At 52.8% G+C, this 230,686-nt stretch carries 205 protein-coding genes, 8 tRNA genes and 3 pseudogenes (2 of these 216 only partly in view); 131 read left to right on the forward strand and 85 right to left on the reverse strand.

Annotated elements, in window-relative coordinates:
• The 3 genes from yfeX to HV237_RS07310 all read left to right on the forward strand — a co-directional run.
• On the forward strand, positions 1–233 hold the end of the coding sequence (gene yfeX, locus HV237_RS07300; RefSeq protein WP_047358218.1) for a porphyrinogen peroxidase. Its footprint begins 667 nt before the window's first position; 233 of the gene's 900 nt are visible here — the last part of the coding sequence; its start codon lies off the left edge, out of view; it ends in the stop codon at positions 231–233.
• Positions 234–689: 456 nt separating this feature from the next.
• Positions 690–2,066, forward strand: a complete 1,377-nt coding sequence (gene argH, locus HV237_RS07305; protein WP_019077352.1) for an argininosuccinate lyase — start codon at positions 690–692, stop codon at positions 2,064–2,066.
• 62 nt (positions 2,067–2,128) lie between these two features.
• Positions 2,129–3,445, forward strand: coding sequence for an anaerobic C4-dicarboxylate transporter family protein (locus tag HV237_RS07310; protein ID WP_016153937.1), 1,317 nt, complete (start codon positions 2,129–2,131; stop codon positions 3,443–3,445).
• Positions 3,446–3,566: 121 nt separating this feature from the next.
• Here HV237_RS07310 and HV237_RS07315 read toward each other — a convergent pair whose 3' ends face one another.
• Entirely contained in the window at positions 3,567–4,883 is a 1,317-nt protein-coding gene (locus HV237_RS07315) for an anaerobic C4-dicarboxylate transporter family protein (RefSeq protein ID WP_016153936.1), read from the reverse strand.
• A 144-nt stretch (positions 4,884–5,027) separates the two neighbouring features.
• Between HV237_RS07315 and HV237_RS07320 the strand changes: the two genes are divergently transcribed.
• The 7 genes from HV237_RS07320 (at position 5,028) to cysM (ending at position 11,649) form a co-directional block, all read left to right on the forward strand.
• On the forward strand, positions 5,028–5,684 hold the full coding sequence (locus HV237_RS07320; protein WP_016153935.1) for an FCD domain-containing protein: 657 nt from the start codon (positions 5,028–5,030) through the stop codon (positions 5,682–5,684).
• A 174-nt stretch (positions 5,685–5,858) separates the two neighbouring features.
• Positions 5,859–6,650, forward strand: a complete 792-nt coding sequence (ucpA, locus tag HV237_RS07325) for an SDR family oxidoreductase UcpA (RefSeq protein WP_016153934.1) — start codon at positions 5,859–5,861, stop codon at positions 6,648–6,650.
• Positions 6,651–6,806: 156 nt separating this feature from the next.
• Positions 6,807–7,823, forward strand: coding sequence for a sulfate ABC transporter substrate-binding protein (locus HV237_RS07330; protein WP_047358217.1), 1,017 nt, complete (start codon positions 6,807–6,809; stop codon positions 7,821–7,823).
• The gene (cysT, locus tag HV237_RS07335) at positions 7,824–8,657 is read left to right on the forward strand and encodes a sulfate/thiosulfate ABC transporter permease CysT (protein ID WP_003038061.1); all 834 of its coding nucleotides are present in this window, start codon (positions 7,824–7,826) and stop codon (positions 8,655–8,657) included. It abuts the gene before it with no gap.
• Complete coding sequence (gene cysW, locus HV237_RS07340; RefSeq protein ID WP_016153932.1) at positions 8,657–9,532, forward strand: sulfate/thiosulfate ABC transporter permease CysW; 876 nt, start codon at positions 8,657–8,659, stop codon at positions 9,530–9,532. The genes cysT and cysW overlap by 1 nt, the downstream gene beginning before the upstream one ends.
• Positions 9,522–10,619: a sulfate/thiosulfate ABC transporter ATP-binding protein CysA gene (gene cysA / locus HV237_RS07345; protein WP_016153931.1), complete on the forward strand. Its 1,098-nt coding sequence runs from the start codon at positions 9,522–9,524 to the stop codon at positions 10,617–10,619. Before cysW ends, cysA begins: the two co-directional genes overlap by 11 nt.
• 118 nt (positions 10,620–10,737) lie before the next feature.
• The gene (cysM, locus tag HV237_RS07350) at positions 10,738–11,649 is read left to right on the forward strand and encodes a cysteine synthase CysM (RefSeq protein WP_016153930.1); all 912 of its coding nucleotides are present in this window, start codon (positions 10,738–10,740) and stop codon (positions 11,647–11,649) included.
• A 91-nt stretch (positions 11,650–11,740) separates the two neighbouring features.
• Here the strand turns inward: cysM and HV237_RS07355 are convergent, their stop codons facing one another.
• Positions 11,741–12,457 (reverse strand): type 1 glutamine amidotransferase, encoded by a 717-nt coding sequence (locus HV237_RS07355; RefSeq protein ID WP_047358216.1) that lies wholly within the window; start codon positions 12,455–12,457, stop codon positions 11,741–11,743.
• Between the two features lie 13 nt (positions 12,458–12,470).
• Complete coding sequence (ptsJ, locus tag HV237_RS07360) at positions 12,471–13,763, reverse strand: transcriptional regulator PtsJ (protein ID WP_016153928.1); 1,293 nt, start codon at positions 13,761–13,763, stop codon at positions 12,471–12,473.
• An 82-nt stretch (positions 13,764–13,845) separates the two neighbouring features.
• On the opposite strand from ptsJ, the gene pdxK reads away from it, so the two are divergent.
• Entirely contained in the window at positions 13,846–14,712 is an 867-nt protein-coding gene (pdxK, locus tag HV237_RS07365; protein WP_016153927.1) for a pyridoxine/pyridoxal/pyridoxamine kinase, read from the forward strand.
• Positions 14,709–14,948: a hypothetical protein gene (locus tag HV237_RS07370; RefSeq protein WP_016153926.1), complete on the forward strand. Its 240-nt coding sequence runs from the start codon at positions 14,709–14,711 to the stop codon at positions 14,946–14,948. Before pdxK ends, HV237_RS07370 begins: the two co-directional genes overlap by 4 nt.
• A 76-nt stretch (positions 14,949–15,024) precedes the next feature.
• Here the strand turns inward: HV237_RS07370 and crr are convergent, their stop codons facing one another.
• The 5 genes from crr to cysZ form a co-directional block, all read right to left on the reverse strand.
• Positions 15,025–15,534: a PTS glucose transporter subunit IIA gene (crr, locus tag HV237_RS07375; RefSeq protein WP_000522253.1), complete on the reverse strand. Its 510-nt coding sequence runs from the start codon at positions 15,532–15,534 to the stop codon at positions 15,025–15,027.
• A 40-nt stretch (positions 15,535–15,574) separates the two neighbouring features.
• Positions 15,575–17,302, reverse strand: a complete 1,728-nt coding sequence (gene ptsI, locus HV237_RS07380; protein ID WP_016153925.1) for a phosphoenolpyruvate-protein phosphotransferase PtsI — start codon at positions 17,300–17,302, stop codon at positions 15,575–15,577.
• A 45-nt stretch (positions 17,303–17,347) separates the two neighbouring features.
• Positions 17,348–17,605 carry a phosphocarrier protein Hpr gene (gene ptsH, locus HV237_RS07385; protein ID WP_002913505.1) on the reverse strand — a complete coding sequence of 86 codons (258 nt, stop codon included), beginning with the start codon at positions 17,603–17,605 and terminating at the stop codon, positions 17,348–17,350.
• Between the two features lie 383 nt (positions 17,606–17,988).
• Positions 17,989–18,960, reverse strand: a complete 972-nt coding sequence (cysK, locus tag HV237_RS07390; RefSeq protein ID WP_005121957.1) for a cysteine synthase A — start codon at positions 18,958–18,960, stop codon at positions 17,989–17,991.
• 163 nt (positions 18,961–19,123) lie between these two features.
• A complete protein-coding gene (gene cysZ, locus HV237_RS07395) occupies positions 19,124–19,885 on the reverse strand; it encodes a sulfate transporter CysZ (protein ID WP_016153924.1) in 762 nt (253 codons plus the stop codon).
• A 230-nt stretch (positions 19,886–20,115) separates the two neighbouring features.
• Here cysZ and zipA point away from each other — a divergent pair, with 230 nt between their 5' ends.
• The 3 genes from zipA to HV237_RS07410 all read left to right on the forward strand — a co-directional run bounded on the left by zipA (position 20,116) and on the right by HV237_RS07410 (position 23,418).
• Positions 20,116–21,111 carry a cell division protein ZipA gene (zipA, locus tag HV237_RS07400; RefSeq protein ID WP_047358215.1) on the forward strand — a complete coding sequence of 332 codons (996 nt, stop codon included), beginning with the start codon at positions 20,116–20,118 and terminating at the stop codon, positions 21,109–21,111.
• Between the two features lie 71 nt (positions 21,112–21,182).
• Positions 21,183–23,198 carry an NAD-dependent DNA ligase LigA gene (ligA, locus tag HV237_RS07405; protein WP_047358214.1) on the forward strand — a complete coding sequence of 672 codons (2,016 nt, stop codon included), beginning with the start codon at positions 21,183–21,185 and terminating at the stop codon, positions 23,196–23,198.
• A 1-nt stretch (position 23,199) separates the two neighbouring features.
• Positions 23,200–23,418, forward strand: coding sequence for a DUF3820 family protein (locus tag HV237_RS07410; protein ID WP_016153921.1), 219 nt, complete (start codon positions 23,200–23,202; stop codon positions 23,416–23,418).
• Here the strand turns inward: HV237_RS07410 and HV237_RS07415 are convergent.
• Positions 23,415–24,413: a bile acid:sodium symporter family protein gene (locus HV237_RS07415; protein ID WP_016157086.1), complete on the reverse strand. Its 999-nt coding sequence runs from the start codon at positions 24,411–24,413 to the stop codon at positions 23,415–23,417. The two genes, HV237_RS07410 and HV237_RS07415, sit on opposite strands and share 4 nt — an antisense overlap.
• 89 nt (positions 24,414–24,502) lie before the next feature.
• Between HV237_RS07415 and HV237_RS07420 the strand changes: the two genes are divergently transcribed.
• Positions 24,503–25,429: a LysR family transcriptional regulator gene (locus HV237_RS07420; RefSeq protein ID WP_016153919.1), complete on the forward strand. Its 927-nt coding sequence runs from the start codon at positions 24,503–24,505 to the stop codon at positions 25,427–25,429.
• 80 nt (positions 25,430–25,509) lie between these two features.
• Here HV237_RS07420 and HV237_RS07425 read toward each other — a convergent pair.
• The 4 genes from HV237_RS07425 to HV237_RS07440 all read right to left on the reverse strand — a co-directional run bounded on the left by HV237_RS07425 (position 25,510) and on the right by HV237_RS07440 (position 25,909).
• A tRNA-Lys gene (locus HV237_RS07425) sits at positions 25,510–25,585 on the reverse strand.
• Positions 25,586–25,589: 4 nt separating this feature from the next.
• Positions 25,590–25,665 (reverse strand) — tRNA-Val (locus HV237_RS07430).
• 46 nt (positions 25,666–25,711) lie between these two features.
• A tRNA-Val gene (locus tag HV237_RS07435) sits at positions 25,712–25,787 on the reverse strand.
• 46 nt (positions 25,788–25,833) lie between these two features.
• Positions 25,834–25,909: transfer RNA gene (locus HV237_RS07440), tRNA-Val, on the reverse strand.
• Positions 25,910–26,167: 258 nt separating this feature from the next.
• On the opposite strand from HV237_RS07440, the gene gltX reads away from it, so the two are divergent.
• A complete protein-coding gene (gene gltX, locus HV237_RS07445; protein WP_005130009.1) occupies positions 26,168–27,583 on the forward strand; it encodes a glutamate--tRNA ligase in 1,416 nt (471 codons plus the stop codon).
• Between the two features lie 56 nt (positions 27,584–27,639).
• On the opposite strand, the gene HV237_RS07450 is transcribed toward gltX, so the two are convergent.
• Positions 27,640–28,032 carry a YfeC-like transcriptional regulator gene (locus HV237_RS07450; protein ID WP_016153914.1) on the reverse strand — a complete coding sequence of 131 codons (393 nt, stop codon included), beginning with the start codon at positions 28,030–28,032 and terminating at the stop codon, positions 27,640–27,642.
• A gap of 1 nt (position 28,033) precedes the next feature.
• Entirely contained in the window at positions 28,034–28,396 is a 363-nt protein-coding gene (locus HV237_RS07455) for a YfeC-like transcriptional regulator (RefSeq protein WP_016153913.1), read from the reverse strand.
• Positions 28,397–28,617: 221 nt separating this feature from the next.
• On the opposite strand from HV237_RS07455, the gene HV237_RS07460 reads away from it, so the two are divergent.
• Positions 28,618–28,693 (forward strand) — tRNA-Ala (locus tag HV237_RS07460).
• Positions 28,694–28,735: 42 nt separating this feature from the next.
• Positions 28,736–28,811: transfer RNA gene (locus HV237_RS07465), tRNA-Ala, on the forward strand.
• Positions 28,812–28,964: 153 nt separating this feature from the next.
• On the opposite strand, the gene nupC is transcribed toward HV237_RS07465, so the two are convergent.
• On the reverse strand, positions 28,965–30,167 hold the full coding sequence (gene nupC / locus HV237_RS07470; RefSeq protein WP_016153912.1) for a nucleoside permease NupC: 1,203 nt from the start codon (positions 30,165–30,167) through the stop codon (positions 28,965–28,967).
• Between the two features lie 344 nt (positions 30,168–30,511).
• Here nupC and HV237_RS07475 point away from each other — a divergent pair, with 344 nt between their 5' ends.
• Together HV237_RS07475 and HV237_RS07480 are read left to right on the forward strand one after the other, a co-directional pair.
• A complete protein-coding gene (locus HV237_RS07475; RefSeq protein ID WP_047358788.1) occupies positions 30,512–31,750 on the forward strand; it encodes an Nramp family divalent metal transporter in 1,239 nt (412 codons plus the stop codon).
• An 83-nt stretch (positions 31,751–31,833) separates the two neighbouring features.
• Positions 31,834–33,381: a hypothetical protein gene (locus HV237_RS07480; protein WP_047358787.1), complete on the forward strand. Its 1,548-nt coding sequence runs from the start codon at positions 31,834–31,836 to the stop codon at positions 33,379–33,381.
• Here HV237_RS07480 and HV237_RS07485 read toward each other — a convergent pair.
• The 5 genes from HV237_RS07485 to mgrA all read right to left on the reverse strand — a co-directional run bounded on the left by HV237_RS07485 (position 33,374) and on the right by mgrA (position 39,365).
• Positions 33,374–34,585: an amidohydrolase family protein gene (locus HV237_RS07485; RefSeq protein ID WP_047358786.1), complete on the reverse strand. Its 1,212-nt coding sequence runs from the start codon at positions 34,583–34,585 to the stop codon at positions 33,374–33,376. The two genes, HV237_RS07480 and HV237_RS07485, sit on opposite strands and share 8 nt — an antisense overlap.
• Positions 34,578–35,930 (reverse strand): adenylosuccinate lyase family protein, encoded by a 1,353-nt coding sequence (locus HV237_RS07490; RefSeq protein WP_181541760.1) that lies wholly within the window; start codon positions 35,928–35,930, stop codon positions 34,578–34,580. Before HV237_RS07490 ends, HV237_RS07485 begins: the two co-directional genes overlap by 8 nt.
• A gap of 16 nt (positions 35,931–35,946) precedes the next feature.
• Positions 35,947–37,506: a PTS transporter subunit EIIC gene (locus HV237_RS07495; protein WP_019077337.1), complete on the reverse strand. Its 1,560-nt coding sequence runs from the start codon at positions 37,504–37,506 to the stop codon at positions 35,947–35,949.
• Between the two features lie 402 nt (positions 37,507–37,908).
• Positions 37,909–38,238: a DUF2502 domain-containing protein YpeC gene (gene ypeC / locus HV237_RS07500; protein ID WP_016153906.1), complete on the reverse strand. Its 330-nt coding sequence runs from the start codon at positions 38,236–38,238 to the stop codon at positions 37,909–37,911.
• A gap of 128 nt (positions 38,239–38,366) precedes the next feature.
• On the reverse strand, positions 38,367–39,365 hold the full coding sequence (gene mgrA / locus HV237_RS07505) for an L-glyceraldehyde 3-phosphate reductase (protein ID WP_016153905.1): 999 nt from the start codon (positions 39,363–39,365) through the stop codon (positions 38,367–38,369).
• Positions 39,366–39,547: 182 nt separating this feature from the next.
• On the opposite strand from mgrA, the gene HV237_RS07510 reads away from it, so the two are divergent.
• Positions 39,548–41,200 carry a thiamine pyrophosphate-binding protein gene (locus HV237_RS07510; RefSeq protein ID WP_047358784.1) on the forward strand — a complete coding sequence of 551 codons (1,653 nt, stop codon included), beginning with the start codon at positions 39,548–39,550 and terminating at the stop codon, positions 41,198–41,200.
• Here the strand turns inward: HV237_RS07510 and HV237_RS07515 are convergent, their stop codons facing one another.
• Positions 41,201–42,436: an ion channel protein gene (locus HV237_RS07515; RefSeq protein ID WP_047358783.1), complete on the reverse strand. Its 1,236-nt coding sequence runs from the start codon at positions 42,434–42,436 to the stop codon at positions 41,201–41,203.
• A 204-nt stretch (positions 42,437–42,640) separates the two neighbouring features.
• Here HV237_RS07515 and glk point away from each other — a divergent pair, with 204 nt between their 5' ends.
• The 6 genes from glk to ptsP all read left to right on the forward strand — a co-directional run bounded on the left by glk (position 42,641) and on the right by ptsP (position 50,084).
• Positions 42,641–43,606: a glucokinase gene (glk, locus tag HV237_RS07520; RefSeq protein WP_016153902.1), complete on the forward strand. Its 966-nt coding sequence runs from the start codon at positions 42,641–42,643 to the stop codon at positions 43,604–43,606.
• A 221-nt stretch (positions 43,607–43,827) separates the two neighbouring features.
• The gene (locus tag HV237_RS07525; RefSeq protein WP_003028254.1) at positions 43,828–44,154 is read left to right on the forward strand and encodes a fructose PTS transporter subunit IIB; all 327 of its coding nucleotides are present in this window, start codon (positions 43,828–43,830) and stop codon (positions 44,152–44,154) included.
• A gap of 20 nt (positions 44,155–44,174) precedes the next feature.
• Positions 44,175–45,422: a PTS fructose transporter subunit IIC gene (locus HV237_RS07530; RefSeq protein WP_047358782.1), complete on the forward strand. Its 1,248-nt coding sequence runs from the start codon at positions 44,175–44,177 to the stop codon at positions 45,420–45,422.
• Between the two features lie 17 nt (positions 45,423–45,439).
• Positions 45,440–46,525, forward strand: a complete 1,086-nt coding sequence (gene ypdF, locus HV237_RS07535; protein ID WP_047358781.1) for an aminopeptidase — start codon at positions 45,440–45,442, stop codon at positions 46,523–46,525.
• On the forward strand, positions 46,525–47,565 hold the full coding sequence (ypdE, locus tag HV237_RS07540; protein WP_016153899.1) for an aminopeptidase: 1,041 nt from the start codon (positions 46,525–46,527) through the stop codon (positions 47,563–47,565). The genes ypdF and ypdE overlap by 1 nt, the downstream gene beginning before the upstream one ends.
• 23 nt (positions 47,566–47,588) lie before the next feature.
• Positions 47,589–50,084, forward strand: a complete 2,496-nt coding sequence (ptsP, locus tag HV237_RS07545) for a phosphoenolpyruvate--protein phosphotransferase (protein ID WP_047358780.1) — start codon at positions 47,589–47,591, stop codon at positions 50,082–50,084.
• 365 nt (positions 50,085–50,449) lie between these two features.
• On the opposite strand, the gene HV237_RS07550 is transcribed toward ptsP, so the two are convergent.
• A complete protein-coding gene (locus HV237_RS07550; protein ID WP_047358778.1) occupies positions 50,450–51,313 on the reverse strand; it encodes an AraC family transcriptional regulator in 864 nt (287 codons plus the stop codon).
• A gap of 203 nt (positions 51,314–51,516) precedes the next feature.
• Between HV237_RS07550 and HV237_RS07555 the strand changes: the two genes are divergently transcribed.
• The gene (locus HV237_RS07555) at positions 51,517–52,149 is read left to right on the forward strand and encodes a hypothetical protein (RefSeq protein ID WP_001567369.1); all 633 of its coding nucleotides are present in this window, start codon (positions 51,517–51,519) and stop codon (positions 52,147–52,149) included.
• Positions 52,150–52,177: 28 nt separating this feature from the next.
• Here HV237_RS07555 and HV237_RS07560 read toward each other — a convergent pair whose 3' ends face one another.
• The 3 genes from HV237_RS07560 to HV237_RS07570 all read right to left on the reverse strand — a co-directional run bounded on the left by HV237_RS07560 (position 52,178) and on the right by HV237_RS07570 (position 56,058).
• On the reverse strand, positions 52,178–53,581 hold the full coding sequence (locus HV237_RS07560; protein ID WP_001567368.1) for an ISNCY-like element ISKpn21 family transposase: 1,404 nt from the start codon (positions 53,579–53,581) through the stop codon (positions 52,178–52,180).
• A gap of 81 nt (positions 53,582–53,662) precedes the next feature.
• Positions 53,663–54,346 (reverse strand): two-component system response regulator YpdB, encoded by a 684-nt coding sequence (gene ypdB / locus HV237_RS07565; RefSeq protein ID WP_181541762.1) that lies wholly within the window; start codon positions 54,344–54,346, stop codon positions 53,663–53,665.
• A gap of 14 nt (positions 54,347–54,360) precedes the next feature.
• Positions 54,361–56,058 carry a sensor histidine kinase gene (locus HV237_RS07570; protein ID WP_094168717.1) on the reverse strand — a complete coding sequence of 566 codons (1,698 nt, stop codon included), beginning with the start codon at positions 56,056–56,058 and terminating at the stop codon, positions 54,361–54,363.
• Positions 56,059–56,445: 387 nt separating this feature from the next.
• On the opposite strand from HV237_RS07570, the gene alaC reads away from it, so the two are divergent.
• Positions 56,446–57,684, forward strand: a complete 1,239-nt coding sequence (gene alaC, locus HV237_RS07575) for an alanine transaminase (protein ID WP_181541764.1) — start codon at positions 56,446–56,448, stop codon at positions 57,682–57,684.
• 66 nt (positions 57,685–57,750) lie between these two features.
• On the opposite strand, the gene ypdK is transcribed toward alaC, so the two are convergent.
• A complete protein-coding gene (gene ypdK / locus HV237_RS07580) occupies positions 57,751–57,822 on the reverse strand; it encodes a membrane protein YpdK (RefSeq protein ID WP_010723117.1) in 72 nt (23 codons plus the stop codon).
• A 343-nt stretch (positions 57,823–58,165) separates the two neighbouring features.
• Between ypdK and HV237_RS07585 the strand changes: the two genes are divergently transcribed.
• A complete protein-coding gene (locus tag HV237_RS07585) occupies positions 58,166–58,780 on the forward strand; it encodes a lysozyme inhibitor LprI family protein (RefSeq protein ID WP_016153893.1) in 615 nt (204 codons plus the stop codon).
• Between the two features lie 41 nt (positions 58,781–58,821).
• Here the strand turns inward: HV237_RS07585 and lpxP are convergent, their stop codons facing one another.
• The gene (gene lpxP / locus HV237_RS07590; protein WP_047358777.1) at positions 58,822–59,742 is read right to left on the reverse strand and encodes a kdo(2)-lipid IV(A) palmitoleoyltransferase; all 921 of its coding nucleotides are present in this window, start codon (positions 59,740–59,742) and stop codon (positions 58,822–58,824) included.
• Between the two features lie 442 nt (positions 59,743–60,184).
• Between lpxP and HV237_RS07595 the strand changes: the two genes are divergently transcribed.
• Complete coding sequence (locus tag HV237_RS07595; RefSeq protein ID WP_019077325.1) at positions 60,185–60,427, forward strand: DUF2545 family protein; 243 nt, start codon at positions 60,185–60,187, stop codon at positions 60,425–60,427.
• Positions 60,428–60,510: 83 nt separating this feature from the next.
• Here the strand turns inward: HV237_RS07595 and pgtP are convergent, their stop codons facing one another.
• The gene (gene pgtP, locus HV237_RS07600; protein ID WP_016153890.1) at positions 60,511–61,902 is read right to left on the reverse strand and encodes a phosphoglycerate transporter PgtP; all 1,392 of its coding nucleotides are present in this window, start codon (positions 61,900–61,902) and stop codon (positions 60,511–60,513) included.
• A 415-nt stretch (positions 61,903–62,317) separates the two neighbouring features.
• On the opposite strand from pgtP, the gene pgtC reads away from it, so the two are divergent.
• From pgtC to pgtA, 3 genes are read left to right on the forward strand one after another with little or no spacing between them, the layout of a single operon-like run.
• Positions 62,318–63,517, forward strand: coding sequence for a phosphoglycerate transport regulator PgtC (gene pgtC, locus HV237_RS07605; RefSeq protein ID WP_019077323.1), 1,200 nt, complete (start codon positions 62,318–62,320; stop codon positions 63,515–63,517).
• An 11-nt stretch (positions 63,518–63,528) separates the two neighbouring features.
• Positions 63,529–65,523, forward strand: a complete 1,995-nt coding sequence (gene pgtB / locus HV237_RS07610) for a two-component system sensor histidine kinase PgtB (protein WP_170973721.1) — start codon at positions 63,529–63,531, stop codon at positions 65,521–65,523.
• Positions 65,513–66,760: a two-component system response regulator PgtA gene (gene pgtA / locus HV237_RS07615; protein WP_016153887.1), complete on the forward strand. Its 1,248-nt coding sequence runs from the start codon at positions 65,513–65,515 to the stop codon at positions 66,758–66,760. The genes pgtB and pgtA overlap by 11 nt, the downstream gene beginning before the upstream one ends.
• Positions 66,761–66,864: 104 nt before the next feature.
• Here the strand turns inward: pgtA and HV237_RS07620 are convergent, their stop codons facing one another.
• The gene (locus tag HV237_RS07620; protein WP_016157066.1) at positions 66,865–67,404 is read right to left on the reverse strand and encodes a DUF2058 domain-containing protein; all 540 of its coding nucleotides are present in this window, start codon (positions 67,402–67,404) and stop codon (positions 66,865–66,867) included.
• A 374-nt stretch (positions 67,405–67,778) separates the two neighbouring features.
• Between HV237_RS07620 and HV237_RS07625 the strand changes: the two genes are divergently transcribed.
• Positions 67,779–69,677 (forward strand): methyl-accepting chemotaxis protein, encoded by a 1,899-nt coding sequence (locus HV237_RS07625; RefSeq protein ID WP_016153885.1) that lies wholly within the window; start codon positions 67,779–67,781, stop codon positions 69,675–69,677.
• Between the two features lie 66 nt (positions 69,678–69,743).
• Here the strand turns inward: HV237_RS07625 and HV237_RS07630 are convergent, their stop codons facing one another.
• A complete protein-coding gene (locus tag HV237_RS07630) occupies positions 69,744–70,775 on the reverse strand; it encodes an isoaspartyl peptidase/L-asparaginase (protein WP_047358776.1) in 1,032 nt (343 codons plus the stop codon).
• Positions 70,776–71,092: 317 nt separating this feature from the next.
• Here HV237_RS07630 and HV237_RS07635 point away from each other — a divergent pair, with 317 nt between their 5' ends.
• A complete protein-coding gene (locus HV237_RS07635) occupies positions 71,093–71,719 on the forward strand; it encodes a DNA-binding protein (RefSeq protein WP_047358775.1) in 627 nt (208 codons plus the stop codon).
• Positions 71,720–71,772: 53 nt separating this feature from the next.
• Here the strand turns inward: HV237_RS07635 and HV237_RS07640 are convergent.
• Positions 71,773–71,844: transfer RNA gene (locus HV237_RS07640), tRNA-Arg, on the reverse strand.
• Positions 71,845–71,919: 75 nt separating this feature from the next.
• On the reverse strand, positions 71,920–72,861 hold the full coding sequence (locus HV237_RS07645) for a formate/nitrite transporter family protein (RefSeq protein WP_047358774.1): 942 nt from the start codon (positions 72,859–72,861) through the stop codon (positions 71,920–71,922).
• A 288-nt stretch (positions 72,862–73,149) separates the two neighbouring features.
• On the opposite strand from HV237_RS07645, the gene mlaA reads away from it, so the two are divergent.
• Positions 73,150–73,905, forward strand: a complete 756-nt coding sequence (gene mlaA, locus HV237_RS07650) for a phospholipid-binding lipoprotein MlaA (protein WP_003028190.1) — start codon at positions 73,150–73,152, stop codon at positions 73,903–73,905.
• Positions 73,906–73,964: 59 nt separating this feature from the next.
• Here mlaA and fadL read toward each other — a convergent pair whose 3' ends face one another.
• Positions 73,965–75,245, reverse strand: a complete 1,281-nt coding sequence (fadL, locus tag HV237_RS07655; protein ID WP_046275562.1) for a long-chain fatty acid transporter FadL — start codon at positions 75,243–75,245, stop codon at positions 73,965–73,967.
• A 371-nt stretch (positions 75,246–75,616) separates the two neighbouring features.
• Between fadL and HV237_RS07660 the strand changes: the two genes are divergently transcribed.
• The 4 genes from HV237_RS07660 (at position 75,617) to sixA (ending at position 80,229) form a co-directional block, all read left to right on the forward strand.
• Positions 75,617–75,901 (forward strand): YfcZ/YiiS family protein, encoded by a 285-nt coding sequence (locus HV237_RS07660; RefSeq protein WP_003834838.1) that lies wholly within the window; start codon positions 75,617–75,619, stop codon positions 75,899–75,901.
• Positions 75,902–76,077: 176 nt separating this feature from the next.
• Complete coding sequence (fadI, locus tag HV237_RS07665; RefSeq protein WP_046275563.1) at positions 76,078–77,388, forward strand: acetyl-CoA C-acyltransferase FadI; 1,311 nt, start codon at positions 76,078–76,080, stop codon at positions 77,386–77,388.
• A complete protein-coding gene (gene fadJ, locus HV237_RS07670) occupies positions 77,388–79,535 on the forward strand; it encodes a fatty acid oxidation complex subunit alpha FadJ (RefSeq protein WP_047358773.1) in 2,148 nt (715 codons plus the stop codon). The genes fadI and fadJ overlap by 1 nt, the downstream gene beginning before the upstream one ends.
• Before the next feature lie 208 nt (positions 79,536–79,743).
• A complete protein-coding gene (gene sixA / locus HV237_RS07675; RefSeq protein WP_003028179.1) occupies positions 79,744–80,229 on the forward strand; it encodes a phosphohistidine phosphatase SixA in 486 nt (161 codons plus the stop codon).
• An 80-nt stretch (positions 80,230–80,309) separates the two neighbouring features.
• On the opposite strand, the gene smrB is transcribed toward sixA, so the two are convergent.
• Positions 80,310–80,861, reverse strand: coding sequence for an endonuclease SmrB (smrB, locus tag HV237_RS07680; protein ID WP_016153877.1), 552 nt, complete (start codon positions 80,859–80,861; stop codon positions 80,310–80,312).
• Between the two features lie 166 nt (positions 80,862–81,027).
• Here smrB and prmB point away from each other — a divergent pair, with 166 nt between their 5' ends.
• Genes prmB through HV237_RS07710 form a run of 6 tightly spaced genes read left to right on the forward strand, consistent with a single transcriptional unit; the run spans position 81,028 to position 85,581 of the window.
• Positions 81,028–81,960 (forward strand): 50S ribosomal protein L3 N(5)-glutamine methyltransferase, encoded by a 933-nt coding sequence (prmB, locus tag HV237_RS07685; protein ID WP_016157058.1) that lies wholly within the window; start codon positions 81,028–81,030, stop codon positions 81,958–81,960.
• 39 nt (positions 81,961–81,999) lie between these two features.
• Complete coding sequence (aroC, locus tag HV237_RS07690) at positions 82,000–83,085, forward strand: chorismate synthase (protein ID WP_003028170.1); 1,086 nt, start codon at positions 82,000–82,002, stop codon at positions 83,083–83,085.
• Between the two features lie 3 nt (positions 83,086–83,088).
• Positions 83,089–83,913 (forward strand): penicillin-insensitive murein endopeptidase, encoded by an 825-nt coding sequence (gene mepA, locus HV237_RS07695; protein WP_016153875.1) that lies wholly within the window; start codon positions 83,089–83,091, stop codon positions 83,911–83,913.
• Positions 83,913–84,722: a sulfite exporter TauE/SafE family protein gene (locus HV237_RS07700; RefSeq protein WP_047358772.1), complete on the forward strand. Its 810-nt coding sequence runs from the start codon at positions 83,913–83,915 to the stop codon at positions 84,720–84,722. The genes mepA and HV237_RS07700 overlap by 1 nt, the downstream gene beginning before the upstream one ends.
• Positions 84,722–85,270: an elongation factor P hydroxylase gene (locus HV237_RS07705; RefSeq protein WP_047358771.1), complete on the forward strand. Its 549-nt coding sequence runs from the start codon at positions 84,722–84,724 to the stop codon at positions 85,268–85,270. The genes HV237_RS07700 and HV237_RS07705 overlap by 1 nt, the downstream gene beginning before the upstream one ends.
• 32 nt (positions 85,271–85,302) lie before the next feature.
• Positions 85,303–85,581 (forward strand): YfcL family protein, encoded by a 279-nt coding sequence (locus HV237_RS07710; protein ID WP_016157057.1) that lies wholly within the window; start codon positions 85,303–85,305, stop codon positions 85,579–85,581.
• A gap of 120 nt (positions 85,582–85,701) precedes the next feature.
• Here the strand turns inward: HV237_RS07710 and mnmC are convergent, their stop codons facing one another.
• Positions 85,702–87,702 carry a bifunctional tRNA (5-methylaminomethyl-2-thiouridine)(34)-methyltransferase MnmD/FAD-dependent 5-carboxymethylaminomethyl-2-thiouridine(34) oxidoreductase MnmC gene (gene mnmC / locus HV237_RS07715; protein WP_047358770.1) on the reverse strand — a complete coding sequence of 667 codons (2,001 nt, stop codon included), beginning with the start codon at positions 87,700–87,702 and terminating at the stop codon, positions 85,702–85,704.
• A 159-nt stretch (positions 87,703–87,861) separates the two neighbouring features.
• Here mnmC and fabB point away from each other — a divergent pair, with 159 nt between their 5' ends.
• On the forward strand, positions 87,862–89,082 hold the full coding sequence (fabB, locus tag HV237_RS07720) for a beta-ketoacyl-ACP synthase I (protein WP_016157055.1): 1,221 nt from the start codon (positions 87,862–87,864) through the stop codon (positions 89,080–89,082).
• Positions 89,083–89,135: 53 nt separating this feature from the next.
• Here fabB and HV237_RS07725 read toward each other — a convergent pair whose 3' ends face one another.
• From HV237_RS07725 to HV237_RS07730, 3 genes and pseudogenes are all read right to left on the reverse strand, one after another.
• The gene (locus HV237_RS07725) at positions 89,136–89,660 is read right to left on the reverse strand and encodes a YbjP/YqhG family protein (RefSeq protein ID WP_047358791.1); all 525 of its coding nucleotides are present in this window, start codon (positions 89,658–89,660) and stop codon (positions 89,136–89,138) included.
• Positions 89,661–89,684: 24 nt separating this feature from the next.
• Positions 89,685–89,780: pseudogene (locus tag HV237_RS26145) on the reverse strand (hypothetical protein); the annotation flags it as partial.
• 212 nt (positions 89,781–89,992) lie between these two features.
• Positions 89,993–90,149 (reverse strand): annotated as a pseudogene (locus HV237_RS07730) (helix-turn-helix domain-containing protein).
• 438 nt (positions 90,150–90,587) lie between these two features.
• Here HV237_RS07730 and HV237_RS07735 point away from each other — a divergent pair.
• Entirely contained in the window at positions 90,588–91,766 is a 1,179-nt protein-coding gene (locus HV237_RS07735; protein ID WP_047358769.1) for an MFS transporter, read from the forward strand.
• Here the strand turns inward: HV237_RS07735 and flk are convergent.
• A complete protein-coding gene (flk, locus tag HV237_RS07740; protein WP_047358790.1) occupies positions 91,763–92,764 on the reverse strand; it encodes a flagella biosynthesis regulator Flk in 1,002 nt (333 codons plus the stop codon). The genes HV237_RS07735 and flk overlap by 4 nt on opposite strands.
• Positions 92,765–92,872: 108 nt before the next feature.
• On the opposite strand from flk, the gene pdxB reads away from it, so the two are divergent.
• The 15 genes from pdxB (at position 92,873) to hisP (ending at position 107,154) form a co-directional block, all read left to right on the forward strand.
• Positions 92,873–94,009 (forward strand): 4-phosphoerythronate dehydrogenase PdxB, encoded by a 1,137-nt coding sequence (gene pdxB / locus HV237_RS07745; RefSeq protein WP_016153863.1) that lies wholly within the window; start codon positions 92,873–92,875, stop codon positions 94,007–94,009.
• Positions 94,010–94,076: 67 nt separating this feature from the next.
• Positions 94,077–95,090, forward strand: coding sequence for an aspartate-semialdehyde dehydrogenase (locus HV237_RS07750; protein WP_016157051.1), 1,014 nt, complete (start codon positions 94,077–94,079; stop codon positions 95,088–95,090).
• Positions 95,090–95,902, forward strand: a complete 813-nt coding sequence (truA, locus tag HV237_RS07755; protein ID WP_047358767.1) for a tRNA pseudouridine(38-40) synthase TruA — start codon at positions 95,090–95,092, stop codon at positions 95,900–95,902. The genes HV237_RS07750 and truA overlap by 1 nt, the downstream gene beginning before the upstream one ends.
• 24 nt (positions 95,903–95,926) lie before the next feature.
• Positions 95,927–96,586 carry a DedA family protein gene (locus HV237_RS07760; RefSeq protein WP_016153860.1) on the forward strand — a complete coding sequence of 220 codons (660 nt, stop codon included), beginning with the start codon at positions 95,927–95,929 and terminating at the stop codon, positions 96,584–96,586.
• A 149-nt stretch (positions 96,587–96,735) separates the two neighbouring features.
• Complete coding sequence (accD, locus tag HV237_RS07765; protein ID WP_016153859.1) at positions 96,736–97,650, forward strand: acetyl-CoA carboxylase, carboxyltransferase subunit beta; 915 nt, start codon at positions 96,736–96,738, stop codon at positions 97,648–97,650.
• Positions 97,651–97,842: 192 nt separating this feature from the next.
• The gene (folC, locus tag HV237_RS07770; RefSeq protein WP_047358766.1) at positions 97,843–99,111 is read left to right on the forward strand and encodes a bifunctional tetrahydrofolate synthase/dihydrofolate synthase; all 1,269 of its coding nucleotides are present in this window, start codon (positions 97,843–97,845) and stop codon (positions 99,109–99,111) included.
• Positions 99,101–99,763 (forward strand): cell division protein DedD, encoded by a 663-nt coding sequence (dedD, locus tag HV237_RS07775; protein ID WP_016153857.1) that lies wholly within the window; start codon positions 99,101–99,103, stop codon positions 99,761–99,763. Before folC ends, dedD begins: the two co-directional genes overlap by 11 nt.
• Before the next feature lie 221 nt (positions 99,764–99,984).
• Entirely contained in the window at positions 99,985–100,473 is a 489-nt protein-coding gene (cvpA, locus tag HV237_RS07780; RefSeq protein ID WP_005129678.1) for a colicin V production protein, read from the forward strand.
• Positions 100,474–100,506: 33 nt separating this feature from the next.
• The gene (gene purF, locus HV237_RS07785; RefSeq protein ID WP_005129677.1) at positions 100,507–102,024 is read left to right on the forward strand and encodes an amidophosphoribosyltransferase; all 1,518 of its coding nucleotides are present in this window, start codon (positions 100,507–100,509) and stop codon (positions 102,022–102,024) included.
• A gap of 95 nt (positions 102,025–102,119) precedes the next feature.
• A complete protein-coding gene (locus tag HV237_RS07790; protein WP_019077299.1) occupies positions 102,120–102,689 on the forward strand; it encodes a UbiX family flavin prenyltransferase in 570 nt (189 codons plus the stop codon).
• A gap of 288 nt (positions 102,690–102,977) precedes the next feature.
• On the forward strand, positions 102,978–103,760 hold the full coding sequence (gene argT / locus HV237_RS07795) for a lysine/arginine/ornithine ABC transporter substrate-binding protein ArgT (RefSeq protein ID WP_006683634.1): 783 nt from the start codon (positions 102,978–102,980) through the stop codon (positions 103,758–103,760).
• 247 nt (positions 103,761–104,007) lie between these two features.
• A complete protein-coding gene (gene hisJ, locus HV237_RS07800; RefSeq protein ID WP_003028120.1) occupies positions 104,008–104,790 on the forward strand; it encodes a histidine ABC transporter substrate-binding protein HisJ in 783 nt (260 codons plus the stop codon).
• 186 nt (positions 104,791–104,976) lie between these two features.
• Entirely contained in the window at positions 104,977–105,663 is a 687-nt protein-coding gene (locus HV237_RS07805; protein ID WP_016153853.1) for a histidine ABC transporter permease HisQ, read from the forward strand.
• Positions 105,660–106,367: a histidine ABC transporter permease HisM gene (gene hisM / locus HV237_RS07810; RefSeq protein WP_003028116.1), complete on the forward strand. Its 708-nt coding sequence runs from the start codon at positions 105,660–105,662 to the stop codon at positions 106,365–106,367. The genes HV237_RS07805 and hisM overlap by 4 nt, the downstream gene beginning before the upstream one ends.
• Before the next feature lie 13 nt (positions 106,368–106,380).
• Complete coding sequence (gene hisP, locus HV237_RS07815) at positions 106,381–107,154, forward strand: histidine ABC transporter ATP-binding protein HisP (RefSeq protein ID WP_043017062.1); 774 nt, start codon at positions 106,381–106,383, stop codon at positions 107,152–107,154.
• Between the two features lie 18 nt (positions 107,155–107,172).
• Here the strand turns inward: hisP and HV237_RS07820 are convergent, their stop codons facing one another.
• From HV237_RS07820 to yfcG, 4 genes are all read right to left on the reverse strand, one after another.
• Entirely contained in the window at positions 107,173–107,703 is a 531-nt protein-coding gene (locus HV237_RS07820) for a GNAT family N-acetyltransferase (RefSeq protein ID WP_072050783.1), read from the reverse strand.
• Positions 107,704–107,774: 71 nt separating this feature from the next.
• Positions 107,775–108,668, reverse strand: a complete 894-nt coding sequence (locus HV237_RS07825; RefSeq protein WP_047358789.1) for a TIGR01777 family oxidoreductase — start codon at positions 108,666–108,668, stop codon at positions 107,775–107,777.
• Positions 108,669–108,688: 20 nt separating this feature from the next.
• Entirely contained in the window at positions 108,689–109,051 is a 363-nt protein-coding gene (gene folX, locus HV237_RS07830) for a dihydroneopterin triphosphate 2'-epimerase (RefSeq protein ID WP_016153849.1), read from the reverse strand.
• Positions 109,052–109,105: 54 nt separating this feature from the next.
• The gene (gene yfcG / locus HV237_RS07835; protein WP_047359235.1) at positions 109,106–109,741 is read right to left on the reverse strand and encodes a GSH-dependent disulfide bond oxidoreductase; all 636 of its coding nucleotides are present in this window, start codon (positions 109,739–109,741) and stop codon (positions 109,106–109,108) included.
• A gap of 134 nt (positions 109,742–109,875) precedes the next feature.
• On the opposite strand from yfcG, the gene yfcF reads away from it, so the two are divergent.
• Genes yfcF through yfcD form a run of 3 tightly spaced genes read left to right on the forward strand, consistent with a single transcriptional unit; the run spans position 109,876 to position 111,738 of the window.
• Complete coding sequence (yfcF, locus tag HV237_RS07840) at positions 109,876–110,520, forward strand: glutathione transferase (protein ID WP_016153847.1); 645 nt, start codon at positions 109,876–109,878, stop codon at positions 110,518–110,520.
• A 55-nt stretch (positions 110,521–110,575) separates the two neighbouring features.
• The gene (gene yfcE, locus HV237_RS07845) at positions 110,576–111,127 is read left to right on the forward strand and encodes a phosphodiesterase (protein WP_016153846.1); all 552 of its coding nucleotides are present in this window, start codon (positions 110,576–110,578) and stop codon (positions 111,125–111,127) included.
• A 56-nt stretch (positions 111,128–111,183) separates the two neighbouring features.
• Positions 111,184–111,738 carry an NUDIX hydrolase YfcD gene (gene yfcD, locus HV237_RS07850; RefSeq protein ID WP_006683645.1) on the forward strand — a complete coding sequence of 185 codons (555 nt, stop codon included), beginning with the start codon at positions 111,184–111,186 and terminating at the stop codon, positions 111,736–111,738.
• A gap of 56 nt (positions 111,739–111,794) precedes the next feature.
• On the opposite strand, the gene yfcC is transcribed toward yfcD, so the two are convergent.
• From yfcC to ackA, 3 genes are all read right to left on the reverse strand, one after another.
• Entirely contained in the window at positions 111,795–113,315 is a 1,521-nt protein-coding gene (gene yfcC / locus HV237_RS07855) for a putative basic amino acid antiporter YfcC (RefSeq protein WP_047359227.1), read from the reverse strand.
• Positions 113,316–113,515: 200 nt separating this feature from the next.
• On the reverse strand, positions 113,516–115,660 hold the full coding sequence (pta, locus tag HV237_RS07860; protein WP_016153844.1) for a phosphate acetyltransferase: 2,145 nt from the start codon (positions 115,658–115,660) through the stop codon (positions 113,516–113,518).
• 75 nt (positions 115,661–115,735) lie between these two features.
• On the reverse strand, positions 115,736–116,938 hold the full coding sequence (gene ackA / locus HV237_RS07865; RefSeq protein ID WP_016153843.1) for an acetate kinase: 1,203 nt from the start codon (positions 116,936–116,938) through the stop codon (positions 115,736–115,738).
• A 339-nt stretch (positions 116,939–117,277) separates the two neighbouring features.
• Here ackA and yfbV point away from each other — a divergent pair, with 339 nt between their 5' ends.
• The 4 genes from yfbV to HV237_RS07885 all read left to right on the forward strand — a co-directional run bounded on the left by yfbV (position 117,278) and on the right by HV237_RS07885 (position 120,890).
• Positions 117,278–117,733 carry a terminus macrodomain insulation protein YfbV gene (gene yfbV, locus HV237_RS07870; protein ID WP_016153842.1) on the forward strand — a complete coding sequence of 152 codons (456 nt, stop codon included), beginning with the start codon at positions 117,278–117,280 and terminating at the stop codon, positions 117,731–117,733.
• Positions 117,734–117,815: 82 nt separating this feature from the next.
• Positions 117,816–118,310, forward strand: a complete 495-nt coding sequence (locus HV237_RS07875; RefSeq protein WP_016153841.1) for a YfbU family protein — start codon at positions 117,816–117,818, stop codon at positions 118,308–118,310.
• The gene (locus HV237_RS07880) at positions 118,303–118,980 is read left to right on the forward strand and encodes a sugar phosphatase (protein WP_085951065.1); all 678 of its coding nucleotides are present in this window, start codon (positions 118,303–118,305) and stop codon (positions 118,978–118,980) included. Before HV237_RS07875 ends, HV237_RS07880 begins: the two co-directional genes overlap by 8 nt.
• Before the next feature lie 77 nt (positions 118,981–119,057).
• Complete coding sequence (locus HV237_RS07885; protein WP_019077293.1) at positions 119,058–120,890, forward strand: SLC13 family permease; 1,833 nt, start codon at positions 119,058–119,060, stop codon at positions 120,888–120,890.
• Between the two features lie 52 nt (positions 120,891–120,942).
• Here HV237_RS07885 and yfbR read toward each other — a convergent pair whose 3' ends face one another.
• Positions 120,943–121,542, reverse strand: a complete 600-nt coding sequence (yfbR, locus tag HV237_RS07890; RefSeq protein WP_003028083.1) for a 5'-deoxynucleotidase — start codon at positions 121,540–121,542, stop codon at positions 120,943–120,945.
• Between the two features lie 95 nt (positions 121,543–121,637).
• Positions 121,638–122,855 (reverse strand): alanine transaminase AlaA, encoded by a 1,218-nt coding sequence (gene alaA, locus HV237_RS07895; protein WP_005129483.1) that lies wholly within the window; start codon positions 122,853–122,855, stop codon positions 121,638–121,640.
• Positions 122,856–123,783: 928 nt separating this feature from the next.
• Here alaA and lrhA point away from each other — a divergent pair.
• The 14 genes from lrhA to nuoN all read left to right on the forward strand — a co-directional run bounded on the left by lrhA (position 123,784) and on the right by nuoN (position 140,307).
• The gene (lrhA, locus tag HV237_RS07900; RefSeq protein WP_016153838.1) at positions 123,784–124,722 is read left to right on the forward strand and encodes a transcriptional regulator LrhA; all 939 of its coding nucleotides are present in this window, start codon (positions 123,784–123,786) and stop codon (positions 124,720–124,722) included.
• A 627-nt stretch (positions 124,723–125,349) separates the two neighbouring features.
• The gene (gene nuoA, locus HV237_RS07905; protein ID WP_003028077.1) at positions 125,350–125,793 is read left to right on the forward strand and encodes an NADH-quinone oxidoreductase subunit NuoA; all 444 of its coding nucleotides are present in this window, start codon (positions 125,350–125,352) and stop codon (positions 125,791–125,793) included.
• 15 nt (positions 125,794–125,808) lie between these two features.
• Positions 125,809–126,471: an NADH-quinone oxidoreductase subunit NuoB gene (gene nuoB, locus HV237_RS07910; RefSeq protein WP_003028075.1), complete on the forward strand. Its 663-nt coding sequence runs from the start codon at positions 125,809–125,811 to the stop codon at positions 126,469–126,471.
• Between the two features lie 85 nt (positions 126,472–126,556).
• Positions 126,557–128,359 carry an NADH-quinone oxidoreductase subunit C/D gene (gene nuoC / locus HV237_RS07915; RefSeq protein ID WP_016153837.1) on the forward strand — a complete coding sequence of 601 codons (1,803 nt, stop codon included), beginning with the start codon at positions 126,557–126,559 and terminating at the stop codon, positions 128,357–128,359.
• Positions 128,360–128,361: 2 nt separating this feature from the next.
• Positions 128,362–128,862 (forward strand): NADH-quinone oxidoreductase subunit NuoE, encoded by a 501-nt coding sequence (gene nuoE, locus HV237_RS07920; protein ID WP_003028069.1) that lies wholly within the window; start codon positions 128,362–128,364, stop codon positions 128,860–128,862.
• Complete coding sequence (nuoF, locus tag HV237_RS07925; protein WP_016153836.1) at positions 128,859–130,196, forward strand: NADH-quinone oxidoreductase subunit NuoF; 1,338 nt, start codon at positions 128,859–128,861, stop codon at positions 130,194–130,196. Before nuoE ends, nuoF begins: the two co-directional genes overlap by 4 nt.
• 80 nt (positions 130,197–130,276) lie before the next feature.
• Positions 130,277–133,003, forward strand: a complete 2,727-nt coding sequence (nuoG, locus tag HV237_RS07930) for an NADH-quinone oxidoreductase subunit NuoG (RefSeq protein ID WP_032931989.1) — start codon at positions 130,277–130,279, stop codon at positions 133,001–133,003.
• Positions 133,000–133,977, forward strand: a complete 978-nt coding sequence (gene nuoH / locus HV237_RS07935) for an NADH-quinone oxidoreductase subunit NuoH (RefSeq protein ID WP_016153834.1) — start codon at positions 133,000–133,002, stop codon at positions 133,975–133,977. Before nuoG ends, nuoH begins: the two co-directional genes overlap by 4 nt.
• A 14-nt stretch (positions 133,978–133,991) precedes the next feature.
• Positions 133,992–134,534 (forward strand): NADH-quinone oxidoreductase subunit NuoI, encoded by a 543-nt coding sequence (gene nuoI, locus HV237_RS07940; protein ID WP_005129470.1) that lies wholly within the window; start codon positions 133,992–133,994, stop codon positions 134,532–134,534.
• Positions 134,535–134,545: 11 nt separating this feature from the next.
• Positions 134,546–135,100, forward strand: a complete 555-nt coding sequence (nuoJ, locus tag HV237_RS07945; protein WP_047359226.1) for an NADH-quinone oxidoreductase subunit J — start codon at positions 134,546–134,548, stop codon at positions 135,098–135,100.
• Positions 135,097–135,399, forward strand: coding sequence for an NADH-quinone oxidoreductase subunit NuoK (nuoK, locus tag HV237_RS07950; RefSeq protein WP_006683663.1), 303 nt, complete (start codon positions 135,097–135,099; stop codon positions 135,397–135,399). The genes nuoJ and nuoK overlap by 4 nt, the downstream gene beginning before the upstream one ends.
• Complete coding sequence (nuoL, locus tag HV237_RS07955; RefSeq protein ID WP_047359225.1) at positions 135,396–137,237, forward strand: NADH-quinone oxidoreductase subunit L; 1,842 nt, start codon at positions 135,396–135,398, stop codon at positions 137,235–137,237. Before nuoK ends, nuoL begins: the two co-directional genes overlap by 4 nt.
• A gap of 76 nt (positions 137,238–137,313) precedes the next feature.
• Positions 137,314–138,843 carry an NADH-quinone oxidoreductase subunit M gene (gene nuoM, locus HV237_RS07960; RefSeq protein WP_016153831.1) on the forward strand — a complete coding sequence of 510 codons (1,530 nt, stop codon included), beginning with the start codon at positions 137,314–137,316 and terminating at the stop codon, positions 138,841–138,843.
• Between the two features lie 6 nt (positions 138,844–138,849).
• Positions 138,850–140,307: an NADH-quinone oxidoreductase subunit NuoN gene (gene nuoN / locus HV237_RS07965; RefSeq protein WP_016153830.1), complete on the forward strand. Its 1,458-nt coding sequence runs from the start codon at positions 138,850–138,852 to the stop codon at positions 140,305–140,307.
• A 92-nt stretch (positions 140,308–140,399) separates the two neighbouring features.
• Here nuoN and HV237_RS07970 read toward each other — a convergent pair whose 3' ends face one another.
• A complete protein-coding gene (locus HV237_RS07970) occupies positions 140,400–141,404 on the reverse strand; it encodes a chemotaxis protein (RefSeq protein ID WP_016157041.1) in 1,005 nt (334 codons plus the stop codon).
• Positions 141,405–141,468: 64 nt separating this feature from the next.
• Complete coding sequence (gene rbn, locus HV237_RS07975) at positions 141,469–142,386, reverse strand: ribonuclease BN (RefSeq protein ID WP_047359224.1); 918 nt, start codon at positions 142,384–142,386, stop codon at positions 141,469–141,471.
• Between the two features lie 67 nt (positions 142,387–142,453).
• Between rbn and HV237_RS07980 the strand changes: the two genes are divergently transcribed.
• The 9 genes from HV237_RS07980 (at position 142,454) to pmrD (ending at position 150,811) form a co-directional block, all read left to right on the forward strand.
• Positions 142,454–142,915: a GNAT family N-acetyltransferase gene (locus HV237_RS07980; protein ID WP_016153827.1), complete on the forward strand. Its 462-nt coding sequence runs from the start codon at positions 142,454–142,456 to the stop codon at positions 142,913–142,915.
• 63 nt (positions 142,916–142,978) lie between these two features.
• The gene (gene elaB, locus HV237_RS07985; protein WP_003027683.1) at positions 142,979–143,284 is read left to right on the forward strand and encodes a stress response protein ElaB; all 306 of its coding nucleotides are present in this window, start codon (positions 142,979–142,981) and stop codon (positions 143,282–143,284) included.
• 104 nt (positions 143,285–143,388) lie between these two features.
• The gene (gene menF / locus HV237_RS07990) at positions 143,389–144,687 is read left to right on the forward strand and encodes an isochorismate synthase MenF (RefSeq protein WP_047359223.1); all 1,299 of its coding nucleotides are present in this window, start codon (positions 143,389–143,391) and stop codon (positions 144,685–144,687) included.
• Between the two features lie 84 nt (positions 144,688–144,771).
• Positions 144,772–146,442, forward strand: coding sequence for a 2-succinyl-5-enolpyruvyl-6-hydroxy-3-cyclohexene-1-carboxylic-acid synthase (menD, locus tag HV237_RS07995; RefSeq protein WP_016157038.1), 1,671 nt, complete (start codon positions 144,772–144,774; stop codon positions 146,440–146,442).
• Complete coding sequence (gene menH / locus HV237_RS08000) at positions 146,439–147,197, forward strand: 2-succinyl-6-hydroxy-2,4-cyclohexadiene-1-carboxylate synthase (RefSeq protein WP_047359222.1); 759 nt, start codon at positions 146,439–146,441, stop codon at positions 147,195–147,197. Before menD ends, menH begins: the two co-directional genes overlap by 4 nt.
• A 14-nt stretch (positions 147,198–147,211) precedes the next feature.
• On the forward strand, positions 147,212–148,069 hold the full coding sequence (menB, locus tag HV237_RS08005) for a 1,4-dihydroxy-2-naphthoyl-CoA synthase (protein WP_003027671.1): 858 nt from the start codon (positions 147,212–147,214) through the stop codon (positions 148,067–148,069).
• A complete protein-coding gene (menC, locus tag HV237_RS08010; protein ID WP_047359221.1) occupies positions 148,069–149,031 on the forward strand; it encodes an o-succinylbenzoate synthase in 963 nt (320 codons plus the stop codon). The genes menB and menC overlap by 1 nt, the downstream gene beginning before the upstream one ends.
• Positions 149,028–150,452: an o-succinylbenzoate--CoA ligase gene (menE, locus tag HV237_RS08015; protein ID WP_047359220.1), complete on the forward strand. Its 1,425-nt coding sequence runs from the start codon at positions 149,028–149,030 to the stop codon at positions 150,450–150,452. The genes menC and menE overlap by 4 nt, the downstream gene beginning before the upstream one ends.
• A 95-nt stretch (positions 150,453–150,547) precedes the next feature.
• Positions 150,548–150,811: a signal transduction protein PmrD gene (pmrD, locus tag HV237_RS08020; protein ID WP_047359219.1), complete on the forward strand. Its 264-nt coding sequence runs from the start codon at positions 150,548–150,550 to the stop codon at positions 150,809–150,811.
• A 2-nt stretch (positions 150,812–150,813) separates the two neighbouring features.
• Here pmrD and arnF read toward each other — a convergent pair whose 3' ends face one another.
• The 8 genes from arnF to nudI all read right to left on the reverse strand — a co-directional run bounded on the left by arnF (position 150,814) and on the right by nudI (position 158,881).
• Positions 150,814–151,200: a 4-amino-4-deoxy-L-arabinose-phosphoundecaprenol flippase subunit ArnF gene (gene arnF / locus HV237_RS08025; RefSeq protein ID WP_016153820.1), complete on the reverse strand. Its 387-nt coding sequence runs from the start codon at positions 151,198–151,200 to the stop codon at positions 150,814–150,816.
• Complete coding sequence (gene arnE, locus HV237_RS08030) at positions 151,200–151,535, reverse strand: 4-amino-4-deoxy-L-arabinose-phosphoundecaprenol flippase subunit ArnE (RefSeq protein ID WP_016153819.1); 336 nt, start codon at positions 151,533–151,535, stop codon at positions 151,200–151,202. The genes arnF and arnE overlap by 1 nt, the downstream gene beginning before the upstream one ends.
• Positions 151,532–153,190 (reverse strand): lipid IV(A) 4-amino-4-deoxy-L-arabinosyltransferase, encoded by a 1,659-nt coding sequence (arnT, locus tag HV237_RS08035; protein ID WP_047359218.1) that lies wholly within the window; start codon positions 153,188–153,190, stop codon positions 151,532–151,534. The genes arnE and arnT overlap by 4 nt, the downstream gene beginning before the upstream one ends.
• On the reverse strand, positions 153,187–154,089 hold the full coding sequence (gene arnD, locus HV237_RS08040; protein ID WP_047359217.1) for a 4-deoxy-4-formamido-L-arabinose-phosphoundecaprenol deformylase: 903 nt from the start codon (positions 154,087–154,089) through the stop codon (positions 153,187–153,189). The genes arnT and arnD overlap by 4 nt, the downstream gene beginning before the upstream one ends.
• Positions 154,086–156,068 (reverse strand): bifunctional UDP-4-amino-4-deoxy-L-arabinose formyltransferase/UDP-glucuronic acid oxidase ArnA, encoded by a 1,983-nt coding sequence (gene arnA / locus HV237_RS08045; protein ID WP_047359216.1) that lies wholly within the window; start codon positions 156,066–156,068, stop codon positions 154,086–154,088. Before arnA ends, arnD begins: the two co-directional genes overlap by 4 nt.
• Entirely contained in the window at positions 156,065–157,048 is a 984-nt protein-coding gene (gene arnC / locus HV237_RS08050) for an undecaprenyl-phosphate 4-deoxy-4-formamido-L-arabinose transferase (RefSeq protein WP_047359215.1), read from the reverse strand. Before arnC ends, arnA begins: the two co-directional genes overlap by 4 nt.
• Before the next feature lie 2 nt (positions 157,049–157,050).
• Positions 157,051–158,190, reverse strand: coding sequence for a UDP-4-amino-4-deoxy-L-arabinose aminotransferase (arnB, locus tag HV237_RS08055; RefSeq protein ID WP_047359214.1), 1,140 nt, complete (start codon positions 158,188–158,190; stop codon positions 157,051–157,053).
• Between the two features lie 265 nt (positions 158,191–158,455).
• Entirely contained in the window at positions 158,456–158,881 is a 426-nt protein-coding gene (gene nudI / locus HV237_RS08060) for a nucleoside triphosphatase NudI (protein WP_047359213.1), read from the reverse strand.
• A gap of 318 nt (positions 158,882–159,199) precedes the next feature.
• Between nudI and HV237_RS08065 the strand changes: the two genes are divergently transcribed.
• The 6 genes from HV237_RS08065 to yfaU all read left to right on the forward strand — a co-directional run bounded on the left by HV237_RS08065 (position 159,200) and on the right by yfaU (position 165,419).
• Complete coding sequence (locus HV237_RS08065; protein WP_016153812.1) at positions 159,200–159,742, forward strand: YfaZ family outer membrane protein; 543 nt, start codon at positions 159,200–159,202, stop codon at positions 159,740–159,742.
• A gap of 79 nt (positions 159,743–159,821) precedes the next feature.
• Positions 159,822–161,024 (forward strand): nicotinamide mononucleotide deamidase-related protein YfaY, encoded by a 1,203-nt coding sequence (locus tag HV237_RS08070; protein ID WP_047359212.1) that lies wholly within the window; start codon positions 159,822–159,824, stop codon positions 161,022–161,024.
• 218 nt (positions 161,025–161,242) lie between these two features.
• Entirely contained in the window at positions 161,243–162,025 is a 783-nt protein-coding gene (locus tag HV237_RS08075) for an IclR family transcriptional regulator (RefSeq protein WP_047359211.1), read from the forward strand.
• 13 nt (positions 162,026–162,038) lie between these two features.
• Positions 162,039–163,244: an L-rhamnonate dehydratase gene (gene rhmD, locus HV237_RS08080; protein ID WP_016153809.1), complete on the forward strand. Its 1,206-nt coding sequence runs from the start codon at positions 162,039–162,041 to the stop codon at positions 163,242–163,244.
• Positions 163,245–163,300: 56 nt separating this feature from the next.
• On the forward strand, positions 163,301–164,590 hold the full coding sequence (locus HV237_RS08085) for an MFS transporter (RefSeq protein WP_047359210.1): 1,290 nt from the start codon (positions 163,301–163,303) through the stop codon (positions 164,588–164,590).
• A gap of 25 nt (positions 164,591–164,615) precedes the next feature.
• On the forward strand, positions 164,616–165,419 hold the full coding sequence (yfaU, locus tag HV237_RS08090) for a 2-keto-3-deoxy-L-rhamnonate aldolase (protein ID WP_047359209.1): 804 nt from the start codon (positions 164,616–164,618) through the stop codon (positions 165,417–165,419).
• Positions 165,420–165,462: 43 nt separating this feature from the next.
• Here yfaU and HV237_RS08095 read toward each other — a convergent pair whose 3' ends face one another.
• From HV237_RS08095 to glpA, 4 genes are all read right to left on the reverse strand, one after another.
• Positions 165,463–166,377: an Rpn family recombination-promoting nuclease/putative transposase gene (locus HV237_RS08095; protein ID WP_047359208.1), complete on the reverse strand. Its 915-nt coding sequence runs from the start codon at positions 166,375–166,377 to the stop codon at positions 165,463–165,465.
• Positions 166,378–166,560: 183 nt separating this feature from the next.
• Entirely contained in the window at positions 166,561–167,751 is a 1,191-nt protein-coding gene (gene glpC / locus HV237_RS08100) for an anaerobic glycerol-3-phosphate dehydrogenase subunit GlpC (protein ID WP_047359207.1), read from the reverse strand.
• Positions 167,748–169,007 carry a glycerol-3-phosphate dehydrogenase subunit GlpB gene (glpB, locus tag HV237_RS08105; RefSeq protein WP_047359206.1) on the reverse strand — a complete coding sequence of 420 codons (1,260 nt, stop codon included), beginning with the start codon at positions 169,005–169,007 and terminating at the stop codon, positions 167,748–167,750. The genes glpC and glpB overlap by 4 nt, the downstream gene beginning before the upstream one ends.
• Entirely contained in the window at positions 168,997–170,625 is a 1,629-nt protein-coding gene (gene glpA / locus HV237_RS08110; RefSeq protein ID WP_016157025.1) for an anaerobic glycerol-3-phosphate dehydrogenase subunit A, read from the reverse strand. The genes glpB and glpA overlap by 11 nt, the downstream gene beginning before the upstream one ends.
• A 270-nt stretch (positions 170,626–170,895) precedes the next feature.
• On the opposite strand from glpA, the gene glpT reads away from it, so the two are divergent.
• Positions 170,896–172,254, forward strand: coding sequence for a glycerol-3-phosphate transporter (gene glpT / locus HV237_RS08115; RefSeq protein ID WP_016153802.1), 1,359 nt, complete (start codon positions 170,896–170,898; stop codon positions 172,252–172,254).
• Positions 172,255–172,257: 3 nt separating this feature from the next.
• A complete protein-coding gene (gene glpQ / locus HV237_RS08120; protein ID WP_016157024.1) occupies positions 172,258–173,325 on the forward strand; it encodes a glycerophosphodiester phosphodiesterase in 1,068 nt (355 codons plus the stop codon).
• A 172-nt stretch (positions 173,326–173,497) separates the two neighbouring features.
• On the opposite strand, the gene yfaE is transcribed toward glpQ, so the two are convergent.
• The 4 genes from yfaE to ubiG form a co-directional block, all read right to left on the reverse strand.
• A complete protein-coding gene (gene yfaE, locus HV237_RS08125) occupies positions 173,498–173,752 on the reverse strand; it encodes a ferredoxin-like diferric-tyrosyl radical cofactor maintenance protein YfaE (protein WP_016153800.1) in 255 nt (84 codons plus the stop codon).
• Complete coding sequence (gene nrdB / locus HV237_RS08130) at positions 173,752–174,882, reverse strand: class Ia ribonucleoside-diphosphate reductase subunit beta (RefSeq protein WP_016153799.1); 1,131 nt, start codon at positions 174,880–174,882, stop codon at positions 173,752–173,754. Before nrdB ends, yfaE begins: the two co-directional genes overlap by 1 nt.
• 112 nt (positions 174,883–174,994) lie before the next feature.
• Positions 174,995–177,280, reverse strand: coding sequence for a class 1a ribonucleoside-diphosphate reductase subunit alpha (gene nrdA, locus HV237_RS08135; protein WP_016153798.1), 2,286 nt, complete (start codon positions 177,278–177,280; stop codon positions 174,995–174,997).
• A gap of 443 nt (positions 177,281–177,723) precedes the next feature.
• Positions 177,724–178,452: a bifunctional 2-polyprenyl-6-hydroxyphenol methylase/3-demethylubiquinol 3-O-methyltransferase UbiG gene (gene ubiG, locus HV237_RS08140; RefSeq protein WP_047359205.1), complete on the reverse strand. Its 729-nt coding sequence runs from the start codon at positions 178,450–178,452 to the stop codon at positions 177,724–177,726.
• A gap of 158 nt (positions 178,453–178,610) precedes the next feature.
• Here ubiG and gyrA point away from each other — a divergent pair, with 158 nt between their 5' ends.
• The gene (gene gyrA / locus HV237_RS08145) at positions 178,611–181,247 is read left to right on the forward strand and encodes a DNA topoisomerase (ATP-hydrolyzing) subunit A (protein ID WP_049281471.1); all 2,637 of its coding nucleotides are present in this window, start codon (positions 178,611–178,613) and stop codon (positions 181,245–181,247) included.
• 43 nt (positions 181,248–181,290) lie between these two features.
• Here gyrA and HV237_RS08150 read toward each other — a convergent pair whose 3' ends face one another.
• The 6 genes from HV237_RS08150 to atoS all read right to left on the reverse strand — a co-directional run bounded on the left by HV237_RS08150 (position 181,291) and on the right by atoS (position 188,557).
• Positions 181,291–182,475, reverse strand: a complete 1,185-nt coding sequence (locus tag HV237_RS08150) for an acetyl-CoA C-acetyltransferase (protein WP_047359204.1) — start codon at positions 182,473–182,475, stop codon at positions 181,291–181,293.
• A gap of 30 nt (positions 182,476–182,505) precedes the next feature.
• Entirely contained in the window at positions 182,506–183,828 is a 1,323-nt protein-coding gene (locus HV237_RS08155; protein ID WP_016153794.1) for a TIGR00366 family protein, read from the reverse strand.
• Positions 183,825–184,475 (reverse strand): 3-oxoacid CoA-transferase subunit B, encoded by a 651-nt coding sequence (locus tag HV237_RS08160; protein WP_016153793.1) that lies wholly within the window; start codon positions 184,473–184,475, stop codon positions 183,825–183,827. The genes HV237_RS08155 and HV237_RS08160 overlap by 4 nt, the downstream gene beginning before the upstream one ends.
• Positions 184,476–184,477: 2 nt before the next feature.
• A complete protein-coding gene (gene atoD / locus HV237_RS08165; protein WP_016157020.1) occupies positions 184,478–185,137 on the reverse strand; it encodes an acetate CoA-transferase subunit alpha in 660 nt (219 codons plus the stop codon).
• 199 nt (positions 185,138–185,336) lie between these two features.
• On the reverse strand, positions 185,337–186,722 hold the full coding sequence (gene atoC / locus HV237_RS08170; protein WP_047359203.1) for an acetoacetate metabolism transcriptional regulator AtoC: 1,386 nt from the start codon (positions 186,720–186,722) through the stop codon (positions 185,337–185,339).
• Positions 186,719–188,557: a two-component system sensor histidine kinase AtoS gene (atoS, locus tag HV237_RS08175; RefSeq protein WP_032947136.1), complete on the reverse strand. Its 1,839-nt coding sequence runs from the start codon at positions 188,555–188,557 to the stop codon at positions 186,719–186,721. The genes atoC and atoS overlap by 4 nt, the downstream gene beginning before the upstream one ends.
• A gap of 168 nt (positions 188,558–188,725) precedes the next feature.
• Here atoS and rcsC point away from each other — a divergent pair, with 168 nt between their 5' ends.
• Positions 188,726–191,572: a two-component system sensor histidine kinase RcsC gene (rcsC, locus tag HV237_RS08180; RefSeq protein WP_016157017.1), complete on the forward strand. Its 2,847-nt coding sequence runs from the start codon at positions 188,726–188,728 to the stop codon at positions 191,570–191,572.
• A gap of 112 nt (positions 191,573–191,684) precedes the next feature.
• Here rcsC and rcsB read toward each other — a convergent pair whose 3' ends face one another.
• Positions 191,685–192,335 carry a response regulator transcription factor RcsB gene (gene rcsB / locus HV237_RS08185; RefSeq protein ID WP_003027592.1) on the reverse strand — a complete coding sequence of 217 codons (651 nt, stop codon included), beginning with the start codon at positions 192,333–192,335 and terminating at the stop codon, positions 191,685–191,687.
• A gap of 16 nt (positions 192,336–192,351) precedes the next feature.
• Positions 192,352–195,021, reverse strand: a complete 2,670-nt coding sequence (gene rcsD / locus HV237_RS08190) for a phosphotransferase RcsD (RefSeq protein WP_047359202.1) — start codon at positions 195,019–195,021, stop codon at positions 192,352–192,354.
• Between the two features lie 737 nt (positions 195,022–195,758).
• Here rcsD and HV237_RS08195 point away from each other — a divergent pair.
• The 6 genes and pseudogenes from HV237_RS08195 (at position 195,759) to mgtE (ending at position 203,106) form a co-directional block, all read left to right on the forward strand.
• Positions 195,759–196,883 carry a porin OmpC gene (locus HV237_RS08195; RefSeq protein ID WP_016157015.1) on the forward strand — a complete coding sequence of 375 codons (1,125 nt, stop codon included), beginning with the start codon at positions 195,759–195,761 and terminating at the stop codon, positions 196,881–196,883.
• Positions 196,884–196,998: 115 nt separating this feature from the next.
• Positions 196,999–198,051, forward strand: coding sequence for an FAD:protein FMN transferase ApbE (apbE, locus tag HV237_RS08200; RefSeq protein WP_016153786.1), 1,053 nt, complete (start codon positions 196,999–197,001; stop codon positions 198,049–198,051).
• Between the two features lie 79 nt (positions 198,052–198,130).
• Positions 198,131–199,195: a bifunctional DNA-binding transcriptional regulator/O6-methylguanine-DNA methyltransferase Ada gene (gene ada / locus HV237_RS08205; protein WP_047359201.1), complete on the forward strand. Its 1,065-nt coding sequence runs from the start codon at positions 198,131–198,133 to the stop codon at positions 199,193–199,195.
• A pseudogene (gene alkB / locus HV237_RS08210) lies at positions 199,195–199,885 on the forward strand (DNA oxidative demethylase AlkB). The gene ada and the pseudogene alkB overlap by 1 nt, the downstream one beginning before the upstream one ends.
• Positions 199,886–199,920: 35 nt before the next feature.
• On the forward strand, positions 199,921–201,564 hold the full coding sequence (locus tag HV237_RS08215; RefSeq protein ID WP_047359200.1) for a multidrug ABC transporter permease/ATP-binding protein: 1,644 nt from the start codon (positions 199,921–199,923) through the stop codon (positions 201,562–201,564).
• A 105-nt stretch (positions 201,565–201,669) separates the two neighbouring features.
• Positions 201,670–203,106, forward strand: a complete 1,437-nt coding sequence (gene mgtE, locus HV237_RS08220) for a magnesium transporter (protein ID WP_016153782.1) — start codon at positions 201,670–201,672, stop codon at positions 203,104–203,106.
• On the opposite strand, the gene HV237_RS08225 is transcribed toward mgtE, so the two are convergent.
• Positions 203,069–204,316: a SulP family inorganic anion transporter gene (locus HV237_RS08225; protein WP_047359199.1), complete on the reverse strand. Its 1,248-nt coding sequence runs from the start codon at positions 204,314–204,316 to the stop codon at positions 203,069–203,071. The genes mgtE and HV237_RS08225 overlap by 38 nt on opposite strands.
• Positions 204,317–204,594: 278 nt before the next feature.
• Here HV237_RS08225 and mqo point away from each other — a divergent pair, with 278 nt between their 5' ends.
• On the forward strand, positions 204,595–206,256 hold the full coding sequence (gene mqo, locus HV237_RS08230) for a malate dehydrogenase (quinone) (protein WP_047359198.1): 1,662 nt from the start codon (positions 204,595–204,597) through the stop codon (positions 206,254–206,256).
• A gap of 47 nt (positions 206,257–206,303) precedes the next feature.
• On the opposite strand, the gene eco is transcribed toward mqo, so the two are convergent.
• Positions 206,304–206,801 carry a serine protease inhibitor ecotin gene (eco, locus tag HV237_RS08235; protein ID WP_029139607.1) on the reverse strand — a complete coding sequence of 166 codons (498 nt, stop codon included), beginning with the start codon at positions 206,799–206,801 and terminating at the stop codon, positions 206,304–206,306.
• A 413-nt stretch (positions 206,802–207,214) separates the two neighbouring features.
• Here eco and napF point away from each other — a divergent pair, with 413 nt between their 5' ends.
• The 15 genes from napF (at position 207,215) to HV237_RS08310 (ending at position 219,400) form a co-directional block, all read left to right on the forward strand.
• Positions 207,215–207,706 carry a ferredoxin-type protein NapF gene (gene napF / locus HV237_RS08240; protein WP_016157008.1) on the forward strand — a complete coding sequence of 164 codons (492 nt, stop codon included), beginning with the start codon at positions 207,215–207,217 and terminating at the stop codon, positions 207,704–207,706.
• Positions 207,696–207,959 (forward strand): chaperone NapD, encoded by a 264-nt coding sequence (gene napD, locus HV237_RS08245; RefSeq protein WP_016153776.1) that lies wholly within the window; start codon positions 207,696–207,698, stop codon positions 207,957–207,959. The genes napF and napD overlap by 11 nt, the downstream gene beginning before the upstream one ends.
• A complete protein-coding gene (gene napA / locus HV237_RS08250) occupies positions 207,956–210,442 on the forward strand; it encodes a nitrate reductase catalytic subunit NapA (RefSeq protein WP_047359196.1) in 2,487 nt (828 codons plus the stop codon). The genes napD and napA overlap by 4 nt, the downstream gene beginning before the upstream one ends.
• A gap of 6 nt (positions 210,443–210,448) precedes the next feature.
• Complete coding sequence (gene napG / locus HV237_RS08255) at positions 210,449–211,144, forward strand: ferredoxin-type protein NapG (RefSeq protein ID WP_016153774.1); 696 nt, start codon at positions 210,449–210,451, stop codon at positions 211,142–211,144.
• Positions 211,131–211,994, forward strand: coding sequence for a quinol dehydrogenase ferredoxin subunit NapH (napH, locus tag HV237_RS08260; protein ID WP_047359195.1), 864 nt, complete (start codon positions 211,131–211,133; stop codon positions 211,992–211,994). The genes napG and napH overlap by 14 nt, the downstream gene beginning before the upstream one ends.
• A complete protein-coding gene (gene napB / locus HV237_RS08265; protein ID WP_016153772.1) occupies positions 211,991–212,440 on the forward strand; it encodes a nitrate reductase cytochrome c-type subunit in 450 nt (149 codons plus the stop codon). The genes napH and napB overlap by 4 nt, the downstream gene beginning before the upstream one ends.
• 9 nt (positions 212,441–212,449) lie before the next feature.
• Positions 212,450–213,052: a cytochrome c-type protein NapC gene (gene napC / locus HV237_RS08270; protein WP_003027548.1), complete on the forward strand. Its 603-nt coding sequence runs from the start codon at positions 212,450–212,452 to the stop codon at positions 213,050–213,052.
• Positions 213,053–213,072: 20 nt separating this feature from the next.
• Complete coding sequence (ccmA, locus tag HV237_RS08275; protein WP_016153771.1) at positions 213,073–213,693, forward strand: cytochrome c biogenesis heme-transporting ATPase CcmA; 621 nt, start codon at positions 213,073–213,075, stop codon at positions 213,691–213,693.
• Complete coding sequence (gene ccmB, locus HV237_RS08280) at positions 213,690–214,349, forward strand: heme exporter protein CcmB (RefSeq protein WP_003027542.1); 660 nt, start codon at positions 213,690–213,692, stop codon at positions 214,347–214,349. The genes ccmA and ccmB overlap by 4 nt, the downstream gene beginning before the upstream one ends.
• 76 nt (positions 214,350–214,425) lie before the next feature.
• On the forward strand, positions 214,426–215,163 hold the full coding sequence (locus HV237_RS08285; protein WP_016153769.1) for a heme ABC transporter permease: 738 nt from the start codon (positions 214,426–214,428) through the stop codon (positions 215,161–215,163).
• A complete protein-coding gene (ccmD, locus tag HV237_RS08290; protein WP_016153768.1) occupies positions 215,160–215,372 on the forward strand; it encodes a heme exporter protein CcmD in 213 nt (70 codons plus the stop codon). The genes HV237_RS08285 and ccmD overlap by 4 nt, the downstream gene beginning before the upstream one ends.
• Entirely contained in the window at positions 215,369–215,848 is a 480-nt protein-coding gene (gene ccmE, locus HV237_RS08295; RefSeq protein WP_016153767.1) for a cytochrome c maturation protein CcmE, read from the forward strand. Before ccmD ends, ccmE begins: the two co-directional genes overlap by 4 nt.
• On the forward strand, positions 215,845–217,800 hold the full coding sequence (locus tag HV237_RS08300) for a heme lyase CcmF/NrfE family subunit (protein ID WP_047359194.1): 1,956 nt from the start codon (positions 215,845–215,847) through the stop codon (positions 217,798–217,800). Before ccmE ends, HV237_RS08300 begins: the two co-directional genes overlap by 4 nt.
• Complete coding sequence (gene dsbE / locus HV237_RS08305) at positions 217,797–218,354, forward strand: thiol:disulfide interchange protein DsbE (RefSeq protein ID WP_003834613.1); 558 nt, start codon at positions 217,797–217,799, stop codon at positions 218,352–218,354. Before HV237_RS08300 ends, dsbE begins: the two co-directional genes overlap by 4 nt.
• The gene (locus HV237_RS08310) at positions 218,351–219,400 is read left to right on the forward strand and encodes a cytochrome c-type biogenesis protein CcmH (protein ID WP_047359193.1); all 1,050 of its coding nucleotides are present in this window, start codon (positions 218,351–218,353) and stop codon (positions 219,398–219,400) included. Before dsbE ends, HV237_RS08310 begins: the two co-directional genes overlap by 4 nt.
• 59 nt (positions 219,401–219,459) lie before the next feature.
• On the opposite strand, the gene narP is transcribed toward HV237_RS08310, so the two are convergent.
• From narP to HV237_RS08330, 4 genes are all read right to left on the reverse strand, one after another.
• Positions 219,460–220,107 carry a nitrate/nitrite response regulator protein NarP gene (gene narP, locus HV237_RS08315; RefSeq protein WP_016153764.1) on the reverse strand — a complete coding sequence of 216 codons (648 nt, stop codon included), beginning with the start codon at positions 220,105–220,107 and terminating at the stop codon, positions 219,460–219,462.
• Positions 220,108–220,314: 207 nt separating this feature from the next.
• Positions 220,315–220,391 (reverse strand) — tRNA-Pro (locus HV237_RS08320).
• A gap of 74 nt (positions 220,392–220,465) precedes the next feature.
• Positions 220,466–222,226, reverse strand: a complete 1,761-nt coding sequence (gene yejM, locus HV237_RS08325) for an LPS biosynthesis-modulating metalloenzyme YejM (protein ID WP_047359192.1) — start codon at positions 222,224–222,226, stop codon at positions 220,466–220,468.
• A 31-nt stretch (positions 222,227–222,257) separates the two neighbouring features.
• Positions 222,258–222,485 carry a YejL family protein gene (locus tag HV237_RS08330; protein ID WP_003027506.1) on the reverse strand — a complete coding sequence of 76 codons (228 nt, stop codon included), beginning with the start codon at positions 222,483–222,485 and terminating at the stop codon, positions 222,258–222,260.
• A gap of 134 nt (positions 222,486–222,619) precedes the next feature.
• On the opposite strand from HV237_RS08330, the gene yejK reads away from it, so the two are divergent.
• Complete coding sequence (yejK, locus tag HV237_RS08335) at positions 222,620–223,627, forward strand: nucleoid-associated protein YejK (protein WP_016157002.1); 1,008 nt, start codon at positions 222,620–222,622, stop codon at positions 223,625–223,627.
• A gap of 121 nt (positions 223,628–223,748) precedes the next feature.
• On the opposite strand, the gene rplY is transcribed toward yejK, so the two are convergent.
• Positions 223,749–224,033, reverse strand: coding sequence for a 50S ribosomal protein L25 (rplY, locus tag HV237_RS08340; RefSeq protein ID WP_016153758.1), 285 nt, complete (start codon positions 224,031–224,033; stop codon positions 223,749–223,751).
• A 124-nt stretch (positions 224,034–224,157) separates the two neighbouring features.
• Positions 224,158–225,918, reverse strand: coding sequence for a DEAD/DEAH box helicase (locus HV237_RS08345; RefSeq protein WP_047359191.1), 1,761 nt, complete (start codon positions 225,916–225,918; stop codon positions 224,158–224,160).
• 150 nt (positions 225,919–226,068) lie between these two features.
• Between HV237_RS08345 and rsuA the strand changes: the two genes are divergently transcribed.
• The 3 genes from rsuA to HV237_RS08360 all read left to right on the forward strand — a co-directional run bounded on the left by rsuA (position 226,069) and on the right by HV237_RS08360 (position 228,660).
• Positions 226,069–226,776 (forward strand): 16S rRNA pseudouridine(516) synthase RsuA, encoded by a 708-nt coding sequence (gene rsuA, locus HV237_RS08350; protein ID WP_047359190.1) that lies wholly within the window; start codon positions 226,069–226,071, stop codon positions 226,774–226,776.
• Between the two features lie 15 nt (positions 226,777–226,791).
• Positions 226,792–227,982: a Bcr/CflA family multidrug efflux MFS transporter gene (locus HV237_RS08355; RefSeq protein WP_016153755.1), complete on the forward strand. Its 1,191-nt coding sequence runs from the start codon at positions 226,792–226,794 to the stop codon at positions 227,980–227,982.
• Between the two features lie 333 nt (positions 227,983–228,315).
• Positions 228,316–228,660, forward strand: a complete 345-nt coding sequence (locus HV237_RS08360) for a YejG family protein (RefSeq protein WP_029139605.1) — start codon at positions 228,316–228,318, stop codon at positions 228,658–228,660.
• 3 nt (positions 228,661–228,663) lie between these two features.
• On the opposite strand, the gene yejF is transcribed toward HV237_RS08360, so the two are convergent.
• Positions 228,664–230,253: a microcin C ABC transporter ATP-binding protein YejF gene (gene yejF, locus HV237_RS08365; RefSeq protein ID WP_047359189.1), complete on the reverse strand. Its 1,590-nt coding sequence runs from the start codon at positions 230,251–230,253 to the stop codon at positions 228,664–228,666.
• A gap of 1 nt (position 230,254) precedes the next feature.
• Positions 230,255–230,686, reverse strand: partial view of an ABC transporter permease gene (locus tag HV237_RS08370; RefSeq protein WP_047359188.1) — the 3' end only. It continues 594 nt past the right edge of the window; only the last 432 of its 1,026 coding nucleotides appear in the window; its start codon lies off the right edge, out of view; it ends in the stop codon at positions 230,255–230,257.

The following is a 230,686-nucleotide window of genomic DNA, read 5'->3' on the forward strand; positions in this document are numbered from 1 at the left end:
AAGACGGTAAAGGACTGAAAATTGTGCGCCAGAGCCTGCCATACGGTACCGCCAGCGGTACGCACGGCCTCTATTTCTGTGCCTATTGCGCCCGTTTGCACAACATCGAGCAGCAACTGCTGAGCATGTTTGGCGACACTGACGGCAAGCGCGATGCGATGCTGCGTTTCACTAAACCGGTGACCGGCGGCTATTATTTCGCGCCATCGCTGGATCGTTTGCTGGCCCTGTAATTTTTTGATGCCAGATGGCGCTGATGCCGCCATCTGGCACAATATAGCTCTCCCCCGAATCACCCAACGTCCGCCATGCTGATGATGCACTCGCGTTGACGCTCATCCTGAAAAATCACCTCCCACGTTCATTATTATTTACCTGCCAGTTTCTCGGTTATGACAACGGTATTAAATGGAATTATTTAGAATCAATAAACTATTAATACCAATTTATTACTTTAAAAATTCTGAATATATCTGAATTAAATCACAATTTAAATGTGATGAAGATCGGATTTTTTAATGCAATTTATGAAAATAAAACAAATGATAAGTGTAATTAATTCCGATATAAATTGATTTAATGCCTTCATTTGTTGACAATTAAAATGACTGTCTTGTAATCTGAAAATGACCGAAAAATAACGGAATTTATATTTAACCATTTTGCAACAAAGGGTCATTGGAGGTTTTATGTCTACAAAATTATGGGGTGGGCGTTTTGATATGCCTACAAATAAACTGGTCGAATCTTATAATGCGACAATTATGCTGGAACAACGTCTCTGCCCTTTTGATATTCAGGGGAGTATTGCTCACGCCACTATGCTGGGCCGTCAGGGGATTATCACGCAGGATGAAGCGAATGCGATTATTGGCGGGTTAAGGCAGGTCAATAAAGAGATTGAGGAAGGGCAATTCGTTTTTGATACCGTTGATGAAGATATTCATATGGCGATAGAAAGACGTATGACAGAAATAATTGGTCCTGTAGGCGGGAAGCTACATACCGGCCGCAGTCGTAATGACCAGACGACTGTCGATTCGAAAATGCACATGAGATCGACTATTCGTGAAATTCAGCAGGATATCGTTCATCTACAAAAAGTTATTATCAGCAAAGCTGAAAATAACATTAATGCGATCATGCCTGGATATACTCATTTACAGACCGGTCAGCCTATACTTCTGTCGCACTGGATAATGGCATATTATTGGATGTTACGCCGTGACTGGACTCGTTTTGCAGACCTTTATCAACGCATGGGGGAATGCCCTTTAGGTTCAGCAGCCCTTGCCGGTACTACTTTCCCCATTGATCGTGATTTCACGGCTAAAGAGCTTGGCTTTGACAAACCGACTGAAAACAGTATTGATTCTGTCAGCGATCGTGACCATATGGTTGAATTCACTGCCGCCGCTGCTATGTGCTTTATGCATCTTACCCGTTTGTCAGAAGAACTGGTTTTATTCTCAAGTCAGGATTTTAAATTTATTGAGCTTTCAGATGATTTCTGTACCGGTTCCAGCATCATGCCACAGAAGAAAAACCCCGACGTGGCTGAAAAAATGCGCGGTAAAGGGGGGCGTATGTACGGAAATCTAATGGCGATGTTGACCATTATGAAAGGTATCCCTCTGGCCTATAATACTGATATGAGTGAGGATAAAGAGCAGGTCTATGACTCTATGGATACCTTACAGACCAGTCTGAAAATTATGGCGCCGATGCTCGAAAAAATGGTTATTCTTTCAGATAATACTCGTAGCGCAGCGGCAAGAGGATTTTCAAACGCAACCGATATGGCTGACTACCTGGTTCGTAAAGGCATTCCTTTTAGAGAAGCTCACCATATTGTTGGCAGTGCTGTTAATTACTGTATAAAACATAGAAAAATGTTGGAAGAGCTTACTCTGGATGAATTCCACACATTTGATGATAAAATCGAAAATGATATTTATGAGAGTATATCTCTCGAAGCATGTATTAAATCAAGAATGTCTTATGGTGGCACAGGGACTGATGCTGTTAAAAAACAGATCGAAATTGCTAAATCATATTTAAACTAATCCCGAGCATAGTAATTAATATCTCCCGGATGCAATATCCGGGAGACGCTTTGAGGTGAAAAATGGATGCTTTATTTTTTATACAATTATTTATTGTACTCGCCTGTATTGGTATAGGCGGGCGTTATGGCGGAATGGGGCTGGGTGCTGGTGGAGGACTTGGTGTTGCAATATTAGTTCTGGGTTTTGGACTAAAACCCTCCGCACCATCTATTACTGCAATGCTAATTATTATTTGTGTGATTGGCGCTGTCAGCGTATTACAGGCCGCTGGTGGGCTTGATTATCTTGTGCGCGTGGCTGAAAAATTACTCCGTAAAAAACCACAGGCAATTACTTTTGTTGCCCCCATATTAACTTCCATATTTACGTTATTCTGTGGGACTACTTACGTTGCTTTCTCTTTGTATCCGGTTGTCGCTGAAGTAGCTGCTGAAGCAAAGGTCCGTCCGGAGCGAGCGTTGTCCGCAACGGTTATTGCGGCCAGTGTCGCGGTTGCTGCCAGTCCGATGAGTGCGGCAACCGCGGGGATGCTGGCTATTCTGCATGAATATGCCGGGATTAGCCTTGGGCAAATACTGACGATTGCTCTCCCATCATTCTTTATGGCAGCTATTGTTACCAGCTTTTCTGTTTATAAACGCGGAAAAGAGCTGGAGGATGATCCGGAATTCCAGAGGAGAGTTGCTGCTGGCGAATATGAGTTCATGCATACTGAGCAGAAAAAAGAATTTGTTGCTTCAGCTGGCGCTAAAAAAGGTGTCGTTATCTTTGCGATTGGTGTGGTACTGGTACTTATTTTAGGTTCTTTTACTGAGTTACTCCCTTCCTGGGATGGAAAAAGACTGTCAACCCCAATGGTTATTCAGATGGTCATGTTGACAGCCGCGTTGTTTATTATGATTGTCAGTAAAGTACCAAGTAGTACCTTGAATAGCGGCTCAGTCTTCCGTGCAGGTTTGATGGGAGTGGTAGCAATACTCGGTGTTTCATGGATGACGGCGACGTTTTTTGATGCCTATCAGCCAGAACTGATTAAGGTTTTTGGTGGCATTGTCAATGATGCACCAATGCTATTTGGTGTGGTTGTATTCTTGTTCTCGCTGGTCATTATGAGCCCGGCGGCGACGGTAGCCGCCATCATGCCACTCGGTGTTACCTTAGGTATTCCAGCCCCGTTTCTTATCGCTATTTTTGCTTGTACCTGTGGTGACTTTATTATACCTGGAGCAAATCAAATCGGCTGTGTTGCATTTGATCGAACAGGTACCACAAAGATTGGACGCTTTGTTGTCAACCATAGCTATATTCGTCCGGGCTTTGTGATGGTTATCTCTCAGGTAATTTTTGCTTATCTCATTGCTCAGGTTGTTCTGTAAAGTACATTCTATGGAAAATTGCAGTGGTGCTATTCAGAAGTGAGTACCAGGCATCCTCTCTGAATTCATTCAGGGAGGATGCCATGAAGAAAAGGTTTACCACAATTAAATTGCTCTCTCACTACATCAGCATTTTGGAAAAAAGGAAGCAAAAAAGAGTTGATGCTACAACGGTGACAAGACCAGGTAGCATGTAGCTGTGATTAACCACATACTTGCCAATTCGAGTTGTCCCGGTACGATCAAACGCCACACAGCCAATCTGTGCCCCCCCTGGAATAATGAATGATCCACAAGTCAGCGGGAGCAGGGCGACCAGGGTTTCTGCCGGATATCCCATTAACACGCCAGCGGGGAGTAGCGCTACAGCAGTCGCTGCGGGGCTATAAATTACGGCTGAAAGACCAAAAACAATAATGCCGAACAAGACTGGATTCTGGAAACCGTGGAAAGCCGTGTTAAATAATTCGTGCCATGCCTCAAAAAAGGAGTTCATCATCCATGACAGACCAAATATGGCGACAACACCCACAAGACCAGCTTTAAAAACAGAACCTGAATCGAGTTTTGACGGAGAAATTCGACATACCATCATAATAATACATGCTGTTGTCAGCATAACTATTTGCAGCGTGGTAGGGATACTCATACGCTCCATTCCGGTACCGTTATTCCACTCAGGACGTAATTCAGGAATTGAACCCATAAGTACGACCAGAATGATACCGGTAAGGAAAATCAGCAATCCTCTCTTCGCCTCTTTTGTCACTATATTGGCTGTTCGCTCTTCAGCTTTTACTGATTCAAACTCACCTTCAGCAACCCTGCGTTGGAATTCCGGATCATTTTTAAGCTCATGACCTCTTTTAAAGACGAACAGGCAGCCGACAACGCAGCCAAGGAACGTTCCGGGAACGGTGACTAACAAGATATCTAAAGCAGAGACATGTAATCCAGCAAGGACAGCAATTGTCCCTGTAACGACCGCACTGACCGGGCTGGCAATAAGCCCAAAATTGGCAGCGATTACTGACATCGACATGGCCCTCTCTGGCCGTACCCTGGCATCTGCTGCAATTTCAGCAATGACTGGATAAACCGAAAAGGCAACATATCCTGTTCCGCAGATAGCAGTAAAAAGGTAAGCGACTGCGGGGCCGAGGAAAGTGATCGCGCCCGGCCACTTTCTGAGGATCCGTTCTGCCATCGTAACGAATAAATCAAGCCCGCCAGCCGCCTGGAGGATTGTGATGCAAGTGATAACCGCAAGGATAATAGAAATAACAGTGAAAGGAGGTGAGTCGGGAGGGAGTCCAAAACCAAAAGTCAGGATAGCGAGTCCTAACCCGCCAGCAGCCCCCAGGCCAATCCCACCAAAACGCCCACCTATACCGATACATATAAGTACTATCGCAAACTGAGTTACGAATAACACCATAATTAATTCCTTTTTATTAACAAATGGCTTGGTATAATTTGAATAATAGGGGCTATAATCTTACCATAACAGTATATTAAGCAATCTAACTTATTAGATTATTTATACTCATCAGTTTTGCAGCACTTTAATCCGAGAGTGTTTATGGATAACAAAAACGAACTGTTTGAAAGTATTAAAAATTATCTGCTTGATGATGCTAACCGCAATGCTGATGGTCGCATTGAAACTGAAACTGAGCTTGCCGTTCGTTTTAATACATCAAGATATAAAGTTCGTCAGGCGCTCAGCACACTGGTACAGATGGGAATGTTGGAACGATCTCCTCGTCGTGGCAGCGTCTTGAAGAATTTGGAACAGCACAACATAAATCACCAGTTGTTAATGCAGTTTGATTTGTCTGGGTTTGATATCACAGAATTTACAGAGGCAAGGATCCTGATTGAGTGCGCGATTATTCCTCTGGCAACGCGTAGAATTTTTCCGGCGATGCTCTCCAAACTTGAAAATGAGCTAAGGCTTATTGAAGAGAATGCGGATAACCCCCAGGTGGCCGATCGTCACGATAGAGATTTTCATTTGCTCTTGCTACAGGCGAGTGGCAACCGGGTGCTGCAGGTTTTCTCTGATGTCCTCATTACTTATTTTGAGAAAACAAGGGAGTCGTTACCTGCGAACGATCGTCAGTATTTTCTTGATACGGCGGCAAAACAGAGGGAAATACTGCTTCATATTAAAAAAGGGGATGCGCAGATGGCATCGGAGTTGATGAGAGCACATTTGCTGGAAAAACGGCTGTAAGTCTTCTGTTAACCTGGTCAGAGCATGTTTACTGTTGGGTCCCCGCAATGCCGGGGACTTTTTTTACATGAGATTAACCTGATTTAGTGAGCTATTCCTCAGCACTTATTTGTTATTGCTGTATCTTCTGCGTGAATGAAGCGAATGCTTCATATTCAAAAGGAGAATATTGAAATGGGAAAACTCACGGGCAAAACAGCATTGATTACGGGCGCATCTCAGGGTATTGGCGAAGGGATCGCCAGAACATTTGCCCGCCATGGCGCGAACTTAATCCTGCTGGATATCTCCGATGAGATTGAAAAACTGGCGGATGAGTTGGCTGGGCGCGGGCACCGTTGCACCGCCGTACACGCTGACGTCAGAGATTTTGCGTCGGTCACGGAAGCGGTAAAACGCGCGAAGAAGATTGAAGGCAAAATCGATATTCTGGTCAACAATGCGGGCGTATGTCGCCTCGGCAACTTCCTTGATATGAGCGATGAAGATCGCGATTTCCACATTGATATCAACATTAAAGGCGTCTGGAACGTGACGAAAGCCGTTCTGCCGGAGATGATTGCGCGCAAAGACGGGCGCATCGTGATGATGTCCTCTGTGACCGGCGATATGGTTGCCGATCCGGGCGAAACGGCCTACGCGCTGTCGAAAGCCGCAATCATCGGTTTGACCAAATCTCTGGCGGTGGAATACGCGCAGTCCGGCATTCGCGTTAATGCCATTTGCCCGGGCTACGTTCGTACGCCGATGGCGGAAAATATCGCTCGTCAGTCTAATCCGGAGGATCCTGAATCCGTATTAGTCGAAATGGCAAAAGCGATCCCGATGCGCCGCTTGGCCTGCCCACTTGAGGTTGGTGAACTGGCGGCATTCCTGGCGTCGGATGAGTCCAGTTACTTGACTGGCACGCAAAACGTGATTGATGGTGGCAGCACCCTGCCTGAAAGCGTTAGCGTCGGCGTCTGATTGATGCCGGTCTCCTCCCCGTGCGCTGGGGAGGAGGTACCCTTATTCTCTTTTCAACTTTCAAATCATCAAACGGTATATAAAACCGTTACTCCTTTAGCACTGGTTATAAATATGATGACCATAAGAAAGTCATTAAATTTATAAGGGTGCGCAATGGCCGTTAACTTACTGAAAAAAAGAACCCTGACGCTGGCAGCAATGCTGTTGCTGGTGGGTCAGGCGCAGGCAACGGAGCTGCTGAACAGTTCATACGATGTCTCTCGCGAGCTGTTTGCCGCCCTTAACCCGCCGTTTGAACAGCAATGGGCGAAGGATAACGGCGGTGACAAACTGACGATTAAACAATCTCATGCCGGGTCATCAAAACAGGCGCTGGCGATTCTGCAGGGGCTGAAAGCCGATGTGGTGACCTATAACCAGGTGACCGATGTACAGATCCTGCATGACAAAGGCAAGCTGATCCCGACCGACTGGCAAAGCCGTCTACCGAATAACAGTTCGCCATTCTATTCCACCATGGCATTTTTGGTGCGTAAGGGTAACCCGAAGAATATCCACGAATGGAACGACCTGGTTCGCCCGGACGTGAAACTGATTTTCCCGAATCCGAAAACCTCCGGTAACGCGCGTTATACCTATCTGGCTGCGTGGGGCGCGGCAGATAAAGCGGATGGTGGGGATAAAGCCAAAACTGAACAGTTCATGACCCAGTTTCTGAAAAACGTGGAAGTGTTTGATACCGGCGGTCGCGGGGCAACCACCACATTCGTGGAACGCGGCCTGGGCGATGTGCTGATCACCTTTGAATCAGAAGTGAACAACATCCGTAAACAGTATGAAGACCAGGGCTTCGAAGTGGTAGTGCCGAAGGTCAACATTCTGGCGGAGTTCCCGGTGGCCTGGGTAGATAAAAATGTGCAGGCTAACGGTACTGAAAAAGCGGCAAAAGCTTACCTGAACTGGCTGTATAGCCCGCAGGCGCAAACCATCATTACCGATTTCTACTACCGCGTGAATAACCCGCAGGTGATGGACAAACTGCAGGATAAATTCCCGCAGACCGAACTTTTCCGCGTGGAAGACAGGTTTGGCTCGTGGCCTGAGGTAATGAAAACGCACTTTGTCAGCGGCGGTGAGTTGGACAAACTGTTGGCGGCGGGGCGTAAGTAAATGTTTGCTGTTTCTTCCCGACGCGTGCTGCCCGGCTTTACCTTAAGTTTGGGCACCAGCTTACTGTTTGTCTGCCTGATTTTGCTGCTGCCGCTTAGCGCGCTGGTGATGCAATTGGCGCAAATGAGCTGGGCGCAATACTGGGATGTGATTACCAACCCGCAGGTGGTGGCGGCTTATAAAGTGACGCTGCTGTCGGCGTTTGTGGCGTCGATTTTTAACGGCGTGTTTGGTTTGCTGATGGCGTGGATCTTAACCCGCTATCGCTTTCCGGGCCGTACGCTGCTGGATGCGCTGATGGATCTGCCGTTTGCGCTGCCTACGGCGGTAGCAGGTCTGACGCTGGCATCGCTTTTTTCGGTCAATGGTTTCTACGGCGAGTGGCTGGCGAAGCTGGATATTAAAGTGACTTACACCTGGCTTGGCATTGCGGTGGCGATGGCTTTTACCAGCATTCCATTCGTGGTGCGTACCGTGCAGCCGGTGCTGGAAGAGTTAGGTCCGGAGTATGAAGAAGCGGCGGAAACGCTCGGCGCTACGCGCTGGCAGAGCTTTCGTAAAGTGGTACTGCCGGAGCTGTCTCCCGCGCTAGTCGCGGGCGTTGCGCTCTCGTTTACCCGCAGCCTCGGTGAGTTTGGCGCGGTTATCTTTATCGCCGGAAACATCGCATGGAAAACGGAAGTGACCTCGCTGATGATTTTTGTTCGTTTGCAGGAGTTTGACTACCCGGCCGCCAGCGCGATTGCATCTGTGATCCTCGGGGCTTCGTTGCTGCTGCTGTTTTCAATTAACACCCTGCAAAGTCGCTTTGGTCGACGCGTGGTAGGTCACTGATGGCAGACATTACCCAATTGAAACGTTATGGCGCACCCCGCATCAACTGGGGGAAATGGTTTCTGATCGGCACGGGCATGCTGGTATCCGCCTTTATTTTGCTGGTGCCGATGGTTTACATCTTCGTGCAGGCGTTCAGCAAGGGGTTGATGCCGGTATTACACAACCTGGCTGATCCGGACATGCTGCACGCCATCTGGCTGACGGTGCTGATTGCGCTGATTGCGGTGCCGGTGAACCTGGTGTTTGGCGTGTTACTGGCCTGGCTGGTGACCCGCTTTAACTTCCCTGGACGCCAGTTGTTGCTCACATTACTGGATATTCCATTTGCCGTTTCACCAGTGGTCGCTGGCCTGGTCTATCTGCTGTTTTACGGCTCTAACGGCCCGCTTGGCGGATGGCTGGATGAACATAACCTGCAAATTATGTTTGCCTGGCCGGGAATGGTGCTGGTGACGGTGTTCGTGACCTGTCCGTTTGTGGTGCGCGAACTGGTGCCGGTGATGTTAAGCCAGGGCAGCCATGAAGATGAGGCGGCGGTTCTGCTTGGCGCATCCGGCTGGCAAATGTTCCGTCGCGTTACGCTGCCGAATATCCGTTGGGCATTGCTGTACGGTGTGGTGCTGACCAACGCCCGTGCGATTGGCGAGTTCGGCGCGGTATCGGTGGTTTCTGGCTCGATTCGCGGTGAAACCTTGTCTTTGCCGCTACAGATTGAATTACTGGAGCAGGACTACAACACAGTCGGCTCCTTTACCGCCGCGGCGCTATTAACGCTGATGGCGATTATTACCTTGTTTTTGAAGAGCATGTTGCAATGGCGCCTGGAAAACCAGGAGAAACGCGCGCAGCAGGAGGAAAATCATGAGCATTGAGATTGCCAATATTAAGAAGTCTTTTGGTCGCACCCAGGTGCTGAACGATATCTCGCTGGATATTCCTTCAGGTCAGATGGTCGCCCTGTTGGGGCCTTCTGGATCGGGCAAAACCACGCTGCTGCGCATCATCGCCGGGCTGGAGCATCAGTCCAGCGGGCATATCCGTTTCCACGGCACTGACGTCAGCCGTTTGCACGCCCGCGACCGTAAGGTGGGGTTCGTGTTTCAGCACTATGCGCTGTTTCGTCATATGACCGTTTTCGACAATATCGCTTTTGGTCTGACTGTTCTGCCACGGCGTGAGCGCCCGAATGCGGCGACGATCAAAGCAAAAGTGACCAAACTGCTGGAGATGGTTCAACTGGCTCATCTGGCGGACCGTTTCCCGGCACAGCTCTCCGGTGGGCAAAAGCAGCGCGTGGCGTTGGCGCGTGCGCTGGCGGTAGAGCCGCAGATCTTGTTGCTCGACGAGCCGTTTGGCGCGCTCGATGCTCAGGTGCGTAAAGAACTGCGTCGCTGGCTACGTCAGTTGCATGAAGAGCTGAAGTTCACCAGCGTGTTTGTTACCCACGATCAGGAAGAAGCGACGGAAGTCGCAGACCGCGTGGTGGTAATGAGCCAGGGTCATATCGAGCAGGCCGATGCGCCCGATCAGGTATGGCGCGAACCGGCTACCCGTTTTGTCCTGGAATTTATGGGTGAAGTTAACCGCCTGCAAGGGACGATTCGCGGTGGACAATTCCACGTGGGCGCACATCGCTGGCCGCTGGGCTATACGCCTGGCTATCAGGGCCCGGTGGATCTGTTCCTGCGTCCGTGGGAAGTGGACGTCAGCCGTCGTACCAGTCTGGATTCGCCGTTGCCGGTACAGGTGCTGGAAGCCAGCCCGAAAGGACACTACACCCAATTAGTTGTGCAACCCTTGGGGTGGTATAACGAACCGCTGACGGTGATTATGCAGGGCGATGATTCCCCGAACCGCGGCGAACGTCTGTTTGTTGGGCTGCAAAATGCGCGTTTGTATAATGGCGACCAGCGTATTGAAACGCGTGAAGAGGAACTTGCCCTGGCGCAAAGTGCCTGATAGGTTAATTCGTATAGTTATCATCCGGTGGCGCTGCGCTTACCGGGCTTAACGGGTGGTGCATGACCTGTAAGCCGGGTAAGCGCAGCGCCACCCGGCATTTTATTGAGCTGAAAACGTGAACACATTAGAACAAACAATTGGCAATACGCCTCTGGTGAAATTACAACGTCTGACGGCGGATAACGGCAGTGAAATTTGGGTCAAGCTGGAAGGCAATAATCCCGCAGGTTCGGTGAAAGACCGCGCGGCGTTGTCGATGATCGTTGAAGCGGAAAAGCGCGGGGAAATTCAGCCTGGCGACGTGCTGATTGAGGCCACCAGCGGTAATACGGGTATTGCGCTGGCGATGATTGCCGCGCTGAAAGGCTACCGCATGAAGCTCCTGATGCCAGACAACATGAGCCAGGAGCGACGTGCGGCGATGCGTGCTTACGGGGCTGAACTGGTTCTGGTGACCAAAGAGCAGGGGATGGAAGGGGCGCGTGATTTAGCCCTTGAGATGGCGCAGCGCGGAGAAGGTAAACTTCTCGATCAGTTTAATAATCCTGATAACCCGTATGCGCACTACACGACTACCGGACCCGAAATCTGGCAGCAGACGTCAGGCCGTATTACCCATTTCGTCTCCAGCATGGGGACGACAGGCACCATTACCGGCGTATCGCGTTTTCTGCGTGAACAGGACAAACCCGTCACCATCGTTGGCCTGCAGCCGGAAGAAGGCAGTAGTATTCCGGGCATTCGTCGCTGGCCTGCGGAATATATGCCGGGCATTTTCAACGCCTCGCTGGTGGATGAGGTGCTGGATATTCATCAGAACGATGCGGAAAACACCATGCGTGAACTGGCCGTTCGCGAAGGGATTTTTTGCGGAGTGAGTTCTGGCGGCGCGGTTGCGGGCGCGTTACGCGTGGCGCGCGCGACACCGGGGGCGGTGGTGGTGGCGATCATCTGCGATCGCGGCGATCGCTACCTTTCCACCGGGGTCTTTGGCGAAGAGCATTTCAGCCAGGGATTAGGTATTTAATTTGTCGGCCTGATAAGCGTAGCGCTAGCAGGCAACCGTACGGCAGGATCGCCGGATGACGACGCAAAGCGTCTTCTCCGGCCCGCACTGTTCAATCGTTACGTTTTTCTACCAACTTATCAAGGAATTGCCACAGCGTCTCATTCATCTGCTGGTAATCCCAGGTGCGCATCTCTTCAACAGCGCGAATAAAGCGTTTCCCTTTCGCTTCGGCCAGTTCTTGCGCAGAGTGCTGAATTAATCCTTCGACCGCTTCGGCGGTAAACTCCATATGGCACTGAAAACCATAGACGAAATTACCGTATTGTACGATTTGTCGCGGACATCCCTCGCTTGTGGCAAGAATTGTCGCCTGGTCGGTTAATCCCGGCATGTCATTGTGCCAGTGACCCACGTTGAGCGGTGAGCCGAAATGGCTGAACAACGGATGCTGTTGGCCTGCCTCGGTCAGGGCGATCGGATAGTGACCAATCTCTTTTTCCGGGCTTTGGCACACCTTCGCGCCCAGTGCTTCGCCGATTAACTGCGACCCCAAACAGATCCCCACCACGATTTTTCGTGCCGCAATCGCCTGGTTTATCAGATGTTGCTCTGCCTGAGAGTCAAAGTATGGGCACTCTGCGAGTGTGGTGCGGGGTGACTGCGGCCCACCAAATACCACCAGCATATCGAAGCCATCGGCATTAGCGGGAACAGTTTCTCCGGCGTAAACGCGCGACCAACTGATGGTATAGCCGCGTGATTCGGCCCACGGCAGGTACGCGCCAGCAGATTCGAAAGACTCATGAATAACAAAATGAACTCGCACTTTTTCTCTCCTGTTAGCGCTTTAGCGCCTGATGGATATCAGTCGCCAGCTTATCAATGTCGCTGTCTGCTAATGTTGACAGCGTAATGCGCAAGCCATGCGCAGGCGTATTGACGCCAAACACTTCGCCTTCACGTACCAGCCAGCCGGACTTTGCCAGCGCAAAAGCGATCGCCTGGCTGTTATCTTCTAGCGGCAGCCACAGATTAAGACCGTCGCTGTCGGGCAGCGTAATGCCATGAAGCCGCAGAGCCGCTGCCAGCTTTTGCTGCTGGGCGGCGTAAAACTGCTGAGTTTGCGCCAGCGTGTGTTGATAAGTCTCGTCACTCAGGCAGGCGCAGGCCAGATCCTGCAGCAGATGGCTGACCCACTGACTGCCGGCGTTGAGCCGTAAACGCAGTTTCGCGGAAGTGAGTGGATCGCTGGCAACGATGGCCAGGCGTAAATCCGGGCCTAAAGTTTTCGACATTGAGCGGACAATCGCCCAGTGCGTGGTTTCCTTCGCAATCACCGGATACCAACGGCATGCGGACAGCAGCGCAAAGTGGTCGTCGACGATCACCAGCGTCTGGGGATAGCGGGCCAGGATTTCCTGCAATTGCGCCGCGCGGGATGCGCTCAGACTGCATCCTGTCGGATTATGGGCGCGCGGCGTCAGAATCACCGCCCGCGCGCCTTTCTGTAGCGCGATTTCCAGCATGTCTGGCTGCATGCCTTCGCTGTCAACGTTGACCGGACTGGCGGAGAATCCGGCATAACGTAGCATGTTGATGCTGCTCAAAAAGCATGGATCTTCTACCACAACGCTGTCGCCAGGCAGTAAATGGGCGCACAGTAGGCGCTCAATGGCATCAATGGCGCCGCTGGTGATATCAATTTCTCCCGTGGCTGGCATCGCATCTTGCATCCATTGCGCGGCCCACGCCTTAAGGCCGGGTGATACAGCGGCATCACCGTACAAACGAGGATTCTTATTTATTTGCGCGAAATAACGGCTGAGGTCGGGAAGACGCGCGGGGGCTGGATTACCGCCGGAAAGATCGATAAGCGCGGTATCTGGATTGCCGCCTTCCAGCGCAACGGGGGCTGAAATCCCCTTGATTACCGTGCCGTTACGTCCCTGGCTTTGTGCCAGCCCGGAGGTGACCAGGCGTTTATAAGCCGCCGCGACAGTATTACGGTTAACGTTCAATGCTGTTGCCAGTTCACGCACCGGCGGCAACGTTTCTCCTGCTGCCAACGTGCCTGTAGCGACATGTTGACGAATACTGTCAAAAATTTCGTTAGCGGTTTTTCCGTCGATCATTATTGACCTATGACAAAATGAATTTTAGCATATGACGATAATAGTGAGGCGTAAGCCCGCTGTCCAGCGAGAGGAGAAATTTATGGAGCAGGGGAGTGATATTCAGTCAGTGCTCTTCGGCGACAAGCATCGGGCGTTACAGACCGATATCGTCGCCGTCCAGTCACAGGTGGTTTATGGCAGCGTAGGCAACAGCATCGCCGTTCCGGCCATTAAAGCGCAGGGATTACGCGTGACGGCAGTGCCAACGGTGCTGTTCAGTAATACCCCGCATTATGAAACATTTTACGGCGGCGTTATTCCGGCCGACTGGTTTAGCGGGTATCTCCGCGCCTTGAATGAGCGTGATGCTTTACGCGAGCTGAAGGCGGTGACGACAGGCTATATGGGCAGTGCAGAGCAAATCGCTCTGTTAGCACAGTGGCTGGAAACGGTGCGGGCTACGCATCCGACAGTGTGCATTTTGGTTGACCCGGTGATTGGCGATACGGACAGCGGTATGTATGTAAAAGCTGAAATTCCGCAGGCCTACCGTCAGCACCTGCTGCCGCTGGCTCAGGGACTGACGCCGAACGTGTTTGAACTGCAAATGCTGAGCGGAAAGCCGTGTCGTACGCTTGATGAAGCCATCACGGCGGCGCAATCGCTGCTTACCGAAACGCTGAAATGGGTGGTGATCACCAGCGCGCCGGGGGATAGCGAAGATATTATTAACGTGGCGGTAGTGACGGCTGAAACGGTTGAGGTGTTCGCTCATCCACGGGTTAAAACGGACCTGAAGGGAACTGGCGATCTGTTTTGTGCTGAGCTGGTGAGCGGTATTGTGCTGGGTAAAGCGCTGACAACCGCGACGCACGATGCAGCTCAGCGCGTACTGGAAGTGATGAAATGGACCAATCTGTGCGGTTGTGATGAGTTAATTCTGCCACCGGCAGGGGAGGCGCGATGAAGAGTTACCGGCTGGTGGTTCGCCAGAATGGGCGTATGGTTGGACATTTTGACACCAGCGGGGCAACGGCGCTGGAAGATATCTGTGTGGCGCGGGCCATGTTTGGCATCGCGGGTGGCTACAATTGTGAACTGTTAGTGGCGGATTCGGAGCGACGGATGCTGGAAAGCGGGCCGGAAGGGATGAAAATCCTGATGCGCGAGGCGTGTTACCGACCGGTCACCTCACAAATTTAGCGTTATCCGGCAGATTTTGAGGTCTGCCAGATAAAAAAATGGCGCCATCAGGCGCCATTCTTCTCTGCAGCAAGAATTACTTCTTGATGCGGATAACCGGAGTTTCACCCACTGTCACGCTACCGGACAGTTTGATCAGCTCTTTGATTTCGTCCATGTTGGAGATAACAACCGGAGTCAGGGTAGACTTGGCTTTTTCTTCCAGCAGCGGCAGATCGAATTCAATAACCGGGTCGCCCACTTTAACGCGCTGACCTTCTTCAGCGATGCGCTTAAAGCCTTCGCCTTTCAGTTCAACGGTATCAATACCGAAGTGAACAAACAGCTCAATGCCGCTGTCGGATTCGATAGAGAAAGCGTGGTTGGTTTCAAAGATTTTGCCGATGGTGCCATCAACAGGGGCGACCATTTTGTTACCGGTTGGTTTGATAGCGATGCCATCACCAACGATTTTTTCAGCAAAAACTACATCCGGCACGTCTTCGATGTTGACGATCTCGCCAGAGAGCGGAGCAACAATCTCAATAGTTCCGGTGTCTTTCTTATCATCAGAAACCAGAGATTTCAGTTTATCGAACAAACCCATGATCTTCTCCTAAGCAGTAAATTGGGCCGCATCTCGTGGATTAGCAGATTGTTTTTTCTTCAATGAACTTGTTAACCAGCGTCATTAACTCGTCCGTTGTCGGTTGAGCAAGAGCCTGCTCTGCTAACACCTTCGCATCTTCGAAGTTCGTGTTACGGATAATCTTCTTAATGCGCGGGATAGAAATGGCGCTCATAGAGAATTCGTCCAGACCCATCCCCAGCAACAGAAGTGTAGCACGTTCGTCGCCTGCAAGCTCACCACACATGCCAGTCCATTTGCCTTCCGCATGAGAAGCATCAATAACTTGCTTGATCAGCGTCAGCACAGATGGCGACATCGGTTGGTAAAGGTGTGAAATCATATCATTACCACGGTCAACTGCCAGGGTGTACTGCGTTAAATCATTGGTGCCGATACTAAAGAAATCAACTTCTTTGGCTAAATGACGCGCAATTGTTGCCGCTGCTGGTGTTTCCACCATCACGCCAATCTCAATGCTTTCGTCAAATGCTTTACCTTCGTCGCGCAGTTCCTGTTTGTAGATTTCGATCTCTTTGCGTAGTGCGCGCACTTCTTCAACAGAGATGATCATTGGGAACATGATGCGCAGTTTGCCGAAAGCAGAGGCGCGCAGGATTGCGCGAACCTGATCCCGCAGGATCTCTTTACGATCCATGGCGATACGTACGGCACGCCAGCCCAGGAACGGGTTCTCTTCTTTCGGGAAGTTCATGTACGGCAGCTCTTTATCGCCGCCGATGTCCATGGTACGGACGATGACCGCCTGAGAGCCACAGGCTTCAGCAACGGCTTTATACGCAGCAAACTGTTCTTCTTCAGTCGGCAGCGATTCACGGTCCATGAACAGGAATTCGGTGCGGTACAGACCAACACCTTCGGCGCCATTACGCTCAGCGCCTTCAACGTCACGAACGGTACCGATGTTGGCGCAAACTTCTACCTGATGTCCGTCCAGCGTGATAGCCGGGAGATCTTTCAGCTTAGCGAGTTCCGCTTTTTCGGTAGCAACCTGCTCCTGAACGGCGCGCAGTTGCTCAATAACTTCATTGGTCGGATTGACGTAAACCTGGTTGTTTACGGCATCCAGAATCAGATAGTCGTCGTTTTTAACCTGAGAGGTGACGCTACCCGTACCTACGATGGCAGGCAGTTCCAGAGAACGCGCCATGATAGAAGTATGGGAAGTCCGTCCGCCCGCGTCGGTGATGAAACCCAGCACCTTGTTCAGGTTCAGCTGTGCGGTTTCTGACGGGGTCAGGTCTGCGGCTACCAGGATAACTTCTTCCTGAATAGCGCTCAGGTCGATAATAGCCAGACCCAGGATGTTACGCAGCAGGCGTTTACCGATGTCACGTACGTCAGCCGCACGTTCTTTCAGGTATTCATCATCCAGCTCTTCAAGGGCTGTGGCCTGACCTTCGATAACTTCATGCGCAGCTGCATCAGCCGTCATGTGCTTATCTTTAATCAGGGCTATGATTTCCTGCTCCAGCTCCTCATCTTCGAGCAGCATGATATGCCCTTCAAAGATGGCTTCTTTTTCTTCACCGAACGTTTCACCAGCTTTGGTTTTGATCGCTTCCAGTTGCGCAGATGCCTTGGCACGACCGCTCAGAAAACGTTCAACTTCCTGATCAACCTTGTCGGCAGAAATTTTTTTCCGGTCAATGACGATCTCGTCTTCTTTCAGCAGCAATGCTTTACCGAAAGCGATACCCGGGGATGCTAAAATGCCTGAAATCATAACCCTACCTTACTTGTGACTGATATTTAAAAGAACTCGTTGAACTTACTCGAGTTCAGCCATCAGTTTAACCAGATGCTCAACTGCTTTCTGCTCGTCTTCACCTTCTGCGGACAGGGTGACAACGGTACCCTGAGTCAGGCCCAGAGTCTGCAGTTTAAACAGGCTTTTGGCGCTAGCGCTTTTGCCGTTGGAAGTCACAGTAATTTCAGAAGTAAAGCCTTTTGCTTCTTTAACAAACTGAGCAGCAGGGCGAGTATGCAGACCGTTCGGAGCGGTAATGGTAACTTCTTGCTGGAACATTATATTTCCCCAACTTATAGGTTTAGTGTTGTGGAACTAAAGTCTAGCCTGGCGGTTCAACTTTAGCCTGTATTGTTAGCATCGGCGTAAACTGGACGCGACACAAAAGGAGTTCGGTGCAATCCGTTGCTGGCAACTTCTTGCCGCTGACGTTTCGTTCGTCATTAAACATTATGCCGCGAAAGGAAGAGTTGAACCAAATCATAAAATCGATTCAGCTAGCGCTTTTCCTGTAACGATTAATTTCGCGCATCAAAATAATTAGTTTGGTTAAATACCAGTTCCGGCGGGTTGAATCAATGCCAGGAGAGTTGAAAATTTGAAGCAGGCCACAAAAAAGCACCCCAAAGGGTGCTTTTTTACGCGTTTTTAACATGCTGGCATTACTGTTGCAGTTCTTTCTCTGTGAAGAGATCGGCAAACAGTGCAGTGCTCAGATAACGCTCACCCGATGACGGTAGGATAACCACAATATTCTTATTGGTAAAGGATTCATCTTCCTGGAGCTTAAGCGCGGCAGCCACGGCTGCGCCAGAAGAGATCCCCGCCAGAATACCTTCTTCTTCCATCAGGCGGCGCGCGGTAGAAATAGCTTCATCATTGGTGATGGCAACGACTTTATCGATAAGCTTCAGATCAAGGTTGCCAGGAATGAAGCCCGCGCCAATACCCTGAATTTTATGCGGGCCAGGTTTGAGTTCTTCACCCGCCAATGCCTGGGCGATAACAGGGGAGTCAGTAGGTTCTACCGCGACGGTGATCAGGTCGGTTTTGCCTTTAGTGCCTTTAATGTAACGGGTCACGCCAGTTAGCGTACCGCCGGTGCCGACACCGGAAATAAAGACATCAACCTGGCCATCGGTATCTTCCCAGATTTCCGGGCCGGTGGTTTTTTCGTGAATTTCCGGGTTCGCCGGGTTGCTGAACTGCTGCAGCAGCAGGAATTTTTCCGGATCGCTGGCTACGATTTCTTCCGCTTTCTGAATTGCGCCCTTCATACCTTTTGCGCCTTCAGTCAGCACCAGGTTCGCGCCCAGCGCTTTTAAAAGCTTGCGGCGCTCAATGCTCATGGTTTCCGGCATGGTCAGAGTCAGTTTGTAACCACGGGCGGCGGCAACGTAGGCCAGCGCAATCCCCGTGTTGCCGCTGGTCGGTTCTACCAGCTCAACGCCCGGTTTCAGTACACCACGTTTTTCGGCATCCCAAATCATATTGGCACCGATACGGCATTTGACGCTAAAGCTTGGGTTGCGTGATTCCACCTTCGCCAGAATGCGTCCGTTACCGATACGGTTCAGTCGAACCAGCGGCGTATGACCGATAGTCAGCGAGTTATCTTCAAAAATCTTACTCATGGCCTGTCCTTAACTGTATGAAATTGGGATACCGCTTCAGCATACCTGTTGAGAAAGTATGGGGAAGTAAGGAATTCGCATATCTATATGCTGATGAGAAATAATGCGTAGCAGTATGGAATAAGAGCGGGTATAAGCCAGCCCGCTTTTACACATTTTTGCATTACTTCCATAACGCATGCTTAGCACGATAGCAGTCTACCCACATCGCCGTGGCACCACAAACCGCTACCGGCATGATGAACAGATTGAGCACCGGAATCATGGTGAACAGGCTGGTCAATGCGCCAAACTGCATATTGGTCACCTTGCGCGTGCGCAGCGCGACGCGCATCTCCTTAAAAGGGACCTTATGGTTATCAAAAGGATAATCGCAGTACTGAATAGCCAGCATCCACGCGCTGAACAGGAACCACAGGACCGGGGCGACGGTCTGCCCAATGCCAGGAATAAAATAGAGAATCAGCAACACGAAGGCGCGCGGGAGATACCACGCCAGCTTTTGCCATTCGCGTTTCATAATGCGCGGAACGTCTTTCATAATGCCGAGAATGCCGGTGTCGGGCGGTGTTGCGCCCGTTAAGCGCGCTTCCAGCTGTTCAGCCAGCAGACCGTTAAACGGTGCGGCGATCCAGTTGGCGATAGTGGAGAACAGGTAGCCGAACACCAACAGCACGGAAATGGTCACAATCGGCCACAATAAATAGCTGAGCCACTGAAGCCAGTCAGGGACGTGACTCATCAGCGCGGGAACCCAGTTACCGAGTTGTGTAAATAACCACCAGAATGCGCCGCCCATCAGCAGGATATTCACCAGCAAAGGCAGAATAACAAAACGACGAATGCCCGGTTGGGTGATGAGCTTCCATCCCTGAGAAAAGTAATAAAGGCCGCTGCGAGGTACAACTGCAGATGATGAAACCATGGTCAGGACGTACTCCTTGTTATATAAGCTCTGGTAAACTGTGCGTATCTTACCGGGTTGTTGAGCGTTAAGCTGTTCGGAAATGTTCGAAAAAACAGCAAAAAGCACAATTTTGTTCATCTTTATGCCGTGAAAGCCAAGAGTACACTTGCACTTGGCGTAATCGACAAATACTCTTAGTGAGTAAATGTTTGCCGTGGTGGCAAGGTGTTAGAACAACAGAGAATATAATGATGCAGGATTTGCGTCTGATATTAATCATTGTTGGCGCGATCGCCATAATCGCTTTACTGGTACATGGTTTTTGGACTAGCCGTAAAGAGCGGTCTTCTATATTCCGCGATCGCCCACTGAAACGCATGAAGTCTAAACGTGAAGACGAGGATTCGTTCGACGACAACGTCGAGGAAGACGAAGGCGTGGGTGAAGTTCGCGTTCATCGTGTGAATCATGCTCCCGGTAATGCACAGGAACATGGTGTTCCTCCTCAGTCGCCGCAACACCAGTACCAGCCGCCTTATGCGTCTGCTCAGCCGCGTCAGCCTGCGCAGCAGCCTGCACAAGCGCCGGTACCGCCGCCGCATGTTCAGCAGCAGCAGCCTGTACAACCGCAGCAGCCGGTGCAACATCAGCCTGTTCAGCAGCCACCTGTGCAGCAACCTGTTGCCCCGCAGGTTCAGCAACCTGCTCAGCAAGCACCGCAACCTGCGCCGCAGACCTTCCAGCCAGCAGAGCCTGTTGTTGAACATCAACCGCAGCCCGAGCCGGTAGTAGAAGAAGCGCCTGTTGCTGAAAAACCGCAGCGTAAAGAAGCGGTCATCATTATGAACGTTGCGGCTCATCATGGTAGCGAGCTCAACGGGGAAGTGCTGCTCAACAGCATTCAGCAGGCCGGTTTCAAATTTGGCGATATGAATATTTTCCATCGTCATTTGAGCCCGGATGGCAGCGGTCCGTCGCTGTTCAGCCTCGCTAATATGGTTAATCCGGGAACGTTTGACCCAGAAATGACGGGCGACTTCAGCACCCCTGGCGTGACTATTTTTATGCAGGTTCCGTCCTACGGGGACGAGCTGCAAAACTTTAAGCTGATGCTGCAGTCTGCACAGCACATTGCCGATGAAGTGGGTGGTGTGGTGCTCGACGATCAACGTCGCATGATGACGCCGCAGAAACTGCGCGAGTATCAGGACCGCATCCGCGAAGTTAAAGAATCTCGCGCCTGATTTTCCTCTGGCGTGACATTTCCTTTCTAAACCCCCGCCTGTCGGGGGTTTTTTATCATTGATGGTGCGATATGGAATCAATCGAACAACAACTGACAGAACTGCGAACCACGCTTCGCCATCATGAGTATCTCTACCATGTGATGGACGCGCCGGAAATTCCCGATGCGGAATACGATCGCCTGATGCGCGAACTGTGCGAGCTGGAAGCGCAGCATCCGGACCTTGTTACCCCCGACTCGCCAACCCAACGCGTTGGCGCCGCGCCGTTAACCGCGTTCAGCCAGATTCGCCATGAAGTGCCGATGCTGTCGCTGGATAACGTGTTTGATGAAGAGAGTTTTCTCGCTTTCAACAAGCGCGTGCAGGACAGACTAAAGAGTACCGATAAACTGACCTGGTGCTGTGAACTGAAACTGGACGGCCTGGCAGTCAGTATCCTGTATGAAAACGGTGTGCTGGTCAGCGCCGCAACGCGTGGTGATGGCACCACGGGTGAGGATATTACCTCTAACGTGCGCACCATTCGCGCAATCCCGTTAAAACTGCGTGGCGAAAACATCCCTTCACGTCTGGAAGTGCGCGGTGAAGTGTTCCTGCCGCAGGCCGGATTTGAAAAAATTAACGAAGAGGCCCGCCGCACTGGCAACAAAGTGTTTGCTAACCCGCGTAACGCGGCGGCCGGTTCATTGCGCCAGCTTGATCCGCGTATCACAGCGAAGCGACCGCTTACTTTCTTCTGCTATGGCGTTGGTGTGTTGGAAGGCGGCGTGCTGCCAGATACCCACCTGGGCCGCCTGCTGCAATTTAAAGAGTGGGGCCTGCCGGTAAGCGACAGAGTGGCGCTTTGCGACTCCCCGGAGGAAGTACTTGCTTACTATCACAAGGTTGAAGAAGACCGACCAACGCTGGGATTTGATATCGATGGCGTGGTGATCAAAGTCAACTCTATGGCGTTGCAGGAGCAACTGGGCTTTGTTGCCCGCGCGCCGCGCTGGGCTGTGGCCTTTAAGTTCCCGGCGCAGGAGCAGATGACTTTCGTACGCGATGTTGAGTTTCAGGTTGGACGTACCGGGGCGATTACCCCCGTCGCCCGCCTTGAGCCGGTCCAGGTTGCCGGGGTGCTGGTCAGTAACGCAACGCTGCATAACGCTGATGAAATCGAGCGTCTGGGGTTGCGTATTGGCGATAAAGTCGTCATTCGCCGTGCGGGCGATGTCATCCCGCAGGTGGTGAACGTCGTGCTTTCTGAACGCCCGGAAGATACCCGCGAAATTGTGTTTCCAGCGCATTGTCCGGTTTGTAACTCTGATGTTGAACGTGTGGAAGGCGAAGCGGTTACTCGTTGTACCGGCGGTTTAATCTGCGGGGCACAGCGGAAGGAATCGCTGAAACACTTTGTTTCCCGCCGCGCGCTCGACGTCGACGGCATGGGCGACAAAATTATCGATCAACTGGTCGAGAAAGAGTATGTCCATACGCCAGCGGATCTTTTCACCCTGACCGCCGGTAAACTGACGGGGCTTGATCGTATGGGGCCGAAGTCGGCGCAAAACGTGGTCAATGCGCTGGAAAAAGCGAAAGAAACCACGTTTGCCCGTTTCCTCTATGCGCTAGGTATTCGTGAAGTCGGCGAAGCCACGGCTGCAGGTCTGGCGGCGTATTTTGGCACGCTCGACGCGCTGGAAGCCGCTTCCATTGAAGAGCTGCAAAAAGTGCCGGATGTCGGCATCGTGGTGGCGACGCACGTGTTTAATTTCTTCGCCGAGGAGAGCAACCGCGAGGTGATTGTTCAACTGCTGGCGCAGGGGATCCACTGGCCAGCGCCGGTGGTCATTAACGCTGAAGAAATCGACAGCCCCTTCGCAGGTAAAACGGTGGTGCTGACCGGGAGCCTGAGCCTGATGTCGCGCGATGACGCCAAAGCGAGACTGACCGAGTTAGGTGCAAAAGTGGCCGGTAGCGTGTCGAAGAAAACCGATCTGGTGATTGCCGGTGAAGCGGCGGGTTCGAAACTGGCAAAAGCACAGGAACTGGGTATTGCCGTGATCGATGAAGCTGAAATGATCCGCTTACTGGGTGCCTGAGATGGAAAAAGAGCAGCTGGTTGACATCGCCAATACTGTGATGCCCTTTGGCAAATATAAAGGGCGTCGGTTGATTGATGTCCCGGAAGAGTATCTGCTGTGGTTTGCCCGTAAGGATGAATTCCCGCCGGGCAAGCTTGGCGAGCTGATGCAAATCACACTGCTGATTAAAACTGAGGGGCTGACGCAACTGGTGCAGCCCCTGAAACGTCCTCTTTAAGCCTTCGCGGCGCGGCTTTTCTGTTGCGCCTGCAATGCGTCCGTCTGTTGCTTGTAGCGACGCGCTAGCACGGCGCACACCATTAGCTGTATTTGATGGAAGATCATCAACGGCAGCACCATCATCCCAATCACCGAAGTTGGGAACAAAATATTTGCCATTGGGATCCCGTTCGCCAGGCTCTTTTTCGAACCGCAGAACACAATGGTGATTTCATCAGCTTTGTTAAAGCCGCATTTGCGCGCAACAAAGACATTTATGCCAATCACGATTGCCAGCAGTATGATGCTGACCACCACGATAAACAGCAGTGAACCCACCCCCACTTTGTGCCAGATCCCGTTAACGACGGCTTCACTGAAGGCGGAGTACACCACCAGCAAAATAGAGGATTGATCCGTTTTCGCGATCCATTTTTTATGTCGAGAAACCCAGTTTCCAATCCACGGACGTGAAAGGTGACCCAGCACGAACGGCAGCAGCAGCTGCAACATGATTTTTCCCACCTGCTCCAGGCTACCTTCTGCGCCGTGCATATTCATCACCAGCCCTACCAGCAGCGGCGAGAGAAAAATACCCAGCAGACTGGAGGCCGAAGCAGAACAAACGGCAGCGGCAACGTTACCGCCCGCCAGCGACGTAAAAGCGATGGCTGACTGCACAGTGGCAGGCAAAATACACAGGTACAGGAAACCGGTGTACAGCATCGGGTCAACGTTGACCGGCGCCCACCAGGCGAACAGAACGCCCAGAACCGGGAAGACAACAAACGTGCTGCACATCACCCACAGATGCAAACGCCAGTGGCTACCACCGGCAATAATGGCTTCACGCGAGAGTTTCGCTCCGTGCATAAAAAACAGCAGGGCAATGGCGGCGGTGGTTAAGCCTTCAAAGAAAGGCACAAAACTACCTTCGGCCGGGAAAAAGGACGCCAGCAAAACAACGGTAATCAGTGTTATCGTGAACGGATCAAGAATACGAAAAAGTTTCATAAAGACTCCTGAAATTCGGTAGTAACATTTTGCTTTTTTCCGTTTGAGAAATAAAATCGATTTATTGCATCCATATATGAATCGAATAGATGAATTACTCTCTGCGTCAGTTGCGTATCTTTGTCACCGTCGCTCAAGCCAAAAGCTTTAGCCGGGCGGGGGATATCATCGGCTTAAGCCAGTCGGCGGTCAGCCATAGTGTCAAAGAGCTGGAAGGGCAGACAGGTGTGCGGTTATTGGACAGAACGACGCGGGAAGTGGTGCTGACGGAGGCCGGACACCAGTTGGCGGCGCGGCTGGAACGTATTCTGGATGAATTGCACAGCACGCTGCGCGAAGCCGGACAGGTAGGAACGCAGTTAACCGGCACGGTGCGGGTTGCCGCCAGCCAGACGATCTCTGCTCATCTTATTCCGCAGTGTATTGCCCAGAGTAATCAGCTTTATCCGGCTATCGATTTTGTGCTGCACGACCGGCCACAGCAGTGGGTGCTGGAGAGTATTCGCCAGGGAGAAGTGGATTTTGGCATTGTGATTGATCCCGGCGCAGTCACCGATTTGCAGTGTGAAGCCGTGCTGTCCGAACCGTTCCTGCTGCTGTGTCGCCAGGATCATCCGTTAGCCCAACGAGAGTGGGTGAACTGGCAGGATTTGTATCACGAACGCCTGGTGCTACAGGATTATGCTTCCGGTAGTCGACCGCTGATCGACGCTGCGCTGGCCCATTTTTCCATTGATGCCAATATCGTTCAGGAGATTGGCCATCCCGCCACGCTGTTTCCGATGGTTGAGGCGGGGATTGGCATCAGCGTGCTGCCCGCGCTGGCGCTCCCCTTACCGCAGGGCAGTCACTTGCAGGTTAAGCGCCTGACGCCGGTTGTTGAACGGCAACTGATGCTGGCCCGACGTAAAAACCGCTCTTTATCAACCGCTGCTCAGGCGCTGTGGGATGTGGTGCGTATGCAGGCCAGTGAATTAACCGCAGCCCGCGCCCGCGATCCGTTGTATCAGTTATAACGCTCACGCTGATGGTTATCAGAGGGGAAATGGTTCTTCTCTGCATAGCAAAAAGGCGCCTTTAGGGCGCCTTTTTACATTGGTGGGTCGTGCAGGATTCGAACCTGCGACCAATTGATTAAAAGTCAACTGCTCTACCAACTGAGCTAACGACCCGAAGTGGTGGGTGATGACGGGATCGAACCGCCGACCCCCTCCTTGTAAGGGAGGTGCTCTCCCAGCTGAGCTAATCACCCACTTCGGTACTTCACATTTTAACAAGAAATTCAGCTGGCGAGAAAGTGGTGGGTGATGACGGGATCGAACCGCCGACCCCCTCCTTGTAAGGGAGGTGCTCTCCCAGCTGAGCTAATCACCCACTTCTCAATTTCTTGTTTTACACGGCGGAGACTACATAAAGTAGTTGGTGGGTGATGACGGGTTCGAACCGCCGACCCCCTCCTTGTAAGGGAGGTGCTCTCCCAGCTGAGCTAATCACCCCCGCTGTGTGGAGTCGCATTATAGGGAGAGTTGAAAATGAGTCAACGCATTTTCTAAAGAAATTGTTCGTTCGTCGTAAATTTAAACAAAACGATCGCAAAACAATCCGTGCGGCATGATTTGTATACGAAAATGGCAAAGCGTAATGTTCCAACCTGAACAACATTGAGGAATCAGACCACGGTGATAGAATACGAGCCTGATAATCTTCCCTGGATTTGCCGGTTGTCGGCATCTTTATAAACGTAAGGCCATTTCATGAAAATCAAAACTCGCTTCGCGCCAAGCCCGACAGGCTACCTGCACGTCGGCGGTGCGCGTACTGCTCTTTATTCCTGGCTTTTTGCACGCAACCATGGCGGTGAGTTTGTGCTGCGTATTGAAGACACCGATCTCGAACGCTCCACTCCGGAAGCTATTGAAGCCATTATGGATGGCATGAACTGGCTGAATCTGGAATGGGATGAAGGCCCGTACTTCCAGACCAAACGTTTTGATCGCTACAACGCGGTGATTGATGAAATGCTGGAAGCAGGCACTGCATATAAATGCTACTGCTCTAAAGAGCGTCTGGACGCGCTGCGCGAAGAGCAGATGGCGAACGGTGAGAAGCCGCGTTACGACGGCCGATGCCGCCACGGCCACGAGCATCATGCTGCTGATGAACCTTGCGTGGTACGTTTTGCCAACCCGCAGGACGGTTCCGTTATTTTTGACGACCAGATCCGTGGGCCGATCGAATTCAGCAACCAGGAGCTGGATGATTTGATCATTCGCCGTACCGACGGTTCCCCGACCTACAACTTCTGCGTTGTTGTCGACGACTGGGATATGGAAATCACCCACGTTATTCGTGGTGAAGACCATATCAACAACACTCCGCGTCAGATCAATATCCTGAAAGCGCTGAATGCGCCGGTGCCAGTTTACGCACACGTATCAATGATCAACGGTGACGATGGTAAAAAACTCTCCAAACGTCACGGTGCGGTCAGCGTTATGCAATACCGCGACGACGGTTACCTGCCGGAAGCGCTGCTGAACTATCTGGTGCGTCTGGGCTGGTCCAGTGGCGATCAGGAAATTTTCACCCGTGAAGAGATGATCAAACTGTTCTCCCTCGGTGCGGTGAGCAAGTCTGCGAGTGCGTTTAACACTGAAAAACTGCAGTGGCTGAACCATCACTATATTAATGCGCTGGCGCCGGAATATGTAGCAACCCATCTGCAGTGGCACATTGAGCAGGAAAATATCGATACTCGCGTAGGCCCGCAGCTGTCAGAGCTGGTTAAACTGCTCGGTGAGCGCTGCAAAACGCTGAAAGAGATGGCGCAGAGCTGCCGCTACTTCTACGAAGACTTTGCCGAGTTCGACGCTGATGCAGCGAAGAAACACCTGCGCCCGGTTGCACGTCAGCCGCTGGAAGTGGTTCGTGACAAGCTGGCTGCGATTAGCGAGTGGACGGCAGAAAACGTGCACCATGCGATTCAGGCAACGGCTGATGAGCTGGAAGTTGGTATGGGTAAAGTCGGAATGCCGCTGCGCGTAGCCGTTACCGGCGCGGGTCAGTCCCCGGCGTTAGACGTTACGGTGCATGCGATTGGTAAATCCCGCAGCATTGAGCGTATTAATAAAGCGCTGGCGTTTATTGCTGAGCGTGAAAGCCAGCAATAAGACTGATTGACCGATGAAATAACGGCAGGAGCGTATCCTGCCGTTTTTTTTGCCTGTTATTCAGACTCATCAATACCCAAACGAGTAAGAAAAGTGCGAATACCTTCGCGCGAAATATACATCGCCAGCTTTTCTTGTTCCGTTGGGGACATGTTGTCCAGTGCGCTAATTATCTGGCGACACGCGTGGCTGCGTACTACGTGGGTGTATTCTGCCAGCGGTTCTTCAGCCTGATAAACTTCAGGAACTTTGCGAAAAGCGGGAATATTGAGCAGAAACGCGCGGACGCTGGAGTCAATATGAATCAGTCTGGCACGACCACCTTTAACGCCGGGAAACTTTTCGGTAGTCCAGTTTTGTTCTCTGATCCAACGATTGACGGTTTGTTTGGCAACCCCGAGACATTCCGCCAGCTCTTCGGTCGTCATTTTGCTGCGTAATTTTTTCATATTATTTGTTTTCGCGGATCCCTAAACGCTGTAATAAACCCGTAATGCCTTCACGCAGGATCAGTGAGGTAAACATTTTCTGTTCTGTCGGCGTCATTTCTTTGGCGAGCCTAATCAGCAGCGCTTCAACAGAGGTATCGCCGGATAACGATAAGTTATCTGACAAACCTTCGGCTGAACGCTCAGCGCTGCGAATGTATTCACGAACTTGTTCGGTGACGTGAACCAACCGGGCTTTACCGCCCTGAACGCCTGGTTTTGGTGATGTCGCCCAACCTTCTTTGCGTACCCATTTATTGATGGTCTGTCGGCTGTATCCGGTCAGATTAGCAAGTTCTTCTGGCGTCATCCGTTCCTTGAACATAACGATTCCCTGAATAGTCGTGGGGTTAATTAGTGGTTCATTTTATAGCACCATTTTAGTAGAAACCGTGACGCGTTTAACTACTGAATGCGAGTTGTTACGCAATGTTCTTCATTTGACTGCTTTTTCAGCGATTGGATTCTATGAGTTAATTTTGCCGTTGACACACGCGAAGGGAATTCATATGATGCCGCCCGTCAACTCGACAAGCTTTACGTAATGGGGCTATAGCTCAGCTGGGAGAGCGCTTGCATGGCATGCAAGAGGTCAGCGGTTCGATCCCGCTTAGCTCCACCAAATTTAATCCCAATGAATTTGGTACGTACGTAAAAGCATCGTGGGGCTATAGCTCAGCTGGGAGAGCGCTTGCATGGCATGCAAGAGGTCAGCGGTTCGATCCCGCTTAGCTCCACCAAAATTTAAACCCTCGCTGAAAAGCGGGGGTTTTTTGTTTCTGCATCCTGCCAGTTCTTACTCTTTATCTCTTCGGTTTGCTGAATCGCAGGCATAAAAAAACCGGGGAGAATATGAATCTCCCCGGTCTTATTACTGCGACGTTGTCTTACGCTTACAGCACCAGTGCGGCGATAGATGCGGACAGTACGCTCACCAGCGTAGAGCCGTACACCAGCTTCAGACCAAAGCGAGAAACCACGTTACCTTGCTCTTCGTTCAGGCCTTTAATCGCACCAGCGATAATACCGATGGAAGAGAAGTTAGCGAAGGAAACCAGGAACACGGACAGGATGCCTTCTGCGCGCGGGGAGAGCGTAGCGGCGATTTTCTGCAGATCCATCATCGCAACGAATTCGTTGGAAACCAGTTTAGTCGCCATGATACTGCCCACCTGCAGCGCTTCGCTGGACGGCACACCCATTACCCATGCAACCGGGTAGAAGATGTAACCCAGGATGCCCTGGAAAGAGATGCTGTAGCCAAACCAACCGGTCACGGTGGCGAACAGGGCGTTCAGGGCAGCGATCAGTGCGATGAAACCAATCAGCATCGCCGCAACGATAATTGCCACTTTGAAACCAGCCAGAATGTATTCACCCAGCATTTCGAAGAAACTCTGGCCTTCGTGCAGGTTAGACATCTGGATATTTTCTTCGCTGGCATCAACGCGGTAAGGGTTGATCAGCGACAGCACGATAAAGGTGCTGAACATGTTCAGAACCAGCGCCGCAACCACGTACTTCGGTTCCAGCATGGTCATGTACGCGCCGACGATAGACATGGAAACGGTCGACATCGCCGTTGCTGCCATGGTGTACATACGGTTGCGAGACATTTTGCCGAGAATATCTTTATAGGCGATAAAGTTCTCAGACTGACCCAGGATCAGAGAGCTGACGGCGTTGAAGGATTCCAGTTTGCCCATACCGTTTACTTTGGATAACAGGAAACCAATCGCGCGGATGATTACCGGCAGTACGCGGATATGTTGCAAAATACCGATCAGGGCGGAGATGAAGACGATCGGGCAAAGCACTTTCAGGAAGAAGAATGCCAGGCCTTTATCGTTCATGCTACCGAAGACAAAGTTAGTCCCTTCATTAGCAAACCCGAGCAGTTTCTCAAACATCTCGGAGAAGCCTCTCACGAAGCCCAGACCGACATCAGAGTTCAGGAAGAACCATGCCAGTAACACTTCGATAACAAGCAATTGAATAACATAACGAATGCGGATTTTTTTACGGTCACTGCTTACCAGCAGTGCGAGTACCGCAACCACGGCAAGGGCCAGGACAAAATGAAGAACGCGGTCCATATTTGCTCCAAATATGAGGCAGGTTTAGTTTTCGTGCACATTCTATGTAACAACCATAAAGAAAACGAGATCAAACACACACTATAATAAGGACCTGTGACGAGATTCAAAATTAGTGATCGGTGATACACTTCCGTTATGTTTAGTATGGAAGTGAAAAGTTATGTCATTGTGCTATTCTCATAACAATAATTAAACATCTCGCCAGTATTTCCAGAATCCTTATCGATCCATAGACAAACGCTATCAGAGAAATCAACGTCACCCATTAAAATGAATTTGATAATCATTCTCAGTAGGCGTAGCTTGAAACATAGCAAAGGCTATGTTTCTGAGGCACTAAAATGACTAACGATCGCGTTGAGAGTAGCAGTGGGCGGGCAGCGCGCAAGTTGAAGCTCGCATTAATGGGACCTGCGTTCATTGCGGCGATCGGCTATATCGATCCGGGTAACTTCGCCACCAATATCCAGGCAGGGGCCAGCTTTGGTTATCAATTGCTGTGGGTGGTGGTCTGGGCAAACCTGATGGCGATGCTGATTCAGGTGCTGTCGGCAAAACTCGGCATTGCTACGGGGAAAAACCTGGCGGAGCAAATTCGCGATCATTATCCTCGCCCGGTGGTGTGGTTCTACTGGGTGCAGGCAGAAATTATCGCTATGGCAACAGACCTTGCTGAATTTATTGGCGCTGCGATTGGCTTCAAACTGATCCTCGGCGTTTCCTTATTGCAAGGGGCCGTACTCACCGGTATCGCGACGTTCTTAATTCTGATGCTGCAGCGTCGCGGTCAAAAACCGCTGGAAAAGGTGATTGGCGGCCTGCTGCTGTTTGTGGCCGCGGCTTACATTGTGGAGCTGGTTTTTTCCCAACCGAACTTCGCGCAGCTTAGTAAGGGAATGGTGATCCCAAGCCTGCCTAATTCCGAAGCGGTGTTCCTGGCCGCTGGGGTGCTCGGTGCGACTATCATGCCGCACGTCATTTATCTGCACTCTTCCTTAACTCAGCATTTGCACGGCGGAACACGCCAACAGCGCTATGCGGCCACTAAATGGGATGTGGCTATCGCCATGACGATTGCCGGATTTGTCAATCTGGCGATGATGGCGACGGCTGCCGCTGCATTTCATTTTAGCGGGCATACCGGTATTGCCGATCTCGATCAGGCGTATCTGACCCTTGAACCGTTGTTGAGTCACGCTGCAGCGACGGTGTTTGGTTTAAGCCTGGTGGCTGCGGGACTCTCTTCTACCGTGGTCGGTACGCTGGCGGGGCAGGTGGTGATGCAAGGGTTTATCCGTTTTCACATTCCGCTATGGGTACGCCGTACCGTCACCATGATGCCATCATTTATTGTGATTCTGATGGGATTGGATCCGACCCGTATTCTGGTGATGAGTCAGGTGTTGCTCAGTTTTGGTATCGCGCTGGCGCTGGTGCCGCTGCTGATCTTCACCAGCGACAGTCAGCTGATGGGGGATCTGGTCAATCGTCGTTGCGTTAAACAGATTGGCTGGGTCATTGTGATACTGGTCGTGGCGCTCAATCTCTGGCTACTGGCAGGCACGGCGATGGGGCTATAATCAACCGTGACTCGCGACGGGTCACGGTTTTATTTGAGCTTTTCCTCTATTATGTGCCCTGCATAATTAACTGGCAGGCGTTCATGAATCACTTTGATCTCTCTTTCCTGAAATATCTCCAGGACAACAGTCCGCTCTCCGTTGAAGAGGCCGTCGAGCGTTTCGGTAAAACGCTCTCCACGCTAAAACGGACAATGAAAGAGCTCAATGAACTTCTGCCAGAAAATGTCCAGCTACATCAGGATAATCAGTTTATTACCACCCGGATTGGCTACAGCGAATACCGACAGTTTTTAGCGCGCGTCCAGTTTAATCGCTATATCACTACGGCAGAAGAGAGGGTGAAGGATCTCTTTGTGGCGCTCTGTTTGCACGATGTGGTGAATAAAAATGATTATTACAAAAAATTTTATGTCAGTGCGGGAACGGTAAAAAATGATAATCCCGTCATGATGAGCCTGGTGCAGGAACGCGATCTGATTGTGCAAAGTATCCCGCGTAAGGGCTCCCGGCTTGCGGGGGATGAGTTCCAGCTACGGCTGGCGGCGTGCATGACGATACTAAAAACGGTCGAAATTGGTGAGGATCACCGACTTATCGCCCACCAGGCCAATGAGCCGACAGGCCGTTCGATTGCCGAACAGTTTCTTCATGAGTGTGCTGCAGAGATAAACCAGGCGGCAGACTATTACGAAGATAAAATCAGTCCGGTCATCGCCCTGGGATATAACGGCAGAAAATACTTACTGGTCTATCTTAGCCTTGCCCTGCACCGTATCCGCAGGGGACACAGAATTACGGAGAGTTCGGCGGCTAAGTTTTTGACCACCTTTCCTTATGGCGTATTGCCTGATGCGGATGAAAATATCTGTCTGGATCTGCTGATTGCTTCACTGACTTTTACTCATCGCCCCTTCACATTATACGACGCCCGGCTGGTCTCTTACGTTAAGCGCACCTGTCACGCTTTAGCCGGATGTCTGGAAAACACCATTCACAATCAGCACGCCTGGTTTGCGGAGATTTATAATTTTATCTATGCCGCCATCATCCAGAATAAATTTCATCTCTGGTTCGATGATAAAAAGCTCCATGATGTCCAGCGACGCTATCCTGAGCTATGGGAACATGTCCAGTATGCGGTGAAAGAGATTGAACATCACTGGCAAACGACCTTTTCTGCTATTCATCTGGCAACCCTGGTGCTGATTATCAAAAAGTATGCGCTCAAAAATCGGGTTGTTGGCGATAAGAAAAAGCGGGTCATTATTGTGACGAACTCGTCAGAGAGTAAGGTCGGCTATTTTAAAGAGATGCTTTTCTCCCGCTTCCATATTGAAATCCCCGCCTGCATCAACATCAATGAGATTGCGCGGCTTCAGCAGCTCGAATTCGACCTGCTGATTACCTTCACAAACAAGATATCGAGTCATCTCCGCTACGCCGGGTTGGATTATGTCAAAGTGAATTTCTGGCTCACGCAGGACGATCTCCTGTTATTACGCGAAAATGGACTTCCCTCCGCGCGCAAAAAAATACCTGCTGAGGACTTTATTCAGCAGGTTCAGGGAATGAGCCAGGAGGCGTTAAAAATTTTTCTTGATACGCATTACAGTGATATTTTTATTTAGCCAGAGGTTGCGAAACGCCGCGACACCAGACGGCTTCCAGGTTTAACTCTGCACCCAACACGAGAATATCGGCATCTTTTCCTGACGTCAGGCTGCCTTTTCTCGCATCAACACCCGCCAGGATAGCCGGATTAAGGCAGGCAATCTGCGCGGCTGAAACCCAGCCTTTTTCCAGCCTGTCGACCACATTTTTCACGGAGTCCAGAAAGCTCATCTCCAGTTTGCACACTTCGGACCACTCCGTGGGTGAAACCGTTCGGGTCTTTCCGCTGTGGTCGGTGATTTCAAGACAATGATTGTGAATGCGAAACGTCTCCTGGCGCAGGTAATGGTGGAATTCAGATCCTTCGGGAAAATCCACATATCCCAGACAATCACTGACCATGACCAACCGGCGATCTTTTTTCAACCGATAGAGAATGTCGAACACTTCTGGTCGCAACGTGATCCCGCTCTGCTTTGCCACCTCGGCATACGTATTCTGATGGTACATCAGCGCCCCCACCACGCCAGGCTCCCGGTGATGCAGCCCGCGCATGGCGCTAAAGGCATGGGTAAAGTGGGTTAAACCGGCTTCAATGGCGAGGGTGGTTTCATCAAAGGTGGCGTCGGTATGACCGGCTGACACGGTGACGCCTGACTGGCGTAAATAGCGGATTAGCGCCAGGGCGCCCGGCAGTTCGGGTGCGAGCGTCATCAGACGGATATTTCCCCTCGCGGCGTGCTGATAGCGTTTGAACCCTTCGATACCGGGTGGTTGAATCGCGTCCTTGCTCTGCATTCCGCTGTATGCAGGGTTAATAAAGGGGCCTTCCATATGAATACCCACCGCTTCGGCACCATCTTCCGCTTTTGCGTCTGCAATCCAGTCCGCGGCGGTGGAAAGACTCTCCAGCAAGAACGTTTCCGGCTGGGTGGCTGATGTTGCAAGCCACGCGGTAACCCCGGCGTTAACCAGATCCCGGCTCATCGCCTGCAAAGAACGGCGTTCACCTCTCCAGGCAAACGACCCTCTCCCCCAGCCGTGAACGTGAATATCCACAAAACCGGGCATCAGCATGGCATGGCGATAATCGACGATTTTTCCGCGTGGCGTACTGTCGAGGCCAGAAATACGTCCGCTTTCAATATGCAGATAGCCGCTTTCGATTCCATTCGGGGTGACAATGCGTTCACTTGCCAGAGAAAGCAGGGGATCAGCCATTGTCTTTCTCCCATACGCGAGCGGCCGTTTCCTCGGCGATTTCTACGCAAAGGCCGATGTAGTGAGCAGGATCCAGCAGCGTATTAATTTCTGAGTCGCTAAAGTGCTGGCGAATAAGAGGGTCATCACGCAGCACATCAGCGTAGGGGATGCCTTCATGCGTGCTGCGCATTGCCAGTTGGTAGACGCGTTCATGTGCGGCATCTTTGCCCAGCCTTTCCACCAGCTGCATCATGATTTTTTCGCTATTAATAAGACCATGCGTTAACTGCACATTCTGGCGCATACGCCCAGGATTGATGACTAGCGTTCGCGTCAACTCTTCGGCTCGCATCACAATCTCAGCCATTAGCTCCATACTCTCCTGGATATTACCGTCAAAGATAAAGTAAGCGGAGCTGTCTGCTTCGAAGGGACGTGGGCTGACATACAGGCAGGAGGTCATTACTGAGTACAATTTCTGCGCGTTGGCGATGATCCCCTTCGCCAGTTTAGGATTCACTTTTTGCGGCATGGTGCTGCTGCCAACGGTGCCTTTAGTAAAGGCTTCTGAAACTTCGGCAAACTCTTCACTTGAGGTCTGATAAACCTCTTCGGCTATTTTGTGTAACGTCGTCGCCAGCAGGCACAAATTACTGATGTATTCAGTGCGGTAAATGCGCGAGTTGCGGGAGGGAATCGCCATTGAATGCATTCCCAGCTTTTGGGCAACGCTATCCTGAACCCGGCGGCCGGTTTCACCGGTTGCGTGGAAGGCGCCCACGGCTCCCCCCATCATCACGGTAAAGACGCGTTTTTCCGCTTCCTGCATGCGCTGCCGGGCGCTCAGTAACTCATCAATCCACACGGCGGCTTTATAGCCCCAGGTGATGGGCAGCGCGTGCTTACCGTGGGTACGTCCGGCCATAATCGTTGCTTTATGGTCAGATGCCATCTTTGCCAGGTTACGCAGAATATCGTCCACAAAACCCTGCATGATGGTATCGAACTGCTTTGCCAGATAAAGCTGTGCTGTTTGCTGAATATTCTGCGTGGTGACGCCGTAATGCACGTATTTTCCGCTTTCACTGTCACAGGCTTTGACCAGCACTTTGATGACCGGAACGAAGCCGTGACCAATCTCGCGCAGCAGGCGTTCCATTTCCGTCAGGTCAATCTTATCCACGTGGCAGTTAGCGGTAATATTGACTGCGGCGCTGGCGGGGATCATGCCGTGTCCGGCCTGTGCCTGAGCCAGGGCGGCTTCAACATCGAGCCATGACTGTACCCGCGCTGGCTGTGCGAGCAGAGATTTCATTCCTCGATCGTCGATCGTTTTGCTTTTTGAATCATACAGTGCACGCATTACTATCTCCTTGAATTTATTTCGCACCGACGAGGCGGTCGTCTACCGCGTTACGGACAAATTCTACGTGTGGGCCGAATACCACATGAACATGGTTGCTGGAGGGGATAAAGGTTCCCAGCGAGCCAGATTCTTTAAGAATGGCCATGTCCATTTTTTTCTGATCTTTCAAATCAATACGTAACCGTGAAACGCAGTTTTCAACGCGCTTGATATTGTCTGTCCCGCCCAGCCCCTGAATCACCAGTTCGGCGACTTTGTCGTACTCTTTATTGTTCAGTAAGGTGCTGTCAGCGATTTCACTCTCGCGGCCTGGGGTCTTAATATCAAATTTACCGATCGCGAAGCGGAAGACGAAATAGAAGACAACAAAGTTAATCACGCCGAGGATAATTAAATTAATCCATTGGGTGTGTTCATACATCAAACCGAAAATACCAAAATCAAAAATGGTTCCGCGAATATAGCCGATGGAGACTTCCAGTAATTGCAGTGGAATGGTCAATAAGCCACAGAGTACCGCATAGACAATAAAGAGTTTTGGCGCGATAAACAGGAAGGAGAACTCCAGCGGTTCGGTAATATTCCCCAGCATGGCGGTCAGCACCACGGTCAGGATCATCCCTTTGGCAAATTTCTTATTCTTGAAATAGGCCATGTGGTACATCGCCAGACCAATCGCCGGAACGCGGAACAGCGTCGTGAGCATTTGTGATGAGGCAAGATAGCTGGTGAGCGTCGGCATATACTCTTTCCAGGCCGGATGGGTGGGACCAAGCTCAAACAGGATTTTATTGATAGCGGGCAAAATACCGACATAGGTCTGCCCGTCAATCAGGTACGTACCGCCTGCCGCGGTGAAACGCACGGTGGAACTGAGGACGTGGTGCAGGCCAAACGGGATCAGCAGGCGATTGAGCGTCATATAGATACCTGCACCAATGTTGGGTGCCATCATTATTGTTGATATGGCGCGCATACCTGCGGTAAACAGATCCCAGATAAAAGGAATGATCAAGCCGACGGGAATGGAAAAAGCAATGGCTAAGATCGCGACGGATTTTTTACCGCTGAAAAAGGCGAAAGCGAGAGGTAATTGCAGCCGGTAAAAACGGTCGGTTATTTTAGCTGCCAGCAGCCCGGCAATAATGCCGCCCAGCGCTTCGATTTTCAGCGTCTGAATACCTAATACCATTCCCTGTCCGACCAAAGCCATATCCTCTTTCGCCAGCGTACCCGCCAGCTTAAGATGCACATGCATGGCGATAAGCAGAGTCAGGTAAGCCACGACGGACGCAAATACAGCAATCCCTTTTTCTTTTTTAGACATACCGTAGGCGACACCCATCGCGAACAGTAAAGGAATATTATTAAAAACGACGCTGCTGATTAATCCCAGAGAAGAGAGAATTGCTCTGAAAATTTCATTGCCCAGAAAGGGGAGTTTATCAATCATATAGCTCTGCCCTAACGCAGCGCTAATTCCCATGACCATCCCCACAGGCGCCAGTACGGCGATCGGTAATAATAGCGATCGACCGAATGTCTGAATTTCATTCTTAAAATTAGCATTCATAAGTTAATCCTGACGTGAATTCTCTTGAGGATAAGATACGTTCAGGAGATTTTTGCTCAAGGGCAAATAGTGAAAAATAAAAAGCGCAGGATTTGACCATAAAAAAGCAGCCTGCAGGTTAATGCTGGTCACTTAAGGATTGATTAGCTGCAAAGGTATTTTTTATTAAAGCGAAACGGATTGAACTGAAAGTCAGCGTACTGAAGCGATCCGAAGGAAGACGACATAAGGCGAATGGATCACGAAGTGACGATTTTTCCTGCCGGAAGCCTGGGTGGCAAGGGAGACGGTGAGCCTCCCTTGCCCGTTACGGGAATGAGGGGTTCAGAGATATAATGAACATACGGTGAACGGAACCCTTTGCCATTGTTAAAAATTCTCTGTTACCACAGGTTCCTTTTCTTAATGACGATGCCCGTGACCGCCGCGCCCACGACCGCGATGGTCGTCACGGTCATTCCAGCCTTCTCGATAGCCGCGTTCATAAGCTTTGCGTTTATCCCAGCCACGATGGTAGCCGTTGTCATGACGCCACCAGCGATTTTTGCGCCACTCATAGTTATGGTGCCAGTAATCCCGGTCGCGCCAGCGGCCGCCATCCCAGTAGTTACCGTAATTATCGCGATCGCCAATTTGCAATTTTATTGATGGCAGCAGGGTGATTTCGCCAGCGTTCGCGGCCAGCGGTGTAAAAGCCATTAAGACTGCCGCCAGAATCAGTGACCTGAACATGTTTTCTCTCCTTCACGATCGAGCCGTAGCCGGCCTGTTAACGTAATATTACGGGGCAGTAAAGCCCCGTTTCATCGCCACAACTCTTAAATCGCAAGTGAGAGCACTTTTTGTTAATAAATGTGTCTTTATTTCAACCGACTCAGAATGGCATCAATCTCCGCGCACTCTTCAGGCGTAAAGTGACGGTTTGCCAGCATGCCGACGGCATCTTCAATTTGCGCCGGTTTACTGGCGCCAATCAGCACAGACGTGACCTTGTCTTCCCGAAGAACCCACGCGAGCGCCATCTGAGACAGCTTTTGTCCCCGTCGCTCTGCCAGTGCGTTCAGCGCTCGAACTTTTTCCAGTTTTTGTGGGGTGATCTGGTCCGGATTCAGAAAACGGCTGGTGCTTGCGGCGCGAGAATCCGCAGGAATACCGTTCAGATAGCGGTCGGTTAACTGCCCGCCAGCCAGCGGTGAGAAGGCGATACTACCGACGCCTTTTTCCTGTAAAAGCGACAGCAGGCTCTCTTCGACCCAACGCTCAAACATAGAATATTTGGGCTGATGAATAAGGCATGGCGTACCTAAATCGTCGAGTATTTCAATCGCTTGTCTGGCAAGTTCAGCCGGATAGTTAGAGAGGCCTACGTACAGCGCTTTGCCCTGACGGACGATATGATCCAGCGCGCGCATGGTTTCTCTGAGCGGTGTTTCAGGGTCGGGGCGATGGTGGTAGAAGATATCGACATACTCCAGCCCCAGACGCTTCAGGCTTTGATCGAGGCTGGCAATCAGGTATTTGCGTGAACCCCAGTCCCCGTAAGGGCCTTCCCACATGGTGTAACCCGCTTTGGTGGAGATGATCAGCTCATCTCGCCACGGTAAAAAATCTTCCTGCAGGATGCGACCAAAATTTCGCTCCGCTGAACCCGGCGGTGGACCATAATTATTCGCCAGATCAAAATGGGTGATCCCCAGATCGAATGCACGCTGTAACAGCGCCCGACTGTTCTCGACCTGCGTGGTATCACCAAAATTGTGCCACAACCCCAGTGATACAATCGGGAGCTTGAGGCCGCTCTGACCGCAGCGGCGGTACTCCATTGTCTGATAACGATTTTCAGCAGCCTGATAAGCCATATAGCCTCCTGTCAGATAAGGTGTGACTTTGAGTGTATACGTTTACACAAGGCCAGCTGCAATTAAATTTAGGGATGAAAACTGTACATCTTGCTTTCCACCCCCTTCACAGCGACTTTCCTGGACAGTCATCACAGTTCTTCGATACTCAACATGAGGTTACCGTCAGAAGGAAAGCTGTCATGCAAACCCCGTATTCCGTTGCTGATTATCTGCTGGACAGGCTGGCAGGCTGTGGTGTTGGTCATCTCTTTGGTGTGCCTGGCGATTATAATTTGCAGTTTCTTGATCACGTGATTGAACATCCCAGCGTACGTTGGGTCGGGTGTGCGAACGAGTTGAATGCGGCTTATGCTGCGGATGGCTATGCCCGGGTATCCGGGGTGGGGGCGCTGCTCACCACGTTTGGCGTGGGTGAGTTAAGCGCGATTAACGGTATCGCGGGAAGTTATGCGGAATATGTTCCTGTTTTGCATATTGTTGGCGCGCCCTGTCGCGGTGCCCAACGTCGTGGGGAGTTGATGCATCACACCCTTGGGGACGGTGATTTTCAGCATTTTTATCGTATGCAGCAGGCGGTGACGACGGCCAGCGCAGTGCTGGATGAACAAAACGCCTGTTATGAAATTGACCGCGTGCTGCGAACAATGCTCATCGAACGCAGACCGGGCTATCTGATGTTACCTGCTGATGTGGCAAAACAGCGCACCACGCCGCCGAATGACATCCTGATTGTTCCTCTGAGCGAGCCAGAAAGCAGCGTGGCAGAAGCGTTTCGCTACCATGCCCGCGAGCGGTTACTGGACAGCCCGCGCGTAGCGCTTCTGGCAGACGTTCTCGCGCAGCGCTTTGGCCTGCAGCCGGTATTGCAACGCTGGATGGCGGAAACGCCGATGGCCCACGCCACGTTGTTGATGGGCAAAGGACTATTCGATGAGCGTCATCCGGCGTTTGTCGGCACCTACAGCGCTGGAGCCAGCAGCGACTATGTACGTCAGGCGATAGAAGATGCCGACACGATAGTGTGTGTTGGCACACAATTTGTTGACACTTTGACCGCCGGGTTTACGCAACAGCTACCACAGGAGCGCACGATTGAGGTGCAGCCACATGCCTCACGGATTGGAAACCGTTGGTTTAACGTCCCGATGGAGCAGGCGGTAACCACCTTGCGGGAACTGTGTCTGGAGATGTCCTTTTCACTGCCGCCAGAACGCCCGCCAGTTAGGCGTATTCAGGTTGAGAAGGGACCTTTGACGCAGGAAAATTTCTGGCATACGGTGCAGCAGTATCTGGCACCCAATGACATTATCCTCGTCGACCAGGGGACCGCTGCATTTGGCGCGGCTGCGCTCACGCTACCCGGTGGAGCGGAGGTGCTGGTTCAGCCGCTGTGGGGGTCTATCGGCTACGCGCTCCCGGCTGCATTTGGCGCGCAAACCGCCTGCCCGGACCGCCGGGTGATCCTGATTATTGGCGATGGTGCGGCGCAGCTCACCATTCAGGAACTGGGCTCTATGCTCAGAGACGGGCAATCACCCGTTATTTTGCTGCTAAATAATGACGGCTATACCGTGGAGCGGGCCATACATGGGGCAAATCAGCGCTATAACGATATCGCTGCCTGGAACTGGACGCAGGTGCCGCAGGCGTTTCGTCGTGAATGTCAGGCGGAGTGCTGGCGTGTGGAGCAGGCGGTACAACTGGAAGAAGTGCTGGCCCGTTTGTCCCATCCGCAACGATTGTCGTTAATTGAGGTGGTGCTACCGAAAGCCGATCTTCCTGAGCTATTGCGCACGGTGACCCGTGCGCTGGAAACGCGTAACGGAGGCTAACTACTTATCGGTACGCTCGGCGACCATTATCGGTTTGCCCGCCAGCAGCAGCCAGGCGGGCAGCATGACGATGCACAGTAGCGGCAGCAGGGTGGAATCTGGCACCACCACTGCTGCCATAAACAGGCTCAGCCAGGCGTCACGGGTGACGACCAGCACCAGTCCAAGAATCGCGCAGGAGACGGTAATGGCCGCAGGCACTGCTTCAACGTGGGCGTGCAGCATCAGGCCAAGCGCGACCCCAACGAATACTGCCGGGAAAATTCGCCCGCCGCGAAAACCACTCGCAGCTGCAACCACTAATGCCGCCAATTTGATCACGGCGAGCATGAAATAATCCGATGCTCCCAGCGTCTGGCTAAATGCCATTTGCTGCATTTCGTCCAGTCCTTTAAACAAGGTAAGCGGTCCGCCGAAAACGCCTAAAATGCCGAGGATTAAGCCGCCAGCCCCAAGAATCAGGACCGGGTGTTTCAATCGATGCATTAAATGGTGTAAACGCGGCAGACACCAGACAGCCACCATCCCGGCGGCAATGGCGATGGCGGCAACGACCGCACCGCTGAGGATATCGATCACGTGCATCTGCGTGTAGTGCGCGATGGGCAGTGAAAAATGGGGGTGAAAAAACAGACTGGTGGTCAGCGAGCCCGCGGCGGCGGCCATTAACGGTGCAAACAGGCGATCCCACAAAGGAACATTGTCCGAGCTATTCAGCGTTTGTGAAAAGACCAGCGCGGCGGCAACGGGGGTGCCAAATAGCGCGCCGATGGTGCCGGCAGAGGCGAGGATGGTCCAGTCCAGCTTAGCAATGCGGGGAAACATACGGCTGCCGAGCGCCACAGCCAGTGCGATATTCACGGTCATGATCGGGTGTTCCGGACCCAAACTGACGCCACCCGCCAGGCCGAGGATGAGCGCTGCCAGCAAGCCCGGAATTGCTGAGGTGGGGACCGGCATTCCAATTAACGGCTCACAGGCAGGATCCGGTCCCGCGTGACCCTGGCTGTAGCGAATAACTAACCCGACCATAATCCCCGTGAGCGTCAGCATGCCGATAATCCACAGCGGAGAGTCCTGGGCAATACCGATGCTAACGGGCAGGCGTTCCCACAAAAATTGCTGTAAAACGGACGCCACTTTCATCACAACGATCAACACCAGGCTGGAGGCAATACCAATAATTAGCGCAGGAGTTGATAGCAAGAGCATCGTTCTGGCTCGTGGATGAAGCATATTCTATTCCTTAAAACAGAGTCATAGACATAGTTTGCACAGCCTGCGCAACCGCATCGCTGCAAATGGTGCTGAAACGATAAAGTAATTATGTGATCTGGATCGATTTTCCACGGGCATCAGCCTTCAGGACGTTGTTGTTATGCCCCCATGAATTTACAGTGTGGCAAAGATTTATTCTGACTTTAGCGGAGCAGTGGAAGAATGACAAAATATGCTTTAGTAGGTGATGTTGGCGGCACCAACGCGCGTCTTGCTCTGTGCGACATTGCCAGCGGCGAGATTTCGCAGGCAAAAACCTATTCCGGGCTGGATTACCCAAGCCTCGAGGCGGTAGTACGCGTATACCTGGATGAGCATAGCGTCAGCGTTGAGGATGGTTGTATTGCCATTGCCTGTCCGATTACCGGTGACTGGGTGGCAATGACCAACCATACCTGGGCATTCTCTATTGCTGAGATGAAAAAAAATCTGGGCTTCAGTCATCTGGAAATCATCAATGATTTCACCGCCGTGTCGATGGCGATCCCGATGCTGAAGAAAGAGCATTTGATCCAGTTTGGCGGTGCGGAACCTGTTGAAGGCAAGCCGATTGCTGTCTATGGCGCAGGTACCGGACTCGGCGTGGCGCATTTGGTGCATGTAGATAAACGCTGGGTGAGCTTGCCTGGTGAAGGCGGTCACGTGGATTTTGCGCCTAACAGCGAAGAAGAAGGGATTATCCTTGAGGTCCTGCGTGCGGAAATTGGTCACGTTTCCGCAGAGCGCGTACTGTCAGGTCCGGGGCTGGTTAATCTGTATCGCGCCATCGTCAAATCAGACGGGCGCCTGCCGGAAAATCTGCAGCCGAAGGATATCACCGGGCGTGCGCTGGCTGATTCCTGTATCGACTGTCGTCGCGCGCTGTCGCTGTTCTGCGTCATCATGGGGCGTTTTGGCGGCGATCTGGCATTAACGCTGGGCACGTTTGGCGGTGTGTACATCGCTGGCGGCATCGTACCGCGCTTCCTCGACTTCTTTAAAGCTTCGGGTTTCCGTGGTGGTTTTGAAGATAAGGGGCGTTTTAAAGCCTACGTACAGGATATTCCGGTATATCTGATCGTGCATGATAACCCGGGCCTGCTTGGTTCCGGTGCGCATCTGCGCCAGACGCTGGGCCATATTTTGTAAGACCAATGCCGGACGGTGCACAGCGCTTATCCGGCTTACATATATCCCGCAAAACCGCGTTTATTACGCGGTTTTTTTATGCCTGCCGCCCGCCTTTCCGACCTTCGTCACATTTCCGAATGGCGGGATTATTTGTCCAGTAAAAGCATTATTTGTCTGATAACGGTCGTTACTTTCCCCGGACCATAATTTCACTCGTTAACTATTACGAGGAAATGATTATGAGCAAAAAACTGATTGCCGTTTGCGCGTGCCCAATGGGGCTGGCCCATACCTTTATGGCGGCTCAGGCGCTGGAAGAAGCCGCGGTTGAAGCGGGTTATGAAGTGAAAATTGAAACCCAGGGTGCGGACGGAATTCAAAATCGCCTGACGGCGCAGGATATCGCAGAGGCAACGTTGATCATCCATTCTGTTGCCGTTACTCCGGAAGATAACGAGCGTTTTGAGTCGCGTGACGTCTACGAAATTACGTTACAGGACGCGATAAAAAATGCAGCCGGCATCATCAAAGAGATCGAAGAGATGGTTGCCGCTGAACAACAATAATTATCGACAGGGAATTACGTATGGCCATTAAAAAACGCAGTGCAACCGTTGTGCCTGGCGCATCTGGTGCGGCAGCGGCAATAAAAAATCCACCGGCCTCCCACAATAGCTTCTGGGGCGAACTTCCGCAGCATGTGATGTCGGGTATTTCGCGCATGGTACCGACGTTAATTATGGGCGGGGTAATTCTCGCCTTCTCGCAACTGATCGCCTATAGCTGGCTCGATATTCCTGCTGACACCGGCATCATGGATGCGCTGAACAGCGGAAAATTCAGCGGTTTTAATCTCTCATTACTGAAGTTTGCCTGGCTGTCGCAATCTTTTGGCGGCGTGCTGTTTGGTTTTGCTATTCCGATGTTTGCCGCGTTTGTCGCCAACTCTATCGGCGGTAAGCTGGCGTTTCCGGCGGGGTTCATTGGTGGACTGATGTCCACTCAGCCCACACAGATACTGAATTTTGACCCAGCGACGCTGCAATGGGCAACCAGTACCCCCGTCCCGTCAACCTTTATTGGCGCGCTGATTATCTCGATTGTCGCCGGGTATCTGGTGAAGTGGATGAATCAAAAAATCCAGTTGCCTGATTTCCTGCTGGCATTCAAAACCACCTTTTTACTGCCCATTCTTTCCGCGATCTTCGTCATGTTGGCGATGTATTACGTGATAACGCCGTTTGGCGGGTGGATCAACGGCGGAATTCGTTCTCTGCTTACGGCGGCTGGAGAGAAAGGCACGCTGATGTACGCGATGGGGATTTCTGCGGCAACGGCGATTGACCTCGGCGGTCCGATTAATAAAGCCGCAGGATTTGTCGCCTTCAGCTTTACTACCGATCACGTTCTGCCGGTAACCGCACGCTCTATTGCCATCGTGATTCCTCCAATTGGCCTCGGGTTGGCTACGCTTCTCGACCGGCGCTTAACTGGCAAACGCCTGTTCAGCGCACAGCTCTACCCGCAAGGGAAAACGGCAATGTTCCTCGCGTTTATGGGCATCAGCGAAGGGGCGATCCCGTTTGCGCTGGAAAGCCCCATCACGGCAATTCCATCCTATATGGTTGGCGCTATTGTCGGATCGACGGCTGCCGTCTGGCTGGGGGCGGTGCAGTGGTTCCCGGAATCGGCCATCTGGGCATGGCCGCTGGTCACTAACCTCGGCGTCTATATGGCGGGGATCCTGTTAGGTGCGGTGATTACGGCGCTGATGGTGGTGTTCCTGCGCAACATGATGTACCGCAAAGGCAAATTGCTGATTGAAAGCCTCTGATTAAAAGGATTGTGACCATGAGCTTACTTGCCTCGCTGCGTGACTGGCTAACGGCGCAACATCTCGATGCGATGCTGCTGTCATCGCGGCAGAATAAACAGCCGCATATGGGGATCTCCAGCGGTTCAGGGTTTGTGTTTATCAGCCATCAAAGCGCGCATATTCTGGTCGACGCCCGTTACTACACCGATGTCGCTACGCGTACTCAGGGCTATCAGATCCATCTACTTGATGGCGCGCAGACGCTGTATTCACGGGTGAATCACATTATTGCTGACGAAAAGCTGCAGACGGTGGGATTTGAAGGCGAGCAGGTAAGCTGGAATACGGCGAATGGATGGTCGGGCAAACTGCGTGCCCGACTAGTGAGTGCCGTGCCGGATGTGCTCCGGCAGGTAAAAACGGCGCAGGAGATAGCCTGCATTCGCGAAGCCTGCCGGATAGCTGACCTTAGTGCTGAACATATTCGCCACTTTATTCAACCTGGCCTCAGTGAGCGCGAAATCGCCGCTGAACTGGAGTGGTACATGCGCACGCGCGGTGCAGACAAACCCTCTTTTGACACCATTGTCGCCAGCGGCTGGCGCGGCGCGCTGCCGCACGGTAAAGCCAGCGACAAGCGTGTCGAGGCGGGTGAGTTCATCACGCTAGATTTTGGCGCGCAGTATCAGGGCTATTGTTCGGATATGACGAGAACCTTTCGCATCCCAGACGCAAACCAGCCAGCGCAAGAAAGCCCGCTGTTTTCCGTGTATCAGATTGTCCTGGCGGCGCAGCGTGCGGCGGTGGCAGCAATTCGACCAGGTCGGCGTTGCCATGAGGTTGACGCCGCAGCCAGGCAGGTCATTACGCAGGCGGGCTATGGCGATGAGTTTGGTCACAATACCGGACACGCTATCGGCATTGAGGTGCATGAAAATCCCCGTTTTTCCCCCACCGACGCGACGCCTCTGGCGGCTGGCATGCTGCTCACCGTTGAGCCGGGTATTTATCTGCCGGGGCAGGGAGGCGTGCGTATTGAGGACGTGGTGCTGGTTACGCCAGACGGCGGCGAGGTGCTCTACACCATGGCGAAAACATTGTTACACACGGGAGAGGCGTAATGGACTTATCGCTACTGAAGGCGCTGAGCGAGGCGGACGCGATCGCCTCTTCAGAACAGGAAGTGCGGCAGATCCTGCTTGAAGAGGCGGATCGTCTGCATAAAGAGGTGCGCTTTGACGGCCTGGGATCGGTGCTGATCCGTCTGAATGAATCAACCGGTCCGAAGGTAATGATCTGCGCGCATATGGATGAAGTGGGATTTATCGTGCGCAGCATTTCCAGCGAAGGAGCGATCGATGTATTGCCGGTGGGAAATGTGCGTATGGCGGCCAGGCAATTGCAGCCGGTGCGGATCACTACCCGTGAAGAGAGCAAAATTCCCGGTCTGCTCGACGGAGTGCGCAGCGGTAATGACGTCAGTGCGCTGCAGGTGGACATTGGCGCGCGGTCTTATGACGAGGTACTTCAGGCCGGCGTACGCCCTGGCGATCGCGTCACCTTTGACACGACGTTTCAGGTTTTGCCGCACCAGCGAGTCATGGGCAAAGCCTTTGATGATCGACTTGGATGTTATTTGCTGGTGGCACTGCTGCGCGAATGGCATAACGCCATTCTCCCATGCGAGGTCTGGCTGGTGGCCAGTTCCAGTGAAGAAGTGGGACTGCGCGGAGGACAAACAGCAGCACGCGCGGTCGCTCCGGATGTGGCAATCGTGCTGGATACCGCCTGCTGGGCCAAAAACTTTGATCATGGTGCGGCCAACCATCGGCAGATTGGTAATGGCCCGATGCTGGTGTTAAGCGATAAATCGCTGATTGCCTCGCCAAAGCTGACGGCGTGGGTTGAAAGCGTGGCCACCGATGCGGGCATTACCCTGCAGCTTGACATGTTCAGTAACGGCGGCACTGACGGCGGGGCGGTGCACGTAAGCGGCACGGGGATCCCCACGGTTGTCATGGGGCCAGCTACGCGGCATGGACACTGCGCGGCGTCGATTGCCGACTGCCGTGACATCATCCAGACGCAGCAGTTGTTGTCGGCTCTTCTTTCACATCTTACGTGCGAAACCGTGGTTCATCTGACGGATTTCAGGTGCTGATTTCGCGCTAATCAGGAGTTGTTATGCTAACGATTCAATTTCTTTGCCCGCTACCCAATGGCCTGCATGCGCGTCCGGCGTGGGAGCTGAAAGAGCAGTGCAGCCGGTGGCAAAGTGAGGTGATATTTCTTAACCATCGCCAGAACGCCAGGGCTGATGCGAAAAGCTCGCTGGCGCTGATTGGCACCGGGACGCTGTTTAATGACAGTTGTAGCTTAACCATCACCGGTCGCGATGAAGAACTGGCCCGGCGAGAGCTGGAGGAGTACCTCCTGCACCGGTTTATTGACAGCGACAGCGTTCAGCCGACGCCGGCGGAACTGGCGGCGCATCCGTTGCCGCGTTCGCTGATTCGCCTCAACCCAGACCTTCTTTATGGCACCGTGCTTGCAGGGGGCGTAGGGGCGGGTTCGCTCACGCTTTGGCAGAGCGATAATCTGGAAATCTATCGCGCGATTGCGCCGAGTGCGGAAGACAATACCCGGCTGGAGCATAGTCTGGCGACGCTTGCCGAACAGCTCAATCAGCAACTGCGCGAGCGTGAGGGTGAGAGTAAAACCATCCTCAGCGCCCATCTGTCTCTGATTCAGGACGACGAGTTTGCCGGGAATATTCGTCGCTTAATGCTGGAGCAGCATCTGGGGTTAGGGGCGGCGATTATCGCCAATATGGAGCAGGTGTGCGACAAGCTGTCGGCCTCCGGTAGCGATTACCTGCGCGAGCGCGTTAGCGATATCCGTGATATCAGCGAACAACTGCTGCACATCACCTGGCCTGAAAGACGTCCGCGCAATGCGCTGGTGCTGAATAAGCCGACGATTCTGGTCGCTGAGGATTTGACGCCCAGCCAGTTTTTAAGCCTCAATTTGCAGCATCTGTCAGGCATGATCCTGGAGAAAACAGGGCGCACCTCGCATACCCTGATCCTCGCTCGCGCGTCGGCTATACCGGTGCTTAGCGGCTTGCCGCTGGAGGCCATTAGCCGCTATGCAGGCCAGCATGCGGTACTGGATGCCCGCTGTGGGGTACTGGCCATCAATCCAGACGACGCGGTTCGCGGTTATTACGCGATTGCGCAGAAGCTGGCCGATGAATGCCAGCGGCGGCAGGCGCTGGATGCCGCCCAGCCCGCGCTGACCAAAGATAATCAGCGTATTGATGTTGCAGCGAATATCGGTACCGCGCTGGAAGCGCCGGGGGCGTTTGCCAATGGCGCGGAAGGGATTGGGCTGTTTCGTACTGAAATGCTGTTTATGGACCGCGACAGCGCTCCCGACGAGCAGGAACAGTTTGAAGCCTACCAGCAGGTCTTATTGGCCGCGGGCGACAAGCCGGTTATCTTTCGCACCATGGATATTGGGGGGGATAAAAATATCCGTTACCTCAATATTCCGCAGGAAGAGAATCCGTTCCTGGGCTACCGCGCGGTGCGAATTTATCCAGAGTTTGCCGGACTGTTTCGCACGCAGCTGCGCGCCATCTTACGTGCGGCAACCTTCGGCAATGCGCAGCTGATGATCCCAATGGTGCACAGCCTTGACCAGATTTTGTGGGTAAAAAGCGAACTGCAAAAAGCGCTGGTGGCACTGAAAGCCGTCGGTTTACGCCATGCTCCGACAATTTCATTGGGGATTATGGTTGAAGTGCCGTCGGTGTGTTACATCATCGACCATTTCTGCGATGAGGTGGATTTCTTCAGTATTGGTTCAAACGACATGACCCAGTACCTGTACGCCGTCGATCGTAATAACCCGCGCGTTTCGCCGTTGTACAACCCGATTACGCCGTCGTTCCTGCGAATGTTGCAGCAGATTGTCCGCGTGGCGCACGAACGCGGTAAATGGGTGGGCATTTGCGGCGAACTGGGGGGCGAAGGACGCTATTTACCGCTGCTACTGGGCTTAGGACTCGACGAGCTGAGCATGAGCAGTCCACGTATTCCGGCGGTGAAAAGTCAGCTTCGTCAACTGGAGGGCCAGGCATGCCGTGAACTCGCCATACGGGCCTGTGAGTGCCGTAGCGCTCAAGAGATAGAAGATCTGCTCAACCAGTTTGCACCGCAGAAAGACGTGCGTCCGCTGCTGGCGCGGGAGAACATCTTTGTTGGTGAATCTCTGAGTAACAAAGAGCAGGTGATTCAGTTCCTGTGCGGCAATCTGGGTGTTAATGGGCGAACTGAACATCCGTTTGAGCTGGAGGAAGATATCTGGCAGCGCGAAGAGATAGTCACCACTGCTGTCGGTTTTGGTGTGGCTATTCCGCACACTAAGTCCCAGTGGATCCGCCATTCCAGCATCAGTATTGCCCGGCTTGCTCATCCCGTTGACTGGCAGTCAGAGATGGGCGAAGTGGAACTGGTTATCATGCTGACGCTGGGAGCTGATGAAGGCATTAACCACGTGAAGGTCTTCTCGCAGCTGGCGCGTAAGCTGGTGAACAAGCCGTTCCGCCAGTCGTTGTTTGCCGCTGAAAATGCCGACAGTATTCTCGCGTTGCTGGAGGCGGAACTGACGTTTTAAGCTTCATTGAAAGAGCGCTCTCCAGCCTGCGACGATCTGGTTGCAGGCTGGATGAACGCGACCGGAAAGCGACATCATCAATGCGGCGCGTTTGGCACCGACAGTTTCCCGGCTCTTAAGAGCGTCATTTCTTGCTTGCAGAGCAGAACCACCGCTTGGCGAGCTTTAACACGGCGGGAGGTAAGGGCTCTTTTCACGGTCTGACGATCCGCACCTGATTCCAGCATCTGAAAACACATCAGGGAGAGTGCACGTCTGTTTTTCATCGCATATTCACTTTATTGAGTAAGCCTGCAGGGGGAGCTACATGCCGTTATTTTACAACGATGCAAACGGATATTACTAACCTGTTGGTGTTGTCTCACTTAACGTGCTGACTGAAAACGTACGCTGTACTCTCCCGGCGTCAGGCCAAACTGACGCCGGAACAGGCGGCAGAAATAATTACTGTCCTGATACCCGCACCGCTGTGCGACTTCGCTAATCGACAGATGGTATTTCTGTAAGATGATGCGCGCCTTCGCCATTCTGACCCACCGCAGGTACTCGATGAACCCCATGGTGCCGTGCTGGGCAAACACTTTTGACAGGTGGTTGGGCGTGATATTAAAAAACTGCGCTACGCTTTCCCGGGTCAGCGGTTGGGCATAGTTATCCTGCACCCAGTTACACATACTGTGATAGAGAAATTCAGCGCGCGGACGCTCTGTGTCAGGGCGGGTATTCACCACGCTACGACACAGATGCAGCAGGCTAAGCACCAGCGGCTGAATAATATCCTGGGCCTGAGGAGAGCGGCTTAAATGGGTTAATGCGGTGAGCATCGCCTCGCCTTCGCCGCGCTGCGGATGTGGTAACTCAATACGGCGGATAGGACGTAACAGCGATGCCGTTCGATTATCGTAAAAAGAGAGCCCCAGCCAGGCCGGAGAAAACACCAGACTCAGTAGCATCACGGGGTTATCGCTGCCGGGCAAATTCGCCGCTTTCGCCGGGATAAACAGCATGTCGCCTTCAGGCAGGCTATGCTGCTGTTTTTCCAGTTGATTACTGTATTCGCCACGCAGCACGATATCGAGGCGCGGAAGGTCAATACACAAACTGCCGGACGGAAACGTGGGGGGCTGGGACGCGAACCACACGCGGCCAAGACGCTGCGGGTTCAATACCAGGCCGCTGAACAGATCGGCGAAAAACTGTTGGTCTGCGGGGAGGCCTGGCTCTTTCATCACTCTTTCTCTGCGCTATAAGTGCATTAACTGCCTGAACTCTTTCACTTTACTCCGACTCACCGGGATTTCAAATTCCAGATCTTTTGTCAAGGCTCAATTGAAATGTCCGTTATCCAGCTCAATTAAAATGACCACTTTGATCTCTCATTCTCTTTACTGATAGACTTTCCTCCGACTGAAACAACAGGATGATTGAGCCCATGCTTCGATACGAGTTAACGCCGAACAATGCAGGTTTTATACTGTGGGGAGATTCAGAAGCCCTGAATGAATTACATGAACTCATTCATTACATCGTGGATGAAAGCCCACTGATTAAAGTTAAAGACGGATTTATGTTATCCCTTGCCTATGATATTCGTAAAGCACGGGAAGGTAATCGTCGTGTTGAGCAACATCAGTATGATCAACATGATACATATAAGCTTTATGGTGTTGAGCTTTTATGGCCTCTGGTCCTGGTACAGTCCTCAATACTCAGAAACTCAATGGGTTATATTCAGACAGACAAAAACCAGCTGTCTGTCATGTATGCCTTTGAATACCTGATAGAATCAGCATTAACAGAGTCTGAGAGAACAACGTCGAATGATATTATGCTAACAGTAAAATATGCATCAGACTCTGATTTTAATTTCATTGAGGATAATATTGACAGCAGGTGCTGCTATTTTATCAGCCTATCTCCGGAGCAAAGAAAAAAGCAGTTAATCAGTATTGTTCGTTCTTTTCATTCATTATGGGGTAAGTATGCCCGTGAAAAGCAGGACATAAAGATGCTGAACGAAATGAATAATACATCATGGGTCTGGCCGGACAATATCAACTGGTGAGCAACCACTGTCCGGCCAGTGAGTACCATCAGCGGGCTCTTTTACCAAAAATGTCCTCTGAACGTGACTGAAGCTGTTTGAGTGCTTCGAGCATGTCATCATTATCCAGTGAGCGCTGGGATTTCTTCCCTTCCTGCTTTGGCCGTCGTCGGGAAGGGCCATCTCCAGCGGGAATTGACTGAGAGCGCGTGTTATCCCGCTTGCTCTGCACCAGACTGATAAACTCCAGGGTTCGGCCAAGACGCTTGTTATCGACAATCGCGCCCTGGTCGATTTCTGACAGTCGGTCGTAGGTAGAGTAGGGAAGTAGCGTACCGTTCAGGCGCAGCTCTTTTCTGCCATCAGGATAGTGATACACATCGATATATTTACCTATTGCACGGCGACTCAGTTCGCTGTCTTCAATCAGGTACAACATTTTATCATATTGTATCGTCAACGATTTTGAGACTTTACGTTTTTCACGAACAGTGAAAATAAGCCCCAGGTCCTCATCATGTTCTACAGCACGGTGTACGTCAAAATCATGTCGCGGTACTTTGCCAAAACGGCGGTTATAGTCAGCCATATAGGCCTCAGCGAAGTCATTTGCAGCCTCCATTGAACAAATGCCCTGTAACCGCAGCTCTTTGACCAGACGATCCTGTAAAGTGAGGTGAGCTCGTTCTACACGCCCTTTGGCGGGACTGGTTTCTGCACAGATAGTCTGGATGTTCAGTTCATGCATGGCTCGCCCAAACTGAGTATGCCCGTCTCCGCCTGTGGCGTGTTTATTGTTAACACGAAAAACACCGGCTTTATCGCTGTACAGTGCCAGCGGTTTACCATGCTTATCGATATAGCGCCGCGTGGCTTCGAAGTAAGAAAACGTGGACTCCGATTTAACAAACAACAGTTCCATCAGTTTGCTGGTTGCATCATCAACATAGACCAGCGCGGTGCAGGCCGGGCCACGGCCTTCAAACCAGTCGTGATCACAGCCATCTATTTGTATCAGCTCACCAGTACACGGACGCCGGTACCGTGGTTGAGGGATCCTTGCGGCACGTTGTTTACGGGGAACCCATAAGCCAGCCCGCACCATGATGCGCCGGACAGTTTCTTTGCCAAGAAACAGTCCGTGGAGTTCTTCGAGCTTTTCACGCGCCAGAGTCGGACCGAAATCAGCATAACGCGTCTTGATCAGTTCCAGAGCCTGATCTGCGAGCCCGGGTGGCAACTGGCGGTTACCACGCATGCCACATCGTCTGCTGGCCATACCAAGCGGTCCGCCTTCACGGTAACGGGCAAGAAGTCTGCGGCATTGCCTGTCGCTGATACCGAGGTGCTCGGCCGCACGGCGCGTTGTGATGCGACGTTCAATGACGTCCTGTATAATCTTGATCCGGTTGATCTCTTTCAAAGTAAACACTCCTGAGCTTTCTGCGCTCATGATATGCCTCCCGGTAGTTTAAACGGACCAGTGAAGCTTACCATAGCGCGGACATCTGAATTGAGCCACAGGCGGACATTACTATTGAGCCATTACATCTTTTAAGCGCAAAATGTAGGTGTTGTTAAACCAGGGTTCGATCTCGCGGATTTTATTCAGATTCACACAGAACGAGCGGTGGCAGCGGAAGAAATGCGAAGCAGGCAATTTGCTGCAAAATTCAGTGATGTTCATCGGCATCACGTACGATTCGCGCCGGGTGTAGACAAACGTCATCTTTTCATGGGCTTCTGCGTAGTAGATGTCGTTGATCGGGGTCACGATGATCCGCTCATCTTTGATCAGATTGATTGTATCGTTTTCGCGGGTCACCGGACTGGCAGGCGAAATTCCCGTTTGCTGTTGCTGCCAGGCTGCTTCCAGCTTTTGCAGCATGCCGACGATGCGTGATTCCTGATACGGCTTCAGGATGTAGTCAAAAGCCTCCAGTTCAAAGGCTTCAACAGCGTGCTCTTTCCACGCGGTAATAAAGACAATAAAGGGCTTGTGCGCGAACTGGCTGATGTTTTGCGCCAACAGGACGCCATCCAGCGAGGGAATATTGATATCCAGAAAAATGGCGTCAACGCGGTTGTGCTGGAGGTATTTCAGCACGTCCAGACCGTCGTCAAATGTGCCGACAATCTCCATCTGGCTGTGCTCTTTTATCAGCCAGCTAAGTTCCTGTTGGGCCAGGAATTCATCTTCAACAATGATGACTTTCACGACTTCACTCCTGGTTAAAGCAACAATGTGGCCGGTGCGGCTGCGGGCGAGTGCTGATTAGGCACATAAAAGGCAATCTCAGTGCCTGGCTCCAGACGGCGGATATGGAGGCCCTCGCCGTAGAGCAGCTTAACGCGATGATGCACATTCAACAGACCAATTTTATTGCCCGGCATTTCATTGGATTCGACCCGTTCAATCACTTTTGGATCGATACCGTGGCCCGTATCCCGCACGGCAATTCGTACCCGATTACCGCACTCCGCAACGCTGATGGTGACCACCCCTTTTCCTTTGCAGGACTGAATCCCATGGACGATAGCGTTCTCTACCAGCGGCTGAATCAGCAGGCTGGGAATATAACAGCTTACCTCTTCATCGATATCATAAATAACCGTCAGCTTGTCGCCAAAACGGGCCTGTTCGATGGCGATGTAATCCTTGATTTGATACAGCTCTTTTTTGATGTCGATCTGCTCATCGTCTTTTAATTCAATATTATAGCGAAGATAGCGCGATAAATTAAAAATCAGCTGGCGCGCTGTGTCTGGATTCAGTCGCACCGACGATGAAATTGCGTTCAGGGCGTTAAACAGGAAATGGGGATTTATTTTACTTTGTAGCGCACGCAGCTCTGCCTTATTTGCCATTTCGCGTAGCTGCTCCGCCCGGGAGACTTCCAACTGAGTCGAGATAATTTGCGACAGGCCGATGGCCATTTCTTGTAGCGAGGAGGTTATCTGGTGGGCGTGACAGTAGTAGATTTTTAGCGTACCGGTGACAACACCTTTCTCCCAAAGCGGAATCACCAGCATGGAGTGTATTTCCGGCGTACGGTGCGCTTCATCATTGTTTTTAATGATAATTTTTCCGTAATTGATCGCCTGTTGCGTAGTCGGACTGACGAAATCATCATTATCGCGGTAGTTAAGTTCACCCACGCCAACGTAGGCCAGCACGTGCTGGGTGTTGGTAATAGCGACGGCATCAGCATGGATATCATGGCGAATAATTTTGCACACCTGGCGAAGCGATTCGCTATTGACCTGGCGAAAAAGCGGCAGAGTTTTGTTGGCGATATCCAGAGCCAGCTTAGCCTGCTTCGCGGCGCTGGCTTCTTTCTCGCCTTCCACGCTTTGCACCAGCATGACGATAAAACCAATGCAGACACTACCAAGAATCATTGGGATGCCGATCTTCGAGACGATATCCAGCCCCAGTTCGGTGGTGGGCGCCCAGGCGACGACGAGGATCATGGTCAGAGATTCGCACAGCATTCCGCCTAAAATACCCGCACGCCAGTGTTGCGCTTTGGGGATCCTACGGTTGATCCAGCCGGCAATGCAGCCTGCCAGAATGCTGGTGATAAAGCAGGGCAGGGCGGTTACGCCGCCGATGTCGATCAGGTAGCGGTGGGTGCCCGCGATCAGGCCTGTAATGATACCGACCCAGGGACCGAACAGAATTCCCCCTGACATGACGGCGATAATACGTACGTTAACCAGTGAGCCTTCAACCGGTACGCCGGACCAGGTACTGAACAGGGCAAACATTGAGAAAATCGCGGTAACGGCGAGCAGCTCTTTCGGGGAGTGGGCTGACTTGTGCAACAGTTCGCGAAACAGGCGGATACGAATCAGGAAAAACAGACAGAACAGCATCAGCGCTGCCCGGTCGAATACCGCCAGCAGCATATTGAATATTTCGTGCACGGGTGACTCTTGCGCAAGGGTTAAACCTCTATGATAGGTAACCTGAGGCTGGATGACCAGCACCCGCGCAGCCTGTGGCTAATGGGGAAAAACCTTAGTATTAAAAGGGGATTGTTGCATGATTGTTGTATTTACAATGCCTGTCCTGTCAACGGAGCGCGCAAAGTAATATGTTTAACAATAAAATGTTAAATGGTGGTAATTTTAAGCGGAGTGTGAAAAATTTTATTTCCTCATTTTTTCTGGATATTCCTCTTTTACCTCAATAAAAAATATTTTGTTTTGCCTCTCGACAGAAGGAAATTATTCAGGCTATTTTCTAAACGTGCCACCATCGTGGCAGCGTCGCTCGGACGGTCCGGGCGCTAACGTTAATCTGAGGATATTATGGCTGACTCCCGCCCTGAACGTCGCTTTACGCGTATTGATCGCCTTCCCCCTTACGTTTTTAACATTACTGCTGAACTGAAGATGGCTGCGCGTCGGCGCGGCGAAGATATTATCGATTTCAGCATGGGGAACCCGGATGGGGCCACGCCTCCTCACATTGTCGAAAAACTCTGTACCGTGGCGCAGCGCCCGGATACGCACGGTTACTCCACCTCGCGCGGCATTCCGCGTCTGCGTCGGGCAATTTCCCGTTGGTACCAGGAACGCTATGACGTTGAGATCGATCCGGAATCCGAAGCGATTGTGACGATTGGCTCGAAAGAAGGATTGGCGCACCTGATGCTGGCCTCGCTGGATCACGGCGATACGGTCCTCGTACCGAACCCGAGCTATCCGATCCATATTTATGGCGCGGTGATTGCCGGCGCGCAGGTACGCTCAGTGCCGCTGGTCGAAGGCGTCGATTTCTTTAATGAGCTGGAGCGCGCGATTCGCGAAAGCTACCCGAAACCGAAGATGATGATCTTAGGTTTTCCCTCCAACCCGACTGCGCAGTGCGTCGAGCTGGAGTTCTTCGAAAAAGTTGTGGCCCTGGCTAAACGCTATGACGTGCTGGTGGTTCATGACCTGGCCTATGCCGATATCGTCTACGATGGCTGGAAAGCGCCGTCGATTATGGAGGTACCGGGCGCTCGTGATGTCGCGGTGGAGTTTTTCACCCTATCGAAAAGCTACAACATGGCGGGCTGGCGTATCGGTTTTATGGTAGGTAACAAAACGCTGGTGAACGCGCTGGCTCGCATTAAGAGCTATCACGATTACGGAACCTTTACTCCGTTGCAGGTTGCAGCAATCGCCGCGCTGGAAGGCGATCAGCAGTGCGTGCGGGATATTGCTGAGCAATATAAACGTCGTCGAGATGTGCTGGTTAAGGGGCTGCATGAAGCCGGGTGGATGGTCGAGATGCCCAAGGCCTCGATGTACGTTTGGGCGAAAATCCCAGAGCAATATGCCGCGATGGGCTCACTTGAATTTGCCAAGAAACTGCTGAACGAGGCGAAGGTATGCGTTTCGCCGGGGATTGGTTTTGGTGATTATGGCGATACGCACGTGCGCTTTGCGTTAATTGAAAACCGCGACCGTACCCGCCAGGCGATCCGTGGCATCAAAGCAATGTTCCGCGCCGATGGCTTACTGCCTGCCAGTGCAAAATCGGCCACTGAAAGTACCGACTAACAACACGTTTTCCCAAAAGCAAACAGGAGCCATCAGGCTCCTGTTTTTTTTGCTGCGTCTTTTAATTTAGATCATCAGGGCGAAAGTACCGGCCCAAACGATGACCATAAAAGAAATGCCCATAAAGAAATATTTCACTTTTCATCTCTCCGCGTACCTGAGGTACGTCTAAATGAACATATGCTAACCTGACAGAGAGCTGATGCACGCGTAAACGAAATGGAGAATTCCCTTCGTTTGCTTGTCTGCATCACCTCAGAATTCTGAGCTTTTATGCTCCAGACGGCGCTAATGTACGCCTAAAAATGAGGTGAGACAAGAGGCATTTTTTTATTTAATTTTAATAACTTACAAGTGTCGTGATTCGGCGACAGTTTAATTTCTGTCGGTAATAAATTGCTATTGAGCGACGAAATGTTTACTCGGAGAATTCTCATATCTCCATGATGTTAATGCGGTTAATTTTTCGCGGAATGAGATTATGAAAAGGTTAAAAATGACCAGATTAATGATGTTAGCACTCGTTCTTACGCCAGTGACGTCGATGGCGGCCTCGCCGATGGCATTCAATTTCAGCTGCGCAAGTATTGGTGGTGTGAATAGTGATGGTAAAGGCAATATCTGGATTGATGGCACTAAGGCGACGGTAAAGGCCTTCAATGAAAATTACTGGGAAGCAAAAAGCGGTAACAATACCGTGTCTATCTCCCGTAAAGATGACGGGAATCCGGACGTTTCCTGGACCGGGCCTAATCGTAAGCACGGGATTTGCCTGCCTGAAGACAATATCGACTTTTCAGGGGCAAAGAAATCGACCAGCAACGGCCCTTCTTTTTCCTGTTCTGCGGTAGCAAAGGGCAGTATCGAAGAGGTTATCTGTCAAAGTCCTTCGCTCTCAGCCATGGATTTGGCATTGAACGGGGCCTACAAGCAGGCGCTGGTGAAATCGAGTAATAACCCGACGCTCAAAGCAGAGCAACGCGGCTGGGTGAAAGGGCGTAACGAATGCTGGAAAGAGCAGGATAAGCCAGCGTGTATAGCCCGTAACTACAATGAGCGAATGGCTGAATTACAGAACAAGTGGGGCGTGAAGTAATTCAGGCGCAGAAAAAAAGAAAGGCCTTTCGGCCTTTCTTTTTAGATGTACAACGAGGCTTCACCCATCGGGCGAGTTTTGAAGCGACGGTGGATCCAGAGATACTGCTCGGGTGCGCGCATGATCTCTTTTTCGATAATTTTGTTCATATACGCCGCTGCCTGGCTTTCATCTGTTGGATAACCTTCCATTTCTGGCGTGATGTACAGGCGGTAACCGGAGTTATCTGCTTTTCTCACCATGGTTACGGTCAGCATCGCTGCGCCCGATAAGCGTGACAGCACGTAAGTACCGTTGGTGGTCGCGACGTTTTTGACTGCGAAGAAGGGGGCGAATGAACTCCCTTTACGACCGTAGTCCTGATCGGGGGCAAACCATACCGCTTCCCCTTTTTTCAGGGCGCCGACAATACCGCGCAGATTATTTCTGCCGATCATGGCCTTGTTGGAGCGCATACGACCGCGGGTTTGGATCCACTCCATCAACTTATTATTGTGCGGACGATAGGTTGCCATCATCGGTTGGCAAAGTCCCATTACGCGACCACCCAACTCGAGTGACATAAAGTGTACGCCTACCACCATCACGCCACGGTTTTGCATCTGTGCGCGTTGCAGGTTGTCCAGCCCTTCTACATCAAACCATTTGCGTACCCGGCGATCCGGCCAGAACCAGGCCATACCCGTTTCAAGCAGCGCCATGCCGAGTGAACGGAAGTTCTCATCGACCAGTTTGTCTCTTTCTTCTTGCGACAGATTTGGGAAACAGAGTTCGAGATTTTTATGAGCAATAGATTCACGGCGCTTTAAAAATGGACGAGCCAGCGTTCCTGTACGGGTACCAAGAAAACACAATACGGGATAGGGAAGCTGTACCAGTAACCAGAGCACACCGACGCCAAACCATGTGAGCCAGTAGCGCGGATGCAAAAACGCGCGTGAAAATTTACATTGGGGGAACATAAGCACCTGTTGTTGATACGAAATAGGTGTATCGCGAAGATTCTTTAGTCTGCCGCTTTACAGTCTGTACTGATCGTTAGGCCGCCATGAACGACATTGGTTCCTGTAAAGAGTGTAAAACTGAGTCAGGACAAAACCAGGAAGGGGCATGAATGATCGGACGCTCAATGTACACCCGAATATTAATGTCAGCCAGAAATAATTACTCAAGATGCGTAAATGTTTTTACGGCGATTAAGGTCAAAAATGAGTCGATATATAATGTGTTGTTTTTATGACGATTAAATAAACGGCTGTCGAATAAATTAGTAGTCAGCGATTGAGTGATTTTTGTAACGAAAATGTTGCTTAAATTGCGAACCATTGGGAATTGTCTTAGAATATAAACTCAAGGGAGTGTAAGGACTTACGTAAATTTTTACGGCAAACAGGAGGTATCGCTATGTTCTATTTTTGGATCTTTCTCGCGTTGAGCATTCTGAGCGTCAGTTGCTATATCTGGCAGGTTATGGGGACTGCGGCGTCAATAAGTGCTTTTATCGGCATGGCCATACTCACGGCATTAATTTACGTTTTTACTATGCAGTTGACCAATGGTAACGAGATGGTTACCGGATTATTCCTTTTTCTTGCCCCAGCATGCGGTTTGATCATCCGCTTTATGGTGGGTTACGGTAAGCAATAAATTATCACGTTGAGCTATTTATTCTTTATCTGAATGTATTGAAGTGCCAGCATCGCTGGCACTTTTTGCGAGACTGAAATCGGCTACCGGGCATCAGCCAACTGGAGTGACGCTTCCTCTTGCTGAGCGTTTTTCCGCTGTTGTTCGAGTTCCAGCGCGCCGCGATGAGAGAGGTAGCAGAACAGGATGCAGCAGACAATCCCGCCCATCAACAGATAGAAGCCGCCATGCCATCCCATTTTATCGACCATCACGCCAAACAGGCTGGTTCCCAGCGATGCGCCAAAAATGTAGCTCATGAATCCGCGTAACCCTACCGCAGAACCTACTGCGAAGCTGGGGACGATTTCCATGGTCTGAACGGAGGCCAGGAACTGCGGAACATAAATCAGGCAACCCACGATGGCGGCAAAAATAGTGACCATCAGCAGCGATTCACTTTTCCAGTAACCGATCAGGCAGACGAAAATCAGCGCCATACAGATCATGGCCAGCGGCATGCGACGGCCTTTAAACAGTTTATCGGTGAGCCAACCCGCCAGTAATGTGGAAGGAATTGCCGCCCATTCGAAAAACAGAAAAGCTATGCTCATTTGCTCTTTCGAGAAATGTTTTTCGGTTAATAAATAAATTGGCAGCCAGCTAATCATACCAAAACGCACCATATAGACAAAGACGTCTACCAGTGAAACATACCAGGCATTCTTATTACGCAATACATAGGTGCAGAAGATCTGGAAGGCACTCATATTTTCTGGCGCCTGGACAGCGTGTCGGGAATTTAATACGACTTTTTCTTCCGGCATCATTTGTTCCAGAGCCGGTAAGCCCTCCTGACGCGGTGAACCTTTCCCCAGCATCAGCACAATAAAAGCAAACAGTACGGCAACACAGGCCGGAACAATATAGCTGGCGCTTTGCCAGTGTTCGCTCCCCAAAATGGCAAACGCGGCGCCAACAATCGGGGCGACAATACCACCGCCAACGTTGTGTGAGATATTCCAGAATGCGCCAACGCGTCCACGTTCTTTACGTGGAAACCAGTTAGCGATGGTAATAAATGAAGGGCCAACGCCCATCCCCTGAAACAAACCGTTGAAAACGACCAGCGCGGCAAATATCCAGAATCCGGTACTGAACCCCAGGCCTACGTTGACGATAGCGCACAGGATCAGGCCGCATGCCATGAAGACTTTCGGGCTGGCCTTGTCTGCCAGACTGCTCATAATGCCTTTACTGATCCCATAGGCAATAAGCATGCAGCTGCTGAGTAAACCAATCTGCGTAGCGCTGAGATCCAGATGCTCCTTCAGGTATGGAGTCGAAAGCGTGAAGTTATTGCGCACAATATAGTACGCAAGATAGCCAAGAAATACGCTGAGTAATGCCTGAATGCGGTATCGGCCATAAGTTGCCTGGACTTTCTCCGCCGGGACTTTATTCGCCGCTGGTCCTGCCTTAAATATTGATAACATATCATCACCTAATTTTTTATTGATGTGAATATCAGGATTTTTCGCAGTGAAGAGTGAAATAGACGGCGAAGAAACTCAAGTTGATGAAATGTGTCACTATTGACTCAATTTTCGGGCGGCGTGGCAGATTTTGACTCTTTTTTAATAATGGATTTTCAATTCTATTCTTTCACGGGAATTTTTATCATCGGCGTGTGCGGGTATTAACAAATTCAGACTGCATTTTCGGGTATTCTTTACTGATGTCGTCACTTTCCGTTTGGTTATTCTACGAATAACCTTATTCTTCCCCCCAGCGGTGATAAACGGGTAAGTTTTGTCTCAATATTATTTTTTGTACATGTTGGTATTTATGAACGGGATCACAAACAGACTGTTGGGCCGGGGGCGTTTTTGGGCATTCTTGCTCTGTTTTATGTCGCTGTCGGCGAGCTGCCAGGTCCTGGGTAAAGAGCTGGTGATGGCGACCACCTTTTCCCCAGGGGCCACGGCCTGGATTATCCAGCGCTGGCAGACGGAGCCAGGGTCAGTGATGATTCGCACGTTAAACCGGACCAGCGGTTCGCTGGAACAGTTGCTGGATACTGCGAATGCGGAAAACGTCGATCTGATTTTGACCTCATCACCCATGCTGTTGCAGCATCTTCAGGAGCACCAGAAGCTGGCGCCTTTCGATAATGCGCTGCCTGAAAGCCAGCGGCTGGTGCCAGACTCGATTCGCTCGACCTCCGTGGCTGTGGCGATATCAGGGTTTGGCCTGTTGATTAATCGTTCTGCGCTGGCGGCGCGGCATCTTCCGCCGCCTGCCGACTGGGGGGATTTAACGCAGCCTAAATATCAGAACGCGCTGTTGATGAGTAGCCCGTCGCGTTCCGATACCAACCACCTGATGGTTGAGTCGCTGCTGCAACAGAAAGGGTGGGAAGAGGGCTGGGCGACGCTGTTGGCCAGCGCCGGTAATCTGGTAACGATTTCATCACGCAGTTTTGGCGTGGCCGACAAAATTAAGAGCGGTCTGGGCGTGGCGGGGCCGGTTATTGATAACTATGCCAACCTGTTGCTTAACGATCCGCACCTTACTTTTACCTATTTCCCTCGCTCGGCGGTGTCACCCACCTATGTTGCCGTACTCAAGAATAGCCAGCACCCCAACGAAGCGCGTCGCTTTATCCGCTATCTGTTAAGCCCGGAAGGACAGCGGATCCTTGCGGATGCGAACACGGGGAAATATCCGGTCACGCAGCTCGCGCCTGATAACCCACGCGCCGCTCAGCAGGCTATTTTGATGAGCCAGCCCGCGCTTAATTATCGGCTGATCCTTAAGCGGCAACAGCTGGTGCAGCGGATGTTTGATACCGCCATCAGTTTTCGACTCGCGCAACTGAAAGATGCCTGGCGGGCGCTATACAGTGCGGAAGCGCGCCTGAAACGCCCGCTACCCGAAATCAGAGCATTACTGACCAGCGTCCCGATAGACGCCAGAAGTAGTGAAGATGAGGCCTGGCTTGCGCAATTTGAGAATAAAAGCGTAGCCGAACAGCAGATGATGGAGTGGCAGCTCTGGTTTCTTAAAAATCAGCGTCAGGCGATATCCAAACTGGAAGAGTTAAAATGAAAGGTGGTTCGATACTGCAACGCCTGCGCCAGCTCAGCATCAGCAGCAGCCTGCGGGGAGCGTTTCTGACGGGCGCATTACTGACGTTGAGCGTAAGCTGCGTCAGTTTGTACTCCTGGCATGAGCAGAGCTCGCAGATACGCTATTCACTTGATGATTACTTCCCGCGCGTACATTCCGCTTTTTTGATAGAAGGAAATCTCAACCTGGTTGTGGATCAGCTTAATGAATTCCTGTTGGCCCCCAACACCACGGTGAGGCTGCAACTGCGCAATCAAATTATTTCTCATCTGGACAAAATTGAGGTGCTGAGCCGGGGATTACAATCGGCAGAACAACAGCAGTTGGCGGTGATTTTGCAAGACAGCCGGGCGCTGATGGCGGAGCTGGACCGGGTGCTCTACAACATGTTCCTCGTGCGCGAAAAGGTGAGTGAACTCTCCGCGCGCATCGACTGGCTACATGATGATTTTACTACCGAGCTGAATTCGCTGGTGCAGGATTTTACCTGGCAGCAGGGGACGTTGCTGGATCAAATTGAGGCCAAAAACGGCGATGCAGCGCAGTATCTCAAACGTGCCAGAGAGGTACAAAACGAGCAGCAGCAGGTTTACACCCTGGCAAGAATTGAAAATCAGATCGTGGATGATTTACGCGACAGGCTCAATGAACTGAAGTCGGGTAGCGACGACGGAATGCTGGTGGAGAATCATATCCGCTATCTGGAGAACCTGAAGAAAACGGCGGATGAAAATATCCGTACCCTCGATGACTGGCCCAGTACTATCACCCTGCGGCAAACCATTGATGAGTTACTGGAAATCGGGATGATGAAAAATAAAATGCCCGATACCATGCGCGATTATGTCGCCGCGCAAAAAGCGCTCGTTGATGCTAACCATGCCAGAGAGGCAACGCTCGGGCGCTTTCGGACACTGCTTGAGGCGCAGTTGGGGAGTAGCCATCAGCAAATGCAGATGTTTAACCAGCGGCTGGAACAAATTGTTCGCGTCAGCGGTGGACTTATTCTGCTGGCGACGCTGCTGGCGCTACTTCTCGCCTGGGGGCTCAACCATTACTTTATTCGTTCCCGTCTGGTGAAGCGTTTTACCGCACTCAACCAGGCCGTGGTGCAAATTGGTCTTGGCAGAACGGATGCCACCATCCCGGTTTATGGGCGCGATGAGCTCGGGCGCATCGCAGGATTGCTGCGCCATACTCTGGGCCAGTTGAGTGCGCAAAAAAATCAGCTGGAGCAGGAAGTGACAGAGCGCAAGGAGATAGAGTCCGATCTCCGGGCAACGCAGGATGAACTGATCCAGACGGCAAAACTGGCAGTGGTGGGACAGACCATGACCACGCTGGCGCACGAGATTAACCAACCGCTGAATGCGCTGTCGATGTACCTGTTTACGGCGGGAAGGGCAATTGAACAAGGACAATCCGCTCAGGCCAGAAGTACGTTAACCAAAGCGGAGGGGCTGATTACCCGTATTGATGCCATTATCCGTTCGCTGCGTCAGTTTGCACGTCGGGCCGAGCCGGGCGCGCCTTTGCATCCGGTCGATCTGCGACAAACATTCAGCGCCGCCTGGGAACTGTTGGCCATGCGGCATAAGCCTCAGCAGGGTACGCTGACGCTTCCAGCCCAGAGTGTATGGGTGACAGGTGATGAAGTGCGTATTCAGCAGGTGCTGGTAAACGTACTGGCAAATGCGCTTGATGCCAGTCCGACTGGCGCGCAAATAGAGGTTCACTGGCAGGCTGAGGGCAGCCGATTGTGCGTCTTTGTCTGCGATAACGGCCCCGGCTGGCCTGAGGCGTTATTGCCATCACTGTTAAAGCCGTTTACCACCAGTAAGGATGTGGGGCTCGGTATTGGCTTATCGATTTGTGTATCGTTAATGGGGCAAATGAACGGCGAGCTGCGCCTGGCATCGACACCGGGGCGTAATGCCTGCGTCGTTCTGCAATTTAATCTGACGGATGTAAACGATGTTGTGTGATGACTATTCTGTTCTGCTGATTGATGATGATGCCGATGTTCTCGACGCTTACACTCTGTTGCTTGAACAAGAGGGGTACCGTGTCTATGCATGCAATAACCCTTTTGATGCCCGAAACTGGCTGCAAGCCGACTGGCCGGGGATTGTTCTGAGCGATGTGTGTATGCCTGGCTGCAATGGAATAGACCTGATGACGTTGTTTCATCAGGATGATAATCAGCTCCCTATTCTGCTTATCACCGGGCATGGCGATGTCCCGATGGCGGTGGAGGCAGTAAAGAAAGGCGCATGGGACTTTCTGCAAAAACCGGTCGACCCCGGCAAACTGCTGTCGCTGGTAGAGGATGCGCTGCGTCAGAGACAATCCGTGATTGCCCGTCGCCATTATTGCCAGCAAAAGCTTCAGGTTGAACTGCTCGGCTACAGTGACTGGGTCAATCAGTATCGTCAACGTCTGCAACACCTGGCGGAAACGGATATTGCCGTCTGGTTTTATGGCGAGCCGGGGACAGGACGTATGACCGGAGCCCGGTATTTGCATCAGCTTGGGCGCAGCGCTGATGGGCCGTTTATCCGCGGTGAACTAACGCCCGGGAACGCGGGACTACTCAATGACCTTATTGCACAGGCGCAAGGAGGAACGCTGGTCCTGAGCCATATTGAGTGCCTGACACGTGAACAGCAGCACCATCTGGTGCATCTGCAAAGCCAGGAGCGGCGTCCGTTTCGTCTGATAGGCATTGGTGACACATCGTTAGTGGAACTGGCGGCAACCAACCAGATTGTGGCCGAACTCTACTACTGTTTTGCGATGACGCAAATCGGTTGCCAGCCGCTGTCACAGCGTCCGGATGATATTGAGCCGCTGTTTCGTCATTACCTGCAGAAAGCCTGTCTGCGCCTGAACCATCCCGTGCCCGAGGTTGAAGGGGAGTTACTGAAAGGCATGCGGCGTCGCGTGTGGTTAAGTAATGTCCGGGAACTGGCGAATGCCGCCGAGCTTTTTGCCGTTGGGCTACTCCCGCTGGCTGAAACCGCGAATCCGCAGCTGCATCTGCCTGAACCAACACCGCTCGATCGGCGGGTTGAAGAGTACGAGCGACAGATCATTACTGAAGCGCTAAATATTCATCAGGGGCGCATTAATGAAGTGGCGGAGTATTTACAAATCCCGCGTAAAAAATTGTATTTACGCATGAGAAAATACGGGCTGAGCAAAGAACACTATAAGTTTTAGTCGACAGAATTGGGGGAGAAGGGACGTCGAGAGTATTTCGGTGGCGGCGTTGGCGTTCACCGAAATAGGCAACGGAAGTCCGGGTGATTATCTGGTTGTTTTTCTTACCACATCAAATCATCAGGGATGACAAAATCAGCATACGGATCGTCTTCGTCCTTCGCTTCCTGGCTCAGCTCGCAATTTAAAACGATATAACTTGCATCGCGCTGCGCAATCTTGTCGGCGACGACAGCCGGGATAATGGCGTATTCGCTATCGTTGCCGCTTTCAGCCGTCAGTCGGGCAATGGCCAGACGGCCCTTGATCAGCTGAGACTGAGTCACCTTATCAACATAGACTTTTTTGATCAGGTTATTATCAGTAAAGTTGTAACCAATATCGCCACGGGTAATGGTGATTTTATTCATTTCAATCAGTTGCTTGATCTGGGCTTTATATTCTTTAGACAGCGCGGCCTGTTTCTGCTGTTCGCTGAGCTGCTTGTCGCGCTCAATTTGCGCTTTTTTATTCTCTTCAACCGCTTCTCTGGCTTCGCGAGCCTGAACGCGCGATTTCTTCGCCGTTCTTTGCACTTTGGCCACTTTTTTGCTGCTGACCAGACCTGCCTTAAGCATCTGTTCTTGTAGGGTAAGTTTTGTCATCGTCGCTTCTAATCCAATAAAATCGTTGTCAGGATTATAACCTTAACGTTCGGCGGGATGCCAGAAAATGGCCGTGCCACGACGGTTATCTCCAGTAGGCGTCACCGTTCTGTGTCTTACTCCCTTTCCGAATCGTGTTGATAGTTAACTCGTTTTTTAATAAGAAATAATATGCTGAATTATTTAACTATCTTGAGAATAGATATCATAAAAATAAATATTTCAGTGATTTATCCTGATTGTCATAATCAAATAGAGTTATTTTGGCAGGTATTTAATCTAAAAAACAATCAGTTGTCTCTTGATCAAATTTAAAGTGCAGCCTCATTGTGCCGATAACCATAATGAAAATATGGACAATGGAGGGAAGTGGCATGTGGTGGGTTTATCGAATGCCGATGAAAATGAAGTTAATAATCGCGCTACAACCACTATTATTGGCGTTATGTTGGTTTGCTGGTTCAGGAATATTGACGCGCATTGAGACAGAACGGCAGATGGAAAATATTGCTCAACTGACAGCGCTCGCGCGTAGTGCCGGAAATGTGGTGCATGAGCTGCAAAAAGAACGGGGAATGAGCGTCGGATTTCTGGGGGCTGAAGGGAAGACGTTCAAAGATGAGTTAACCGCGCAGCGGGCTTTAACCGATCGCGAGATCGAGGTCTTTGTGCGTTCACTGTCCGATACTGCATTACCAGAAGGGGATGCCGCCAATTCTGTCACCACGTTTAAGAAAAACATTCTGTCGCTTGCCACCATCCGGGAAAACGTCACGCGATTGGGGCTTCCGGCCTCCGATGTCGTTAAGTTTTATACTAATGTCATTGCTGATGTGCTGAGTTTTGTGGGCAGGTTGGGACAGTTGACGGATTCAGGCGAGATGGCGAACGCATTCGCCGCCTACTACAACTTGCTGAATTTGAAAGAACAGGCAGGTATTGAACGCGCGCTGCTGTCAAATATCTTTTCCTCCGGTCATTTCGCCGAGGGGCAGTTACATCAACTCAGTGATGTCGTCAGTAAACAGAACGTCTGGCTGGCACAATCGTTGCGTCTGAGCCCACCGGAACAGGCGGCCATGCTGGAAAGCCGCTTACAGTCCACAGAAGCGTCAAAAGCCCTCTCATTACGCGAAACCGCGTTTAGTCATGCCGCGAACGGTGGATTTGATGTCGATCCTACTGTCTGGTTCAAGGTTCAAACCCAGCGTATTGAAGTGATGCGGCAGATAGAAGATGTGACGGCGAATCTTCTGTTAGCGAATGCGGAAAAACTCGCGCAGGATGCACGAAAAAACTGGCAAATATATATGATTGTCAGCTTGTTAGCGCTCCTGGCATCATTGGCGTTCGCAGGGGCAATCGCTATCAATATGCATCGTCAATTTAGTGACACGCTCCGCAAGATTGCGGGTATGAACGGCGATCTGACTCAACGACTGGCGACCCCGGGGAAAGATGAGCTTTCCTCACTTAATCGCGCCTATAACACGATGCTGGAAAGTATTCAGCATATCGTCCAGGAGATTAAACAAGGCTCCGTGGTTTTATCCGATGCCAGCAGCAGTATTACGGCGGGTAATCAGGACCTGGCCCAACGCACGGATGAACAGGCAGCATCAATAGTACAAGCGGTGGCCAGTATGGAACAGCTCTCCACGACGATTACGCAAACGGCGGACAATGCCCGCGAAGCGGAGCATCTGACAATCAGGCTGGAAAAAGAGGTCCGCCAGGCCAGTAACGTCGCCAGTGCGGCAAATCAAAGCATGGGGGATATTCGCTCTTCCAGTGAGAAAATCTCGAATATTGTGACCTCGATAGACGATATTTCGTTTCAGACTAACTTGCTGGCGCTGAATGCGGCAGTGGAAGCTGCACGGGCAGGAGAGATGGGCAGGGGGTTTGCGGTTGTCGCCAGTGAAGTGCGGAATCTTTCGCAGCGTTGTGCCAAAGAAGCTAATCAGATCCGCGAGCTGGTCGCGCAGAATATGGTAAAAATTAGTGAGGGTGTTGAGCGGGTTACGGCGTCCGCTACCGCGCTAGAAGCCGCGGCGGACAATACCACCAGCATGAAGCAATATATTGCGGATATCGCTCGTGTAGCGACGGAACAATCGCAAGGGGTAACTCAGATTAACCTGGCACTGCGACCTATGGAGCAGGTCACGCAGCAAAACGCGGCGTTGGTTTCTCAGGCCGCAAGCGACAGCCAGCGCCTGGACAATCTGTCTGTCACCATGAAGGATCTGGTCAATCGTTTTGTTGTCTGACCTGACGCCGTTTAACCGACCCGGACAACATACCGGGTCGGTTCATCCCCTGGCGGGGAAATAGTATTAACGATAAATTGCTACAACGGGTTTTCCGTCATCGCCTATGGTTCCCCGATACATACCTTCAGAGTTGAAGGACATGGTGTAATTACCGGCTTTATCAAGCACAATTACTCCACCGCTGCCATTCAGCGCCTTAACTTCATCCAGAGCATTCTGCGCTGCGTCTTTTAAAGGGGTATTGCGGTATTTCACCTGGGCTGCAATGTTATACGCGGTCAGCGTGCGGATAAACATTTCTCCTGAGCCGGTTGCGGATACCGCCACGGTTTCATTGTCGGCATAATTTCCTGCGCCAATGATAGGTGAATCCCCCACACGTCCGTAACGTTTGTTGGTCATTCCGCCTGTAGACGTTCCGGCAGCGAGATTACCGTCTTTATCCAGAGCAACAGCGCCGACAGTGCCATATATATAGTCATACATCATTGGGTCAGCGAACAGGGCAGCGCTCTTTCCATCGTGATCAAGGAGCACTTTTTCTTTTTGGATTGCATTCTGTAATTGCTGCCAGCGAAAATCTGTTTTGAAATAAGCAGGATCAACGGTTGCGAGTCCCTGTTCTTTTGCAAAGGTATCCGCGCCTGTCGAGACCATGAGTACGTGCGGGCTTTGAGTCATAACGGCATACGCCGCATTAATTGGGTTTTTAACCGTGGTTACACCGGCAACGGCACCGGCTTTTCGGGTTTTCCCATCCATAATGGACGCATCCAGTTCATTGCGGCCATCGTGGGTAAACACGGCACCTTTACCTGCATTGAAGAGAGGAGAATCTTCCATCACATTAATCGCTTTCTGAACGGCTTCCAGGCTGCTACCGCCTTTATTCAGAACCGCATAACCTGCATTCAGAGCTTCAGTGAGTTTTTCTGTATACTGCTTTTCCTGTTCTGGTGTGATGGTATCTTTTGTAATGGTACCGGCACCACCATGGATCACCAGCCTTATCGGCGATTGCGCGTCTCCCCATGCGGGAGCTGTCAGTAAGGTACAAAGGGTCAAAGTAGCGATACTGGTCTTGATTCTGAACATATGAATAAATTCCTTTTTTCTGAGTGATGAATCATTTCCGATAATGTTTCTCATTACCGGTATTAATCAGCCTGTTTATGGAGAACTTATTCCTGACAAACTGGCTAAAGATTAATTATGGCTATACTTCAATAATCATAATTTTGGTTAATTGATTTTAGTCAAAATATATTTTTAATGATTGATTTATCAAAAAATGAAGCGTTTCCGCAGAAGTTTCTATCATTCCACTGACCATACTCGCAGGCTTCCGGTTGCAGTCTGTCGCTGGTAAAGTGAGCAACCAATACCGAGATGTGACCAGAAGGGAATTCCGAGTGACCGAACGTATTGATTATCAGACTGAAAAATACAGCTTTACTGAGGCGACTGAAAGTTCCCGTCTGGCTGGCCAGTGGGCTGATGTTATTGCTGAATGTCGGGAAATGAAGGCGGGTCCGGAAGAGCGTCTGCGTATTGCTTTATTGAATGTGGACTATGTGACCAGCTTTGAGCTGCCTTTCCGTTTGTTATTACTCCGTACCCCGCAACTGATTGCCAGCGTTCGTGAAGAGCTACAGCTTAGTCAGAAAAACGTAATCTTTAACGGCAAACGCTTTGGTTGTGTTTACAGCCTGAAAGCGAGTCTCGGCGGGATACCGGATGAATTTCAGTACCGCCTGTCGCATCGTATTCGACGCATTAATCGTGCAGGTTCAAGCGAAGCGCCATATCAGCAAATTGCTAAAACGGTGAAAGCACCGCGTGAGCGTCTGAAGCTGGCACTGGAATCAGGCCTTTATGTCACTGCTTTGGACGGGCTTTTCTGGTTTGGCAGCCAACGTATTGCTGCTGACGTACTGAGGCTGAGAAAATCAGGGATGCGGATAGCTACTGAGCAGACAATGGTGTCCGACAATCTTACTGCAACGGTGAGGAATGTGCCGTTTTATCGCCTGGCTTAGGGATGAACTGACAGGTAAATGAAAGGATTTAGCCGGATGCATTTAATTAAAAGTGTCCCCTGCAGGAATCGAACCTGCAACTAGCCCTTAGGAGGGGCTCGTTATATCCATTTAACTAAGGGGACGAAGCGGCACGAGTATAGCGTTTTTTACTCACAACGGTAAGCCTCAGGCCGCCCAACTGCTCAAACCGTCACCATTCAAGCCTGTTTTTTCTGGTTTTTCTGCTTTTGCTCATCCCGCCTGGCTTGCAACCTGGCTTCTTCTTTGCGTTTATTGCTCATATCATTGCGGATTTGCGCGTGGCTCATCAGCGCGAAGATAAACGTTCCGCCACAGATATTTCCGGCGAGCGTTGGTAGCGCAAAGGGCCAGAAGAAATCACTCCAGTGCAGCGTGCCATTAAAGACCAGATAGAGAATTTCCACCGAGCCGACGACGATGTGCGTGGTATCGCCCAGCGCAATCAGCCAGGTCATCAGAATAATGACCACAATTTTTGCTGCCCCGGCGGCGGGAAACATCCATACCATTGTGGCAATTAACCAGCCAGAAATGATGGCGTTGGAAAACATCTCCGTTGGCGTGTTTTTTATCACATCCATGCCGATTTTGACAAAAGCATCGCGGGTTTCTTCATCAAAAATCGGCATATGCTCAAACGCCCATGCGGCAACCCCGGTGCCAATAATATTACCCAGCAGAACCACGCTCCACAGGCGCATCAGCAGGCCAAAATTGCCGAGCGTAGGGTTTTGCATTACTGGCAGGACGGCGGTGACGGTATTTTCGGTAAACAGTTGCTGGCGGGCCATAATGACAATTATAAAGCCGAAGGTATAACCGAGGTTCTCCAGCAAAAATCCCCCAGGCACACCTTCCAGTTGCACATGAAAAATTCCTTTAGCCAGTAGCGAGGCGCCCATCGAGAGTCCCGCAGCGATGGCTGACCACAGTAGCGCCATCGCGTCGCGCTCCATTTCTTTCTCCCCATCCTGGCGGATATGTTCATGGATCGCCATGGCGCGGGAGGGGAGTCTGTCCTCATCGACCTCAATCTTTTTACCCTCTAGCTTTTCGTCACTGTCGACCTGGAGTTCGTCGCTGTGCCGATCAATCTTTTCGTTCTCAATGTCATTCATAGCCGAATCCTGAATTAGCACGTATTGCTAAAGCGTAGCGGCTTTTGTCCGAAAATCAGCGGGAGAAAGTCTGAGATAGCAAAAATGGTAACGTTTGTTTTTATTGGGGTAGCTAGAATAGAGCCGCCGCGGAGTACGCATTACCAGGCTATGATCAAATCAGTAACACAGGGTATATAGACATCATTTGACGTGCTGTTACAATCGCTCACATCTAAACAGGCGGATACGTCATCGTTCCGTCATGGATGGCAATCAGCGATAGCCATAATACACAGGGAGACACTTATGAAGCTTCGCCTGTCGGCGCTTGCGCTGGGAACCACACTTTTGGTGGGGTGTGCGAGCTCTGGTACTGAACAGCAGGGGCGTTCGGACCCATTTGAAGGGTTCAACCGCACCATGTACAACTTCAACTTTAATGTTTTAGATCCATACGTTGTTCGACCGGTGGCAGTTGCCTGGCGTGATTATGTCCCGCAGCCGGCGCGTAACGGTTTGAGCAATTTTACCGGCAACCTTGAAGAGCCGGCCGTTATGGTCAACTACTTCCTGCAAGGCGACCCCTATCAGGGGATGGTGCACTTCACCCGTTTCTTCCTGAACACCCTGTTAGGTATGGGCGGATTTATCGACGTGGCGGGTATGGCTAATCCGAAGTTACAGCGCGTTGAACCACACCGTTTTGGTAGTACGTTAGGCCACTATGACGTTGGTTATGGACCGTATATGCAGCTTCCATTCTACGGCAGCTTCACGCTGCGTGATGATGGCGGCGACATGGTGGATACGCTGTATCCGGTACTGTCCTGGCTGACCTGGCCGTTGTCGATAGGTAAATGGACGGTTGAAGGGATTGAAACCCGCGCGCAACTGCTTGATTCCGACGGTCTGCTGCGTCAGTCTTCCGACCCTTACATCATGGTGCGAGAAGCTTACTTCCAGCGTCATGACTTTATTGCGAACGGTGGGAAACTCAAACCAGAAGAAAACCCGAACGCGAAAGATATTCAGGACGATTTAAAAGAGATCGATTCTGAGTAAGGAAGGATGAAAATAAAAAGGTGAGCTAAAAAGCTCACCTTTTTTATATCTGAAGAAAATCAGAATGCGTAGTTGAAGTTGGTACCGAACAGCCAGGCTTTACCTTCAGAATCGAAAGTATACGGGCCTTCTTTGACGGTCACTTTCTGGCCGTGCATATAAGAAACGCCTACGTCAATGGATGCGTCATCATTGAAGGCGTAAGTGGTACCCGCACTCAACCACAGACGGTCCTGGTCCGGAATGGAGATGGAACGCTTGCTCGCAGGAACCGGGCTATCGTCATAGGCGATACCGGTACGGAAGGTCCAGCTTTTATCCATGTAATAAGTCGTACCCAGCGCGATGCGGTAAGAATCTTTGAACCCTTCTTCTTTATAGAACAGCGTCTGCCCGTTGGTGCCGGTTGCTTTCAGCTCCTGGAACTGACTCCAACTGGTGTAAGCCATGCTGTAGTGAATAGCCCACTGTGGTGCAACGCGGTTGTAACCCGACAGTTCCCACATTTCCGGCAGGTTAAGCGTCAGAGAACCTGGGACGGTGGCGTTGGTGGTTCCCCAAGGGAACGCCGTGCCTGCGCCAGGTAACGCGTTGGCCTGGGTGCGGATGCCGCTCTTGTAATCGCCATCGAAGTCGATTTTGACTTCAGACCGATACGTTAAACCGTAGCGGTTATTTTTATCCAGCTCGTACAAAATACCGGCGTTCCAGCCGTAACCCCATTCGTCACCTTTCAGGCTGGCAATTTTCTGGCTGACTTTTGGCAATGCAGCAGTTTGTTCACCGGAATAACGCTCAATTTTTGCATCGGCATAGACGGCATTAAAACCAACGCCAAAGCTCCAGCTATCATTCAGACGGTAGGCACCGCTCAGGTTCAGGTTGACCGTTTTAAGATCGGTCTTCCCGCCGTATTCGCCGACGATGTAGCTGTCGTTAAATTCGGTTGCCAGGCCATAGTTTGACGTGACAGAAGCCCCCCAACCAAACTGTTCGTTGATCGGCATCACGAAGTGAGCATTGGGAACCCACGCCGTAGGCGCGATGTTGTCCGCATCGGTGCTGCGTCCTGTATATGGCGATTTACCGGAAATATTCACGTCTGGATCGATATACACCGCACCCGCTGAAAAAGTAGGGCGGTCAAACATCATAATCAGCGCCGGGTTACGACTGGCGTTACCTGCATCATCTGCAATAGCGCCTTCACCCGAATATGCCCGGCCAAGGCCAGAGGAAGAAAATTCGTTTAACTGAAAGCCTGCAGACCAGGCCTGTGTGGAGATAATTGCCACTGCGACTGCGAGAGCAGACTTTGTAAACAGGGTTTTCTGGCTCATGACCATAACCTCATTGATTTATTTTTATACAAACAATGTTACATACCGTAACAGGAGCGCGAAGTGTAGGGTCTGAGGTACAACTTAGAAATCAGACCAGTGCCGAGAGTATAGGTCTGACCAGCTGAAATGTTGCAAGTATGTTTATAAATATTTTCAATTCTGATCTCGGAAACGCGATCCAGCTGGCAAAATTGCGGGTATGCACACTCACCTGTTTGGGTGATTTTTGTTTTAGATCATTTTTAAGTGTGATTTCGGTCACTTATCCCATTTCATACAATTAACGACTGGAGAGGCGAATAATGGGAGCGTAAAATATCCCCATCGTTTATCTGGCACCACAGGTGCGAATACAGAGGAAATCTACAATGAGTAAATGCAGTGCTGATGAAACCCCGGTTTGCTGCTGTATGGATGTTGGCACCATCATGGACAACTCCGATTGCACCGCGTCATACAGCCGTGTGTTCGCGAATCGTGCAGAGGCAGAAGAAACGCTGGCCGCTCTGACTGAGAAGGCGCGTGGCGTGGAATCTGAGCCTTGCCAAATCACCTCGACCTTTACTGAAGAGTCTGAAGGTGTGCGTCTGGATATCGACTTTGTTTTTGCCTGTGAAGCTGAAACGCTGATCTTCCAACTGGGTCTGCGTTAATCCCTTCTTTAAAAGCCCTTGTTACCCGGTAGCAAGGGCTTTTTCGTCACTGTCAGTGATTATTCACTGTGTCTTAGCTCCCACTTTCTTTTCTCCCTGCTTGGCTAAATGTAAAAAATTGGTTAAGACTGTGATCAGGTCAGACCACTTATTTTTATTTTTTACAGGGGAGTGTTATGAGTCAGGCTTTACCGCTGATTACCCGCCAGGGCGATCGCATCGCCATCGTAAGCGGATTGCGTACGCCATTTGCCCGCCAGGCAACCGCGTTTCATGGCATTCCCGCCGTAGATTTGGGGAAAATGGTCGTTGGCGAGCTGCTGGCGCGCAGCGAAATTTCTGCTGATGTGATTGAGCAACTGGTCTTTGGCCAGGTGGTGCAAATGCCCGAAGCCCCAAATATTGCTCGTGAAATCGTGCTGGGAACCGGGATGAATGTGCACACCGATGCCTACAGCGTAAGCCGAGCCTGCGCCACCAGCTTCCAGGCGGTGGCGAATGTCGCGGAAAGCCTGATGGCGGGGACTATTCGCGCAGGAATTGCCGGCGGTGCGGACTCCTCGTCAGTTCTGCCTATTGGCGTTAGCAAAAAGCTGGCGCGGGTGCTGGTGGATGTCAATAAGGCCCGGACCACCGGTCAGCGTCTTAAGCTTTTCTCCCGACTGCGCTTACGTGACCTGATGCCCGTACCGCCAGCCGTCGCCGAGTACTCCACCGGTTTACGCATGGGGGATACGGCCGAGCAAATGGCCAAAACTTATGGGATTACGCGAGAGCAACAGGATGCCCTGGCGCACCGTTCTCATCAGCGCGCCGCTCAGGCGTGGTCTGAAGGCAAACTGGCAGATGAGGTGATGACCACCTACGCGCCACCTTTCAAAGATCCTTTTTCAGAAGATAACAATATTCGCGGTAACTCTACGCTGGCCGATTACGCCAAACTGCGTCCGGCCTTTGACCGAAAGCACGGCACCGTTACCGCGGCGAACAGTACCCCGCTAACGGACGGCGCAGCCGCCGTGATTATGATGACGGAATCGCGTGCGAAAGAGTTGGGGCTGGTGCCGCTGGGATACCTGCGTAGTTTTGCCTTTACCGCCATCGATGTCTGGCAGGACATGCTGTTGGGGCCTGCGTGGTCAACGCCGCTTGCCCTGGAGAGAGCGGGTCTGACCATGGCTGATTTAACCCTGATCGATATGCATGAAGCATTTGCCGCACAAACGCTGGCGAATCTTCAACTGCTGGGTAGCGAACGTTTTGCCCGCGAAGTGCTGGGCAGGGCGCATGCCACGGGCGAGGTCGATGACAGTAAATTTAATGTGCTGGGCGGATCGATTGCCTATGGACACCCCTTCGCCGCCACCGGTGCTCGCATGATCACCCAAACCCTCCATGAGTTACGACGCCGTGGCGGTGGTTTTGGTTTAGTGACAGCCTGTGCTGCAGGTGGTCTGGGTGCGGCAATGGTTCTGGAGGCGGAATAATGGAAATGGCATCGGCTTTTACGCTAAACGTACGTCTGGATAACGTCGCTGTTGTCACCATTGATGTGCCCGAAGAGAAAATGAATACTCTGAAGGCGGAATTTGCCTCTCAGGTTCGGGTCATTCTGAAACAAATTCGCGATAACAAAGCATTACGCGGCGTGGTGTTCATTTCGGCGAAACCCGATAACTTCATTGCCGGGGCGGATATCAACATGATTGGTCGCTGTCGCAGCGCGCAGGAAGCTGAAACGCTGGCACGCCAGGGGCAGCAGATTATGGCGGAAATTAATGCCTTGCCGATCCCCGTAATCGCCGCAATTCATGGCGCCTGTCTCGGCGGTGGCCTGGAGATGGCGCTGGCGTGCCACAATCGTATTTGTACCGATGATGCTAAAACCGTACTGGGTTTACCGGAAGTGCAGCTTGGTCTGCTGCCCGGCTCTGGCGGTACCCAGCGGTTGCCCCGTCTGATTGGCGTCAGTACCGCGCTGGATATGATCCTCACCGGAAAACAACTACGCGCAAAACAGGCGCTGAAAGTGGGTTTAGTGGATGAAGTTGTACCGCATACCATTTTGCTGGAAGCGGCCGTAGAACTGGCCAAAAAGGACAGTCCCGCACACCGAACTCTGCCGGTGCGAGAGCGTGTGCTCGCGGGGCCGCTGGGGCGGGCGCTGTTATTCCGCATGGCCAGTAAAAAGACGGCGCAAAAAACGCAGGGCAACTACCCTGCAACAGAACGTATCCTTGAGGTCATCGAAACCGGCCTGGCGCAAGGCAGCAGCAGCGGTTACGACGCCGAAGCCCGCGCGTTTGGCGAACTGGCGATGACATCTCAGTCTCAGGGGCTGCGGCACATCTTTTTTGCCAACACCGATGTGAAAAAGGATCCCGGAAGTGATGTGAAGCCCGGCCCGCTAAACAGTGTAGGCATTTTGGGCGGCGGTCTGATGGGGGGCGGTATTGCCTATGTGACGGCCTGTAAAGGCGGCTTGCCAGTGCGTATCAAAGATATAAATGCCAAGGGAATCAACCACGCGCTGAAGTACAGCTGGGATCAGCTTGAAACGAAGGTTCGCCGCCGTCATATCAAAGCCAGCGAGCGTGATAAACAGCTGGCGCTGATTTCGGGATCAACCGATTACCGTGGCTTCGCTCATCGCGACTTGGTTATTGAAGCCGTATTTGAAGATCTGGCGTTAAAACAACAGATGGTGGCAGAAGTTGAGCAAAATTGCGCATCTCATACCATTTTTGCCTCTAACACCTCATCTTTGCCGATTGGCGATATTGCGGCGAACGCTGCCAGACCTCAACAAGTAATTGGTTTGCACTTCTTTAGCCCGGTGGAAAAAATGCCGCTGGTCGAGGTTATCCCGCATGCCACGACCTCTGAGCAGACAATTGCCACAACCGTTAAACTGGCGAAAAAGCAGGGCAAAACGCCGATAGTGGTCAGAGATAAGGCCGGATTTTATGTTAACCGCATTTTAGCGCCATACATTAACGAAGCTATTCGTATGCTGACCGAAGGCGAGCGGGTTGAAGCCATTGACGCCGCGCTGGTTAAGTTTGGTTTTCCGGTCGGGCCAATCCAACTTTTGGATGAGGTCGGAATTGATACGGGCACTAAAATTATACCAGTGCTTGAGGCTGCATATGGAGAACGTTTTAGCGCGCCTGCAAATGTTGTTGCTTCAATTTTGAATGACGATCGCAAAGGTAGAAAAAATGGTCGGGGTTTCTATCTTTATGGAGCGAAAGGGCGTAAAAGCAAAAAACAGGTCGACCCTGCAATTTATACGCTTATTGGCGTCCAGGGGCAGGGCCGACTCACCGCCGCGCAGATCGCTGAGCGGTGCGTCATGTTAATGCTCAATGAAGCAGCACGCTGTTTCGATGAGAAGATTATCCGCAGCGCGCGTGATGGTGATATCGGCGCTGTATTTGGTATTGGTTTTCCGCCCTTCCTCGGCGGCCCGTTCCGGTATATGGATTCGCTCGGCGCGGGTGAAGTGGTTGCTGCTCTGCAACGACTGACCACGCAATACGGCTCGCGGTTTACGCCGTGTGAGCAGTTATTGCAGATGGCGGAACGCGGTGAAAGATTCTGGAGTAATGGGGAAACTGACCTGAATTCATGAGGTCAAAGGTAGGATGAATCCGCACTGAATGTATGGGTCGCGCTCAAAATGTAAACAGAGATTGACTATACTTACGCCGTTGAGGTAAAAAACAGCGTTTCATTCGGTGAATGGATAAGGCACAATGCCGGCCACCACATCGTTACCACGGTCAATAGGGGCTGTGGATAAAGGTGTCGGTGATTCTGGTTAACAAAAGCGGTGCAATATGCAAGTTTTTATCATGCGTCACGGCGACGCAGCCCTCGATGCCGCCAGTGATTCGGTTCGTCCCTTAACCTCCTGTGGTTGTGACGAATCTCGCCTGATGGCGAACTGGCTGAAAGGTCAAAAAGTGGATATCGAACGTGTTCTGGTGAGCCCGTTCCTACGAGCCGAACAAACGCTGGATGTGGTGGGGGAGTGTATGAACCTGCCAACCGGTGTGGATGTTTTGCCGGAGTTGACTCCCTGCGGCGATGTCGGTCTGGTCAGCGCCTATTTACAGGCTCTGGCCAATGAAGGTATCGCCACGGCGCTGGTCATCTCTCACTTACCTTTAGTGGGGTATCTGGTGTCTGAACTTTGCCCAGGCGAAACACCGCCGATGTTTACCACATCAGCGATTGCCAGCGTAACGCTTGATGAGAGCGGGAAGGGTACTTTTAACTGGCAGATGAGCCCGTGTAACCTGAAAATGGCAAAAGCGATTTAAAAAGCCTGGAATCGGATAAGGCACAGCCGTCATCCGGAAAATCAAAGAGCCGCAAAAGCGGCTCTTTCTGTTTTTCTGCATCAGGGAAGTTCGGGTGGTTGCCACTCTTCCACTTCAATCAGCAGCAGCAGCGCGGCGTCGCCACCGTACTCTTTTGGCGCTTGATGAAAGGCCATCACGTGCGGATGCTGCGCCAACCAGAGCGGTGTTTGCTGCTTAAGAATATGTTTTCCGTGGCCATGCATCACGCAGGCGCAAAACACATGCTCACGACGACAGGCGGCAATCAGCGCGCCTAACTCCTGTTTGGCCTGCTGCTGGGTCAGCCCGTGCAGATCGAGAAACAGCTCCGGGGAGTAATCGCCACGGCGCATTTTCTTCAGTTCGAAATGGCTGACGTCGGCACGCAGATATCTTACCGGGCCGTCCGTATTCAGCAGCGGCTGAAACTCGTCCGAGAAATAGTGACTGGCATCAGCTTGTTCCTGCAGCAGCCTTTTAACCGGAACCTCGGTAATTTTTTTACGTAGCGGTCGGTGAACAATGGTGTCCTGTTTCATTTTACGCGTGCCGGTCATCAGCTGGCGAAACAGCGTCTGATCCTCCTCGCTGAGCGATGTTTTCTTTTTCATTCGAGAGTCTCATCTTTTATTTTTCGTTAGTTTAACCCGACTCGGCGGGCATCCGATCGCTTAAAACGCAATTTTCGCGCTCAGGCCCTGTGTGAATGCTGATTTATCGCCGTCTTCGTGGCAAACTAGCCGCCGAAATTAATACGAGCATGCCCTGGAGGAATACGTGGATAAAATTTTCGTCGATGAAGCAGTGAGTGAACTGCATACCATTCAGGACATGTTGCGTTGGGCGGTCAGCCGTTTTAGCGCGGCGAACATCTGGTATGGCCATGGCACGGATAACCCATGGGACGAGGCCGTACAACTGGTGCTGCCGTCACTTTATCTGCCGCTGGATATTCCAGAAGATATGCGTACCGCGCGTCTGACTTCCAGCGAGCGCCATCGCATTGTTGAACGCGTGATTCGCCGCGTCAACGAGCGCATTCCGGTCGCTTATTTGACCAACAAAGCCTGGTTCTGCGGGCATGAGTTTTATGTTGATGAACGCGTGCTGGTACCACGTTCGCCGATTGGCGAGCTTATTAATAACCGCTTTGCGGGCCTTATTAATGAGCAGCCGCAGCATATCCTGGATATGTGTACCGGCAGCGGCTGTATTGCCATTGCCTGCGCCTATGCTTTCCCGGAGGCTGAAGTGGATGCGGTGGATATTTCCACCGACGCGCTGGCGGTGACCGAACACAATATTGAAGAGCACGGCCTGATCCATCATGTTACGCCGATCCGTTCCGATCTGTTCCGCGATCTGCTGAAAGTCCAGTATGACCTGATTGTGACCAATCCGCCGTATGTCGATGCGGAAGATATGTCCGATCTGCCAAACGAATATCGTCATGAACCTGAGCTGGGTCTGGCGTCCGGCAGCGATGGACTAAAACTTACCCGCCGCATTCTGGGTAACGCTCCGGACTACCTGTCGGATAACGGTATTCTGATTTGTGAAGTCGGAAACAGCATGGTACATCTGATAGAGCAATACCCGGATGTACCGTTCACCTGGCTGGAGTTCGACAACGGCGGTGAAGGTGTATTCATGCTGACCAAAGAGCAGTTAGTTGCTGCTCGCGAGCACTTCAGCATTTATAAAGACTAAATACACGCGCACATACACAACACTCATAACGGAGCCGTGATGGCAGGAAACACAATTGGGCAACTCTTTCGCGTAACCACTTTCGGTGAATCACACGGGCTGGCGCTCGGTTGTATTGTCGATGGTGTTCCGCCGGGCATTTCTCTGACAGAAGCTGACCTGCAGCACGATCTCGACAGACGCCGTCCGGGCACATCGCGCTACACTACGCAGCGTCGTGAGCCGGATCAGGTGAAAATCCTCTCCGGTGTGTTCGAGGGCGTTACCACCGGCACCAGTATTGGCCTGTTGATCGAAAATACCGATCAGCGTTCACAGGATTACGGCGCGATTAAGGACGTTTTTCGTCCAGGACACGCCGACTATACCTATGAGCAGAAATATGGCCTGCGTGACTACCGTGGCGGCGGACGCTCATCCGCACGTGAAACGGCGATGCGCGTTGCGGCCGGAGCGATTGCCAAAAAATATCTGGCGGAAAAGTTCGGCGTTGAAATTCGCGGCTGTCTGACGCAGATGGGTGATATTCCGCTGGAGATCAAAGACTGGTCCCAGGTGGAACTTAACCCGTTCTTTTGTCCAGATCCGGATAAACTCGAGGCGCTGGACGAACTGATGCGTGGGCTGAAGAAAGAGGGCGACTCCATCGGGGCGAAGGTGACCGTAGTTGCAAGCGGCGTACCAGCGGGTCTCGGCGAACCTGTATTTGACCGCCTGGATGCTGATATCGCTCACGCGCTGATGAGCATTAACGCCGTTAAAGGCGTTGAGATTGGCGACGGTTTTGACGTTGTTGCACTGCGCGGCAGCCAGAACCGTGATGAAATCACCAAAGAAGGTTTCCAGAGTAATCATGCGGGCGGCATTCTTGGTGGGATCAGCAGTGGGCAACAAATCATTGCTCATATGGCGCTGAAACCGACCTCGAGTATTACCGTTCCAGGGCGCACTATTAATCGCTTTGGTGAAGAAGTCGAAATGATCACCAAAGGTCGTCACGATCCGTGTGTTGGGATCCGCGCCGTGCCAATCGCCGAAGCGATGCTGGCGATCGTGTTGATGGATCACCTGCTGCGTCAGCGGGCGCAAAATGCGGACGTGAAGACCGATATTCCACGCTGGTAAGAGATGAAAAAAACGGCACTTGCGGCGCTGGCTCTGTTTGCCAGCACCGCCTGTCTGGCGGCGACGCCCTGGCAGAAAATTACCCATCCGGTTGCAGGCAGCGCGCAGTCTATCGGCGCGTTCTCCAATGGCTGTATTGTTGGCGCAGATACGCTGCCTGTACAGTCAGAACACTATCAGGTGATGCGCACCGATCAGCGCCGTTACTTTGGCCATCCGGATCTGGTGATGTTTATCCAGCGTCTGAGTAATCAGGCCAACAATCTGGGGCTGGGTACGGTGTTAATCGGCGATATGGGCATGCCGGCCGGTGGGCGATTCAATGGCGGTCACGCCAGCCACCAGACGGGACTGGATGTAGATATTTTCCTGCAATTGCCGAAAACCCGCTGGACTCAGTCGCAACTGCTGCGGCCGCAGGCGTTAGATCTGGTCTCACAGGATGGCAAACGTGTCGTGCCGTCACTCTGGAAGCCGGAGATTTTCAGCCTGATCAGGCTGGCGGCAAAAGATAATGAAGTCACGCGTATTTTCGTGAATCCGGCGATTAAGCAGCAACTTTGTCTGGATGCAGGGACCGACAGGGACTGGTTGCGTAAAGTGCGGCCATGGTTCCAGCATCGTGCGCATATGCACGTACGGTTACGTTGTCCTGCCGACAGTCTTGAGTGCGAAGATCAACCGTTACCACCACCGGGTGACGGCTGCGGCGCGGAGCTGCAAAGCTGGTTCGAACCTCCGAAACCTGGAACCACCAAGCCTGAGAAGAAGACACCGCCGCCGTTGCCGCCTTCCTGCCAGGCGCTACTGGACGAGCATGTACTCTAATGGATCATTTTGCCTCTCTGTTTATGGTGTCGCCACTGCTGTTAGGTGTGCTTTTTTTCGTGGCGATGCTGGCAGGTTTTATTGATTCTCTGGCCGGAGGCGGTGGTTTACTCACTATCCCGGCATTGATGGCGGCCGGGATGCCACCCGCGCAAGCGCTGGCCACCAATAAGCTACAGGCCTGTGGAGGATCTATCTCTTCCTCCCTCTATTTTATTCGCCGGGGCGTGGTTAATCTGGCGGATCAGAAGCTCAATATCTTCATGACTTTTATCGGCTCAATGAGCGGCGCGCTGTTGGTTCAGCACGTGCAGTCAGATATTCTGCGCCAGATCCTGCCGGTTCAGGTTATCTGTATTGGCCTTTACTTTCTGTTGATGCCGAAAGTGGGGGAGGAGGACCGCCAGCGTCGGTTGCATGGGTTGCCTTTCGCGCTGGTGGCCGGGGGCTGCGTCGGCTTTTACGATGGCTTTTTTGGTCCGGCTGCGGGGTCGTTCTACGCGCTGGCCTTTGTCATGCTGTGCGGCTACAACCTGGCGAAATCGACGGCCCACGCCAAAGTATTAAATGCCACATCGAATATCGGCGGGCTGTTGCTGTTTGCCCTCGGCGGCAAAGTGATTTGGGCGACCGGATTTGTGATGCTCATTGGCCAGTTTATTGGCGCACGGATGGGCTCGCGGCTGGTGCTCAGTAAAGGACAAAAACTCATTCGGCCAATGATCGTCATTGTCTCCGCCGTGATGAGCGCCAAGCTACTTTATGATAATCATGGACAGGAGATTCTCCACTGGCTGGGGATGAACTAATGAATAATACCCATCACTACGAACAGTTAATTGAGATTTTTAACGGCTGCTTTGCCGATGAATTTAATACCCGTCTGATTAAAGGCGATGACGAACCGATCTATCTTCCTGCGGATGCGGAATTACCGTATCACCGTATCGTTTTTGCGCATGGCTATTACGCCAGCGCGTTACACGAAATTTCACACTGGTGCATCGCCGGTAAGGCGCGGCGTGAACTGGTCGACTTCGGTTACTGGTACTGTCCGGATGGACGCGACGCGAAGACGCAATGCCAGTTTGAAGACGTGGAAGTGAAGCCGCAGGCGTTTGACTGGCTGTTTTGCATGGCGGCGGGCTACCCGTTTAACGTCAGTTGCGACAACCTTGAAGGGGACTTTGAACCGGATCGCGTGGTATTCCAGCGCCGTGTCCATGCTCAGGTGATGGAGTACCTGGAAAAGGGGATCCCTGAACGTCCGGCGCGCTTCATTAACGCGTTACAGAATTATTATCACACGCCTGAACTTAAGGCGGAACTATTCCCGTGGCCCGAAGCGCTCAACTGAAGTCGCTGCCACGTTTACAATGAGGAAAGAAGATGATCGCGGAGTTTGAATCACGCATTCTGGCATTAATCGACGATATGGTAGAGCACGCCAGCGATGATGAGTTGTTTGCCAGTGGCTATTTGCGTGGACACCTGACGCTGGCCGTGGCCGAACTGGACGCTGGCGAGGACCATTCCGCTGAGGCATTGTACGCCAATGTGACCAGCAGCCTGGAAAAAGCCATCAGCGCAGGCGAACTATCGCCGCGTGACCAGGCGTTAGTAAAAGAAATGTGGGACACTCTGTTCCAGAAGGCTACTGCACAATAATTGCGGTAGATTGTGCCGGATGGCGACGCTCTGGTGTCTTATCCGGCCTACCTTGTTGGGGGGTTGTAGGCCTGATAAGCGTAGCGTCATCAGGCCATGACGAGAGGGCACTCCATCCTTTTATTTCACCGCTTTACCCTTCAATAACTTCCTGACCCACAGACGATTTGGATTTAGTGCCGCCAGCGTGCTGGCATCCATGGGAATCGGTTCATTGCTCATTTGCGAAGCCAGAATTTCTGCACACAGCGGGGCAGTACACAGCCCGCGCGATCCCAGCGCGCCCAGCATAAATAAATCGGAATAAACCGGCGCGCTTACGGCGTGTTCTTTGTCTGCAGCAAGTGTGGTGTACTGGCTGAGCGTGGCGTCATAGTCCGCGACGTTGCCGACCATTGGCATGTGATCGCGCGTGGCGCAGCGCACTCCACAGCGGGCGGCATTGTCACTAACGTCTACCTCTTTTGCCCACACAGCGTTCGGGAAGCAGTCGATTAAGCGTTGACGGTTTTGTTGCTGATCGTCCTCGCGATACGCTGTCTCTTCACTCCCTCTATGATAGCTGGCGCCAATGCAGTGCTGCTGATTTTGCGGGTTGTGCGGCGTGAGGTAGCCGTCATAGCACAGCACCTGACGCAGCGCTGAAAGTGCAGGTGTGGTGGGAATATGACTCACCTGACCGCCCACGGAGTACACCGGTAGCGGCTGCGTTTGCTCAAAGCCGCTAATGCGATGACCGTTAGCCAGAACGACTGCTGCGTGAGAGGCGGTTTCTCCACTGGAAAACTGCAATTGCCAGCTTGCTGTCTGGCGAGTCAGTGAGGCCAGCGTATGTTGGTAGCGGGTGCGTAATCCCAGGGTTGTTGCATACTCCAGTACCGCGGCGGTTAACTGCGCCGGGTACAGCCATCCTCCGGCCGGATACTGAATCCCGCCGCATCCGGTTTCCACCCCTGTCGTTTGTAAAACCTGCTGTGCGTCAACCCCGACGGCGAGCGCAGTGGGCAGTTCAAGGGACAGCATCTGGGTGATTTTTTGCTGGCTTTTCTCATCCCACGCGAGTTGCGTCACGCCGCACCAGTCATGCGCGAACTCAACGGGGAGGGCGTCATACAGTCGTCGGGCGAAGGTAAACGCAGTGGGGAAAAAGAGATTAATGGCTGCGTCATGTTTGCTAAGTAGGGGGTAGAGCGCCCCCTGGCGATTACCGGATGCGCCCCCGGCAGGTTTATCGTCGGCGCAATACAGCGTGACCTGCCAGCCGCGGCGCAATAACGCCAGTGACAGCAATGCGCTGGCAATTCCTCCACCAATAATGGCGGCTTCGCGCTTATCTGTTCCCGTACGCGCAAACCATGGCGCCGAGGACGTGAGCGCCTGAGTCTGTTCCATCACGCCACAGAGCATTTCGCGTTTGCGCCCAAAGCCTTTGCATTTTTGCATTGTAAATCCGGCTTCCTGCAACCCCCGACGTACAAAGCCTGCCGATGTAAAGGTTGCCAGCGTCCCGCCGGGACGAGCCAGTCGGGCCATCGCGTTAAACAGCGTTGGCGTCCACATATCCGGGTTTTTTGCCGGTGCGAAACCGTCCAGGAACCAGGCGTCCACCTTTTGATTCAGAGAGTCATCCAGCGTACTGGTCAGTTCGTTAATATCGCCAAACCACAGATCCAGCGTGACGCGCCCATCATCAAGCAGCAGGCGATGACATCCCGCCAGCGGCAGCGGCCATTGTTCTTGCAGTGCCGTGGCCCACGGGGCAAGTTCTGGCCAGTGCTGGTGGGCTAAGGTGAGATCTTCACGCGTCAGCGGATATTTTTCAAAGCTGATGAAATGTAATCTTTCCAGGGTAGCTTCTGGGTGGGTATCGCGAAAATCGGCAAATGCCTGCCAGAGCGTGAGGAAGTTAAGTCCGGTGCCAAACCCGCTTTCTGCCACCACGAAGAGAGGACGTGAATGCGCAGGGAATCGTTGTGCGAGATGGTTACCGCCGAGAAAGACGTAACGTGTCTCTTCCAGCCCGTTATCATTAGAAAAATAGACATCGTCAAAATCTCGGGAAACAGGTGTACCCTCAGCGTTGAATTCAAGGTTGGCAGGTTGTATAGCGTATTGTTTCACGTAAGTTACTCGTCTGACAGGCTGTGCCCCGATCTTAGCGATGAGTGCCTGGCTGCGCAAATTTCCACATAAAATGGCTGATCGGACTTGTTCGGCGTACAAGTGTACGCTATTGTGCCACTCGAAACTTTAAAATAGTGCGACTTACAGAGGTATTGAATGAAACGTGCAGTGATTACTGGCTTGGGCATCGTTTCCAGCATCGGTAATAACCAGCAGGAAGTCCTGGCATCTCTGCGTGAAGGACGTTCAGGGATCACTTTCTCTCAGGAGCTGAAGGACTCCGGCATGCGTAGCCACGTTTGGGGCAACGTAAAACTGGATACCACTGGCCTCATTGACCGCAAAGTAGTGCGCTTCATGAGCGACGCATCCATCTATGCATTCCTATCAATGGAGCAGGCAGTGGCTGATGCCGGCCTGGCTGCAGAAGATTACCAGAACAACCCGCGCGTTGGCCTGATTGCAGGTTCTGGCGGCGGCTCCCCACGTTTTCAGGTGTTCGGCGCTGACGCAATGCGTAGCCCACGTGGTCTGAAAGCGGTTGGCCCGTATGTGGTCACCAAAGCGATGGCGTCCGGCGTTTCTGCCTGCCTCGCAACGCCGTTCAAAATCCACGGCGTAAACTACTCCATCAGTTCTGCCTGTGCGACATCTGCGCACTGCATCGGCAACGCGGTAGAACAAATTCAGCTGGGCAAACAGGACATCGTTTTTGCTGGCGGCGGCGAAGAGCTGTGCTGGGAAATGGCGTGTGAATTCGATGCAATGGGCGCGCTGTCTACCAAATACAACGACGATCCGTCAAAAGCTTCCCGTACCTATGACGCAAACCGCGACGGTTTCGTTATTGCTGGCGGCGGCGGTATGGTCGTGGTTGAAGAACTGGAGCACGCTCTGGCACGTGGCGCGCACATCTATGCGGAAATCGTCGGTTACGGCGCAACGTCCGATGGCGCAGACATGGTTGCTCCGTCTGGCGAAGGCGCAGTACGTTGCATGCAGATGGCGATGCACGGTGTAGACACGCCGATCGACTACCTGAACTCTCACGGTACCTCGACTCCGGTTGGTGACGTGAAAGAACTGGGCGCAATCCGCGAAGTGTTTGGCAACAACAGCCCGGCAATCTCCGCAACCAAAGCGATGACTGGTCACTCACTGGGCGCGGCTGGCGTGCAGGAAGCTATCTACTCTCTGCTGATGCTGGAACATGGCTTTATCGCGCCAAGCATCAACATTGAAGAGCTGGATGAGCAGGCGGCAGGTCTGAACATCGTGACCAAACCGACCGAGCAGGCGCTGACCACCGTGATGTCCAACAGCTTCGGCTTTGGCGGCACCAACGCTACGCTGGTTATGCGTAAGCTGAAGGCGTAAGTCTCAGCTTGAATACGAAAAAAGGGAGCTAACAGGCTCCCTTTTTACTGTGTTTACTTCGGCATTTTTTCGTATTCCGGCGCGATCTCAGCGGACCATGCTCTGGCTCGCGTAATCTCTCCGGCATTGTAAATGGGCTGCTCGTAATGACGACCCGCGTCCCGGACACGATAAATTTTCCACCGTCCTTCCTCCCAACGGGTATATACCTCCAGTTGAATAGGGGCTGACTCAGTGCCTAACTGCAGGTTCAGTTTTTCACCGCCGAGGAATGGCTGCGCCTGTCCAACCCGCAACAGCGGGATCCATGCCGGTGCGTAATCCTGCACATACATAAAGTAGTCCGCTTGCACGATCTCCTGCTCATAAAGCGTATCAATCAGCGCCAGACGCCCGATAACCTCTTTGGCGACATAGCGTTGCAGTAATGCTGATGTTTCGCGGGGCGCATCCGGATCCTGAGTGTAGTTCTTCATCCACGAAAGATAGAACTGTTTCACATCCTGCGTGCTGTCACGGTGAGAAGGGGTACAGCCACAAATCAGCAGGATGAGAACAATCAGTGGAAAGGCTTTCATTACTTCTTCCTGTAAATGGTGTATGACGGCTTTGCGGGTATATTCCCCACAGCGCCCTTGTGAATGTGAACTCGCGTGCGATTTGGCGTAATTGACCGCCACCTTTTTATCCCAACTCATAACGACTCCTGTTAATAACATACGCAATAGCAATTACGTGATGCTTTAACAGTATTTACGCAATTGGAAATGGCAAATAGTGCTATTAATATTCTCAATATATTAAGCTGGGATATTTATTAATTTATATGCTCGATAAATTACGAGTGATTTATTTAATATTCAGTATTACTTGTTTTATCCTCTGGCTGTTGGCGTGGATAGCGTGACGGCTAAATCACGTCTGGCGAGGTTTCAAGCGCCTGCATCATGATCTGTTCCGCTCTGGGCCAGCTTCGGGTAAATACATTGCGCAGTGAATCGGGTGATAATCCAGCCGCACGAGAAAGATCTCTGAGCGTGATTCTTTTTTTCCAGTGCACTTTCAATATCTGCACGATGCCAGTCTTGGCTTTAGTGTTCCATTCTGTGAACCTAAGGAAATGTGTTATCGGTGCCGATATTTTTTTCAGGGTATAAACCAGAGTAACAAAATAACGTAACTTTCTTTTTTGTCACTGGAATATTGCCAGAATAAAAATGAAATTTCGCGCGAAAGGAAAAATTTTTTATTCCACAGGCAGAAAGGAAAGAAATTAATGGCAAAAGGTTGGTTCACGGTAAAGACGAAAAGTCGTCTTTACCGTGAACCAACCTGGTGAGATTTCAGGGTTGACAAATTTAGTGGCTCACAGGCAGACTTCGCACTCAACATTATCTATCTGATAATGCGTAAGCGTTTAACGTTATCCAACGCACCTTAATCCTGAAAGTCAGGTAGAGGGGGCGTGGACATTCCTCGCCTTACTCTGCATTTTGGAGTAACGCATGACAGCTGTAACCCAACAAGAAAAAACACCTTCGGCGAACTTTTCGCTGTTTCGTATCGCTTTTGCAGTTTTCCTGACCTATATGACGGTCGGTCTACCTTTGCCCGTTATTCCTCTGTTTGTGCATCAGGAGCTGGGCTATGGCAACACCATGGTTGGTATCGCCGTAGGCGTACAGTTTCTGGCAACGGTATTAACGCGCGGCTACGCCGGGCGCTTAGCCGATCAATATGGCGCCAAACGTTCGGCGCTACAGGGGATGTTTGCCTGCGGGTTGGCGGGGGCGGCGTGGCTGTTAGCCGCGCTATTGCCTGTTTCTGTCCCTGTAAAATTTGCATTGTTAATCGTCGGGCGTTTGATCCTCGGTTTTGGCGAAAGCCAACTGCTCACCGGAACGCTGACCTGGGGGCTTGGGCTGGTCGGTCCAACACGCTCGGGTAAAGTGATGTCGTGGAACGGGATGGCGATTTACGGTGCGCTGGCCGTCGGTGCACCGCTGGGTTTGCTGATCCATAGCCACTTTGGCTTTGCGGCGCTGGCGGGAACGACAATGGTATTACCGCTGCTGGCATGGGCATTCAACGGCACCGTTCGCAAAGTGCCTGCTCATGCAGGAGAACGCCCTTCGTTATGGAGCGTGGTAGGGCTTATCTGGAAACCGGGCCTGGGCCTGGCGCTGCAGGGCGTTGGCTTTGCGGTGATCGGTACGTTTATTTCACTCTATTTTGTCAGCAACGGCTGGACGATGGCGGGGTTCACCCTGACCGCGTTTGGCGGGGCGTTTGTGTTGATGCGCATTCTGTTTGGCTGGATGCCGGATCGGTTCGGAGGCGTGAAGGTAGCCGTTGTCTCCTTACTGGTTGAAACCGCGGGGCTGATTCTGCTGTGGCAGGCCCCATCAGCATGGATTGCGCTGCTCGGGGCGGCACTAACCGGGGCAGGGTGTTCGCTTATCTTCCCGGCATTGGGCGTAGAGGTTGTGAAGCGAGTGCCCGCGCAGGTTCGCGGTACGGCGCTGGGCGGTTACGCCGCGTTTCAGGATATCTCCTACGGCATAAGCGGCCCGGTCGCCGGGGTGCTGGCCACCGCGTACGGTTATCCCTCGGTATTCCTTGCCGGAGCGATATCCGCCGTGGTGGGGATTGTCGTGACGCTGCTTACGCTGCGCAAAGGTTAAGCGACCAGCCAGAAAATGGCTAATGCGATCATTAACGCGACAAACAGCAGTCCCGGTCGTGCCGACAGAGATTTAACCGTTTCAATCATCGGCGCGAACGGGCTGTAAATAGGTTGAAGATGGCGCGGATCGTTTAGCTCGCGTTCCCGTTCAACGCGGCGCAGGAAGATTTGATTCAGCAAGTCCTGCACCTGCACCGTGGTCAGAATCGTTTGTGGTTGGATCTGATACGTCTGCTGCGCGTACTCTTTTATTGCCGTCAGCTCATTCGGCTCTAATGGCAGCTTCAGGGCCGCCTGGAGCGTTTGTAGCGTCGGGGTGCTTTGCAGGCTGAGCGTCTGGCGCGCCTGCAGCCAGGTGACCAGATGAGTAAACTGTTTGGCGGGGATCAGCTCACCGCTTTTTACGCCAGACAGCTCTAACATTGACTGCCAGATCATCTTACCTGACTCTCCCGTGGCCGCCGCCAGTTTGGTAACCAACTGGTTTAGCGTATTGTGCTCTGCGGGTAATAACGGACGATCGGTGGCCGGGCGCTGTTGCGGTTGCGGTATAGAAAGCTGTCCTTGTTGCAGCAGCGTGAGCACGTTCTTCAACTGCTCAGGCGTGAGCTGGCTGAGCGCCGTTTGCCCATACTGCTGACGGATAAAATCACTTACCGCCTGGCGGTTATTTCCCTGACTCAGTAATTCAGTGAGCTGTGAGAGAACCTGACGATTAGCATGATTTTGCTGAGCAACACCCAGCCGCTGATTCAGGTTTTGCTCCGCGGCAGGAAAGTGACGTGATTGCAGCGGCGTATCACTTTTGACGCCCAGATCGTGCTTCATTCCGGCCCACACCTCGGCGCTTTGCTGTTGGGTGAGTGAAATCAGACGGGTAATCAGTCGTTCCAGCACGGTACGTTGTTGTGTGGATAACGGTTGTTCACCCGCAGCAGAAGGGGCATTTTGGCCTTCGCCGGGAGGGCGTGCGGGTGTACCTGAAATGGGCTGCATCATCTCTGTTCCTTAAATCTGTGCTGACCAGGTCTCGCAGTATGCCTGGCGGCGAGATTATGGCACACTTGCCCGGTTAACTCTCGTTCTCAAACAGGTGCGAAAGACGTGAAAATCCTCGTTGATGAAAATATGCCCTATGCCCGCGAACTGTTCAGTCGTTTGGGGGAGGTCAAAGCGGTTCCCGGTCGCCCGATTCCCGTTGCCGAACTGGATGATGCGGATGCCTTAATGGTGCGCTCGGTGACGAAAGTAAATGAATCACTGCTTAGCGGAAAACCGGTTCAATTTGTCGGCACGGCAACCGCAGGCACGGACCATGTGGATGAAGCATGGCTTGCGCAGTCGAAGATCGGCTTTTCCGCAGCGCCCGGCTGTAACGCGATTGCGGTCGTAGAATATGTTTTTTCAGCGTTGCTGATGCTGGCGGAGCGCGACGGGTTTGCGTTACGCGATCGTACCGTAGGCATCGTAGGCGTGGGCAATGTGGGCGGACGTTTGCAGGCACGTCTGGAAGCACTGGGGATCCGCACGCTGCTGTGCGATCCGCCGCGAGCCGATCGCGGTGACGAGGGAGATTTCCGCTCGCTGGACGAACTGGTAGAGCAAGCCGATGTGTTGACTTTCCATACGCCGTTGTTTAAAGACGGACCGTACAAAACGCTGCACCTGGCAGATGATGCGCTGATTAGCCGGCTGAAGCCGGGCACCATTGTGATCAACGCCTGCCGCGGGCCAGTCATCGACAATACGGCATTGCTGAACCGATTGAATGCCGGGCAGTCGCTGAGCGTCGTGCTGGATGTCTGGGAAGGGGAGCCGGATCTCAATGTGGCATTGCTGGAGAAAGCCGATATCGGCACGGCGCACATTGCCGGGTATACCCTGGAAGGAAAAGCGCGCGGCACCACGCAGGTCTTTGAGGCTTTTAGCAAGTTTATTGGTCGCGAACAACACGTTGCGCTCAATACCCTGTTACCTGCGCCGGAATTTGGTCGTATCACACTGCATGGCCCGTTAGATCAGCCAACGCTGAAAAGGCTGGTGCATTTAGTGTATGATGTGCGCCGCGATGATGCGCCGCTGCGTAAAGTCGCTGGAATTCCGGGTGAGTTTGATAAGCTGCGTAAAAATTATCTTGAGCGCCGTGAATGGTCGTCTTTATACGTGATGTGTGACGACGCAACGGCTGCTGCCTTGCTGTGTAAGCTAGGTTTTAACGCTGTTTATCACCCGGCACATTAATGTCTTCTTAATGCTCCCTGTCGAATAATGCGACAGGGACGCTTACGTATTTCTGGAGTAAATCACCATGTCTGAAGGCTGGAATATTGCCATTCTGGGCGCAACGGGCGCCGTAGGCGAAGCCCTGCTCGATACGCTGGCTGAACGCCAGTTCCCGGTCGGTGAAATTTATGCGCTGGCGCGTAATGAAAGCGCGGGTGAGCATCTGCGTTTTAACGGTAAATCGGTCCTTGTTCAGGACGTTGTAGACTTTGACTGGACGCAGGCGCAACTGGCATTTTTTGTTGCGGGCGCTGAAGCCACCGCCGCATGGGTGGAAGAAGCGACCAATGCCGGTTGCCTGGTTATCGATAGTAGTGGCCTGTTCGCGCTTGAGCCGGACGTTCCGCTGGTGGTTCCGGACGTTAACCCGTTCGTACTGGCGGATTACCGCAACCGCAATGTGATTGCGGTCCCTTCCAGCCTGACCAGCCAACTGCTGTCTGCGCTGAAGCCGCTAATTGATGACGGCGGGCTGTCACGTATTACGGTGACCAATATTATTTCCGCTTCCGCTCACGGTAAAAAAGCCGTAGATGCGCTTGCCGGACAGAGCGCGAAACTACTGAACGGCATCCCGATTGACGATGACGATTTCTTTGGCCGTCAGCTGGCGTTCAACATGCTGCCGCTGCTGCCGGATCGCGAAGGTAGCGTGCGCGAAGAGCGTCGTATCGTCGATGAAGTGCGCAAAATTATGCAGGACGACGGGCTGCTTATCTCCGCCAGCATCGTGCAGTCGCCGGTATTTTATGGCCACGCACAGATGGTGAATTTTGAAGCTCTGCGTCCGTTGGCGGCGGAAGAAGCACGCGATGCGTTTTCACGCGGTGAGGACGTAGTGTTGTCAGAAGAGACCTATATCCCGACGCAGGTTGGCGATGCGTCAGGTACTCCGCACCTTTCAGTTGGCTGTGTGCATAACGATTATGGGATGCCGGAACAGGTTCAGTTCTGGTCGGTGGCAGACAACGTACGCTTTGGCGGTGCGTTGATGGCGGTAAAAATTGCGGAAAAACTGGTGCAGGAGTACCTGTACTAATGTCTGACCTGCAACAGCCGTCAACCCATAAAATTGCGCTGGGCATTGAGTATGACGGCAGCAAATATTATGGCTGGCAGCGCCAGAACGAAGTGCGTAGCGTTCAGGAAAAACTGGAAAAAGCGCTCTCTCAGGTGGCGAATGAACGCATCACTGTCTTTTGTGCGGGACGCACGGATGCGGGCGTTCATGGCACAGGGCAGGTCGTGCACTTTGAAACGACTGCCCAGCGTAAAGATGCAGCCTGGACACTGGGGGTAAATGCGAATTTACCTGGTGACATTGCTGTGCGCTGGGTGAAAGCTGTACCCGATGATTTCCATGCCCGATTTAGCGCTACGGCTCGCCGTTATCGCTACATCATCTACAATCATCGGTTGCGCCCTGCGGTTTTAGGTAAAGGGGTAACCCATTACTATGAACCGCTGGACGCTGATCGTATGCATCGTGCGGCCCAGTGTTTGATTGGCGAAAATGATTTTACCTCGTTTCGGGCGGTGCAGTGTCAGTCGCGCACACCGTGGCGTAACGTGATGCACATTAACGTTGAACGTTTTGGTGCATATGTGGTGGTGGATATTAAAGCGAATGCCTTTGTACATCATATGGTCAGGAATATTGTCGGCAGCCTGATGGAAGTAGGCGCCAACAACCAGCCGGAGAGCTGGATAGCAGAACTGCTAGCGGCGAAGGACAGAACGCTGGCAGCGGCAACGGCGAAAGCGGAAGGATTGTATCTGGTTGCAGTAGATTACCCGGAACGGTTCGACCTGCCAAAACCGCCTATGGGCCCGCTATTTCTGGCGGACTAATTTGAGTCGTATAAAGGCAAAACTATGGACCTGATTTACTTTCTTATCGATTTTATCCTGCACATTGATGTGCATCTGGCGGAGCTGGTTGCGGAATACGGTATCTGGGTATACGCGATTCTGTTTCTGATCCTGTTCTGCGAAACCGGGCTGGTGGTGACGCCGTTCCTGCCGGGAGACTCGCTGCTGTTTGTCGCTGGCGCGCTTTCTGCGCTGCCAACTAACGATCTCAATGTTCATCTGATGGTGATGTTGATGATTGTGGCGGCGATTATCGGCGATGCGGTGAACTACACGATTGGCCGTTTGTTCGGTGAAAAACTCTTCAGTAACCCGAACTCTAAAATTTTCCGTCGCAGTTACCTGGATAAAACCCATGCGTTCTACGAGCGTCATGGCGGCAAAACGATTATCCTCGCGCGTTTCGTACCTATTGTGCGTACATTTGCACCGTTTGTTGCCGGTATGGGGCACATGTCCTACCGTCATTTTGCGATGTATAACGTCGCAGGCGCGCTGCTGTGGGTATTGCTGTTCACCTATGCAGGCTATCTGTTCGGCGATCTGCCGATCGTTCAGGAAAACCTGAAATTACTGATTGTGGCGATCATCGTCCTTTCCGTATTGCCGGGCATAATTGAAGTGATTCGCCATAAACGCGCTGCGTCACGGGCTGCAAAATAGAAAGTAACTCAGCGGTTCGACCACTTTTTTATCCAAAGTTTCGGGCTGTTATGTTTTAATGTGCAACATTCATGGTCTGTTAGGGGCAAAAATGGCATTATGCGCCCCTTATAACAAAGCTGACTAGGGTTCAGGCAGAAAGGTCACCAATGAGCTGGATTGAACGAATTAAAAGCAACATTACTCCCACCCGCAAGGCAAGCATTCCTGAAGGGGTGTGGACCAAGTGTGATAGCTGCGGTCAGGTTTTATACCGTGCTGAGCTGGAACGTAATCTTGAGGTCTGTCCGAAGTGTGACCATCATATGCGCATGTCGGCGCGCAATCGCCTGCATAGCCTGTTAGATGAAGGTTCTCTTGTGGAACTGGGTAGCGAGCTTGAGCCGAAAGATGTGCTGAAGTTTCGTGACTCCAAAAAGTACAAAGACAGACTGGCTTCTGCGCAGAAAGAAACTGGCGAGAAAGATGCGCTGGTGGTAATGAAAGGCACGCTGCACGGTATGCCGGTCGTTGCTGCTGCATTCGAGTTCGCGTTTATGGGCGGCTCCATGGGCTCTGTGGTCGGCGCGCGTTTTGTCCGTGCCGTTGAGCAGGCGCTGGAAGATAACTGTCCGCTGATCTGCTTCTCCGCTTCTGGCGGGGCGCGTATGCAGGAAGCGCTGATGTCTCTGATGCAGATGGCGAAAACCTCTGCTGCGCTGGCGAAAATGCAGGAACGCGGTTTACCGTATATTTCTGTACTGACCGACCCAACAATGGGCGGTGTTTCTGCTAGCTTCGCGATGCTGGGCGATCTCAACATTGCAGAACCGAAAGCACTGATCGGCTTTGCTGGTCCGCGTGTTATCGAGCAAACCGTACGTGAGAAACTGCCGCCGGGATTCCAGCGTAGCGAGTTCCTGATTGAAAAAGGCGCTATCGATATGATCGTCCGCCGTCCGGAAATGCGCCTGAAACTGGCAAGCATTCTGGCGAAGCTGATGAATCTTCCTACGCCGAATCCGGATGAGCCGCGTGAAGGCGAGGTGGTACCTCCGGTTCCCGATCAGGAATCAGAGGCCTGATAGTTTACTCTATGGGTTTCGGGTTGCAGGCAGGCGATAAGAGAGTTGATCCCGATGAGCTTACACAGGTAAGTGATTCGGGTGAGCGAGCACAGCCAACGCATCTGCAACGTGAAAAACAACGTGTAAAAAAGGGCAGGCCGGTTGGTGCTGCCCTTTTGCTTTTCTCAACGTAAAGAATCTACAGCCATCATGGACAATAAACGTATTCCTCAAGCCGCGTCGCCCCTGGCATCGTGGCTTTCTTATCTGGAAAACCTACACAGTAAAACCATCGATCTCGGCCTGGAACGCGTAAGTCAGGTGGCGCGCAAACTGGGTGTGTTGAAACCCGCGCCATTTGTTTTTACGGTGGCGGGAACCAACGGGAAAGGCACAACCTGCCGTACGCTGGAATCTGTGCTGACCTCAGCAGGTTATAAAGTTGGCGTTTACAGTTCGCCGCATCTGGTACGCTACACGGAACGCGTACGCGTGCAGGGGCGTGAACTGCCGGAATCAGCGCATACCGCCTCGTTTGCTGAGATTGAAGACGCGCGTGGCGACATTTCCCTGACCTACTTTGAATACGGTACCTTATCGGCGCTCTGGTTGTTTAAACAGGCCCAACTGGATGTCGTCATCCTGGAAGTTGGGTTAGGCGGTCGCCTTGACGCGACCAATATCGTGGATGCCGATGTTGCGGTGGTCACCAGCATTGCGCTTGACCATACTGACTGGCTGGGCCCGGATCGCGAAAGCATTGGTCGTGAGAAGGCGGGAATTTTCCGTGCAGAGAAACCGGCTATCGTCGGTGAACCGGAAATGCCTTACACCATCGCCGATGTTGCGCAAGAGAACGGGGCGATTTTGCAACGCTGCGGCGTGGACTGGCGCTATGCGGTCACGGAGAACGACTGGTCCTTTACGGACGATCACGGTACGTTGGCGCACCTGCCGTTGCCGCAGGTCCCGCAACCTAACGCCGCTACCGCACTGGCAGCACTGCGCGCAAGCGGGCTTAACGTCAGCGAGCAGGCCATTCGTGACGGTATTGAACAGGCGATTTTACCGGGGCGCTTCCAGATTGTGAGCGAGTCGCCGCGGGTGATTTTTGATGTTGCCCATAACCCGCATGCGGCGGAGTATCTGACCGGCCGTCTGAAAAAATTAGTGAAAAGCGGGCGTGTACTTGCGGTTATCGGTATGCTACATGATAAAGATATTGCCGGTACGTTAGCCTGGTTAAAAAGCGTGGTTGACGCCTGGTACTGTGCGCCCCTGGAAGGGCCGCGTGGTGCTACTGCAGAACAACTGCTGGAGCATCTGGGCAAAGGCTATGCCTATGAAAGCGTGGCGCAGGCATGGTCTGCAGCGCTAGCTGAGGCGAAGCCAGAAGATACCGTGTTGGTGTGTGGATCGTTTCACACTGTCGCACATGTCATGGAAGTGATAGACGTGGGGAGAAGCGGTGGCGAGTAAGTTTCAGAATCGATTAGTCGGCACAATTGTGCTGGTCGCGCTGGGGGTAATTGTGCTCCCCGGGCTGCTTGACGGGCAGAAAAAGCATTATCAGGATGAGTTTGCGGCGATCCCGCTGGTGCCGAAACCCGGCGATCGCGATGAACCAGACATGATGCCTGCAGCAACGCAGGCGCTGCCGACGCAGCCGCCGGAAGGGGCGGCAGAAGAGGTTCGCGCGGGTGATGCTGCCGCGCCATCGTTGGATCCGTCACGTTTGACGACGGCAAACAGCGCGGAGTTAGATCCTGTCCCCGCGCCTGTAGAACAGCCGAAACCCAAACCGAAGCCGCAGCCGGTTGCCGTCGCTCCGACGCCAGCACCGGCTCCAGCGCCGAAACCGGCCGCTGTGGAACCGCCAGCTCCGACCGGCAAAGCGTACGTTGTACAGCTCGGTGCGCTGAAAAATGCGGATAAGGTCAATGAGATCGTGGGTAAACTTCGTGGCGCGGGCTTCCGGGTATATACTTCCCCGTCAACGCCGGTGCAGGGTAAAATAACCCGTATTCTCGTAGGACCTGACGCCTCCAAAGATAAGCTGAAGAACTCGCTGGGCGAGCTGCAGAAGATCTCCGGTCTGAGTGGCGTAGTGATGGGTTACACCCCTAATTAAGGGATTGCGCTGTTCACGGCGCTGCTCTTAATTCAGGCCGGATAGGGCGTTTTTACCGCTATCCGGCAGTGCCCGAAGAGGCATAAAACGGTATGGCGTTGAAGATTTTTTCAGCGCCATTTTTATTTACGCGTGGAAAGGAAATCCCTACGCAAACGTTTTCTTTTTCTGTTAGAATGCGCCCCGAACAGGACGACAGGGCGTTAAATCGTGGGACACTTATGGTCTGGATTGATTACGCCATTATCGCGGTGATTGGTTTTTCCTGTCTGGTTAGCCTGATCCGTGGCTTTGTTCGTGAAGCATTATCGTTGGTGACTTGGGGTTGTGCTTTCTTTGTCGCCAGCCATTACTACACTTACCTGTCTGTCTGGTTTACGGGCTTTGAAGACGAACTCGTTCGAAATGGGATTGCTATCGCGATACTGTTTATCGCGACACTTATCGTCGGCGCTATCGTTAACTTTGTGATAGGCCAACTGGTAGAGAAAACAGGCCTGTCGGGTACCGACAGGGTGTTGGGGATCTGCTTTGGTGCTCTGCGAGGAGCGCTGATCGTCGCCGCCATACTGTTCTTTCTCGATACCTTTACCGGTCTGTCGAAAAGTGAAGACTGGAGCAAGTCGCAGCTGATCCCGCAGTTCAGTTTCATCATCAGATGGTTCTTTGACTATCTGCAAAGCTCGTCAAGTTTCTTGCCCAAAGTATAAACTTTGGGTTGTTGCTGAACGAGGAAAAGACGTATGTGCGGTATTGTCGGTATCGCCGGTGTTATGCCGGTAAACCAGTCGATTTATGACGCGTTAACGGTGCTCCAGCATCGTGGTCAGGATGCCGCAGGCATCATCACCATTGATGCCAACAACTGCTTCCGCTTGCGTAAAGCAAACGGAATGGTGAGCGATATTTTTGAAGCGCGCCATATGCAGCGTTTGCAGGGCAATATGGGCATCGGTCATGTGCGTTACCCAACGGCTGGCAGCTCCAGCGCCTCCGAAGCTCAACCTTTTTACGTCAACTCACCGTATGGCATCACGCTTGCCCATAATGGCAACCTGACCAATGCGCATGAGCTGCGTAAAAAGCTGTTTGAAGAAAAGCGCCGCCACATCAATACCACTTCAGACTCTGAAATTTTGCTGAATATTTTCGCCAGTGAGCTGGATAACTTCCGCCATTATCCGCTGGAAGCCGATAATATTTTTGCTGCTATTGCGGCAACCAACCGCCAGATCCGCGGCGCCTATGCCTGCGTGGCGATGATTATCGGCCACGGTATGGTTGCCTTCCGCGATCCTAACGGTATCCGTCCGCTGGTACTGGGTAAACGCGATATCGGGGATGGTCGTACCGAGTATATGGTGGCCTCCGAGAGCGTGGCGCTGGATACGCTGGGCTTTGAATTCCTGCGCGATGTTGCACCTGGCGAAGCGGTGTATATCACCGAAAAAGGTCAGCTGTTTACTCGCCAGTGTGCCGATAACCCGGTCAGCAATCCGTGCCTGTTTGAATACGTTTACTTCGCACGTCCTGACTCCTTTATCGACAAGATTTCCGTCTACAGCGCCCGTGTAAATATGGGTACCAAGCTTGGCGAAAAAATTGCTCGTGAGTGGGAAGATCTGGACATTGACGTGGTGATCCCGATTCCGGAAACCTCCTGCGATATCGCGCTGGAAATTGCCCGTATTCTCGGTAAGCCGTACCGTCAGGGTTTTGTGAAAAACCGCTACGTGGGTCGTACCTTTATCATGCCCGGCCAGCAGCTGCGCCGTAAATCCGTGCGCCGTAAGCTGAACGCCAACCGTGCGGAATTCCGTGATAAAAACGTGCTGCTGGTGGATGACTCCATCGTGCGCGGTACCACCTCGGAACAGATTATCGAGATGGCGCGTGAAGCCGGAGCGAAGAAAGTGTATCTGGCCTCTGCGGCCCCGGAAATTCGCTTCCCGAACGTTTATGGTATCGATATGCCTACGGCGACGGAGCTGATTGCTCATGGTCGCGAAGTGGACGAGATTCGCCAGATAATCGGTGCAGACGGTCTTATCTTCCAGGATCTGAACGATCTGATTGAAGCGGTCCGCGCTGAGAACCCGGATATTCAGCAGTTTGAATGTTCAGTGTTTAATGGCGTGTACGTCACCAAAGACGTCGACCAGCAATATCTCGATTTCCTTGACTCCCTGCGTAATGACGATGCCAAAGCAATTTTGCGTCAGAACGAAGCGGAAAACCTCGAGATGCATAACGAAGGGTAATGTTCTGTTGCAGGTCAGGACACATAGAGTGGACTGACTTGCAACTGCGCATAAAAACCTGCAAAGTCAGCCCTGAAGCAAGTAAGGGCGAAAAAATGAAACGACTCATTGTAGGGATTAGCGGTGCCAGTGGCGCGATTTATGGCGTGCGCCTGCTGCAGGTTTTGCGTGACGTTACTGATGTGGAAACCCATCTGGTGATGAGTGCTGCTGCCCGACAGACGCTGGCGCTGGAAACAGACCTCTCTGTACGCGACGTGCAGGCACTGGCGAATGTAAATCACGATACGCGCGATATCGCCGCCAGTATCTCTTCCGGCTCTTTTCAGACCGCCGGAATGGTAATATTACCTTGTTCAATCAAAACGCTTTCAGGCATCGTCCACAGTTACACCGATGGGCTGCTTACCCGTGCGGCAGACGTGGTGTTGAAAGAACGCCGCCCGCTGGTGCTGTGCGTGCGTGAAACGCCCCTGCATCTGGGGCATCTGCGACTGATGACGCAGGCGGCAGAAATTGGCGCGGTGATTATGCCGCCAGTCCCGGCATTCTATCATCGCCCGCAAACGCTAGATGATGTGATTAATCAAACAGTTAACCGCGTACTCGACCAGTTTGATATCTCCCTTCCACAGGATCTGTTCACCCGCTGGCAAGGGGCGTAAAACCGTTCCATCAGCGTGCAAAGAAACATCCGTTGCCCTGTTTCAGGGCAATTTTGTAACCGCGATCATATCCTCAACATTTAATTCGTTAAAACTCAACGAAACGCTGCGGTTCAACCGTCAGACCTGCTATCTTCAAAATCAGGACATTATTGCAACGTTTTATTAACATATTTAACGTCGAATATCCTCATCGACGCGAAAATGGCATAAGACCTGCATGAAAAAGTCTGCAAACACACAACACAACGTAAAACATAATAAAACTACGCCACTTGAGGGTTATGTATGAAGAAGACGGTTCTTGCTTTGTCTTTGCTGGTAGGACTCTCCGCCACCGCGGCCAGCTACGCAGCACTTCCGCAGACGGTTCGTATTGGTACAGATACAACGTACGCACCTTTTTCCTCTAAAGATGCCAAAGGCGACTTTGTCGGCTTTGATATCGATCTGGGAAATGAGATGTGTAAGCGCATGCAGATCAAATGTACCTGGGTAGCCAGCGACTTTGACGCGCTGATCCCGTCGCTGAAAGCGAAAAAGATTGATGCCATCATCTCCTCGCTTTCAATTACTGAGAAGCGTCAGCAAGAGATTGCGTTCTCAGACAAGCTTTACGCAGCAGACTCACGTCTGATCGCCGCGAAAGGTTCCCCAATTCAACCAACTCTGGATTCCCTCAAAGGTAAACATGTTGGCGTACTGCAAGGCTCGACTCAGGAAGCCTATGCTAATGACAACTGGCGCAGCAAAGGCGTAGATGTAGTGGCCTATGCGAACCAGGACCTTATCTATTCTGACCTGACAGCGGGTCGTCTGGACGCGGCGTTGCAGGATGAAGTCGCGGCCAGCGAAGGCTTCCTGAAGCAGCCTGCCGGTAAGGACTACGCTTTTGCTGGTCCGTCGGTGAAAGATAAAAAATACTTTGGTGACGGCACCGGGATTGGCTTGCGCAAAGATGATGCAGAGCTGAAAGCTGCTTTCGATAAAGCGCTGGGCGAACTGCGCAAAGACGGCACCTACGACAAAATGGCGAGCAAGTATTTTAACTTCAATGTCTACGGCGATTAATACGCCGCAGCGGGGAATGGACTGCACCATTGCGGGTAACCATTACGGTGCATAATAAATTCAGTGCACTGTTTTGGTGCTTTTGTCGCTGTCTTAATAAGCATGAGTGCATACTTAAGCGCTTTTCATGCAAATAAATACCGCCTACAGGGTAGAATGCTTTGCCTTGTCGGCCCGATTAATGGCACGATAACTGCACCTGGTCCTGTAAAGATCCCCTATAAAAGACAGTCTGTTGAGGATAGTTATGAAAAAACTGGTGTTGTCTCTTTCTCTGGTCCTGGCTTTCTCCAGTGCTACCGCAGCATTTGCAGCCATTCCGCAAAAAATTCGTATCGGTACCGATCCTACTTATGCGCCGTTCGAATCGAAAAATGCACAGGGTGAATTAGTCGGTTTTGATATCGATCTGGCTAAAGAGCTGTGCAAACGTATCAATACACAATGTACCTTCGTGGAAAACCCGCTGGACGCGCTTATCCCTTCGTTAAAAGCGAAGAAAATCGATGCGATTATGTCCTCGCTTTCCATCACTGAAAAACGTCAGCAGGAAATCGCCTTTACCGACAAGCTTTATGCAGCCGACTCGCGTCTGGTTGTCGCTAAAGATTCTGCTATTCAGCCAACCATTGAGTCGCTGAAAGGTAAACGTGTTGGCGTGCTGCAGGGCACGACTCAGGAAACCTTCGGCAACGAGCACTGGGCGCCAAAAGGCATTGAAATTGTCTCTTATCAGGGGCAAGACAATATCTATTCTGACCTGACTGCCGGGCGTATTGATGCTGCTTTCCAGGATGAAGTCGCGGCCAGCGAAGGCTTCCTGAAACAGCCGGTCGGTAAAGATTACAAATTCGGCGGCCCATCTGTAAAAGATGAGAAGTTATTCGGCGTGGGTACCGGTATGGGGCTGCGCAAAGATGATAACGAACTGCGCGAAGCACTGAACAAAGCCTTTGCCGAGATGCGAGCTGACGGTACTTACGAGAAGCTGGCGAAAAAGTACTTCGATTTTGATGTTTATGGCGGTTAATCACCGCAGGTGCTGATAAAGCCCGTAGATTTTTGACGTGTTGAATTTATGCCTGATGGCGCTGCGCGTATCCGGTCTACAGTGATTTTGTAGGCCGGATAAGGCAAAGCCGCCATCCCGCATTTAACAGTTTGTCTGAAATCAAAAGAGGCTTATTACTCCACCACACACGACAGGACAGGCAGCATGTTGTATGGCTTTTCAGGTGTTATTTTACAGGGCGCAATTGTTACGCTGGAGCTGGCACTTAGCTCGGTGGTACTGGCGGTTCTGATAGGCCTTGTCGGCGCGGCAGCAAAGCTGTCGCAAAGCCGGGCGCTGGCGCTTATTTTCGAAGGGTACACAACGCTTATCCGCGGCGTGCCCGATCTGGTCTTAATGCTGCTCATCTTTTACGGATTACAAATCGCGCTGAATACCCTTACCGATGCAATTGGTATCAGCCAGATTGATATCGATCCGATGGTCGCGGGTATTATTACGCTCGGGTTTATCTACGGAGCCTATTTTACCGAAACATTTCGTGGCGCATTTATGGCCGTGCCAAAAGGCCATATTGAAGCCGCGACGGCATTCGGTTTTACCAGTTCACAAATATTTCGCCGCATTATGTTCCCGGCGATGATGCGCTATGCCTTACCGGGAATTGGCAACAACTGGCAGGTCATTCTTAAGGCCACGGCTCTGGTATCGTTGCTCGGCCTGGAAGACGTGGTGAAAGCCACTCAGCTTGCCGGAAAAAGTACCTGGGAGCCGTTCTATTTTGCCGTAGTGTGCGGGGTCATCTATCTGGTGTTTACCACTGTTTCTAATGGTGTGCTGCTGTACCTTGAGCGCCGCTATTCTGTGGGTGTGAAGAGGGCTGACCTGTGATTGAGATTATTCAGGAATACTGGAAGTCCCTGCTGTGGACCGACGGATATCGCTACACCGGCGTGGCTATCACCCTGTGGCTTCTGATTTCGTCGGTGGTGATGGGCGGGATACTGGCGCTGTTTTTGGCAATTGGTCGTGTTTCCAGTAATAAATTTATCCAGTTTCCCATCTGGCTGTTCACCTATATTTTTCGTGGGACGCCGCTGTACGTCCAGTTGCTGGTGTTTTATTCCGGGATGTATACGCTGGAGATAGTCAAAGGCACGGACTTCCTCAACGCATTTTTCCGCAGTGGGCTAAATTGCACCGTGCTGGCGCTGACGCTGAATACCTGCGCCTATACCACGGAGATTTTCGCCGGGGCTATTCGTTCCGTACCCCATGGTGAGATTGAAGCCGCGCGCGCTTACGGTTTCTCGTCGTTTAAACTGTATCGCTGCATTATTTTGCCTTCCGCGCTGCGTATTGCGCTGCCGGCTTACAGCAATGAAGTTATTTTAATGCTGCACTCCACGGCGCTGGCATTTACCGCAACGGTGCCTGATTTGTTGAAAATCGCCCGCGATATCAACTCGGCAACGTATCAGCCGTTTACCGCCTTCGGTATTGCCGCTGTTCTGTATTTGATTATTTCGTATGTCCTGATCAGTCTGTTCCGTAAAGCGGAAAAACGCTGGTTGCAGCATGTATCCTCTAAATGATTCGAGTAACACGATGTCTGAAAATAAATTAAACGTTATCGATTTACATAAGCACTACGGCGAACATGAAGTGCTGAAAGGGGTATCGCTGCAGGCCAATGCGGGTGATGTTATCAGTATTATTGGCTCGTCAGGTTCCGGTAAAAGTACCTTCCTGCGCTGCATTAACTTTCTCGAGAAACCGAGCGCCGGGTCGATTGTCGTCAGTGGTCAGAACATTGGTCTGGTACGCGACAAAGACGGCCAGCTTAAGGTTGCAGACAAAAATCAGCTGCGCTTGCTGCGCACGCGACTGACGATGGTCTTTCAGCACTTTAATCTGTGGAGCCACATGACGGTGCTGGAAAACGTGATGGAAGCGCCGATCCAGGTGTTGGGGCTGAGCAAGCAGGAAGCTCGCGAACGTGCGGTGAAGTATCTGGCGAAAGTGGGTATTGATGAGCGCGCTCAGGGAAAATATCCGGTGCATCTGTCCGGTGGTCAGCAGCAGCGTGTCTCCATTGCTCGTGCGCTGGCGATGGAACCGGAAGTGTTGCTGTTTGATGAACCCACGTCGGCACTTGACCCGGAGCTGGTGGGCGAAGTGCTGCGCATTATGCAACAACTGGCCGAAGAGGGAAAAACCATGGTGGTCGTGACCCACGAAATGGGGTTTGCCCGTCATGTCTCCACGCACGTGATTTTCCTGCATCAGGGGAAGATTGAAGAAGAGGGCGATCCGGAGCAGGTATTTGGTAATCCGCAAAGCCCGCGTTTGCAGCAGTTCCTCAAAGGTTCGTTGAAGTAAGTCACCTGCCCGGAGGCGCTACGCTTTCCGGGCCTGGGATTTTAGCGCGTCGCACTCCAGACGATAAACCCAGTCGTCGTAGGCGATACCATCAATCTCATACGCCTTTTCCAGTACCTGCGTACGCACGAACCCCGTTTTTTCCAGAATCCGTATTGAGCCCTTATTATCCGCCAGTGCGTAAGCATTTATCGCTGTGACCGCCGCGTGCTCGAAGGCGTACTGGCACACCGCGCGTACGGCTTCGCTGGCAATACCTTTCCCCTGCGCCTGTGGCAAGATGGCGTAGCCGAGGTCGGCTTCATGCGGGTAGAGATGGCTGATTTGCAGACCAATATCGCCGAGCGGCGTCGGGTTGTTGTGCTCGCGGATGACAAAAGTGTGCTGTGCGGCAAGGCGTCTGGCGAATAACAGACGCGTATCTTTCACCGGGGCGATGTTGCCCATATAGCGCATGACTTCAGGACATTCACGTAGTTTCTGGAAAAATGACCAGTCAGAAAACTGAAACAAAGAGAGGGTAAGTCGGGGAGTCGAAATTATCGCCATAACGTCGCCATTGCAGAAATCTGGCCTATAACCTTACCACCACAACGGCGACCGTGAATAGCGCTTAGGGGTTATCGGATGACATCCTCCAGCGCTTCTTCTAAATCGTACCAGCGAAACGCGAAACCGGACGCTTCCAGGCGTTTTGGCAACGCTCGCTGCCCGCCGAGAACCAGCACTGAAGATTCGCCCATCAGCAACCGCATTGCGGTGGCGGGAACGCGCAGAATGGCAGGACGGTTCAGGGCGTGGCCCAGCGCGTGGGCAAACTGCTCATTGTGCACCGGGTACGGTGAAACCATATTGAAGGGACCGCGCAGATCGTTATCCAGCAGCCAGAGAATTCCGTTGACCATATCATCAATATGGATCCAGGCCATATACTGGCGTCCGTTGCCAATTGGTCCGCCTAAGCCAAGACGAAACGGCGGGACCATTTTCGCCAGAATGCCGCCAGCAGAGGCCAGTACCACGCCGGTGCGCAGCATACACACGCGGGTTTTTTCGCTTTGCGCGGTGCTGGCAATTTGCTCCCAGCGGGCGCACAGCTTATGGGTAAATTCGTTATGCGGCGGCTCTTCTTCTGTGACCACCACTTCGCCTAAATCGCCGTAGTAACCGGTAGCGGAACCGGAGATTAGCACTGCGGGCGGTGTCTCGCTGGCATTGATTAAATCGACCAGCTTCTGCGTAATGACCCAGCGGCTCTGACACAGGCGTTCCTTTTGCTGGGCACTCCAGCGCTTGTCCGCAATCGGCTCTCCGGCAAGGTTAATGACGGCATCAATGTCATTGAGATTTTGCCGCTCTTCCAGCCCTTTGGACAGCGTAACCCGGGAGTCGAGAATCTGACGTGCCTTATCAGGAGAACGGGTCACTACGGTTATCTGATGCCCCAGCTCCAGCAAGCGGGGGATCAGATGACGTCCAATCAGGCCAGTACCGCCGGTAATCAGAATCTGCATGTCGCCTCCCGGGTTATGTTTTAGCGCTGCCAGCTCAGCGTCATAGAGACTGAGTCGGCGTAACGTAATGCGTGAAGTTTATCTATCTCTACTTGAGCATAAGTGACCCAGTGATGTTCGCGTGCGATATCGAGCACATCTTGAGTTAATTTTTCTAACAATGAGAAGCGGTTACCCTCCACGTGGGCAATGATGCTCTTGGTGATAGTGCGATAATTCAGCGCGTCGTTGATATCTTCACTGGTACGGGCTTTGTCTGCCGGATAGTGAATGGCAATGTTGATGACGATATCCTGGCGGTTAAGGATCTCCTCTTCTTTAATGCCGATAAAAGTGCGCAGACGAAGGTTTTTTATACGAATAATTGCGTCAGGTTGTGACATTGCAGGTTTCCTCCATGTATGAACCTTTGCATGATACACGAGAACCGAATCGCGTCACCGCTTCTCACTTTGTGCTTGTTGCATGGCGCGTTCCGTTGCGGGACGCGTACGGATGCGTTCATGCCAGTTATTGACCGCCGGGTAGTTGTCGAGGTCGATGCGCTGACGCTGATGGGCGTGGATCCACGGCCAGCAGGCAATGTCGGCAATGCTGTAGTGATCGCCTCCCAGCCAGGGGGACGTTTCCAGACGTTTATTCATCACGTTGTAAAGGCGCTGGGTTTCAACCTGGTATCTTTCAATGGCGTAGGGAATCGTTTGTGGGGCGTAGTGGCTAAAATGATGATTCTGACCGAGCATGGGTCCGAGGCCGCTGACCTGCCAGAACAACCACTGCAGCGTAGTGTGGCGTTCACGTAACTCACCGCTCAGCAGCTTACCGCTCTTTTCCGCCAGATAGAGTAAAATTTCTCCGGACTCAAACAGGCTGATGGGCTTTCCGCCGTCTACCGGGGTACTGTCGATAATGGCCGGGATTTTATTGTTTGGTGAGATTTGCAGAAAATCAGGGTGAAACTGGCTACCTTTGCTGATATCGACATGAATCAGACGGTATTGCAGCTGCGCCTCTTCAAGAAACAGCGTTATTTTGTGACCGTTTGGCGATGGAGTGTAATAGAGATCGATCATTTTCAGCGTCCGTTTTGTCATGAACCGGGTCATAACAAGTATAGAGCCTGTTGGCGTGCGTGAGTTTTCATCAAGTGACAGTGAGAGAAAGACTCTATATTTTGAAGGCAAGCCAATACATTTCAGAGGACATTATGAGCAAATCTGCAATTACGCTGTGGTCAGATGCCAATTTTTTCTCCCCTTACGTGCTGTCTGTTTATGTCGCTCTGCAAGAGAAAGGACTGCCTTTTACGCTGAAAACCGTTGATCTCAACAGCGGCGAACACTTGCAACCTTCATGGCAAGGGTATGCGTTAACGCGGCGCGTACCGGTGCTTGAAATCGACGGTTTCGAGCTGAGCGAATCATCAGCGATAACTGAGTTCCTGGAAGAGAGCTTTGCACCACCGCAGTGGGAGCGTATCTACCCACACGATGTGCAAAAGCGCGCGCGGGCGCGCCAGGTTCAGGCGTGGATCCGCAGCGATCTGATGCCTATCCGTGAAGAACGCTCAACGGACGTAGTTTTTGCTGGCGTGAAGAAAGGTCCGTTAAGCGAAGCGGGAAAAGTCAGTGCGGAGAAATTGTTCGCCACTGCGAGCCATTTATTGAGCCACGGGAAGCAGAATTTATTTGGCGAATGGTGTATTGCCGACTGCGATTTAGCGCTAATGCTGAATCGTCTGGTCCTTAACGGCGATGAGGTTCCCGAAGCGCTTGCAGAATATGCCGCCTTCCAGTGGCAGCGCGCTTCAGTCCAGCGTTTTATCGCGCTTTCAGCGAAGCGTTCCTGCTGAAAAACGGGGCGTAATCCAGTATCATTACAAAGTACTTTTCAACGAGGAGTGAGTGATGAAACTGATGTTCGCATCGGACATTCATGGTTCGTTGCCAGCCACGGAACGCGTACTTGAACGGTTTGCCGCAAGCGGTGCGCAATGGCTGGTGATATTGGGTGATGTTTTAAACCACGGACCGCGTAATGCGCTCCCGGAAGGCTATGCGCCTGCGCAGGTTGCTGAGCGGTTGAATGCGCTGGCAGCGCGGATTATCGCGGTGCGTGGCAATTGTGACAGCGAAGTGGATCAGATGCTTCTGCATTTTCCGATGACCGCGCCGTGGCAGCAAATTCTGACAGAAAACCAGCGACTCTTTTTGACGCACGGGCATCTTTTTGGTCCGCAAAATATGCCGGCACTCAACGTGGGAGATGTGCTGGTTTATGGGCATACACATTTGCCCGTCGCTGAGCGTCAAGGGGATGTTTACCACTTCAATCCCGGCTCGGTAAGCATCCCGAAAGGGGGCTTTGCGGCAAGTTACGGGATTCTGGATGATAATGTTCTCAGCGTAATGGCACTCAATGATCAAAGTGTTATTGCACAGGTCGAGATTAATCCGTAATTTACCCCACAAACATAAACGCGCCGTAAGAGCGCAAGAAAAAAGAAGGTTTCCTGATGGTGGAACAGCGTCGTTTGGCAAGTACGGAATGGGTGGATATTGTGAATGAAGACAACGAAGTCATTGCACAATCCAGCCGGGAACAAATGCGGGCGCAACGCTTACGCCATCGTGCAACGTATATCGTCGTGCATGATGGTATGGGCAAAATTCTGGTTCAGCGTCGTACTGAGACAAAAGATTTTTTGCCCGGCATGCTGGATGCCACCGCTGGCGGTGTTGTGCAGGCTGACGAGCAACTACTGGATTCAGCGCGCCGTGAAGCGGAAGAGGAACTGGGGATTGCGGGCGTGCCGTTTGCCGAGCATGGGCAGTTTTATTTTGAAGACCAGAACTGTCGCGTATGGGGCGGGCTGTTTAGCTGTGTTTCCCACGGACCGTTTGCGCTTCAGGAAGAAGAGGTTAGTGAAGTTTGCTGGCTGACGCCGGAAGAAATTACCGCGCGCTGCGACGAATTTACGCCGGACTCACTGAAAGCCCTGGCGCTGTGGATGACCCGCAACGCTAAGAATGAAGGGGCGAAAGCCGAAAAGCAGGAAGAAGCTGAGTAAAATCTGCTCATCCGGCCTACAGCGTCGAGAAATCGTGTAGGCCGGGCAATCGTTTTTTAATGGTAACCCATTATCTGCGCGCCAATTACCACCACGCTGGACATAATAAACAGCAGTCCCAACAGCGTGGCGCCTACCTTCAGCCAGTTACGAAAATCCACCCGACACACGCCTAACGTTGCCATCAGCGATGCAGACGTAGGATAGATAATATGACTGAATCCGTCGCCAAACTGGAAGGCCAGTACGGTGACCTGACGGTTTACGCCAACCAGATCGCCTAAGGGTGCTAATAATGGCATGGTCAATGCAGCCTGACCAGAGCCGGAAGTAACGAAGAAATTAAACACCGCCTGGAACAGCAGCATAAACCACGCCGCGATGGCGTTATCCAGCCCGCTGATGCCGTTGGCAATGCTGTGCAGCAGCGTGTTCAACACGCTGGCTTCACCCGCCTCTCCATTACCGACCAGCAGTAATATGCCCTTGGCAAAACCGACCAGCAGGGCAGGGGCAATCATCATTCGCGCGCCTTCAGTGAATGAGGAGGCCATGATGTTGACCGTCATGCCGTTGAGACGAAAGACCACGCCGATGATGCCAATTACCAGGCCCATGGTGAAGAACTGACTGGCGATCTCAGGAATAAACCACGCGTTGACGATCACGCCCCAGACAACCCAAATCATTACCGCAGTCAGCACCAGCAGCACCAGCCAGTCGCCCAGCGTGAAGCGTCGTTCCACAACGTCGTCCTGCTGTTCGCGAAAGAAACGGTCGGATTCATGTACCCGGGACAAAAGCGGATTCTTTTTGATGCGTGCCGCATAGGCCAGCGTGAAGGTCAGACCTATCAGGGTCGCAATTACCCAGACAATGATACGCAGACCGGAACCAGAGAGCACCGGCACGCCCGCAATCCCCTGCGCGACGACCACGCAGAACGGGTTCATCCATGAGCTGGCGAATCCAATTTGAGTCGCAATATAGGTGACCAGAACGGTGGTGATACTGTCGTAACCTAACCGTACCATTAACGGTGCGATGATAATGGCAAAGGCGACCGCCTCTTCCCCCATGCCAAACACCGCGCCGCCTAATGAGAAGAGAACAAACAGCACCGGGATAAACAGGACTTCGTTTCCTCGCGTATGGCGGATGAGCGCCAGGATGCCGTTATCGATGGTTCCGGTACGCATAACGATGCCGAATGCACCGCCAATCACCAGCATAAACATAATAATGCCGACGGCAGTGCCGAATTTAGAGCCGGAGGTTAACCCTTCAAACGGAAAATTCATCAGGCCAGGGCGCTCATCACCGGTGGTGAAAAACTGCACCCGGTGATACTGCTCTTCGCCCGCGTCGTTGGTCAGAATTCGAAAAGAATGGGGGTCGACCACCTTACGGGTTTTGGTTTGTCCATCAACCTGATACTGCACTTCCTGACTGTCGAACATTCCGACGGGAACAACCCATGTCGCCAGACTGGTTAAAATGGCAACGAAAAAAATAATCACCAACGTATCGGGCATCGCCCATTTTTTAGCTGGCTGTATTTCTGTTACTGCTGACATGAAAGACTATCCCTGTTGCAATGCAAAAGAGGATAAGTATGCAAACAGGAGAATAGTTATTCATTGATGCAGCGCATCCTGGCAAATGTTTCAGAATATGCCAACGGGAAAAACAGGTATAAAAAAACCGGAAATATAAGCTATTTCCGGTTTAATAAGCAGAAGTGTTGCCGGATAAGACATCCGGCACACTCGACAGATTACTGCTGCTGTTGGGAAGACTGGATCGCGGTCAGAGCGATGGTGTAGACGATGTCGTCAACCAGCGCGCCACGAGACAGGTCGTTCACAGGCTTGCGCATACCCTGCAGCATCGGCCCGATGGAGATCAGGTCGGCAGAACGCTGTACCGCTTTGTAGGTGGTGTTACCGGTGTTCAGATCCGGGAAGATGAACACGGTAGCACGACCTGCAACCGGAGAGTTCGGCGCTTTGGATTTTGCTACGTCAGCCATAACCGCGGCGTCATACTGCAGCGGACCGTCGATCATCAGGTCAGGACGTTTTTCCTGCGCCAGACGCGTGGCTTCACGAACTTTTTCTACGTCGCTACCTGCACCAGAAGTACCGGTGGAGTAGGAGAGCATTGCTACACGCGGTTCGATACCGAAAGCAATGGCGGATTCAGCGGACTGAATCGCGATTTCTGCCAGTTGCTCTGCAGTCGGATCCGGGTTGATCGCGCAGTCGCCGTATACGTAAACCTGATCCGGCAGCAGCATGAAGAACACGGAAGACACCAGGGAACTACCCGGTGCAGTTTTGATCAGCTGCAGCGGCGGACGGATGGTGTTCGCGGTGGTATGAACTGCACCAGAAACCAGACCGTCAACGTCGTCCTGTTCCAGCATCAGGGTACCGAGAACCACGTTGTCTTCCAGCTGTTCGCGGGCAACGGTTTCGGTCATACCTTTGTTTTTACGCAGTTCGACCAGGCGAGCAACGTAGCTTTCGCGAACCACATCTGGATCAACGATTTCTACGCCAGCGCCCAGCTCAACGCCCTGAGAGGCCGCAACGCGGGTGATCTCATCCGGGTTGCCCAGCAGTACGCAGGTTGCGATACCGCGTTCAGCACAGATAGCCGCTGCTTTAACGGTACGCGGCTCGTCACCTTCCGGCAGAACAACGCGCTTGCCGGCTTTACGTGCCAGCTCGGTCAGCTGATAACGGAACGCTGGCGGAGACAGACGACGGCTGCGCTCAGAGGTCGCGGTCAGGGATTCAATCCAATCAGCGTTGATGTAGTTAGCAACGTATTCCTGAACTTTCTCAATACGTTCGTGATCGTCAACCGGAACTTCCAGGTTGAAGCTCTGCAGGCTCAGAGAGGTCTGCCAGGTGTTGGTGTTCACCATGAATACCGGCAGGCCGGTTTCAAATGCACGTTCGCACAGTTTAGTGATACGCGCGTCCATTTCGTAGCCGCCAGTCAGCAGCAGGGCACCGATCTCCACGCCGTTCATGGCTGCCAGGCATGCTGCAACCAGCACGTCAGGACGATCGGCGGAAGTCACCAGCAGAGAACCTGCTCGGAAGTGCTCCAGCATGTGCGGAATGCTGCGTGCGCAGAAAGTCACAGACTTCACGCGACGGGTATTGATATCACCTTCGTTAACGATAGTGGCGTTCAGATGACGCGCCATATCGATTGCACGCGTTGCGATCAGATCGAAGCTCCATGGCACCGCGCCCAGAACCGGCAACGGGCTGGATTCTTGCAGTTTAGCCGGATCAACTTTGATCACTTTCGCTTTGGAAGAGTCGTCGAAAATCTCGGACAGATCCGGGCGAGTACGGCCCTGCTCATCAACCGGTGCGTTCAGTTTGTTAACGATTACGCCGGTGATGTTGGTGTTTTTCGCGCCGCCGAAGCTGCTGCGAGTCAGTTCAATACGCTCGTTCAGCTGTTCCGGGGTATCGGTACCCTGAGACATTACGAAGACGATTTCTGCGTTCAGCGTTTTCGCGATTTCGTAGTTCAGAGACTGCGCGAACTGATGTTTACGGGTTGGGACCAGGCCTTCAACCAGTACAACTTCAGCGTCTTTAGTGTTCGCGTGGTAGTTCGCGATGATCTCTTCCATCAGCACATCTTTCTGATTGCTGGACAACAGAGATTCAACGTGGCTCATCTTCAGCGGCTCAGCGGCTGGCAGAGAAGAGTTAGCACGGACGATGCTGGTAGTCTGGTCTGGCGCATCGCCACCGGCACGCGGTTGAGAGATCGGCTTGAAGACGCTCAGACGAACGCCTTTGCGTTCCATTGCGCGGATCACGCCAAGGCTGACGCTGGTCAGACCGACGCTGGTTCCGGTAGGGATCAGCATAATAATACGGGACACGGTTTATCCTCTTTCGTTACCGTCGATGTAGACGGGTTACAAAACAGCACCGCCAGCTAGGCTGGCGGTGTGAAATCAGGCAGTCAGACGGCTCGCGTCTTGCGCGATAACCAGTTCTTCGTTGGTTGGGATAACCACCGCAGGACGGGTACCTTCTTTGTTGATGAAACCAGATTTGCCGAAACGTGCGGCCAGGTTACGTTCGTGGTCAACTTCAAAGCCCAGAACGCCCAGTTTGCCCAGAGACAGTTCACGAACCATCGCTGCGTTTTCACCGATACCACCGGTGAAGACAACTGCATCCAGACGACCATCCATCAGCGCAGTGTAAGAACCGATGTATTTCGCCAGACGGTGACAGTAAACGTCCATTGCACGTTTAGCGTCTTCTTTAGTCGCGTAGTTATCTTCAACATAACGGCAGTCGCTGGTGACTTCGGTCAGACCCAGCAGGCCGGACTCTTTGGTCAGCATTTTGTTGATCTGGTCAACGCTCATGCCCAGGGTGTCGTGCAGGTGGAAGATGATCGCCGGGTCGATGTCACCGGAACGCGTACCCATCACCAGACCTTCCAGCGGGGTCAGACCCATGGAGGTATCAACACATTTACCGTTACGGATAGCAGAAACAGAACCGCCGTTGCCCAAGTGGCAAGTGATGATGTTGAGCTCATCAACCGGTTTGTTCAGAATTTTTGCCGCTTCCTGAGTTACGAAGAAGTGGCTGGTACCGTGCGCGCCGTAACGACGAACACCGTGTTCTTTGTACAGGCTGTATGGCAGAGCATAGAGGTAAGACTCTTCCGGCATGGTCTGATGGAACGCGGTGTCGAACACAGCCACGTTTTTGTCTTTCAGATTCGGGAAGGATTTCAGCGCTTCTGCGATACCGATCAGGTGTGCAGGGTTATGCAGCGGTGCAAAAGAGGCTGCGTCTTTGATACCCTGAATAACAGAATCGTCGATAACCACAGAGCCGGTGTATTTCTCGCCGCCGTGAACAACACGGTGACCAATCGCAGTCAGCTGAGCAGACAGTTCTGGTTTTTGTGCCAGAATAGTATTAACGATAAAATTCAGCGCTTCACTGTGAGCGGCGCCTGCACCTAAAGCCGCTTCTTGTTTACCGCCGTCCATTTTCCACTTGATACGTGCTTCTGGGAGATGGAAACATTCGGCTAAACCAGAGAGGTATTCTTCACCGTTTACTGCATCGATGATGGCAAATTTCAGTGAGGAGCTACCGCAGTTCAGAACCAGTACTAACTTACTCGACATGGAAGTACCTATTTATGATACGTGGCTAAAAAAACGTCAGGAAGTCATAGAGCGTAGCGCATGATGACACCGACGTTTATGATTAACATCATGCGCCATAGTCTTTTTGGGCACGATGGAATAAATACCTTTGAGTCTATGTCATTTTGCGTATTTTTCAGCCAATGGCATACTATGTGTCAATTTGACGACTCAATGATTTTGGACTAAAGGCCTTACAGGCCGGCACAGGATACCTGAATGTGGGTATTAAAGACAAAATGTTTTGAACGATGTCCTTTGTAGTTGTTGTTTTGCACAAATTTTTTAATTTTTATATGTGAAGTTGAGGTAACCGCCATGTCGACACCGGATAATCGTTCCGTCAATTTTTTTAGCTTGTTTCGCCGGGGGCAGCACTATGCGAAGACGTGGCCAATGGAAAAGCGCCTCGCGCCTGTGTTTGTAGAGAACCGCGTAATCCGCATGACGCGTTACGCGATCCGTTTTATGCCGCCTATCGCCGTCTTCACCTTATGCTGGCAAATTGCGTTAGGGGGGCAGTTGGGACCGGCCGTGGCGACTGCGCTGTTTGCGCTCAGCCTGCCGATGCAGGGCATGTGGTGGCTGGGTAAACGTTCTGTAACGCCGCTGCCGCCTTCAATACTCAACTGGTTCTACGAAGTTCGGGGTAAATTGCAAGAAGCCGGGCAGGCGCTCACTCCGGTAGAAGGAAAGCCTGATTATCAGGCGCTGGCTGACACGCTTAAGCGCGCCTTCAAACAACTGGATAAAACTTTCCTTGATGATTTGTAATTGACCCCTGATTACGCATATAAAAGAAGGCACAAGATGCCTTCTTTTTTTCATCGCAGTAGTAGTGATACAGGAGTCCCAAATGGAAATGACCAACGCTCAACGTCTGATTTTGTCTAATCAGTACAAAATGATGACTATGCTCGATCCCACTAACGCCGAGCGTTATCGTCGTTTGCAGACGATTATTGAACGCGGTTACGGCTTGCAGATGCGCGAGCTGGATCGTGAGTTTGGTGAGCTGACGGAAGAAACCTGTCGTACGATTATCGATATTATGGAGATGTATCACGCATTACATGTGTCCTGGACTAATCTTAAGGACGCGCAGGCTATTGATGAGCGTCGCGTGACCTTCCTTGGCTTTGACGCCGCAACGGAAGCCCGTTACCTCGGGTACGTACGTTTTATGGTTAATGTAGAAGGTCGTTATACCCACTTTGATGCGGGTACGCATGGCTTCAACGCCCAGACCCCGATGTGGGAAAAATATCAGCGTATGCTGAATGTCTGGCACTCTTGCCCGCGCCAGTATCACCTGAGTGCGAATGAAATTAACCAAATCATTAATGCCTGAGGGGGCGAGCGTGCAGTGCAAAGGTTTTCTGTTTGATCTGGATGGAACGCTGGTCGATTCCTTACCCGCAGTAGAACGCGCGTGGTGCAACTGGGCCGATCGTTTTGGCCTCGATCACGCCGAGGTGCTCGGCTTTATTCATGGCAAGCAGGCCATTACCTCCCTGCGACACTTTATGGTGGGCAAATCTGAGGCTGAGATCGCCGCGGAATTCACCCGCCTGGAGCAGATCGAAGCGACGGAAACCGCGGGGATCACTGCGCTGCCGGGAGCGGTTGATTTGCTCAACCACCTCAATAAAGCGGGTATTCCATGGGCGATTGTGACCTCCGGGTCCATGCCGGTCGCACGAGCGCGTCATCGTGTCGCGGGGCTGCCTGCTCCTGAAGTGTTTGTCACCGCCGAGCGGGTAAAAAGAGGCAAGCCCGAGCCTGACGCCTATCTGTTAGGCGCCCAGCTTCTGGGTCTTGCGCCACAGGAATGCGCGGTGGTGGAAGATGCGCCCGCTGGGGTGCTTTCAGGACTGGCGGCAGGGTGTCATGTGATAGCGGTCAACGCGCCTGTGGACACGCCGCGTCTGGATGAGGTCGATTTTTCGCTGACCAGTCTGGAACATATTTCTGTGACCAAACAGCCTAACGGAAATGTGGTCGTGGTAAGAAATACCTGAACATGATTTAGCCCCAGATTGTTGGGGCTTTTTTATGGCAGAATCGATCCATCCCTCTCATTTAACAAGGATATGTTGTGAACGGTGAATTGATATGGGTTCTCTCATTGCTGGCGATTGCCGTCGTCTTGTTTGTTACTGGCAGAGTGCGTATGGACGCGGTCGCTTTGCTGGTCATCATTGCCTTTGTTCTGAGCGGAACATTGAGCATCACAGAAGCCTTTTCCGGATTCAGCGATCCTAACGTTATTTTGATTGCGGCATTATTCATTATCGGCGACGGCCTGGTGCGTACCGGGGTGGCGACGGTAATGGGTGCCTGGCTGGTGAAGGTGGCTGGCAGCAGTGAAGTCAAAATGCTGGTGTTGCTGATGATTACCGTTGCCGGGCTCGGGGCGTTTATGAGTTCGACCGGCGTGGTCGCCATCTTTATCCCGGTGGTCTTAAGCGTTTCCATGCGCATGGAAATTTCCCCTTCACGCCTGATGATGCCGCTGAGCTTTGCCGGCTTGATAAGCGGCATGATGACGCTGGTGGCGACGCCGCCTAACCTGGTCGTCAACAGTGAACTGTTACGTGAAGGACTTAACGGGTTCAGCTTTTTTAGCGTTACCCCGCTGGGGCTGGTGGTTCTGGTTCTCGGCATAATTTATATGCTGCTGATGCGCTTTATGCTCAAGGGGGAAGATTCCAGGCAGCCGGGAGACGGCTGGAAACGCCGGACCTTTCGCGATCTGATTAAAGAATATCGCCTGACCGGGCGCGCGCGTCGGCTGGCGATTCGTCCCGGTTCTCCTATGATTGGCCAGCGTCTGGATGATCTGAAGTTGCGTGAGCGCTACGGGGCAAACGTGATTGGCGTGGAACGCTGGCGTCGCTTTCGTCGCGTAATAGTCGACGTTAACGGGGTTTCTGAGTTTCGCGCCCGTGACGTATTGCTGATTGATATGTCCGCGGCCGATGTCGACCTGCGTGAATTTTGCAGTGAACAGTTTCTGGAACCAATGGTACTGCGCGGCGAATACTTCTCCGAGCAGGCGCTTGATGTGGGGATGGCCGAGATCTCTCTGATCCCTGAATCGGAATTGATCGGCAAAACGGTACGGGAAATCGCTTTTCGTACCCGCTACGGGCTGAATGTCGTTGGGCTGAAGCGCGATGGTGCGGCTCTGGCTGGAGCGGTGGTGGATGAGCCATTGCTGATGGGCGATATCATATTAGTGGTGGGCAACTGGAAGCTCATCACACTGTTGGGACAAAAAGGGCGTGATTTTGTCGTGCTGAATATGCCCGAGGAAGTCAGTGAAGCTTCTCCGGCGCACAGCCAGGCACCGCATGCGATTTTCTGTCTGGTGCTGATGGTCGCTCTGATGCTCACTGATGAAATTCCCAATACGGTGGCTGCGATCATCGCCTGTCTACTGATGGGGAAATTTCGCTGTATTGATGCCGAAAGTGCCTATAAAGCGATTCACTGGCCAAGCATTATTTTGATTGTCGGGATGATGCCCTTCGCGCTGGCTTTACAAAAAACCGGCGGTGTCGACTTGGTGGTGAAAGGGCTGATGGATGTCGGTGGCGGGTATGGCCCGTATGTGATGTTGGGCTGCCTGTTCGTGCTGTGTGCGACTATCGGGCTATTTATCTCCAACACCGCGACGGCGGTGCTGATGGCGCCAATCGCGCTGGCGGCTGCAAAGTCGATGGGCGTTTCACCGTATCCTTTTGCGATGGGGATTGCGATGGCAGCATCCGCAGCCTTTATGACACCTGTCTCTTCCCCGGTAAACACTCTGGTGCTCGGACCTGGCAACTACAGCTTTAGCGATTTCGTGAAGATTGGCGTACCGTTTACCATCATTGTGATGGCGGTGTGCGTGGTGATGATCCCGATGCTGTTTCCGTTTTGATTTTGTTGGCGGATGGCGACGGAGATATCTTCGCCGCCACCGGGTCATGCGTTTATAGCGGAGAATCCTGGCTGATTTCATCTAATGAGAGGTGAAAACTCGGGACAAACACGTCCATAAAGTAGTCCATCTCTTCGCTGCGTCGCGACTCCAGCGTTTTTTCCAGACGCGTCTTGGCAAGCAGAAATTCGTTATTACCGGCAGAGAGTTCCTCCAGACACTTCAGATACGCGCACAGGGCATCGGCCTGTTTAACAATCGATCTCTCTTCTTCACTTAAGGCATGTTCATCAATGAGCGGCGCAAAAATATCGCGCAGTTCATCAGGTACCATATCGACCAGTTTTTGCTGGGCAATTTTCTCTATCGCTTTATATTCCTGCGCAATCTGCGAGTTGAAATATTTCACCGGGGTAGGGAGATCACCGGTCAGCACTTCTGACGCATCGTGATACATCGCCAACAGAGCAATACGCTCAGCATTAACCTGACCACCAAATTTGCGGTTTTTGATCGCGGCCAGCGCATGGGCAACCATGGCAACCTGCAGACTGTGTTCAGACACGTTTTCGGTGCGCACGTTGCGCATCAGCGGCCAGCGATTAATGAGCTTCAGACGGGAGAGGTGGGCAAAAAAATGGCTCTGCTTCATAACGACCCTTATATGATGGCAACCTAAGAGTCATTTTGCGCAGAGAAGGCTGTCAGATGCAAATACTCGTCATCCATCCGACAGCCTTTGTTTAATTACAGCTGGTGATACCCTGACAGGAAACGCTCAAATTTACTCAGCGACATTTCAATATCGTCAATACGCGGCAGCGTGACGATGCGGAAATGATCCGGCCACGGCCAGTTGAACGCTGTTCCCTGAACCAGCAGTACTTTTTCCTGCAGCAGGAAGTCGAGCACCATCTTCTGGTCGTCATGAATGTTGAAGCGTTTAGCATCAATTTTCGGGAACATATACAGCGCGCCGCGCGGTTTTACGCAGGAGACACCAGGAATGTCATTGAGCAGTTCCCAGGCGCGGTTGCGTTGTTCATACAGACGCCCACCAGGCATGATAAATTCGCTGATGCTCTGGTATCCGCCCAGCGCGGTCTGAATGGCATGTTGCGCCGGAACGTTGGCACACAGGCGCATAGAGGCCAGCATCTCAAGACCTTCAATATATCCTTTAGCATGTTTCTTCGGCCCGTTCAGCACCATCCAGCCCTGACGGAAACCGGCAACGCGATAGGTTTTTGACAGGCCATTGAAGGTGATGGTCAGCAGATCCGGCGCCATTGCAGCGATGGAGTGGTGTTCAGCATCGTCGTAGAGAATTTTGTCGTAAATCTCATCCGCAAAGATGATGAGGTTGTTCTGGCGAGCAATCTCAACAATCTCCATCAGCAGCTCTTTAGAGTAAACAGCGCCGGTTGGGTTGTTTGGGTTGATGATGACGATCCCACGCGTACGCGGCGTGATTTTGGCACGGATATCATCCAGGTCCGGGAACCAGTCTGATGATTCGTCACACAGGTAGTGCACGGCATTACCGCCGGAGAGCGATACCGCCGCCGTCCACAGCGGATAATCAGGAGCAGGAACCAGCATTTCGTCCCCACTGTTCAGCAATGCCTGCATAGCCTGCACAATTAATTCAGAAACGCCGTTGCCGATATAAATATCTTCCACGGTTACGTCGCGCATACCACGGGCCTGGTAATGCTGCATAATCGCTTTACGGGCGGAATAAAGGCCTTTGGAGTCGCAATATCCTTGCGCTGTTGGCAAATTGCGGATCACATCCACTAGTATTTCATCTGGCGCTTCAAACCCGAATGGCGCCGGGTTGCCGATGTTCAGTTTCAGAACTTTATTGCCTTCTTCTTCCAGGCGCTTTGCTTCCTTCAGAACCGGGCCGCGAATGTCATAACAGACGTTTTCTAATTTGCTGGATTTTTCAATGGGGGACATGAACGTTGACCTTTTTAGCTGTGAATGCCACTCCCTGCCATGGAAGTCAGCCCAGCACAATGTACTCCCACGGCGGTGAGTTTTGAAGGGTCTTTAGTAGAAGATTTTGAAAAGCTATGAAGTGATAATTAACTGTTAACAACTAAATAATGTAAATATTATGAGATAATAATCTATCTGGATGTGTTTTATTGGTAGTATATTTTGTTTTATTGGTTTGGTTGTGGTGATTTGTTTGGTCAAAAAAAGTTAAGCCTGTAAAGCGAAATGTCACGGGCGTCTAAGCTGGATGAGGTAATTCGAAAATACTGAGGTTTTAACTACGGGGCCTGTTATCGGCCTGATCCGTACGTGATACGGTGTGAATTCATTGTTAAGCATAATTAATGAATTGAAGAATTCTTAATTAATTATTATTTAATATTTAAACGACATTAAATTGGATGGGCCAATAATAGCAAAACCGCTGCTCTGACATAACACCTGGTAGCCTGGAATTATTCACGATAACACTTATAAATATAGTGGTTTTAGGTTAAGATAAGTCTCATGAAATGGTAAGTAGTCTGAATTTTAAGATAATTCAAATGTTTGTTGGTTGTTCCTAACACACTGAAAAGTTAGTTTTTAATGTGTAAATTATTGTTCGTTAACTTTTTTTTAAATTTACAAAATTTACATGTTTTCCCTAAGTCAGAATCATCCAGCAGCTAAAAATTCGGCTCTTTCTCGTTGCTATATTCCGATGAATATCACGGGAATTAAAATAGCCAGGAAAGAGAATTGTTTCGTTTGTTAAACCAAATACATCCTTATTTTCACTTGGTTACACTAAGCGAAACTGCGAGGGAGGCACATTACAAATGGAGTTGTTTGATTCCAAATGCACAGCATTAACCCGGTATGACCCGCGAGTAAGTGAAAAACTATGATAAATGCAAATCGTCCGATAATTAACCTCGACCTCGATCTGCTGAGAACCTTCGTTGCTGTTGCCGACCTGAATACCTTTGCGGCTGCGGCAGCTGCGGTATGTCGAACTCAGTCTGCGGTGAGTCAGCAAATGCAGCGTCTTGAGCAACTCGTGGGGAAAGAGTTGTTCGCGCGCCATGGACGCAACAAACTACTGACCGAACATGGTATACAACTGTTGGGTTACGCCAGAAAAATACTGCGCTTTAATGATGAGGCATGCTCATCATTAATGTTTAATAATCTTCAGGGAGTGTTAACTATCGGTGCTTCTGATGAATCAGCCGATACCATACTGCCTTTCCTGCTCAACCGAATAAGTTCGGTTTATCCGAAGCTTGCGCTGGATGTGAGGGTCAAGCGTAACGCCTACATGGTGGATATGCTGAAGTCGCAAGAAGTGGACTTGGTTGTGACTACCAACCGTCCTGGCGATTTTGAATGTCTGAATCTGCGTACCTCGCCAACGCATTGGTACTGTGCTGCCGAATATATTCTGCAAAAAGGTGAGCCGGTACCGTTGGTTCTGCTGGACGATCCGAGCCCGTTTCGCGATATCGTGCTGGCGACATTAAATGCTGCTCAGATCCCGTGGCGTCTGGCTTATGTTGCTTCAACCTTACCTGCGGTTCGCGCGGCGGTAAAAGCAGGGCTCGGCGTCACTGCACGGCCTGTTGAAATGATGAGTCCGGATTTACGCGTACTGGGCGCCGCCGACGGATTACCGCCATTGCCTGATACTGAGTATTTGTTGTGCTGCGATCCGTCCACGCAAAATGAGTTGGCAGAAGTTATCTTTAAGTCGATGCAAACGTATCAAAATCCTTGGCAATACAATCAGTTTACCCCGGAAGGGGGAGATGACTCGCTGATTGTTGAAGGCGACTTTGAGTAATCCGTCACAAAAAATCGTTTTAAAATGTTAGTGTAAAAAAGAGCCTCTGGTGATGAAAAAACATCCAGCGGCTCTTTTTTTATGTAAATATTGCCGCTTTATGTCATTTGCTATACTAAAACTTAACAAAATCAGAAGGTAAAAAAACGGCCTGACACTTGGCTGAAAAATAAGCAGCAGCGTTACTAATTGTTTCCATGTTAAAAAACTAGAGAAATTGTTGCTGTTTTTTATGGTGAATTAACAAAAGCGTGTCACAGATCAAGAAAATACTCCCATTTAGGGGGAGGCATCTGGGTGAATTCCTGTCAAAATAGGTGAGTATTATCTTTTTTACTTCACTACGGACACGATTCAACAACATTAAAAATGACCGATGATGCGATCGAAATTGGTCTAAATAGCACTTTATGTTAATGAAGTTGGAGCGGTGTAAAATAATGTGAGGAAACTTTTGTTAAAGTTGACAAAAGGTTATAGAAAGGAGTAAAAAACCCCATCAATTAGCTGTATAAAATGGTTTTTCACAGTGATTGTAAGGTTTTTTTTATTCCTCCCCATGAATCGATGTGGCGTTCATCTGCCGAAAAGAGCAGAGAATTTGGCGCTACTTTTGATGAGTAAGCAATGAGTATGTCAACATCCACTGAAATCATCGCTCATCACTGGGCATTCGCTATCTTTCTTATTGTTGCCATTGGCCTGTGCTGCCTGATGCTCGTCGGCGGCTGGTTTTTAGGTGGTCGCGCGCGCGCGAGATCTAAAAACGTGCCGTTTGAATCAGGTATCGACTCGGTCGGCACCGCCCGCTTGCGCCTGTCTGCCAAGTTTTATCTGGTAGCCATGTTCTTCGTTATCTTCGACGTTGAAGCGCTGTATCTGTTCGCATGGTCAACTTCTATCCGTGAAAGCGGCTGGATTGGCTTTGTGGAAGCTGCAATTTTTATTTTTGTGTTACTGGCAGGTCTGGTTTATCTGGTGCGTATTGGCGCGCTGGACTGGACGCCCGCGCGTTCACGCCGCGAGCGTATGAACCCGGAAACGAACAGTATCGCTAATCGTCAACGCTAACCGCGAGGCATTAAGATGGATTATACGCTCACCCGCATAGATCCTAACGGTGAGAACGACCGTTACCCCCTGCAAAAACAGGAGATCGTAACCGACCCCCTGGAGCAAGAAGTTAACAAAAACGTGTTCATGGGCAAGCTGCATGACATGGTTAACTGGGGCCGTAAAAACTCAATTTGGCCATATAACTTTGGCCTTTCCTGCTGCTACGTTGAGATGGTGACCTCGTTTACCGCCGTGCACGATGTGGCCCGTTTTGGTGCGGAAGTACTGCGTGCATCGCCGCGTCAGGCTGACCTGATGGTCGTCGCCGGAACCTGCTTTACTAAAATGGCGCCAGTTATTCAGCGCCTCTACGATCAGATGCTGGAACCGAAATGGGTTATTTCCATGGGCGCATGCGCCAACTCCGGCGGTATGTACGACATCTATTCTGTGGTGCAGGGCGTTGATAAATTTATTCCGGTCGATGTGTACATCCCGGGATGCCCGCCGCGTCCGGAAGCGTATATGCAGGCTCTGATGCTGCTGCAAGATTCCATTGGCAAAGAACGCCGTCCGCTCTCCTGGGTGGTTGGCGATCAGGGCGTTTATCGCGCCAATATGCAGTCAGAACGCGAGCGTAAACGCGGCGAACGTATTGCTGTAACGAATCTTCGTACACCAGACGAGATTTAATTTGCGCCTGTCGGCAGCAGCACTTCCTTCGCTTATCACTACATAAATAGCGCGAAGCACTGCCGACTACCACGGACCATTTGCAATGGTGAACAATATGACCGACTTAACCGCGCAAGACGCTGTATGGCAAACACGGGATCACCTTGATGACCCGGTCATTGGCGAACTGCGCAACCGTTTTGGGCCGGATGCCTTTACCGTTCAGGCGACTCGCACCGGGGTACCTGTTGTTTGGGTCAAGCGTGAACAATTACTGGAAGTTGGCGATTTCTTAAAGAGACTGCCGAAACCTTACGTCATGCTGTTTGACTTACACGGCATGGACGAACGTCTGCGTACGCACCGCGAAGGGTTACCTGCCGCGGATTTTTCCGTTTTCTATCACCTGATCTCCATTGAACGCAATCGCGATATCATGCTCAAGGTGGCATTGTCTGAAAACGACCTGCGCGTACCGACGTTCACCAAACTGTTCCCGAACGCCAACTGGTATGAGCGTGAAACCTGGGAAATGTTTGGCATCGACATTGAAGGTCACCCGCACCTGACGCGTCTGCTGATGCCGCATACCTGGGAAGGTCATCCGCTGCGTAAAGACTACCCGGCGCGTGCGACCGAATTCGATCCGTTTGAGCTGACTAAAGCCAAACAGGATCTGGAAATGGAATCACTGACCTTCAAACCAGAAGAATGGGGCATGAAGCGTAGTTCCGAAAACGAGGACTTCATGTTCCTCAACCTCGGTCCTAACCACCCGTCTTCTCACGGTGCGTTCCGTATTGTGCTGCAGCTTGATGGCGAAGAAATCGTCGACTGCGTGCCTGACATCGGCTACCACCACCGTGGCGCTGAAAAGATGGGTGAACGTCAGTCCTGGCATAGCTACATTCCGTACACCGACCGTATCGAGTACCTCGGCGGCTGCGTTAACGAAATGCCTTACGTACTGGCCGTTGAGAAACTGGCTGGCATCACCACGCCGGATCGCGTCAACGTGATTCGCGTTATGTTGTCTGAACTGTTCCGTATCAACAGCCATCTGCTGTACATCTCCACGTTCATCCAGGACGTCGGCGCGATGACGCCGGTCTTCTTCGCCTTTACCGACCGTCAGAAAATCTATGACGTAGTGGAAGCGATCACCGGTTTCCGTATGCACCCGGCCTGGTTCCGTATCGGCGGTGTGGCACACGATCTGCCGCGCGGTTGGGACAAACTGCTGCGTGACTTCCTCGACTGGATGCCAAAACGTCTGGATTCCTACGAGAAAGCCGCACTGCGTAACACCATCCTGAAAGGCCGTTCGCAAGGCGTTGCCGCTTACGGTAAGAAAGAAGCGCTGGACTGGGGTTGTACCGGTGCTGCGCTGCGTGCGACCGGTATTGATTTTGACGTGCGTAAAGCGCGTCCATACTCCGGCTACGAAAACTTTGACTTTGAAGTCCCGGTTGGCGGCGGCGTGTCCGACTGCTATACCCGCGTGATGCTGAAAGTTGAAGAGCTGCGCCAGAGTCTGCGCATCCTTGAGCAGTGCCTCAACAACATGCCGGAAGGCCCGTTCAAAGCGGATCACCCGCTGACTACGCCGCCGCCGAAAGAGCGCACGTTGCAACATATCGAAACCCTGATCACCCACTTCCTGCAAGTTTCGTGGGGACCGGTTATGCCGGCAAACGAGTCCTTCCAGATGGTGGAAGCGACCAAGGGTATTAACAGTTACTACCTGACCAGCGATGGCAGCACCATGAGTTACCGTACCCGTATCCGTACCCCGAGCTATGCGCACCTGCAGCAGATCCCGGTAGCGGTACGTGGCAGCCTGGTGTCTGACCTTATCGTCCACCTGGGTAGTATCGATTTTGTTATGTCAGATGTGGACCGCTAATTATGCACGAGAATCAACAACCACAAACCGAGGCTTTTGAGCTGAGTGCGGCTGAGCGTGAAGCGATTGAGCACGAGAAGCACCACTACGAAGACCCGCGTGCGGCGTCCATTGAAGCGCTGAAAATCGTTCAGAAACAGCGTGGCTGGGTGCCGGATGGGGCGATCTATGCGATCGCTGATGTGCTGGGGATCCCGGCAAGCGACGTAGAAGGTGTTGCCACGTTCTATAGCCAGATCTTCCGCCAGCCGGTAGGTCGCCACGTGATCCGCTATTGCGACAGCGTGGTGTGCCATATCAACGGCTATCAGGGGATCCAGGCTGCGCTTGAGAAAAAACTCAACATCAAGCCGGGGCAGACGACCTTTGACGGTCGTTTTACGCTGCTCCCGACCTGTTGCCTGGGGAACTGCGATAAAGGGCCGAACATGATGATCGATGAGGATACTCATGCTCACCTGACCCCGGAAGGCATTCCCGAACTGCTGGAGCGGTATAAATGAAAGACATTATCCGTACTCCCGAAACGCATCCGCTGACCTGGCGTCTGCGTGATGACAAACAGCCGGTCTGGCTGGACGAATACCGTAGCAAGAACGGCTACGAAGGTGCACGTAAGGCCCTGACCGGGCTGTCACCGGACGAAATCGTTAATCAGGTAAAAGACGCTGGCCTGAAAGGGCGCGGCGGTGCGGGCTTTTCCACCGGTCTGAAGTGGAGCCTGATGCCGAAAGACGAATCCATGAACATCCGTTACCTGCTGTGTAACGCCGATGAAATGGAGCCGGGTACCTATAAAGACCGTCTGCTGATGGAACAACTGCCGCACCTGCTGGTGGAAGGCATGCTGATCTCCGCGTTTGCGCTGAAAGCGTACCGTGGTTACATCTTCCTGCGTGGTGAATATATCGAAGCGGCTGTGCATCTGCGTCGCGCGATTGCCGAAGCAACCGAAGCCGGCTTGCTTGGCAAAAACATCATGGGCACCGGTTTCGACTTCGAACTGTTTGTCCACACCGGGGCAGGGCGCTATATCTGCGGTGAAGAGACGGCGCTGATCAACTCCCTTGAAGGTCGTCGTGCTAACCCACGCTCTAAGCCGCCGTTCCCGGCAAGCTCTGGCGCTTGGGGTAAGCCGACCTGCGTTAACAACGTCGAAACCCTGTGTAACGTACCGGCTATCCTCGCGAACGGCGTGGAGTGGTACCAGAACATTTCGCAGAGCAAAGACGCGGGCACCAAGCTGATGGGCTTCTCCGGTCGCGTGAAGAACCCTGGCCTGTGGGAACTGCCTTTCGGTACTACCGCGCGCGAGATCCTCGAAGATTACGCGGGCGGCATGCGCGATGGCCTGAAGTTCAAAGCCTGGCAGCCGGGCGGCGCGGGTACTGACTTCCTGACTGAAGCGCACCTCGATCTGCCGATGGAATTCGAAAGCATTGGTAAAGCCGGTAGCCGTTTGGGCACCGCGCTGGCAATGGCCGTCGATCACGAGATTGGCATGGTTCCTCTGGTGCGTAACCTCGAAGAGTTCTTTGCCCGCGAGTCCTGCGGCTGGTGTACGCCGTGCCGTGACGGTCTGCCGTGGAGTGTGAAAATTCTGCGCGCGCTGGAGCGTGGCGAAGGCCAGCCTGGGGATATCGAGACGCTTGAGCAACTGTGTCGTTTCCTCGGCCCGGGTAAAACCTTCTGTGCACACGCACCGGGTGCGGTGGAGCCGCTGCAGAGCGCCATTAAATATTTCCGCGAAGAATTCGAAGCTGGCATCAAGCAGTCCTTCAGCAATACCCATCAGATTGGTGGTATTCAGCCGAACCTGCTGAAAGAGCGCTGGTAATAGCAGGGTAACCCTGAATCGCGATCAGAAATTCGATTAACGCTCGGTTTTAGACCGAGCCAACTGGAAGCATGCTGACTATGGCTACGATTCATGTAGACGGCAAAGAATATGAGGTCAACGGAGCGGACAACCTGCTGGAAGCTTGTCTGTCTCTCGGCCTTGATATTCCGTACTTTTGCTGGCACCCGGCGCTGGGAAGCGTCGGTGCTTGCCGCCAGTGTGCGGTGAAGCAATATCAAAACGCGGAAGACACGCGTGGTCGCCTGGTGATGTCTTGTATGACACCGGCCACCGAAGGCACCTTTATTTCAATTGATGACGAAGAAGCGAAGCAGTTTCGCGAAAGCGTAGTGGAGTGGTTGATGACTAACCACCCGCACGACTGTCCGGTCTGTGAAGAGGGCGGTAACTGCCACCTTCAGGATATGACCGTCATGACCGGTCATAGCTTCCGTCGCTACCGCTTCACGAAGCGTACTCACCGCAACCAGGACCTGGGGCCGTTCATCTCTCACGAAATGAACCGCTGCATCGCCTGCTATCGCTGCGTACGTTACTACAAAGATTACGCCGATGGCGCGGATCTGGGCGTCTATGGCGCGCATGACAACGTCTACTTTGGTCGTCCGGAAGACGGTACGCTCGAAAGCGAATTCTCCGGTAACCTGGTGGAAATTTGCCCGACCGGCGTCTTCACCGATAAAACGCACTCCGAGCGTTATAACCGTAAATGGGACATGCAGTTTGCGCCGAGCATCTGCCAGCAGTGTTCTATCGGCTGTAACATCAGCCCGGGCGAGCGCTACGGTGAACTGCGTCGTATCGAAAACCGCTACAACGGTACCGTTAACCACTACTTCCTCTGCGACCGTGGTCGTTTTGGCTATGGTTACGTGAACCTGAAAGACCGTCCGCGTCAGCCGGTACAGCGTCGTGGCGATGACCTGATCACGCTGAACGCCGAACAGGCGATGCAGGGCGCGGCAGATATTCTGCGTCAGTCGAAGAAAGTGATTGGTATCGGCTCCCCGCGTGCCAGCGTTGAAAGTAACTTCGCGCTGCGTGAACTGGTCGGTGCGGATAACTTCTATACCGGTATTGCCCAGGGCGAGCAGGAACGTCTGCAACTGGCTCTGAGCGTGTTGCGTGACGGCGGTATTCATACCCCGGCACTGCGCGAAATCGAGTCATACGATGCGGTTCTGGTCCTGGGCGAAGATGTCACCCAAACCGGCGCGCGCGTTGCGCTGGCAGTGCGTCAGGCGGTGAAAGGTAAAGCGCGTGAAATGGCGGCGGCGCAGAAAGTGGCCGACTGGCAGATTGCGGCAATCCTCAACATTGGCCAGCGCGCCAAGCATCCGCTGTTCGTTACCAACGTCGATAACACCCGTCTGGATGATATCGCGGCATGGACCTACCGTGCGCCGGTTGAAGATCAGGCGCGTTTAGGTTTCGCTATCGCCCATGCACTGGATAACAACGCACCGGCGGTTGACGGTATCGACCGTGACCTGCAGAACAAAATTGACGTCATCGTTCAGGCTCTGGCTGGGGCGAAGAAACCACTGATTATTTCCGGTACCAACGCCGGTAGCGCCGACGTGATTCAGGCTGCTGCCAACGTGGCGAAGGCGCTGAAAGGCCGTGGCGCAGACGTCGGAATCACCATGATTGCTCGCTCTGTCAACAGTATGGGGCTGGGTATGATTGGCGGTGGTTCCCTCGACGACGCGCTGACCGAACTGGAAACAGGTCGTGCTGACGCCGTTGTGGTGTTGGAAAATGACCTGCATCGCCATGCTTCAGCAACGCGTGTGAACGCCGCGCTGGCGAAAGCGCCGCTGGTACTGGTCGTTGACCATCAGCGCACGGCTATTATGGAAAACGCCCATCTGGTGCTTTCCGCCGCTAGCTTCGCTGAAAGCGATGGTACGGTAATTAACAACGAAGGGCGCGCCCAGCGTTTCTTCCAGGTCTATGACCCATCCTACTACGACAGCAACACCGTAATGCTGGAAAGCTGGCGCTGGCTGCACTCGCTGCACAGTACCGTGCAGAGTCGTGAAGTGGACTGGACGCAGCTCGACCATGTTATCGACGCGGTCGTTGAGAAGTTACCGCAGTTGGCGGGTATTAAAGATGCCGCGCCGGATGCAAGCTTCCGTATCCGTGGACAGAAACTGGCACGTGAACCGCACCGCTACAGTGGCCGTACCGCAATGCGCGCCAACATCAGCGTTCACGAACCGCGCCAGCCGCAGGATAAAGACACCATGTTCGCTTTCTCTATGGAAGGGAACAACCAGCCGTCTGCGCCGCGTTCACAAATTCCGTTTGCCTGGGCTCCGGGCTGGAACTCCCCACAGGCGTGGAACAAGTTCCAGGATGAAGTGGGCGGTAAACTGCGTCATGGCGATCCGGGCGTGCGTCTGATCGAAGCTTCTGCAGATGGTCTGGATTACTTCACAACTGTTCCGGCGAGCTTCCAGGCTCAGGATGGTCAGTGGCGTGTCGCGCCTTACTATCATCTGTTTGGTAGTGACGAAATGTCCCAGCGTGCGCCTGTCTTCCAGACCCGTATGCCGCAACCGTACATCAAACTCAACCCGGCTGATGCCGCGAAGTTGGGAGTGAATGCCGGTACGCGCGTATCTTTTAGCTACGATGGCAACACGGTTACGCTGCCGGTTGAAATCGCTGAAGGATTAACGGCAGGGCAGGTTGGTTTGCCAATGGGTATGCCTGGCATCGCGCCGGTTCTGGCTGGTGCACGTCTTGAGGATCTGCAGGAGGCACAACAATGAGTTGGATTACACCCGATCTGATTGAGATCCTGCTGAGCGTTCTCAAAGCGGTCGTGATTCTGCTGGTGGTGGTCACCTGCGGGGCATTCATGAGCTTTGGCGAACGTCGTCTGCTCGGTCTGTTCCAGAACCGTTACGGACCGAACCGTGTTGGCTGGGGCGGTTCGCTCCAGCTGGTTGCGGACATGATCAAGATGTTCTTTAAAGAAGACTGGATCCCGAAATTCTCGGATCGCGTCATCTTTACCCTGGCACCGATGATCGCCTTTACCTCGCTGCTGCTGGCTTTCGCCATCGTGCCTGTGAGCCCGAACTGGGTGGTTGCAGATCTGAACATCGGGATCCTGTTCTTCCTGATGATGGCAGGCCTCGCGGTATACGCGGTGCTGTTCGCAGGCTGGTCCAGTAACAACAAATACTCGCTGCTCGGTGCGATGCGCGCGTCTGCGCAGACGCTGAGCTACGAAGTATTCCTCGGACTTTCCCTGATGGGCGTGGTGGCGCAGGCCGGTTCATTTAACATGACCGACATCGTCAACAACCAGGCTGATATCTGGAACGTTATTCCGCAGTTCTTTGGTTTTGTCACCTTTGCCATCGCGGGCGTGGCGGTGTGTCACCGTCACCCGTTTGACCAGCCAGAAGCCGAGCAGGAACTGGCCGACGGTTACCACATTGAATACTCCGGTATGAAATTCGGTCTGTTCTTCGTGGGTGAGTACATCGGCATCGTCACCATTTCTGCACTGATGGTTACCCTGTTCTTCGGTGGCTGGCATGGTCCGTTCTTACCGCCATTCGTCTGGTTCGCGCTGAAAACCGCGTTCTTCATGATGATGTTCATTTTGATTCGTGCGTCGTTACCGCGTCCTCGTTATGACCAGGTAATGTCCTTCGGCTGGAAAGTCTGTCTGCCGCTGACGCTCGTCAACTTGCTGGTAACGGCGGCTGTCATTCTCTGGCAGGCGCAATAAGGGACACAAAGACCATGACCTTAAAAGAATTGTTAGTAGGTTTCGGCACCCAGGTACGCAGTATCTGGATGATCGGCCTGCATGCGTTCGCGAAACGCGAAACGCAGATGTACCCGGAAGAGCCGGTCTATCTACCGCCCCGTTTTCGTGGTCGTATCGTTCTGACCCGTGACCCGGACGGCGAAGAGCGCTGCGTTGCCTGTAACCTGTGTGCGGTAGCGTGTCCGGTAGGCTGTATCTCTTTGCAAAAAGCAGAGACCAAAGACGGCCGCTGGTATCCGGAGTTTTTCCGCATTAACTTCTCACGCTGCATTTTCTGCGGCCTGTGCGAAGAAGCCTGTCCGACAACGGCTATTCAGCTGACTCCAGATTTCGAGCTGGGTGAGTACAAGCGCCAGGACCTGGTTTACGAGAAAGAGGATCTGCTGATCTCCGGTCCGGGTAAATACCCGGAATATAACTTCTACCGGATGGCAGGTATGGCAATCGACGGCAAAGATAAGGGCGAAGCAGAGAACGAAGCCAAGCCTATCGACGTCAAGAGCCTGTTACCGTAAGGAGAGGGGCAATGGAGTTCGCTTTTTATATCTGTGGCCTGATAGCCATTCTCGCAACCTTGCGGGTGATCACCCACACCAATCCGGTACACGCACTGCTGTACCTGATTATTTCGCTGCTGGCGATTTCCGGGGTGTTCTTCTCGTTAGGTGCTTACTTCGCGGGGGCGCTGGAAATAATCGTCTACGCGGGCGCCATCATGGTGTTGTTCGTGTTCGTGGTCATGATGCTCAACCTCGGTGGTTCTGAAATTGAACAGGAACGCCAGTGGCTGAAACCGCAGGTGTGGATTGGACCGGCGATTCTGTCGGCCATCATGCTGGCGGTTATTGTTTATGCCATTCTGGGTGTTAACGATCAGGGCATCGACGGGACGCCAATTAGCGCGAAAGCTGTCGGTATTTCTCTGTTCGGACCGTATGTACTGGCGGTCGAGCTGGCTTCGATGCTGCTGCTGGCAGGTCTGGTTGTAGCCTTCCACGTAGGGCGCGAAGAGCGTTCTGGTGAAGTGCTGAGCAATCGCACCGATGACCGCGCGAAAAGAAAAACGGAGGAGCGCGCATGATCCCCTTACAACATGGACTGATCCTCGCGGCTGTCTTATTCGTACTGGGCTTAACCGGTCTGGTTATCCGCCGCAATCTGCTGTTTATGCTGATCGGGCTGGAAATCATGATTAACGCCTCCGCGCTGGCCTTCGTGGTCGCCGGAAGCTACTGGGGCCAGACCGATGGTCAGGTGATGTATATTCTCGCCATCAGCCTTGCGGCTGCGGAAGCGAGCATTGGACTTGCGCTGTTGCTGCAACTTCATCGCCGTCGCCAGAACCTGAACATCGATTCAGTAAGTGAGATGCGTGGATGAACATGCTTGCCTTAACCATTATTCTGCCATTTATTGGCTTTGTATTACTGGCGTTCTCTCGCGGTCGTTGGTCAGAAAATCTGTCCGCGACCGTGGGCGTCGGGTCGATTGGCCTGGCGGCGCTGGTGACCGCGTTTGTTGGCGTTGACTTCTTTGCTAATGGTCAACAGGCCTACAGCCAGCCGCTGTGGACGTGGATGTCTGTCGGTGACTTCAATATCGGTTTTAATCTGGTGCTGGACGGCCTGTCGCTGACCATGCTCAGTGTGGTGACCGGTGTGGGTTTCCTGATCCACATGTTCGCCTCCTGGTATATGCGCGGTGAAGAGGGATACTCCCGTTTCTTCGCCTACACCAACCTGTTTATCGCCAGCATGGTGGTTCTGGTACTGGCGGATAACCTGCTGCTGATGTACCTCGGCTGGGAAGGCGTGGGCCTGTGCTCCTATCTGCTGATCGGTTTCTATTACACCGATCCGAAGAATGGCGCTGCGGCAATGAAAGCCTTCGTCGTGACCCGTGTGGGTGACGTGTTCCTCGCCTTCGCATTGTTTATCCTTTACAACGAGCTGGGCACGCTGAACTTCCGCGAAATGGTGGAACTGGCACCTGCTCACTTTGCAGATGGTAACAACATGCTGATGTGGGCAACCCTGATGCTGCTGGGCGGTGCGGTGGGTAAATCCGCGCAGCTGCCGTTGCAGACATGGCTTGCTGACGCGATGGCAGGTCCGACGCCTGTCTCCGCGTTGATCCACGCCGCGACGATGGTTACCGCCGGTGTCTATCTGATTGCACGTACCCACGGCCTGTTCCTGATGACGCCGGAAATCCTGCATCTGGTGGGGATTATCGGGGCTATCACTCTGGTACTGGCTGGTTTTGCCGCGCTGGTACAGACCGACATTAAACGCGTTCTCGCATACTCCACCATGAGCCAGATTGGTTATATGTTCCTGGCTCTCGGGGTTCAGGCGTGGGACGCGGCGATTTTCCACCTGATGACGCACGCGTTCTTTAAAGCGCTGCTGTTCCTGGCATCCGGCTCGGTTATCCTGGCCTGTCACCACGAACAGAACATCTTCAAGATGGGCGGCCTGCGTAAGTCCATTCCGCTGGTGTATATCTGCTTCCTGATCGGTGGCGCGGCGCTGTCGGCTCTGCCGCTGATTACCGCAGGCTTCTTCAGTAAGGATGAGATTCTGGCCGGTGCGATGGCGAACGGTCATATTAATCTGATGGTTGCAGGTCTGGTCGGTGCGTTCATGACCTCTCTGTACACCTTCCGTATGATTTTCATCGTGTTCCACGGTAAAGAGCAAATTCACGCTCACGCAGGGAAGGGGATTACACATCATCTGCCGCTGATTGTGCTGATGATCCTGTCCACCTTCGTTGGCGCACTGATTGTGCCACCGCTGCAGGGTGTACTGCCTGCGACGACCGAGCTTGAGCATGGTCGCGTGATGACCCTGGAAATTACCTCCGGTATCGTCGCGATTGCAGGCATTCTGATCGCTGCATGGCTGTGGCTGGGTAAACGTACTCTGGTGACGTCGATTGCCAACAGTGCGCCAGGCCGTCTGCTGGGTACCTGGTGGTATAACGCCTGGGGCTTCGACTGGCTGTACGACAAAGTGTTCGTCAAGCCGTTCCTGGGCGTTGCATGGCTGCTGAAACGCGATCCGCTGAACGCAATGATGAACATTCCGGCGATCCTTTCCCGCTTTGCAGGTAAAGGCCTGTTGTTAAGCGAGAACGGCTATCTGCGTTGGTATGTAGCATCAATGAGCATCGGCGCCGTCGTTGTGCTGGCTCTGTTGATGGTACTGCGTTGATCGTAAAGTGAATTTTATCCAAATTCGTTGAAAATCAGGCCTCTATTAGGGGCCTTAAAAAGGAATAAAAATCGCCATGTTACTACCCTGGCTAATATTGATTCCCTTTATCGGTGGCTTCCTGTGCTGGCAGACCGAACGCTTTGGCGTGAAGGTGCCGCGTTGGATCGCGCTGATTACCATGGGACTGACGCTGGCGCTTGGCCTGCAACTTTGGTTGCAGGGCGGCTATTCACTGACGCAATCCACTGGCATTCCGCAGTGGCAGTCTGAGTTTGTCCTGCCGTGGATCCCACGCTTTGGCATCTCGATTCATCTTGCTATCGACGGTCTGTCGCTGCTGATGGTGGTGCTGACCGGCCTGCTCGGTGTTCTGGCGGTACTTTGCTCCTGGAATGAAATCGAAAAATACCAGGGCTTTTTCCACCTGAACCTGATGTGGATCTTAGGCGGCGTAATCGGCGTGTTCCTTGCCATCGACATGTTCCTGTTCTTCTTCTTCTGGGAAATGATGCTGGTGCCGATGTACTTCCTGATCGCGCTATGGGGGCATAAAGCCTCTGACGGTAAAACGCGTATCACGGCAGCAACCAAGTTCTTCATTTATACCCAGGCGAGTGGTCTGGTGATGTTGATTGCCATCCTGGCGCTGGTGTTTGTGCACTACAAAGCGACCGGCGTGTGGACTTTCAACTATGAAGAATTGCTGAATACTCCGATGTCCCACGGCGTGGAATACCTGCTGATGCTGGGCTTCTTCATCGCTTTCGCGGTGAAAATGCCGGTGGTTCCGCTGCACGGCTGGTTGCCGGATGCTCACTCCCAGGCACCGACCGCAGGTTCCGTTGACCTGGCTGGTATCTTGCTGAAAACCGCAGCCTACGGTCTGCTGCGCTTCTCCCTGCCGCTGTTCCCGAATGCGTCAGCGGAGTTTGCACCTATCGCAATGTGGCTTGGCGTCATCGGCATCTTCTACGGCGCGTGGATGGCCTTTAATCAGTACGACATCAAACGTCTGATTGCTTACACCTCCGTATCCCACATGGGCTTCGTACTGATTGCTATCTACACCGGCAGCCAGCTGGCATACCAGGGTGCGGTGATTCAGATGATCGCGCACGGCCTGTCCGCAGCCGGTCTGTTCATCCTGTGTGGTCAGCTGTACGAACGTCTGCACACGCGTGATATGCGTATGATGGGCGGCCTGTGGGGCAAAATGAAATGGTTGCCTGCGCTGTCAATGTTCTTTGCAGTGTGTACGCTGGGTATGCCGGGTACAGGTAACTTCGTTGGCGAATTTATGATTCTGTTCGGCAGCTACCAGGTGGTTCCGGTTATTACCGTGATCTCGACATTTGGTCTGGTGTTTGCTTCTGTTTACTCGCTGGCGATGCTGCATCGCGCTTACTTTGGTAAGGCGAAGAGCCAGATTGCCAGTGTTGAACTGCCAGGGATGTCGCTGCGTGAGCTGTTTATCATCCTGTTGCTGGTCGTGCTTCTGGTACTGCTTGGCTTCTATCCGCAGCCGATTCTGGATACCTCGCATTCTGCGATGAGCAACATCCAGCAGTGGTTTGTTAATTCCGTTACTACTACAAGGCCGTAAATCGCCATGACAATAACTCCACAACACCTGATTGCGCTGCTACCGCTGCTGATCGTCGGCTTGACGGTGGTGGTTGTGATGCTCTCCATTGCGTGGCGACGCAATCACTTCCTCAATGCCACGCTGTCGGTCATTGGGCTTAACGCCGCACTGGTTTCGCTCTGGTTTGTTGGCCAGGCGGGCGCTATGGACGTCACCCCGCTGATGCGGGTTGACGGTTTCGCCATGCTCTACACCGGGCTGGTGCTGCTGGCGAGTCTTGCCACCTGTACCTTCGCTTACCCGTGGCTGGAAGGCTACGACGACAACCGGGAAGAGTTCTATCTGCTGGTGCTGATTGCCGCGCTCGGCGGTATTCTGCTGGCTAACGCTAACCATCTGGCGGCGCTGTTCCTTGGTATTGAGCTTATCTCTCTGCCGCTGTTTGGTCTGGTTGGCTATGCGTTCCGTCAGAAACGTTCGCTGGAAGCCAGTATCAAATACACCATTCTGTCTGCCGCAGCGTCTTCCTTCCTGCTGTTTGGTATGGCGCTGGTGTACGCGCAGTCTGGCAACCTGTCGTTTGTCGCGCTCGGTAAGAGCCTCGGCGACGGTATGCTGCAAGAACCGCTGCTGCTGGCGGGCTTCGGTCTGATGATTGTTGGCCTCGGCTTTAAACTCTCACTGGTTCCATTCCACCTGTGGACGCCAGACGTATACCAGGGCGCTCCGGCTCCGGTTTCCACCTTCCTGGCGACGGCGAGCAAAATCGCTATCTTCGGCGTGGTGATGCGTCTGTTCCTGTACGCACCGGTAGGTGATAGCGAAGCGGTACGTATCGTGCTGGGTGTGATTGCCTTTGCTTCCATTATCTTCGGTAACCTGATGGCGCTGAGCCAGACCAACATCAAACGTCTGCTTGGTTACTCTTCTATCTCTCACCTCGGTTACCTGCTGGTGGCGCTGATTGCCCTGCAGAGCGGCGAGATGTCGATGGAAGCGGTTGGCGTTTACCTGGCCGGTTATCTGTTCAGCAGCCTCGGCGCGTTCGGTGTGGTCAGCCTGATGTCCAGCCCGTACCGCGGTCCGGATGCAGACTCTCTGTTCTCCTACCGTGGTCTGTTCTGGCATCGTCCGATCCTCGCGGCGGTGATGACGGTGATGATGCTGTCTCTGGCGGGTATTCCGATGACGCTGGGCTTTATCGGTAAGTTCTACGTACTGGCGGTGGGTGTGCAGGCTAATCTGTGGTGGCTGGTTGCCGCCGTGGTGGTGGGTTCCGCGATTGGTTTGTACTACTACCTGCGCGTTGCCGTGAGCCTGTACCTGAGCGCACCGCAGCAGCTGAATCGCGATGCACCGTCCAACTGGCAGTACAGCGCGGGCGGTATCGTGGTGTTGATTTCTGCCCTGCTGGTACTGGTGCTGGGTATCTACCCGCAACCGTTGATCAGCATCGTGCAGTTAGCGGCTCCGCTGATGTAATTCATCGTGCTGTGATCGAAAAAGAGTCTGGACAATGTCCAGACTCTTTTTTTTACCTGTCTATACTCGTCATACTTCAAGTTGCTGGGGTGTCAGGCCGAAAGTTGACGGCTCACCAGCGGGCCGCTGATGCCTTTCGCTGTGCGATCCATCACTTCCTGAATTACTGAAGACAGCTCATTGACTTCGAATTTGGCCACGTAACCATCTGCTTTCACTCGGCGTACGTGATCTTCATTGGCGCTACCGGAAAGTGAGGAGTGGATAACGACCGGGATCTTCTTCAGGCGTTCGTCGGTTTTTATCTTACGGGTAAGCGTAAAACCGTCCATCTCCGGCATTTCCAGATCGGTGAGCACCAGCGCAATCTTCTCGCTGATTGGTTTACCTTCCGCTTCTGCTTCTTCAGATAGCTGTTGTATCTTTTCCCACGCATCCTGGCCCGTCACATGCATTAAGTGTGGGATCTCCATGGCGTTAAGCCCTTTTTCCAGCATCGCGCGAGCCACTTTGGAATCATCAGCCACAATCGCCACCGCACCCGGCGTAATGTTGAACTTATTGGTTTTCAGCTCTGTTGCGCGCAGGTCGTGGTTCGACGGTACGATGTCGTACAGGATCTGTTCGACATCGAGCACCAGCGCCAGATTGTTAGTCTCTTTGTTGTCGTCCAGACAGGCGATACTGGTAATGTAGCGACCATTGACGGCTTTCTCGGCGGTATGCACCTGTTGCCAGTCCAGACGCATAATGTTTTCTACCGACTCTACCGCAAACGCCTGAACGCTGCGGGCATATTCCGTGATCAACAGGATGTTGAGTCCGGTCTCTGGCTTACAGCCCGCGACGGCAGGTAGATCAATCACCGGGATCACCTGATCGCGAATGTTAACCATACCCAGCAACGGGGCTTTCATACCTGCGGGACGCGTAAAGGTCGGCATCGGTACGATTTCACGCAGTTTGAATACGTTGATGCCAAACAGTTCTGATTTCTGCTCCTCGACGGATTTGCCAAGGCGAAACAGCAGCAGTTCAAAACGGTTAGACAGGGTTAGGTTTGTCCTGTCATCAATATCTTTCTGGAAATTGTTCATCCTGTCCTCAGTGTGAAAGCCAGCCTTTCCACTGTTATCGGCACTGAGGCGGAAAAATGGAGCATTAAACGGTGAAAATGGCGAAATCGTGAGCCAGTTCAGTGTCTGGAAATATCGCTTTGCACTCTTCGAGTAATCGCTGACAGCCTTTTTCATCGTAGCGTGAACTAACGTGGGTCATGATCAGGCGTCCCACTCCGGCCTCAAGCGCCAACTGGGCGGCTTGTCGGGTCGAGCTGTGACCGCGGCTGTTGGCTTTTTCCTCCATTGAGGAGTCCAGTGTGGTTTCATGTACCATCACATCCACACCGCGTGCCAGTTCAATGGCGGACGCGCAAGGTCCTGTGTCGCCGAAAATAGCCACAGATTTTCCTCTGGTGGCAGGGGCGAGAAAATCGGCACCGTTAATCGCTCGACCATCCTCCAGCACGATGGTTTTCCCGGCTTTCAAATCCTGGAACCACGGGCCCGCTTTAACACCAGCCGCCTTCAAGGCGCTGGCGTCAAGTGCCCCCGGTTTGTCGTGTTCTTCAACACGAAAACCGTAGCACTCCAGCGGATGCTCCAGCGGGTACGCCGTTACTTTACGCAGGCCGTCATCAACAATTTCACCCGCGGTGATTTCGACAATATCCAGCGGATAATCGGTCCAGGAGCCGCTCAAACGCAAAGCCGTTTCGGTAAACTCTCGCAATCCCTTTGGTCCGTAAAGCGTCAGTGGCTGGACGTTCCCGGCCATTGAGCGACTGCACAGCAGCCCCGGTAAACCAAACAGGTGATCGCCGTGTAGATGGCTGATAAAAATACGTTCGAGTTTTCCTGGGTTAAATGGCGTGGTCAGCATCTGATGCTGCGTTCCTTCACCACAATCGAAAAGCCACAGCCCCGCCTGAGTCGGGTGTTGCAGATTCAGTAAAATTGCCGTTACATTGCGTGAGCGCGTGGGGACTCCCGCAGACGTGCCTAAAAATAGTAATTCCATCTTCGCGTTACACTTTTCGCCATCAATAAGGCAGGGTGTTCAGGTTATCACAACAAAGGGGCAGACTATGATTCACTGGCAAGATCTCCACCATGCAAAGCTCAATACACAGCAGCTGTACGCCATTCTTGAGCTTCGCTGTGCGGTATTTGTTGTTGAGCAACGGTGTCCATATCAGGATGTGGATGGTGATGACCTGAGTGGTGAAAATCGGCACATTCTGGGTTGGCATAACGATGAACTGGTGGCGTATGCGAGGATTCTGAAAAGCGATGATGAGCTTGAGCCGGTCGTCATTGGGCGGGTGATCGTAAGCGAAGCGCTGCGGGGTGAAAAATTGGGGCAACAGCTAATGACTCAGACGCTGGCCTCCTGTACGCAGCATTGGCCGCACAAGGCGCTGTATCTGGGGGCGCAGGCACATTTGCAATCATTCTATGCGCGCTTTGGCTTTGTGCCGGTCACGGATATTTATGACGAAGACGGTATTCCACACGTCGGAATGGCGCGGGAAGCACATCAAGCGTAAACAGGCGCAAACACGCCTGATTGTCTATAGTTAGCGGGTACGTCAATAGAAAGGGAGAATAAAATGTCTTTTCATTCTTATGAATCACGCATCGATGACGATCTGGAATTATTGAGTGAAACGCTGGAGGAGGTGCTGCGTTCTTCCGGCGATCCAGCCGATCAAAAATACCTTGAGTTAAAAGCGCGGGCAGAGCGGGCGTTAGAAGAGGTGAGAAATCGTGTCAGCCACGCCTCTGACAGCTACTATTACCGCGCAAAGAAAGCCGTTTGCCGGGCGGATGATTATGTGCATGAAAAACCCTGGCGCGGAATCGGCGTTGGCGCCACGGTCGGTTTAGTGATGGGATTATTGTTAGCACGGCGATAAATTCCATTCCGTCAGCGCATTTGTACGTACTCCCTAACTGGGGGTACTGCTTTTTCTGCTCAGTACCCCGTATAATGTGAGGTTTTTAACAGGGAGAGGTCCGCGTGCATTCAATCACTACTGCGCTGGAAAGTCTGATGCGTCATTTGTCGCAAGAGATACCAGCAGCACCTGGAATTCGTATTTACGATATCCCTTTCCCACTGAATGATGCGTTTGACGCTTTAGGATGGCTGGCCAGTCAACCTGTCTGGCCCCAGTTTTACTGGCAACAGCGTAATGGCGATGAAGAAGCCGCCGTATTGGGCGCTGTTGCTACATTTTCCTCGCTCGAATTAGCCCAGCATTTTTTACATCAGCATAATGATAATCCTGACCTGCGTATCTGGGGCCTGAATGCCTTTGAGCCTCAGCGCGGCCATTTGTTATTGCCACGGCTGGAGTGGCGACGTTGCGCGGGGGTGGCGAGCTTACGCTTACATCTTTTTAGCGACGTGTCGCTGCGTGAAGACGCCGCGCAGGCGGTGGCGTTTATCTCATCGCTCGCCAACGTAAAGCCGCTGCCCGCATTGCGTCTGCGTTTGACGGGAGAACAGAACTGGCCGGATAAAACTGGCTGGACAGACCTGATAAAGCTCGCCACGCAAACGATCAATGGGGAACAGCTCGATAAGGTCGTGCTGGCGCGGGCGACCGATTTACAGTTTTCTCAGTCGGTTAACGCCGCGGCCGTGATGGCTTCCAGTCGTCGTCTAAACCTGAACTGCTACCATTTCTTTATGGCGTTCTCCGCAAAGTGTGCGTTTCTTGGTTCTTCCCCTGAACGTCTGTATCGGCGGCGTGACACGGCGCTGCGCACCGAGGCGCTGGCGGGAACCGTTGCCAACCACCCTGAGGATCATCGGGCCTGGCAGTTGGGGGAATGGCTAATGAAAGATGATAAAAACCAGCGCGAGAATATGCTGGTGGTCGAAGATATTTGCCAGCGTCTGCAAGGCTGTACGCAAACTCTTGATGTGCTGCCGCCGCAGGTGCTCAGACTGCGCAAAGTGCAGCACCTGCGCCGCTGTATCTGGACGGAACTGAATCAGGCTGATGATACGCTTTGTCTGATGCAGCTCCAGCCCACGGCGGCAGTCGCAGGTATTCCGCGTGAGCTGGCGCGTGAATTTATCCAACATAATGAACCGTTTGAACGCGAGTGGTATGCCGGTTCCGCAGGTTACCTTTCTCTGCGCCAAAGCGAGTTTTGCGTGTCATTACGGTCGGCGAAAATTAGTGAAAATGTGATACGCCTGTATGCCGGGGCAGGGATCGTGCGTGGTTCAGATCCTGAACAGGAATGGCAAGAAATAGACAATAAAGCGGCAGGACTGCGCACTTTATTACAGATGGAAGGGTAATGAGTTGTATATTACCGACTCATATCAAAAATCCATTTATTCGATTCTTTATACTGTGTCGCAATATTGATACCGGACAATCTCATGTCAGTAAGCGCATTTAACCGACGCTGGGCGGCGGTCATTCTGGAAGCACTCACTCGCCACGGCGTCAGGCATGTCTGCATTGCCCCTGGCTCTCGTTCTACACCGTTGACTCTGGCGGCTGCGGAAAACCCGGCTTTTATTCACCATACTCATTTTGATGAGCGTGGCCTTGGGCATCTGGCCTTAGGTCTGGCAAAAGTCAGCCGGCAGCCTGTCGCTGTGATTGTGACGTCCGGTACGGCGGTGGCAAATTTGTATCCCGCGTTGATTGAAGCGGGCCTGACCGGTGAAAAGCTGATTCTACTCACGGCTGACAGACCTCCTGAGCTTATCGACTGCGGCGCTAACCAGGCGATTCGTCAGGCCGGAATGTTTGCCTCGCATCCATCGCAAACGCTCTCTTTACCGCGCCCGACCCAGAACATTCCGGCTAGTTGGCTGGTATCCACCATTGATAACGCCTTAGCTGCGCTGCATAGCGGGGCGGTTCATATCAATTGCCCATTTGCGGAACCGCTGTATGGCGACATGGACGAAACGGGGATTGACTGGCAGCAGCGCCTTGGCGACTGGTGGCAGGATGATAAACCCTGGCTGCGTGAGTCGCGTCGACTGGAAAGCGACAAACAGCGTGACTGGTTTTTCTGGCGACAAAAACGCGGCGTTGTTGTTGCAGGCCGCATGAGCGCGGAAGAGGGCAAAAAGGTTGCGCAGTGGGCGCAGATGCTAGGCTGGCCGCTGATTGGCGATGTTCTGTCGCAAACTGGACAACCTTTGCCGTGCGCCGACCTGTGGCTGGGAAATGCGAAAGCGGTCACTGAATTACAGCAGGCGCAGATTGTGGTGCAGCTTGGCAGTAGCCTGACCGGAAAACGGCTCCTGCAATGGCAGGCCAGCTGTGATCCGCAGGAATACTGGATTGTCGATAATATCGAAGGCCGCCTCGATCCGGCTCACCATCGTGGGCGCAGACTGGTAGCGACGGTTGGCGACTGGCTGGAGTTGCATCCGGCGGAGAAACGTCAGCCCTGGTGCGTGGAGATCCCACGCCTGGCGCAACTGGCCTGGCAGGCGGTAGAAGCCCGTCGCGACGCGTTTGGTGAAGCGCAATTAGCCCACCGTATCCGCGAATACTTGCCGGAGCAGGGGCAACTGTTCGTGGGCAACAGTCTGGTGGTGCGCCTGATTGATGCGCTGTCGCAGCTTCCGGCGGGTTACCCGGTCTATAGCAACCGAGGCGCGAGCGGCATTGACGGCCTGCTGTCAACGGCAGCAGGCGTACAGCGCGCCAGCGCGAAATCGACGCTGGCTATCGTCGGCGATTTATCTGCGCTGTATGACCTCAATGCGCTGGCGTTATTGCGCCAGGTTTCCGCGCCGTTTGTCCTGATAGTGGTCAATAATAACGGCGGGCAAATTTTTTCCCTGTTGCCGACGCCAGCAAGCGAACGCGAACGGTTCTACCTGATGCCGCAGAACGTGCATTTTGAGCATGCTGCCGCCATGTTTAACCTTAAATACCAGCGCCCGGAAAACTGGGAGCAACTGGAGAGCGCGCTGACTAACGCCTGGCGTACTCCGGCGGCAACGGTGATTGAGCTGGTGGTAAACGAAACTGATGGGGCGCAAACCCTGCAGCAACTGCTGGCACAGGTAAGCCATCTATGATCCTGCACGCGCAGGCGAAAGTGGGTCAGACGGGATTTCCCTGGCTGGTTTTCCTGCACGGTTTTTCCGGTGATTGTCGGGAATGGCAGACGGTTGGCGAAGCGTTTAAGAATTATTCGCGGCTGTATATCGACCTGCCGGGACACGGTGGCTCCGCTGACATCAGCGTGAGCGGATTCGACGACGTAAGCGCTTTGTTGCGTAACACGTTGCTTAGTTACAACATACTTAAATACTGGTTGGTAGGTTACTCTCTTGGCGGCAGAGTCGCGATGATGGCGGCTTGTCAGGAGATGCCAGGACTGTGCGGTCTGGTGGTTGAAGGTGGACATCCAGGCTTGCAAAGTGAGGAGGCGCGCGTTCAGCGTCGCCTCTCTGATGGTCGCTGGGCTGCGCGTTTTCGCGCTGAGCCGTTGTGCGAGGTGTTTATTGACTGGTATCAACAGCCGGTTTTTTCCTCGCTGAATGCGGCGCAAAGAGAAGCGCTGGTCGCACTGCGTAGCCAGAATAACGGGCATACGCTGGCAGCGATGCTGGAGGCCACCTCGCTAGCCGTACAACCTGATTTACGTGCGCAACTCATTACGCGCACATTTCCGTTTGATTATTTATGTGGTGAACGTGACGATAAATTCCGCGCTCTGGCGGCGGAAATATCCGTACCAAGCCATGTGATTCGTAATGCCGGACACAACGCGCATCGGGACAATCCCGCTAGCGTGGTGGACTGTCTGGCTCAGATTCTGCATCGCTGACTATAGGACATTTTATGATCTATCCTGATGAAACAATGCTTTACGCACCGGTAGAATGGCACGATTGCTCTGAAGGCTACACCGACATTCTCTACGAGAAATCCACCGACGGTATCGCAAAAATCACCATTAATCGTCCGCAGGTACGCAATGCCTTCCGTCCGGTCACCGTGAAAGAGATGATCCAGGCGCTGGCGGATGCTCGCTACGATGACAACATTGGCGTGATTATTCTGACTGGTGCTGGCGACAAAGCGTTCTGCGCAGGTGGCGATCAGAAAGTGCGCGGTGATTACGGCGGATACCAGGATGATTCCGGTGTGCATCACCTGAACGTACTGGACTTCCAGCGCCAGATTCGTACCTGTCCGAAGCCAGTAGTGGCGATGGTTGCAGGCTTTTCTATCGGCGGCGGCCATGTGCTGCACATGATGTGTGACCTGACCATTGCGGCTGAAAACGCCATCTTCGGCCAGACCGGTCCGAAAGTCGGTTCCTTCGATGGCGGTTGGGGGGCCTCTTACATGGCGCGTATTGTCGGTCAGAAAAAAGCGCGTGAAATCTGGTTCCTGTGCCGTCAGTACGATGCGAAGCAAGCGCTGGATATGGGCCTGGTAAACACCGTGGTTCCGCTGGCCGATCTGGAAAAAGAGACCGTACGCTGGTGTCGTGAAATGCTGCAAAACAGCCCGATGGCGTTGCGCTGCCTGAAAGCTGCACTGAACGCCGACTGCGATGGTCAGGCTGGTCTGCAAGAGCTGGCGGGTAACGCCACCATGCTGTTCTACATGACGGAAGAAGGTCAGGAAGGCCGTAACGCCTTTAACCAGAAACGTCAGCCGGATTTCAGCAAATTTAAACGGAATCCGTAATGCGTAGCGCGCAGGTATACCGCTGGCAGATCCCCATGGACGCGGGGGTGATTCTGCGCGACAGGCGGTTAAAAACGCGTGACGGGCTGTACGTTCGCCTTTGTGACGGCGAGCGCGAAGGGTGGGGAGAGATCTCCCCGCTGCCGGGCTTCAGTCAGGAGAGCTGGGAAGAGGCGCAAACCGAGCTGCTGTCCTGGGTCAATGGCTGGCTACAGGGGGATTCTTCCTTACCGCAGCTGCCTTCGGTCGCCTTTGGCGCAAGCTGCGCGCTGGCCGAACTGGCTGGCGTATTGCCAGAGGACGCAGACTACCGTGCAGCGCCGCTGTGTACGGGCGATCCTGATGATCTGGTACTGCAACTGGCGGACATGCCGGGTGAAAAAGTAGCGAAGATCAAGGTCGGACTGTATGAAGCGGTTCGCGACGGTATGGTTGCCAACCTGCTGCTTGAGGCTATCCCGGAGCTGCATTTGCGACTTGACGCCAACCGGGCCTGGACGCCGTTGAAAGCCCAGCAGTTCGCGAAGTACGTTAATCCAGAGTACCGCGGGCGCATCGCTTTTCTCGAAGAGCCATGCAAAACCCGCGATGACTCTCGTGCTTTTGCGCGTGAAACCGGCATTGCCATTGCCTGGGATGAAAGCCTGCGTGAAGCGGATTTCATCTTCGAAGCCGAAGAGGGCGTCAAGGCAGTGGTTATCAAACCTACGCTGACGGGCAGTCTCGATAAAGTGCGCGAACAGGTGGCAGCGGCGCATGCGCTTGGTCTCACCGCTGTTATTAGTTCGTCGATCGAGTCGAGCCTGGGCTTAACCCAACTGGCGCGAATTGCCGCCTGGCTGACGCCGCAGACCATTCCGGGGCTGGATACCCTGAGCCTGATGCAGTGCCAGCAGGTACGCACCTGGCCGGGTAGCGCATTGCCGTGTATCGATGTTGATGCGCTGGAACGCCTGCTATGACCCAGCGGGAAATGCCCGGTAGCGTAAGCATATCGGGCCTGGTACAACCTGATGACTGGCCGTGGCATCACTGGCGACAGGTTCGTGCAGAGGTGCCTGCTCTACGCCTCAACGATGAAGTATTAAGCTGGAGCGAGCTCTGCACGCGCGTTGACCATCTGGCCAGCGGTTTTGTCGCTCAGGGCGTGGAAGAGGGCGATGGCGTCCTGCTTCGCGCCTGGAATCATCCACGTGCTTTGCTGGCCTGGCTGGCATTGCTGCAATGTGGGGCGCGGGTTTTACCTGTTAACCCACAGCTGCCTCAATCGCTGCTTGACGCGCTGGTCCCGGACTTAACGCTGCGTTTTGCGCTGGATCTTGAGACCGCTAATGTTCTCGCGGGACTCCATCCTTTGCAGATGCAGGCAGTGCCAGGCAAGCATGCCGCCGCGTGGTTACCCCTGCGTTTGAGTACGATGACGTTAACCTCAGGTTCTACCGGATTGCCAAAGGCAGCGGTGCATACCTGTCAGGCTCATCTGGCAAGCGCGCAGGGCGTGCTGTCATTAATGCCGTTTGACGCTGAAGATGATTGGCTGCTCTCGCTGCCGCTGTTTCATGTTTCCGGCCAGGGTATTTTGTGGCGTTGGTTGTTTGCCGGGGCACGAATGACCGTGCGCGACAAGCAACCATTGGAGCAAATGCTGGCTGGATGCACCCATGCTTCGTTGGTGCCCACGCAGCTGTGGCGCCTGCTGGTCAACAAAACGGCGGTAACGCTCAAAGCAGTGCTCCTGGGGGGCGCGGCAATTCCTGTTGAATTGACGGAACAGGCGCGCGAGCAAAGGATTCGCTGCTGGTGCGGTTACGGTTTAACGGAGTTTGCTTCTACGGTCTGTGCGAAAGAGGCGGATGGCCTGGCGGATGTGGGGTCGCCCCTGGCAGGCAGAGAAGTCAGAATCGTTGATGGTGAAGTCTGGCTGCGTGCCGCCAGCATGGCGCAAGGTTACTGGCGTAACGGGCAGCTGATTCCTTTAGTAAACGCGGAAGGCTGGTTTGCCACCCGCGATCGCGGGGTGTTGAAGGACGGCAAGTTAACCATTGTCGGTCGGATGGACAATCTGTTCTTTAGCGGCGGGGAAGGCATACAGCCGGAAGAGGTGGAACGCGTGATTGCTGCACATCCGCACGTTCTGCAAGCCTTCATTGTGCCGATAGAAGACAAAGAGTTTGGTCATCGCCCGGTGGCGGTCGTTGAGTATGACACCAATGCGGGTGACACAAATCTGGCAGAGTGGGTGAAAGATAAGCTGGCCCGCTTTCAGCAACCGGTATGCTGGCTGACATTGCCACCTGAACTAAAATCCGGAGGGATTAAAATTTCTCGTCGTGCGCTGTCAGATTGGGTAAGTGCTTCATTGTTAAAATTAAGCAAACAGTAATTACATTTCTCACTTTCGCCATTGAGTCGCTATTGTCATTTTGTTTATCTGCTAAAGTGTAACCTGTTGTGAAATTTTTTAACAAAAGGTGCGCTATGGAATGGCATGTGAAGAAGTCTTGCTGTCACAAAAAAGCAGGCAGGCTCTATATCGTACTTTGTGATAGCGGCGGTTCGCTAAAGATGCTGGCTGAGGCGCAATCTTCCGAGTGGGTTAAGCCCGGAGACCTCCTTTCACCGCTGAAAGATGCACTGTATTGCATTAATCGCGATACCTCACGGTTAATCAAAATAATTGATGCCAGACAGTACATGTGCGACGAATGGGAACGCCTGTTACGACTGTCTGAAGATAAATAATCTCAGGGTTGGCGCTGGTGTGAAGGTAAAAAAATCGTCAGTAGCCCTGCCATGATGCACAGCACTCCGGCGAGAGCTTTCGCTGAAAATATTCCCTGCCAGCCGGGCAGGATCATTGATGCAACCCACACCAGTACATAGCTCAGGCTGAGCAGGGCATACGCTTTGCTCAGTGCGAGCTGGTGCAGCGCTTTATGCCAGCAAATCACCGACAGTAAATACCCTGCCAGTCCGGCATACAGAGCAAACGCGCCGACGCTAAGAGAGAATACGGCGGAAATGAATTGCTGCGGCTGCAGCATTGGCGGCAGATTATCCATCGCAAAGCCAAGACTCAACTGGGCGGCTGAAGTGATAATAACGCTGCATAATCCCCAAAAGATGCCCATTACACCGCGCTCCCAAGAATAAAGATGCCAGTGATGATTAACCCCACTCCCAGCCAGTGGCGCGGGGTGACGGGTTCGCGCCAGATTTTCCAGGCAGCCAGAGTCACCCATACAAAATTAAGACTCAGCATGGGGTAGGCGATGCCGACCGGAATGTTCTGCAGCACCGCCAGCCATAGCAGCATGGCCAGACCGAGACTTGCCAGAGCAAGCCCAATCCATAGCGTAATGTGGCGTTTTCGCGCTCGAACGGGAACGGGTCGCGACGCCTGCTTCTGACATAACTGACCACAGACGCTGAGCAGGCTGGCGAGAACTAAGGCTATCCAGATCATTTCGGCCGATACTGAATCAGGACCAGACGCCCCTGATTATCGATATAGTCAGCGGGAGGGATAGCAAGTCGATTAATATCTTCATCCTTATCGACTGAAAGCACGAGCGTAATGTTTCCTTGCTGACGATGTTGCGCTAACCACTCGGCAAAGTTCCCCCGCCCGACAAAACGCCCCTGGGCATCCGGGTAGTTAAGGCCATATTTTAACTCGCCCGTTTGTCCGTACATTATGATGTCGTCACGCTTCAGGCTCCAGGCCAGCCCCGCGGCGACGCCAACGCTGTCGGTGAGAATATAACGGCTCGACTCCAGCGACTCTTTGGTCATCTCGACAAAAAATTGTGGCTGTTTAGATTCCATCACCCGGTCAGGAATGGAGAAACCAAACAACAGTGCCAGGCCTAATGGACACAGCGCTGCGAACGTCCAGTTCTTCTCGCGGTTATTTAGCGTATACCAGCCAAAGAGCGTCCAGATGATAAAAATGCCCCACGCACAAAACACTTTATACGTTTCGATATGCGACCAGACCGGCGTCTTTAATGGACCCAGTGTAGAAGCAATAAACGTGGCGACAATGCCGGTTACACCGAACAGAACGTTGATCCAGCCATTCACGCGCAGCGCGGTTGCGCCTTTTTGCGCGGCCTGCAGGCCGAAACGCGCCGTCAATATTGCCAGCGGCGCGAAGCAGGAAAGAATATAGGTCGGCAGTTTTCCTTTCGCGATGCTGAAAAACAGGATTGGCATGATAATCCAGCTTAACAGGTACAGTGCGCTGCGCGGAACATCCCGTTCACGCCAGCCCGTACGCAGCGCGCCGGGGAGCAGCCCGAGCCACGGTAATGCGCCAGCCACCAATACCGGAATGTAGTACCAGACGGGGGCCTTATGTTGGGCATCCTCCTGCGCGAAACGTTGAATATGCTCGACCCAGAAGAAGTAATGCCAGAAATCCGGCTCACGCCGGGCAATCGCTATTCCCCAAGGCAGCACAGTCACGATGCAACCGACTACTGCCAGCAGACCGTAGATAATGAGATCTTTCCAGCGCTTTTGTACGAAAACCCACGGTAATACGCTGAGCACAGGAATGGCGAGTGCCAGGAAACCCTTGGTCATCACGCCCATGCCGCAGGTTAACCCTAAGAGCAGAAAGGCGGTAATTTTGCGCATTCTGCTGGTGGCTTGCATCCCCTCCCAAAAGCAGCACATGCCCGCCATTAGCCAGAGCGCAATGATGGGATCAAGTACCGCGTAGGTACCGATGCTGTAAACCGAAAAAAACGTTAAAAAGATAACCGAAGAGAGTACGGCGGTGCGCTTATCCCGCCACAACCGCATGGCAAGCCAGGCAACCATTAGCGCCGTCAGCAAAGTGGCAAAAATGGCTCCTGCTCTGACGCCGAAATTATTGGCGCCAAACAGCCATTGCCCGATGCTGTTTAACCAGTATCCGGCAATCGGTTTTTCAAAATATCGCAGCCCTAAAAAGTGCGGAACGATCCCGTCGCCAGAGGTCAGCATTTCCCGACTGATTTCGGCATAGCGCGTTTCATCAGGCTGCCACAGCAGGCGGCTGTTGATGGGGAGAATAAAATACAGCGCAATAAAAGCGATAAATGCCAGGGTGTAGCGGACAGTAAGTTTCATCTTGTCACACTCACTGGTTGTTGGCGGCCGACCCATCCCTCTCTGCCGGGTATTTTGCCACGCACGATCTGCCCTGTTGGCAGCGAACTGACATCGTCCGGTAACAGGTCGCCGAGCGGGCAAAATGTTATCCCCATGTCTGCGGCGCGAGTAAGCAGCTCGTCAAAATTCTGCTGAAAGGCGATGCCTTCAACTTCCGCATGAATGGTATACACCGGTGTTCCTCTGCTCATCTGGATGTGGGAGAGAATGTAAGCGTTGAAGTCCACCGCCTGGACTTCCTGACCAACCACTTCATCCCAGGTGGGTAGCGTGACGGGAATTTGCGGCGTACCTGTTTTCCCGGACGTCAGCACCGGACGGAATAACGACGTTCCCCGACAGTCGCTGTTATAACGCAGATGGAACGTTTCTTTGGCGTGGACGACGCGATCGTCGGCACGCCATCCGGCAACGGCAGAACAAGTGACGGGTTGTCCGATAAGAGTTTCAAGGGCCGTGATGCCTCGTGAAATATCATCAATCAGCTGTTTGTCATTCCAGTTTCCGCTTCGCGCCTGCCAGGCATGGTGATCCCAGGCATGCAGACCGGTTTCATGAATCAGGGCGGTTTGCGCAATGATCGCCGCGTTGGCCAGGCCGATCTCTTTTCCCGGCCAGGCGGTTCCCGCCAGCAATATATCCCATCCGTAAAGTGATGCGGCGTTTGAGCGCAGCATCTTCCACAGAAATTGTGGTTTCACAAGACGCCAGAGATGGCGTCCCATGTTGTCCGGTCCAACGCTAAAGAAAAAACTTGCCCGCACGTTATGTCGATTCAATGTCTCCAGCAGGCGGGGTACGCCTTCGCGCGTCCCCCTGAAAGTATCGACATCTATGCGCAAGCCGACTTGGGTCATGATGTGTGTTCCGTGATATTCACACTGCGTAAGAAGAAGTCCAGCGTCTCTTCTACCGTTTCCTGCATCTCAATGGTGGGCTCCCAGTTCAGGCAGCGTTTCGCATTGCGGATGTTGGGCTTACGATGTTCAACGTCTTGATAACCTTTACCATAGTAGCTGCTGCTTTCGACGTCACGGAAACCGGCAAACGGCGGGAAGTGGTTACGCAATGGATGTTTTTCAAAGCAGGTAAGCAGCATTTCTGCCAGTTCCTGAATACTCGCTTCGTTCTGCGGATTACCGATGTTGATAATCTCACCGTCGCAGCGTCCGCCTTCGTTTTCAATAATGCGATACAGGGCTTCGATACCATCCCGAATGTCGGTAAAGCAGCGTTTTTGCTTGCCGCCTTCAATCAGCTTAATCGGTGAACCCTCCACCAGATTGAGGATCAGTTGGGTAATGGCGCGTGAGCTGCCGATACGCGCGGCGTTTAGGCTGTCCAGACGCGGCCCCATCCAGTTAAACGGGCGGAACAGGGTGAAGCGCAATCCCTCTTTTTCGCCGTACGCCCAGATTACGCGGTCCAACAACTGCTTGGAAACGGAGTAGATCCAGCGTGGTTTATTCACCGGACCGACGATCAGATTCGAGCTGTCCTCATCGAAGACTTTGTCGGTACACATGCCGTAGACTTCGGACGTTGACGGGAAAATGATGCGCTTACGGTATTTCACGCAGTAGCGAATGATTTTCAGGTTCTCTTCAAAATCGAGCTCAAATACGCGCAACGGGTTGCGGGTATATTCGATTGGCGTTGCGATCGCCACCAGCGGCAGCACGACGTCGCATTTTTTAACATGGTATTCAATCCATTCGGAGTGAATGCTGATGTCGCCTTCGACGAAGTGGAATCGCGGATGCTGCAGAAAACGTCCAATGGCGTCACTGCCAATATCGAGCCCATACACTTCGTAATGATCTTCTTGCAGCAGGCGTTCGGTCAGATGGTTACCAATGAAGCCATTGACGCCGAGGATCAGCACGCGTGTACGACGTTTAGTGGTGGTAACTGATTGACTGTTCAGGCGGGAACCTGGTACCAGGCCCAGAACCTGCGCCAGTTGCGACCCTTGCATTGCAATACCATCGCCAGCTTGTCCGGTAATAATTTCCAGGGCGCCATCGCGACAGGCGATCAGCAAAGGAGAAACGGAGATGACGGTACCCGGTTGGGCCGCTGAGTTATTTACGCAAACGCGCGATGACCAGACGGTGAACTTTTGTGTGCCGACATAGCTATATGCGCCCGGCCACGGATCGCTGACGGCGCGGACCTGGTTATGCAACTCTACGGCAGGTGTGTTCCAGTCGAGGAAGCTATCTTCCGGTGTACGGCGACCAAAACAGGTAGCATCTGCTTCCTGTTGGGGGCGTTCTGCATAATCCCCGGTTTTAATCGCGGGAAGTGCCTGTTCCAGCAGGTGACGCGCAGCCTGGCACAATTTATGGTGCAGCGTTAACGCCACGTCATCCGGCGAAATAGCGACGCGCTGCTGGGCAATAATGGCACCAGCATCCGCGCGTTTGACCATGCGGTGAAGCGTGACGCCGGTTTCGGTTTCGCCATTGACCAATACCCAGTTCAGCGGCGCGCGACCACGGTATTTCGGCAGCAACGAACCGTGCAGATTAAAAGCTCCCGCAGGCGCAAGACTGAGGATCTCATCACTCAGTAAATGACGATAGTAGAACGAGAAGATAACATCCGGCGCCAGTTGGCTAATGCGTTCAATCCACAAGGGATGATTGACCTCGTCCGGGGCGTAAACCGGAATTCCGGCGCTGGCGGCAAGGCGGGAAACCGATCCAAAAAATGCTTTTTCGCCCGGATTATCAGTGTGCGTAAAAATGGCAGCGATTTCATAACCGGCATCCAACAAAGCCTGGACACCCTGACATCCCATATCGTGATAGGCAAATACGATGGCTTTCATGCGCGGTTTTCCTCGGTTGACTGTGTAGTTTGTGGGCGGATAACGTGTTGAACAAAATAGCGGGGGCGGGCGCGGACATCGTTATAGATGCGACCGATATATTCGCCGAGTAAACCCATGCCAATAAACTGTGCGCCGATAAAGGTAAACAGGACGGCAAACAGCATGAATACCCCTTCTGCGGCCCACTGTGGACCGAGCGTCAGACGCAGAACCACAAGCAGGATAGACAAGGTAAAGCCAGTGGCGGCGATTACGCTGCCCAACAGGCTCAACATACGAAGTGGCGTTGTGGTCAGACAGGTCACCAGGTCATACATCAGGTTGATCAGACGCATAAAGCTGTATTTGGAGTCACCAAATTCTCGCTCTGCATGGTGTACCGGGATTTCCGTAGCGCGCCGGGCAAAAATGTTGGCCAGAATCGGGATAAAGGTGCTGCGCTCCTGGCAATGCAGCATGGCATCGACGATGTGGCGGCGATAAGCGCGTAACATGCAACCGTAGTCGCCCATCGCTTTACCGGTGGTGCGCTGAATCAGATGGTTAATCATTCGCGATGCGGTCTTACGAAATACGCTGTCCTGACGGTTCTGACGTACCGTGCCGACCACATCGAAGCCTTCATCTGCGGTGGCGACCAGCCGTGGGATCTCCTCCGGCGGGTTTTGCAAATCGGCATCCAGTGTGATGATCACGTCGCCGGTGACATGACTGAAACCGGCCATAATCGCCGAGTGTTGCCCGTAATTGCGATTCAATAAAATAGAAACAATATGGCTGTTCGGTGCCTGGGAAGCGTCCATCATCAGCTGTGCGGAATGGTCGCTGCTGCCGTCATCAATTAGCAGAATTTCATAGTCTTTGCCCAATTTTTCGCAGGCAGCGCTGGTACGTCTGATTAACTCTGGCAAGCTTTCCTGTTCATTAAAAACGGGAATGACCACCGAGACTTTTTTGATCGGTGCTGCTTCAAACATGGTTATTGTCCTGCAATCTCGCGAAGTGCCGTAATTACCCGCTGGGTGTCATCGGCGGTCATGTCGGGGAATAACGGCAGTGAGCAAATGCGCGCGCTATTCCATTCTGTATTGGGGAGCGAAAGGGTAGTGAAGCGTTCGCGGTAATATTTTTGCGTATGGGCCGCACGAAAATGCAGACCGGTGCCGATATTTTTGGCCTTTAACGCCTCCATTAAGGCATCTCTGCTCAGACCGCAGCGGGCTTCGTCAACGCGAATGATGAACAGGTGCCAGGCGTGAACGTGCGCCCACTGGGGCAGACTCAGTGGTTGAAATGGCGTATCGGCCAGCGCCTGTTGATACTCGCGGGCAATTTGCGCCCGGCGTGAGTTCAGGTGTTCCAGTTTATTTAGCTGTACCAACGCAATGGCGGCGTTGATATCCGTGAGGTTGTACTTGTACCCTGGCGCAAGCACTTCGGCCTGCGGCGCCCGGCCATAGGTTTGTCGATCAAAGGCATCAACGCCCAGACCGTGAAACTTCAGGCTGCGAAGCCGTTGGGCAAGCTGGCTGTCGTCGGTAACGATCAACCCGCCTTCGGCGCAGGTAATGTTTTTGATGGCGTGAAACGAGAATATTGCCGTGCCGCGCGCGCCCACATGACGACCTTTATACAACGTCCCTACGGCGTGGGCCGCATCTTCTATAATCGGAATGCCATAGCGTTCGCCAATGGCATAAATCGCGTCCAGGTCGGCGGGGGCGCCTGCGTAATGTACCGGAATAATGGCTTTGGTTCGCGGGGTGATGACGGCCTCAATTTGCTCCGGTGTGACCATGAGCGTATCGCGGTCGACGTCGATCATGACTGGCGTCGCACCCAGCAGGACAATCATGTTGAGGGTAGAAACCCACGTCATTGACGGTGTAATAATCTCATCGCCTGCACCGATGTCCAGCGCCATCAGCGTGATGTGCATTCCTGCCGTAGCGGAGCAGACGGCGACGGCGTGTTGATTTCCCGTGAGCTGGCAGAAGGCTTCTTCCAGCTGTTGATTTTTCGGGCCGGTGGTTATCCATCCAGAGTCCAGAACCGTCTTCACAGCAGCAAGTTCTTCAGCCCCCATTGCCGGGCGAGAGAAAGGCAAAAAGTCAGACATCATTATTCCTTCAAGCCATTTAACGCCACCGACGTTTTATTTTTAGTGATAAACAGGGGCGTCGTTAATTATTTCATCAGGCTTCAAAGAGTAATGACGGAAGGTTAATTTATCCTTAAGAGTTTAAGGTTTGGGAAAGAGAGAGGAATAGCGTGTTTTTTATTTATCTTAATGAAAAAAAGATCATGTAGGTTCTTGAGTAGTTTGGGCGACATTGCTGTTATCTGCAGACTGATGAGCACAATGCCGCTATTAAAATGATAACTTACAGTAACCCTTTCAAAGTTAACGTTTTACGCGTGGCGATATTTAAATCGTAAGAGCCAATTTCTTCCGCTTTAACCCAGGCGAATGCCTGGAATTCTTCATTAATCTTCACTTCACGATTAGCCGCCACACAATCGAAGATGAGATAAATCATATAAATCTCTTCCTGACTGCCATCGGCGTACGTTTTGGTGCGAACATCGTCACTGAAGGTCCATGGCGTAATATCTGATAACACCAGTTGTTCGCCCAGCTCTTCTCTTACTTCACGGCGCAAAGCTTCTTCAATACGTTCACCCGGTTCAACGCCGCCGCCAGAAAGCGCCCACTGACCGGGGAACACACCGCGGTCGTCAGCCATTTTGCACAGTAAATAACAGCCATCGTTTTGAATTAATGGGCAAACAATTGTTCTTTGGCGCATAAGTCGAATCCTTGTAGGGGGAGGTATAGAAAATTCCATCGTGCACGCATCTTACCTTTTGCTGGTGGTAGAAAAAACGCTTCATCGACGAATAACGCCGCTTTGGCAGGGAAAACAGGATGTTTGTAGAAAATGGCGTTCTGCTGCCATCAGTGGCGTAATTGCTACAAGAATTTAACCTTATCTAAATCTTGTGAGTAGTATTTGCTTACAATATGTTATTGCATCGCTTTTTTAGTGCATTGATTCCTCGTGATCTAACAGTACAATTCACAGGTTTTGGGGTTATGTTTTGATTCTTGCTGGAAAGGATAGAAAATGAAAAAAAGTTTAATGTTGGGTTTTGCCGGAATGCTGTTTGTTTCCGCGTCGGCGAGCGCGATTAGCATCAGCGGCCAGGCTGGCGAAGACTACACCAACCTGGGGTTCGGTATGGGTACTGAGACCACCGGTTTGGCCGTCAGCGGTAACTGGATGCATAACGATGACGACGGCGATGCGGCCGGTCTGGGACTGGGTCTGAATATTCCTCTCGGTCCGCTGCTGGCAACGGTCGGTGGGAAAGGCATTTATACTAACCCGAATGATGGTGACGAGGGTTACGCGGCGGCGGTCGGTGGCGGTTTGCAGTGGCCGATTGGCGACAGCCTCCGCCTGTTTGGCGAGTATTATTACTCTCCCGATTCTCTTTCCAGCGGTATCGACAGCTATGAAGAAGCGAATGCAGGTGCGCGTCTGACCATTATGCGTCCGCTGAGCATTGAAGCCGGTTATCGCTACCTGAACCTGGCAGGCAAAGACGGTAACCGCGATAACGCGATTGCTGACGGCCCGTACGTTGGGGTTAACGCGAGTTTCTGATTTTTCCGGCGCGGCGTTCAGTCGCGCCTTCCCCCCTCCATGCGTTATAGTGTTTTCATCATAAAAGCAGGAGAACACGATGTTAAACGTGGAGATGCTATCCACCGGGGATGAAGTGTTGCACGGACAAATCGTCGACACGAATGCCGCCTGGCTGGCCGATTTTTTCTTTAATCAGGGGTTACCGCTAACCCGTCGCAACACGGTAGGTGACAATCTTGACGATTTGGTCGCCGTTTTGCGTGAGCGTAGCGAACATGCCGATGTACTGATCGTTAACGGCGGTCTGGGACCAACCAGCGATGACTTGAGCGCGCTGGCGGCGGCAACGGCGAAAGGTGAAGGGCTGGTGCTGCATGAAGCATGGCTCGCCGAGATGGCGCGTTATTTCCGCGATCGTGGACGCGTGATGGCACCGAGTAACCGCAAACAGGCTGAGCTACCTGCCAGTGCGGAATTCATCAATAATCCGGTAGGAACCGCGTGTGGGTTTGCCCTGAAGCTTAACCGCTGCCTGATGTTCTTTACCCCAGGAGTGCCATCAGAATTTAAAGTCATGGTTGAGCATGAGATCCTGCCGCGTTTGCGTGAGCGTTTTTCGCTGTCTCAACCCCCGCTATGCCTGCGATTAACCACCTTTGGTCGTTCTGAAAGCGAGCTGGCGCAGAGCCTGGATCCGCTGCAATTGCCTCCGGGAGTGACAATGGGCTACCGCTCGTCAATGCCGATTATCGAACTGAAGCTGACCGGGCCGGATTCCCAACGGGAAGCGATGCTGGCGCTGTGGCCAGAAGTGAAGCGGGTTGCCGGGCAGAATATGATTTTCGAAGGTACGGAAGGTTTACCCGCGCAAATCGCCCGCACGTTGCAGGAACGGCAATACAGCCTGACGCTAAGCGAACAATTCACCGGTGGTCTGGTGGCGCTGCAGCTTTCGCGCGCGAATGCTCCGCTGTTGGCGAGCGAAGTGGTTCCGCCCCAGGAAGAAACGCTGGCGCAAACGGCACACTGGATAACCGAACGACGCGGCAACCATTATGCCGGGCTGGCGTTGGCGGTATCGGCTTTCGAAAACGAACATATTAACTTTGCGCTGGCAACGCCTGATGGAACGCATGCCTTACGCGTACGGCTGAACGCTAATCGTTATAGTTTGTCGGTGCGTCAGGAAGTGTGCGCAATGATGGCGCTCAATATGCTGCGCCGTTGGCTCAACGGGCAGGATATTGCCACCGAACACGGTTGGATAGAAGTGGTTGAATCCCTGACGCTGCCTTCCTGACTTGCACTCTCTCACGCGCTTGTTATGGGAAGGCATTCTGGCCTTCCCGTTATCAGTCCAACCTGTTGTACTCTCTGTAAAAAAATCCGTGCGTTAGTTCACAATTATGCTCGTTTTTTCTCCAGCCAGCTGGAAGAACGAGAGGATTTGATGCGCTTCACAATTTTAACCCCCTTAACCTACCACACTGATTCCAGTATCTCAGACTGGAGTCCAGTATGTTGGAGTCAAGCAAAGTTCCCGCGCTCACCAGGGCGATCGAAATACTCAATCTCATTGCGCGTATCGGCCCATGTAGCGCCGCCACCATCATAGAGGCGCTGGGTATTCCAAAAAGCACCGCGTACCTGTTACTTAATGAACTGAAGCGTCAGCGCTTTATCAGCATTGATCATCAGGAAAATTACTGCCTGTGGACCAAGCTGGTTGAGTTGTCTGGGCATGCGCTGAGCAAGATGGATTTACGTGAACTGGCGCGTCCCCGGCTGACACAACTGATGGATGAGACAGGGTTACTTTGCCATCTCGGGATCATCGACCACGAAAGCGCGTATTACATTCTGAAAGTGGAATCGTCATCCACTATCAGCGTGCGCTCCCACGAAGGGAAAAGTCTTTCGCTCTACCGCTCGGGTATCGGCAAATGCCTGCTGGCCTGGCAAGCGGCAGCCGCACGAAAAGCCATTATTGAACAGCTGATATGGGAACAGGCAACGCCGACCACTATCACCAGGCCACAGCAGTTGAATGACGAGCTGGAGCGTATTCGACAGCGTGGATGGAGCTTTGATAATGGCGAAGATTATCCCGATGTTCGCTGCGTCGCAGCGCCTGTTTTTAACGCTAACAATGAACTGACCGCCGCGATTTCAGTGGTCGGCACTCGTCTGCAAATTAACGAAGAGAACCGTGATTATCTGGCCGGTAAAGCGATTGCCTGCGCCAGGGATATTTCACGCCTGTTGGGATGGAAAAGTCCCTTCGACTCACTCGCTTCATAAAAAGGAGAACACCATGACCCTACCTAAAATTAAACACGTTCGTGCCTGGTTTACCGGTGGTGCTACGGCGGATAAAGGCGCTGGCGGCGGCGACTATCACGATCAGGGCGCTAACCACTGGATTGACGATCATATCGCCACGCCAATGAGCAAATATCGTGAATATGAGCAATCGCGCCAGTCCTTTGGCATCAACGTATTAGGAACACTGATTGTTGAAGTGGAAGCTGAAAACGGACAGACCGGTTTTGCTGTTTCCACGGCAGGGGAGATGGGGTGCTTTATTGTGGAAAAGCATCTCAATCGTTTTATTGAAGGGAAATGCGTCAGTGATATCAAACTCATTCACGACCAGATGCTGGGCGCAACGATGTACTACTCCGGCTCCGGCGGTCTGGTGATGAACACTATCTCGTGCGTGGATCTGGCGCTGTGGGATCTGTTTGGCAAGGTGGTGGGTTTACCGGTCTACAAACTATTGGGTGGCGCGGTACGCGACGAAATTCAATTCTACGCGACCGGTGCGCGCCCTGATCTGGCGAAAGAAATGGGCTTTATTGGCGGCAAAATGCCGACCCACTGGGGGCCGCACGACGGGGATGCGGGGATCCGCAAAGATGCGGCAATGGTAGCCGACATGCGTGAGAAATGCGGTCCGGATTTCTGGTTGATGCTCGATTGCTGGATGAGTCAGGACGTGAACTATGCCACCAAACTGGCCCATGCCTGCGCACCGTCCAACCTGAAGTGGATCGAAGAGTGTCTGCCGCCGCAGCAGTATGAAGGTTATCGCGAGCTGAAACGTAACGCCCCGGCGGGGATGATGGTCACCAGCGGTGAACACCACGGGACGCTGCAGTCCTTCCGCACACTCTCAGAAACCGGCATCGATATCATGCAGCCGGATGTGGGTTGGTGCGGTGGGTTAACCACGCTGGTGGAAATTGCCGCTATTGCTAAATCGCGCGGACAGCTGGTGGTGCCGCATGGTTCCTCGGTTTACTCGCACCATGCGGTGATCACGTTCACCAATACCCCGTTCAGCGAGTTTTTGATGACCAGCCCGGATTGTTCAACGATGCGTCCACAGTTTGATCCGATCCTTCTGGACGAACCGGTACCCGTCAATGGCCGCATTCATAAGTCGGTGCTCGACAAACCAGGATTTGGCGTCGAGCTTAACCGCGACTGCAATCTGAAGCGCCCTTATAGCCACTAATGACCAGTGCGTTGCCAATGCCACGGCAACGCCCTCATTTCTTTGAGGATCTTGCTATGAGTACCACGTTACTTGATGGTGTGGTGAAGAAAAACCGCGCCCGTTTGATTCCCTTTATGCTGGCGCTGTATGTGCTGGCGTTTCTTGACCGCTCGAACATCGGTTTTGCCAAAGAGACCTATCAGATTGATACCGGTCTGAGCAACGAAGCTTATGCGTTGGGCGCGGGGATTTTCTTTGTGGTTTATGCCTTTCTGGGGGTTCCTGCCAACCTGTTGATGCGTAAATTTGGTGCCAGAACCTGGATTGGTACCACCACGTTGCTGTGGGGATTCCTCTCTGCGGCGATGGCATGGGCGGATACTGAATCGAAATTCCTGATTATCCGTACTCTGCTGGGGGCGGCAGAGGCGGGCTTCTTCCCCGGTATGATCTACCTGACGTCCCAGTGGTTCCCCCAGCGTAACCGCGCCAGCATCATGGGGCTGTTCTACATGGGGGCGCCGCTGGCGTTAACCCTGGGATCGCCGCTTTCCGGTGCGCTGTTGGAGATGCACGGCTTTATGGGGCATCCAGGGTGGTTCTGGATGTTCGTTATCGAAGGTTTACTGGCGGTAGGCGCGGGCATTTTCACCTTCTTCTGGCTGGATGATACCCCGCAGCAGGCACGTTTCCTGAGCGCGGAGGAAAAGGCGTTACTTATTAGCCAACTGGCGAGTGAAGAGGAAAAAAAGGTCACTTCACGCCTGTCGGATGCGCTGCGTAATGGCCGTGTCTGGCAACTGGCGATTATCTATCTGACGATCCAGGTGGCGGTGTATGGCCTGATCTTCTTCCTGCCAACTCAGGTTGCTGCGTTGTTAGGGACAAAAGTGGGCTTTACGGCTTCGGTCGTGGCGGCAATACCGTGGGTGGCGGCGCTGTTTGGTACCTGGCTTATTCCCCGCTACTCCGATCGCACCGGCGACCGGCGTAATGTTGCCGCGCTGACGCTGCTGGCGGCAGGAATCGGCATTGGCCTTTCCGGGCTGGTTTCACCGGTACTGGCGATTGTGGCGCTCTGCGTCGCGGCGGTCGGTTTCATTGCGGTACAGCCGGTGTTCTGGACGATGCCAACGCAACTTCTTTCCGGGACTGCTCTGGCGGCGGGGATCGGCTTCGTCAACCTGTTTGGTGCCGTCGGCGGCTTTATTGCTCCCATTCTGCGCGTCAAAGCCGAAACGGTGTTTGCCAGCGATGCGGCGGGCCTGCTGGTCCTCGCGGGCGTCGCGATTATCGGCTCGCTAATCATCTTTACGCTGAGTGTGAACCGTTCAGTTTCACAAGCAGGCGCTGCGCATCATTAATCTTATCTACGTTGTAAGGATCGTTATGAACGCATTGTTATCAAATCCCTTCAAAGAAGGATTACGCAAAGGGGAAGTCCAGGTCGGCCTGTGGCTCAGTTCGACCACCTCCTACATGGCGGAGATTGCCGCGACGTCGGGCTATGACTGGCTGCTGATTGATGGAGAACACGCGCCGAACACGGTGCAGGATCTTTACCATCAGTTGCAGGCGATTGCGCCTTATGCCAGCCAGCCTGTGGTTCGCCCGGTGGAAGGCAGTAAAGCGTTGATCAAGCAGGTGCTGGATATTGGCGCGCAGACGCTGCTTGTCCCGATGGTCGACAGCGCAGAGCAGGCGCTTCAGGTGGTTTCCGCGACTCGTTATCCACCGCTCGGTGAGCGTGGTGTCGGCGCCAGCGTGGCACGGGCGGCGCGCTGGGGGCGTATCGACAATTATATGGCCCAGGCTAATGAATCACTCTGCCTGCTGGTACAGGTCGAAAGCAAAGCGGCACTGGATAATCTGGATGCCATTCTGGACGTTGACGGTATTGACGGTGTCTTTATTGGCCCGGCGGATCTTTCTGCGTCGTTAGGCTACCCGGATAATGCCGGACACCCGGAGGTGCAGCGGATCATTGAGCAAAGCATTCGCCGTATTCGCGCAGCCGGAAAAGCAGCCGGTTTCCTCGCTGTTGACCCAGTAATGGCGCAGAAATGTCTGCAATGGGGAGCAAATTTTGTCGCGGTAGGCGTGGATACCATGCTTTATACCGAAGCGCTGGATCGCAGGCTGGCAATGTTTAAGCCAGGCCAGAGTACGCAAACGTTGAAAAGCAGTTATTAATATCAGGCCCGGTGGTGTAGCGCCATCGGGCCTGAAATAGCTCCTAATGGTGATGTTCTGTCACGTCGTCAACAGAAAATCCGGTAATGGTCAGGACTGTCTCATGATCGATGCCTCGCTCCAGCATCATGCGGGCAATACGTAATGCTTCTTCTCGTGTTCCTTTTAGCCAGCCTTCCTGCAATCCATTGTGATGGCCTTCCTGGCGTAGTTTCTCTGCGATCGTCATCAATTTCTCCTTGTTATGGGGTGAGCGCCCGGCAATTTCACGGATAAATTCGCTGACATGAGAAGCCTCACCGCGCTGTAGCAGATAATTAAACAGCGTTTGCAACTGGCTGTCATTAACGGTACGAGTAACTAAAAGCGCGACCAGCCTGTCCACCAGTCCCATCAAATCGCGATCGCGGATATGTTTTTGCATCAGTTCAAGTAGAGCGATACGCCGATGCTGCATAATCTCGTCGTCAGATACCACAGTGATGTCCACTAGCGGAAATGCTTCTGAGTAAAGCTTGCGCGCCAGTTGTGGGTAATCAAATTCGTCCAGCCAGTTGAGCGACCACGGATACGGGCTCTGTTGCCCGTGATAAAAAAGCATGGGGATAACCAGAGGTAGCGTTCTGTATCCGGCATCCAGGTGATATTGCATGGCGGCAGTGGCATAACGCATCAGGCGAAATGCCATGTGTTGTACCGCTGTACTCTGATGTTCGATAACGCAGTAGATGTAGCCTTCACCTTCGCGGGTTTTTAACGACCACAATACGTCGGAATAGTAAGCACGGAGATCCTTTTCGATAAAACTGGTAGGCTCCAGCTTCAGCGTTTGCAGGTCACATATCTCGCGTAATGCGACGGGAAGGTGAATTTCAAGAAAATCGCGAGCCATCTCAGGATAAGAAATTATCTTTTTAAAAACCGCATCATGCGGTGTTGATGTTGCTGATTTAGCCATGGTAGTCCGTCACCAGAGGAAGAAGATGGCGTGACGGTACCCACGGATGACGCGGGCTGCATTCGTGGAATTGATTCTTTGCGTGGAGGAGTCAGAGATAAATACGTCCGGTTGCAACGTATTCAGTTATGTGCAACGGCATTCGCAAAAATGCCCGGTAGCCAACGCCACCGGGCAACAGAATTAACCTAACGCTTTGGCAAGCAGGGTGATGGGGTGTTCGCAGCGCTTACTGGTAGACATCTCAATCTGCCATTTACAGGTTTCACAGTCGGTGACGACGATATCAGCGCCGCTGTCTTCAATCTGGCGGAACAGCGGTGCGCCAATGGACTGCGATGTCGGGTAGTTTTCCTTTTTAAAGCCGTATGTCCCGGCAATCCCGCAACATTGCGAGTCCAGCACCGTTAGCTCCAGCCCTGGAATTTGTCGTAGCAGTTCCAGCGTGTAGAGCGTCCAGCCCATTTTCTCCATGTGGCATGGCGTGTGGTAGACCACTTTCAGCGGCAGCGTTTTCAGCGGCAGCGTTTTGCCTTCATCCAGCTTGCGCCACAGCCAGCGGGTTGCCAGTTCAATGTGTTCGCGTAGACCTGAGTTGTCGACGTCCAGCACTTCCGGATATTCATCACGCAGCGCAAAGGTGCAGGTTGATGAGGTGGCGATCACCGGAATGCCTTTGCCGTCAATTGCTTCTCTGAGCGAGGCCACGTTGCTCACCGCCTGCTTACGCGCTTTATCGGTAAAACCGTTGGCAATCAGCGGTACGCCGCAGCATTTCTCTTTGCTCAGCAGTTGCACCCCGGTTCCCATCGCATTCAACACTTTGATCAGATCTTTGCCGAGCTGCGGATGGTTGTAATTAACAAAACAGCCGTGGAAAAAGGCAACCTGATCCTGATATTGCGTTTGCTGTGCGGCAACGCTGCGATACCAGCGGCGGAAGGTGCCAAAAGAGTACTTCGGCAGCGTACGGCGATGGTCGATTTTTAGCGCGTAATCCAGCAACTGACGCACCGGTTTGAGTGAGGTGGCGGTATTCACTATCGGGGCGAATGGTGTGGATACGCTACCCATCAAATCGGTATGGCTTAAGACGAAGTTACGCAGCGACGGACGCGTAGTGTCGTATTTGGCGCGCGCGCGTTGGATGATATCGCCAATCTTCACATCTGACGGACAGGCCACTTCGCAGCGCTTACAGTTGATGCAGTATTTCAGCGCATCGTCATATAACGCGCCATCTTTCAGGCGCAGACGCTCACCGTCCGGTCCGGCCTGTTTAGGACCAGGGTAGTTCGGATTGACGCGACTTACCGGGCAGGCCGTGGTGCACACCGTGCATTTGATACAACTTTCAAAACGTGTGTCGCTCATTGCTGGCCTCCTGCACGTTTCGCAATATGATGTGCGGCGTGTAAGGCGCTAACAGCGCACACGCCGCCTCCGCAACCCTGGGCGATAGGGTCGAATCCGCCGAGAACGGAACCGATGGCATACATGTTCTCTATCGTTTGTCCCGCCAGCGACGGGCGCAGCCCGGCATCGGTCGTAACACCAAACTGCTGCCACGGTTGTGGGTCGAAGACGTCACGCTCATACCACTCGGCGCGGGTGGCGGTTTGCTGTACATCCAGCCCCAGGATAGGTTCGTAGATGGCCTCACGCGTGGCGACCAGCCCGCTGCTGAAGAAGCTGCCGCTGGCGAGCACGGCGAAACGTGGCCGCAAAGGAATATCGGCATGATTACGGGTCCAGATTTCGCTGACTACGCCGTCCTGACAGGTGATTTTCTTCACTTCATCACCCGGCATCCAGACGCCGCCCTGGCGCACAAACTGGCGCTGCAATTTGTTATGCAAACGCATACCCAGTACCGAAGGCGGGAGGGTCGGTAACAGCGTCAGCGAGCAGGGGAGACGCTCGTTAAGCCATTGCCAGAGCTGTTCATCCGCCAGACCGAAGCAGGCCGGCATAATTATCATGTCGCAGGTTTTTGCTACTGGCAGTAAAGCGTCATAGAGCAGCGACCATTTATCTTCGTTATCCAGCAGGCGCGCAATATTGACGGCGCGAAACTCGGTCGGGTTATCACGCAGGACATCCAGCTCAGGCAGATCGATTTCTGCCGTCTCGACGCTGAGATTGCGTTGACGCAGCGACGCCGCGGCGAGATGTGCCTGAAAATCCAGTAAACCGCTAATACCTACAACGCAGATACGCTGCGCGGACAGCGGCCAGACCGGAACTTCCGGGGAACTTAACCAGGTTGAGCGCAGCGTTCCCAGCGGGGTGATGCGTTGATGTGACTGATATACCTTGCCTTGCAAATGCGTTCCGCATTCTTCGAGAAGATTTTGCGCCTGCTGGGCCAGCTCCAGGACGTTGTGCGTTCCGATGGTGCTGTACGGGTGCGCGGGTGCCTGAGTGCGCAGCGCATTCAGGCCTGCTTCTATATCCGTCACCGGTTGGCCATCGGGTAAGTTGCTGAGCAAATCCAGTGAGCCGGAGGAGAAATGCAGGGCGCTTTGGCCGCGAGTGACAATCGTGCAGCGTAAACCGCTTTTTTGCAGTTGCAGGCCGCACAGCAGTCCGGCCAGACCGCCGCCGATAATGACGGTATCAAATTTCATCCTGGTGCTCCTTTTCCAGACCGCACAATCCCTGATAGACCCAGCGTGTGAATTCGCTTTCGCGCAGCGCATCTCCCCAGGCGATAGGCTGCACGCCTTTCCAGCGTTCATTGAGAAAATCGGAAAGCTGGGTGATAGATTGCGCGGCGGTGGTGACATTAAAACGTTGCAGCAAACCTGCGGCGCGGCAGGCACACAATTCGCCCTGGCAGGTCCCCATTCCAACACGGGTACGGCGACGCAAATCCAGCAGGCTGTTGACGGTCAAATTCTCGACGGCGTACTGCACTTCACCTGCAGTAACCGCTTCGCATTCACAGACCAGGCTGCGGTGCTGACGACCTTCGCTAAGCCACGCTGGGGTGCGATCGCCGTGACGGTAGACCGCTGAACCGCGCAGTGGCGCGGGCAACGAGATCACGCGTTTGAGCGTATGCTCGGTCGATTCTTGTGAGCCAGGCAGCGCCGTGTCTGCCGTTGTGCAAGGTTGGGTATTGCCCAGCTTACGGCAAACGGCATCGGTGGCCCACTCTGCCATCAGGCGGTAGGTCATCAATTTGCCGCCAGTAATGGTGATAAACCCGTCCAGTCCGTCACGCTGGGCGTGATCGAACAGTACAATCCCACGACTGACGTTACGGCCACTTGGATCGTCGTCGCTGGCTACCAGAGGACGCACGCCGGAGTAGGCGCGTAAAATGCGCGTTTTCGCCATAATCGGCGCCAGTTTTTCGCCTTCACGCAGCAGTATATCGACCTCTTCTGCGGTGACGCGGTTGCTGTCGATATCATCGTAATCAATGTGCTGTGAGGTGGTGCCAATCAGCGAAATGGTATCACCGGGCACCAGGATATCGGCGTCAGACGGCTTACGACAGCGGTTGATGACATGCTGGTTAATGCGGTGATCCATAATCAGCAGCGAACCTTTGGCCGGGAACATACGGATGCTCAGATCGGCATATTCCGCAATGCGCTGGCCCCAGATCCCGGCGGCGTTGACGACTACCGGTGCATGCAGAGACTGCATCTCACCCGTCAGATGATTGCGTACGTTCACGCCGCAAACCGTTGCCCCTTCACGAATCAGTCCCGTCACTTCATGCGCCGTTAAGATTACTGCGCCATGCTCACGCGCATCCAGCATGTTGGCGGCGGTTAAGCGGAAAGGATCAACCGTGCCGTCCGGCACTTTTACCGCGCCAATCAGCTGTGGGTTGACGGAAGGCTCGATAATGCGCGCCTGCTTAGGGTCAATTGCTTCTGCGCGAATACCGGCCTCTTCGCAGGCGCGAATAAAGGTTGCCTGGAAGGAGAGTTCATCTTCCGGCAGGGTAATAAACAGACCGTCTGTCGGCTCAACGCAATGACGGGCGATACGTTTGAGAATTTGGTTTTCGCTGATGCACTCCCGGGCAGATTCAGCGTCGGTGACGGCGTAGCGTGCTCCGCTGTGCAGCAGACCGTGGTTACGTCCGGTCGCCCCTGTGGCGATATCGTGGCGTTCCACTAAGATGACGCGCAACCCGCGCAGCGCACAATCGCGTGCGATCCCTGCACCTGTTGCTCCTCCACCAATGATAATCACGTCACTTGTTTGCGAGTCGCGAATTTTCATTGTTTTTCCTCACAGTTCGTTTTTTATCATTTAGCCACATAAAAAACATGGATTGTTTGATTTCGCGCATAATCGCTCATTATTCGAAAATGAAACGTGATTTCGTGCGCCTTTATGAACATTTGTCATAAATCTGTAACAATATGTGCAGCGTTTCACATTTTTGTTATGTATCTTTCCTTAACATCGCGGCCACACTGGGAGCGGTAGGGTAGTAATGACGAACTGCAGTGTTTACTTCGAATGAAAGACGGCCACGGAGGCTACACTATGTTGAGCATTTTTAAACCAGCGTCACACACGGCGCGTTTGCCTGCAGCGGAGATCGACCCGACATATCGTCGATTACGTTGGCAGATCTTTCTGGGGATATTCTTTGGCTATGCCGCGTACTATCTGGTACGTAAGAACTTTGCCCTTGCGATGCCGTATCTGGTTGAGCAAGGTTTCTCGCGTGGCGATCTGGGTTTTGCGTTATCCGGTATCTCCATTGCTTACGGATTTTCGAAATTCATCATGGGGTCCGTTTCGGATCGCTCGAATCCGCGCGTTTTCCTGCCAGCGGGTCTGATTCTGGCCGCCGCAGTCATGTTGTTCATGGGCTTTGTGCCGTGGGCGACTTCGAGTATTGCGGTTATGTTTGTGCTGCTGTTCCTCTGCGGATGGTTCCAGGGAATGGGTTGGCCGCCGTGTGGTCGTACCATGGTGCACTGGTGGTCGCAGAAAGAGCGTGGGGGCATTGTCTCCGTCTGGAACTGTGCGCACAACGTGGGCGGCGGTCTGCCTCCTCTGTTGTTCCTGCTGGGTATGGCCTGGTTCAATGACTGGAAAGCGGCGCTGTACATGCCTGCTTTCGGTGCGATCGTCGTCGCGCTGTTTGCTTTTGCTCTGATGCGTGATACGCCGCAGTCTTGTGGCCTGCCGCCTATCGAAGAGTACAAGAACGACTATCCGGACGATTACAACGAGAAAGCGGAAGAAGAGCTGACTGCGAAGCAGATCTTCATGCAATACGTACTGCCGAACAAACTGTTGTGGTACATCGCTATCGCCAACGTGTTTGTTTATCTGCTGCGCTACGGCATCCTGGACTGGTCCCCGACCTATCTGAAAGAAGTGAAACATTTCGCACTGGATAAATCATCCTGGGCCTACTTCCTGTATGAGTATGCGGGTATTCCGGGCACGCTGCTGTGCGGCTGGATGTCGGATAAAGTCTTCCGTGGCAACCGTGGTGCGACCGGCGTGTTCTTTATGACGCTGGTGACTATCGCGACTATCGTCTACTGGATGAACCCGGCAGGCAACCCGAACGTGGATATGGCTTGTATGATCATCATCGGCTTCCTGATCTACGGTCCGGTAATGTTGATTGGTCTGCATGCGCTGGAACTGGCACCGAAAAAAGCGGCGGGTACGGCGGCTGGCTTTACCGGTCTGTTCGGTTATCTCGGCGGTTCCGTAGCGGCGAGCGCCATTGTTGGCTATACCGTTGACTTCTTCGGTTGGGACGGCGGCTTTATGGTGATGATTGGCGGTAGCGTGCTGGCGGTTATTCTGCTGGTGGTCGTCATGATTGGCGAAAAACGCCATCACGAAGAGATCGCACTGAAGCGTAACGGGGGCTAATAGATGAAAACCACATTGAAAAGTCTCAGCGTGGCGCTAATGCTGACAGGTATTGTGGTGAGCAGCGCGGCGGTTGCCGCAGAAAAAATCGTGATTGCGCACCGTGGCGCCAGCGGTTATTTACCGGAGCATACGCTGCCAGCAAAAGCGATGGCTTATGCTCAGGGGGCTGATTACCTGGAACAGGATTTGGTGATGACCAAGGACGACCATCTGGTTGTCCTGCATGACCACTACCTTGACCGCGTCACCGATGTTGCCGAGCGTTTCCCGGATCGTGCGCGTAAAGATGGGCGCTACTACGCTATCGACTTTACGCTGGATGAGATTAAATCGCTGAAATTTACCGAAGGCTTTGATATCGAAAATGGCAAAAAGGTCCAGACCTACCCGGGGCGTTTCCCGATGGGTAAATCTGATTTCCGTGTGCACACTTTCGAAGAAGAGATTGAGTTTGTTCAGGGATTAAATCATTCAACCGGTAAAAACATTGGCATTTACCCGGAAATGAAAGCGCCGTGGTTCCATCATCAGGAAGGGAAGGACATTGCGGCTAAGACGCTGGAAGTGCTGAAAAAGTACGGGTACACCGACAAGAACGACAAGGTTTATCTACAGTGTTTTGATGTCGCAGAGTTAAAGCGCATTAAGAATGAACTGGAACCGAAGATGGGGATGGATCTCAATCTGGTACAGTTGATTGCGTACACTGACTGGAATGAAACTCAGGAGAAAAAGCCGGACGGTAGTTGGGTTAATTACAACTACGACTGGATGTTTAAACCGGGTGCCATGAAGCAAGTTGCGCAGTATGCGGACGGCATTGGGCCGGACTACCACATGCTGATTGATGAGAAGTCGAAGAAAGGCAATATCTCGTTAACGGGTATGGTACAGGACGCGCATCAGAATAAGATGGTGGTGCATCCTTATACCGTTCGTGCCGATCAACTGCCGGATTACACCACTGATGTAAACCAGCTGTATGACATTCTGTATAACAAGGCGGGCGTTGACGGGCTGTTCACCGACTTCCCCGACAAAGCAGTGACATTCCTGAATAAAGAGTAATGGCACAAGGTCTGTGATGAACCTCCGGTCACAGGCCTGGTTGGATCAAACGTTATTAACGGCTAGATAAGGCCGTCTGCCGTCAACGTGGCCATACCTGCCTCCAGGAGAAATAAAGAGCTGCCGTCCATCGGCGGCTCTTTTTTAGTCGTAATTTTTATCCCGCCACGCGTTACAGCTCTATTTCAATATCGCCTTTTGCCCGACAGCAGCAGGGCAAAATTTCACCTGGCTGAATGAAGGCCAGAGGTTCGGCAATCCAGTCGACCTGTCCCGCTACCAGACGGGTACGGCAGGAGCCGCAATAACCTGCGCGGCACTGGTATTCAACTTCAACATTGTGCGATTCGAGCGCGGCAAGCAGGGAAGGGTGTTCATCCTGGCACAGCAGTTGTGTGCCAGAGATGCGCAGAGTAACGCGGCCCATCAGAGCTGGAAGTTACTCAGGTCGTCGGTATCGACTTCCGAATCGATCTGGCCGACCAGGTAAGAGCTGACTTCCACTTCCTGCGGCGCAACCTGCACGTTATCAGACACCAGCCAGGTGTTGATCCATGGGATTGGGTTAGAGCGGGTCTGGAACGGCAAGTCGAGTCCGACAGCCTGCATACGGATGTTGGTGATGTACTCAACGTACTGGCACAGAATGTCTTTGTTCAGGCCAATCATTGAGCCGTCACGGAACAGATAATCCGCCCACTCTTTTTCCTGCAGCGCAGCCTGTACGAACAGGTCGTAGCATTCTTGTTTACACTCTTCGGCGATTTCCGCCATTTCCGGATCGTCCACGCCGCTGCGCAGCAGATTCAGCATATGCTGGGTCCCAGTCAAATGCAGGGCTTCATCGCGGGCGATCAGGCGAATAATTTTCGCGTTGCCTTCCATCAGTTCGCGTTCGGCGAAGGCGAAGGAGCAGGCGAAGCTGACGTAGAAGCGGATCGCTTCCAGCGCGTTCACGCTCATCAGGCACAGATACAGCTTCTTCTTCAGTTCACGCAGGCTTACGACAACCGTTTTACCGTTAACGGTATGCGTGCCTTCGCCCAGCAAATGCCAGTAGCTGGTCATCTCAATCAATTCGTCGTAATAGCTGGAAATGCCTTCCGCGCGTTTCTGGATCTGCTCGTTGGTGACGATGTCATCAAACACCACCGCCGGATCGTTCACGATGTTACGAATGATGTGGGTGTAGGAACGGGAGTGGATCGTTTCTGAAAACGCCCATGTTTCCACCCAGGTTTCCAGCTCAGGGATCGAGATTAACGGCAGCAGCGCCACGTTCGGGCTACGTCCCTGAATGGAGTCCAACAGCGTTTGATACTTCAGGTTGCTGATGAAGATATGCTTTTCATGTTCCGGCAGCGCCTGGAAGTCGATGCGATCGCGAGAAACATCAACTTCTTCCGGACGCCAGAAGAAAGAGAGCTGCTTTTCGATCAGTTTTTCGAAGATGTCATATTTTTGCTGATCGTAGCGGGCGACGTTCACCGGCTGGCCGAAGAACATCGGTTCCAGAAGTTGGTTATTTTTCGTCTGTGAAAAAGTGGTGTATGCCATTGATGTGAATCCTTTGTGGGATGAGTGCCGGATGGCGTTACAAGCACCCTTTCCGGCCTACAAACCAAGCTACTGTAGGCCGGGTGAGCCTGGTGCCACCCGGCATCGTTCATCAGATCTTACATGCGCCGCTTTCGCAGCCGTCGTCCTGAATGGACGGCACCAGATCGTCCTGAGAATCTTCCGCACCGTCACGGGTGTTTTGATAATACAGCGTTTTGACACCAAATTTGTAGGCGGTGAGCAGGTCTTTCAGTAACTGCTGCATCGGTACTTTTCCGGATGGGAAGCGCGACGGATCATAGTTGGTGTTGGCGGAAATCGACTGATCGATAAATTTCTGCATGATACCTACCAGTTGCAGATAGCCATCGTTGTTCGGCATTTCCCACAGCAGTTCGTACGCGTCGTGCAGGTGTTCGTAGTCCGGCACGACCTGGCGCAGAATACCGTCTTTCGACGCTTTGATGCTCACATAGCCGCGCGGTGGTTCAATACCGTTGGTGGCGTTAGAGATCTGCGAAGAGGTCTCCGATGGCATCAGGGCTGACAGCGTGGAGTTACGCAGACCGTGCGTTTTGATGGATTCGCGCAGTTGTTCCCAGTCCAGATGCAGCGGCTCGTTGACAATAGCATCGAGATCTTTTTTATAGGTATCGATCGGCAGAATACCTTTGGAGTAGGTCGTTTCGTTAAACCACGGGCACGCGCCTTGCTCTTTCGCCAGCTCGTTAGAGGCTTTCATCAGGTAATACTGAATGGCTTCAAAGGTTTTGTGAGTCAGGTTGTTCGCGCTGCCGTCAGAATAACGCTTACCGTTTTTCGCCAGCCAGTAGGCGTAGTTGATCACGCCAATACCCAGCGTACGGCGACCCATCGCGCCGCGTTTGGCGGCAGGAATCGGATAATCCTGATAATCGAGCAGCGCATCCAGCGCGCGCACCGCCAATTCGGCCAGCTCTTCCAGCTCGTCCAGGCTGTTGATAGCACCGAGGTTAAATGCGGACAGCGTACACAGCGCAATTTCGCCGTTTTCGTCGTTAACGTCGGTCAGCGGTTTGGTCGGCAGGGCGATTTCCAGGCACAGGTTAGACTGGCGCACCGGAGCGACAATGGGATCAAACGGGCTATGGGTGTTGCAGTGGTCAACGTTCTGAATATAGATACGCCCGGTAGAGGCACGTTCCTGCATCATCAGAGAGAACAGTTCAACGGCTTTCACGCGTTGCTTGCGGATACTGTCGTCGTTTTCATATTTGGTGTACAGACGTTCGAATTCGTCCTGGTCAGCGAAGAACGCATCATACAGGCCTGGAACGTCGGACGGGCTGAACAGCGTGATGTCGCCGCCCTTCAGCAGACGGGTGTACATCAGTTTGTTGATCTGTACGCCGTAGTCCATGTGACGCACGCGGTTGCCTTCGACGCCACGGTTGTTTTTCAGGACCAGTAGGCTTTCAACTTCCAGGTGCCACATTGGGTAGAACAGTGTTGCAGCACCGCCGCGTACGCCGCCCTGGGAGCAGGATTTTACCGCGGTCTGGAAGTGCTTGTAGAACGGAATACAACCGGTGTGGAACGCTTCACCGCCGCGGATCGGGCTACCCAGCGCACGGATGCGACCGGCGTTGATACCGATGCCGGCGCGCTGGGAAACGTATTTCACAATCGCGCTGGAGGTGGCGTTGATGGAGTCCAGGCTGTCGCCGCACTCGATCAGTACGCAGGAGCTGAACTGACGGGTAGGGGTGCGCACGCCGGACATAATCGGCGTCGGCAGCGAAATTTTAAACGTAGAAACGGCGTCGTAGAAACGTTTTACGTATTGCAGACGCGTTTCACGCGGATAGTTAGAGAACAGGCAGGCCGCTACCAGAATGTAGAGGAACTGCGCGCTTTCATAAATCTCACCGGTAACACGGTTTTGTACCAGGTATTTACCTTCTAACTGCTTCACCGCAGCGTAGGAGAAGGTCATATCACGGTCGTGTACGATGAACGAGTCCATCTGCTTGAACTCTTCTTCCGTGTAGTCTTCCAGCAGATGATTGTCGTATTTGCCCATTTCAACCATTTTCACGACATGGTCGAACAGTTTCGGCGGTTCAAACTCGCCGTAGGCTTTTTTGCGCAGATGGAAAATCGCCAGGCGAGCAGCCAGGTACTGATAATCCGGTGCCTCGCGGGAGATCAGGTCGGCGGCAGCTTTGATGATTGTTTCATGGATATCGGATGTCTTGATACCGTCATAAAACTGAATGTGGGAGCGCAACTCGACCTGAGAAATCGATACGTTATTCAGTCCTTCTGCCGCCCAATCCAGAACTCGGTGGATTTTGTCGAGATTGATGCGCTCTGTACTACCATCACGCTTTGTCACCAGCAGACTCTGATTCATGTGGTTTTTTACCTGTCCGTGAAAGAAAAAATATCCCCCATATTATCCACAAAGTCATGTTGTGACTAAGTCTGTGGATAAATACTATATGTAGGGGTTGTTTGATAAAGTAGACGCTATATGGTGAGTATTCTAGTAGGGATTCTTTTCAGTACAAGAGTTGATTTTGAGGTTAAATTGAGGTTGCAAAAGGGTAATAATCGCTAAGTGCGCGTCTTATAAGGCCTGGCGAGGATGTCAATAATTGAGAAAAAAAATAGAAAATTTGATCGAGTGCTGATTTCTTCATCTAAGGCAAGGTAAGTTCTTATGACCTGGCGCAAAAATTGCCCTGACGATCCTACTCAGGATTGGTAGGCGATGCGCAGGCCCGAAAGCTGCGCACTATCGGGCACGGTGCCGGATTGCGGCGTTGTACGCCTTATCCGGCCGGGTGGAGGAGGTTAATCTGCTTGCGCGGTAGTGTGTACCATATAGTTCACATCAACGCCGGGGCCGAGTTTAAAACTGTTGGTGATCGGGTTGTAGTGCAGGCCGGTCATATGACGCTCTTTCAGCACGGTCTGGTCAACCCACTCTAACAGTTCAGCCGGCTTAATGAATTTTTTCACATCATGCGTGCCTTTCGGCACCATACGCAAAATATATTCCGCGCCGACCACCGCCATTAGCCAGGATTTGCCGTTGCGATTAAGCGTGGAGAAAAACACTTCGCCGCCCGGTTTGACCAGTTTGGCGCAGGCCCTGACCACCGATTGCGGGTCCGGTACGTGCTCCAGCATTTCCATGCAGGTCACAACGTCATACTGATGCGCATGTTTTTCCGCATGTTCTTCAACCGTTTCTTGAACGTATTCCACCTGGATGCCACTCTCCAGCGCATGCAGTTTTGCTACCTGTAACGGTTCAAAGCCCATGTCCAGCCCGGTGACGGTTGCGCCCTCGCGCGCCATGCTTTCCGCCAGAATGCCGCCGCCGCAGCCGACGTCGAGTACCTTTTTACCAAACAGGCCGCCTGAGCGCTCCGTGATATAGCCCAGGCGCAATGGGTTAATACGGTGCAGTGGCTTAAATTCACCCTCAAGATCCCACCAGCGTGACGCGACTGCTTCAAACTTGGCAATTTCTTCCTGATCAACGTTGTGAGTTACCGGAGGTTTTTCGGCATTCATTGGGGCTTCTACTCCTAAATTTGCGATGCAAATGAGTATATCAGCCTGACGGGATGAATAAAGCCTCTGTCAGGGGGAATCCATTTACCTGAATCTGCACGGATGTGTTATAATTTGCGACCTTTGAATCCGGGATACAGTAGAGGGATAGCGGTTAGATGAGCGACCTTGCGAGAGAAATTACACCGGTCAACATTGAGGAAGAGCTGAAGAGCTCCTATCTGGATTATGCGATGTCGGTCATTGTTGGCCGTGCGCTGCCGGACGTCCGAGATGGCCTGAAGCCGGTTCACCGTCGCGTACTTTACGCCATGAACGTATTGGGCAACGACTGGAATAAAGCCTATAAAAAATCTGCCCGTGTCGTTGGTGACGTAATCGGTAAATACCACCCTCATGGTGATATCGCCGTTTACGACACCATTGTTCGTATGGCGCAGCCATTCTCCTTGCGTTACATGCTGGTAGATGGTCAGGGTAACTTTGGTTCTGTCGATGGCGACTCCGCAGCGGCGATGCGTTATACGGAAATCCGTATGTCGAAAATCGCCCATGAGCTGATGGCTGACCTGGAAAAAGAAACGGTGGATTTCGTCGATAACTACGACGGCACCGAACAAATTCCTGACGTCATGCCAACCAAAATTCCTAACCTGCTGGTGAACGGCTCGTCCGGTATCGCGGTAGGTATGGCGACCAACATTCCGCCGCACAACCTGACGGAAGTGATCAACGGCTGCCTGGCATACATTGACGATGAAGACATCAGCATTGAAGGGCTGATGGAACATATTCCGGGTCCGGACTTCCCGACCGCCGCGATCATCAACGGTCGTCGTGGTATTGAAGAAGCCTACCGTACCGGCCGTGGCAAAGTGTACATCCGCGCACGCGCGGAAGTCGAAGCGGATGCCAAAACTGGCCGTGAAACCATCATCGTCCATGAAATTCCGTATCAGGTGAACAAAGCGCGCCTGATCGAGAAAATCGCCGAGCTGGTAAAAGACAAACGCGTTGAAGGTATCAGCGCGCTGCGTGACGAGTCTGACAAAGACGGTATGCGCATCGTGATTGAAGTGAAACGCGACGCAGTCGGGGAAGTGGTTCTGAATAACCTCTACTCCCAGACCCAACTGCAGGTTTCTTTCGGTATCAACATGGTTGCGTTGCACCATGGACAGCCGAAAATCATGAACCTGAAAGATATTATTGCTGCGTTTGTACGTCACCGCCGTGAAGTCGTAACCCGCCGTACTATCTTTGAACTGCGTAAAGCCCGCGACCGTGCGCACATCCTTGAAGCACTGGCGATTGCGCTGGCGAACATCGATCCGATCATCGAACTGATCCGCCGTGCGCCGACCCCGGCAGAAGCGAAAGCAGCGCTGGTCGCGCGTTCGTGGGAGCTGGGTAACGTTTCTGCCATGTTGGAACGTGCCGGCGATGATGCCGCACGTCCTGAATGGCTGGAACCGGAATTTGGCGTGCGTGACGGTCAGTACTACCTGACTGAACAGCAGGCCCAGGCCATTCTGGATCTGCGTTTGCAGAAACTGACCGGCCTTGAGCACGAAAAACTGCTCGACGAATACAAAGAGCTGCTGGAGCAGATCGCTGAACTGCTGCACATTCTGGGCAGCGCCGATCGTCTGATGGAAGTCATCCGTGAAGAGATGGAGCTGATTCGTGAACAGTTCGGCGACGCACGTCGGACCGAAATCACCGCGAACAGCGCTGACATCAACATCGAAGATCTGATTAGCCAGGAAGATGTTGTCGTGACCTTGTCTCATCAGGGCTACGTGAAATATCAGCCGTTAACCGATTACGAAGCGCAGCGTCGTGGCGGTAAAGGCAAATCTGCAGCACGAATTAAAGAAGAAGACTTTATCGACCGCCTGCTGGTGGCCAACACCCATGACACGATCCTCTGCTTCTCCAGCCGCGGTCGTTTGTACTGGATGAAGGTTTATCAGTTGCCGGAAGCAAGCCGTGGTGCGCGTGGACGTCCTATCGTCAACCTGCTGCCACTGGAAGCTAACGAACGTATCACCGCAATTCTGCCAGTACGTGAGTACGAAGAAGGCGTCAACGTCTTTATGGCAACCGCTAGCGGTACCGTGAAGAAAACAGCGCTGACTGAGTTCAGCCGTCCGCGTTCAGCCGGTATCATTGCGGTTAACCTGAACGAAGGCGATGAGCTGATTGGCGTCGACCTGACGTCTGGCAGTGACGAAGTTATGCTGTTCTCTGCTGCCGGTAAAGTGGTGCGCTTCAAAGAGGGGGCTGTTCGTCCGATGGGACGTACCGCGACCGGCGTACGCGGTATCAAACTGGCGGAAAGTGACAGCGTGGTATCGCTGATCGTTCCGCGCGGTGAAGGTGCTATCCTGACCGTTACCCAGAACGGCTACGGTAAGCGTACAGCGGCGGAAGAGTATCCGACCAAGTCTCGTGCGACCCAGGGCGTTATCTCCATCAAAGTCACCGAGCGCAACGGTTCCGTTGTCGGCGCAGTGCAGGTTGAAGATACCGACCAGATCATGATGATCACCGATGCAGGTACGCTGGTGCGTACTCGCGTGTCGGAAATCAGCGTGGTAGGACGTAACACCCAGGGCGTGATCCTCATCCGTACTGCGGAAGATGAAAACGTTGTGGGTCTGCAACGCGTTGCTGAACCGGTTGATGATGAAGAGCTCGACTCCATCGACGGTAGCGCTGCTGAAGGGGACGAGGATATCGCGCCTGAAGCGGAAAGCGATGACGATGCAGCGGACGACGCTGAAGAGTAATTAAGACGTGATAAAAAGGGCCGGAAATATCCGGCCCTTTTTTTTAATTCATTCGCTCCACTATCATCGCAATGCCCTGACCGCCGCCGATGCACAGTGTGGCCAGTCCAAGCGTTTGATCCCGTGCCTGTAGCGCATGCAGCAGCGTCACCAGTATTCGCGCGCCGCTGGCGCCAATAGGGTGTCCCAGCGCAATTGCCCCACCGTTGACGTTAACCTTTTGCGGATCAAATCCCAGCGTTTTACCAACGGCAAGAAACTGAGCAGCAAATGCTTCGTTGGCTTCGATCAGATCGATATCAGAAAGCTGTAAGCCGCTCAGTTGCAGTGCCTTCAGCGTGGCGGGAACCGGCCCCATCCCCATCATAGCCGGAGCTACACCGCCACTGGCCCAGGCTTTGATTCGTGCCAATGGCTTCAGCCCAGCCTCCAGTGCTGCGGACTCTTCCATTATCACTAATGCCGCTGCACCGTCGTTGATCCCCGAGGCGTTACCTGCGGTGACGGTTCCTGCTTTATCGAAGGCTGGACGCAATGCGGCGAGGCCTTCTGCCGTCGAGTCAGCTTTGGGGAATTCGTCACGCTCAAAGATGATGGTTTTCTTCCGTGATGACACGCTGACGGGCACGATTTCAGCCTCAAATGCGCCAGACTCGATTGCGGCAACGGCTTTACGCTGTGACTGCAGAGCCAGTTCATCCTGCATTTCGCGGCTGATGCCATACTCTTTGGCAACATTTTCTGCAGTGATCCCCATGTGGTAACCATGCTCGGCGCAGATCAGGCCATCGCGCAGAATCACGTCGGACAATTGCCCGTCACCGAGGCGATAGCCCCAGCGGGCTTTTGCGTCTAACAGGTAGGGGGCCAGGCTCATGTTTTCCATCCCACCCGCGACGATCGCCTGGGCTTGTCCGGCCTTGATAGCGAGGGCGGCAAGCGCCACGCTTTTCAGGCCAGAGCCGCACACTTTGTTGACGGTAAAGCCGCAAACGGTGTCGGACAGGCCACTTTTTAATAATGCCTGACGCGCTGGGTTTTGCCCGAGTCCTGACTGCAGCACGTTGCCCATAATCACCTCGTCCACGCGCTGTGGGTCAAGGTGCGCGCGTTCAAGAGCGGCTCTAATGACGGTTGAGCCAAGCTCGACGGCACCCGTAGTTGCCAGTGCGCCGTTAAAACTGCCGATTGCGGTACGTGCCGCGCTGACGATGACACAGTTTTTCATTTTTCAGTTCCTTTTATTAAGTTGTTGCCGTCAGAACAAGGTCAATCCAATAACAAAAATGACGCCGGAGAAGAGCAGGGCGGTGATGCAGTACCCCATAATGTCGCGTACTCCGAGACCGGCGATGGCCAGCGCGGGTAGCGCCCAGAACGGTTGTGCCATGTTCATCCACTGCTCACCGTAGGCGATGGCCATCACCGACTTGCCGAGGTCCGCCCCCAGTGCCTGAGCGGCAGGCATGACGAACGGTCCCTGAATAACCCAATGGCCACCGCCGGATGGCACGGCAAAGTTAATCAGGGCTGAACTGAAGAAAGTCATCAGTGGGAAGGTATCTTTGTTGGCAACGTTGATGAAAAATTCAGTAATGAGCCCACCGAGGCCGGAGTGCTCCATCATCAACTGAATGCCGGCATAGAAGGGGAATTGCACCAGAATCCCGGCGGTACTCCGTGCGGCAGCACTAACGGCACGCATATAGGCCATCGGCGTTTTGTGCAGCAGCAGACCGGCAATCATAAACATCAGGTTGACGGTGTTGATGGTGATGTTGAAACCTTTCTCGGCAAAGTAGATACCCAGATAGGCAATCCCTAATGCACCGATGATCAGCGCCAGAATGCGGCTCTCTTCCAGTTTTTCAGATGGCGGCGCATCCGGCGGCAGTTTCTTTTGAAAATCAGCTTCTTCCAATAAAAGTTTTGGATCGATGCTCACCACATCTGAAGGTTTTGGCGTCATCATCCGGGTGATAAACGGCATCACCACAATCAGGCCGAGCGTGATGAAAATATTGAAGCCGGTGAACAGGGTATCCGCGACAGGAATGAGGCCCGCTACGTGCTCGACCGGGTTGCCAGGCGTTGCCGCCAGCAAAGGCATTGAGCCGGAGAAGCCGCCGCCCCAGGTCAGGAACCCGATGTAGGCGCAGGCAATCAGTAACGGATAATCGGAACCCGGTACCCGACGAGCAACTTCGCGGGCGAACATCGCCCCGACCACCAGACCAAATCCCCAGTTAATAACGCAGGCAACTGAACCAAAAAAAGTCACCAGCATGACGCCCTGAGCGGGGGTTTTGGCGGCGGATGCCGCCGTACGCAGCAGGCTTTTCACCGGCCCGGAACTGGCTAACGCATGGCCGGTTACGATGATCAGCGCCATCTGCATACCAAACGCCAGCAGGTTCCAGAAACCGTCACCCCAGAATTTCACCATGCTGATGGGGGTCTGCGGCGTTAACCACAGCGCGATGCCAAAGGTCAGCAACGTTAATAACATGGCGAAAATCAGTGGGTCGGGCAGCCAGCGGCTGACTACCCGTGTCATAAAGCGAGCGATGCGGCCAATCATGCGTCACCTCGCAGGATGCGCAGATCGTCGGCAATTTCAAACTGTGCTTCGGTTTTTTCACATAGCGTGGCGATGTCGCATCCTTCGATGATTTCAGTCAGCCACATCTTGCCATCTATAAAGCGGAATACAGCCAGCTCGGTGACCAGCATATGCACAGCATGCTGTGCAGTGAGCGGCATGGTGCATTGACGCAGGATTTTTGCGGAGCCGTCTTTTGCGCAATGCTCCATGGCGATAATGACTTTACGCGCACCGGTCACCAGATCCATTGCGCCACCCATGCCGGGCACCATCTTGCCGGGAACCACCCAGTTGGCGAGGTTTGCCTGCTCATCGACCTGCAACCCGCCAAGCACACAGGCATCAACATGACCACCGCGAATCAACGCGAACGACATGGCGCTATCAAACATCGCCGCGCCCGGCAAAATACCGCACGGTTGGCCGCCCGCGTTCACCAGGTCAGGATGGGCGGTGGTGACTGGGCCCAGTCCCAGAAAACCGTTCTCAGATTGCAGCGTAATGTGAATATCAGCAGGTAAGTAGTTAGCTACCATCGTTGGCAGGCCGATACCTAAGTTGACGATATCGCCATCGCGAAGTTCTTGCGCCACCCGGCGCGCAATACGTTGTTTAGCATCCATGATTAGCTCTCCTGTGGAATGACGATATGGTCGATAACGGCGCCGGGGGTCACAATCTGGTCAGGCTGCAGCTCCCCTGTTTCAACCATTTCGTCCGGTTCGACCAGCGTGATATCAGCGGCGAGGGCAATCAGAGGGTTAAAGTTACGGGCGCTGAGCTGGTAGGTGAGGTTGCCAAGCATGTCAGAGCGGTGGGCGCGAATAAGCGCTAAATCGGCGCGTAATGGGCGTTCAAGCAGCCAGGTTTTACCCTCAAGCGTCATGGTTTGCTTGCCTTCTTCCACGATGGTGCCAACGCCAGTGGGGGTCAGAAAGCCGCCAAGACCCGCGCCGCCGCAGCGAATCTGCTCGATCAGGGTACCTTGCGGAACCAGCTGTACATCCATCTCGCCGGCAATCATGCGACGACCGGTTTCCGGGTTTGTACCAATGTGCGAGGCAATCACTTTGCTCACCCGCCCATTGACGATCAGGGGGCCGATACCGGTATCGACAAAGGCGGTATCGTTAGCAATCAGTGTCAGATCTCTGACGCCGGATTCCAGCAGGGCTTCAACCAGACGAGGTGGTGTGCCAACGCCCATAAAACCACCGACCATGATGGTCATGCCGTCACGAAAGAAGCCCGCAGCGTCTTGTAAGGTAATCAGTTTTGTTTTCATTATGTTTCCCTTTTTGCATACTCCATTTTGGGTACGCTCAGGGAATTGCAAGCAAGGTGCCAGAATGACTAAAGAAACGTATTAATGTTTAGTTGATTGAATTTATTGGTTTATTTTTATGGTCTTGGTGAAAGGAGACCACGAGGGGTTATGCAGAATTTTGCGCAGTGTGCAAAATTCTGCATAGCAAATTTGCGTATCAGGAACCCGATGGGTCGATGCCGTACTCTTGTAATTTATACATTAAAGCGCGACGGCTAATTCCCAGCATCAGCGCCGTGCGGGTGCGATTGCCGTCCTGATTGTCGAGGACTTCGAGGATAATTCGTTTTTCCTCACGCTTAATCTCTTCTTTCAGATTGCGTTCCCCGGAGTAAGTCGGTTTTGTTTCTGTTGTGGCGCTAACCGGGTTGCGCAACGGGTCGGGGAGATCGTCGGCAAAGATCACCGCGCCGGTATTCATAACGACTGCACGTTCGATGACGTTTGACAGTTCGCGAATGTTACCGGGCCAGGGCCAGGCGGTGAGGATCGACATCGCCGTCGGGTCGATTTCGATAATATCCCGCTGATTTTCAGAGCTGAATTTTTGTAAAAAGTGGTTTGCTAATAAGGTAATATCTTCACGACGCTCGCGTAAGGGCGGCAAAGTCAGATGGATAACGTTGAGCCGGTAAAACAGGTCTTCGCGAAACGTTCCTTCCTTCACCATCGTTTGCAGACAGCGGTTGGTGGCGGCGACGATTCGAATGTCAACGCGAATGGTCTGGTGCCCGCCGATGCGTTCAAACTCCCTCTCCTGCAAAATGCGCAGCAGTTTGGCCTGCAGCACCAGCGGCATCTCGCCAATTTCATCAAGCAATAAAGTTCCCTGATGAGCGCGTTCGAACAATCCCTGGCGTAATGTCTGTGCCCCGGTAAACGCGCCTTTTTCGTGACCAAATAGCTCGCTTTCTAACAACGACTCCGGCAGAGCCGCGCAGTTAATTTTGATAAAGGGGCCATTGGCGCGTTTGCTGTTGTAGTGAATGGCGCGGGCGATCAGCTCTTTTCCTGTGCCGCTTTCACCGCTAATCAACACGTTTGCCTGGGAGAGGGCGATTTTCGCCGTGTCTTTACAGATATCCATCATACGCGGGCTGGTGGTCAGAATATGTCCCCACTGCCAGCTGGTGGTCAACGCTTTATGCAGATTGCGGATTTCCTGTTTCATCTCCTGCAGTTGCAATGCGCGTTGAATCACCATGCTTAGCTCGTCGAGATCAAAGGGCTTAATCACGTAGTCGAATGCGCCGCTACGTAAAGCTTCTACTGCGGTTTCTACTTCAGCGTAAGCGGTCATCAGAATGACGGGGATCCGTGGTTGCTGCGTGCGCATAACTTTCAGCGCGTCGATACCGTCCATCTCCGGCATGCGAATGTCCATCAGCACCACGTCTGGCTGCGTTTCGCTAAACAGGCTCAGCGCGGCTTTCCCGTCGCTGGCGCAATGTGTCTCATGCCCTTGCAGGGAAAATGCGGTGGCAAGCATACGGCGAACATTTTCTTCATCATCAACGATGAGAATACGATAGGTCGTTTTCATTCTGACGGATTTCCCTGCGGGTTAAGAGGTAAAATCAGAGTGAATATCGCCCCGCAGCCAGGCTGGCTGGTTACGTGGATATCCCCCTGATGCGCGTTGATGATGCGCTGGCTCAGCGCCAGTCCAAGACCGGTGCCTGATGCTTTTGTCGTAAAAAAGGGATCGAATATTTTCTTCTGTATGGCGAGATCGATACCGTTGCCATTATCTTCAATCATCACGGCCTGTTGCGAGGCCGAGTATTGCCAGGTACGGATGCGAATTTCGCCTCGCGCAGCGATCGCCTGCACCGCATTGATTAAAATATTGAGGATCACCTGTTTGAGAAGCTCGCGATCGGCGACGATCGGCGGCAGGCTGGGATCTAATTCCGTTGTAAAGGCGATCCGTGCCTGCAGGCCAGCGGTTTGCACCAGGATTAGCGTCTCTTCAATGAGCGCATTGAGCCGAATCTGTTGCCACTGGCTTTGTCGTGGGCGAGAGAAATCTAACAGTTGTTGAATAACTTTATTGATGGAATCAATTTCATTCAGCACAACAGATAAATATTCCTGATGTTCCGGCAGCGAGGTTTGCTGGCGGATGATCTGGACGTAGCCACGAATTGCAGTCAGCGGGTTTCGCACTTCATGCGCGACGCCGGCCATCAGCTCACCCAGGGTGGCAAGCCTTTCGGTTTGCGCCAGTCGACGCTGGGTCTCTTTACGGGCGGTTAAATCGGAGAAAATAACCAGCGCGCCAATCAGCTCGCCGTGTGCGTTATGGATCCGACTGGTGGTTACACTGATCTCAATGGTGCGTTCTCGTCCTGGAAAGCTAATCTCCTGGGCCACATGTTCAGTACCGTGCTCAAGGGTGTCCAGTACCGGGCTATAAAACTGCGTATTGGCAAAGAGCGTCGCATAGGGCTGTCCGACCAGCTCATGCAGCGTGTAGCCCGTTATCTGTTCTGCCGCCGGGTTCATGGTGGTAACGTCGCCTTGCCTGTCGATGGCGATCACGCCATCTGCGGCATTTTCAATGATCAGATCGTTAAGGGTTTTGGTTTCCCGTAGCGTTTGTGCCAGCGCATTGACGCTACGGCTGATTTGTCCCAACTCGCCGGGGAGTTCAGGCAGTCGGGTAGGGGTTTTTTGTGCCAGCGTGGAAAGCCCATCGGTGATGATGTCGATATTCGCACTGAGTCGGCGGGAGAAGTGCACGATGAGCAGCAGACTACAGATGAGCCCGGCAACCAGTACGGCAATAATCCTGACGTCCATTCTCCAGGCCTGCTGGCGGATATCTTCGGTGAGCTCATTGGCCCAGATATACCCAATAACCTCTCCCTGGCGCGCTATTGGGATCATCGAGTTGAGTATGTCGCCGCGAACCTGTCGCCCGGAATAGACCACAGGTGCGTTGCTACTCATCACTTCGCGTCCGGGATGATCCTCGGTGATGGTGATACCTACGTTGCCTTGGTAAAGCGCGGAGGGGGCGTAGGTGATAATGGCATCCAGCGCTTTGTGATAATACCCGGCGCCAATGCCGGGAAACGCTTGCGTAATGCGCTCGGTGATGGGGGCCAACTCTTGATTAAGCGCGCGAATGCGTGCTTCACGCGGCAAATTTGGGTAGTGACTAAAGCGGTCGCCCAGCGCATCGTTTAGCAGGGTTATCACCGATGACAGTTTTTTCTCTTTTTCAGATAAGACTGCTGAACGGCCTTCAGTTTCTACGATATAACCTATAGATATCGTCGGAATGATGACCATCAGGATGGCCATCATGATCATTTGGTTGCGTAATCGTCGTGGGTATAACCGACGAGCCAGCCATCTCAGGTCGCGCATTCTGACATCCGTGCAGTGTTTTTCAGGCAAACGACGATTATCACGGGTTAAGACAATGGTTTCAGAGCGGTGTATCATATTCCCGTAAAGAGAGGGCATTGCGACGCCGGACATTTACCGCTACCTTAACCACACTCTATTAATGCCCTGAGGCGGAGCTTCGCCCCTTTGAAATACCTTGCTTCCGTTCATTCAACGCTAAAAGTCTCACGCTATCTGTTCAGGGCGTTGGCGCTCCTGATCTGGGGGCTAATCGCATTTGCCTCCGTTTTCTACATCGTGAATGCGCTGCACCAGAGAGAGTCCGAGATTCACCAGGAGCTTAACCTCAGTTCCGATCAGGCCCAACGTTACATTCAGCGCACCTCTGATGTGATTAAAGAGCTGAAATATATCGCGGAGAATCGCTTAACGGCGGAAAACGGCGTGATGTCGTTGCGCGCGCGGGATGATAAAACCGCCGTGCCAAACTTCGAGCCGCTGTTTGCCGACTCCGACTGCTCGGTGATGGGCAACGCCTGGCGAGGTTCGCTGGAATCGCTGGCGTGGTTTATGCGCTACTGGCGGGATAACTTTTCCGCGGCCTATGATTTGAATCGTGTGTTCCTGATCGGCAGCGACAACCTTTGCATGGCCAATTTCGGTCTGCGTGATATGCCTGTCGAACGTGACGGGGCGTTGAAGGCGCTGCATGAGCGCATTATTAAGTATCGCAATGCACCGCAGGACGAAAACGGTAATAACCTGTTCTGGATTAGCCAGGGGCCGCGGCCGGGGATAGGCTATTTCTATGCGCTGACGCCGGTTTATCTCGCTAATCGCCTGCAGGCGCTGTTGGGTGTGGAACAGCCTATCCGCATGGAGAACTTTTTCACGCCGGGCAGTTTGCCGATGGGAGTGACCATCCTTGATGAAAATGGTCATGCGCTGATTTCGCTCACAGGCCCAGAGGGGAATATTAAGGCTGAACCTCGCTGGATGCAGGAGCGCTCCTGGTTTGGCTATACGTCGGGTTTTCACGAACTGGTGCTGAAGAAAAACCTGCCCCCGTCATCGCTAAGCATTGTTTATTCAGTACCGGTCGACCTGGTGCTGGAGCGGATCCGCATGATGATCCTGAACGCTATTCTGCTGAATGTGCTGGTTGGCGCGGCGTTATTTATGCTCACGCGCATGTATGAGCGGCGCATTTTTATTCCTGCGGAAAGCGATGCCCAGCGTCTGGAAGAGCACGAGCAGTTTAACCGTAAAATCGTGGCTTCTGCGCCGGTTGGGATTTGTATTCTGCGTACGATAGATGGCATTAACATCCTGAGTAATGAGCTGGCGCACACCTATCTCAATATGCTGACGCATGAAGACCGGCAACGGTTAACGCAAATTATCTGCGGCCAGCAGGTCAATTTTGTTGATGTGCTGACCAGCAACAATACCAATCTGCAAATCAGCTTTGTGCACTCGCGCTATCGTAATGAAAACGTGGCAATTTGTGTGCTGGTTGACATCAGCGCGCGCGTTAAAATGGAAGAGTCGTTGCAGGAGATGGCGCAGGCGGCGGAGCAGGCGAGCCAGTCCAAATCGATGTTCCTTGCGACGGTAAGCCACGAGCTGCGTACGCCGCTGTATGGCATTATCGGTAACCTTGATTTGTTGCAAACCAAAGAGTTACCCAACGGAGTGGATCGCCTGGTGACGGCGATGAACAACTCCTCCAGCCTGCTGTTGAAAATTATCAGCGATATTCTCGATTTCTCGAAAATTGAATCTGAACAGCTGAAGATTGAACCGCGCGAGTTTTCACCGCGTGAAGTAATGAATCATATTACGGCTAACTATCTGCCGCTGGTGGTTCGCAAACAGCTGGGGTTGTACTGCTTTATCGACCCGAATGTACCGGTGGCGCTTAATGGTGATCCGATGCGTTTGCAGCAGGTGATTTCCAATCTGCTGAGTAATGCTATCAAGTTTACCGATACCGGCTGCATTGTGCTGCACGTGCAGTGCAACGAAGACTATCTCAGTATTCGCGTGCGTGATACCGGGGTTGGGATCCCAGCCAAAGAGGTCGTCCGCTTGTTTGATCCTTTCTTCCAGGTGGGAACCGGCGTACAGCGTAATTTCCAGGGAACCGGGCTTGGTTTGGCTATCTGTGAAAAACTGATCAGCATGATGGATGGGGATATTTCCGTCGATTCTGAACCGGGAATGGGTAGCCAGTTTATGCTGCGTATTCCGCTTTATGGCGCGCAGTACCCGCTGAAAAAAGGTATCGAAGGGCTTGTCGGCAAACGTTGCTGGCTGGCGGTGCGTAACGCGTCGCTGTACCAGTTTATTGAATCCAGTCTGGCGCGTAACGGGATGACGGTGCAGTGCTATGAGGGACAGCAACCGGATGCGGATGATCTGCTGATTGCCGACGATGTGCTGGACCAGGCGTGGCAGGGACGCGCCGCGGTTATTTTCTGCCGTCGTCATATCGGTATTCCGCTGGAAAGGGTGCCCGGGGAGTGGGTGCACAGCGTGGCATCGCCTCACGAACTGCCCGCGCTGTTGGCGCATATCTACAGCCTTGAGCTGAGCAGTGAAGAGCTTTCAACGGCGTTGCCAGCCCCGGATAAAGTTGCTGCAACTAACGATGACATGATGATTCTGGTGGTCGACGATCATCCTATCAACAGGCGTTTACTGGCCGATCAGTTGGGATCGTTGGGGTATCAGTGTAAAACCGCGAATGACGGCGTGGACGCACTCAATGTACTGAGTAAAAACCATATCGACATCGTGCTGAGCGACGTTAACATGCCGAACATGGATGGTTATCGCCTGACCCAGCGTATTCGCCAGTTAGGATTAACCCTGCCGGTTGTCGGCGTGACGGCCAACGCGCTGGCTGAAGAGAAGCAGCGTTGTCTGGAGTCAGGTATGGATAGCTGTCTGTCTAAGCCGGTGACGTTAGATGTATTGAAGCAGACGCTGACGGTCTATGCGGAAAGAGTGAGAAAGGCGCGGGAATAAAAGAGGTCGGATGGGGGCATTTGCCTTATCCGGCCTACGGAACACGCACAACATCGTGTCATTCGTAGGCCTGATAAATGCCGTGCCATCAGGCACGTCGATGTTAAAAGAATTACTCTTTGTCTGACGGACTCAGCGTGACGGAAGAAAGGTAATTCAACAGGGCGATATCGTTTTCCACACCGAGTTTCATCATTGCCGACTTTTTCTGGCTGCTGATGGTTTTAATACTGCGGTTGAGTTTTTTCGCGATTTCAGTAACCAGGAAACCTTCGGCAAACAGGCGCAGAACTTCGCTCTCTTTCGGTGACAGACGTTTGTCGCCGTAACCGCTGGCGCTGATTTTTTCCAGCAGACGAGAAACGCTTTCCGGGGTGAATTTCTTACCCTTCTGCAGCGCGGCAAGCGCTTTCGGCAGATCTGTTGGCGCGCCTTGCTTCAGGACAATTCCTTCAATATCGAGATCCAGTACCGCGCTCAGGATTGCCGGGTTGTTGTTCATGGTGAGAACAATAATCGACAGGCTCGGGAAATGGCGCTTGATATACTTAATTAACGTGATCCCGTCACCGTATTTATCTCCCGGCATGGAGAGGTCGGTAATCAACACATGAGCATCTAACTTAGGCAAATTGTTGATCAGTGCAGTGGAGTCTTCAAATTCGCCGACAACGTTTACCCACTCGATTTGCTCAAGTGATTTACGAATACCGAACAGTACAATCGGGTGGTCATCGGCAATAATTACGTTCATAGTGTTCATGTATTGGGCTACCTTGCTACAGCAAGCTCTTGACGTAATCGTCAATGTCGCTGATGTATTTTTCTATACCTGGAGCATCTTTCTCTTGAATAAGATGTTCCAGCGCTTCACATAACTGCTTGCCGGGTACCAGATTAAGCATGGCAAACACGCCTTTCAGGCGATGGGCCGTTTGGGCTAACGCAGCGAAATCGCTGGTTGCTGCCTCAGTATACAACCTCTTAACATCATCCGGTACTGTGTCTACAAAGAGTGCATAGTAACCACTGGCATGAAGTTCGGCGTTTTCATCTCCGCCGAGGGGGAGTTCCTGGATCTCTTCTTGTGCCAGCTGCTCTTCTATCAGCTCGAGGACAGCTTCCTGCATAGCATTGCTCATATTAAAGTTGACGCGCAGCTGACCAGGGCCAATTTTCCGCACGCCAGACTCATCATCGCTTAAAAGAAGGCCTGAGGCAGTAAGATTAGACGGATTATCTGTTAAAAAGAGATCATATTCTTGACTATTCAACCGCTCATCAGGCGTGATGCAGGTTGCTCCCCAGTTCTCCAGTTGGCGTAATACGATGCTGCGTACGTCATTAGAGGTGACATCAACCATTATGCAGACGTCATCTAACAAACGCTCTTCACTTTCAGCATGTTGATCGTGCAGCGGCATTTTAACATGGACTATATAACGTGTTCCAAGTTCTTCCCGCGCTTTAATGTTCAGGTGTCCACCTAGCTTGCGGGCGAGCTGATCGCATAACCAGAACGTCAGCGGGTTGGCCTTGCTATACCGATCGCCCTGGGTGTCATTGATGAACGGGAAGTGCAGGTTATCAACTTCATTCAACGTGACACCTTGCCCGGTATCCAGAATGCGGAAGGTCAGGCGTTCAGTCTCCGACTCATCCTGGTCGACTTCCAGCGTGATTTTGCCAATTTGCGTGGTGGTTACCGCATATTGGATCAGCAACAGCAAAATACGGCGCAGGGCATCGCGGTCGCCGCGGCGTTCATCATGGGCGCTAAGGTGATTTTTAATCAGTAGCTGCAGCCCTTTACGTTTAATGGCTGGCAGAACCTCCGGAACCACGTCATCAATTAACGCCTGCACGGAAAACAGCGTCGATTCACTTTTCCAGGCGTCGCTTTCCAGCAGGTTGGCCAACTGGATTTCATCTACCATACGCACCAGAACGTCTGCCTGATTGGCCAGTTTCTGGCTGTCCGGGCTATTCAGTGCGGCAGCATTAGCGGCAAGTGTTTTCGCCGGGTCTTTCAGTGCGCTGCCGATATTCTGCATAAAGGCCGCCCGGGCCTGCTGGTTTTTCTCATACAGTCGCTGCGCTTGCTTCAGCTTCTTATTAACCAGCACTTCGCGGTCCTGGTCACGAATAATAAAGATCTGCGTTCTCGATGAGATCTGGCTGCGGAACAGCCGGATCTCATACAGCTCATTATTGATGGTGGCCTGAATCACCCCCTGATGCTGCTCCGCCATACTGGTAATGTTTTGCAAATTTAAATGCGGTAACAGGTGGTCGGCAATTTTATTGCTGATAACCGTGCGGTTTGCTTCTTGATCGTGCACCAGCAAGCCCAGAGGCAGCAAAGACACTATCTCTTCATTGATGGCGCGCAGAACACGCAGTTCATTATTTGCCGCAAGGTTTGGTGCCACTTCGGTGGAACGGGCAGGGAGGTGGCGAAAGGTGGTATAGCCAAACAGCGCCAGGGCCAACAAAGCAATGTTGAGTAACAGCGGCAGCAGAATGCTTTGTAAGGTGTCGAGCAGCAATGAGCCAAACGGAACCTGCCACACCAGCCGCATATCCGTTGAGTTTAGCGCCGAAGAGATCTCAATTTTACTGTTGTTGAAATTAATGCTGACGCTGTCAGGCGACTCTTTTTCATTCAGATGCTCGGTTGTTGACGTGGCATCTGGAACCAGATGGAAGCTGTCCAGCGGCATGCCGGGTGGGATCAAGTCATTAATCGGCAGGTCAAAGGCGACAACCGTTGCCAGATGTCCAGGCTGATTAAAGGTCGTGCGTAGCGTGAAGTAATGCCCGTTCTGCCACGCCAGACGGCGCAGTGAAGAGAAGCTTTCACGTTCATCCAGCGCATTGGCCTGTTGTAACATTTCCGCGCGCCGTGAATCGACAATATTACCAATCGTCGACTCTTTAAAACCGGAAGTCAGATCTTTTAGCGGCAACGTTGAGATAAGGATCAGGCTATTGTCCTGACCATTCAGGTAATACATAGACCACGGAACATTTTCCGCGCCCCACAGCGTATCAAGATAGGTTGAGATGCGTTGGGTCATCTCCAGCGTAGAACTGTCATGGGAACCGAAAATCAGCGCCTCGGTCTTTCTGCGCGGTTTCTCAAGATAATAGACGTCTTGTTTCAGACGCGTTTCCTGCAGTCCTTCTGCACCAGGTGAACTGGCCGTAGCGGCAATATTGTCATAGATTTGCCAGGTCACGTATCGCCAGGTATCGACCCTTTTATGAATGGCATGGGTGATATCGACAATCTGATAGCTCTTATCCTTTAACCAGGTGTTGACGGCGCTCTGGACCATAACGCCCATCATCACCAACAGCACAACGATCAGTAATAAGAAGAAACGGGTAATACTTCCCGGTAGCAGGGAGAATCGGGTAGAAGCCGTTGTGTCAGACTGACTCATTCGTGTTTATGACCTGTTAAACGACGCGAAAGATGATGGGGCAGTATAAAGGGTAATATATGAATTGCCACACTTACACCACGCCGGATGGCCCGCATTTTTTACGCTCCATTCTGTGCAGCCATCACAATGCAAAGGTGTACAGTGGATAAAGGCGGGTACAAATATTTGTACGGAATGTATACATTTAGCATTAAATAACAAGAAATTATTAATCAGATTTATATCTGAATACGACGCAATGAGATAGTTAATAGTTGTTATAGTTTTGCATCGGTAGCACAGAACGGTAAGTTTTGTGTAAAGAAGGGTAAAAAAAAACCGAACGCGAAGCATTCGGTTGAAATAGGGGTAAACAGACATTCATGAATGAATGACGGTAATAAATAAAGTTAATGATGATAGCGGGTCTATTTTAGTTGCGAGTGAAGATTTTGTTTTGTCATTCAGTGCTATAACTATTTTCAAGGTAACCTATTGATTTTAAATTTAATTAAAATAGTTCTTGATTATTTGTGCTTATTTTGCCTGTTTTTTGATTTTAAAAAAGTTCCCTCGTATTAATATTTTGAAACATCTATGCCGATAAATGAAACACCTTAAAAGTTTTAGTATCATATTCGTGTTGGATTATTCTGTGTTTTTGCGGAGAATGAAGTTGCCGACTGGTTAATGACCTTAATCAGTATGCAGTGGCATAAAAAAGCAATAAAGGCATATAACAGAGGGTTAATAACATGAAAGTTAAAGTACTGTCCCTCCTGGTACCAGCACTGCTGGTAGCAGGCGCAGCAAATGCGGCTGAAATTTATAACAAAGACGGCAACAAATTAGACCTGTACGGTAAAGTAGACGGTCTGCACTATTTCTCCGACAACAAAGGTGATGATGGTGATAAGACTTACATGCGTATTGGCTTCAAAGGCGAAACCCAGGTTAACGACCAACTGACCGGTTACGGCCAGTGGGAATACCAGATTCAAGGCAACCAGAGTGAATCCAGCAACGACGCCTGGACGCGTGTGGCATTCGCAGGCCTGAAATTCGCTGATGCAGGTTCTTTCGACTACGGTCGTAACTACGGTGTAACTTATGATGTAACGTCCTGGACCGACGTCTTGCCTGAATTCGGCGGTGACACCTACGGTGCGGACAACTTCATGCAGCAGCGTGGTAACGGTTATGCGACCTACCGTAATACAGATTTCTTTGGCTTGGTTGATGGTCTGAACTTTGCCCTGCAGTACCAGGGTAAAAACGGCAGCGTAAGCGGTGAAAACGAAGGTGGTCGTAGCCTGCTGACCCAGAATGGCGATGGTTACGGCGGCTCTCTGACTTACGATCTCGGCTCTGGCTTTGGTATCGGTGGTGCGATCACTACCTCTAAACGTACCGCTGATCAGAATGCTCTTGGCGTGTACGGTAACGGTGACCGTGCAACGGTTTATACCGGTGGTCTGAAATACGACGCTAACAACGTTTACCTGGCTGCACAGTACTCCCAGTCCTATAACGCAACCCGTTTCGGTACCTCTAACGGTAGCAACCGGACTGCTGCATATGGCTTCGCAGATAAAGCACAGAACTTTGAAGTTGTGGCACAGTACCAGTTCGATTTCGGTCTGCGTCCTTCCGTGGCTTACCTGCAGTCAAAAGGCAAAGACATCAGCAATGGCTTCACCAACTACGGTGACCAGGATATCGTGAAATATGTTGATGTTGGCGCGACTTACTACTTCAACAAAAACATGTCTACCTATGTTGATTACAAAATCAACCTGCTGGATGACAATGCGTTTACCCAGGCAGCAGGTATTGCTACCGATGATATCGTAGCGCTGGGTCTGGTTTACCAGTTCTAATCTGCGCTCATGTCGTTAAAAGGCCCTGCGGGGCCTTTTTTAATGCCGTTTTTTCGTCGTACAAACAACGATTTTTGGTGTACTCTTGCGCCCGTTCGCATGAGGATAATTACGTATGGAAGTGAATTTCTATCGCGCAGCACTACTGGCTGTGACGATCTTTTTTGTCGGGTGCGATGAAGCCCCGAAACCTGCCCAGACCACACAACCTGCCACCGTTCTGGAAGGTAAAACCATGGGCACTTTCTGGCGGGTCAGTGCGGTGGGCGTAGATGCCAAACGCGCCGGGGAACTGCAGGCGAAGATCCAGGCTCAGCTGGATGCCGACGATCAGCTTCTCTCTACCTATAAAAATGATTCTGCGTTAATGCGCTTTAACCTGTCGAAAAGCCTGTCGCCATGGCCGGTTAATGATGCTATGGCCGATATCGTGACTTCGGCGCTACGCATTGGCGCAAAAACCGGTGGGGCCATGGATATTACCGTGGGTCCGTTGGTCAATCTGTGGGGCTTTGGCCCGGATCAGCAACCGGTGCATATTCCTACGCAGGCGCAAATTGACGCCGCAAAAGCGCAAACCGGGCTTTCACATCTGAAGGTTGTTAATGAGGCGCATCGGAACTACCTGCAAAAAGATTTGCCCGAGCTGTACGTGGATCTCTCGACCGTTGGCGAAGGTTATGCCGCCGATCATCTGGCACGATTAATGGAGCAGGAAGGGATCGCCCGTTATCTGGTATCCGTTGGTGGAGCATTGAACAGCCGCGGTATGAATGCAGACGGGCTTTCGTGGCGAGTCGCGATTCAGAAACCGACCGATCGCGAAAACGCGGTGCAGGCGATCGTCGACATTAACGGGCATGGCATTAGCACCTCCGGCAGCTACCGTAACTATTATGAGCTGGACGGTAAGCGCCTTTCCCATGTTATTGATCCGCAAACCGGTCGTCCGATTGAACACAACCTGGTATCTGTAACGGTAATCGCACCAACGGCGCTGGAGGCTGACGGTTGGGATACCGGATTGATGGTTCTCGGCCCGGAAAAGGCCAAAGAGGTGGTGCGTCGTGAAGGACTCGCGGTCTATATGATTATAAAAGAGGGCGAGGGGTTTAAAACCTGGATGTCGCCGCAGTTTAAAAGCTTCCTGCTCAGCGAAAAAAATTAAAAAGCAAGATTGCGGGTTTTTGTATCCGGCTATGAGGACACACTGAGGCTAAGCGCTATGCTTAACAAAGGAGTCCATAATGAAAAATCGTATATGCATAACTGATGATGACCGCTGGCAGTCCGTTGTGGATCGTGACGCCGACGCTGACGGTCAGTTTGTTTTCGCCGTCCAGACTACCGGCATTTTCTGCCGTCCGTCCTGTCGGGCGAAACATGCCCTGCGCAAAAATGTCAGTTTCTTTGCCGATGCCCGGCAGGCGCTGGCCGCCGGTTTTCGTCCCTGTAAACGTTGTCAGCCGGATAAAGACAGCGCCCACCAGCATCGGCTGGAGAAAATAGCCCACGCCTGCCAGTTGCTGGAGCAGGAATCTCCCCTCACGTTGGACGAGCTGGCGCAGCAGGTGGCGATGAGCCCGTATCACTTACATCGCCTGTTCAAAGCCACAACGGGCATGACCCCCAAAGCGTGGCAGCAGTCCTGGCGCGCCCGTCGTCTGCGCGATGCGCTGGCGAAAGGCGTTCCGGTAACGCAGGCAATTCTCAACGCCGGATTTCCCGACAGCAGCAGCTACTACCGAAAAGCGGATCAGACGTTAGGCATGACCGCAAAGCAATTTCGTAAAGGTGGTGACAACGTTTCTGTACGCTATACCCTGGCAGATTGCACTCTGGGTCGCTGTCTGGTGGCGGAAAGCGAACGTGGTATCTGCGCGATCTTACTTGGTGATGATGACGCTACGTTGGTTGCGGATCTGCATGAGCTGTTTCCGGCCGCTCAGGATGTGCCAGCAGATACCGATTTTCAGCAGCGCGTGCGCGAAGTGATCGCCGCAATCAATGCGCGTGACGCGCCGTTATCGCTGCCGCTGGATATCCGGGGAACCGCATTTCAGCAGCAGGTGTGGCAGGCGTTGCGCGCAATTCCGTGCGGCGAAACGATGAGCTACCAGCAACTGGCCAGCGCCATTGGCAAACCGAAGGCGGTGCGTGCGGTGGCCAGCGCCTGTGGGGCGAATAAACTGGCAATCGTCATCCCGTGTCACCGGGTGATCCGCGGCGATGGCGCGCTTTCGGGCTACCGGTGGGGCATTGCGCGCAAAGCACAGTTACTGCAACGTGAAACGACTGGCGAGGAAACATAATGCTCGATCTCTTTGCGGATGCGAAACCCTGGCAGGAGCCGCTGGCGTCAGGCGCGGTTATTCTGCGACGCTTCGCTTTTGACTGCGCACCGTCTCTGCTGCAGGCGATAGCGGCTATCGCCAGACAGTCGCCGTTTCGCCAGATGGTGACGCCCGGCGGCTACACGATGTCGGTGGCAATGACCAACTGCGGTCGTCTGGGTTGGACAACGGATCAACATGGTTACCTTTATTCTCCTTTTGATCCGCTAACCGGCGCGCACTGGCCGCCGCTGCCGGATGCATTCGCTGACCTGTGCCAACAGGCAGCGACGGCGGCGGGCTATGCTGATTTTCAACCCGATGCTTGTCTGATTAACCGCTACACGCCAGGGGCAAAACTGTCCTTACATCAGGATAAAGACGAGCCCGACCTGCGGGCGCCGATTGTCTCGGTGTCGCTAGGGTTGCCGGCCATCTTTCAATTTGGCGGCTTGCGCCGTAATGACCCCTTAAAGCGTTTGCTGCTGGAACATGGCGATGTGGTGGTGTGGGGCGGTACTTCGCGGCTGTTTTATCATGGGATCCAGCCGCTTAAGACGGGGTATCATCCGTTGACCGGAGACTGTCGCTACAATCTGACGTTTCGTCAGGCGGGTAAAAAAGAATAAAAATAAGAATTATTATTGCTGTCAGCGAAGAGATGTTTAAACTGCGGGCTGTTATTACTTGTCCGGGTTGTTCGCATGGAACTTTTACTTCTTGTCTGGCGGCAGTATCGCTGGCCATTTATCAGCGTCATGGCGCTCAGCCTCGCCAGCGCTGCGTTGGGGATTGGGCTGATTGCGTTTATCAACCAGCGTCTGATTGAAACGGTCGACACCACGCTGATGGTGCTGCCGGAGTTTCTTGGCCTGCTGCTGCTATTGATGGTTGTCACTCTCGGCTCTCAGCTGGCGTTGACCACGCTCGGCCACCACTTTGTCTACCGCCTGCGTAGCGAATTTATCAAACGTATTCTGGATACCCACGTCGAGCGTATTGAACTGCTTGGCAGCGCCTCGTTGCTGGCCGGTTTAACCAGCGATATTCGCAACATCACCATCGCATTTGTTCGTCTGCCTGAGCTGGTGCAGGGGATTATCCTGACCATCGGGTCGGCGGCGTATCTGGCGATGCTGTCGACCAAAATGCTGCTGGTGACGGCTATCTGGATGGCAATCACCATCTGGGGGGGATTTGTGCTGGTGGCGCGGGTGTATAAGCACATGGCTACCCTGCGCGAAACCGAAGACAAGTTGTACAACGATTATCAGACGGTGCTGGAAGGGCGCAAAGAGCTGACGCTCAACCGCGAGCGCGCCGAGCATATCTTTAATCAGATGTACGTCCCGGATGCCAAAGAGTACCGTCACCATATTATTCGCGCCGATACCTTCCACCTGAGCGCGGTCAACTGGTCAAACATTATGATGCTGGGCGCCATTGGCCTGGTGTTCTGGATGGCGAATAGTCTGGGCTGGGCGGATACCGCCGTGGCGGCGACTTACTCACTGACGCTGTTATTCTTGCGTACGCCGCTGCTCTCTGCCGTTGGCGCGCTACCGACCCTGCTCACTGCGCAGGTGGCTTTCAACAAGCTGAATAAATTCGCACTGGCACCTTTTAAGGCCGAATTCCCGCGCCCAACCGCTTTTCCAAACTGGCAAACGCTGGAACTGCGTAACGTGGTTTTCCACTATCAGGATAATGCCTTTTCCGTAGGGCCGGTCAATCTGACGATTCATCGCGGTGAACTGATCTTCCTGATTGGCGGCAACGGCAGCGGGAAATCTACGCTGGCGATGTTACTGACCGGGCTATACCAGCCGCAGTCAGGTGAAATTTTGCTTGATGGTAAGGCCGTGGCCGTTGAAAAGCCGGAAGATTATCGCAAGCTGTTTTCCGCCGTGTTTACCGACGTCTGGCTGTTCGACCAACTGCTGGGGCCGGAAGGTAAAGAAGCCAATCCGCAGCTGGTAGCGAAGTGGCTGGAACATCTAAAGATGGGTCACAAGCTGGAGATGAACGATGGCCGCATCCTCAATCTGAAGCTGTCGAAAGGGCAGAAGAAACGCGTGGCGCTGCTGCTGGCTCTGGCGGAGGAGCGCGACATCATTCTGCTGGATGAATGGGCTGCCGATCAGGATCCCCATTTCCGTCGTGAGTTCTATCAGGTCCTGTTACCGCTGATGCAAGAAATGGGTAAAACTATCTTCGCCATTAGCCATGACGATCACTATTTTATTCACGCCGATCGTCTGCTGGAAATGCGTAACGGACAGTTGAGTGAACTGCTGGGCGATGAGCGTGATGCCGCCTCGCGTGACGCGGTGGCTCGCACCGCATGATCCCACATGCCGCTGGTTTTTTATCCACCCGGCGGCACTGTTTATTGTTATTTACATAAATCGGCATCATGATTAATGATATTTCATATCATGGATTTATGATTAATGCCTGTAACAAACAAAAACAGCGCCAGACTGCGTGATGAAGAGCGTGCGCGTCTTATCTGGCTGCTGACCACTGATAAAGCCGTTGTTTCAACGCTATTGGGCAAGCTTACCCTGGCTGAGCAATATGACGTCGGCACGTTAGCCGACGATATTGCTGAGGTAGGGGCGCTGGTCGCCCACCTGCCGCCGCCCGATCTGGCGGATACCCTCGAAGCATTACCTTCTGAAGAGCGTCACGCCCTTTGGCGGCTGGTCGAAAGTGAAAAGCGCGGTAACGTCCTGCTTGAGGCGTCTGAAAACGTCTGGGACGACCTGATCGATGAGATGAGCGACCGTGAGCTGCTGGATGCGTTGCAATACCTTGATATCGACGAACAGATTTATCTGGTTCAGCACCTCCCTCGTAACCTCACGGGTCGACTGCTGGCGACGTTACCGGCCGAGGAGCGGGCGCGCGTCCGCCAGGTGCTGCACTACGAGAAGAATCGCGTCGGTGCGATTATGGAGTTCGAAGTTATCACCGTGCGTCCGGACGTGACGCTGGAAGTGGTGCAACGCTACCTGCGACGGCTGGGAAAAATGCCGGAGAACACCGATAAACTCTTCGTGACCGACCGCAATAAAGTGCTGGTCGGGGAACTGACGCTCACCTGTATTCTGCTCAATGACGTGCAGCGAAAAGTCAGCGAGGTGATGGAAGATGATCCGCTCACCTTTTCTCCGGAAGATATCGCCGAACACGCCGCGCGAACCTTTGAACGTGACGACCTGGTCAGTGCCGCGGTCGTTGACTCTTCAGGTAAACTGATGGGCCGTTTAACCATCGATGAGATCGTCGATGTGGTCTATGAAGAAACCGATACCGATCTGCGTCGAATGGGCGGCTTAAGCGCCGGAGAGGATGTGTTTGCCCCCGTCACGAAAGCGGTAAAAACCCGCTGGGCGTGGTTGGCCGTTAACCTTTGTACCGCCTTTATCGCTTCGCGAGTGATCGACGGCTTTGAACATACAATTTCGCAACTGGTCGCGCTGGCCTCGCTGATGCCGATTGTGGCGGGGATCGGCGGCAACACCGGGAATCAAACCATCACCATGATTGTTCGCGCGCTGGCGCTACAAAATATTCAGCCGGGAAACCTGACGTTTTTGATCCTGCGCGAAATGGGCGTGGCGTTGATTAATGGCCTCGTGTGGGGCGGAATTATGGGCGGCATTACCTGGTGGCTGTACGATGACATGGCGCTCGGCGGCGTAATGACCCTGGCGATGATGCTCAATTTGCTGATGGCGGCGTTGATGGGCGTTATTATTCCGATGACGATGGTGAAGCTCGGGCGCGACCCGGCGGTCGGCTCGAGCGTCATGATTACGGCAATCACCGATACCGGTGGTTTCTTTATTTTTCTCGGTCTGGCAACGCTGTTTCTGATGTAGCCGCACGTTTGCCTCTGACGATACGCGGCAGAATGAGCATCGTCATCACCCCGGCAACCACGCCAAGCGCCAGGTTGCCGGTTGACACCGTTGCCGCGACGGTCATCAGCATCACCAGCGTTTCAGTAACGGGGAGTTGCCGCAGCGTAGCGGGCTGGATGCTGTGCCAACTGAAGGTTTTCACCGCCACAATCACCATAATTCCCGCCAGCACCGACATGGGGATTTTCGCCATTACTTCGCTTAACGCAGTGACCAGCAACAACAGCACCAGCCCGGCGGCGACCGTCGAGACGCGGCTGCGTCCTTTGCCCATCTCGACGTTAACGATGGTTTGACCAATCATCGCACACCCGGCGATGCCGCCATAAAAACCGGCCAGAATATTGGCTATCCCCAGCCCGGCGCTCTCGCGATTCTTATTCGACGGCGTAACCGTCAGGTCATCCACCAGACGGGCGGTTAACAGCGACTCCATTAATCCGACAAAAGCGATGCTCAGCGCGCAGGGCCAGATAATCGCCAGCGTTTGCAGGTTGAGCGGTACCAATAACTGCGTGAATCCCGGCAGGCCGCCGCGCATTGAACCTTCGTCACCGACGGTCGGTAATAGTTGTCCGCTGGTGACAGTGAACACCGTCAGCAGCACGATGGCGATAAGCGGCGCGGGGATCGCTTTAATAAACCGCGGAACCCACAGCACAATCAGCAGGGTCAGGACAAACAGCCCCCAGATTAGCGGGCTTTTACCCCAGAAATGCGGGACTTGGGCAAAGAAAATCAAAATACCCAGCGCGTTCACAAAACCGGTCATGACGGCTGTAGGAATGAATCGCATTAGACGCGCCATCCCCAATACGCCAAACAGGATCTGAATAATCCCGGCCAGCACCACCGCAGGCAGGATGTACTGGACGCCGTGTTGATGCACCATCGGGCCAATCACCAGCGCGACCGATCCTGCCGCTGCGGTAACCATTGCCGGACGGCCACCTAAAAATGACATTGCCAGGCACAGTACGACTGAGGCTATCAGGCTGACTTTAGGATCGACGCCGGCGATAACGGAAAAAGAGATCACTTCCGGGATCAGCGCCAGGGCGGTTACCACACCGGCCAGCGTTTCGCGAACCAGTAAACGGGGTTGGCGCAGCACTGCGCGCGTCGCGTGCTCCGCTACTGCGACAGAGGAGGGTTGAGTGGCAGACATCGTTACTCTTAGGTCAAAAATGGCCCGATACAGCAGACCGACAGGCATCCGTGCGGTGAATAGCAAAGCGCAGCATAGTACCTGTCTGACGGACCGGTTTCCAGAAATGATTGTCAATAACCGTATAAACTATCAACGTATTAATAACATTTTTAAAAATTAAATATAATTTATAAACAATATTTAAATATTTTTACTTAAGTGTTACCGTTGATGCCGCTCGATTTTCACCTGCATTAAAAGCAAAAAAGCGATACTAAAAGTAAGGCATTAACATTATGAAAAAAGTGACTGCCATGCTCTTCACCATGGCCGTTGGGCTGAATGTTGTCTCGATGGCGGCAAAAGCGAAAGCGGCGGAAGAGCAGGAAACGGATGTACTGTTGATTGGCGGCGGCATCATGAGCGCCACGCTGGGAACCTATTTACAGGAGCTGGAACCGCAATGGTCAATGACCATGGTTGAGCGACTGGATGGTGTAGCGCAGGAAAGCTCAAACGGCTGGAATAACGCCGGAACAGGCCACTCCGCACTGATGGAGCTGAACTACACGCCTAAAAAGGCCGACGGTAGCATCAGCATTGAAAAGGCAGTCGAAATCAACGAAGCCTTCCAGATCTCCCGCCAGTTTTGGGCCTATCAGGTCAATAATGGCGTAATGCATGAACCACGCTCATTTATCACCACCGTTCCGCACATGAGTTTTGTCTGGGGTGACGAGAACGTGAACTTCCTGCGTGCCCGTTACACCGCACTGCAGCAGAGCACGTTATTCCGTGGCATGCGTTATTCCGAAGATCATGCGCAGATTAAAGAGTGGGCGCCGCTGGTCATGGAAGGCCGCGATCCGAAGCAGAAAGTCGCGGCAACGCGTACCGAGATTGGTACTGACGTAAACTACGGCGAAATCACGCGCCAGCTGATTGCCTCGTTGCAGAAAAAGCCCAACTTTGCGCTGCAGCTGAGTACCGAAGTGCGTGGCTTTAAACGCAATGCCGACAATAGCTGGACCGTCACGGTCGCCGATCTGAAAAATAACGAAGCGGAACACGATATCAAGGCGAAGTTTGTCTTTATCGGTGCCGGTGGCGCTGCGCTGAAGCTGTTGCAGGAAACCGACATTCCGGAAGCGAAAGGTTATGCCGGATTCCCGGTTGGCGGGCAGTTCCTGGTTGCGGATAATCCGGACGTGGTGAATCGCCACCTGGCGAAAGTGTACGGTCAGGCCTCCGTTGGCGCGCCGCCGATGTCCGTGCCGCACATCGATACCCGTATCCTTGATGGCAAACGCGTCGTACTGTTTGGGCCATTCGCGACATTCTCCACCAAGTTCCTGAAAAACGGTTCATTGTGGGATCTGCTCAGCTCGACCACCACCTCGAACTTTATGCCGATGGTCAACGTGGGTCTGGATAACTTCGAGCTGGTGAAATATCTGGTAAGCCAGGTGATGCTCAGCGATGACGACCGTTTTGCCGCACTGCAAGAGTACTATCCGCAGGCGAAAAAAGAAGACTGGCGTTTATGGCAGGCGGGCCAGCGTGTGCAGATCATTAAAAGTGATGCGGAGAAGGGCGGTGTGCTACGTCTGGGTACCGAAGTCGTCAGCGATAAAGAGGGCACCATTGCCGCGCTGCTGGGCGCTTCTCCGGGGGCATCAACCGCGGCGCCGATTATGCTGCATCTGATGGAAAAAGTGTTTAAAGATAAAGTAGCCAGCCCTGAATGGCAGGCGAAACTGAAAACCATTATTCCGTCTTATGGTACCAAGCTGAACGGTAACGTTGAGGCTACGGAACAAGAGCTGCAATACACCAGTGACGTTCTGGGGCTGAAATATGACAAGCCGCAGGCTGCTGATGAAGCGCCGAAACCTCAGCTGAAACCTCAGGCGCAACCGCAGCCTGAGCAGAAAGCTGTAGCGGATATCGCACTGTAAATAAAATGCCGGATAAGGCGGTACGCCGCCCTCCGGCACATTCTTACTTATCGCGCGACTGCGTCCTGAATCTTCTCTTCCGCTTTCCAGATACGGTATTTCACTTCCACGTTCTCCGGCGTATAGACCACAATCGGTAACTTGCTGTTGTAGCGCAGCATGCCGTCATCACCCAGATACGCGGTAATAAATTTCTTCTCTTTCTTACCGTCCGGGCAGGCCATCATGGTTGAAACCGGAGACGTCACTTTGTCGAAGACATAGTAGTCATATCCCCAACCTTCCAGCGTTTTGCTGTCCAGTTCTCCGCCCAGGCGGTGTTGGTTGCAGTCAACTTCCAGCGTTTGTCCGATCAGCAGTTCTACTTTCAGAGTAGATTCATCTTTCTCAGGAGTAAGCTGGATAACCTGGCGCTTCATACCCTTTTCCGCCTTAGGATAAGGGGCGACTTTTTCCAGCGGCTGAGCGCCGGCATCGTTACTGGCAGCCCATGCAGAGGCGCTGGCAAAGGCGGCGAAAAGTACGGCAGGGACAATTGTTTTCATCTTATTGTTCACAGTGTTTCCTTTCTTCTGTCTTATGAACGAGTCTGGGGCAGGTTAACATATTTACATAATCGATTAATCTGGATTTACTTATATTTTAAGTGTATTTGGTAGAGGTCTGCTTTCAGGGTAGCGATATATTCTAAGAATAATCTTAATTATAAGATCATTATCTTTTTGAGTTGTTCGTTATATACAGTGTTATATAACTCATTGAAATGTGAGCAAAAGCGCATTTTTTCCCGCCAACTCAACACTCCTTTGATCCGGCAACAGCATTTACCCCGATTGGGGTATGCACCTCTAACACATCCTGAAATATCTTACGACTAAAAATAACTACTCATAAATAGTGCAGTTTTTTATGTCGTTCAACCCGCCAGGGAAGGGCGTCATTATGGAAGGACAATGTCATGGTTGATTTATCCCGTCGAGGCATGTTGACAGGCAGTTGGCGAAACGCCAACTCAGGGATCCGTCCGCCCTGGAGCAAGGAAGACTCTCACTTTCTGGCCCATTGCCTTCGTTGTGACGCCTGCATCCAAGCGTGTGAAACCGACATCCTGCAGCGAGGCCAGGGCGGTTACCCGAGCGTAAATTTCAAACACGGCGAGTGTAGCTTTTGCTATGCCTGCGCAGAGGCCTGTTCTGAATCCCTTTTTCTTCCGCGCCACACCAGGGCATGGGATCTGAATTTTACGATTGGGGAAAACTGTCTCGCACATCAGTCCGTTGAATGTCATCGCTGTCAGGATAGCTGTGAACCCATGGCTATAACCTTTCGTCCCACGCTGTCCGGCATTTATCAGCCGCAGCTCGACAATCAGGACTGTAACGGATGTGGCGCATGTGTCGCTATCTGCCCGGTATCAGCCATTAACGCGGAGTACAACCATGGACAATAACTGGCAGGTCTGCAGCCTGGTCGTTCAGGCCAAAAGTCAGCATATCAATGATATCGCCACGCAGTTGCGTTCGTTCCCAGGTTGCGAAGTTGCACTCAGCGATGTGGAAAGCGGTCAACTGATCGTGGTGGTGGAAGCTGAGCACAGCGAAACGTTAATGAAAACTATTGAGTCAGTGCGCAACGTTGCGGGCGTGCTGGCGGTGTCGCTGGTTTATCACCAGCAGGATGAACAAGGTGAGGAAACACCATGAAACTCAGTCGTCGTAGCTTTATGAAAGCTAACGCCGTTGCGGCCGCTGCGGCGGCTGCCGGGTTAAGCGTGCCGGGCGTAGCCCGTGCGGTAGTCGGTCAGCAAGAAGCCATCAAATGGGACAAAGCCCCGTGCCGTTTTTGCGGGACGGGCTGTGGCGTATTGGTCGGGACGCAGCAAGGGCGTGTTGTGGCATGCCAGGGCGATCCGGATGCGCCGGTTAACCGTGGGCTTAACTGCATCAAAGGTTACTTCCTGCCGAAAATCATGTACGGAAAAGACCGTTTAACGCAGCCGATGCTGCGCATGAAGGACGGTAAGTATCACAAAGAAGGCAAGTTCACCCCGATTAGCTGGGATCAGGCCTTTGACGTGATGGAAGAGAAATTCAAAACGTCCCTGAAGGAGAAAGGCCCGGAGTCTATCGGTATGTTCGGCTCGGGTCAGTGGACGATTTGGGAAGGTTATGCCGCTGCCAAATTGTTTAAAGCGGGTTTTCGTTCGAATAACATCGACCCGAACGCGCGTCACTGCATGGCGTCAGCGGTAGTCGGCTTTATGCGTACCTTCGGTATGGATGAACCGATGGGCTGCTATGACGATATCGAGCATGCAGATGCTTTCGTCCTGTGGGGCGCGAATATGGCGGAGATGCACCCGATCCTGTGGTCGCGCATCACCAACCGTCGTCTGTCCGATCCCAATGTTAATGTCGCGGTGCTCTCCACCTTCCAGCACCGCAGCTTTGAGCTGGCGGATAACGGCATGGTCTTCACGCCGCAAACCGATCTGGTGATCCTCAACTACATCGCTAACTACATCATTCAAAACAATGCGATCAACCAGGATTTCTTTAGCAAGCACGTTAATCTGCGTAAAGGCGTGACGGACATCGGCTACGGTCTGCGTCCAACCCATCCGCTGGAAAAAGCGGCGAAAAACCCGGGATCCGATGCCTCTGAGCCGATGAGCTTTGAGGCTTACAAAGACTTTGTTGCCGAGTACACGCTGGATAAAACCGCCGAAATGACCGGCGTACCGAAAGATCAGCTGGAACAGCTGGCGCAGCTGTATGCCGATCCGAAGAAAAAAGTCATCTCCTACTGGACGATGGGCTTCAACCAGCATACCCGCGGCGTGTGGGCCAACAACCTGGTCTATAACCTGCACCTGTTGACCGGTAAAATCTCCCAGCCAGGCTGCGGTCCGTTCTCTTTGACCGGTCAGCCTTCCGCCTGCGGTACCGCGCGTGAAGTCGGTACGTTCTCCCACCGTCTGCCTGCGGACATGGTGGTTACGAACGAAAAACACCGCGATATCTGCGAGAAGCACTGGAATATTCCGGCGGGGACCATTCCGGCAAAAATCGGTCTGCATGCCGTGGCGCAAGACCGTGCGCTGAAAGATGGCAAGCTCAATGTCTACTGGGCGATGTGTACCAACAACATGCAGGCCGGTCCGAACATCAACGAAGAGCGTATGCCGGGCTGGCGCGATCCGCGCAACTTCATCATCGTCTCCGATCCGTACCCGACGGTCAGCGCTCTGTCGGCCGACCTGATCCTGCCGACCGCGATGTGGGTAGAGAAAGAAGGTGCTTACGGTAACGCGGAACGCCGTACACAGTTCTGGCGTCAGCAGATTAAAGCGCCGGGTGAATCGAAATCGGATCTGTGGCAACTGGTGCAGTTCTCTCGTCGCTTCAAAACAGAAGAAGTGTGGCCGGAAGCGCTGTTGGCACAGAAACCGGAACTGCGCGGCAAAACGCTGTATGACGTACTGTTTGCCACGCCTGCAGTGACGAAATTCCCGGTGGCTGAACTGGCTGAAGATCAGCTGAACGATGAATCCCGCGAGCTGGGTTTCTATCTGCAAAAAGGGCTGTTCGAAGAGTACGCCTGGTTTGGTCGCGGTCACGGGCATGACCTTGCGCCATTTGACGATTACCACAAAGCGCGCGGTTTACGCTGGCCGGTCGTTGAGGGCAAAGAGACCCAGTGGCGCTACAGCGAAGGCAACGACCCTTACGTGAAAGCGGGTGAAAGCTACAAGTTCTACGGTAAGCCGGACGGCAAAGCGGTCATCTTCGCGCTGCCATTTGAACCTGCAGCAGAAGCGCCGGATAAAGAGTACGACCTGTGGCTGTCTACCGGACGTGTGCTGGAACACTGGCATACCGGCAGCATGACGCGTCGCGTACCTGAGCTGCACCGTGCTTTCCCGGAAGCTGTGCTGTTTATCCATCCGCTGGATGCAAAAGCACGCGATCTGCGCCGTGGCGACAAAGTCAAAGTGGTTTCCCGTCGTGGTGAAGTTATCTCGATAGTTGAAACGCGCGGGCGTAACCGTCCACCGCAGGGGCTAGTCTACATGCCGTTCTTCGACGCCGCACAGCTGGTGAACAACCTGACGCTGGATGCGACGGATCCGCTCTCCAAAGAGACGGATTTCAAGAAGTGCGCTGTGAAACTGGCGAAGGTGTAACGCGTTATGTCCCGGTCAGCAAAACCCCAAAATGGCCGCCGCCGCTTTCTGCGCGATATGGTTCGCGCAGCGGGCGGATTGGCCGTCGTTGGCGTGGCGCTGGGGTTGCAACAGCAAACCGCACGTGCAACCGGCGTGCGGCTACGCCCGCCAGGCGCACTGAGCGAGGAGGCATTCGCCAGTGCCTGCGTGCGCTGTGGTCAGTGCGTTCAGGCCTGCCCGTATGACACGCTGAAGCTGGCGACGCTGGCCTCAGGGCTGGCTGCTGGTACGCCGTATTTTGTCGCGCGTGATATTCCCTGCGAAATGTGTGAAGACATTCCGTGCGCCAAAGTTTGCCCCAGCGGTGCGTTGGACAGGGACATTGAATCTATTGACGATTCACGCATGGGGCTGGCGGTACTGCTGGATCACGAAAACTGCCTCAACTATCAGGGATTACGCTGCGACGTTTGCTATCGCGAATGCCCGAAAATCGATGAGGCTATCACCCTGGAGCTGGACCGCAACATGCGTACCGGCAAGCATGCGCGGTTTATTCCAACCGTGCACAGCGATGCCTGTACCGGCTGCGGGAAATGCGAAAAAGTGTGCGTCCTGGAGCAGCCAGCAATAAAAGTGCTGCCCCTGTCGCTGGCGAAAGGGGAGTTAGGACACCATTACCGCTTCGGTTGGCTGGAGGGGAACAATGGCAAATCGTAAACGTGACGCCGGGCGTGAAGCGCAGGCAAAAAAAGGATGGTGGAAGAGTCATCGCTGGCTGGTGCTGCGTCGTCTGAGCCAGTTTCTGATACTGGCGATGTTCCTTAGCGGCCCGTGGCTTGGCGTCTGGATCCTGCATGGCAATTACAGTAGCAGCCTGTTGCTGGACTCCATCCCGTTCACCGATCCGCTGATTACCCTGCAAAGCCTGGCCAGCGGACACCTGCCGGCGGCGGTTGCGTTAACGGGGGCTGTCATCATCACGGTGCTGTATGCCCTGGCGGGTAAGCGACTGTTTTGCAGTTGGGTTTGTCCCATGAACCCTGTCACCGATTTAGCCAGCTGGTTGCGCAGAAGGTTTGACCTGAATCAGTCTGCAACCCTGCCGCGCCATATACGGTACGTCCTGCTGGTGGTTATCCTGGTCGGTTCCGCCGTGACCGGTACGCTGCTGTGGGAGTGGATAAATCCAGTCTCTCTGCTCGGACGGAGCCTGGTCATGGGATTTGGCAGCGGGGCGCTGCTGATCCTCGCGCTGTTTTTATTTGATCTACTGGTCGTTGAGCATGGCTGGTGCGGGCATCTTTGCCCACTGGGTGCGCTGTATAGCGTGGTGGGGAGTAAAGGTGCATTAACCGTTTCGGCAAAAGAACGTAACAGATGTAACCGCTGTATGGATTGTTTTCATGTTTGCTCGGAACCGCATGTGCTACGTGCGCCGGTGCTGGATGAGCAAAGTCCGGTGCAGGTAACCAGCCGCGATTGCATGGCCTGCGGTCGCTGTGTGGATGTCTGTTCTGAGGATGTTTTTACAATAACAACACGATGGAGTTCGGGAGCGAAATCATGAAAAGCCATGACCTGATTAAAGCGCTGAGTCAATGGACGGCTGCGCTGGCCCTGGTAGTCAGTGGGGCCGTTTGGGCTGCAAACGGAGTGGATCTGAGTCAGTCACCAGAAGTCTCAGGGACACAAGAAGGGGCGATTCGCATGCCGAAAGAGCAAGTGCGTATGCCGCTGAACTATGTGAATCAGCCGCCGATGGTTCCGCACAGCGTTGAAGGGTATCAGGTGACGACTAACACAAACCGCTGCCTGCAATGTCACGGTGTGGAAAGCTATCGCACCACCGGTGCGCCGCGCATCAGTCCGACGCACTTTATGGACAGCGACGGTAAGGTATTGGCTGAAGTCGCGCCGCGTCGTTATTTCTGCCTGCAATGTCACGTACCGCAGGCTGACGCCGCGCCGATTGTTGAAAATACCTTCACCCCCTCGAAAGGTTACGGGAAATAAGAGGTCATTATGGAAAATTCTAACCGTAAACCAGGCTGGATTAAGCGCGTCTGGCAATGGTGGCGTCGCCCCAGCCGTCTGGCGCTCGGCACGCTGTTGTTAATCGGCTTTGTGGGCGGCATTATTTTCTGGGGCGGCTTTAATACCGGTATGGAAAAGGCCAATACAGAAGAGTTCTGCATTAGCTGTCACGAAATGCGCAATACGGTGTACCAGGAATACATGGAAACCGTACACTACAACAACCGTAGTGGTGTGCGAGCGACTTGCCCTGATTGCCACGTCCCACATGAGTGGGGTCCGAAAATGATTCGTAAGATCAAGGCCAGTAAAGAGCTGTACGCGAAAGCACTGGGGCTGATAGATACACCGCAGAAATTTGAAGACCATCGTTTAACGATGGCGCAAAATGAGTGGCGGCGTATGAAAGATAACAATTCGCAAGAGTGTCGAAACTGTCACAACTTCGAGTTTATGGATTTAACCGCCCAGAAAGGCGTTGCGGCCAAAATGCACGACCAGGCCGTGAAAGACGGGCAAACCTGTATTGACTGTCATAAAGGGATAGCGCACAAACTGCCTGATATGCGCGAAGTCAAACCGGGATTTTAACAGGATGTAGATAACCAGGTATGCTTGAAGCCAGAGAATTACTTTGCGAGCGGGATGACAGAATACTGTTCAGCGATTTGTCATTTCGCGTCAACGCAGGGGAATGGGTACAAATTACCGGCAGCAACGGCGCAGGAAAAACCACTTTGCTGCGGTTACTTACCGGGCTGGCGCGTCCCGATGCAGGGGAGGTTTGCTGGCAAGAGCAACCGCTGCATCACGTGCGGGACAGCTACCATCAACAACTGCTGTGGATCGGACATCAGCCGGGGATAAAAACCCGGCTTTCGGCGTTGGAAAACCTGCGTTTCTTCCACCATGACGGCGACGTCGCACAGTGTCTGGCTGCGCTTGCGCAGGCGGGGCTTGCCGGATATGAAGATATCCCGGTGAATCAACTCTCCGCCGGACAACAGCGGCGCGTGGCACTGGCCCGTTTGTGGCTGACCCGCGCCCGGCTGTGGATCCTCGACGAACCCTTTACCGCCATTGATGTGAACGGCGTTGAGCGACTGACTCAGCGTATGGCGCAGCATACGGAGCAGGGCGGTATTGTTATTCTCACCACCCACCAACCGCTCAATGTAGAGACCGATAAAGTGCGACGTATTGCGCTGACCAGCGAGAGGGCAACGCAATGATGTGGCGAATCTTCCGTTTAGAACTACGAGTTGCGTTTCGTCATAGTGCGGAAATCGCCAATCCTTTATGGTTCTTCCTGATTGTTATTACGCTGTTCCCGCTGAGCATTGGGCCGGAGCCGCAACTGCTGGCGCGTATTGCGCCGGGCATCATCTGGGTTGCGGCGCTGCTGGCGTCGTTGCTGGCGCTGGAGCGCCTGTTTCGTGATGATCTGCAGGACGGCAGCCTTGAGCAACTGATGCTGCTGCCGCTGCCGCTGCCGGCAGTGGTGCTGGCGAAAGTGATGGCGCACTGGGTCGTGACCGGCCTGCCGCTGCTAATCCTCTCGCCGCTGGTGGCGTTGCTGCTGGGCATGGATATGTACGGCTGGAAAATTATGGCGCTGACCTTGTTACTCGGGACGCCGACGCTGGGCTTCCTCGGCGCGCCGGGCGTGGGGTTGACGGTGGGCTTAAAGCGCGGCGGCGTGCTGTTAAGCGTGCTGGTACTTCCGCTCACCATACCCTTACTGATTTTTGCGACCGCGGCGATGGATGCGGCTTCCATGCACTTACCGGTTGAAGGGTACATGGCGATTCTGGGCGCGTTGCTGGTCGGCAGCGCCACGCTAAGCCCGTTTGCCACAGCTGCGGCGTTACGGATCAGCGTGCAGTAGCGCAGTTGAGATATGCAGGCCGGGCAAGGTGCTCCGGCACAATGGATATTAATTTACGGAGTCTGGTGACTGAACTATGTGGAAAACACTTCATCAATTGGCGATGCCTCCTCGGCTCTATCAGATCTGCGGCTGGTTTATCCCGTGGCTGGCGATTGCCAGCGCGGTGGTACTGATAACCGGGTTGATCTGGGGCTTTGGCTTCGCGCCTGCGGATTATCAGCAGGGGCAGAGCTATCGCATTATTTATCTGCACGTTCCGGCGGCAATCTGGTCGATGGGTATTTATGCATCGATGGCCGTTGCCGCGTTTATTGGCCTGGTCTGGCAGATGAAAATGGCCAATCTGGCGCTGGCCGCGATGGCACCCATTGGTGCCGTGTTTACCTTTATTGCGCTGGTGACGGGCTCTGCATGGGGCAAACCGATGTGGGGTACCTGGTGGGTCTGGGATGCCCGACTCACCTCTGAACTGGTGCTGCTGTTTCTCTACGTTGGCGCCATTGCGCTGTGGCATGCCTTTGACGACCGCCGTCTGGCTGGTCGCGCTGCCGGCATTCTGGTGCTGATTGGCGTGGTCAACTTGCCGATTATTCACTACTCGGTCGAGTGGTGGAATACGCTGCATCAGGGGTCGACCCGTATGCAGCAGAGTATCGATCCGGCAATGCGCGCGCCGCTGCGTCTGGCGATCGTCGGCTACCTGTTACTGTTTGTCACGCTGGCGCTGATGCGCATGCGTAACCTGATTTTGATGATGGAAAAACGCCGCCCGTGGGTGAGCGAACTGATCTTAAAAAGAGGCCGCCAATGACCCCTGCATTTGCATCATGGAGTGATTTTTTCGCGATGGGCGGTTACGCCTTGTATGTCTGGCTGGCTGTGGCGATGAGCATTGTCCCGCTGGTGGCGCTGGTGCTGCATTCTGCGTTACAGCATCGTGCAATCTTACGCGGTGTCGCGCAGCAGCGGGCGAGAGAAGCGCGCATGCGTGCGGCGCAAGTGCAACGGGAGGCGGCGTGAATATTCGACGTAAAAATCGGTTATGGATAGCCTGCGCGGTCCTGGCAGGTCTGGCTTTGACCATTTCGCTGGTGCTCTACGCGCTGCGTTCCAATATCGATCTGTTCTATACGCCGGGAGAGATACTCTACGGTAAGCGCGAAACGCAGCAAATGCCTGAAGTCGGCCAGCGCCTGCGCGTGGGCGGTATGGTTATGCCTGGCAGCGTAAAGCGCGATCCGCAGTCGCTGAAGGTGAATTTCAGCATCTATGACGCCGAAGGTGTGGTGGATGTCACCTATGAAGGCATTCTGCCGGATCTGTTCCGCGAAGGGCAGGGCGTCGTCGTTCAGGGCGAACTGGACGGGGGAAATCATGTGCAGGCCAAAGAAGTGCTTGCTAAACATGATGAAAATTACACCCCGCCGGAAGTCGAAAAAGCGATGCAGGAAAACCACCGTCGCCCGGAAAGTGTTTATAAGGATAAAACGTCATGATGCCTGAAATTGGCAATGCGCTGTTGTGCCTTGCGCTTGGCGTTGCATTACTGCTGTCGGTCTATCCGCTGTGGGGCGTAGCGCGCGGCGACGTGCGGATGATGGTCTCCGCGCGTCCCTTTGCCTGGGTACTGTTTATCTGTGTGATGGGGGCGTTCCTGATTCTGGTCAACGCCTTCGTGGTTAATGACTTTACCGTGACCTACGTCGCCAGCAACTCCAACACCCAGCTTCCGGTCTGGTATCGGGTGGCGGCGACGTGGGGGGCGCATGAAGGCTCGTTGCTGCTGTGGGTGCTGCTGATGAGCGGCTGGACGTTCGCCGTTGCGGCGTTCAGCCAGCGCATGCCGCTGGATATCGTCGCCCGCGTGCTGGCAGTCATGGGAATGGTCAGCGTCGGTTTCCTGCTATTTATTCTGTTTACCTCCAACCCGTTTGCCCGCACGTTGCCGAACTTCCCGATTGAAGGACGTGACCTGAACCCGCTGTTGCAGGATCCGGGGCTGATTTTCCATCCGCCGCTGCTGTACATGGGGTATGTCGGCTTCTCGGTCGCTTTTGCGTTTGCGATTGCTGCGCTGATGAGTGGACGACTGGACAGCACATTCGCCCGTTTTTCGCGTCCGTGGACGCTGGCGGCGTGGGTGTTTCTGACGCTGGGCATTGTGCTCGGTTCGGCCTGGGCCTATTACGAGCTGGGCTGGGGCGGCTGGTGGTTCTGGGATCCGGTTGAAAACGCCTCGTTTATGCCATGGCTGGTGGGAACGGCGCTGATGCACTCGTTGTCGGTAACCGAACAGCGCGCCAGCTTTAAAGCCTGGACGCTGCTGCTGTCAATCTGCGCATTCTCACTTTGTCTGTTAGGTACTTTCCTGGTGCGCTCCGGCGTACTGGTGTCGGTGCATGCTTTCGCCTCCGATCCGTCGCGCGGGATGTTTATTCTGGCCTTTATGGTGCTGGTAATTGGCGGCTCCCTGCTGCTGTTTGCGGTGCGCGGTCACAAGGTTCGCTCACGGGTGAACAACGCGCTGTGGTCGCGTGAATCACTGCTGCTGGGGAATAACGTCCTGCTGATTGCCGCCATGCTGGTGGTGCTACTGGGCACGCTGCTGCCGCTGGTGCACAAACAGCTGGGGCTGGGCAGCATTTCGATTGGCGAGCCGTTTTTCAACACCATGTTCACCTGGCTGATGGCGCCGTTCGCACTGTTGTTGGGGATTGGGCCATTAGTGCGCTGGGGCCGTGACCGACCGCGTAAACTGAAAACGTTATTGCTTATCGCGTTTGTCACCACCCTTGTTCTGTCGCTGCTGCTGCCGTGGCTGCTAGAGGATCGCATTGCCGCCATGACAGTGGTGGGGCTGGCGATGGCGTGCTGGATATTCGTACTGGCGATGTCCGAAGCGTTCCTGCGTATTTCCCGTGGGACAAAGCTGACGCCAAGCTATTGGGGCATGGTATCGGGTCACGTCGGGCTGGCAATTACCATTGTTGGTATTGCCTTTAGCCAGAACTACAGCGTTGAACGCGATGTGCGCATGAAAGCGGGTGATAGCGTTAGTATCCATAACTATCAGTTCACTTTCCGCGAAGTGAAAGATATTACCGGGCCAAACTACCGGGGCGGCGTTGCCATTATTGGCGTTACCCGAGACGGTAAGCCGGAAGCCACGCTGCATGCGGAAAAACGCTTCTATAACAGCACCAGTTCGATGATGACCGAAGCGGCAATTGACGGAGGATTCACGCGCGATCTGTACGCTGCGCTGGGTGAAGAACTTGATAATGGCGCATGGGCTGTACGCCTGTACTACAAACCGTTTATTCGCTGGATTTGGGCCGGAGGATTGCTGATGGCGCTGGGCGGGTTGTTCTGCCTGTTTGATCCACGCTATCGCCAGCGGACGCGTCCTCGCGCCGCGGTGCAAAAAAATGCGTCGGAGGCTGTATGAAGCGCAACGCACTGTTAATTCCGTTTATTATTTTTCTCATCATTGCGGCGGCGCTGTTGTGGCAGCTCGCGCGTAACGCTCAGGGGGACGATCCCACTAATCTGGAATCGGCGCTGATCGGCAAACCTGTTCCGACATTCCGCCTGGAGTCACTGGAAAATCCGGGTCAGCACTATCAGGCCGATGTGCTGACGCAGGGCAAACCGGTATTGCTGAACGTCTGGGCGACCTGGTGCCCGACCTGTCGCGCCGAGCATCAGTATCTGAATCAGCTGTCTGCGCAAGGCGTGCGGGTAGTGGGTCTGAACTATAAAGATGATCGTCAGAAAGCCATTGTCTGGCTCAAAGAGCTGGGTAATCCTTACTCATTAAGTCTGTTTGACGGCGACGGTATGCTCGGTCTGGATCTTGGCGTGTACGGTGCTCCGGAGACGTTCCTGATCGACGGCAAAGGCATTATTCGCTATCGCCATGCCGGCGATCTGAACGCCCGGGTGTGGGAGAGCGAGATCAAACCGTTATGGGACAAGTACAGTAAGGAGGCTGCGCAATGAGATTTTTACTGGGCCTGCTAATGCTGGTTATCTCGGGATCCGCGCTTGCGACTATCGACGTGATGCAGTTTAAGGACGAAGCGCAGGAGCAGCAGTTTCGCCAGCTTACTGAACAACTGCGTTGTCCTAAATGCCAGAACAACAGCATTGCCGATTCTAACTCGATGATTGCCACCGACCTGCGTCAGAAAGTGTACGAACTAATGCAGGAAGGAAAAAGCCAGAAAGAAATTGTCGATTACATGGTGGCGCGCTACGGCAACTTCGTCACGTACGATCCGCCGTTAACGCCGCTCACCGTGCTGCTGTGGGTGATGCCGGTGGTAGCGATTGGTCTGGGGGGCTGGATTATTTTCGCCCGTACTCGCCGACGCGTTCGGGTGAAACAGGAAGAGTTTCCTGACGATGTTATTCCGAATGGCAAGCGCGGTGGATTCGGGTTGTTTGTGCCTGGTATCGTGGTGGCGCTGGTGGTTGGCGCAGTAAGCTATTACCAAACCGGCAGCTATAAGCAGGTTCAGGTCTGGCAGCAGGCCACTGCTCAGGCTCCGGCGTTGCTGGAGCGGGCGTTGGATCCGAAAGCGGAACCGCTCAATGAAGAAGATATGGCGCGTCTGGCGCTGGGGCTGCGCACGCGTTTACAAGCCGATCCCGCAAATGTTGAAGGCTGGATCATGCTTGGACGCATTGGCATGGTACTCGGTAACGCCAGTACGGCCACTGAAGCCTATGCCAATGCCTATCGACTGGATCCTAAAAATAGCGATGCGGCGCTGGGCTATGCGGAAGCGCTGACCCGTTCTTCCGATCCTGATGATAACCGTCGGGGAGGGGAGCTGTTACGCCAACTGGTGCGTGGCGAACATGCCAACGTGCGGGTTCTCAGCATGTACGCTTTCAACGCCTTTGAACAGCAGCGCTTCGGCGAGGCGGTTGCGGCGTGGGAGATGATGCTGAAACTATTACCTGCCAACGATACCCGTCGGGCGGTAATAGAACGAAGCATTAAGCAGGCAATGGAGCAGCTAACGCCGCAGGAGAAATAAGTATCCAGAATAGCCCCGATAGCGCTTCGCATATCGGGGCTATCCGGCCTCTTCAGGGATTACTGCATTCCACGCGTTTGTAAAAACAGGATAGTGGCAGCAACGCGAGAGCGCACATTGAGTTTGCGCAGCAGGTTGCGAATATGCACTTTCACAGTCTGTTCGGAAATATTCAGCACTGATGCAATCTGTTTGTTCGACAGCCCCTGAGCCAGTTCATGCAATACATCCAGTTCACGTTCGGTGAGAATGCTGAAGGGATCTTCTTGTGCGCCAAACAGATCGCGTTCGCGCAGATATTCGCTGACGCGTGTGCTAAAAGCTTTACCGCCTTTGGCGCCGCTGCGAATGGCCTCCAGCAAGACTTCAGGATCGCTGTCTTTGAGTAAATAACCATCCGCGCCGGCATCAATTAAGGCGTACACATCGCTGGCGGCATCCGAGACGGTAAGAATAATAATTTGCGCGGTGACGCCATCCCGGCGCAGCGCGTTCAGGGTGTCCAGTCCGCTCATGCCTTTCATATTGAGATCCAGCAGGATCACATCCAGGTCCAGACGGTTAGCCAGATCGATAGCGCTGGCACCGTCGCCTGCTTCCGCGACTACGTTAAATGCGGGATCCAGTTGCAATAATTGACTAATTCCTCGCCGCATTAGTGGGTGGTCGTCGACAATCAGCACCCGAAAAGGCGTTGCTTCAGGCATACTATTCTCCTGAGTTTTTATTAGTATCATTATTGTTTTCAGCGCATCACTCGTCTAGTTTCATCGCGCTGATGAGAGGGTAAATTTTACCCCAATTTGTGCATGGGTAAGTAGTAAAACCTGTGCTAAAGGCCGGGGTAATAATAAGGAACGTGGAATCGCGGGCATAAAAAAACCAACCATGAAGGTTGGTTTTTCTGGGATTTTTGGTCGGCACGAGAGGATTTGAACCTCCGACCCCCGACACCCCATGACGGTGCGCTACCAGGCTGCGCTACGTGCCGACGCTATGGCTGCTAATACTACTGCTTTCCGCTGCGAATGCAAGGGGAAGCATCGCTAAGTGATTTATAATTAATCAGTTAGCAATAAATCGTTTCTCATCCGTCAGAACCTGTAGCAGCAGGCTTAGCTGCGGTTTCTGATCTTTTATTTTTTCGCCGCGTAAATCATAGGTCTGATAATTACCGTTGTTGTTCAGCACCAGCGTCATCTCTGGCGTCGTAACTGCCATCGTGCTGCCGTCGGCGGCGGTAACCCAGTAATGGCGGCGGTTTGCATTGAACAGATCCTGCCCCTGCGAGTATTCGTTAGCAGGCGTGCTGACGTGCAGCAGGCGCTGCATGAGCGTTGTCATCAGGTCTGTATGATCGGTCAGGCTATTGATGCGTTGGGCAGGCGTTCCCGGCCAGTGAATAACCAGCGGAACCTGCAGATGACCGCGCGACCAGGCAAAATTGTTCTCTTCCTGAGTCAGCGGCACGCCCCGACCTGCGGTAATAATCACCACCGTGTTGTTCAGTTTACCGGAGTCGCGCAGGGCACTAAGAATACGGTTAATATTGGCATCCACATCCTGAGCGGCGCTGGCATAGCGTTTGGCAAAGTTCTTCTGGTTGCTGTTATCAAGGTTCGTCCCGTTAAAGGAGACCCACGAGAACCAGCGGTTATCTTCCTGCGCGTAGCGTCCCAGCCAGTTAATCCACTGGCTTGCGGTTTGTTCGTCAGATTGCGTTTGTACGCTTGGCATGGAGAAGTCTGACAGCAGCGCCTGGCGATACAGCGGGCTGGTAAAGCCATCCGAGGAGAATAGCCCTAACTGGTAACCCTGCTGGTTCAGTGCAGTAATCAGCGCCGCAGGCGTACGGGTCGACAAAATGCCGTCCATGTAGCTTGGCGAGACACCATAGAACAGGCCAAAGATGCCGTTATCCGTGGTGTTGCCTGAGCTCATGTGACGCGTAAACGAGATATTCTGCCCGGCGAATACAGCCAGCGCAGGCATCTGTTTTTCAAAGCGTGAGTAGTTCAGACCGTCGACGGTAATCAGCAGCACGTTCTGACCGGTGCCCATATCGCGATAGCGCAGTTCGCTGAGCGGGTACTGCACGGAAACCGCTTCCGGATTGCCCTGTTCGATCAGGCGTCGCTGATACTCTTGCGCATCCAGCAGACCATGTTTTTCCAGGAATTTGCGTGCCGTCATCGGGTAGGAGAGCGGCAGATTCGCACGCTGCATGGTAATCGGGCGATAAAAATTGGCATCCGCCCAGATATACACCACGTGCGAGGCGATAAAGGAAACGAAGAAGAATGCTGCTAACGGTTTGGCAAAATGGCGACGACGCGTCAGGCTGCGCAGCTTTTGCCAGCTCCAGGTTGCAAACAGCATTTCAATTAACAGAATAACCGGTACGCTGATAAACATCAGTTGCCAGTCACGCGCCGCTTCATTCTGGTCTGGGTTGATGACCAGTTCCCAGACGATCGGATTGAGATGCAGGTGGAAGCGGGTAAAAACTTCGCTGTCGATTAGCAACAGCGTCATGCCAGCCGTCGCCAGAATAGCTGATAAGAATCGCATCAGCCTCTGGGACATGACGATAAACGTCAGGGGAAACAGGATCAGCAGATAGGTGGCGAACACCAGAAAGCTAAAATGCCCGACAACGCTCAGGTAGGAATAAACACGACCTGCAAGGGTTGTCGGCCAGTCGGCGACAAACAGGTAACGGCTACCGAGCACCATGGCCAACAGAATGTTGAACAAGGCAAACCAGTGCCCCCAGCTAACCATCTGGGAGACTTTCTCACGGTAGCGTTGACGATGAGTTACCATAAACTGTTGTTCGTTTCCCCGGAGCAGGCTCTTAATGCGCTTGGTCGTCGTTTACCGAAGACTGCAATGCGCGGGCAAAAGAGTTGGCAATCGCCTGGCGCTGGGCCGGTGCGATGCTTGTATTGATAAGGTTAGTCACCATATTTCCCAGTACCATCAGGGAAAGGTCGGTCGGCGCCTTATGTTTTTCCAGTACGTTGAGCATCTCATTCAGCAGTTGTTCAACGTGTTCGTCACTATAGCGGGAAATTTGTGGCATAAATCGAAATCAGTCTGTTCATGAAAGGGCAACATATTACCGTACAGACAGTTTTTTTTCTGCTTTTTTATCTTCTATTGCGTCACTGCCCGGCAGGTGGTTGAATACCGCCCGGTCTAAAAGGAGAGTTTATCATGAGTCTGGATATCAACCAGATTGCCCTGCACCAGCTTATCAAACGTGACGAGCAGAACCTTGAGCTGGTCTTGCGCGATTCATTACTGGAACCGACAGCGACCGTTGTCGATATGATGGCTGAGTTGCATCGGGTGTACAGCGCCAAGAATAAAGCTTATGGCCTGTTTAGCGCAGAGAGTGAACTGGCGCAAACGCTGCGTTTACAGCGTCAGGGCGAAGAGGATTTTCTGGCCTTTAGTCGTGCAGCGACTGGGCGCTTGCGAGACGAACTGGCGAAATATCCTTTTGCTGATGGCGGCATTGTCCTGTTCTGCCATTACCGCTATCTGGCGGTAGAGTATCTGCTGGTCGCCGTGCTGAACAATTTAAGCAGTATGCGCGTCAATGAAAATCTGGATATCAACCCGACGCACTATCTGGATATCAATCATGCGGATATCGTGGCGCGTATTGATTTAACCGAGTGGGAAACCAACCCGGAGTCCACGCGCTATCTGACGTTCCTGAAAGGGCGGGTAGGGCGCAAAGTCGCCGATTTCTTTATGGACTTCCTGGGTGCCAGCGAGGGGCTTAACGCCAAAGCGCAAAACCGCGGCCTGTTGCAGGCGGTCGATGACTTTACCGCCGAGGCGCAACTCGATAAAGCAGAACGCCAGAACGTGCGTCAGCAGGTGTACAGCTACTGTAACGAGCAACTGCAGGCCGGTGAAGAGATCGAGTTGGAGTCGCTGTCCAAAGAGCTTTCCGGCGTCAGTGAAGTCAGCTTCAGCGAATTTACCGCTGATAAAGGCTACGAACTGGAAGAGAGCTTCCCGGCAGATCGCAGCACGCTGCGCCAGTTAACCAAATTTGCCGGAAGCGGCGGCGGGTTAACCATCAACTTCGACGCCATGTTACTGGGTGAGCGTATTTTCTGGGATCCAGCCACAGATACTTTGACCATCAAAGGTACGCCGCCGAACCTGCGCGATCAGCTACAGCGTCGTACCTCGGGCGGGAAATAAAGCCGTTTGCCGGATGGGGGCGTTAACGCCTTATCCGGCTTGCGTGATTCATCTTTACCGCCAACAAAATCCCATAAAAAAACCCCGCCGAGGCGGGGTTTTTCTTTCAACTTGTAAGCGATTACGCGCGAACGAAGTCGATGTGTGCCAGCTTCGGCTTGAACGGGTGACGCTGTACAGCCTGAGCTTTAACTTTCACTTCTTTACCGTCAACAACGATGGTCAGAACTTCGCTGTAGAATTCAGCTTTAGCTTGCATGTTCATAACTGCATCGTGATCCAGTTCGATAGCAACCGGGGCTTCTGCGCCACCATAGATGATTGCCGGGAACTTGTTAGCGGCACGCAGGCGGCGGCTCGCACCCTTACCCTGCTCTTTACGTACTTCAGCGTTGATAGTAAACATTTAAATCTCTCTTTAATAATTCCTGCTACAGGCGACCCAGCAACAGGTAAGTGATCTGCTTTGCGTATGCAAAAGCGGGCGAGATTCTATACTTAAACGGCTGGTACATCAATCAAAAGTACGATTAACCGCGTAATTCATGTGCCCGACGATAGCGTCCTTCATAATCGAAGACCTTTTCACGGACCTGCCAGTACTGACCTTTCATACGCGCCACCACGAAATCAGGATGACGTAACAGCGCCTGCTGGGCGAGGATATCGGCGGCGGTTATCCAGCGTAAGGGAATGCCGGGCGTTCGGGTGTGCGGGCGAATAAACAGTTGCTCGAAAGCCGTACGTTGCGCGGGAGTATGCAGGCGAAAGCGTTCGCTAACGTCGGCACCATCTTCATCGTAATAGGTGATTTTTAGCCATTCGCCTTTTTCATCCTGGCCGTTTTGTAACACCATGCCGCTACAGCGCAGGACCAGCGCATCTTTGAGCCTGAGCGCGGCTTTCAGCATGTCATCCGGGTCAACCAGCACCGTGTCGCACTCCCGACAACGGCGGGCGGCGATATCATTTTCCGCGTTGCATTGTGGGCAGTTTTTAAAACGAAAACGAAAATCGCACTGTTCGCGATGGCCGTCATCATCTTCAAACCACCCCTGACAGCGGCGGCCAAAGTGTTCAATCAGCGTGCCGTCTGCCGTTGTTTTGCCCCAGAAGGTGTTTGCAAACCCGCAGGTGGGACAGAACACCTGCACCGGAACGTTATCGCTTTTCCCTTTCGGCGCCCCCACTTCCGGCGCGTAAAGATCGTGCGGGTTACCGGCATAATCGAGGATCAGACAGTCGGTTTTACCCGGTGCCAGGCGCAGGCCGCGACCGACAATTTGTTGGTAAAGGCTAACTGACTCCGTCGGGCGCAGAATGGCGATAAGGTCGACGTGCGGGGCATCGAAGCCAGTGGTCAGGACCGACACATTCACCAGATAGCGAAAGCGCTGGGCTTTGAACTCTTCAATCAGCACATCACGCTCAGCGCCAGGCGTGTCTCCGGTGATTAGCGCGGCATCGTCAGCAGGCAGCAGGCCCAGAATTTCTTTGGCGTGCTCCACTGTGGCGGCGAAAATCATCACCCCTTTGCGCGTCTGGGCAAACTCGACAATCTGGCTGATGATATGCGGCGTTATTCGCTGCTGCTTTTTCAGTTCCTGATTCAGGTCCGTTTCGCTAAACAGGCCGTTACTCTGCGCCTGCAGGCGGCTGAAGTCATACTGCACTACCGGCATGTCGAGGCGTTCTGGCGGCGTCAGGTAGCCGTGTTTAATCATGTAACGCAACGGTAATTCATAAATGCAGTCACGAAACAGCGCTTTTTCATCGCCGCGCACCATACCGTGATAATGAAAGTGATAAATCCAGCCTTTGCCCAAACGAAAAGGAGTGGCAGTAAGCCCGAGCAGGCGTAAGTGGGGATTTACTTTGGTCAGGTGAGTGAGGATTTGCTGATATTGACTCTCGTCGTCATCACCAATACGGTGACATTCATCGACGATAAGCAGCGAGAATTCTCCCTGAAAGGCGTCAAGATTACGCGCCACCGACTGTACGCTGCCAAATACCACTTTCCCGTGGCTCTCTTTACGCTTCAGTCCTGCGGCAAAAATATCGGCTTCCAGCCCCAACGCGCGATATTTGGCATGGTTTTGCGCGACCAGTTCTTTAACGTGCGCCAGTATCAGCACGCGACCACGCGCCACGCGGGCCAGTTCAGCAATCACCAGGCTTTTTCCTGCACCGGTTGGCAGGACGATAACCGCTGGCGTGCGGTGGTGGCGGAAATGGTTGAGCGTGGCATCCACGGCTTCTTTTTGGTACGGGCGAAGAGTAAAAATCATGGGCTCATTAAGGTAAGCAGCAACAATGTATAGTATGCCATGAATCATTTCCCTTGAGGGATGGTGTAACGCCGCTATACTGGGCGGATAATCGTCCCACTTTTCGGGCGCAATCCCGCTTCTTGTTTTTTACAGGCAAAAATCACACTCATGCGACTTGATAAATTTATCGCTCAGCAACTCGGCGTCAGCCGCGCTATTGCCGGGCGTGAGATCCGTGCTAACCGCGTTACCGTCGACGGTGAAATCGTCAAAAACAGTGCCTTTAAGCTGCTGCCAGAACACGACGTAGAATATGACGGCAATTCCCTGATTCAACAAAATGGCCCGCGCTATTTTATGCTGAATAAACCTCAGGGCTATGTTTGCTCAACGGATGACCCGGATCACCCGACAGTGCTCTATTTCCTTGATGAGCCGGTTGCCTACAAATTGCATGCGGCAGGGCGCCTGGATATCGACACCACCGGACTGGTGCTGATGACCGATGACGGACAGTGGTCGCATCGCATCACTTCGCCACGTCACCATTGTGAGAAAACCTATCTGGTAACGCTGGAGTCGCCGGTGGCAGATGACACCGCCGAACAGTTTGCCCATGGCGTACAACTGCATAATGAGAAAGACCTGACCAAACCGGCCGTGCTGGACGTCATTACGCCAACTCAGGTGCGATTGACCATCAGCGAAGGGCGCTATCATCAGGTTAAACGTATGTTTGCCGCCGTCGGTAACCACGTTGTGGAACTGCACCGTGAACGGATTGGTGACATCAAGCTTGATGAGGATCTGGAGCCGGGTGAATACCGTCCATTGACCGAAGAAGAAATCGCCAGCGTTAACTTAACCCCGCGTTAATTTCAGGAGCTAAATGTGACCACCCGGCAGAACTCGTCAATTGCCATTGTCTTTATCCTTGGCTTGTTAGCCATGCTGATGCCGTTGTCGATTGATATGTATCTTCCGGCACTACCTGTTATCTCTGAACAGTTTGGTGTGCCTGCAGGTAGCGCGCAGATGACCCTCAGTACCTATATTCTTGGGTTCGCGGTGGGGCAGTTACTCTATGGTCCAATGGCTGACAGCATTGGGCGCAAGCCGGTGATTCTGGGCGGGACGCTGGTGTTTGCGGCGGCGGCAGTTGCCTGTGCGCTGGCACAAACTATCGATCAACTGATCGTGATGCGTTTCTTCCATGGTCTGGCTGCGGCTGCGGCGAGCGTGGTTATCAACGCCCTGATGCGCGATATCTATCCGAAGGAAGAGTTTTCGCGCATGATGTCCTTTGTCATGCTGGTCACGACAATTGCACCCTTACTGGCACCCATCGTGGGCGGCTGGGTATTGGTATGGCTGAGCTGGCACTACATCTTTTGGATCCTCGCCGTGGCGGCTATTCTGGCGTCGGTGATGATCTTTACGCTGATCAAAGAGACCTTGCCGGTTGAGCGCCGCCAGCCGTTTCGCTTGCGTACTACTCTCGGCAACTTTGCCTCGCTGTTTCGCCACAAGCGTGTACTGAGCTATATGCTGGCCAGTGGGTTTAGTTTTGCCGGGATGTTCTCGTTCCTGAGCGCCGGACCTTTTGTTTACATTGAGATCAACCACGTTTCACCGCAGCATTTCGGCTATTACTTCGCGCTGAACATTGTTTTCCTGTTCGTGATGACCATCATCAACAGCCGCTTTGTTCGTCGGGTTGGGGCGTTGAATATGTTCCGTACTGGCCTGTGGATCCAGTTCGTGATGGCGGGCTGGATGGTCTTTAGCGCGCTGTTCGGGGTTGGTTTCTGGGCGCTGGTGGTGGGCGTTGCGGCGTTTGTTGGCTGCGTGTCGATGGTGTCATCCAACGCCATGGCGGTCATTCTGGATGAATTTCCGCATATGGCGGGAACGGCGTCATCGCTGGCAGGGACGTTCCGTTTTGGCATTGGCGCCATCGTTGGGGCGCTGCTGTCACTGGCGACCTTTAACTCGGCCTGGCCGATGATCTGGTCGATAGCGTTTTGCGCTACCTGCTCAATTCTCTTCTATCTCTACGCCAGTCGCGCCAAAAAACGGTGATCTATTACACAACCTGGGGGCGATAGGGCCTCCAGAGTTGATGTACATCAACCGAAAATCTATCAATTTCCCCGCTTATGTTTATTTTATGTAAAATCAATTTATGTAAAAAGTCACATCATTGTAGTTAAAAAGGTTGAGTTAGATCGCAGAAACGAGTACATATAGCGCGGAAATATGCCAGAACCGTTGAATAAATTTAAATATTTGGTTCGGAAAGCAGCATAAAGTCAGGGTGTAAACGTTTACGAACTGTCTAAAGACGTATTGTCAATAATGTGTTAATATTGATGTAAAATAATTGTGAAGTGATTGTACTTCCAGGGAAAGAAAGTGATGACATTACAACTCTCAATCGTTCATCGTCTGCCACAGTGCTATCGTTGGTCGGTGGGTTTCGCAGGTTCAAAGGTTGAACCGATTCCGCAAAACGGTCAGAGCAATGAGAACAGCCTGGTGGCGCTCAAATTGCTTAGCCCTGATGGTGACAGCGCGTGGTCAGTCATGCATAAACTCAGCCAGGCCCTCAGCGACATTGAGGTACCTTGTTCCGTGTTGGAATGCGAAGGGGAGCCGTGCCTGTTTGTGAATCGTCAGGATGAATTTGCCGCGACCTGCAGACTGAAAAACTTCGGCGTGGCCATCGCAGAGCCGTTTTCAAATAACAATCCGTTTTGAGCGTCAGCTTAGCGCGAGCAGCTGACGCGTATATGCCTGCTGTGGCGCGTTAAATACGTGCTCGCATTGTCCTTGCTCCACGACCTCTCCCTGCCTTAGCACAATAACCTGATGGCATAACGCGCGTACTACGTGCAAATCATGGCTGATAAAGATATAAGCCAGGCGATGCTTTTCCTGTAAAGACTTTAATAACGTCAGGATTTGCGCCTGTACGGTTCTGTCGAGCGACGATGTTGGTTCATCCAGAATGATCAGGGAAGGCTTGAGAATCAAGGCTCTGGCAATGGCTATGCGTTGACGTTGACCGCCGGAAAACTCCGCCGGGTAACGATGCCGCGTTTCGCTATCCAGTCCCACTTCCGCCATTACCGCTTTCACCTGCGCTTCGCGCTGCTCGGCTGACAGGGTTGGCTGATGAACGCGCAGTCCCTCCTCAATAATCTGTAGCACGCTCAGGCGCGGGTTCAGCGAGGAGTTGGGATCCTGAAAAACGACCTGAATGCGGTGACGTACCGGTAACAGCTGGCGGCGATTTAAGGTATGCAGCGCCAGGCCATCGAACACAATGCTTCCCTGTGAGGTGATTAACCTCAGTAGCGCCAGCCCGGTAGTGCTTTTCCCCGATCCTGACTCCCCGACCAGCCCCAGCGTTTCACCGGGGCGGAGGGAAAAACTGACGTTGTTAACCACAACGTTATGGTCCACCACGCGCTTCAGGATACCTTTACGGATGGGGAAGGCAACGCAGAGTTTTTCCACTTCCAGCAATGGCGCTTGCCCGGCAGGTACAGGTACTGGATCGCCGGAAGGTTCGCTGTTTAACAATTTCTGCGTGTAGGGATGCGTTGGCGCAGTGAGCAGCTGTGCCGCTCGATTTTGCTCAACGCACTGGCCGTTTTGCATCACCGCAACGGTATCGGCCAGTTTTTTCACAATGCTGAGGTTGTGGGTGATAAACAGTAATCCCATGTTCAGTTCGCGCTGTAGCTCCCGCAGCAACTGCAGGATTTGCGCCTGTACGGAGACATCCAGCGCGGTGGTCGGTTCATCGGCAATAAGCAGCTCCGGTCGCGTAAGCAGCGCCATAGCGATCATCACGCGCTGGCGTTCGCCGCCGGACAGTTGGTGCGGATAGTCTGCGAGACGTTTGGCCGCCTGACGGATGCCGACGCGATCCAGACAGGTCAGTATTTCTGCCCGCGCGGCCTCCCGACGCATTCCCCGATGCAGCGACAACACTTCATACAGCTGTTTTTCAAGGTTGTGAAGCGGGTTTAGCGACACCATTGGTTCCTGGAAAATCATGGCGATTTTATTCCCGCGAACGCCGCGAAGCGTCTGCTCATCGGCATGAAGCAATGATTCACCATGAAAACGGATGTCGCCGGAAAGGTAGACTGCGGGTGGGGTCGGTAATAACCGTAGAATAGAAAGTGCGGTCACGCTTTTACCCGAACCGGACTCGCCCACCAGCGCCAGAGTTTGCCCGGCTTCAACCCTCAGTGAGAGGGTATTGACCACGGTGCGCACGGACTCCTGTTGGCGAAAACCTACCGATAAATCTTCAATAGCTAACAGCGGTTGTGTCATCTTAAATCGCCTTGTTGGGATCGAACGCGTCGCGTACCGCTTCACCAATAAATATCAGTAGCGATAATAGCAGGGCAACGGAGATGAACGCGGTGATACCAAGCCACGGTGCCTGCAGGTTGTTTTTACCCTGTAACAGGAGTTCTCCCAGCGACGGCGAGCCAAGCGGTAAGCCGAAGCCAAGAAAATCCAGCGAGGTCAGAGTGGTGATCGAGGCGCATAATATAAACGGTAAAAAGGTCAGGGCGGCGACCATCGCATTGGGCAGCATATGGCGCAGAATAATACTGCGATCGCTCACGCCGAGCGCCTGAGCGGCACGAATGTAATCAAAGTTTCGGGTACGTAAAAATTCCGCGCGTACCACGCCAACCAGGCTCATCCAGCCAAACAGCACGGTAATGCCCAGTAGCCACCAGAAGTTTGGCTGGAC

This window comes from Citrobacter sp. RHBSTW-00570, assembly GCF_013739755.1.
GTDB lineage: Bacteria > Pseudomonadota > Gammaproteobacteria > Enterobacterales > Enterobacteriaceae > Citrobacter > Citrobacter braakii.

Excerpts from the sequence above, each read along its gene's own strand:
- mqo (WP_047359198.1), top strand. The coding sequence starts at position 204,595 with ATGAAAAAAGTGACTGCCATGCTCTTCACCATGGCCGTTGGGCTGAAT.
- elaB (WP_003027683.1), top strand. The coding sequence starts at position 142,979 with ATGTCTTTTCATTCTTATGAATCACGCATCGATGACGATCTGGAATTA.
- HV237_RS08095 (WP_047359208.1), bottom strand. The coding sequence starts at position 166,377 with ATGGCTAAATCAGCAACATCAACACCGCATGATGCGGTTTTTAAAAAG.
- HV237_RS07485 (WP_047358786.1), bottom strand. The coding sequence starts at position 34,585 with ATGGCTGATCCCCTGCTTTCTCTGGCAAGTGAACGCATTGTCACCCCG.
- pgtC (WP_019077323.1), top strand. The coding sequence starts at position 62,318 with ATGTCGCTGTCGGCGAGCTGCCAGGTCCTGGGTAAAGAGCTGGTGATG.
- nuoJ (WP_047359226.1), top strand. The coding sequence starts at position 134,546 with ATGGAGTTCGCTTTTTATATCTGTGGCCTGATAGCCATTCTCGCAACC.
- HV237_RS07980 (WP_016153827.1), top strand. The coding sequence starts at position 142,454 with ATGATTCACTGGCAAGATCTCCACCATGCAAAGCTCAATACACAGCAG.
- napF (WP_016157008.1), top strand. The coding sequence starts at position 207,215 with ATGGTTGATTTATCCCGTCGAGGCATGTTGACAGGCAGTTGGCGAAAC.
- glpQ (WP_016157024.1), top strand. The coding sequence starts at position 172,258 with ATGAAAACCACATTGAAAAGTCTCAGCGTGGCGCTAATGCTGACAGGT.
- nuoM (WP_016153831.1), top strand. The coding sequence starts at position 137,314 with ATGTTACTACCCTGGCTAATATTGATTCCCTTTATCGGTGGCTTCCTG.
- arnA (WP_047359216.1), bottom strand. The coding sequence starts at position 156,068 with ATGAAAGCCATCGTATTTGCCTATCACGATATGGGATGTCAGGGTGTC.
- HV237_RS07420 (WP_016153919.1), top strand. The coding sequence starts at position 24,503 with ATGAATTACTCTCTGCGTCAGTTGCGTATCTTTGTCACCGTCGCTCAA.
- crr (WP_000522253.1), bottom strand. The coding sequence starts at position 15,534 with ATGGGTTTGTTCGATAAACTGAAATCTCTGGTTTCTGATGATAAGAAA.
- arnE (WP_016153819.1), bottom strand. The coding sequence starts at position 151,535 with ATGATCTGGATAGCCTTAGTTCTCGCCAGCCTGCTCAGCGTCTGTGGT.
- ackA (WP_016153843.1), bottom strand. The coding sequence starts at position 116,938 with ATGTCGAGTAAGTTAGTACTGGTTCTGAACTGCGGTAGCTCCTCACTG.
- rbn (WP_047359224.1), bottom strand. The coding sequence starts at position 142,386 with ATGGAATTACTATTTTTAGGCACGTCTGCGGGAGTCCCCACGCGCTCA.
- rhmD (WP_016153809.1), top strand. The coding sequence starts at position 162,039 with ATGACCCTACCTAAAATTAAACACGTTCGTGCCTGGTTTACCGGTGGT.
- HV237_RS07330 (WP_047358217.1), top strand. The coding sequence starts at position 6,807 with ATGGCCGTTAACTTACTGAAAAAAAGAACCCTGACGCTGGCAGCAATG.
- nuoB (WP_003028075.1), top strand. The coding sequence starts at position 125,809 with ATGGATTATACGCTCACCCGCATAGATCCTAACGGTGAGAACGACCGT.
- napG (WP_016153774.1), top strand. The coding sequence starts at position 210,449 with ATGTCCCGGTCAGCAAAACCCCAAAATGGCCGCCGCCGCTTTCTGCGC.
- hisP (WP_043017062.1), top strand. The coding sequence starts at position 106,381 with ATGTCTGAAAATAAATTAAACGTTATCGATTTACATAAGCACTACGGC.
- HV237_RS07805 (WP_016153853.1), top strand. The coding sequence starts at position 104,977 with ATGTTGTATGGCTTTTCAGGTGTTATTTTACAGGGCGCAATTGTTACG.
- glpB (WP_047359206.1), bottom strand. The coding sequence starts at position 169,007 with ATGAAATTTGATACCGTCATTATCGGCGGCGGTCTGGCCGGACTGCTG.
- HV237_RS07475 (WP_047358788.1), top strand. The coding sequence starts at position 30,512 with ATGACTAACGATCGCGTTGAGAGTAGCAGTGGGCGGGCAGCGCGCAAG.
- HV237_RS07550 (WP_047358778.1), bottom strand. The coding sequence starts at position 51,313 with ATGAAAGAGCCAGGCCTCCCCGCAGACCAACAGTTTTTCGCCGATCTG.
- yfcD (WP_006683645.1), top strand. The coding sequence starts at position 111,184 with ATGGTGGAACAGCGTCGTTTGGCAAGTACGGAATGGGTGGATATTGTG.
- smrB (WP_016153877.1), bottom strand. The coding sequence starts at position 80,861 with ATGAAAAAGAAAACATCGCTCAGCGAGGAGGATCAGACGCTGTTTCGC.
- HV237_RS07970 (WP_016157041.1), bottom strand. The coding sequence starts at position 141,404 with ATGAACAATTTCCAGAAAGATATTGATGACAGGACAAACCTAACCCTG.
- yfcE (WP_016153846.1), top strand. The coding sequence starts at position 110,576 with ATGAAACTGATGTTCGCATCGGACATTCATGGTTCGTTGCCAGCCACG.
- HV237_RS07630 (WP_047358776.1), bottom strand. The coding sequence starts at position 70,775 with ATGTTCAGAATCAAGACCAGTATCGCTACTTTGACCCTTTGTACCTTA.
- ptsJ (WP_016153928.1), bottom strand. The coding sequence starts at position 13,763 with ATGATCGACGGAAAAACCGCTAACGAAATTTTTGACAGTATTCGTCAA.
- narP (WP_016153764.1), bottom strand. The coding sequence starts at position 220,107 with ATGCCTGAAGCAACGCCTTTTCGGGTGCTGATTGTCGACGACCACCCA.
- gyrA (WP_049281471.1), top strand. The coding sequence starts at position 178,611 with ATGAGCGACCTTGCGAGAGAAATTACACCGGTCAACATTGAGGAAGAG.
- nuoK (WP_006683663.1), top strand. The coding sequence starts at position 135,097 with ATGATCCCCTTACAACATGGACTGATCCTCGCGGCTGTCTTATTCGTA.
- ubiG (WP_047359205.1), bottom strand. The coding sequence starts at position 178,452 with ATGAATGCCGAAAAACCTCCGGTAACTCACAACGTTGATCAGGAAGAA.
- alaA (WP_005129483.1), bottom strand. The coding sequence starts at position 122,855 with ATGTCCCCCATTGAAAAATCCAGCAAATTAGAAAACGTCTGTTATGAC.
- nuoC (WP_016153837.1), top strand. The coding sequence starts at position 126,557 with ATGGTGAACAATATGACCGACTTAACCGCGCAAGACGCTGTATGGCAA.
- cysK (WP_005121957.1), bottom strand. The coding sequence starts at position 18,960 with ATGAGTAAGATTTTTGAAGATAACTCGCTGACTATCGGTCATACGCCG.
- HV237_RS08070 (WP_047359212.1), top strand. The coding sequence starts at position 159,822 with ATGTTAAACGTGGAGATGCTATCCACCGGGGATGAAGTGTTGCACGGA.
- HV237_RS08225 (WP_047359199.1), bottom strand. The coding sequence starts at position 204,316 with ATGTCTGCCACTCAACCCTCCTCTGTCGCAGTAGCGGAGCACGCGACG.
- nuoG (WP_032931989.1), top strand. The coding sequence starts at position 130,277 with ATGGCTACGATTCATGTAGACGGCAAAGAATATGAGGTCAACGGAGCG.
- nuoN (WP_016153830.1), top strand. The coding sequence starts at position 138,850 with ATGACAATAACTCCACAACACCTGATTGCGCTGCTACCGCTGCTGATC.
- nuoL (WP_047359225.1), top strand. The coding sequence starts at position 135,396 with ATGAACATGCTTGCCTTAACCATTATTCTGCCATTTATTGGCTTTGTA.
- HV237_RS07515 (WP_047358783.1), bottom strand. The coding sequence starts at position 42,436 with ATGCTTCATCCACGAGCCAGAACGATGCTCTTGCTATCAACTCCTGCG.
- yejM (WP_047359192.1), bottom strand. The coding sequence starts at position 222,226 with ATGGTAACTCATCGTCAACGCTACCGTGAGAAAGTCTCCCAGATGGTT.
- nudI (WP_047359213.1), bottom strand. The coding sequence starts at position 158,881 with ATGCGCCAAAGAACAATTGTTTGCCCATTAATTCAAAACGATGGCTGT.
- nuoI (WP_005129470.1), top strand. The coding sequence starts at position 133,992 with ATGACCTTAAAAGAATTGTTAGTAGGTTTCGGCACCCAGGTACGCAGT.
- HV237_RS07625 (WP_016153885.1), top strand. The coding sequence starts at position 67,779 with ATGTGGTGGGTTTATCGAATGCCGATGAAAATGAAGTTAATAATCGCG.
- alaC (WP_181541764.1), top strand. The coding sequence starts at position 56,446 with ATGGCTGACTCCCGCCCTGAACGTCGCTTTACGCGTATTGATCGCCTT.
- nrdB (WP_016153799.1), bottom strand. The coding sequence starts at position 174,882 with ATGGCATACACCACTTTTTCACAGACGAAAAATAACCAACTTCTGGAA.
- HV237_RS08160 (WP_016153793.1), bottom strand. The coding sequence starts at position 184,475 with ATGGATGCTAAACAACGTATTGCGCGCCGGGTGGCGCAAGAACTTCGC.
- cysW (WP_016153932.1), top strand. The coding sequence starts at position 8,657 with ATGGCAGACATTACCCAATTGAAACGTTATGGCGCACCCCGCATCAAC.
- yfbR (WP_003028083.1), bottom strand. The coding sequence starts at position 121,542 with ATGAAGCAGAGCCATTTTTTTGCCCACCTCTCCCGTCTGAAGCTCATT.
- HV237_RS07560 (WP_001567368.1), bottom strand. The coding sequence starts at position 53,581 with ATGAGCGCAGAAAGCTCAGGAGTGTTTACTTTGAAAGAGATCAACCGG.
- ptsH (WP_002913505.1), bottom strand. The coding sequence starts at position 17,605 with ATGTTCCAGCAAGAAGTTACCATTACCGCTCCGAACGGTCTGCATACT.
- HV237_RS08150 (WP_047359204.1), bottom strand. The coding sequence starts at position 182,475 with ATGAAAAACTGTGTCATCGTCAGCGCGGCACGTACCGCAATCGGCAGT.
- HV237_RS07525 (WP_003028254.1), top strand. The coding sequence starts at position 43,828 with ATGAGCAAAAAACTGATTGCCGTTTGCGCGTGCCCAATGGGGCTGGCC.
- arnB (WP_047359214.1), bottom strand. The coding sequence starts at position 158,190 with ATGTCTGACTTTTTGCCTTTCTCTCGCCCGGCAATGGGGGCTGAAGAA.
- napC (WP_003027548.1), top strand. The coding sequence starts at position 212,450 with ATGGAAAATTCTAACCGTAAACCAGGCTGGATTAAGCGCGTCTGGCAA.
- HV237_RS07320 (WP_016153935.1), top strand. The coding sequence starts at position 5,028 with ATGGATAACAAAAACGAACTGTTTGAAAGTATTAAAAATTATCTGCTT.
- yfcC (WP_047359227.1), bottom strand. The coding sequence starts at position 113,315 with ATGTCAGCAGTAACAGAAATACAGCCAGCTAAAAAATGGGCGATGCCC.
- argT (WP_006683634.1), top strand. The coding sequence starts at position 102,978 with ATGAAGAAGACGGTTCTTGCTTTGTCTTTGCTGGTAGGACTCTCCGCC.
- folX (WP_016153849.1), bottom strand. The coding sequence starts at position 109,051 with ATGTCACAACCTGACGCAATTATTCGTATAAAAAACCTTCGTCTGCGC.
- menD (WP_016157038.1), top strand. The coding sequence starts at position 144,772 with ATGTCAGTAAGCGCATTTAACCGACGCTGGGCGGCGGTCATTCTGGAA.
- lrhA (WP_016153838.1), top strand. The coding sequence starts at position 123,784 with ATGATAAATGCAAATCGTCCGATAATTAACCTCGACCTCGATCTGCTG.
- pgtP (WP_016153890.1), bottom strand. The coding sequence starts at position 61,902 with ATGTTATCAATATTTAAGGCAGGACCAGCGGCGAATAAAGTCCCGGCG.
- glpT (WP_016153802.1), top strand. The coding sequence starts at position 170,896 with ATGTTGAGCATTTTTAAACCAGCGTCACACACGGCGCGTTTGCCTGCA.
- cysZ (WP_016153924.1), bottom strand. The coding sequence starts at position 19,885 with ATGGTTTCATCATCTGCAGTTGTACCTCGCAGCGGCCTTTATTACTTT.
- HV237_RS08155 (WP_016153794.1), bottom strand. The coding sequence starts at position 183,828 with ATGATTGGCCGCATCGCTCGCTTTATGACACGGGTAGTCAGCCGCTGG.
- mepA (WP_016153875.1), top strand. The coding sequence starts at position 83,089 with ATGAAAAAAACGGCACTTGCGGCGCTGGCTCTGTTTGCCAGCACCGCC.
- mgtE (WP_016153782.1), top strand. The coding sequence starts at position 201,670 with ATGCCTGTAACAAACAAAAACAGCGCCAGACTGCGTGATGAAGAGCGT.
- HV237_RS07790 (WP_019077299.1), top strand. The coding sequence starts at position 102,120 with ATGAAACGACTCATTGTAGGGATTAGCGGTGCCAGTGGCGCGATTTAT.
- ypdE (WP_016153899.1), top strand. The coding sequence starts at position 46,525 with ATGGACTTATCGCTACTGAAGGCGCTGAGCGAGGCGGACGCGATCGCC.
- hisJ (WP_003028120.1), top strand. The coding sequence starts at position 104,008 with ATGAAAAAACTGGTGTTGTCTCTTTCTCTGGTCCTGGCTTTCTCCAGT.
- rcsD (WP_047359202.1), bottom strand. The coding sequence starts at position 195,021 with ATGAGTCAGTCTGACACAACGGCTTCTACCCGATTCTCCCTGCTACCG.
- HV237_RS08310 (WP_047359193.1), top strand. The coding sequence starts at position 218,351 with ATGAGATTTTTACTGGGCCTGCTAATGCTGGTTATCTCGGGATCCGCG.
- flk (WP_047358790.1), bottom strand. The coding sequence starts at position 92,764 with ATGCAGCCCATTTCAGGTACACCCGCACGCCCTCCCGGCGAAGGCCAA.
- cysT (WP_003038061.1), top strand. The coding sequence starts at position 7,824 with ATGTTTGCTGTTTCTTCCCGACGCGTGCTGCCCGGCTTTACCTTAAGT.
- HV237_RS08330 (WP_003027506.1), bottom strand. The coding sequence starts at position 222,485 with ATGCCACAAATTTCCCGCTATAGTGACGAACACGTTGAACAACTGCTG.
- yfbV (WP_016153842.1), top strand. The coding sequence starts at position 117,278 with ATGTCGACACCGGATAATCGTTCCGTCAATTTTTTTAGCTTGTTTCGC.
- HV237_RS08300 (WP_047359194.1), top strand. The coding sequence starts at position 215,845 with ATGATGCCTGAAATTGGCAATGCGCTGTTGTGCCTTGCGCTTGGCGTT.
- glpA (WP_016157025.1), bottom strand. The coding sequence starts at position 170,625 with ATGAAAATTCGCGACTCGCAAACAAGTGACGTGATTATCATTGGTGGA.
- fadJ (WP_047358773.1), top strand. The coding sequence starts at position 77,388 with ATGGAAATGGCATCGGCTTTTACGCTAAACGTACGTCTGGATAACGTC.
- HV237_RS07875 (WP_016153841.1), top strand. The coding sequence starts at position 117,816 with ATGGAAATGACCAACGCTCAACGTCTGATTTTGTCTAATCAGTACAAA.
- menB (WP_003027671.1), top strand. The coding sequence starts at position 147,212 with ATGATCTATCCTGATGAAACAATGCTTTACGCACCGGTAGAATGGCAC.
- fabB (WP_016157055.1), top strand. The coding sequence starts at position 87,862 with ATGAAACGTGCAGTGATTACTGGCTTGGGCATCGTTTCCAGCATCGGT.
- HV237_RS07620 (WP_016157066.1), bottom strand. The coding sequence starts at position 67,404 with ATGACAAAACTTACCCTACAAGAACAGATGCTTAAGGCAGGTCTGGTC.
- HV237_RS07480 (WP_047358787.1), top strand. The coding sequence starts at position 31,834 with ATGAATCACTTTGATCTCTCTTTCCTGAAATATCTCCAGGACAACAGT.
- HV237_RS07825 (WP_047358789.1), bottom strand. The coding sequence starts at position 108,668 with ATGCAGATTCTGATTACCGGCGGTACTGGCCTGATTGGACGTCATCTG.
- nuoA (WP_003028077.1), top strand. The coding sequence starts at position 125,350 with ATGAGTATGTCAACATCCACTGAAATCATCGCTCATCACTGGGCATTC.
- HV237_RS07530 (WP_047358782.1), top strand. The coding sequence starts at position 44,175 with ATGGCCATTAAAAAACGCAGTGCAACCGTTGTGCCTGGCGCATCTGGT.
- mgrA (WP_016153905.1), bottom strand. The coding sequence starts at position 39,365 with ATGGCTTATCAGGCTGCTGAAAATCGTTATCAGACAATGGAGTACCGC.
- apbE (WP_016153786.1), top strand. The coding sequence starts at position 196,999 with ATGGAAGTGAATTTCTATCGCGCAGCACTACTGGCTGTGACGATCTTT.
- argH (WP_019077352.1), top strand. The coding sequence starts at position 690 with ATGTCTACAAAATTATGGGGTGGGCGTTTTGATATGCCTACAAATAAA.
- arnC (WP_047359215.1), bottom strand. The coding sequence starts at position 157,048 with ATGTTTGAAGCAGCACCGATCAAAAAAGTCTCGGTGGTCATTCCCGTT.
- truA (WP_047358767.1), top strand. The coding sequence starts at position 95,090 with ATGTCTGACCTGCAACAGCCGTCAACCCATAAAATTGCGCTGGGCATT.
- ptsP (WP_047358780.1), top strand. The coding sequence starts at position 47,589 with ATGCTAACGATTCAATTTCTTTGCCCGCTACCCAATGGCCTGCATGCG.
- purF (WP_005129677.1), top strand. The coding sequence starts at position 100,507 with ATGTGCGGTATTGTCGGTATCGCCGGTGTTATGCCGGTAAACCAGTCG.
- atoC (WP_047359203.1), bottom strand. The coding sequence starts at position 186,722 with ATGAAAACGACCTATCGTATTCTCATCGTTGATGATGAAGAAAATGTT.
- arnF (WP_016153820.1), bottom strand. The coding sequence starts at position 151,200 with ATGGGCATCTTTTGGGGATTATGCAGCGTTATTATCACTTCAGCCGCC.
- ccmA (WP_016153771.1), top strand. The coding sequence starts at position 213,073 with ATGCTTGAAGCCAGAGAATTACTTTGCGAGCGGGATGACAGAATACTG.
- sixA (WP_003028179.1), top strand. The coding sequence starts at position 79,744 with ATGCAAGTTTTTATCATGCGTCACGGCGACGCAGCCCTCGATGCCGCC.
- HV237_RS07595 (WP_019077325.1), top strand. The coding sequence starts at position 60,185 with ATGTTCTATTTTTGGATCTTTCTCGCGTTGAGCATTCTGAGCGTCAGT.
- HV237_RS07495 (WP_019077337.1), bottom strand. The coding sequence starts at position 37,506 with ATGAATGCTAATTTTAAGAATGAAATTCAGACATTCGGTCGATCGCTA.
- HV237_RS07490 (WP_181541760.1), bottom strand. The coding sequence starts at position 35,930 with ATGCGTGCACTGTATGATTCAAAAAGCAAAACGATCGACGATCGAGGA.
- HV237_RS08065 (WP_016153812.1), top strand. The coding sequence starts at position 159,200 with ATGAAAAAAAGTTTAATGTTGGGTTTTGCCGGAATGCTGTTTGTTTCC.
- HV237_RS07660 (WP_003834838.1), top strand. The coding sequence starts at position 75,617 with ATGAGTAAATGCAGTGCTGATGAAACCCCGGTTTGCTGCTGTATGGAT.
- ptsI (WP_016153925.1), bottom strand. The coding sequence starts at position 17,302 with ATGATTTCAGGCATTTTAGCATCCCCGGGTATCGCTTTCGGTAAAGCA.
- ypdF (WP_047358781.1), top strand. The coding sequence starts at position 45,440 with ATGAGCTTACTTGCCTCGCTGCGTGACTGGCTAACGGCGCAACATCTC.
- HV237_RS07585 (WP_016153893.1), top strand. The coding sequence starts at position 58,166 with ATGAAAAGGTTAAAAATGACCAGATTAATGATGTTAGCACTCGTTCTT.
- cysA (WP_016153931.1), top strand. The coding sequence starts at position 9,522 with ATGAGCATTGAGATTGCCAATATTAAGAAGTCTTTTGGTCGCACCCAG.
- yfcF (WP_016153847.1), top strand. The coding sequence starts at position 109,876 with ATGAGCAAATCTGCAATTACGCTGTGGTCAGATGCCAATTTTTTCTCC.
- rplY (WP_016153758.1), bottom strand. The coding sequence starts at position 224,033 with ATGTTTACTATCAACGCTGAAGTACGTAAAGAGCAGGGTAAGGGTGCG.
- ada (WP_047359201.1), top strand. The coding sequence starts at position 198,131 with ATGAAAAATCGTATATGCATAACTGATGATGACCGCTGGCAGTCCGTT.
- napD (WP_016153776.1), top strand. The coding sequence starts at position 207,696 with ATGGACAATAACTGGCAGGTCTGCAGCCTGGTCGTTCAGGCCAAAAGT.
- cvpA (WP_005129678.1), top strand. The coding sequence starts at position 99,985 with ATGGTCTGGATTGATTACGCCATTATCGCGGTGATTGGTTTTTCCTGT.
- atoS (WP_032947136.1), bottom strand. The coding sequence starts at position 188,557 with ATGCGCGACCTGAGATGGCTGGCTCGTCGGTTATACCCACGACGATTA.
- glk (WP_016153902.1), top strand. The coding sequence starts at position 42,641 with ATGACAAAATATGCTTTAGTAGGTGATGTTGGCGGCACCAACGCGCGT.
- ucpA (WP_016153934.1), top strand. The coding sequence starts at position 5,859 with ATGGGAAAACTCACGGGCAAAACAGCATTGATTACGGGCGCATCTCAG.
- HV237_RS07510 (WP_047358784.1), top strand. The coding sequence starts at position 39,548 with ATGCAAACCCCGTATTCCGTTGCTGATTATCTGCTGGACAGGCTGGCA.
- yejK (WP_016157002.1), top strand. The coding sequence starts at position 222,620 with ATGAGTCTGGATATCAACCAGATTGCCCTGCACCAGCTTATCAAACGT.
- pdxK (WP_016153927.1), top strand. The coding sequence starts at position 13,846 with ATGGAGCAGGGGAGTGATATTCAGTCAGTGCTCTTCGGCGACAAGCAT.
- nuoF (WP_016153836.1), top strand. The coding sequence starts at position 128,859 with ATGAAAGACATTATCCGTACTCCCGAAACGCATCCGCTGACCTGGCGT.
- napH (WP_047359195.1), top strand. The coding sequence starts at position 211,131 with ATGGCAAATCGTAAACGTGACGCCGGGCGTGAAGCGCAGGCAAAAAAA.
- nuoE (WP_003028069.1), top strand. The coding sequence starts at position 128,362 with ATGCACGAGAATCAACAACCACAAACCGAGGCTTTTGAGCTGAGTGCG.
- HV237_RS07455 (WP_016153913.1), bottom strand. The coding sequence starts at position 28,396 with ATGTTCAAGGAACGGATGACGCCAGAAGAACTTGCTAATCTGACCGGA.
- HV237_RS07700 (WP_047358772.1), top strand. The coding sequence starts at position 83,913 with ATGGATCATTTTGCCTCTCTGTTTATGGTGTCGCCACTGCTGTTAGGT.
- fadL (WP_046275562.1), bottom strand. The coding sequence starts at position 75,245 with ATGAGCCAGAAAACCCTGTTTACAAAGTCTGCTCTCGCAGTCGCAGTG.
- HV237_RS08215 (WP_047359200.1), top strand. The coding sequence starts at position 199,921 with ATGGAACTTTTACTTCTTGTCTGGCGGCAGTATCGCTGGCCATTTATC.
- dsbE (WP_003834613.1), top strand. The coding sequence starts at position 217,797 with ATGAAGCGCAACGCACTGTTAATTCCGTTTATTATTTTTCTCATCATT.
- rsuA (WP_047359190.1), top strand. The coding sequence starts at position 226,069 with ATGCGACTTGATAAATTTATCGCTCAGCAACTCGGCGTCAGCCGCGCT.
- aroC (WP_003028170.1), top strand. The coding sequence starts at position 82,000 with ATGGCAGGAAACACAATTGGGCAACTCTTTCGCGTAACCACTTTCGGT.
- nuoH (WP_016153834.1), top strand. The coding sequence starts at position 133,000 with ATGAGTTGGATTACACCCGATCTGATTGAGATCCTGCTGAGCGTTCTC.
- arnD (WP_047359217.1), bottom strand. The coding sequence starts at position 154,089 with ATGACCCAAGTCGGCTTGCGCATAGATGTCGATACTTTCAGGGGGACG.
- HV237_RS07880 (WP_085951065.1), top strand. The coding sequence starts at position 118,303 with ATGCCTGAGGGGGCGAGCGTGCAGTGCAAAGGTTTTCTGTTTGATCTG.
- HV237_RS07450 (WP_016153914.1), bottom strand. The coding sequence starts at position 28,032 with ATGAAAAAATTACGCAGCAAAATGACGACCGAAGAGCTGGCGGAATGT.
- menE (WP_047359220.1), top strand. The coding sequence starts at position 149,028 with ATGACCCAGCGGGAAATGCCCGGTAGCGTAAGCATATCGGGCCTGGTA.
- arnT (WP_047359218.1), bottom strand. The coding sequence starts at position 153,190 with ATGAAACTTACTGTCCGCTACACCCTGGCATTTATCGCTTTTATTGCG.
- HV237_RS07555 (WP_001567369.1), top strand. The coding sequence starts at position 51,517 with ATGCTTCGATACGAGTTAACGCCGAACAATGCAGGTTTTATACTGTGG.
- atoD (WP_016157020.1), bottom strand. The coding sequence starts at position 185,137 with ATGAAAACAAAACTGATTACCTTACAAGACGCTGCGGGCTTCTTTCGT.
- yfaU (WP_047359209.1), top strand. The coding sequence starts at position 164,616 with ATGAACGCATTGTTATCAAATCCCTTCAAAGAAGGATTACGCAAAGGG.
- HV237_RS08195 (WP_016157015.1), top strand. The coding sequence starts at position 195,759 with ATGAAAGTTAAAGTACTGTCCCTCCTGGTACCAGCACTGCTGGTAGCA.
- rcsB (WP_003027592.1), bottom strand. The coding sequence starts at position 192,335 with ATGAACACTATGAACGTAATTATTGCCGATGACCACCCGATTGTACTG.
- gltX (WP_005130009.1), top strand. The coding sequence starts at position 26,168 with ATGAAAATCAAAACTCGCTTCGCGCCAAGCCCGACAGGCTACCTGCAC.
- ccmB (WP_003027542.1), top strand. The coding sequence starts at position 213,690 with ATGATGTGGCGAATCTTCCGTTTAGAACTACGAGTTGCGTTTCGTCAT.
- HV237_RS07410 (WP_016153921.1), top strand. The coding sequence starts at position 23,200 with ATGGAAAAAGAGCAGCTGGTTGACATCGCCAATACTGTGATGCCCTTT.
- HV237_RS07710 (WP_016157057.1), top strand. The coding sequence starts at position 85,303 with ATGATCGCGGAGTTTGAATCACGCATTCTGGCATTAATCGACGATATG.
- accD (WP_016153859.1), top strand. The coding sequence starts at position 96,736 with ATGAGCTGGATTGAACGAATTAAAAGCAACATTACTCCCACCCGCAAG.
- yejF (WP_047359189.1), bottom strand. The coding sequence starts at position 230,253 with ATGACACAACCGCTGTTAGCTATTGAAGATTTATCGGTAGGTTTTCGC.
- glpC (WP_047359207.1), bottom strand. The coding sequence starts at position 167,751 with ATGAGCGACACACGTTTTGAAAGTTGTATCAAATGCACGGTGTGCACC.
- HV237_RS08075 (WP_047359211.1), top strand. The coding sequence starts at position 161,243 with ATGTTGGAGTCAAGCAAAGTTCCCGCGCTCACCAGGGCGATCGAAATA.
- zipA (WP_047358215.1), top strand. The coding sequence starts at position 20,116 with ATGATGCAGGATTTGCGTCTGATATTAATCATTGTTGGCGCGATCGCC.
- HV237_RS07415 (WP_016157086.1), bottom strand. The coding sequence starts at position 24,413 with ATGAAACTTTTTCGTATTCTTGATCCGTTCACGATAACACTGATTACC.
- HV237_RS07705 (WP_047358771.1), top strand. The coding sequence starts at position 84,722 with ATGAATAATACCCATCACTACGAACAGTTAATTGAGATTTTTAACGGC.
- ypeC (WP_016153906.1), bottom strand. The coding sequence starts at position 38,238 with ATGTTCAGGTCACTGATTCTGGCGGCAGTCTTAATGGCTTTTACACCG.
- nrdA (WP_016153798.1), bottom strand. The coding sequence starts at position 177,280 with ATGAATCAGAGTCTGCTGGTGACAAAGCGTGATGGTAGTACAGAGCGC.
- pgtA (WP_016153887.1), top strand. The coding sequence starts at position 65,513 with ATGTTGTGTGATGACTATTCTGTTCTGCTGATTGATGATGATGCCGAT.
- eco (WP_029139607.1), bottom strand. The coding sequence starts at position 206,801 with ATGAAAACAATTGTCCCTGCCGTACTTTTCGCCGCCTTTGCCAGCGCC.
- menC (WP_047359221.1), top strand. The coding sequence starts at position 148,069 with ATGCGTAGCGCGCAGGTATACCGCTGGCAGATCCCCATGGACGCGGGG.
- mlaA (WP_003028190.1), top strand. The coding sequence starts at position 73,150 with ATGAAGCTTCGCCTGTCGGCGCTTGCGCTGGGAACCACACTTTTGGTG.
- HV237_RS07310 (WP_016153937.1), top strand. The coding sequence starts at position 2,129 with ATGGATGCTTTATTTTTTATACAATTATTTATTGTACTCGCCTGTATT.
- ligA (WP_047358214.1), top strand. The coding sequence starts at position 21,183 with ATGGAATCAATCGAACAACAACTGACAGAACTGCGAACCACGCTTCGC.
- HV237_RS07735 (WP_047358769.1), top strand. The coding sequence starts at position 90,588 with ATGACAGCTGTAACCCAACAAGAAAAAACACCTTCGGCGAACTTTTCG.
- HV237_RS07750 (WP_016157051.1), top strand. The coding sequence starts at position 94,077 with ATGTCTGAAGGCTGGAATATTGCCATTCTGGGCGCAACGGGCGCCGTA.
- HV237_RS08085 (WP_047359210.1), top strand. The coding sequence starts at position 163,301 with ATGAGTACCACGTTACTTGATGGTGTGGTGAAGAAAAACCGCGCCCGT.
- HV237_RS07315 (WP_016153936.1), bottom strand. The coding sequence starts at position 4,883 with ATGGTGTTATTCGTAACTCAGTTTGCGATAGTACTTATATGTATCGGT.
- HV237_RS08285 (WP_016153769.1), top strand. The coding sequence starts at position 214,426 with ATGTGGAAAACACTTCATCAATTGGCGATGCCTCCTCGGCTCTATCAG.
- fadI (WP_046275563.1), top strand. The coding sequence starts at position 76,078 with ATGAGTCAGGCTTTACCGCTGATTACCCGCCAGGGCGATCGCATCGCC.
- napB (WP_016153772.1), top strand. The coding sequence starts at position 211,991 with ATGAAAAGCCATGACCTGATTAAAGCGCTGAGTCAATGGACGGCTGCG.
- menH (WP_047359222.1), top strand. The coding sequence starts at position 146,439 with ATGATCCTGCACGCGCAGGCGAAAGTGGGTCAGACGGGATTTCCCTGG.
- napA (WP_047359196.1), top strand. The coding sequence starts at position 207,956 with ATGAAACTCAGTCGTCGTAGCTTTATGAAAGCTAACGCCGTTGCGGCC.
- ccmD (WP_016153768.1), top strand. The coding sequence starts at position 215,160 with ATGACCCCTGCATTTGCATCATGGAGTGATTTTTTCGCGATGGGCGGT.
- pmrD (WP_047359219.1), top strand. The coding sequence starts at position 150,548 with ATGGAATGGCATGTGAAGAAGTCTTGCTGTCACAAAAAAGCAGGCAGG.
- HV237_RS07645 (WP_047358774.1), bottom strand. The coding sequence starts at position 72,861 with ATGAATGACATTGAGAACGAAAAGATTGATCGGCACAGCGACGAACTC.
- folC (WP_047358766.1), top strand. The coding sequence starts at position 97,843 with ATGGACAATAAACGTATTCCTCAAGCCGCGTCGCCCCTGGCATCGTGG.
- HV237_RS07725 (WP_047358791.1), bottom strand. The coding sequence starts at position 89,660 with ATGAAAGCCTTTCCACTGATTGTTCTCATCCTGCTGATTTGTGGCTGT.
- HV237_RS07820 (WP_072050783.1), bottom strand. The coding sequence starts at position 107,703 with ATGGCGATAATTTCGACTCCCCGACTTACCCTCTCTTTGTTTCAGTTT.
- HV237_RS07370 (WP_016153926.1), top strand. The coding sequence starts at position 14,709 with ATGAAGAGTTACCGGCTGGTGGTTCGCCAGAATGGGCGTATGGTTGGA.
- nupC (WP_016153912.1), bottom strand. The coding sequence starts at position 30,167 with ATGGACCGCGTTCTTCATTTTGTCCTGGCCCTTGCCGTGGTTGCGGTA.
- yfaE (WP_016153800.1), bottom strand. The coding sequence starts at position 173,752 with ATGGGCCGCGTTACTCTGCGCATCTCTGGCACACAACTGCTGTGCCAG.
- yfcG (WP_047359235.1), bottom strand. The coding sequence starts at position 109,741 with ATGATCGATCTCTATTACACTCCATCGCCAAACGGTCACAAAATAACG.
- lpxP (WP_047358777.1), bottom strand. The coding sequence starts at position 59,742 with ATGTTCCCCCAATGTAAATTTTCACGCGCGTTTTTGCATCCGCGCTAC.
- HV237_RS08345 (WP_047359191.1), bottom strand. The coding sequence starts at position 225,918 with ATGATTTTTACTCTTCGCCCGTACCAAAAAGAAGCCGTGGATGCCACG.
- HV237_RS07760 (WP_016153860.1), top strand. The coding sequence starts at position 95,927 with ATGGACCTGATTTACTTTCTTATCGATTTTATCCTGCACATTGATGTG.